We start from the raw sequence: 227,276 nt of genomic DNA, 5'->3' as shown, positions 1-227,276 counted from the left end.
CACCGCGGACGAGGTGCACGCCCGGGCGACCGCCCGACTGCCCGAGATCAGCCGCGCCACCGTCTACAACACGCTCGGCGAACTCGTCGGCCTCGGCGAGGTCCTGGAGGTCGCCACCGACGGCCGCGCCAAGCGCTACGACCCCAACGCCCACCGCGCCCACCAGCACCTGATCTGCTCGGGCTGCGGCGCGATCCGCGACGTCCACCCGCACGGCGACCCGCTCGCCGCCCTCCCCGCCGCCGAACGCTTCGGCTTCACGGTCACCGCCGCCGAGGTCACCTACCGCGGCCTGTGCCCGAACTGCCGCCCCTGACCGCGGAGTCGTGCGACCAGCGCGGCGTTCGGCGCGCCCAGCGGCGCCCGGCCCGACCGGGGGGCTACGCGCTCAGCTCGGCGCTCAGCGCGCCCAGCAAGCGCCCCGCCCGCTCGGCCACCTCGGCCGGCCCGGAGTCGATCGCCCGCCGGCACCAGTTCTCCGCGTGCACCGGCTCCCCGCGGCGCAGCGCCAGCAGCGCCAGGCGCAGCGCCGCCCGGCCGTGCCCGGCGTCGGCGGCCCGGGTGTACCAGAGCATCGCCTCGGCCTCGCTGTCCTGCCGGGCCAGCAGCAGCCCGAGGTTGAACGCCGCGCTGCGGCTGCCCGCCTCGGCGGCCCGCCGGTACCAGCTCTCGGCGATCTCCAGCGCCCCGCGCTCGGCCGCCCGCACGCCCATCCGCACCTGCGCCCGGCGGTGCCCGGCGTCGGCCGCCACCGCGTACCAGTGCTCGGCCTCGGCGTCCGCGTCCCCGCGCCGGTCCAGCAGCGAGGCCAGCCGGAACGCGCCCTCCGCCGACCCGCCGGCCGCCGCCTGCCGGTAGCGCTCCAGCGCCCCGGCCAGGTTGCCGCGCTGCTCCTGGACGACCGCGAGCTGCAGGGCCGCCTCGCCGTGCCCCTCGGCCGCGGCCCGCGCGTACCACTCCTGGGCCTGCCGGTGCTCGCCGCGCCCGGCGTGCAGCACGCCGAGGTTGAACGCGCCGTCCACGCTGCCGGCCTCGGCCGCCTTGGAGAACCAGGGCTGGGCACCGGACTCGTCACCGCGCTGCAGCAGCACCACGGCCAGCGCGTTGCAGGCCTCCCGGTGCCCCGCGTACGCGGCCCGGCGGTACCACTGCTCGGCCTGCTGCTCGCGGCCGGTCCCGGCGCAGAGCAGGCCGAGGTTGAAGGCGCCGTTCTGGTCGCCGGCGTCCAGCGCCACGCGGTACCAGCGCTCGGCCTCGGCGGCCTCGCCCCGGCTCGCGTGCAGCGCGCCCAGCGCGTTGGCGGCGTTGCCGTCCCCGGCCTCGGCGGCCTCCTGCCACCACTCGGCGGCGGCCGCCTGGTCCCCCGAGTCGCGCAGCAGGAAGCCCAGCGCGCAGGCCGCGCGCGGCTCCCCGTTCTGCGCGGCCTGCCGGTACCAGCGGGCCGCCTCCTCCAGCAGCGACCGGTCGGTGCGGGCGCGCTCCTCCAGCAGCACGCCCAGCCGCAGCGCGGCGCGGGCGTGGCTGCGCGCGGCGGCCGTGCGGTACCAGGTCTCGGCGGTCTCCTTGTCCCCGGCGGCCTCGCGCATCCGGGCCAGCCGGTAGGAGGCCTCCCGGTGCCCGGCGTCGGCGGACACCTTGAACCAGCGCTCGGCGCGCACGTCGCGCCGGTGCTCCATCAGGTCGCCCAGCGCGTAGGCGCCCAGCGGGTGGCCGTGGTCGGCGGCGAAGTGCAGCCAGTACTCGGCGGCCTCCTCCTCGCCCTGGTCGCGCAGCTGCAGCCCGAGCGCGTGCGCGGCCGGCGCGCTGCCGGCCACGGCCGCCTGGCGCCACCACTGGCCGGCCTCGGCCCGGTGGCCCTGCTGGTGCAGCAGCACGCCGAGGTTGTTGGCGGCGGCGCGCACCCCGGCGGCCGCGGCGGCGCGCAGGTAGGGCTCGGCGTCCTCCAGTTCGCCGCGGCGCAGCAGCAGGGTGCCGAGCCGGCCGGCGGCGTCCGGGTCGCCGCCGTCGGCGGCCTGCCGGTGGCGGGCCTCCAGGGCGGCGGACTCGCGGGCGGCGAGGGCGGTCTCGAAGCTGGTCGAGTCGAGGCCGGCCGGGTCGAGCGCGGCGCCGGCGGCCTGCTCCGCGCCGGGCCGCTCCCCGTACGCGCCCACGGCGGAGGCGAACTGACGGGTCGACACGTGGACGAGGCTGTCTGGGCCGTAGCCCGCGGTCGGGGGGCGTTCGGACAGTCCGCTGGTGCGCTGGGCGGGCAGGGCTCCGGGGCGGCTGGCGGTGCTCTCCGCCCAGGCGTCGGTGTCCGCCTCGGCGGCCGCCGCGGACCTGGCGCCTGACTTGCCGATCAGCCTCATGCCGACTCCCGCTCCCCCAGAGTGTCGCGGCATCGTGCCCCGGCGTGCGACCGGGGGGACTCCCAGGAGAGGCGCCGGACCCGACGGCCGGTCAGCGGCCGTGCACCGTCCCCCATGTGTCCCATCGTCGCATCACCCAGTACCCGCGTACACCTGCCCCGGCCGAATTCCGGCGGGGCCGACCCGAAGCCGACGAAATTGCTTCGGCGCTTTGTCGATTTCCCGACACTTCAACCTCACAAACCCCGCTGCCGTCCTCCTTGGCGACGGTCGATAGTACCGGAGCGGTTCCCGCCGCTTCGGGACGAGGAACGCCACGGGAGCGGCGGGCGGACGGCGGGGGAAACACCAGAGGCCCGGAGGAAGGATCCTCCGGGCCTCTGGCCTTTGTAGCGGGGACAGGATTTGAACCTGCGACCTCTGGGTTATGAGCCCAGCGAGCTACCGAGCTGCTCCACCCCGCGTCGGTAGTTGAACCCTAGCACGGACGCGGGGTGGAACGGAAAACGGTCGCCGCAGCTCAGCGGCTACGGCTGCGGGCTGGGCGCGCCGCCGCCCGTGGCACCCGGGGCGGGCGTGCCGGTGGGGGCGGGCGCCGGGCTGCCGCCGCGGGCCGCCTCGGCGGCCTTCAGGGCGTCGCCGAGCGCCTTCTGGGCGTTGCCGTAGGCCACCCAGTCGCCGTTCTTGAACGCGGCCTGGCTGTCGTTGTACGCCTTCCCCGCGTCCGAGAGCGCCTTCTGCAGCTCCGGCGAGATCGTCCCGCCCGGCGCCGGCGTGGCGGGCGCGGTCGGGGTGGTCGGGGTGGTCGGGGTGCCCGGCGTGGACGGCACGGTCGGGGTGGTCGCCGGCGGCGCCCCGCCGAACACCTTCTTCAGCGCGGCCTCCAGGGTGTCCTCGAACGCCACGTTGTCGTCCCCGTACACCGCCAGGACCTTCTGCATCGTCGGGTACTTGGCCCCGCGTCCGCGCACGTACACCGGCTCGATGTTGAGCAGCCCGCCGCCGACCGGCAGGGTCAGCAGGTTTCCGTACTCCAACTCGGCGTCCCCGCCGCTCTTCAGCGCGAAGATCTGCGAGGCCACCTCCTGGCGGGAGTTGAACTTCGACTGCACCAGGCCGGGGCCGGGGGCGCCGCTCTCGCCCGTCATCTTCAGGACGCGGATCTTCCCGTAGTCGTCGCCCGGGTCCGCGTTGACGGCCATGAACGCCGCCAGGTTGGGCCGCTGGTTGGGCACGAAGGTGCTGGTGAGCGAGAAGCTCGCGGCGTTGGTGTCCGGCATCCGCACCGTCACGTAGTACGGCGGCTGGACCTGCTTGGTGTCGCTGGTCGGGTCCACCGGGACCTGCCAGATGTCACTGCCGTTGAAGAAGGAGTTGGCGTCGGTGACGTGGTACTGGCCGAGCAGGTCGCGCTGCACCTTGAACATGTCCTGCGGGTAGCGCAGGTGCGGCAGCAGCGTCTGCGGGATGTCCGCCTTCGGCTCGACCGTGCCCGGGAAGGCCTTCATCCAGGTCTTCAGGACCGGGTCCTTCTCGTCCCACTGGTAGAGCTTCACCTCGCCGGTGTAGGCGTCCACCGTGGCCTTCACCGAGTTGCGGATGTAGTTGACCTGGTTGGCGACGGTCAGCAGCTCACCGCGCTGGTTGGTCAGCGAGTCCTTGGTGGCGGCGCCCAGCGTCGTCTTCGAGGAGAACGGGAAGCCGTCCGAGGTGGTGTAGCCGTCCAGCACCCACAGCACCCGGCCGTCCTGCACCACCGGGTACGGGTCGGCGTCGATCGACAGCCACGGGGCGACCTTCTCCACCCGCTCCTTCGGCGTCCGGTTGTAGATCACCTTGGCGCCGTCGGTGATCGCCCCCGCGTAGAGGATCTGCGGCTCGGCGAAGCGCACCGCGTACGCCGCCCGGGTCAGCGGGTTGTCCAGCGAGACCCCGCTGCCGCCGGAGTAGGTGTACTCGGCGTTCTGGCCGGTCTTGGGATCGGTGTAGTCGATCTCCTTGTTGGCGCCGCCCACGATCGAGTACGTGGTGGTCTTCTCGCCGTAGTAGATCCGCTGCTGGTAGTCGCCCAGCGTCCCGGTGGCCGGCAGGCCCGACTCGGTGAACACCGGCTGGCCCTTGTCGTCGACCTGGTTGCCCTTGGCGACCACCGCGCCGTAGCCGTGGGTGTACTTGAAGTGGTCGTTGATCCAGTTGCGCTGCACGCCGTTCAGGTCGAGCTCGCGCAGGCCGATCACGCTGTCCTGCTTGCCCTGCCCGGTGCCGTAGCGGTCCACGTCCAGCGTGTTCGGGAAGGCGTAGTAGTTGCGCTGCTGCTCCAGCGACTGGAACGCCGGCGAGACCACGTTCGGGTCCAGCAGCCGGATGTCCGCGACGGTCTGCGCGTCCGGCTTGAGCGCGTCGGCGTTGGTGGTGCCCTGCGGGGTGTACTGGGTGGTCTGCGCGTCCGCGATCCCGTACGCCTGGCGGGTGGCGTCGATGTTCTTCTGGATGTACGGCGTCTCCTTGGCCTGCTCGTTCGGCTTGACCTGGAACTGCTGCACGATCGCCGGGTACAGCCCGCCGATCAGCACCGCCGACAGCACCATCAGCCCCAGGCCGATCAGGGCCGGGGCCCAGGTGCGGCGGATCGGGGTCAGGAAGAACAGCACCGCGCAGATGATCGCGACGAAGAACAGGATGGTCTTGGCCGGCAGGAACGCGTTGGCGTCCACGTAGCGCAGGCCGGTCCAGCCGGAGACGCCCTTGTACGCGCCGGTCTTCACCGCCAGCGCGTACCGGTCCAGCCAGTACGCGACGGCCTTCAGCAGCACGAACACGCCCAGCAGCACCGCCAGGTGCCCCTGCGCGCCCGCGCTCGCCCGGCGGCCCGGGCCCTGGAGCCGCAGCCCGCCGTACAGGTAGTGCACCAGCGCCGAGGTCAGCAGCGAGACGATCACCGCGCTGAACGCGAAGCCCAGCACGAACTCGTAGAACGGCAGGTCGAAGGCGTAGAACGAGACGTCCATGCCGAACTGGGAGTCCTTCTCACCGAAGGAGGTCGAGTTCGTCCACATCAGCCAGGTCCGCCACTGCCCGGAGGCCGCGGCGCCGGCCACCAGGCCGATCACCAGCGAGATCCCGATCAGCGCCCAGCGCTTGAACGGCGCCAGCCCGGCCCGGTAGCGGTCGAGGCTCTGCTGCTCCACCGACATCGCCGACAGCGGCGGCCGCAGCCGGTGCGCCAGCCAGATGTTGAGGCCGACGATCACCGCCATCAGCACGCCGAACACCGCGAACAGGCCGGTCTTCGTCCACAGCTGGGTGGTGAACACCGAGGAGAAGTGGACCGACCTGAACCACAGCCAGTCCGTCCAGAAGCCCGCGAACATGACGAACAGCAGGAACAGCACCGCGAGCACGCCCAGGGTCAGCAGGGCCACCCGCGCCCGCCGGGAGGGCGGGCCTACCCTGCGCCGGAAACCCGGCCCTGAGCGTTCGGGCATCTGGAAGACCACGGTGGCACCTCGGCTGTGTCGTCTGAATGGGTCCGGTCGTCAGAGAAACTTAACCAGGCTTTGGCCGAGTTCCCACCGTTAGCAGACGGTTACGACATCCGACCGCGGCCGGCCGTCGCCGCCCCGGCCCCTGCGGCCACCCCGACCGCCTCCCGACCCGCCTCCCCGCCGTCCCCCCGACCACGCTGCCGACCGCACTGCCGACCGCCCTCCTGGCGCACCGCCCGGCGAGCGCGGCCCGCCCGGCGTGTGAGGATTGAGGCATGTCCGACGCGTCTGATCTGAACAACTCCCCCGACGACGTCTCCAAGCTCCCGGCCGCCACCCCGCTGACCCGGGCCGCGCTGGAGATCGACGAGTACGCCGCCACCCTCGGCTGGGACCTCCCGGCCCGGCTGTTCGCCCTGGTGGACAGCGCCGCCCTGCGCAAGGCCAACCCGAAGATCGCCAAGCAGCTCGGCCTCGCCGAGGACGACCAGGCCGGCCTGACCCCGATCGAGCAGGACGAGCTGCCGGCCGGCATGGAGCTCGACAAGTTCCTCGGCACCATCGCCTGGCCCGACTCCGTGGCCGGCTGCGCCCTGGTCGTCGAGCGCCTGATGCTGCCCCCGGGCGCCGAGCAGTCCCGCCCGCGCGGTGCCAGCGACGCCCAGCTCGCCGAGTGGGTGGCCAACCACCCCAAGCGCGAGGAGGTGCGGATCACCGCCGCGGTGCTCCGCGACGGCAAGAAGGAGATCGCCCTGCGGCTGCGTTCCAAGGACGTCGCCCGCGAGGTGCTGACCGGCCCCGACCTGGTGCCCGGCCTGACCGACGCGCTGCTGGCGACCTTCGCCTGACGCCTTCCCCGGCAGCTGCCGGCGGCGGCCGGCGGCCGCTGTCCGGCGGCTGCTGTCCGGCGGCTGCTTCGCCGCCACCCGGCCGCTGGCGGCCGCTACTCGGCCGCTACTTGGCCGCGCAGGACGGCAGCGCGGAGGTCTGCCCGGAGCGGATCTGCTCCAGCGACTTCAGCGCGCCGTCCAGCGTGTCCGTCCTGATCAGGGTCAGCCCGGACGGGACGTTCTTGCCCGCCTCGGCGCAGTTCGAGGACGGGGTGAAGAAGTACTCGGCCCCGGCGTCCCGGGCGGCGATCAGCTTCATCGAGATGCCGCCGATCGGGCCGACCTTGCCGTCGTCGTCGATGGTCCCGGTGCCGGCCACGAACTTGCCGCCGGTGAGGTCGCCGCCCGGGGTGAGCTTGTCGATGATGCCGAGCGAGAACATCAGGCCGGCGCTCGGGCCGCCGACGTCCTGCAGGCCGATGTCGATCTGGAACGGGTAGGTGTGCCGGATCCCGGTGCCGATGCCCACCACCGCGAGCTCGGCCCGCTCGGCCGGGGCCTTGGGGTCGAGGTCCTTGGCCCGTACGGTCGGGACGGCGACGTCGGTCCTCCCGCCCGCCGCGGCGGCGCCGTTCGCGTCCTTGACCCGCGGCACGACGGTGAAGACCGCCGACTCGCCCGGCTTGTGCTTGGTGACGGCCGCGACCACCTGCTCGACCGAGCCGGCCGGCACGCCGTCCACGGCCACGATCTGGTCGCCCGCGTGCAGCCGGCCCTCGGCCGGGGCGCCCGCGGTGACCGACTTCACGATCAGCTCGCTGCCGACCGGGATGCCCAGCTGCTTGAGCGCCGCGGTGCGGGCGCTGTCCTCGGAGGAGGCGAACTCCTCGGCGTTCTGCTTCTTGGCCTCCGCGTCCGACTGCCCCTTGGGGTAGACGTTGTCGTGCGGCACCACCAGCACGTCGTCCCGCAGCCAGCCGACCACCGCGTTGACCAGGCTGGGCTCGTACTTGGCCCCGGTGACCTGGACGGTGGTCATGTTGAGGTGACCGCTCGTCGGGTACGACTCGTGCCCGCTGATGCTGATCACCGGCTTGCCGCCCTGGCTGCCGAGCGTGTTGTACGTCGGCCCCGGGCTCATCTCCGTGTACGGCACCTTCATCAGCACCGAGACGCAGAGCAGCGCTATGAGCAGCAGGGTGGCAGCGAGCATCGTCGCGGAGCGGCGTGGCATGCCTCGACAGTACGGGACCCGCCTCGACGGGCGCCCGCCGGGCTACCTGCCGGAGCCCTCACCGGGGGCGGCGGTGCCCGCGGTGGTGCGCTCCATGGCGGCCATGAAGCGCCGGTGCTCGGCGAGTGAGGCCGGATCCCCGGTGGCCCGCGGCTCCCGCTGGGCCCACACCGCCCAGAGGCCGGCGGCGATGCCGGCGACACCCGGAATGATCAGCCAGGCCAGCGCACCCATACCAGTACTCCCAGCTCGTCGTGTCTATGAGCAGATTAACCACTCCGGCGGACAACGCGGCCGGCGCCGTCCGGGTTACGGGACGGCCGATCGGCTCACTTCCAGGGAGTATTCGCAGCGCCGCCGCGGACCCGTTGGAGTGACGGCCCGGCGCGCCTGCCCCGACGGACGCGCGAGTCGTGCCTCCCGGTTCCGGCGCACCGCGACCGGTCTCAGCAGCCGCCGGCCCCGACCCACTCCTCCTCGCCGTCGGCGAAGACCTGGTGCTTCCAGATCGGCACCTCGTGCTTGAGGTCGTCGATCAGCCGACGGGCGGCCGCGAAGGCCTCGCCGCGGTGGTCGCAGGAGACGGCGACGATCACGGCCTTGTCACCGATCCCCAGCCGGCCCACCCGGTGGACCGCGGCGAGCGCCCGGACCGGGAAGTCCGCGGCCACCTTCTCGGCGATCCGGCGCATCTCCCGCTCGGCGGTGGGGTGGCAGCTGTACTCCAGCACGGAGACCGACTTGCCGCCGTCGTGGTCCCGGACCGTCCCGACGAAGACGGTGGTGCCGCCGGCCGCGTCGTCGCCGACCGCCTCGTACACCTCGTCCAGCGAGAGCGGGGTGTCGCGGACGGCGAGCAGCCGGATGGGGTCGTGGTTCTCGGACATGACCCCATGATTGCCCATCCGGGACGGTCCACGGCAAGAGCCTTCCGCATCACGACGGGGAGATTTCGCATCGTGAGAAACGGCGTCGGTCGACCGGCTCGCGCGGCCGGTCAGAACCTCCGCCGCTTTCGGGCCCGGCGCACCAGCGCCGCCGTACCGACCAGCGCCACCGTCGCCCCGGCCGCCCCCAGGCTGGTCGCCGCCTCCTTGCCGCCCAGCCGCCGCCCGGCCACCGCGTGCTTGCCCGACACCTGCTCCAGCAGCTCGGCCAGCACCCGCTCGTTGGTGTGCGCCGGGCGCCAGCCCGCCTCGTGCAGCCGGCTGCCGGACACCACCCACGGGTACATCGTGTACGCGAGGTCGCCGGCCGGGGCCGGGGTCAGGCCCAGCCGGTGCAGCCGCGCCGCCGTGCCCAGCGCCAGCGAGGCCGGCAGCTCCATCCGCCGGATCCCGGACAGCCGCTCGACGTCCTCCTGCTCCAGCCAGCCGTCGCAGCCGACCGTCACCTCGCCCTCGACCAGGCCCAGCGCCGCGTACTCCAGCGCCGCCGCCAGGTCGTCCACGTGGCAGAACTGCCAGCACGGCCGGGAACCGGCCACCACCAGCAGCCGGGGCGCCTCGAAGTGCCTGGTCAGCACGGTGTCCACGCCGGGGCCCACCACCACGGCCGGGCGCAGCACCGTCACCTGGAGGCCCGGGTGGGCGCGCGGCGCCCGGCGGGCCAGCCGCTCGATCTCCAGCAGGTCCCCGACCAGCGAGGCCTCCTCGGTGGCCCGCAGCTCGGAGTCCTCCGCCAGCGGCACCTCGTTGTCGGCCAGCGCGCCGTAGACCATCGCCGAGGTGCACAGCACCACCCGGTGCACCCCGGCGGCCGCGGCCGCGGTCAGCACCGTCTGGGCGCCGCGCACGTTGTAGGCGCTGCGGGCCCGGGCGTCGGACTCCATGCCGAAGTCCATCGCCAGGTGCACCACCACGTCGACCCCGGCCAGCCGCTCGGCCACCGCCGGGTCGCGCACGTCGAGCACCCGCCACTGGACACCCGGCACGTCGCCGCGCCGGTCGTCCACCGCGAGGACCCTGCGCACGTGCGGGGACGCCACCAGCCGGGCGGCCACCCGCTCGCCGAGGACACCCGCGGCGCCGGTGACCGCCACGGTCAGCGGCCGTCCGCCGTAGGCTGGAGACGGCGGCGCCGTGGTGTCCGGCGCGTCCTCTCCTCCGGTCAGCCCAGAGCGAACGTCCGAGGGCGGGGAACTCACCGGCCATCCTCCACGGTTAGCTTTATGTGCGTACGGACGTGTGTCACGTACGTCCATCCTGCCCGAGGCGAAGGCCCGGCGGTGCACCCGGCGCGGGCCTGCCGCACGGGAGCCGTCCCCGAGTCCCCCACTCCGCCGCCGCCCCGGGCGCAGACTTTTCCGCCACACCCGCATGACGGCCGACCGGATCGAGGACCCCGTGAGCGACCTTCCCTTCGGATTCGGCGTTCCTCCCGAGGAGCCCGAGGACGGCAAGGCCAAGCCCGACGACGCGCAGAAGAAGAAGGACCAGGAGCAGTCCGGCAGCGGTCCGCAGCCGTTCGGCTTCGGCGGCGGCAACCCCTTCGGCGCGATGTTCGGGATGCCCGGCGCCCCGGGCGGCCCCGGCGCCGACAACCCCTTCGCGGCGATGTTCGGCGGCATGAACCCGGGCGACCTCGGCGCCGCCTTCCAGCAGCTCGGCCAGATGCTCTCGTTCGAGGGCGGCCCGGTGAACTGGGACCTCGCCACCAACATCGCCCGCCAGACCGTGGTCGCCGAGCCCGCCGAGGGCAAGAGCAAGGACCGCTCGGTCAGCGCGGCCGAGCGCTCCGCCGTCGTCGAGGCCGTCCGCCTGGCCGACCTGTGGCTCGACGGCTCCACCGAGTTCCCCTCCGGCGCCGGCACCGCCGTCGCCTGGAGCCGCGCCGAGTGGATCGAGGCCACCCTCCCGGTCTGGAAGGACCTGGTGGACCCGGTCGCCGAGCGGGTCGGCAACGCCATGGGCGGCGTCCTGCCCGAGGAGATGCAGGCCATGGCCGGCCCGCTGATGGGCGTGATGCGCTCGATGGGCGGCGCCATGTTCGGCACCCAGATCGGCCAGGCGCTCGGCGCGCTCGCCGGCGAGGTGGTCGGCTCCGCCGACGTCGGCCTGCCGCTCGCCCCGGCCGGCAAGGCCGCGCTGCTGCCGCAGAACGTCGCCGAGTTCGGCGAGGGCCTGAACGTGCCCGCCGACGAGGTCCGCCTCTACCTCGCCCTGCGCGAGGCCGCCCACCAGCGGCTCTTCGCCCACGTGCCGTGGCTGCGGGCCCACCTGCTGGGCGCCGTCGAGGCCTACGCCCGCGGCATCAAGGTCGACACCTCCCGGATGGAGGAACTGGTCGGCCAACTCGACCCGACCAACCCGGAGGCCCTCCAGGAGGCGCTGGCCGGCGGCCTGCTCCAGCCCGAGGACACCCCCGAGCAGAAGGCCGCGCTCGCCCGCCTGGAGACCGCCCTCGCCCTGGTCGAGGGCTGGGTCGACGCCGTCGTGCACGCCGCCGCCGCACCGCACCTGCCGCAGGCCGGCGCGCTGCGCGAGACCGTCCGCCGCCGCCGCGCGGCCGGCGGGCCCGCCGAGCAGACCTTCGCCACCCTCGTCGGCCTGGAACTGCGCCCGCGCCGGCTGCGCGACGCCTCCCGGCTCTGGGCGCTGCTCGCCGACGCCCGCGGCATCGAGGGCCGCGACGCGCTCTGGGAGCACCCGGACATGCTGCCCACCGCCGCCGACCTGGACGACCCGGACGCCTTCGTGCACCGGGGCTCCGCCGACGACCTGGAGGGCGGCATCGACTTCGACGCCTTCGACAAGCTGCTCGGCGAGGCCGCGGCCGGCAAGCCCGACCTCACCAAGAAGGACGAGCAGCCGAAGGGCGACGAGGACGGCACCGACGGAAAGGGCGAGCCCACCGCATGACGGCCACCGAGACGACCGCCACCGGGGCCCCCGGCACCGGAACCCCCGCCGTCGGCCTGCACGCGGACGCCGTCCGCACGCTGACCGGGTGGCGGCCCGCCGACCAGGACCAGGAGCGGCTGCGGCTCGACTACCTGGAGCACCTCGCCGCGCAGCCGGAGGGCCTCTACCGCTCCTGCCTGCCCGCGCACATCACGGCGAGCGCGGCGGTCGTCGACGCGGCCGCCGGGCGGGTGCTGCTCACCCTGCACCCCAAGGTCGGCATGTGGCTCCAGATGGGCGGGCACTGCGAGCCCGGCGACCGCGACCTCGCCTCGGCCGCGCTGCGCGAGGCCGTCGAGGAGTCCGGCATCCCCGACCTGGTGCTGCTGGAGAGCGGCGGCGCCCCGGTGCCGGCCAAGCTGGACCGGCACCTGGTCCGCTGCACCGGCAAGGACCGGCCGGAGAACACCCACCTGGACGTCCAGTACATCGCGCTGGCCCCGGTCGGCGCGCAGGCGCTGATCAGCGAGGAGTCGCTGGACCTGCGCTGGTTCGACTACGACCGGCTGCCGGAGCTCACCGACCACTCGGTGCGCGACCTGGTGGCGCGGGCACGGCAGCTGACCAGCTGAGGTGCGACAGCGGAAGGGGGCGCGGACCTTGTCGGTCCGCGCCCCCTTCCGTCGTTCCTCCGGTCGAACCGACCGGCCTGCGGCTCACACCGCTCCGGCCCCGGACCTGAACCCGCCGCGGCCTCAGCCGCAGGAGGCCGCCGGATCCGGCCCGGTCGGACTCGGGGCCGCGTTCCGCGCGCCGGGGATGTGCGGCAACCGGGCGGCGGAGACCACGCCCTCCAGGTAGCCGCGGGCCCGCTCGGTCCGCGGGTAGGCCTCCAGCAAGGCCCAGAACGCCGGACCGTGGTCCGGCACCAGCAGGTGCGCCAGCTCGTGCAGCAGCACGTAGTCCAGCACGTACTCGGGCATGCCCTGGAGACGGTGGGAGAGGCGGATCGTCCCCTCGCTGGGGGTGCAGGAGCCCCAGCGGGAATTCTGGTTGGTGACCCAGCGGACCAGGCTGGGCCGGGCGCGGTCATCCAGGTACGCCGCCGACAGCTCGCGGGCCCGGGCCATCAGGGCCTCGTCACCGGGGATCCGCCGGGACTCCTGGGCGGCGAGCTTCTCCAGCATCTGCGCGACCCAGCGCTGCTCCTCGGCGTGCGACATCCGGGCCGGAATCAGCACGACGGTGCGATCGCCCTCGCGGTAGGCGGAGACGGTACGGCTGCGGCGGGCGCTGCGCCGCACCTCGACCCGGCCGCGGTCGTGCGCCTCGGGGGGCACGGCGCCGGTGGGCGGCGGCGGGGCCGGCCTCGGCTGCTGCCGCTGGTCCGGGCGCCCGCGCGTGTTCGGCGCCGCGACCTGCGACCCGGACGCGGCACGGGCACGCCGACGCGACGCCGGTGGATGGGAGTCCCGCTCGGCTGCCATGGCACACGACGTTACCCCGTACCACGGACAGAAGTCCGCTGCCATGGCCGGAATCTTTCATGGAGTGATCGGGAACGAAAAGTCGACGGCGGGTGTCCGGAAACCGACGCCGGGGAGGATGGCCGGTTATCCACAGGGCGTGCGAACGGATGGCGTGATCATATGCACGTCCCTGTGGATAACTTTCCGCACGACACCGCCGCGATGGGGCAAGCTGCGGTCAGCCGTCCGGAAACGATCGGAAGGGAGATCGTCGTGCGCCTCGCCCTCAAGCCCGCGCTGTCCCGCAGCTGGCGGGACTCGGAAACCCTGCAGTTCGGCACCGTCACCCGGTTCGCCGGGGTGCTCGGCAACGCCGACAAGACCCTCTGCGACTTCCTCGCGCTGCTCGACGGGACGCGCGACCGACCGGAGCTCCTCGACGAGGGCGAACGCATCGGGCTCGGCCGCGAACCGGCCGACGCCCTGCTCACCGGGCTGGAGGAGACCGGCCTGCTGGACGACGCCGAGGCCGGCGCCCGGGCACTGGCCCGCTTCCCCTCGCAGCAGCGGGCCGTCCTCGAACCGGACCTCGCCTCGCTCTCCCTGGTCCACTCCGGGCCGGGCGCCGCACCGGCCGTCCTGGGCCGCCGGGCCGACACCCGGATCGAGGTGCGCGGCGCGGGCCGGGTCGGCGCCGCCGTGGCGGCGGTGCTCGCCGCCGGCGGCACCGGGACGGTCACGGTCGCGGACGGCGGCCGGGTGAAGCCCGGCGACTGCTCCCCGGCCGGGCTGACGCCCGGGGACGTCGGACGGCTGCGCTCGACGGCGGCCCGGGAGGCGGTGCAGCGCGCCGCCGGCCGGCCTCCGGCTCCGGTGCCCCGGCGCCGGCCCGGGGACCCGCCACCGGACTTCGTGGTCCTCGCGCCCCGGGACGGCAGCGCCGCCTTCGCGGGCGGGACGTACGAGGCCCGGCTGCTGCTGCGGGCCGGGGTGCCGCACCTCTACGTGGGCGTGGTCGAGGAGTTCGGCATCATCGGGCCGCTGGTGATCCCGGGGATGTCGGCCTGTGGGCACTGCCTGGTGCTGCGGCGGGAGGACGAGGACGCCGCCTGGCCACGGGTGCTGGCCCAGCTGGCCGACGCAGGCCCCGGCCGGGCCCGTACCCCGGCGTGCGACACGGCGCTGGCGACGGCGGTCGCCGGCTTGGCGGCACTGCACGTCCAGGTGTTCCTGGACGGCGGTCGGCCACCGAGCGTGGACGGCTGGTGCGAGGTCTCGGCCGGGGACGGCATGCCACGGCGCCTGCGGCTGCGCGGGCATCCGGACTGCGGCTGCCTGTGGCAGCCGCTGCCGCCGGCGTGAGGAGCGGGGACGGAGGAGTAGGAGGAGCAGGACCGAACTGACGGGAGCAGGCCCGGCGGCTGCACGGCTCGGCAGCCACCGGCCTCCCCACGGCACCGCGGGCACCCACCCGGCCGGACGAGCCGACGGCCAGGTGAGCCCGCGGTCCCGACCAACCCCGGACCGGGGTCGACGCCCCACGGGGGCGGGCACGAGAGGCCTTCCGAGGCCCGCGCCCTGCCCCGGGCAGGGCGCGGGCCTGCACACGGGAACGGGGAACCCACCACTCGGGGCACGAGCCGGGTGGGTGGGTGGGTGGGCAGGGCGGTGGGTGGGCGGCGGGTGCGGCGGGTGGTGGGTGGTGAGGGCGGGCGGGTGGGGGGGAGGGGGGAGGGGGCCCCGGGAAGCAAGCAACGTCACAACTCTCCTCCGCGCAGGAAGTCGGCCGAGCCGACTTCCTGCGCACAACCCCCAGCACCCACCCCCGCCCCACCCGGACCAAGCCCCCCAACTCCCCGCAAAGGGAGGCCGCTCCCGCCCCGCCCCGCGGAATTCCGGCGGGCACGTAGCGGGGAGCGGGCACAATGGCGTAGAGATGGTCGGCCGCCCGGCACCGGGGGGCCATGGGAATGGAGGCCCGGGGTGAGCGATCTTCCGCGCAAGGCAGTGACCCGCACGGCACGGCTCGCCGCCCTGCCGCTGGGGATAGCCGGCCGCGCCACGCTCGGCCTGGGCAGGCGGATCGGCGGCCGCTCCGCCGAGGTGGTCACCGCCGAGCTCCAACAGGCCACCGCCGACCAGCTGTTCAAGGTCCTCGGTGAACTCAAGGGCGGGGCCATGAAGTTCGGGCAGGTGCTGTCCGTCTTCGAGGCCGCGCTGCCCGAGGAGGTCGCCGGGCCGTACCGGGCGGCGCTCACCAAGCTCCAGGACGCCGCTCCCCCGATGCCGGCCGCCAAGGTGCACACCGCGCTCGCCCAGCGGCTCGGTGACGACTGGCGCGAGCTGTTCCGGGAGTTCGACGACCGGCCCGCGGCCGCCGCCTCGATCGGCCAGGTGCACAGGGCGGTCTGGCACGACGGCCGCACGGTCGCCGTCAAGGTGCAGTACCCGGGCGCGGGCGACGCGCTGCTCGCGGACCTCTCGCAGCTGAGCCGGGTGGCCTGGCTGCTGGGCCCGCTGATCCCGGGGCTGGACATCAAGCCGCTGATCGCCGAGCTGCGCGAGCGCGTCTCCGAGGAACTGGACTACGAGCTGGAGGCACAGGCCCAGCGCCGGCACGCCGAGGAGTTCACGGACGACCCGGACATCGTGGTGCCGGGCGTGGTGGCCCAGGCGGACCAGGTGCTGGTCACCGAGTGGATGGCCGGCACCCCGCTGGCCGAGGTGATCGCGGGCGGCACCCAGGAGGAGCGCGACCGCGCCGGGCAGCTGCTGGCCCGCTTCCTGTTCGCCGGCCCGTCCCGGACCGGTCTGCTGCACGCCGACCCGCACCCGGGCAACTTCCGGCTGCTGAAGGACGACGGCCCGGTGTCGGGCTGGCGGCTGGGCGTGCTGGACTTCGGCACCGTGGACCGGCTGCCCGGCGGGCTGCCCGCGCCGATCGGGGCCTCGCTGCGGATGGCGCTGGCCGGGGACGCGGCGGGCGTGCTCCGGATGCTGCGCGAGGAGGGCTTCGTGAAGCCCTCGGTCCGGCTGGACCCGGACGCGGTGCTGGACTACCTGCTGCCGATCATCGAGCCGGCCGCGGTGGAGAACTTCCACTTCACCCGGACCTGGATGCGCGCCCAGGCGGCCCGGATCGCCGACCCGCGCTCGCCCGCCTACAACCTGGGCAAGCAGCTGAACCTGCCCCCGGCGTACCTGCTGATCCACCGGGTGACGCTGAGCACCATCGGAGTGCTCTGCCAGCTGGGTGCCAAGGCGCCGTTCCGCGCGGAGATGCTGGAGTGGCTGCCGGAGTTCGCCGACCACCGGCCGGCGAAGTCCACCGGGGCCGACGAGCCCGCCCGGGTCCGCAAGGACTGACCCCCGGCGCCGCGACGACGGCCGCAGGCCGCTCCCCCACCAAGGGGAGCGGCCTGCGGCACGACGGGGGTGGACCGGAGTCCGGCGAGGGCCCGCGAAGGACGGGCCCACGGGGGCGCCCTACATCAGCGCGACGGCGAGCGCCTTGCGGGCCCGCATCGAGGCCCGCTCGGCCCGCTGCCTGAGCCTGCGGGCCCGGATGACGCGGGTGACGAGCCGTTGGTTCTCGGCCTCGTGCAGCCTGTCTTGCATATGGGCACGGGCCAGGGATTCGTGGAGGAGTTGCATCTCGAGGATCCTGTTCTGGGTCTGGAGTTCGGTGGCCTGCTCGGCGCGGGCGGTGGGATCGACGGCGGCGGGGTTCATGTCGTGGTCCTGCTCGTGGTGCTTGCTCGGGAACGGGATGCGGGCTGCGGCGTCGGCCTTGGCGGCGGCGATCCGCACGGATCGGCGGAGGGCGCTGTCCAGCGGGGGCTGCTCTCCCCTGCGGACGGCCCTGGGCTCGTCGGCGGGGTTCACGCCATGACCTCGGTCTTGCGCGGACGGCCACGGGGACGCTTGCGGGCCACCACGACGCCCTGGACGAACAGCTCGCCACCCCAGACGCCCCACGGCTCACGCCGCTCCAGGGCGCCGGCCAGACAGGCGTCCTTCACCGGGCAGGTGCCGCAGAGGGACTTCGCGTACTCGACGTCGGCCGGCGTCTCGGCGAAGAAGACCTCGGGGTCGAAGGCGCGGCAGGGGATGGGGAGACCGAGGGACTCGGCCTGCTCGATCGAGCTGAGCTGCATGGAAGGAACCTCCGGGGGGTCGGCCTGGTCGGCCTTGGTGATCTGGCTTGTCGGCGGTACGGACGGGGTGGGCGGTGTGATGACCGTGGACACTGTGGGCGTCTTCCTCGTCTTTTCTCAGTGGTTCCGGCCCAGGGGACTGGTGGTGCTGGGCCGGAGGCCCCGGAGGGCCTGGGTGGTCTTGCGTACCGGACAAAACAGAAGGGCCGCGGATCCCGGTGTGACGGGTTCCGCGGCCCTGGAGGTGCCGACCTGAGGCTGGCTCAGGTTCGTTCTCTCCAGGGTTCAGGGCCGCGGAAGGCCTGCATCCGGATGGCCATGGCGCCGATGAAGGCGGCCTTGGCCTGGTTGATCTGCTGCTCGTTCTGCTTCTGGGCGTTTTCGGCACCGATGACCTGCGCATAGCCGCCATGCGTGGCGGCGGCTACGGCCGCCTTCGGTGCCTGGATCGGTCGCTCATCGCGCGGGGAGCACGACGTGCCGAACGACGCCCAGTCACGGGACAGACCGGTCTCGACAAAGGTGCCGTCGACGCTCCTGCTGCCCGTGAAGCACAGATCAGTGTGTCCAAGACCACTGACAACGGGGGCGACGGAGACACCGGTGGTGTCGAGACCCAGACCGGTTCCACCGAGCTCGGCGAGCGCCCGCAGACGGGCGGCACGCAGGGAGGCAGCGACAACGGTCTGGCCAGTCATTTTGGTGATCATGATGTTTCCCACTGTCTTCGCCTCCTCTCGGCGTCTCGCGGAGCCTGGTCTCCCTGGCTCCGAATGTTCGGATGTCTGTCTCGGTGAAGCTCTCGGGCGAGGGGCGTGGGCACAGGTTTCACCCCGTGCGACCGCGTCCCCTTGACCGCTCCGGCAGGCTATTGCGCTCCCGGTACGCGGCGCAAACTATTTTTCACGCGAGTTCTTCGGCACGTCACACATCGGGTTGCGCAGCCTTCGAAAGCGGCCCCCTGGACCGTGCCCGGACCGGCTCACGCCGGATCGACCGGACCGCCGTCCTCGACGTCGTCCGGATCCTCCTCGGGCTCCTCCCCCGCACACAACGAGAGCACGGCCGCCCCGTACTTGTCCAGCTTCATGGCCCCGACCCCGGAGATGGCGGCCAGCTCACCGCGCCCGGCGGGCACGTCCTCGGCGATCGCCATCAGCGTGGCGTCGGTGAACACCACGTAGGCCGGCGCGCCCTGCTTCTTCGCCTGCCGGGCCCGCCACTCGCGCAGCCGCTCGTACAGCCCCTCGTCCATCGTGGACGGGCAGCTCTCGCAGCGGCGCAGCTTGCGTTCGACGGCCTCGGTGAGCACCTTGTCGCAGACCCGGCACTTGACCGGTCCGCGGACCCGCCGCGCGGCGGAGCGTTCGCCGGGCTCGACGCCCCCTCGCCCGCCGCGTGCGCCGGTGCGCGCGCCCGGGGCGGCGGAGCCGGGGCGCAGCCCGTCCAGGAAGCGGCTGGGCTTGCGGCTGGCCCGGCCGCCCGGGGAGCGGGAGAGCGCCCAGGAGAGGGTGAGGTGCTTGCGGGCGCGGGTGACCCCGACGTAGAGGAGGCGGCGCTCCTCCTCGACCTGTTCGTCGGTCTTGGCGTAGATGATCGGCAGGGTGCCCTCGGTGAGGCCGACCAGGAAGACGGCGTCCCATTCGAGGCCCTTGGCGGCGTGCAGCGAGGCGAGCGTGACGCCTTCGACGGCGGGGGCGTGCTGGGCGGCGGCGCGGGCGTCCAGTTCGGCGACGTAGGCCGCGAGGTCGGTGGCCTGGCCGGCCTCGGTGCGGGTACGTTCGAACTCCTCGGCCAGCCGGACGAGGGCGGCGAGCGACTCCCAGCGGTCCCGGACGGCGCCGGAGCCGGCCGGGGGTTCGGCGGTGAAGCCGCGGGTGGCCAGCACGGCGCGGACCTGGCCGGCCAGGTCGGGGGCGCCGTCGGTGAGCGGGTCGGAGGCGGCCCGGGCGGCGCCGCGCAGCAGTACGCCGGCGTCGCGGACCTCGGGGCGTTCGAAGAACCGTTCCGCGCCCTTGAGCTGGTAGGGGACGCCGAGGTCGGCGAGGGCCTGTTCGTAGACCTCGGACTGGCCGTTGGTGCGGAACAGCACGGCGATCTCGCTGGCGCGCACCCCGGCGGCGAGCAGTTCCTTGATCCGGCGGCCGGTGGTCTCGGCCTCGGTGGGCTCGTCCTCGTACTCGGTGTAGACGGGGTCGGGGCCGGCCTCGCGCTGGGAGACGAGTTCCAGGCGGTGCCGGGCGGCCTCGCCGCGGGCCTGGGCGAGCAGTCCGTTGGCGAGGTGGACGACCTGGGGGGTGGAGCGGTAGTCGCGGACCAGCTTGACCACCGTCGCCCCGGGGTGCCGGTTGCGGAAGTTGAGCAGGTAGTCGGGGGTGGCGCCGGTGAAGGAGTAGATGGTCTGGCTGGCGTCGCCGACGACGCAGAGGCTGGCGCCGCCGTCGGGGCCGGTCCACTGGTCGAGCAGGCGCTGCTGGAGCGGGGAGACGTCCTGGTACTCGTCGACGGTGAAGTGCCGGTACTGGGAGCGGACCTGGTCGGCGATGTCCGGGCGGTCCTCCAGGATGGCGGCGGTGAGCAGCAGGACGTCCTCGAAGTCGATGCTGCCGCGGCGGCTCTTGGCCTCCTCGTAGACGCGGTAGACCTGGGCGGTCTCGGCCGGGTCGCGGGGGGCCTCCCGGCCGGACTTGGCGACGGCGACGGGGTAGTCCTCGGGGGCGATCTGGGTGACCTTGGCCCATTCGATCTCGGCGGTGAGGTCGCGCAGTTCGGTGCGCTGGACGCGCAGGCCGCAGCGGCCGGCCGCCTCGGCGACGAGTTGGACCTTGCGTTCGAGGAGCTGGGGGACGGGGCCGCCGACGGCGCGGGGCCAGAAGTACTGGAGCTGGCGCAGGGCGGCGGCGTGGAAGGTGCGGGCCTGGACGCCGTCGGCGCCGAGCTGGCGCAGCCGGCCGCGCATCTCGCCGGCGGCGCGGGCGGTGAAGGTGACGGCGAGGACCTGTTGGGGGTGGTAGACGCCGCTGCGCACGCCGTAGGCGATCCGGTGGGTGATGGCGCGGGTCTTGCCGGTGCCGGCGCCGGCCAGGACGCAGACGGGGCCCTGCAGGGCGGTGGCGACGGCGCGCTGCTCGGGGTCGAGCCCGGCGAGCACGGCGTCCGGGCCCGTGGCGGCGCCGGGGTCGGCCCAGGGGGAGCCCTGGGGGCCGTCGTACGGGCTGCCGCTCAAGAGGTCTTCCTGCATGCGTTCCATCCTCTCAGCCCGGTGGGACAACGCGGACGGAGTTGTCCACAGGCCCGGTCCGATCGCAGGATGATCGCTCCGCACGACGGTCGACGGCGGGCCGGAATGCCCGCCGCCCGGTGGACGTTCCCTCCGGAGACCGTACGCACCCCTCTTCCGAAGGAGCCCCCTCGATGTCCGGCAGCGTGACGATGTACAGCACGACCTGGTGTGGGTACTGCAACCGGCTCAAGAGCCAGCTGGACCGTGAAGGCATCGGCTACACCGAGATCAACATCGAGGAGGACCCGGCGTCGGCGTCCTTCGTCGAGTCGGTGAACAACGGCAACCAGACCGTTCCGACGGTGCTGGTGACGCCGGCCGGCGGGGGCGAGCAGGTCGTGATGACGAACCCGAGCCTGCTGCAGGTCAAGAAGGCCCTGGCGGCCTGAGCCGGTCAGGGCCGGGCCCGCAGGACCCGAGCCGAACAGCCCCGGGTCGAACAGCCCCGGGTCGATCGGGCCCGCGCCGAACCGGGCTGAGCCCGTAGGACCCGGGCCCGCGGGGCGCGGGCACCTGCCCGTCCCCGCCGGGCCCGGGCCGCCGGGGCCGGCGCGCGTCACGGCGCGTCGGCCCGGGCCGGGTCGACGGGCGTGGCGGGCGCGGGCAGGGTGGTGCGCGCGCCGAGGTCGCCGACGCCGTAGACGAGCCGGCTGCGGTCGGCCGAGTAGCGGGTCTCGATGACCCGTACGGGCCCGCGCCGGTCGTAGGTGACGCGGGTCTGCACCATCAGCGGGACGCCGGGCCCGCCCTGGAACCACTGGGCCTCCTCGGGGCCCGGCATCCGCGCGACCAGGTGGTCCACCGCGCCGATCTCGGTGCGCCCGAGGGTGGCGAGCACCGCCTCGTCGCCGCCCTCGACCGGGTCGGGCTCCATCAGCGGGGTGCCGGCGGCGAGGCCGGCCCGGTAGTGGCTCTCCTCGATGGAGTACGGCTCGCGGTCGAGCAGCCGCAGCTGGCGGCGGACCACGATGGCCTCGCCGGGGCGCAGTCCGAGCCGTTCGGCGATGTCCACCCGGGCCCGGACGATCATCATCTCGAAGTCGGTGCCGAGTTCCCGCCCGGCCTCGGCGGCTTCGCCGAGGTAGACGGCGGAGGGCGTGGCGAGGCAGTCGCGCGGGGCGGGGGTCAGGCCGGGCCCGTAGGCGCGGTGGTCCAGGACGGGGTGCTCGCGCAGGTACGTGCCCTTGCCCTGGAGGCGGACCAGTCGGCCCTCGTTGACCAGGACGTCGACGGCGAGCCGGACGGTGTTGCGGGCGACGCCGTACTGGCGCTCCAGTTCGCTCTCGACCGGCAGGGCGGCGTCGGCGGTGAACTCGCCCTCGGCGATCCGGCGGCGCAGGTCCGCGGCGAGGCGCTGGTATTTGGGGGATTGGGCGGTGCCCCGGGGGATTGTCACCCTCGTGAATGTAGCGAGCGGGGTGAGCCGGTTTCAGCCGTTTCCGGCAATATCGTCCGAGCGGGTTGACTTCGCGCCCTTAACGGCCCCTCCTGGTAGCAGAACTGGCCCGTCCGGATACGAACAGCTGGTCGTGGTGAATTCGGGAAGGTATTGGAGAGGAAAAGGGGGGCGCATGGAATTTGCCACGCGCCCCCCTTTTCCTGCCTCGGGGCCACCGGTCCGCCTCCAGGACTACCAGCGCGCCTCCGGGGCCACCGGCCCCGCCACCCGGGACTACCAGCGCGCCGCCGAGGGCAGCGGCTCCCCGTACCAGAGCTCGACCAGGTGCCGGGCGATCGAGATGCCGGACGGCGGCAGGATCTCGCCCGCCGCCATCCCGGCCCGCAGCTCCTCGCGGGAGAACCAGCGCGCCTCGGCCAGCTCCTCGCCGTCCACGGTGATCTCGGTGCCGCCGGGCAGCGCCCGGCCCGTGAAGCCGAGCATCAGGCTGGACGGGAACGGCCACGGCTGGCTGGCGACGTAGTGCACCTCGCCGACCCGCACGCCCGCCTCCTCCTGCACCTCGCGGGCCACCGCCTGCTCGATCGACTCCCCCGGCTCGACGAAGCCGGCCAGCGTCGACCAGCGGCCCTCCGGCCACAGCGCCTGGCGGCCGAGCAGGCAGCGGTCCTGCTCGTCGGTGATCACCATGATCACCGCAGGGTCGGTGCGCGGGTAGTGCTCGGCCGCGCAGGAGGTGCAGCGCCGCACGTGCCCGGCGCCGGCCTTCTCGGTCGGGTGCCCGCAGCGCGAGCAGAAGCTGTGCAGCCGGTGCCAGTGCTCCAGCGCCACGGCGTGCACCAGCAGCCCGGCGTCCCGGTCGGACAGCAGCCCGCCGACCTCGCGCAGCCCGGCCGGGCGGGCGTCGCCGTCCAGCCGCCCGGGCAGGCTCTCGCCGGCCAGCGCGAAGTACGAGACGCCGTCCTCGTCGGTGCCGAGGAAGTACCGGTCGCCGTTCTGCGGCGCCTCGAAGGAGGGCAGCAGCACGAGTTCGGTGCCCTGCGCGGTGTCGACCACGAAGGCCTCGCCGCCGGCGATCGGCAGGACCCGGGTGTTCGGGTGGCTCCAGGCGGCGGCCAGCCAGGGCTCGTCGAAACGGTGCTCGGCCGCCCGGTCCACCCCGGACCGGGCCAGTGCCAGGTGCAGCGGGCGCTCGGTCTCAGGCACGGTGCTCACGTCTGTTCCATCCCCACGTGGTGAATCATCCGGATGAGTGATCTGGCTGCCATGGTGCGCACGGCGGGGGTCATTCCCCCGGCCGGAAGTTCTCGGCCAGGTCGCCCCAGAGGTAGGCGGCGGTCTCCACGCCCTTGGCCAGCAGGTCCAGTTCGACCTTCTCGTTGACCGAGTGCCAGCCGTCCGAGGGCACCGAGATGCCGAGGAACAGCACCGGCGCGCCCAGCGCGTCCTGGAGGTCGGCGGCGGGGCCGGAGCCGCCCTCGCGGGTGAAGAGGATCTTCTGCTCGAAGGCCCGTCCCATCGCGCGGACGGTGGACTGGAGCGCCGGGTGGTCCAGCGGGGTCAGGCAGGGCCGGGTCGCGCCCGGGAAGACCAGCTCGTACCGGACGCCCTCGGGCACCCGCTCGGCCACCCAGGCCCGGACCGCGTCGCGGACCTTCTCCACCTCCTGGCCGGCGACCAGCCGGAAGGACAGCTTGAGGTGCGCCGAGGTGGGGACGATGGTCTTGCCGCCGGGGCCGGTGTAGCCGCCCCAGATGCCGTTGACCTCGGCGGTCGGGCGGGCCCAGATCCGCTCCAGGGTGGAGTAGCCGGCCTCGCCGCGGGTGCCGTACGACTTGGCGACCTTCAGCCACTGCTCCTCGTCGAAGGGCAGCTCGGCGAAGAGCTCGCGCTCGCGCTCGGTCAGCTCGACGACCCCGTCGTAGAAGCCCGGGACCGCGACCCTGCGGTCGGCGTCGTGCAGGGCGGCGGCCAGCTCGGCCGCGACCTGGGCCGGGTTGGGGACGGCGCCGCCGAAGGAGCCGGAGTGGATGTCGGTGTCCGGCCCGTAGAGGTCGATCTGGGCGTCGGCCAGGCCGCGCATGCCGGTGCAGACGGTCGGCGTGGTCGCGGACCACATGCCGGTGTCGGAGATGACGACCACGTCGGCGGCCAGCCGCCCGGCCTCGCGCCGGATCAGCGCGGGGAAGTTCGGCGAGCCGGACTCCTCCTCGCCCTCGATCAGCAGCTTGAGGTTGACGGCCGGCGCGGTGCGGCCGGTGGCGGCCAGGTGGGCGCGCACGCCCAGGGTGTGGAAGAACACCTGGCCCTTGTCGTCGGCGGCGCCGCGCGCGAACAGCCGGCCGTCGACCACGGTCGGGGTGAACGGCTCGGTGTCCCAGCCGTCCTCCCGGGCCGCGGGCTGCACGTCGTGGTGCCCGTAGACCAGGACGGTCGGCGCGGACGGGTCCCCGGAGGGCCACTCGGCGAACACCGCCGGCAGACCGTCGGTCTCCCACACCTCGGCCACCGGAAAGCCGGTCGCGCTCAGCTTGGCGGCCAGCCACTCGGCCGAGCGCCGCACGTCGCCGGCCCGGTCCGGGTCGGCGGAGACCGACGGGATGGCCAGCCACTCGGAGAGGTCGGCGAGGAAGGCGGCCTGGTGCCGGTCGATGTAGGAGCGGACGACGCTGTCCGGGGTTCTCGTCATACCGACGACTGTAGTTCGCCCGTACGGGTGCCCGCCCCGGCGGTCCGGCTGCCGGGCGCCGTCGGGGCTGTAACCTCCGTCACCCCCGCCGCGGCGGTGCCGCGGACGGGGGTGGCGCAGACGGTTCCGGCCTCAGCCGGAACGGCGCAGCAGGGTGATCCGCGAGCGGGTCAGCAGTGCCGCGAGGGCGGCCGCGATCAGCGGCAGCAGCACGACGGTGGCGGCAACGGTGGGCCACGGGAAGACCAGGGTGGCCTTGTTGGCGAGCTCGTCGGCGCTCATGCCGGGGTACTTGCTCGCCGCGGCGTCGACCTTGCGCAGTGCCATGCCCGGCACGACCCCGCAGACCACGCCGAGCAGGGCGCCCATGGCGGCGATCACCCCGCACTGGAAGCCGGACAGCGTGCGCCGGATGCGGGGTTCGGCGCCGACCGCCGCGAGGGTGGTCAGGTCGCGCTGGGAGTCGGCGGCGGCCAGTCCGGTGGCGATGCCGGCCGCGCCGAGGGCGACGATGGCGGCGAAGACGTTCAGGCCGAGGCTGACCAGGTCGGCCTGGGACTCGTAGCCGCGTTCGACCTTCAGCACGTCGTGCTCGCTGAGCTTGGCCAGCGCGCCGTCGGTCCGCTGCTGGGCGCTGTCGGAGGGCGCCGCGGCGGGCAGCCACACCGATCCGGCCGGGGTGGTGGTGAAGCCGAGCCGGGCGGCGGTGGCCGGGCTGACCACGGCCTGGCCGGGGGAGCGCAGCGTGGGCTCGGCGAGCACGGCGTCCACGGCGACTTCGCCGCGCACGGGCTTGTCCCCGGAGGAGCCGCCGGTGCTCTCGGCGCCCGGGAGGGTGTATTCGAGGGCGACCTTGCCGTCCTTGAGGTAGCGCGCGTCGAAGACCACGGCCTTGCCGTCGGCGAGGGCCTGGGCGGCCTTCTGGTCGGTGACGCCGTAGAGGTTGCGCAGCAGGGTGGCGTCGCCGGCGGACAGCGGGGTGAAGGCGACGCCGCGGCGATCGTTGGTGTGGCAGCGCTCGTCGGTCTCCAGGATCCGCTCGCGCTCGGCGAAGGGGAGGTCGACGCCCGGGAGGAGGGCGGGGCAGCGGTCCTCCTTGGGCACCTCGACGGCGATGTAGCCGCAGTAGCCGCCCTCGGAGCAGTCGCCCTTGGGGTGGACGCGCTGGACGTCGGCGCGCGGGCCGAGGTCGGGGATGCCGTGTTCGATGGCCTCGCGCATCTGCGGCAGCAGTTTGACGTCGGCGGGGTCCATCCAGCCGGTGCCGAGCATGACGGCTCCGGGCGGGCCGGAGGCGACGTAGTCGCGCCGGTACTCCTCGTCGAGGCTGTCCATGTAGAGGCTGACCGCGACGGAGCCGGCGACGGCGGCCATCACGGCGGCGACGGCGGGCGCGGTGCGGCCGCGGTGGCGCACCGAGTCGCGCAGGGCGAGCCGGGGGCCGAGCGGGAGCCAGCGGCCGAGCCGGCCGAACAGGCCGACCAGGTAGGGCACCAGGACGACCATGCCGAGTTCGGCGAGGGCCGAGCCGCCGAGGACGGCGAAGCTGCTGTTGCCGATGCCGTTGGTGGCGCCGTACAGGGCGAGGGCCGCGCCGCCGCCGAGCATCAGCAGGCCGAGGACGGCGAGCCTGCGGCTGGGGGGCTTGAGGGTGTCGCGGCCGGTGAGCGCGGCGACGACGTCCTGGCGGGAGGCCTGGACGGCGGGTACGACGGCGGCCAGCAGCCCGGTGGCGAGGCCGACCAGGAGGATGCCGAGCAGGTCGAGCGGCGGCACCTCGAAGTGGCCGAAGCGCTGGCCGGAGTAGTCCTCGGCCCGGGTGCGCAGCGCGGCGACCAGGCCGATGCCCAGGCCCAGGCCGGTCAGGGCGCCGGTGACGCCGAGGACGATGCCGCCGCCGAGGACGACCGCGCGGACGTTGGCGCGTTCACCGCCGGCGGCGGCGAGCAGTCCGAGCTGCCGCCGGGAGCGCCGGGCCCCGACGGCGAAGGCGGGGCCCGCGAGGAGGACGATCTCCAGCAGGGCCATGCCGACGACGGTGGCGAGGACGACGACGTTGCGGCGGTTGAAGTAGCTGGTCCCGTCGCCTCCGCGGGCCCCGGCCTGGGCGTAGTACGGGACGTCGGCGCGGGCCGGCGGGTCGGTCAGGACGGCGCGGGAGGTCAGCAGGAAGCCGTACTCGTTGACCTCGGTGACCTCGTGCCAGTCGAGCACGGCTCCGGCCGGGAGCTTGACCAGCCAGCGGGTGGGTCCGTCGGGGGCGGCCGGGCCCTTGGCGCCGCCCGAGGGCGTGGGGAGCCGGTCGATCAGGGTGCCGGGGCGGGCGGTGATCTCGGTGGTGCGCAGTTCGCCGGGGTACTCGTAGACGCCGGTGATGGTGAAGGGGCTGCCCTCCAGGCCGCGGACGGCGGTCCGGTCGCCGATCCTGAGCCCGGAGCGCTTGAGGAAGTCCGAGGTGACGGCGGCCTCGGTGTCGGCGGTGGGGGCGCGGCCGGCGGTCAGGTCGAGCCGGCCGCGCCAGACCGGGTCGGTCAGGTCGGCTTCGGCGATCCGGGTGGTGAGCAGGCCGTCCCTGCTGCTCGCCGCGGTGTACGGGGCCTGGCGTTCGGGCACCAGGGTGGCGCCGGCCGGGAGCAGTTGGCGGGCGAGGTCGGCGGGGGCGGTGTCGAGGGCGCGCTGCTGGGCGGCGGTGTACGCGGGGGCCTGGCCCTCCTTGGCGTCGTCCTTGGGGCTCTGGACGCTGAAGCCCTTCTCGGGGTCGGGCGCCTGCTTGACGGAGGAGCCGCGTTCGACCAGTTCGAGTTCGCCGGCGGCCTGGCCCATGATCCGTACCGCCTGTTCGGCGGGGGACAGTTCGGCGCTGCGGAAGACCACGTCGGCGCCGGTGACGCCGAGGACGGGCAGGGCGACCATGGCGATGACGAGGGCGCTGCGGCCCTTGGCGCGCAGGGCGTCTCGGCGGGCTATGCGCAGGGCGACCCGCCAGGCGCTGAGCTTCACTCGTCCACCTTCAGGCTGTTGGTGGCGGCGGTGACGAGCAGGCTGGCGGCGTCCTGGCTGGCGGACTCGTCGACCATGCGGCCGTCGCGCAGGAAGACGACCCGGTCGGCCCAGGCGGCGTGCCGGGCCTCGTGGGTGACCATCATGGCGGCGGCGCCGGCGTCGCAGCGGGCGCGCAGGACGGCGAGCACGGCCTCGCCGGTGGTGGAGTCGAGGGCGCCGGTGGGTTCGTCGGCGAGGACCAGGCGGCGGTCGCCGATCAGGGCGCGGGCGATGGCGACGCGCTGCTGCTGGCCGCCGGACATGTCGTCGGGGAAGCGGTCGGCGAGTTCGGGGATGCCGAGTTCCTCCAGGGCGGTGAGGGCTTCGCGGCGGGCTGCGCGGGTGGACAGTCCGTCGAGTTCGCGCGGCAGCGAGATGTTCTCGGCGGCGGTGAGCGCCGGGATCAGGTTGTAGTCCTGGAAGACGTAGCCGACGGAGCGCCGGCGGACCTGGGCGAGCTTCTTGCGGTTGAGCTCGCCGAGGGCGACGCCCTCGACCAGGACGCGGCCGCCGCTCGGGGTGTCCAGGCCGCCGGCCAGGGTGAGCAGGGTCGACTTTCCGGATCCGGAGGGGCCCATGACGGCGACGAACTCGCCGGGGTGGACCTTGAGGTCGACGCCGCGCAGGGCCTGGACCTCGGCGGCGCCGTGGCCGTGGACGCGGGTGACGTTCTCCAGGTGGAGCACCGGCGTCTGCCGGTCGGGTTCGGTGTGGGACACGAATTCCCCCCTTGTGCTGGGTGTGCGCTCGGAGTCGGGGCCGAGCGTGGTGGTTCGGGTGCCGCGGGGCTCAGGTGCGCAGGCGGCGGCCGCGTTTGGCGGGCGCGGCACTGTCGCGGGTGGCCTCGGCGGTTCGGTTCTGCAGGAGTTCGGCCTGCTGGGCGAGCCGGGTCTCGCAGTGGTCGAGCCAGCGGATCTCCGCTTCGGTCTGGAAGATGAGCTGGTCGAGGACGAGCAGCCAGGCGAGGTCGTTGCCGGCGGAGGGCGATGCGCCGGGGCGCTGCTCCCCCGCGAGGGCCCGGCCCTTGAGCCGGGTGTAGTCCTGGAGCGCCTTGATGCTGTGCCGGCGCTGGCCCTGGACGACGGCGGAGACGTCCACGCCGGGGACGGTCACCGCCATGGCGAGCTTGATCGCGAGTTCGTCGCGCGGGGGGCTGGTGCGGGGCACCGGGGTGTCGAACCAGGTCCGCAGTTCCTCGCGGCCGGCGTCGGTGGCGGCGTAGAACTGGTGGCCCTCGTCGTCCTCCCCGGCGGGTTCGACCAGGCCGTCGCGTTCCAACCGGGACAGTGTGGTGTAGACCTGTCCGACGTTGAGCGGCCAGGTGGCGCCGGTGCGCGCCTCGAACTCGGTGCGCAGTTGGTAGCCGTAGCGCGGGCCCTGGTCGAGCAGGGCGAGCAGACCGTGACGGATGGACATACCGAGTATGTATACCCGGTATGCCCTACTGCCTCAAGCCGGGACCGGGCCCGCCCGGCGTCGGGACCGGGCCCGCCCGCTCCGGGGAGCGGGTACCGTCGTGCGGTGTGAGCCAGTTGCGTATCGCCACCTTCAACCTCCTGCACGGCCAGCCGCTCGCCCCGGACGGCGCCCCACGGCCCTACCCGTCCGACCCCGGCGCGCCGCTGGCCGACGCGGTGGCCGCGCTGGACGCCGACGTGCTGGCGCTCCAGGAGGTGGACCGGCGCCAGTCGCGCTCCGGCGGCACCGACCAGGCGGCGGTGGCGGCCGCGGCGATGGGCGCCAAGGACTGGCGCTTCGCCGCCGCCCTGCACGGCCGCCCCGCGCCGGTGGCGGGCTGGGTCCCGGAGCCGGCCGGCCCGAACGGGCTGCGGGTGTACGGGCCGGACGACGTGGGCGACGGCGCGCTGCCCTCGTACGGGACGGCGCTGCTGACGAGGCTTCCGGTGCGGCACTGGCGGGCCCGGCGGTTCGCCCCGGCGCCGTTCGGGCTGCCGCTGCGGGTGGCCGGGCGGCGCGGGCTGACCCCGGTGCCGGACGAGCCGCGCGCGGCGCTGGCGGCCGTCCTGGAGGGCGAGCGCGGGCCGTTCACCGTGGTGGCGGCGCACCTGTCCTTCGTCCCCGGCTGGAACATGGCGCAGCTGGCCGGCATCCGCCGCTGGATCGCCGACCTGCCGCAGCCGTACCTGGTGCTGGGCGACTTCAACCTGGTCGGCGCCGTGCCGCGCACGGTGCTCGGCGGGGCGACGGCGCTGGAGCGCACCGCGCCGCGGGCGCGGGTGCGGGTGCGCGAACTGCGGGCGGCCCGGCGGGCCCGGCCGGCCCTGGCCGAGCCGCGCCGGCGCCGGGTGCGCGAGCCCCGCCCCCGCCTGCAGGGCTGGTACGACCTGGCGCGCACGCCGACCTACCCCTCGCACCGGCCCGCGGTGCAGTTCGACCACGTGCTGGCGATCGGCGTGCCGCGCGCGGCGGTCGGCCCGGCCGCGGCGCCGCGCGCCGCGGTGTCGGACCACCGGCCGCTGCTGGTCGAGGTGTCCCTGTAGCGGCGGCTACTGGGACGTCAGGACCCCGGCCTGCTGGGGGATGGTGGCCGCGGCGGGCGCCCCCTCCTGTCCGAGCGTGGCCGGGGGGTCGAACTGGAGCAGCAGCATCGCCGCGTCGTCGCCGAGCTGGCGCCCGACGTGGCGCACCACGTCCTCGTGCAGGCGCTGCAGGACGTCGGCCGGGCGGCCGTCGGCGCAGTGCGGGAGGCGTTCGGCGAGCGGGTAGAAGACGCCCGCGCGGTCGCGGGCCTCGATCACCCCGTCGGTGAACAGCAGCACCCGGTCGTCGCCCTGGAGCGGCAACCGGTGCACCGGTGGGCGGACGTCGGCCGGGTCGAGGACGCCCAGCGGCGGTACGGTCTCGGCGAGTTCGAGCGCGCTGACCTCCCCGCCGCGCAGCAGCAGCGGAGCGGGGTGGCCGCAGTTGACGATCTCCGCGGCGCCGTCGGGCCCCACGCCGATCAGCACCAGGGTGACGAACTCCTCCTCCACGCCCGGGTGGTCGTTCTCGTGCAGGGCGCGGTCGAGGCTGACGGCGAGCCAGCCGGCCACCCGGTCCAGGGCGGCCTCCTGGTGGGCGGCCTCGCGGAAGGCGCCGAGCACGGCGGCGGCGGTCTCCACCGCGCCGAGGCCCTTGCCGCGCACGTCCCCGACCACGGCCCGCACCCCGTGCCGGGTGTTGACCACCTCGTAGAGGTCCCCGCCGATCCGGGCGTGGGCGGCGGCGGCCTCGTAGTGGACGGCCGCCCGGACGGTGCCGACCCGTTCGGGGACGGGCCGCAGCAGCACCCGGCGGGCGATCGAGGCGACCAGCTGGGCGTCGGCCAGCGCCCGTTCCTGGCGCAGCCTCAGGGTGGCGCTGACCCAGCCGATCGTGGCGACGAGCAGGATCGCGAAGACGCTGGCGGCGTGCACGGACTCGCCGAGGGTGTCGCCTCGGAAGGCCATCAGGAAGGCCGCCGCCTCGGTGCCCAGACCGATGGCGAGCGGGTACCAGGTTCGGCGGCTGACCACGGCGGCCAGCGCGGGTACGGCGGTGAGGGCCGGTTCGACCGTCACCTCGGTGCCGCTGAGGTAGTCGAGGGCCACGATCAGCACCATGCCGATGAACGGCAGCGCCAGCGCCGTCCTCGGCCAGGTGCCGGTCGCGCGCGGCGCGGGCCCCGGTGTCGGCCCGGTGAACCGCTCTCTGATCCATCCGGTCGCGCTCAACTTCGGTCTCTCCAGCAGAAGACGCCGATGCCCGGGGGCACCTGCGGTGATGACTGAGGGTCAGGGAATACGGGCCTCGCTGGCGGCCGGAGCTCGGGGGTTGACCGGTTACCGACCCCACAATAGGCGCGAAACGTGCACGACGCACAGGTTTCGGGCACTGGCGTGATGACTTGGATGCTCTGCGTGACTCAATAGTCACTGTTCCCGATCAGGAGCCGTTCCAACTCTTTTCGGTCGGGAAGTCCTGTCGGACGGACGATCCGGCCGCTGCGGACGTACAGGAACGAAGCCGTGACCTGCTCGGGATCGACGCCCGCGTGCTCGGCCCAGGCCAGCCGGTAGACCGCGAGCTGCAACGGGTCGGCGGTCTCCTCCCGGTGGGTCTTCCAGTCCACCACTTCGTAGCGTGACGCACCACCGGATTCCGTCAACGCGTCATCCTCCCGGTAGACCGCGTCGATCCGCCCCCGCACCACCCGGCCCGCCAGCACCAGTTGGAACGGCGCCTCCACCCGGTGGGGCTCGCGCCGCGCGTACGGGGTGCGCAGGAACGCCTCCTTGAGCCGCTCCAGGTCCTGCTCGTCCTCGATGCCGTCGTCGTCGGCGCCGGGCAGCGCCCCGGGCTCGACCAGCAGCAGCGGCTCGATCCGGGACTGCACCCAGGCGTGGAAGCGGGTGCCGCGCCGGGCCGCCGGCTGCGGGGGGCGCGGCATCGGGCGGGCCAGCTCGCGCGCGAAGCCGTCCGGGTCGGCGGCCAGCCGCAGCAGCTGGGTGGCGGACAGCGCGGCGGGCAGCGGCACGTCCCGCGCGGTGCGCCGGGAGCGCTCCAACTCCCCCAGCAGCGCGGTCAGGTCACGGTCCCAGGAGGCCACCTGGCGCCGCTCCTCGGGGGCCAGCTCATCCGCCTCGGGCCCGCCCTGGACCGAAGGGCCCGCCGGCAGCGGGTCCGCGGGCGCCCGGTCGACGGCCCCGGGGGCGGCCGGGCGGGCCACGGTCCCGGCCAGCCGCGCGCGCACCACCTCGGCGACCCGGCGGCGGGCGTGCTGGGCGGCCGGGTCCAGCGGCAGCGGCCACGGGCGCTCGACGGGGGCGGCCAGCGCCGGGTTCTCGGCGCCCTTCTCCGGCTGCTCGGCCCAGTGCTCGACCTCGCCCGCGCCGGGCCGCTCGCAGTGCTCGCGCAGCGCTTCCAGGAAGGCGGACGGGCCGCGGACGGTCTTCTGGCTCGGCCCCCACCAGTGCCCGGAGGCCAGCAGCAGCGACCGGGGCCGGGTGAACGCCACGTAGCCCAGGCGCAGTTCCTCGACGCCGGCGTGCTCGGCCAGCTCCTTCTTGAACGCCGTCATCGACTTCCCGTTCCACCCGCCGCGCACGTCGGGCAGAGTTCCGGCGTCGCCGCGCAGGGCGTGCGGAAGCACCCGCTTGGTGCTCGTCCAGCGTTCGCGCGGGCTCGATGACGGGAATGCGCCCCGCACCAGGCCGGGGACGGCCACCACGTCCCACTCCAGGCCCTTGGACTTGTGCGCGGTGAGCACCTTCACGGTGTCCTCGCCGCCGGGCAGGCTGCTGTCCAGGCCGCGCTCGTACTCCTGGGCGGCGCGCAGGAAGCCGAGGAAGGCGGCGAGGCCCGGGTCGCCGTCGAGGTCGGCGAAGGAGGCGGCGACGTCCAGGAAGGCGTGCAGGGTCTCCCGCCGGCGGGCGGCCAGGGCCTGCGGGGAGGCGGCGAGCTCGACCTCCAGCCCGGTGACGGACAGCACCCGATGCAGCACGTCCATCAGCGGGTCGGCGAGCGAGCGGCGCAGTTCGCGCAATTCGGCGGCGAGCCGGGCGAAGCGCACCCGCGCCTCGGCGGAGAACGGCAGGTCGTCGGGCTGGTCCGGGTCGAGGAAGGTCTCCACCGCGTCGGCCAGCGAGACCACCTCGGTCGGGTCGGTCTCGGCGACGGCCGCGGCCAGCGCCTCGACGCCCTCGGGCCGGTCGGTCCGGACCAGGTCGGCGGCCCGGCGGCCGAGCAGCGCGAGGTCGCGCGGGCCGATCCGCCAGCGCGGGCCGATCAGCAGGCGCACCAGCGCGGCGTTGGCCGTCGGGTCCTGCAGCACCTCGCAGACCGCCACCAGGTCGGCCACCTCGGGCAGCTGCAGCAGCCCGCCCAGGCCCACCACCTCGACCGGCACCTCCCGGGCGACCAGCGCGGCGTGGATGTCCGGGAAGGCCGCGCCGCCGCGGCACAGCACCGCGATCCGGCCGGGCGCGGTGCCAGTGCGCACCAGGTGGGCGATCGAGTCGGCCAGCCAGTCGATCTCCTCGGCGTGGGTGGGCAGCAGCGCCGCGCGCACGTAGCCGTCCTGCTCGGCGCCGGGGGCCGGGCGCAGCGCCTCCACGCCCTCGTGCATCCGGCGCAGCGGGGCGGCGAGTTCGTTGGCGAAGGCGAGCAGCCGGCCGCCGCTGCGGCGGTTCTCGCTGAGCGCGTAGCGGTCGGCGGGGCGGCCGTCGGCCTTCGGGAAGTGCCGGGGGAACTCGTCGAGGTTGGCCACCGAGGCGCCGCGCCAGCCGTAGATCGCCTGGCAGGGGTCGCCGACGGCGGTCACCGGGTGGCCGCCGCCGGTGCCGCGGTGCGGGGTGCCGTCCGGGCCGGCGCCGCCGTCCGGGGTGCCGTCCGGGCCTGCGCCGCCGGGGACGGGCGCCTCCGGTCCGGCGCCGAACAGGCCGGCGAGCATCAGCCGCTGGGCGACCGAGGTGTCCTGGTACTCGTCCAGCAGCACCACCCGGAACTGGCCGCGCAGCAGTTCGCCGACCTCCGGGCGCTGCTGGGCCAGGCGCGCGGCGGCGGCGATCTGGTCGCCGAAGTCCATCAGCCCGGCGGAGCGCTTGCGGCGCCGGTAGTCCTCGACGAGGCGCAGCAGTTCCAGCCGGGCCCGGGCGGTGGCCGGGACGGCGCGCAGGTCGTCGTTGGTCAGCTTGACGGTGGCGAGGGTGTCCAGCAGCCGCTCGTCGAACTCGCGCAGGGTCTGCGGCTCGACCCGGTGCTCGGCTAGTTCGCCGTCCAGCGCGGTCAGGTCGGCGACCAGGTTGGCGAAGGTGCCGGTGAGCGCGGGGAACGGGCCGCGGGCGGTGCGCAGCACCTTGGCGGCGAGCTGGAAGCGGGTGGCGTCGGCGAGCAGCCGGACGTCCGGTTCGATGCCGATCCGCAGGCCGTGCTCCTTGAGCAGGCGGCCGGCGAAGGCGTGGTAGGTGGAGATCTCCGGGTCGCCGAGCGGTTCGGCGGCGTCCCGGTCGGCCACGCCGGCCCTGAGGAGTGCGGCGCGCACCCGTTCGGAGAGCTCGCCGGCGGCCTTGTTGGTGAAGGTGAGGCCGAGCACCTCCTCGGGACGTACGGCGCCGGAGCCGACCAGCCAGACCACCCGGGCTGCCATCACGGTGGTCTTGCCGGAGCCGGCGCCGGCCACGATCACGGCCGGTTCCAGGGGGGCGCCGATGGCCGCCATCTGCTCCCGGTTGAACGGGATCCCCAGCAGCTCCTTGAGCTGGTCGGGATGGCTGAGCACGGCGGTCACCCCGCAACCGTAACCGGAGCGGCGGACAATCCCGTCCCGCCGGGTCGGCCGCCCTCCCCGGGCCGATGGGTCGGGAGGCTACTCGACGAGCTGGGTGCCGTCGCGCTGGGCGGAGCAGCTGCGGCGGAAGGCGCAGCGGTCGCAGCCTCCGCCGGTCTGCGGGACGAAGCGCTCGGCGAGGACCTTCCCGGCCGCCTCGGCGAGCAGGTTCTCGATCCAGGGCTCGCCCTCCGGCGGCTCCTGCCGCTGCACCTTGGGGGCGTCCTGGGCGGCCTTGGCGGCGGGCTCGCGCAGGTGGACCAGTTCGGCACCGCCGGTGTCCGGCGGGTGCCCGGTGAAGCCGGGCAGCTCGTCGAGGGCGCCGGCCCGGACGGCGAGCTGGTAGACGGCGAGCTGTTTGTGCTCGGGCAGCGACTTGTCGGTGGGTATCTGCTTGCCGGTCTTGAAGTCGACCACGTAGGCGCGCCCGGCCGCGTCCTTCTCCACCCGGTCCATCGAGCCGCGGATGCGCACCGAGACGCCGCCGACGTCGAGGGTGACGTCGAAGCCGTGCTCGGTGGCGACGAGGTCCCGCCCGCGCTCCAGGACGTGCCAGTTGAGGAAGCGCTCCAGGGCGGAGCGGGCCTCGGTCTTCTCCTGGTGGGACTTCCAGGGCGCGTCGAAGGCCAGCGTGTCCCAGACGGTGTCCAGCCGTTCCATGAGCACGGCGAGGTCGGCGGGGGTGCGGCCGGAGCCGACCTCGTCGGCGAGGGCGTGCACCACGTTGCCGAAGCCCTGGGCGGCCGAGCCCGCGCCGCGCGCCTTGACCTCCTTGTCCAGGAACCACTGCAGGGAGCAGCTCTCCAGCTGCTCCAGCCCGCTGCCGGACAGCCGTACCGGCGCGTCGGCGCTGCGCAGCGGCTCGGGGGCGGAGGTCGGGTCGTCCAGGCCCCACCAGCGCTCGGGGCGGGCGGCGGGCACCAGCGGGGCCCCGTCCTCGTCGGTGGCGGCGGCGAGGGTGGCGAGCCGTTCGGCGGCGGCGCGCCGCAGTGCGGGCGAGCGGGCGGGGTCGACGGTGACGGCGCGCAGCTCGGCGACCAGCGCGGCGACGGACAGCGGGCGGCGCGGGCGGTGGGTGACGTCCTCGACGGTGACCGGCGGGGTGCGGCGGACCACCCTGCCGGTCCTGGGGTCGACGTCCTCGCGGTAGAGCTCGCGCAGGAAGCGGGACGGCTCGTCGCCGTCGTCGGCGGGGGCCTTGACGGCGGTGACGATCAGCCGTTCCTTGGCGCGGGTCGCGGCGACGTAGAAGAGCCGGCGCTCCTCGCCGAGCAGGGCGCCCGGGGAGAGCGGTTCGGCGAGGCCGTCGCGGCCGATCCGGTCGGCCTCCAGCAGGGAGCCGCGGCGGCGCAGGTCGGGCCAGAGGCCGTCCTGGACGCCGGCGACCACCACCAGGCGCCACTCCAGGCCCTTGGAGCGGTGGGCGGTCATCAGCCGCACCGCCTCGGGGCGTACGGCCCGGACGGTGAGGGTGTCGGCGGCGATGTCCTGGGCTTCGAGTTCGGCGAGCAGGTCCAGGGCGCTGCGGTGGCCGGTGACCTGCTCCTCGGCGCGGGCGGCGGTCTCGAACAGGGCGCACAGCGCGTCCAGGTCGCGGTCGGCGTTGCGGCCGGCCGCGCCGCCGCGCAGGGCGGACCGCTCCAGGCGCTCGCGCCAGCGGCGGCTGCCGTCCCACAGCTCCCAGAGCGCCTCCTCGGCGGTGCTGCCGCCGGCCAGCTGCTCGCGGACCTTGCGCAGCAGGGTGCCGAGGTCGCGGGCGCGACGGGCGTACGAGGGGTCGAGGGCGACGAGGCGCTCGGGTTCGGCGAGGGCCTCGCGGATCAGTTCGCCGGCCGGGCGCGGGACGGTGGCGGGGCGGCCCGCGGCGCGCAGCGCGGCGCGTTCCTCCTCGCGCAGGGCGCGGCCGAGGCGGCGCAGGTCGGAGCCGTCGAGGCCGCCGAGCGGGCCGGTGAGCAGGGCGTGCGCCAGGTCGGTGGTGAGCGGGTCGGGGGCGTCCGGGTCGCCGTTGCGGTCCCGGGCGGCCTGCTCGGCGCAGACCCGCAGGGCGAGCAGCAGCTGGGCGACGGCCGGCTCCTCGCGCAGCGGCAGGTCGTCGCCGTCGATCTCCAGCGGGACGCCGGCCGCGCCGAGCGCCCGCCGCACGCCGGGGATGGAGCGGGCGCCGGCCCGGACGAGCACGGCCATCTCGCCCCAGGGCACGCCGTCCTCCAGGTGGGCGCGGCGCAGCAGGTCGGCGATCGAGTCCAGCTCGGCGCCGGGGGTCGGGTAGGTGTAGACCTCGACCCGGCCGCCCTCGCGGGAGGGCAGCAGGGCGCGGTGCTGGGCGAGCTTGTCGGCGGGCAGCCGGCCCATCGGCATCCGGCGGGCGATCTCCCGGGAGGCGGCGAGCAGCACGGCGCCGGAGCGGCGGGAGACCCGCAGCACCTTGACCTCGGCGGGGCTGCCGTCGGCCTGCCGGAAGGTCTGCGGGAAGTCGAGGATGCCGTTGATGTCGGCGCCGCGGAAGGCGTAGATCGACTGGTCCGGGTCGCCGACCGCGACGAGGTCGCGCCCGCCGCCGGCCAGTTGGCGCAGCAGCCGGACCTGGGAGGGGTCGGTGTCCTGGTACTCGTCGACGAAGACGACCTCGTAGCGCCGCCGCAGCTGTTCGCCGACCTCGGGGCGTTCGGCGAGGAGCACGGCGCGGTGGACGAGTTCGGCGTAGTCGAGGACGCCGCGCAGGTCGAGCACGTCGAGGTAGTCGGCCAGGAAGTGCGCGGCGGCGGCCCAGTCGGGGCGCTGGACGCCCTGGGCGAAGCGTTCCAGTTCGGCTTCGCCGAGGCCGAGCTCGCGGCTGCGGGCGAGGACGGCGCGGACCTCGTCGGCGAAGCCGCGGGTGGTCAGGCAGGCCCGCAGGTCCAGCGGCCAGGCGATCCGGCCCAGGCCGAGCCTGGCGTCCTCGGCGCCGCCGGCCAGCAGTTCGCGGACCATGACGTCCTGCTCGGGGCCGGAGAGCAGCCGCAGCGGCTCGGCGTAGTCCTCCGGGTCCTGGTGGGCGCGCAGCAGGGCGTAGCAGAAGGAGTGGAAGGTGGTGGCCTGCGGGGCGGCGGCGGAGCCGCCGAGCCGGCCGGACATCCGGTCGCGCAGTTCCGTCGCGGCCTTGCGGCTGAAGGTGAGGACGAGGATCCGCTCGGGGTCGGTGCCGTTCTCGATCCGCCGGGCGACGGCCTCGACCAGGGTGGTGGTCTTGCCGGTGCCCGGGCCGGCCAGCACCAGCAGCGGCCCGCCGGGGTGCTCGACCACGGCACGCTGGTAGGCGTCCAGCACGGGTGGGTCGGGCTGGACGAGGGGGCTGCGCACGAGCCGGTAGGGGGAGCTCACGCACCCACCTCGCCACGCTCGGCAGGGGCGTTCGCCCGAGCGCGCCTGTCGACGGCGCGCTCGCTTCGCTCACTCACTAAGACGGTCCTGGGGTCGAACGGTGGGGCACGGCGGGGGCGGGCCCGTCGGGCCCGCCCGCATCGAGCCTACGATCCTGCCCCGTCAATCCCGACCGTGCGGCGGTTTCCTAGGAAATCGGTTCGCCGTCCCAGCGGGCCCGCCTGAGGTCGATCCGGGGCGGGTCGGCGAGTTCGCGCAGCGGGGTGCCCTCCTCGCCGTAGTGGGCGAGGGCGCGCTGCTCGTGCCCGGGCAGCAGGCGGCCGTCCGCGCGGATCACCCGCCACCAGGGCACCGAGCCGCCGTACAGGGCCATCACCCGGCCGACCTGTCGGGGGCCGCCCTGGCCGAGGTACTCGGCGACGTCGCCGTAGGTCATCACCCGGCCGGGTGGAATCCGCTCGGTCAGGTCGAGCACCAGTTCGGCGAACGGCGGCAGGGTGCCCGGAGGACCGTCGTGTGTTGCGTCCGTCACCTGCGGCATTCTTCCCTACGGGGGCGCGCCCGGGGCCCCGTACGAACGATCCGCCGCGCCCGATCCGGCCCCTGTCCCGCACGGGGGGCCGGGGCATGCCACCATCTTCCGGGGCGGTGAGTGGTGATACGAGGACAAGACCAGATGACCGGGACGGCTGACGTGGGCGTGGACAAGGACTCCGACGAGTCCGCTGCGGCCGTGCCGTCGGCGCCCGGGAGCGGGAGCGAAGGGCGGCCCGAACCCGGGCCGACGCCGAAAGTCTCCCTGATCAAGGACCGGACGATCAAGACCCCGGCGCCCCCGGCCGCGGAGCCGGCGGCCCCCGCCGCCCCGTCCGGCGACCACGACGCACTGGACGACGCCCCGCACCTGGACGTCGACGAGCCGCTGCTCGCCGCCCGCGCGCACCGCCCGTCCGACCTGATCCGCTTCCTGGCCGGCGTCCTCGGGATAGTCGCCGTCTTCGTGCTGGCCGGCATCGCCACCTCGACGACCACCGGCATCGAGCAGGACATCGCCTCCAACGCACCGCACTTCTCCGCGGTGTTCTCCACCCTCACCGGACTGGTCTCCAGCGTCGCGGTGCTCGCCGTGCCGCTGGCCTTCGCCGTCGAGCGGCTGATCAAACGCGACGGCCTGCGGGTCGCCGACGGCGTGCTCGCCTCGGTGCTGGCGTACGGCGTCTCGCTCGGCATCGACTGGTGGGTGGCCGAAGGCGCCTCCGAGCACATCCGGGACGCGCTGACCCGGCTGCCGATGGACAGCAACGGCACCCTCACCGACCCGGTGCACGGCTACCTCGCCCCGGTGATCGCCTACATGACCGCCGTCGGCATGTCGAGCCGGCCGCGCTGGCGGGTCGCCCTGTGGGTGGTGGTGGTCTTCAGCGGGGTCACCGAGCTGCTCGGCGGCTACACCACCCCGCTGTCGCTGATGCTCACCGTGCTGATCGGCTGGTCCGTCGCCTACGGCACGCTGTACGCGATCGGCTCCCCCAACATCCGGCCCACCGGCCAGCACCTGATGATCGGCCTGCGCAAGGTCGGCTTCACCCCGGCCGGCGCCGTGCGCGCCCCCGACGCCCCCGGCGGCACCCGCCGCTACCACGTCACCCAGCAGGGCGGCCCCCCGCTGGACGTGCACATCATCGACCGCGAGCAGCAGGCCTCCGGCTTCTTCTACCGGGCCTGGCGGCGGCTGCGGCTGCGCTCGGTCGCGGTGCGCCGCAGCCCCCAGTCGCTGCGCCAGGCGCTGGAGCAGGAGGCCCTGATCGCGTACGCGGCGGCCGCCTCGGGCGCCCGCGCACCGCAGCTGGTCGCCACCTCCGAGCTCGGCCCGGACGCCGCGATCCTGGTGTACGAGAACGTCGAGGGCCGCACCCTGGACGAGCTGGCCGACGAGGAGGTCACCGACCCGGTGATGGCCTCGATCTGGCAGTCGGTGGCCGCCCTGCACGAGCGCCGGATCGCCCACCGCCGGCTCACCGGCGAGTCGCTGCTGGTGGTGGACGAGCGGACCGGCTGCCTGGTCAACCTGTCCGGCGGCGACATCGCCGCCACCGACCTGACCCTGCGGATCGACGTCGCCCAGCTGCTCACCACCTTCGCGCTGCGGATCGGCCCGGAGCGCGCCGTCGCCACCGCCAACGCGGTGCTCGGCGCCGAGCGGGTGGCCCAGGCGCTGCCGCTGCTCCAGCCCGTCGGCATGAGCCGCTCCACCCGGGTCGACCTCGCCAAGCTCACCAAGGAGCGCAAGGCCGCCGCCCGCGCCCGGGCGCTGGAGCAGGTCGCGGCCGGCGAGCGCACCCAGCAGCAGGCCGAGGAGGACATCGCGGCGGCCGGCGAGGACCTGCTGAGCCGCATCCGCGGCCAGATCCTCCAGATCGCCCCCGAGGCCCCGATGGCCCCGGCCAAGCTGGAACGGCTGAAGCCGAAGAGCCTGATCATGGTGATCGCGCTCACCTTCGCCGCCTACCTGGCCCTGACCACCATCAAGCCGGCCCAGCTGAAGCTCTCCCAGATGAACTGGGCCTGGGCCGCGGCCGCGCTGCTGGCCGCCGCCTTCAGCTACGTCGCCGCCGCGATGAGCCTGACCGGCTTCGTCCCGGAGCGGCTGCCGTTCCGGCGCACCGTCGCCGCCCAGCTGGCCGGCTCCTTCGTCAAGCTGGTCGCCCCCGCCGCGATCGGCGGCATCGCGCTCAACACCCGCTACCTGCAGAAGGCCGGCATCCGTTCCGGCCAGGCGGTGGCCTCGGTCGGCGCCTCCCAGCTGGCGGGCCTGGCCGGGCACCTGCTGCTGCTGTTCAGCTTCGGCCTGATCACCGGCAGCCAGACCAACGGGGACCTCTCCGCCTCCCGCGCGGTGATCATCGGCGTACTGACCGCCGCCGTGCTCGCCCTGGTGGTGGCCGCCGTCGCGCCGCTGCGCCGGTTCGTCCTGGGCCGGCTGCGCTCGCTGTTCTTCGGCGTGGTGCCGCGGATGCTCGACCTGATGCAGACGCCCAGCAAGCTGGTCACCGGCTTCGGCGGCATCCTGCTGCTGACCCTCTCCTTCACCGCCTGCCTGGACTTCTCGGTGCAGGCCTTCGGCGGCGACGTCAGCTTCTCGGCGGTCGCGGTGGTCTTCCTGACCGCCAACGCGGCCGGCTCGGCGATCCCCACCCCCGGCGGCATCGGCCCGGTCGAGGTCGCCCTGATCGGCGCCCTGACCGTCGCGGACGTCTCCCCCACGATCGCCACCCCGGCGGTCTTCCTCTACCGGGCGCTGACCTTCTGGCTGCCGGTGCTGCCCGGCTGGATCTCCTACAACGTGCTCCAGCGCAGGAACGCCCTCTGAGCCGGCCCCGGTCCTGCTGAGCCTCCCGCGCCTCCCCGCGGAAACGGGAAGGGCCCGCCGGTCGGCGGGCCCTTCCACGGGGAGCGTCGGTCAGTAGACCGGCTTGTGCGGCTCGATCTGGTTCACCCAGCCGAGCACGCCGCCGCCCAGGTGCACGGCGTTGCTGAAGCCGGCGGCCTTCACCACGGCCAGCACCTCGGCCGAGCGCACGCCCGACTTGCAGTGCAGCACGATCTTCCGGTCCTGCGGCAGCTTCTCCAGCGCGTCGCCCATCAGGAACTCGTTCTTGGGGATCAGCACCGCGCCGGGGATGTTGACGATCTCGTACTCGCCGGGCTCGCGGACGTCGATGAGGTAGATGTCCTCCTTGTCGTCCTGCCACTGCTTGAGCTGCTGCGAGGTGACGGTCGAACCGGCGGCGGCGGCCTGCGCCTCCTCCGACACGACGCCGCAGAAGGCCTCGTAGTCGATCAGCTCGGTGACCGTCGGGTTCTCACCGCAGACGGCGCAGTTCGGGTCCTTGCGGACCTTCACCTGGCGGTAGTTCATCTCCAGGGCGTCGTAGATCATCAGCCGGCCGACCAGCGGGTCCCCGATGCCGGCCAGCAGCTTGATCGCCTCGTTGACCTGGATCGAGCCGATGGACGCGCACAGCACGCCCAGCACGCCGCCCTCGGCGCAGGAGGGGACCATGCCCGGCGGCGGGGCCTCCGGGTAGAGGCAGCGGTAGCAGGGGCCGTGCTCGGCCCAGAACACACTGGCCTGGCCGTCGAAGCGGTAGATCGAGCCCCACACGTACGGCTTGCCGAGCAGCACCGCGGCGTCGTTCACCAGGTAGCGGGTGGCGAAGTTGTCGGTGCCGTCCACGATCAGGTCGTAGCCGGAGAAGATCTCCATGACGTTGGAGTTGTCGAGGCGCTCCTCGTGCAGCACCACGTCCACGTACGGGTTGATCTCCTTGACCGAGTCGCGGGCCGACTCCGCCTTGGAGCGGCCGATGTCCGACTGGCCGTGGATCACCTGGCGCTGCAGGTTCGACTCGTCGACCACGTCGAACTCGACGATCCCCAGCGTGCCGACACCGGCGGCGGCCAGGTAGAGCAGGGCCGGCGAGCCGAGGCCCCCGGCGCCGACGCACAGCACCTTGGCGTTCTTCAGCCGCTTCTGGCCCGCCATGCCCACGTCCGGGATGATCAGGTGGCGGGAGTACCGGCGGACCTCGTCAACGGTGAGCTCGGCGGCCGGCTCGACCAGGGGTGGCAACGACACGGGGACTCCGATGGGTCTTGTTCGGATGGCCAGGGCCAACCTCGGTGTGGGGTTGTTGCTCCGCCACGCGGGTGGCTCTCTAGGCCAACAGTGTCACGTCCCCTCGCTATTCCGAGACAGCTCGTCCGATGGGCGAGACGGCCCGCGCCGGATCGTGGAACCGGCGGCGGGGGCCGGGAAGGCGCCCCGAGCCCGTGGTTGACGGGCCCGGGGCCCCGCGCGGCGCGCTCACACCCGGCAGGCCGTCTCCAGCCAGACGTCGCCCAGCGACTCCTCCAGCGGCACCTGCGTCCGCCATCCGAGACGGTCCCGGGCGGTGCGCACGTCCGCCTGCCGCCACGGCACCGGCTCGCCCGGCACCGGCCTGCCCTCCGGCCGGTGCCCCTCCGGACGGTGCCCGGGCAGGTGGTGGCCGGGCAGGTGGTCGCCGCCCGCCCCGGCGGCCTGCGCGGGCAGCAGGACCTGCCGGTTCTCCTCGACGATCTGCCCCTCGAAGCCCGAGGCCCGCACCAGCAGCTGGGCCGCGTCCCGGGCCCGGACGGCGTGCCCGCTGCCGATGTTGACCACCCCCGTGGCGGCCGACACCGCGGCCGCCTGGATGGCCCGCGCGACGTCCCGCACGTCCACGAAATCCCGGTATCCGGACAGGTCCGGCATCCGCACCTGGTGCTCGTCCCGCTCCAGCGCCCGCCGCAGGCCCTCGGCCAGCCGCCCGAACAGCGAGGCGGTCGGCGCCCCCGGGCCCACCACGTCGAACACCCGCAGCACCGCCGCGTCCAGCCCGGAGGCCAGCACCAGCTCCGTCCCGGCCAGCTTGGACACCCCGTACGGGCCGACCGGCCGGGGCTCGGCCTGCTCGGACACCGGCACCCCGCCGGGCACCGGCCCGTACTCGGCGGCCGAGCCGACGTGCACCAGCCGGGCCGGCTCCCGGCTGCGCCGGATGGCCTCGCAGACGGTCGCGACGGCCAGCGTGTTCGACCGGATCAGGGTGCGCGAGCTGCCGTAGGTGGCGCCCGCGCAGTTGATCACCACCTGCGGCGCGACCGCGTCCAGGAAGCGGGCCAGCGCGCCCGGGCTCCCGGTGGTCAGGTCGAAGCGGATGTCGGCCGAGTCACGCCGACCGAGCACCGTCACCTGCAACTCCTGGTCCATCAGCAGACGATCGGTGACCCGGCGGCCGATGAAGCCGTCGGCGCCCAGCAGCAGCACCCTCATCGGGGGTGTCCTTCCACGAAGCCAGCTCGGGACGACCTGGCGGACTGAGTTCAACGAACGGGACGAAAGCGGGGATCACACGGCGGATCCCGGGGTGGTTCGACGGGGTGGACGGGCCGAGCCGTCTCGGGGGCGGCTCGGCAGGCGGCGCTCAGCGGTGCGAGCCGGCCCGGCCGAGCACCGCCCCGGCGTACGCCAGCAGCGCCACCGCGACGGTGCCGCCGCCGAGAAGCCAGGCCTCCGGGGCGGAGCGCCCCAGGGCGAGCGGTCCGAGCACCGCGGCGGCCCCGGCCGACGCCCCCGCCGCGGCGGCCGCCGTCCGGCCGCACCGCGCCAGCAGCACCGGCAGGACCAGCAGCAGGCCCAGCACGCCCTGCGCCGCCCACTGGGCGGGGCCGGCCCGCTCGGCCGCCAGGTGCAGCAGCCCGCCGCCGTGGCCCGGCCCCGGGCGCGGCGCGACCACGGCCAGTACGGCCAGCGCGGCGAAGCTCAGCGCCCCGAGCACCGCCAGGTGCAGGGCCAGCGCGACCGGGAGCACCGGCCGCATCCGGGCCCGGAACTCGGCCAGGGTGCCGGCCACGCCCAGGTGGCCGCGGCCGACCTGCCGGTACCAGCGGGCCGCCCGCTCGGCCGACCCGGCCGACACCGCCGCCGCCAGCACCAGCGCGACGGCCGGCGGGCGGTCCCCGCCCGGCGCGGCCGACGGGAGCAGCAGCAGCGCGGCCAGGCCCAGCCCGTGTCCCAGCGCCGCCGGCCGCAGCCGGGAGCCGGGGCGCGGCGCGGGCTCGGGCGGCGGCCCCAGGGCGGGCCCCGGCGCGGCCGGCGGGCGGACCGGCCCGGCGCACGGCGATGGCGGAGGCGGCGCGGTCAGCGCGGGCAGCAGCACCAGCGGGACGGCGGCGGACAGCAGCACCGGCCAGCGCGGGCCGAGCGCGGCCACCCCGGTGCAGGGCAGCACGGCCAGCGCGGCGGCGGTCAGGGCGGCCCGGGCGGCGGCCCCGCGCGGCGGCGGCTCCGCGGGCCCGGGCGGCGGCGGGCGGCGGGGCACCCGGGCGTACAGCTCCTCGGCCAGCGCGAACAGGTCGGCGTGCCGGCAGCGGGCGGCGGCGTCCGGGCCGAGCCCGGCCTCCTCCAGTCCGGCGGCGATCTCCAGCGGGTCGACGGCGCGCTCGCACAGCTCGCGGTGCTCCGCCATCACCTCGCGCACCGGGTCCGCGCCGGCGCCGAGCAGGGTGTCGCCGGACATCAGACGGCCTCCGCGAGTTCGGCCGACCGCGCGGCCGGCTCCCGCACGCCGTCGTGCTCCCGCATGTCGTCGTGCTCCGCGTTCCCGTCCCGCGGGGTGCCGCCGCCGCGCGGGCCGTCGGCCAGCCAGTACTCGGCGGGGCGGGCGAACGGACGCGGCGCGGGGCCGTCCTCGGCGCCGGGGAACGCCGGGTACCGCGCGACCAGCTCCAGGTAGATCTCCCGGAAGGCGTCGATCACCGGCTCCACGGCGAAGCGTTCCTGCGCGCGCAGCCGCCCGGCCAGCCCGAGCCGGGCCCGCCGTTCCTCGTCGCGCAGCAGCGCCAGGCAGGCGCCGGCCAGGGCGCGCGGATCGCGGGCGGGCACCAGCAGTCCGGTCGGCCCGACCGCCTCGCGGGCCACCCCGACGTCGGTGGAGACCACCGCCCGGCCGCTGAGCATGGCGTCCACGAGCAGCCGGGGGCTGCGCTGGGAGCGCCCCGAGAAGACCGCCACGGTGCCCGTCTCCCAGGCCTCGGCGAGCGAGCCGGGCCGCCCGGCGAACTCCACCGCCGGGGCCACCCCCAGCCGTTCGGCCACCGCCGCGCAGTGCGCCCGGTAACCGGGCGCCGTCTCCTCGCCGTACACCACCAGCCGAGCGTCGGGCAGGTCGGCGCGGACCCGGGCGAGGGCGTGCAGCGCGAGTTCCGGGTCCCGGCCCGGCTCCAGTGCGCCCGCCCACACCAGGGTCGGTGCCGCGGGCTCGGGCCCGGCGGCCGGGCGGTCCACCTCCGGCGTGCCCTCGGGCACCACCCGGGTGCGGGCCGGGTCGGCGCCGCAGCGGTGCTGCCACTGCTGGTCGTGGGCGCTGCCGGGGGTGAGGACCGCGGCCTGCCGGTAGGCCTCCCCGGCGAGCGCCCGGTGGAAGGACAGCAGCAGGGCGCGCACCGGCCAGCGGTACGGCGTCCCGTGACTCGCCCCCTCGCCTCCGGGCGCTCGGACCCGGCGCCGACGGTCGCCGCTCCGGCGTTCGTCCCTCACTTGTTGCTCGCCCTCCTTTCCCGCCACCGGGCAGGAGGGGCCCACCCTCTCGGCACCGGCGCGACCTTCGGCCCCGGCCGGCCGGCCGAGGTACTGCTCGCGCAGGTGCGGGCCGTGCTCGGTGACCACGAACGGCACCCCGTGCAGCTGCCGGGCCACCAGGGCGGGCAGTGCGGCCGGGCCGCCGCCGACCACGTGGCACAGGTCGGCCGCGCCCAGGCCGCCGGGACCGGTGCCGTACCAGGGCGCGGACAGCGGGCGCAGGCACTGCTCCAGCAGGTCCGCCGCGACCAGCACGTCGCGGACCAGCGGCTGCCCGGCGGAGGTGTCCGCGCCGGGCAGCCGCCAGGTCCGTTCCAGCAGTCGGCGGGCGTGCGCGGAGGCCAGGAAGGCGGGCAGCGCGCCGTCCTCCCGGGCGAGCGCCGCCAGCCGGTACAGCGCGGGTCCGAAGCCGGCTCTCTCCCCGGGCAGCACCAGCGCCCGCAACAGTCGTTCGTACGCCCCGGCGTACCGGCGTCTGCGCACCGCGCCCGGGGCCCGGCCGCCCGGCCGGCGCCCCCGCAGCGCCAGCTCGTGGGTGCCGTGCCAGAGGGGCGACGGCCGGTCCGCGGCGCCGTCCGGGGCTTCCCGGCCGGTCAGCAGGTACCGCTCGAACGCGTGCTCCGGCAGGCCCGCGGCCAGCCGCTCGCACCAGCCTCCGGTGCCACGCTGGGGATGCGGACGGGCACCCTCGGTGAGCAGGGCAACGCGCACGGGAGACCTCCAGGGCAGAGCGGTTTCGCTGGGCGGGATCGCGGACGGATCGGCGGGTTTCCGGGCAGCCCGGGCGGTCGCCCGGTGCGGCCCGCACGGCGGCGGGGACGGTCGGGGAGGGGGCCGGTCGGCCGGGCCGGCGCCGCGGTGCCTGCGGGCGGCCCGCCGGCGGCCCGGTCGCGGACGCGCCGCGCTCCGTTCCCCCGGGCACCCGCCCGCTCCGGCGGTCGGGCCCGACCCGCCGGGACCCCTCGGCCGCGGCCGCCCTCCGGTTCCTCCGGCGGCCGCGACTCCCCCACACCTGTTCGGTCCGACAGCAGAAAGGTAGGACCGGCCCGGGCCGATCCATCGGTCACATGCCTGCCTGCCACCTGATCGAGTGAACCGCCGTGACCTCGGCCCCGGCCGGGGCGTTACCGGGCGGTATGCGCGGCCGCCCGCGCGGCCCGCCCGGGCGCGCGGTCGGTCCGGCCCCGGCGCGTCTTGAGCCCCCGCCCCCGCGGCCCGGTTCCAGGCGACGGCGCGTGCTCGGCCCGCGGTGCGTGCTCAGCCCGTGGCGCGCGCGATCAGCTCCCGCACCGCCCGGGCGACCTGGTCGGGGTGCTCCATCATCGCCACGTGCCCGGACTCCGGCAGCACCAGCAGCCGGGCGTCCGCGAAGGCCGCGCAGGCGCGGCGGGCCGAACGGTAGGAGACCAGCCTGTCGCGCAGCCCGTACACCAGCAGCACCGGCGCCGCGACCTGCTCGGCCTGCCGCCACAGCGCCTGGTCGCCGCGCTCGGTGTACGCGGAGACGATGCCGCGGGCCGAGCCGACCAGCGCCTGCATCGCGTGCGGCACCTCCAGCCGGTGCCGGTAGTCGGCCACCGCCTGGGCCCGGGCCGCCGGGCTCAGGGCGCCCGGGTCGCCGTAGACCAGCCGCAGCAGGTCCTCGGTGGCCGCCTCGGCGTCGCGCCCGCCCGCCGACAGGCGGCGCAGCACCGCGGGCACCCCGGGCACCGCGAGCAGGCCGGTCGGCCAGGCCGAGCGCTGCGGGGGCAGCTCGGGCAGGGCCGGGGAGACCAGCGTGAGGCTGCGCACCAGGTCCGGGCGCAGGGCCGCCAGCCGGACGGCGACCGCGCCGCCCAGGGAGTTGCCGAACAGGTGGACCGGGCCGCGGTCGGCCGCCTCCAGGTAGCCGATCACCGCGCGGACGTGGCCGGAGACGGTGAGGTTGCCGTCGGTGGGCGGGTGCGAGCGGCCGAAGCCGGGCAGGTCCACGGCCTCGCCGTCGATCTGCCCGGAGAGCCGGTCCATCAGGGCCTGCCAGTTGGCGGCCGAGCCGCCGAGGCCGTGTACGAAGAGCCCGGGCGCGCGCCCGTCGGGGGCGCCGCCGGCGGCGGGGCGGTGCACCGCGAGCACCGCCCCGGGGACCTCGACCGTACGTACCTGCTGCTCAGCGCTGCTCATGGTGGACGATGGTAGTGAGCCCCGGCCGGAGACCCCCGGGGTGGTCCGGCCGTCGGCCGCCTCCGTCGCACCACTGCCGAGGCCGAGGTCAGCGCCGTATTGTGGGCTCCTGACAACCAGGCCGATCGTCTTTTCTCGCCTTCGCCGAACGCGGGCGCGGTTACCGAAAAGTAGAATCGGCCCTCTTGCCAGCAGCGAACAGACCCCGAAGTGAGGAGCGCCGTGACGGCCATCCAGGAGGCGCAGGAGCGCCCGCGCGGTGCCCGCCTGCCGCGAAGCGCCCGCCGTGAACAACTGCTCGGTGCCGCCCAGGAGGTGTTCGTCGCGCAGGGCTACCACGCGGCCGCCATGGACGACATCGCCGACCGCGCCGGGGTGAGCAAGCCGGTGCTCTACCAGCACTTCCCCGGGAAGCTGGAGCTCTACCTGGCGCTGTTGGACAAGCACTGCGACGCCCTGGTCGAGTCGACCCGCGAGGCGCTGTCGACCACCAACGACAACAAGCAGCGGGTGGCCAACACCATGGAGGCGTACTTCAACTACGTCTCCAGCGAGTCCGGCGCCTTCCGCCTGGTCTTCGAGTCGGACCTGACCAACGAGCCGGCCGTGCGCGAGCGGGTCGAGCGGGCCTCCGAGGCGAGCGCGACGCTGGTCAGCAAGGTGATCCAGGAGGACACCGACCTGCCCGAGGCGGAGTCCAAGCTGCTCGCCGCCGGGGTCTGCGGCCTGGCCCAGATCACCGCCCGGTACTGGCTCTCGCAGGGCCTGGAGATCCCCCGCGACGAGGCGGTGCGGCTGGTCGCCAGCCTGTCCTGGCGCGGCCTGAAGGGCTTCCCGATGCACCCGGGCGAGCAGTCCGGCGAGGGCGCCGCCCACCAGGGCTGATCCGCCGACCTTCGCCTGGCCGGGGATCCGGTGCTCTATGGTGAAGCCGTACGGCACGGTCGCCGCGAACGCTTGTCCCAGGCGGTCCGGTGCCCGTGCATGGAGGCTGCAACCCCGGAGGGACGGAAGCCGTGGAGGTCAAGATCGGCGTGCAGAACGCGCCTCGCGAGATCGTGATCGAGAGCTCGCAGACTGCCGATGAGGTCCAGAGCGCGGTCGCCAAGGCGCTGGAGGGCTCGGAGAAGATCTTCGCGCTGTCCGACGAGCACGGCCGCCGCATCATCGTCCCGGCCGAGCGCCTGGCGTACGTGGAGATCGGCGAGCCGGCCGCCCGCAAGGTCGGCTTCGGCACCGTCTGAGGCGCCCGCCGCACGGATCGTCCGGTGCCCCGTTCCCGCGAGGGAGCGGGGCACCGTCGCGTGTAGGGCCGGGTGGGGCGGGGTACGGCGAGGGGTGCGGCGCCGGTGCCGCACGCCCGTCCCCCGGGAGGCAGTCTTGCTGGTCGAGTCGATCGCCTTCGCCCTCGTCGGCCTGGTCACGGCCGGTGCCGCCCTGCTGGCCCTGCCCGCGTACTTCCGGGCCGCCCGGGCCCTGGTCCTGGGCACCGCGCTGGCGGCGGCCATGGTCGGCGGGGTGGTCGCACACTTCACCGTGGAGGGGCGCCAGCCGGCGGTGTCGGTGGCGGCCGCGGCGGTGGCCGCGGGCGTGCTCACCTCGCTGCTGGCCCGGCCGGACCTCGCCGCCGGGCGCGCCCCGGCGCACCGGCACCACCCGCACCGTTCGCACCGGTCGGGCGCCCGCCGCGCCCGACGGCACCGGGCGGCCTGAGTCCCTCCCGGCAGCCGGGCCGGAGGGCCGGGGGCCGAGAGCTCAGGAGGCCAGGCCGAGGGCGGCCATCCGCCGGGTGTGCGCCTCGGTGATCCGGTTGAACATCTTGCCGACCTCGACCAGGTCGAAGCCCTGCACCCGGACGCCGCCGACCAGCAGGTTGGACAGCGCGTCGCGCTCGGCGACCACCCGCTGGGCCTGGCTGAGCGCCTCGCCCATCAGCCGACGGCCCCACAGGGCGAGCCGGCCGCCGGCCCGGGGGTCGGCCTCGATGGCCTGGCGGACCTTGTCGACGGCGAACTCGGCGTGGCCGGTGTCGGACATCACGCTCAGCACCAGGTCGCGGGTGTCGTCGTCCAGCCGGACGGCCACCTCGCGGTAGAAGTCGGTCGCGATGGCGTCGCCGACGTAGGCCTTGACCAGGCCCTCCAGCCAGTCCGAGGGCGCCGTCATCCGGTGGAACAGCTCCAGCGGCTCGACGAACGGCCGCATCGCCTCCTGCGGGTCGGCGCCGATCTCGGCCAGCCGGTCGTGCAGCCGCTGGTAGTGCTGGAACTCGGCGGACGCCATCCGGGCCAGCGCCGCCTTGTCGGCGAGGTCGGGCGCCAGCTTGGCGTCCTCGGCGAGCCGCTCGAAGGCGCTCAGCTCGCCGTACGCGAGCGCGCCGAGCAGGTCCAGCACCGCCGCCCGGTACCCGGGGTCGGCCGAGCACGCGGCCCAGTCCCCGATCGAGCCGGCCGCCCCGTCCTGCGTCTCACCATGGGTCTCCATGACCCGCAACCTTAGTCCCGCCGGCCCCTGCGCCCCAGCACCGGGCACGCCCGGTGACCGCCCGGACCGGGCGGTCCGGTGGCGGTTGCCGGGGGCAATGTCAGACGCGTCACGTGTTCGAGTCGTCGCCTGACTGTATGGTGGTACGGAGCCCGTCGTGTTCGCATGGTGTCACCGCCGTCTCGGTACCCCGCGCGAACCCTCCGTAGCGTCACCGTCCAGCCGGACGTGTCCGCACCGGAGGCACGGGTACTCACGTACGCGGATGCCCGGTCGGAGAGCCGATCGGCTCCGACCATGGCTTGGACTTCAAGCCTTGGCACCGCATCAGTGGCCGAGCGAGGGCCGCCGAGACCACGCCCCGAGGCGGAGGTCCCGCGCAGGTCCCTCACGGGAACTCTCCCCGACGCCGCCGGCGACGCGCCCCGCACCAGGGCAGCGCGCACCGGCCGGCCGCAGGGACCGGCGCGGTTGTGCGTCCGCGCAGCTGTATCAGGGCCGCCCAGGCCCGTAGGCAGCCGCGCGGTTGCCCGCCCGCCGCTCGCTCTCGGCCCCTCCACACGGAAGAGGCAGCACCCTGTCCACCACCGCTGAACCCATCAAGACGACCTTCCGGGACCTGGGGATCCTCCCGGAGACCGCCGAGGCACTCGAGGCCGTCGGCATCGTCCACCCCTTCCCCATCCAGGAGATGACCCTCCCGGTCGCGCTGACCGGCCACGACGTCATCGGCCAGGCCAAGACCGGCACCGGCAAGACCCTCGGCTTCGGCCTCCCGCTGATCGAGCGGGTCGTCGTGCGCGCCGACGTGGACGCCGGCCGGGCCACCGAGGAGCAGCTCTCCGAGGCTCCGCAGGCGCTGATCGTCGTCCCGACCCGCGAGCTCTGCACCCAGGTCACCAACGACCTGCAGACCGCCGGCAAGGTCCGCGACGTGCGCGTCCTCGCCGTCTACGGCGGCCGGGCGTACGAGCCGCAGGTGGAGGCGCTCACCAAGGGCGTCGACATCGTGGTCGGCACCCCGGGCCGGCTGCTCGACCTGGCCGGGCAGAAGAAGCTGAACCTGTCCAAGGTCCGCGCGCTGGTCCTGGACGAGGCCGACGAGATGCTCGACCTGGGCTTCCTGCCCGACGTCGAGAAGATCATCACCATGCTGCCCGCCAAGCGGCAGACCCTGCTGTTCTCGGCCACCATGCCGGGCCAGGTCATCAACCTCGCCCGCCGGTACATGAGCCAGCCGACCCACATCCGGGCCACCGCCCCGGACGACACCGGCACGACCGTCGCCAACACCGAGCAGCACATCTTCCGTGCGCACTCGCTGGACAAGGTCGAGATGGTCTCGCGCATTCTGCAGGCCGACGGCCGCGGGCTGGCGATGATCTTCTGCCGCACCAAGCGCACCGCCGCCGACGTCTCCGACCAGCTGACCCAGCGCGGCTTCGCCGCCGGCGCGGTCCACGGCGACCTCGGCCAGGGCGCCCGCGAGCAGGCCCTGCGGGCCTTCCGCAACGGCAAGGTCGACGTGCTGGTCTGCACCGACGTGGCCGCCCGCGGCATCGACGTCGAGGGCGTCACCCACGTCATCAACTACCAGTGCCCCGAGGACGAGAAGACCTACCTGCACCGGATCGGCCGCACCGGCCGGGCCGGCGCCTCGGGCACCGCCGTCACCCTGGTCGACTGGGACGACATCCCGCGCTGGCAGCTGATCAACAAGGCGCTGGACCTGACGTTCAACGACCCGGAGGAGACCTACTCCACCTCGGCGCACCTGTACGAGCTGCTGAAGATCGCGCCGGGCACCAAGGGCGTCCTGCCGCGCTCGGAGCGGACCCGCGCCGGGCTCAACGCGGAGGAGGTCGAGGACCTCGGCGAGACCGGTGGACGCGGCGCCCGTTCGGGCCGCGCCGGCGGTCGCGGTGGGCGCGGCGGCCAGGGCGGCCAGGGCGGCTCCGGCCGTCCGGGCGCCGGTGCCGCGGCAGCCGAGACCGAGGAGCAGAAGCCGCGCCGCACCCGTGAGCGCCGCCGCACCCGTCGGGGCTCGGCGGTCGGCGCCGAGGGCGAGGCCGCTGCCGCCGTGACCGAGGCCGCCGTGGCGGCTCCGGCCGTCGAGGGTGCCGAGGGCGAGGCCGCGCCGCGCCGTCGCCGTCGCCGCTCGCGCGGCGGTGCCGCCGCTGCCGAGGTCGTGGCGGCGGTCGAGGCGGCTCCGGTCGCCGAGGCCGTCGTGGCCGAGGCCGTAAGGGTCGTCGAGGCCGCCGTCGAGGCGGTCGCCCCGGCCGCCGAGGAGGTCGCCGAGGCCCCCGCCCCGGCGAAGAAGGCCACCCGCACCCGGACCCGCAAGCCCAAGGCGGAGACCGCCGAGGCCTCCGCGGCCGCTGCCGTCGAGGCCCCCGCCGAGGCGGTCGCCCCGGCCGCCGAGGAGGTCGCCGAGGCCCCGGCTCCGGCGAAGAAGGCCACCCGCACCCGGACCCGCAAGCCCAAGGCGGAGGCCGCCGAGGCCCCCGCCGAGGCCCCCGCGGCCGCTGCCGAGGAGGCCGCCGAGGCTCCGGCCCCGGCGAAGAAGGCCACCCGGGCCCGCAAGCCGAAGGCCGGGACCGTCGAGGCGGCCGAGGCCACCGAGACCGCCGAGGCCCCCGCCCCGGCCAAGAAGGCCACCCGGGCCCGCAAGCCCAAGGCCGTCGCCGAGACCGCCCCGGAGGCCCCGGCCGCCGAGGCCGCCGAGGTCCCGGCCCCCCGCAAGCGCACCCGCGCCCGCAAGGTCGCCGCGCCCGTGGAGGCCACCCCGGAGAGCTGACCTCCCGGTGTCTCCCCCGAGGGGGCGGGCCAGGCCGCACCGGCCCGGCCCGCCCCCTCGGGCGTTCCACGGCCGACGAGAGGCCCTAGGGTCTGTCTTCAAACTCCCGTCGTTCGCCCGGAGGGCGGGCGGGGCGGCGTTGGGGTGCGTGCATCGCAAGGCGGAGGAGGAAGCCACTGCGGTGGGGGCACCTCCCGGCCGGAGGCTGGGGGCCATTGGCGACCGACGACAACGCGGCGAGGTGCGCTTGTGCCCTGGGGGTACCTCCCGGCCGAAGGCTGGGGGAGCGTCGCCCCGCAGACGCGAGTTTGAAGACAGACCCTAGGCTCGGGTGTGCCGGGCGTCGGGGAGCCGACGGCAGGACCGCGGGTCACCGGTAGGACAGCAGGGAGAGCAGCCCATGAGCACGCCGCCGTTCCTGACGCTGCCGGGATGTGCGCGGGCCGAGCGCGTGGTGACCGCGCGCGGGGAGTTCGCGGCGCTGCGGGCGGAGCCGGCCGGGCCGGTGCGCGGCTCGGCCCTGCTGGTGCCGGGGTTCACCGGCAGCAAGGAGGACTTCATCGCGCTGCTGGAGCCGCTGGCGGCCGCCGGGTACCGGGTGACGGCCGTGGACCAGCGCGGGCAGTACCAGACCGGCGGACCGGACGACCCGGCGGCGTACGGCGTCGGGGCGCTCGGCGCGGACGTCCGGGCGCTCACCGGGGTGCTGGCGGCCGACGGCGTTCCCCTGCACCTGCTGGGGCACTCCTTCGGCGGTCAGGTGGTGCGCGAGGCGGTGCTCGCCGCGGCCGCCGAGGGACCGCTGCCCTGGCGCTCGCTGACCCTGGTGTCCACCGGTCCGGGCGCGATCGACCCGGCCGAGGCGGCCCGCACCGGGCTGCTGCTGGACGCCCTGCGGGGGATGGACCTGGAGCAGATCTGGCAGGTCATGCGGCAGCTGGAGGCGCAGAGCGGTCGGCCGCGGCCGAGCCTGGATCCGGCCGTCGCGGAGTTCCTGCACCGGCGCTGGCTGGCCAACGTGCCGCGGGCGCTGTCCGTCACCGGCGCCCACCTGGTGGCCGCGCCGGACCGGGTGGCGGAGCTGGCCGCCGTCACCGCCGGGCTGCCGCTGCTGGTGCTGTCCGGGGTGCGGGACTACGCCTGGCCGGTCGCGGAGCAGACCGCGATGGCCGAGCGCCTGGGCGCCCGCCGGGTGGTGGTCGCGGACGCCGGCCACTCCCCCAACGCCGAGCAGCCGGCCGCCACGGCCGAGGCGCTGGCCGCGTTCTGGGCCTGACCGCTCCGTACCGCTACGGGCCGGCACCGGTCCGGTTCCACCGGCCGACCGAAAGTGGTCTGTACCACTTCTTCGACTTCGATCGGCTTCAACACAGGACAAAAGTCGTTAGTTACGGTAATCTTTGATTCTGTCCGGGAATCATCGCCGGCCTCCGCTCCGGCGCCGATCCTCCGAAACCCGGACTTCACGGGCGGGCAACCGTCCGGTAGCACCGCCGCCTCACCGTGGTACCCGAGGCCCTGGAACGCACCGCGCGAGCAGGGGGACCCCCTGTCGCAGCGGACCGCCGTACGCGCGACCACGAACCGCCCGATCCGGCCTCACCGCCGGATCCGCACGATCCCCGAAAGGGCTGATACCCACTCAGCCGCGACCGCCCCGCCCCGCGGGGCCAGGAAAGGAGACGCCCATGACGAAGACCATGCGCTTCGAGATCGTCCGACTGGACGACGCCAACGGCTCCGCCACCGACCGCGAGATCGCCGACGCCGCCACTGTGCGCGAGGCCGTCCAGGCCGCCGCCCGCACCGGCGAACGCCTGCTCATCCGTCCGTGCCCGACCGTCTGACCCGGTGCGGCGCTTCCGATCCGGAGTCCTCACCCGCCGCCGATGAGCCGGGAGCGTCCGATCCGGACGTTCCGATACCCGACTGACGCCCCGTCACCGCATTCGCCGATGACGGGGCGTCAGTGCGTCCGGGGCGGTGCCCGGGACGTTTGCCGCCGCCCGTGACGGGACATCCCCCAACGGGAACCGCCCGCGCCGCGCCCACCCCGCGCCGGTCGGGCGCCCGCCACCGACAGGTGCCGCCGAGCCCTCCGTACGGGTGATCGTCCTTGACGCGGCGGTCCGGAGGGAGGAGCGTTGACGGCTATGAGGGGCGAGCCAAGCTGCCCGAGGTGCGCCGGTCGGGTCCGCGCCCCCGGTCTGTTCTCAGACACCTGGCAGTGCGACCGGCACGGAGCCGTGCACCCGATGCAGCCGGTGCTGCCGCCGAGCGTGGAGGCCCTCGGCGTCGCCGTCGCCCGCTCCCAGGTCCCGGTCTGGCTGCCCTGGCCGCTCCCGGTCGGCTGGCTCTACACCGGCATCGCCCACGTCGGCGACGACGTCTCGGGCGCCCGGGCCACCGCCGTCGCCTGCTCCGGGCCGGCCCCGCTCGGCGGCTTCGGCGAACTGGTGCTGGTCGCCGAGGAGCTGGGCGTCGGCCTCGGCGCCCGCTACGCCGGCATGCCCGGGCCGGACCCGGGCGACTCCGTCGGCCTCTACAAGCCCGCCGACGCCAAGCTGATGGCGGCCGGGCGGCCCACCCCGATGTTCCACGTCCCGGACGCCCCGGCCGACCGCGCGGTGTTCGTCGGCGAGGCCCGGGGCCTGTGGCTCTGGGCGGTCGCCTGGCCCGAGCAGTCCGCGCTGGTGATGTACGACGAGCTGGTGCTGACCGACCTGCGCGAGGCCGGCGCCGAACTGGACCTGCTGCCCTGCGGGGCGCTGTCCCCCCGGCTGCTCGGCTGAGGGGCGTCCGGCGGGTCTTCGCCGGGGCGGCCGGGCCCACCGGCCGCCCCTGACCGCTGGCCTATCCTGGGCGGCACCCACGAGCCCCCAGGAGCCCGATCCGTGCGCATCGACCTGCACGCCCACAGCAACGCCTCCGACGGCACCGACACTCCGGCCGAGCTGGTCGCGGCGGCCGTCGCCGCGGACCTCGACGTGGTGGCGCTGACCGACCACGACACCGTGGCCGGCCACGCCGAGGCCGCCGCGGCGGTGCGCGCGCTGCCCGCGGGCAGCCGGCTGACCGTCGTCCCGGGCGCCGAACTGTCCTGCGTGGTGGACGACATCAGCATGCACCTGCTGGCGTACCTGTTCGACCCCGAGGAGCCGGAGTTCGCGCGCGAGCGGGACCTGGTGCGCAACGACCGGTTCCGGCGCGGGCGGGCCGTCGTCGAACGCTGCCGGGAGCTCGGCGCGGAGATCACCTGGGAGCAGGTGCAGCGGATCGCCGGGACCGGCTCGGTCGGGCGGCCGCACATCGCCAGCGCGCTGGTCGAGGCGGGCGTGGTGGCCACCGTCTCGGACGCCTTCACGGCCGACTGGCTGGCCAACGGCGGGCGGGCGGACGTCCGCAAGCACGAGACCGACCCGGTCGCGGCGGTCCGGCTGGTCCGGGCGGCCGGCGGAGTTCCGGTGTTCGCCCACCCCGGCGCGGTCAAGCGCGGCCGGACGGTCTCCGACCAGGTGATCGCCGACCTCGCGGAGGCCGGGCTGGCCGCGCTGGAGGTCGACCACACCGACCACGACGAGGAGACCAGGGCCCGGCTGCGCGGCCTGGCCGGCGAACTCGGCCTGCTGGTCACCGGCTCCAGCGACTACCACGGCAGCCGCAAGACCGTCCGGCTCGGCGAGCACACCACCGACCCGGAGGTGTACGGCGCGCTGCTGGCGCAGGCCACCGGGGCGAAGCCGATCGAGCGCTGAGCCGACGCGGCCCCTGGACCAGGGGATCATGAGTCCCTCGGCCCGGCGACGGTGCCGCTGCCCCTGCCGTGCCCCGGCGCACCGGAGCGCGGAGCGGGCGTACGGACCGTCCCGCGCGCCCGGCCTGACCGGGCGTCGGTCAGTCCAGCCGGACGCCGCGCCGGTCCGGGTCGCGCAGGTCGGCGCCCTGGTCGAGCCAGCGCTCCTGGAGCGCGGCCGCGCCGTGCACCCGCTTCCAGCCCGCCTCGTTGGGCGTCATCGGCAGCAGCGGCAGGAAGCGGACCGGCTCGGCCGGCTCGGCCAGCTCCAGGTCCTCGACCAGGCCGCCCGGTTCGGCCGCGAGCACCGAGGTGAAGGGCGCGCCGTCCCAGAGCGGGGAGCCGAGGTCCAGCGAGCCGCCCGGGGCCACCACCAGGCCCTCGACCTGCGGGGTGGCGGCGAAGGTGGCCAGGGTGCGCAGCACGCTGTCGCGCCCGCCCCGGACGGTGAGCACCAGTTCGACGCGCGGGCCGCGCACCTGGTCGGCGACGGGTGAGGTGGGGTCGGCCATCGGCGCGGCGGACATGCCGAGGGTCGCGTACCGCACCAGGCCCTCGGCGTCCGGGCCGAAGCGCAGCACCTCGATCCGGTCGGCCCCGAGGAAGGTGACCGCGGCGCGGCCGCCCGGTTCGCCGAAGGTGGAGATCAGCCGGGCCTCGACGGCGGCCAGCACCGCCTCCCGGGAGAGCTCCGGGGAGTTGCCGCCGTGGGGGTCGCCGAAGAGCGGGAAGTCGTGCGCCATGCCGGTGAGCGTAACCCCCGAGGATCGGCGGGCCGCGTGCGGGCGGGCCGGAGGCGGCCGCGGGCGGGGTGGGACGGGCGGTGCCCCCGGTCCCGTAAAGGCTTCGGAAACCTCCGGGAAACCCGTCGGCGTCGACGCCCGGTCAGATGTTAGGGTGAGCGACTGGCCACCGGAACCGTTTCGTTCCGGGGCGGCGGCGCGAAGGAGGTGGTTGCGGTGGATACCGGCCGACCATGCAGTACCGGCAGCTCTGCCCGGCCCCGCCTTCCCCGTACCCAGCGCCCCGCAGGCCCAACCGGCTGACTCAGCCGCGGTAGCCCCGGGCATGGGCCCCACGACGGACGGACCGGCCGGGAGAGCACTTTCATTCCCCGTTTCACCGGTGTTCTCCGCCGTCGTACCGCGGCCGAACGTTTTTCCTTCCGCGCCGCCGCGCGACGGTTCCTGCCTCTGGGAGCCTGCCATGTCGATGATCAACAGCCTGCGCGCCGCCGTCCGCACCAACCGCCGCCGCGTCGCGGCCGGCGTCTACGACGTCCTGCCCGAGGACGCCGCCTCGGCGGTCGTGGACTGCGCCGTCTACCAGCACGGCAGGCGCAGGGGCGAGACCTGCAGCCCGCGCGAGGCCGCCCGTCGGGTCAAGGCCGCGCACCAACTCCCCGAGGAGCAGGGCTCGTTCAGCTGGATCGGGCTGCACGAGCCGACCGAGGCGGAGTTCGAGGGGATCGCCCAGCGCTTCGGCCTGCACCCGCTCGCGGTCGAGGACGCGGTGCACGCGCACCAGCGGCCCAAGGTCGAGCGCTACGACGACGTGCTGTTCGCCGTCTTCAAGACCATCCGCTACGTCGAGCACGACCAACTGACGCCCACCAGCGAGGTGGTGGAGACCGGCGAGCTGATGGTCTTCGCCGGTCCGGACTTCGTGATCACCGTCCGGCACGGCGGCCACGGTTCGCTGCAGGAGCTGCGCCACCGGCTGGAGGCCGACGCCGACGAGGCCGGGCTGCTCGCCAAGGGCCCGTCGGCGGTGCTGCACGCGATCGCCGACCACGTCGTGGACAACTACCTGCTGGTCGCCGAGCGGCTCCAGAACGACGTGGACGAGATCGAGTACGGCGTCTTCTCGGCCAAGGGCGGGCGCAGCGCCGACGTCGGCCGGGTCTACCAACTCAAGCGCGAGGTGCTGGAGTTCAAGCGCGCCGTGGTGCCGCTGCTGCGCCCGATGCAGCAGCTGTCCGAGCCGCTCCAGCGGCTGGTCGACCCGGACATCCAGAAGTACTTCCGGGACGTCGCCGACCACCTGGCCCGGGTCGCCGAGCAGGTGCACGGCTTCGACGAGCTGCTGAACTCGCTGCTGCAGGCGAACCTGGCGCAGGTCTCGGTGGCGCAGAACGAGGACATGCGCAAGATCACCGCCTGGGCGGCGATCTTCGCGGTGCCCACCATGATCACCGGCGTCTACGGCATGAACTTCGACTACATGCCGGAGCTGCACCACGAGTACGGCTACCCGACGGTGCTCGGCGCGATCGTGGTGATCTGCTTCGGGATGTACCGGGGCTTCCGCCGCAACGGCTGGCTCTGAGCGCCGGCGCCGCCCGCGGCTACCGGCGCCCGCCGCGGGCGACCAGGACCAGGCCGAGCAGGATCAGCACCACTGCCGGGTAGGCGGCCGCCGGGGGCCACTGGCCCAGCCAGAGGGCGGCGATCAGGGTCGCGCCCGGGGTCTCCAGCAGGATCGCGGTGGAGGTGATCGACGGCCCGAGGCTGCGCACCACGCGGTTGCTCAGCGAGTGGCCGAGCAGCTGGGCGGCGGCCATCAGCAGCACGATCTGCCACCACACCCCGGCCGGCCAGCCGGCCAGCGGCGTCCCGGCGACCAGGCAGATCCCCAGCAGCACCACCGCCGTGGTGGCGTAGCAGACCAGGGTGTACGCGGTGGTGCTGACGGTCCTGCGGACCTCGGCGCCCAGCAGCATGTACCCGGCCGCGGCCAGGCCGGCGGCGAGCGCGAGCGCGTCGCCGAGCAGCGCGCGCGGGGAGAGCGAGAGGTCCACCCCGGTCAGCACCAGCACGCCGGCGAAGGCGACGGTCGTGCCGAGCCAGACCATCCGGGGCGCCCGGACCCCCATCAGCCGCATCAGCAGGATGGTCCACAGCGGGGTGGTGGTGACCAGGGCGGTGGCCGAGGCCACCGAGGTCATCCGCAGGCTGGGCATCCAGAGCGCGAAGTGCACGGCGAGCAGCGCCCCGGCGGCCACCGCGAGCAGCAGCGCCCGCCGGCCGATCCCGCGCAGTTCGGCGCGGTGGCGCAGCAGCGCGTACGGGCCGAGGACGCCGACCGACATGACGTTGCGCCAGAAGGCGATCGCCAGCGCGGGCGCGGCGGTGGCGCTGATCAGCGGGCCGGACAGCGAGATGCCGCCGATCGAGACGGCGAGCAGCAGCAGGTCGAGGGTGGGCAGCGGGTGCGCCGGGGCCGGGCCGGCGGTCGCGGGGGCGGCGGGGGCGGCGGAGGGGGCGGTCGCGGGCCGGGCGGCGGGCACGGCGCTCCTTGCTGGTCGCGGGGGTGGGGCGGTCATGCGGTGGTGGGGCGGTCATACAGGGGTGGGGCGGTCATACGGTAAGGCCCGTGGCGGCGCAATGGAACTGTCGCCCGGAGGCTGAGACGTCCCGCGGGCCCCGGTCGCCCCACCGGACGGGCCCCGGTGGCCGTACGCTGTCCGCCATGGACCGTACGCCCGCCGCCGCGACCGACGACGACTTCCTCGACCAGGCCCTGCTGGAGGAGGCCGCGAAGAAGTCCGGCCTGCTCTGGGTGCGCGCGGACGGCCAGGAGCACGCCCGGCCGCTGTGGCACGCCTGGCACGACGGCGCGGTCGTGGTGGTCGGCGGAGGCGGCGAGCAGCCGCTGCACGGCCTGGAGGCCGGCGCGGGGGCCGTGGTCACCGTCCGCAGCAAGGACAAGGGCGGCCGGCTGACCGGCTGGAGCGCCCGGGTGGTCGAGCTGGCCCCGGACGGCGAGGCCTGGCTGGGCGCCGTCGAGGAGCTCAAGGGCAAGCGGCTGAACGCGCCCGACACCGACGCCATCACCGCCCGCTGGGCCCGCGAGTGCCGGGTGCTGCGACTGGAGCCGGCCGGCCCGCTCACCGAGCGCCCCGGGGCGATGCCGGACGGCTCGCACGCCGCGCAGCCGGTGCCCACCCCGGCCACCACCCGCCACCCGGTCCCGGCCGGGCTGCCCAGACTGCTGTTCAAGCGCCGCTGAAGCTTCACGCCCCGGACTCGTCCGACGGTTACCGTGCCTCCGGGCCGGGCTCCCGCCGCGCGGGTAGCCTTGGCCGCGAGTGCGCCCCCGGCGCGCTACCGGTACGGCGTCGAGGGAGTCGAGGGTTTATGGCAGGGCCAGGCACCCGGGTCTTCATCTCCCACCTGTCCGCCATCGCGGTCTTCGACCCGAACGGCGACCAGGTCGGCCGGGTCCGGGACGTGGTCGTCTCGCTGCGGCTCGGCGGCCGCCCGCCGCGCGTGCTCGGCCTGGTGGTCGAGGTCGTCGGCCGGCGCCGGATCTTCCTGCCGATGACCCGGGTGACCAGCCTGGAGTCCGGCCAGGTGCTCACCACCGGCGTGATCAACCTGCGCCGCTTCGAACAGCGCCCGTCCGAGACCCTGGTGCTCGCCGAGCTGCTGGACCGCACCGTCACCTGGTCCAAGACCGGTGAGGAGGTCACCGTGCTGGACGTCGGCATGGTGCAGAGCCGGCTGCGCGAGTGGGAGATCAGCAAGGTCTTCGTCCAGGTCGGCCGGGCCGGTCGGCTGCGCAAGGGCAAGGGCGAGCGGCTCACCCTGGACTGGCAGGACGTCACCGGCTTCTCGGTGCCCGAGCAGGACCAGGGCGCGGCCAACCTGCTCGCCACCTTCGAGCAGCTGCGCCCCGCCGACCTCGCCAGCGTGCTGCACCACCTGTCCGCCAAGCGCCGCGCCGAGGTGGCCGCCGCCCTCGACGACGAGCGGCTGGCCGACGTCCTGGAGGAGCTGCCCGAGGACGACCAGGTCGAGATCATCGGCAAGCTCCAGGAGGAGCGCGCCGCCGACGTCCTGGAGGCGATGGACCCGGACGACGCCGCCGACCTGCTCTCCGAGCTGCCCGGCGACGAGGCCGAGCGGCTGCTCCAGCTGATGGAGCCGGAGGAGGCCGCGCCGGTGCGCCGCCTGCTGACGTACGAGGAGGACACCGCCGGCGGTCTGATGACCACCGAGCCGATCGTGCTGGAACCGGACGCGACGGTCGCCGAGGCGCTGGCCCGGGTCCGGATCAGCGACCACAAGCCCGCGCTGGCCGCGCAGGTCTTCGTCTGCCGCCCGCCGAACGAGACCCCGACCGGCCGCTACCTGGGCACCGTGCACTTCCAGCGGCTGCTGCGCGAGCCCCCGTACGTCCTGGTCGGCTCGCTGCTGGACGACGACCTGGACCCGCTGCCGCCGGACACCCCGCTGTCGCTGATCACCAGCTACCTGGCGACCTACAACCTGGTCGCCGCGCCGGTCGTGGACGAGGCGGACCACCTGCTCGGTGCGGTGACCGTCGACGACGTGCTCGACCACCTGCTGCCGGACGACTGGCGCGACGCCGCGCTGCACGCCCACGACGAGGAGCAGGACGACGACAGGGAAGGGGTGACCGGTGGACGGTGACCGCAACGGACGGCCGGACGACTCCGCGCGCCGGCGCCTCCAGGGCGAACTGCGCCAGCTGCGTCAGCTGCGCGAGCTGCGCACCCGCGAGGGCGGCCGGGACCGGCGCACGGAGACCGCGCCGATCACCGGCACCGGCCGCGCCCGGCTCGACCAGCCGCGCACCGCGCGGCCCGGCCTGCTCACGCTGCCCTCCTACGACCCGGAGGCCTTCGGCGTCCTGTCCGAGCGGATCGCCCGCTTCCTCGGCACCGGGCGGTTCATCGTCTGGATGACGGTGGTGGTCGTCGTCTGGATAGCGTGGAACACCCTGCTGCCGGCGAGCGCGCGCTTCGACGAGTACCCGTTCATCTTCCTGACCCTGGCGCTGTCCCTGCAGGCCTCGTACGCGGCCCCGCTGATCCTGCTGGCGCAGAACCGCCAGGACAACCGGGACCGGGTCAACATGGAGCAGGACCGCGCCCGCAGCGACCGCAACATCGCCGACACCGAGTACCTGACCCGCGAGGTCGCCGCCCTGCGGCACGGGCTCGGCGAGGTCGCCACCCGTGACTTCATCCGGTCCGAACTCCAGTCGCTGCTCAAGGAGATCGACGAGCGCCGGGACGCCCCCGAGGCGCTGTGACCGGCGGCACGCTACCGACGGGTTAAGGGGATCCGTCGGCGCCGTACCATCAAGGCATGGCCAACGAGACAGAGGTCGCGGCCGGCGTCACGGAGGAGTCCGTACGCCAGGCGCTGGCGACCGTCAACGACCCGGAGATCAACCGCCCGATCACCGAGATCGGCATGGTGAAATCGGTCGGGATCGCCGAGGGCGGCGCGGTGCGCGTCGCGGTCTACCTGACGGTCTCCGGCTGTCCGATGCGCGACACCATCGTCACCCGGGTGCGCGAGGCGGTCGGGAAGGTCCCCGGCGTGACCGGCGTCGAGGTCGAGCTCGACGTGATGAGCGACGAGCAGCGCAAGGAGCTGTCCCAGCTGCTGCGCGGCGGCGCCCCCGAACGGGAGATCCCGTTCGCCAAGCCGGGCACCCTGACCCGGGTCTACGCCGTCGCCTCCGGCAAGGGCGGCGTCGGCAAGTCCTCGGTGACCGTCAACCTGGCGGCCGCGATGGCCGCCGACGGCCTGAAGGTCGCCGTGGTGGACGCCGACATCTACGGCCACAGCGTGCCGCGCATGCTGGGCGTCGAGGGCCGGCCGACCCAGGTCCAGGACATGATCATGCCGCCGCAGGCGAACGGCGTGAAGGTCATCTCGATCGGCATGTTCACCCCGGGCAACGCCCCGGTGGTGTGGCGCGGCCCGATGCTGCACCGCGCGCTCCAGCAGTTCCTCGCCGACGTCTGGTGGGGCGACCTGGACGTGCTGCTGCTGGACCTGCCGCCCGGCACCGGCGACATCGCGATCTCGGTGGCCCAGCTGGTCCCCAACGCGGAGATCCTGATCGTCACCACCCCGCAGATGGCCGCCGCCGAGGTGGCCGAGCGGGCGGGCACCATCGCGGTGCAGACCCACCAGAAGATCGTCGGCGTGATCGAGAACATGTCCGGCATGCCGTGCCCGCACTGCGACGAGATGATCGACGTCTTCGGCACCGGCGGCGGCCAGACCGTCGCGGACGCGCTCACCCGCACCGTCGGCGCGACCGTCCCGGTGCTCGGCTCGATCCCGATCGACGTGCGGCTGCGCGAGGGCGGCGACGACGGCCGCCCGGTCGTGCTCGCCGCGCCCGACTCCCCGGCCGGCGCCGCCCTGCGCGCGGTGGCCGGCAAGCTCGGCGGCCGCCAGCGCGGTCTGTCCGGGATGTCGCTGGGCCTGACGCCCAGGAACAAGTTCTGACGCCGTGACCGACGCGGGGCCGGGGGGGCGACCACCCGGCCCCGCGTCGTACCGCCGCGGCCCTACGGCCGGGTGTAGGCGGCCAGGTCCGGGACGGTGGAGAAGCCGATGCCGTAGGCGCTGACGCCGCGGCCGTAGGCGCCGAGCAGGACGCCGGGGGCCTCGCCGGCCAGCACCCAGCCGTACTCGGACTCGCGGTAGCGGAAGGGCTGCGGCAGGCCGTTGACCGGCAGGCTGAGGGTGGACCAGCCGGGGCCGGCCAGGTCGTCGGCGAGGTCCCAGGCGAGGCTGCTCTGCTGGTCCAGCCAGTCCTGGCGCAGCGACCGGTCCAGCTGACCGGGCCAGGTCCCGGCGAGCAGGCCGGAGCCGGCCAGCCAGGCGGCGGAGGACGCGGAGGTCGCCTCCAGGGTGCCGGTGTTGTCGGCGCTGCGGCGGCTGTCCCGGCGGGCCACGGTGACCACGACGGCGAACTTCCGCACGTCGCGCGGCTCGTACCGCTGGGCCGGCTCCTCGCCGTGGCCGAGCGAGCCGTAGTCGACGCTGCCCGCGGTGCGCGGGCCGGCGCCGGCCTGCACCAGGAAGCGACGGCCGGTCCAGCCCTCGTCCAGCCCGTACCAGGGGAAGTCGGCGGACAGGTAGGGCACCAGCGGGTCCGCCGGGCCGGCCTGTCCGCCGACCACCGGGCCGCCGGCCGTGGCCGTCGCCCCTCCCGCCTGACTCGTCGCGTCCATCCCCGGGCCTCCTCAAACACGCGTTTGCCTGCCGTGGCGCGCTCCCATGGTGGCGTACCGCGGCGCTCCCCGGGGCCGTTCCCGGTCCGCGACGGGCGCGGAGTGACGGACGGCTCAGCGGGAGCAATCAGCACAATAGCGGCGCACACGCCACCGCCCCGCTCAGCCGGGTGGCCGGGCGGGGCGGTGGCGCGGCGCCGGGGCGCCGAACGCGGTACGGATCGGACGCGGATCAGGTGGCGTCGGGGTCGAACGGGGGCCGCTCGCCGGGTGCCAGCGGGGCGCCGGTGGAGGCGGGGGCGGAGTCGGACTTCTCGAAGCTGACGCTGCCGCTGCGGCCGTTGACCGGTGCCGCCGGCTTGTCGTCCAGGACGGAGCGGATGTCCAGCGAGTCCTTCATCTCCTTGAGGCCCAGCGGGTCGTCCTGGCCGCCCATCAGCTGCTTGCGGACGAAGGTCTTGGGGTTGAGGTCCTCGAACTCGAAGTCCTGGAACTCGGGGCCCAGCTCGCTGCGGATGTCCTCCTTCGCGTTGTCGGCGAAGGAGCGGATCTTCTTGATGAAGCCCATGGTGTCCTGGATCAGCTTCGGCAGCTTGTCCGGACCGAAGATGATGATCGCCATGATCACGAGGGTCAGGAGCTCCAGCCCACCTACGTCGCTGAACACCTTTGCTCCCTAGCTCGTCGGACGACGGTTCCTACAGGGTAATGGCCACCGGCGAGTCCCTGGTCCACGCTGGGATGAAGCCGTGGTAAAGACCTGCCGGTGGCCGGAACCGTCCGGAGGGAGGCTGGTCCGCGCGTCCCGGGCCGTCGGGGGCGGCTCTAGCGGATCTGCTGGCGCAGCGCGGCGACGCCCCCGGGGAAGCGCTCCGGGGAGCCCGACGGGGCCGCTTCGCGGGTCGCGGCGACCGGGCGGCCCGGGAAGTCCACCGGGACCTGGGCGTTCATCGGGACGAGGCCGCCGCCGCCCCGGCCGGTGCCGGGACCGGGCGGGCTGACGGTGGTGCCGTGGCGCTCCTCGCCCTGGGTGCTGAACCCGCCGACACCGCCGAGCGTGACCGCGGCGACGGAGAAGGCGCCCGCGGCGGCGAACACCAGTCGGCGCCCGCGCGGGGCGGGGCGCAGGGCGGCCGCGGAGGGCTGCGGACGGGCCGGGACGGCGGGCTCCGGGCGGGCGGTGCGCCGGCCCATCAGCGGCCGCAGCACGGCGCCGCGCCCGAGGGCGCGCGGGTCGACCCCGGGCAGCGGGGCGTCGGCGCCGAGCGCGCCCGCGCCGAAGGAGGCGCCGGCGCCGCGGCCGAAGGAGCCGCCGTCGAGCCGGCTGCCGCCGAGCGTGCCGGCGGCCGCGACCCCGCCGCCGGGCAGGTCGTCGTCGTCATCGCGGCGCCCGCGCCCGGCCGGCCAGTCGCGGCCCGCGGGGGCGTCGTCGGGGAGGTTGCCGACGGCCATCAGCCGGGCCATCAGCGCGGCGGACGGGCCGGGGGTACCGGTGCCGGTCAGCAGGTGCTTGACGGCGCGGCCCTCGTCGGCCTCGGCGAGGCACTGCGGACAGGTCGCCAGGTGCGCCTGGACCCGGTCGCGCGAGTCGTGGCCGAGTTCGCCGTCCAGGAAGGCGGAGAGGCGCTCGCCGAGGTGGTGCTCCTCGGCGGCGGGTGCGGCGGGGCGGACGGGAAGCGCGTGGAGCGCCGTGTCCGCGGGCAGTGCCACCGCGGGCAGCACGGGCTCACCGGGTTCGTCGCTGCCGCGCCGGCCCGGCAGGGCCCAGCCCCGTCGGCTCGGAGGCCGGTCGGACGCGTCCGACCGGTCCGAGCCGGACCGGCTGGTTCCGCTCACGGTCGCCTCCGTCCGCGCCCACCGGGCGCGACCGCGGCCTCGACCGCGCCGACGCCCACCGGCACCGGCTCCTCCGAGCCGCCGCGGCGCTCCCGGCCGGGGGCCGAGCCGGGGGCGCGGTGCTTGAGCGCGGCGCGCAGGTGCGAGCGGCCGCGGTGGATGCGGCTGCGGACGGTGCCGAGCTTGACGCCCAGCGTGGCGGCGATCTCCTCGTAGGACAGGCCCTCGATGTCGCAGAGCACCACGGCGGCGCGGAACTCCGGCGCGAGGGTGTCCAGGGCCTGCTGCACGTCGGCGTCGAAGTGGGTGTCGCTGAAGTGCTGGGCCGGGCTGGGCTCGCGGGAGGCGAGCCGCTCGGCCGCGTCCTCGCCGAGCGCGTCGAAGCGGATGCGCTGGCGGCGGCGGACCATGTCCAGGAAGAGGTTGGTGGTGATCCGGTGCAGCCAGCCCTCGAACGTGCCGGGGGTGTAGGTGGACAGCGAGCGGAACACCCGGACGAAGACCTCCTGGGTGAGGTCCTCGGCGTCGTGCTGGTTGCCCGTCAGGCGGTAGGCGAGCCGGTAGACCCGGGCGCTGTGCGCCTCGACGATCTCCTCCCAGGTGGGCGGAGTCCAGGTCTGCGCGTCGGGACCCTCGGTGAAGGTCGCGAGGGCGGGGGCCTCGGTGGCACCGGCGGCCGGCGTGGCGGCCCCGGGCTGGTCCAGGTCGGAGTGCGCAGGCTGGTTCATCACGGGCTTCGGCGTACGGGCCGACGTGGTGCCGCGGAAGTGCCGCCGCACAGGGACGTCGCCCTCGGCCACACCTCCTCGGTCGGCTCTTCTGCCCAGCAGGGCCACCACCATATCCACCTCACCCGTCAAGCCCGGATAAAAGTGGCCGGGAGGTCTTCCGTACCCGGTCCGACATGACAACGGCCCGCCGCCGTACGCGGTTCCCGGTCGGCCAGTAATCTGTGCCAGGAAATATCGACATCCCTCGGCACCGGGCCGCCGCCCGGGGCTCCGAAAGAGGCAGCCATCAGCGAGTTCGGGCCCGCACGCGCGGCCCTCGCCGACACCTACGTGGGCGAGGACGCCGTGCTGACCTACGCCCGGGCGCAGTCCGCGCGGACCGGGATACGGGCGATCGGGCCGAGCGGCGGGGCCTGCCTGCGCCTGTTGGCGGCCGCGCTGGACGCCAAGGCGGTGGCCGAGATCGGCACCGGCACCGGGGTGTCCGGGGTCTACCTGCTGCGGGGGATGCGGCCGGACGGCGTGCTCACCACGGTGGACTCGGAGCCGGTGCGCCAGCAGCTGGCCCGCGAGGCGTACCAGGCGGCCGGATTCGCGGCCAACCGCTCCCGGTTCATACCGGGCCGGGCGCTGGAGGTGCTGCCCCGGCTCGCCGACGGCCAGTACGACCTGGTGTTCTGCGACGGCGACCCGGCCGAGTCCCGCGAGTACCTGCTGGAGGCGCTGCGGCTGCTGCGGCCCGGCGGGATGGTCTGCTTCGAGGGGGTCTTCCAGGAGGGCCGGCTGGCCGAGCCGGAGCTCCAGGACCCGCAGACCGGAGCGGTCCGGGACCTGGTCCGGGACGTGCGGGAGAGCGACGCCCTGCTGCCGGCGCTGCTGCCGGTGTCGGACGGGCTGCTCTGCGCCGTCAAGCGCTGAACCCGGCGCCCCTCGGGGCCCCGGGCCGCCGGCCCGCGGACCCGGGCCGGGAAAACGTGCGGACCCGGGCCGACATGACGTCGTACCCGGGCCCGGCAGCGCATCTCCAGGAGATGGCGAGCACCTGCTGCGGTCAGCCGCAGGCCTTCTTCAGGGCCTCGCCGAGGGCGTCGGCCTCGTCAGGCGTGAGCTCCACCACAAGGCGTCCGCCGCCTTCGAGCGGAACGCGCATGATGATGCCCCGCCCCTCTTTGGTGACTTCGAGCGGGCCGTCACCCGTCCGCGGCTTCATGGCCGCCATGCTCGTTCCCCTTCCTGCAACCGCTCAGCTACGCACCGGCAGTCCGTCCACCGCCGGTATCGAACGCATTGATCGGAAGCCATTATCCCGCATGCCACGGGCTGATGACCAACATCACTCTCGGTGCAACCACGGCCGGACCGCCCCCAACCGCCGCAATTCACGTGATAAGCCCCGGCGTGGCGGCAGCGCGGACGCCACCGGAAGGTGCGATACCTCACACTCCCCAGCCCCCCGTGTGCTCCGGCATCCTGACACACACGACCGACACCGCCTCGACCCCGGGAGCCCTCACCCATGTCCGATTCCGTGCTGTACGACCTGGACGGCGGCCTCGCCGTCATCACCATCAACCGCCCGGAGGCGATGAACGCCCTCGACGTGGCCACCAAGGTCGCGCTGCGCGACACCGTCGCCGCCGCGGCCGCGGACCCGGCGGTGCGGGCCGTACTGCTGACCGGGGCGGGCGAGCGGGCGTTCTGCGTCGGGCAGGACCTGAACGAGCACCTGGCCATGCTGAAGCGGGCCGAGGAGACCGGCGAGGGCGCGCTGCGGACCGTCGCCGAGCACTACAACCCGCTGGTGCGGGCGCTGGCCGGGATGCGCAAGCCGACCGTCGCCGCGGTCGGCGGGGTGGCGGCCGGCGCCGGCGCCTCGCTCGCCTTCGCCTGCGACTTCCGCGTCCTGTCCGACCGGGCCGGCTTCAACACCGCCTTCGCCGGGATCGGGCTGACCGCCGACTCGGGCGCCTCCTGGACGCTGCCCCGGCTGGTCGGGCACGCCAAGGCGACCGAGCTGCTGATGCTGCCCCGGACGGTGAAGGCCGCCGAGGCGATGGAGCTGGGCCTGGCCACCAAGGTGGTCCCGGCCGAGGAACTCGCCGCCACCGCACGGGTCTTCGCCCGCGAGCTGGCGGAGGGCCCGACCGTCGCCTACGGCGCGATCAAGGAGTCGCTGGCGTACGGCGCCTCCCACTCGCTGGACGAACTCCTCGACAAGGAGGACGAGTTGCAGACCCTGGCGGGCGAGAGCGAGGACCACCGGATCGCGGTGCGCGCCTTCATCGCCAAGGAGAAGCCGAAGTACCTGGGCCGCTAGACCAGTTGACCTGGCATGGCGACCGCCCGGGCCCCGGGCGGTCAGCCCCCGGCGGTGCGGACGTGGCAGTCCGCCAGGTGGTCGTCGACCAGTCCGCAGGCCTGCATCAGGGCGTAGGCGGTGGTCGGGCCGACGAAGCGGAAGCCCGCCTTCTTCAGCGCCTTCGCCAGCGCCGTCGACTCCGGCGTGACGGCCGGCACCTCGCTCAGCGCGCGGGGGGCCGGCCGGCCCGGCTCGGCGGCGAAGCGCCAGATCAGCGCGTCCAGGCCGCCCTCCAGGTCGCGGGCGACCCGGGCGTTGGCGATCGCCGCCTCGATCTTGGCCCGGTTGCGGATGATGCCGGTGTCGGCGAGCAGGCGCTCCCGGTCCGCCTCGCCGAACTCGGCGACCCTGGCGATCTCGAAGCCCGCGAACGCGGCCCGGAAGCCCTCGCGGCGGCGCAGGATGGTCAGCCAGGACAGACCGGACTGGAAGGCCTCCAGGCAGACCCGCTCGAACAGCGCGTCGTCGCCGTGCACCGGCCGGCCCCACTCGGTGTCGTGGTAGACCCGGTAGTCGTCGGTGGAGTCGCCCCAGCCGCAGCGGCGCAGGCCGTCCGCGCCGAGCACCGCGCCCTCGACGGCGTCCGTCACTTCTCCGTCCCCGGCCTGGCGTCCTCCGGGGCCGCGGCCGGCTGGGCGGCGGGCACCGCGGCCGGCTCGACCACCTGGGCGAACTGCTCCAGGCCGGGCAGCGGTTCGGCCGCCGGGTCGGGGGCGCTGGTCGCCTCGACCGCGCCGCGCAGGTGGGCGGCGGCCTCCAGCTCGGCGATCCGCGCGTCCCGGTAGGCGAGTTCGGCGCCGAGGCGGTCCAGGACGTCGTCCACCTCGTCCATCCGGTAGCCGCGCAGCGCCATCGGCAGGCGCAGTTCGTCCACGTCCGCCTTGCCCAGCGGGCGGTCCTGCGGCAGTCGCGCGGAGATCCGGTCCGGTGCCGCCTCCGGCATCGAGCCGCCTCCGCCGAGCGCCACCAGGGCGGCACCGCCGACCACCACGGCCATGGCGACCACGATCACCCAGAACACGAGCTGTCCTCCCGAACTCCCGGCCGGTCCGCTATGTGGTGGCAGGTAACCACACTGATCATGACAGCATGGTCCCTTAGTGAGGCCGGGGGCCATCATCGCACCCGTAGGAGCTGTGGAGGAGACATCGGTGGCACTGCGCCTGGGACCGCGGGAATTCGCCGGCGACGAGCTGGTGATCATGGCGATCGTCAACCGGACGCCGGACTCGTTCTTCGACAAGGGCGCGACCTTCGCCGACGAGGCCGCCTTCGCCGCCGCTGACCGGGCGGTGGCCGAGGGCGCGGCGATCCTGGACATCGGCGGGGTGAAGGCCGGGCCGGGCGACGAGGTCACGGTCGAGGAGGAGCTGCGGCGCACCGTGCCCTTCGTGGCCGAGCTGCGCAGGCGCCACCCCGGGGCGGTGATCAGCGTGGACACCTGGCGGCACGAGGTCGGCGAGGCGGTCTGCGAGGTGGGCGCGGACCTGCTGAACGACGCCTGGGGCGGGGTGGACCCGAAGCTCGCCGAGGTGGCCGCCCGGTACGACGCCGGGCTGGTCTGCACCCACGCGGGCGGCGCCGAGCCCCGTACCCGGCCGCACCGGGTCGGGTACGAGGACGTGATGGCGGACATCCTGCGGGTGACGGTGGGCCTGGCCGAGCGCGCGGTGGAGCTGGGCGTGCGGCGGGACGCGGTCGTGATCGACCCGGGGCACGACTTCGGCAAGAACACCCGGCACTCGCTGGAGGCCACCCGGCGGCTGCCGGAGATGACCGCGACCGGCTTCCCGGTGCTGGTCTCGCTCTCCAACAAGGACTTCGTCGGCGAGACCCTGGACCGGCCGGTGAACGAGCGGCTGCTCGGCACCCTGGCCACCACCGCGGTCTCGGCCTGGCTGGGTGCCCAGGTCTACCGGGTGCACCAGGTCGCGGAGACCCGCCAGGTGCTGGACATGGTCGCCTCGATCCGGGGCACCCGCCCCCCGGCGGTCGCCCGCCGGGGGCTGGCGTGACGAGCGCCCGGCCCTAGATCTCGCCGGCGGGCCGGCGGGCGTCGGCGAGGATCTTCATGACCTCGTCGATCTCGTCGGTGATGTGGAACAGCTCCAGGTCGTGCGGGGCCGCCTTGCCCTGCTCGACCAGGGTGTTCTTCAGCCACTCGTAGAGCCCGCCCCAGTAGGCGCTGCCGTAGAGGATCACCGGGAAGCGGGTGACCTTCTTCGTCTGGACCAGGGTGAGCGCCTCGAACAGCTCGTCCAGCGTGCCGAGGCCGCCGGGCAGGACCACGAAGCCCTGCGCGTACTTCACGAACATCGTCTTGCGGACGAAGAAGTAGCGGAAGTTCAGTCCGAGGTCGACGAACTCGTTGAGGCCCTGTTCGAAGGGCAGCTCGATGCCGAGCCCGACGCTGAGGCCGCCGGCCTCGGAGGCGCCGCGGTTGGCGGCCTCCATCGCGCCCGGGCCGCCGCCGGTGATCACCGCGTAGCCGGCCTCGGCGAGGGCCCGGCCGATGGCCACGCCCGACTGGTACTCGGGTGAGTCGGCCGGGGTCCGGGCGGAGCCGAAGACGCTGATGGCGGGCGGGAGTTCGGCGAGGGCGCCGAAGCCCTCGACGAACTCCGAGGTGATCCGCAGCACCCGCCACGGGTCGGTGTGCAGCCAGTCGGTGGGACCGGTGGTGTCCAGCAGGCGCTGGTCGGTGGTGCTGGTACCGACCTGGTCCCGGCGCACCAGCACCGGGCCCTGCTGCTTCTCGGGCCAGGCCTTCTTCTTCCGCGGCACCCCGACCTGCTCGGGACCGTGACCGTAGTGCTTCTCGTCTCCTGTGCCTGTCATGACGAAACCCTACGCCCGCCCTCCCCCGTTTTCAGGCAACGGGGGAAGGTCGGTTGAGCAACCGGAAGGTGGCGTTCGGCCGTTGATCGGACGATCGGCCCGGTGCCCGGCTCAGCTGCTCAGCCAGGCGCGCAGCCGCTCCTCGACCTCGGCGATGGCGCTCAGCGAGCAGTGCTCCTCGCGCTTGTGCGCCAGGTTCGGGTCGCCGGGGCCGTAGTTGACCGCCGGCACGCCGAGCGCGCTGAACCGGGCGACGTCGGTCCAGCCGAACTTCGCCCGGGCCTGGCCGCCGGTGGCCGCCAGGAAGGCCTGGGCGGCCGGCTGGGCGAGCCCGGGCAGGGCGCCGGCGGCGAAGTCGGTGACGGTCAGCTCGAAGCCGTCGAAGACCTCGCGCACGTGCTTCTCCGCGTCCGCCTCGCTGCGGTCCGGCGCGTAGCGGAAGTTGACGGTGACGACGCACTCGTCCGGGATCACGTTGCCGGCCACGCCGCCGTCGATCCGGACCGCGTTCAGGCCCTCGCGGTACTCCAGGCCGTCGATCTCCACCCGGCGCGGCCGGTAGTCCGCGAGCCGGGTGAGCACCTCGGCGGCGTGGTGGATGGCGTTGTCGCCGAGCCAGCTGCGGGCCGAGTGGGCGCGCACGCCGGTGAGCCGCACCTGCGCCCGCAGGGTGCCCTGGCAGCCGCCCTCGACCATGCCGCCGCTGGGCTCCATCAGCACCGCGAAGTCGCCGGCCAGCCACTCCGGGCGGTCCTTGGCGAGGTGGCCCAGGCCGTTGCGGTGGGCCTCCACCTCCTCGCAGTCGTAGAACACGAAGGTGAGGTCGCGGTTGGGCTCCGGGAGCGTGGCGGCGAGGCGCAGTTGCACGGCGACGCCGGACTTCATGTCCGAGGTGCCGCAGCCGTAGAGCAGGTCGCCCTCGACGTACGAGGGGAGGTTGTCGGCGATCGGCACGGTGTCCAGGTGGCCGGCCAGGACGACGCGCTCGGACCGGCCCAGGTTCGTCCGGGCGACCACGTTGTTGCCGTGGCGGTCCACGGTGAGGTGCGGGTAGCCGCGCAGCGCGGCCTCGACGGCGTCGGCGAGCGCCTGCTCGTCGCCGCTCACCGAGGGGAAGTCGACGAGCCGGGCGGTCAGCGTCCCGCCGTCGAGAGTGAGGTCCAGGGGCGTCGGGTTCGGGCTGCTCATGGGGCCAGCCTAGTGCGCGGCCGGGTCCCTCCGGCGGCTCCGCCCGGTGACACGGACCGGACCGCCGACCGGGGCGCGGGAAGGCGCGCGGACGGACATCGGCAACCGGGGGGCGCCGCACATCCGTCCGAGTGGGTACGGTGTCGCATTCAGGGAGCAGGCGCGAGAGGGGCGACGGTGGCCAGGAGAAGGAGCAGCGAGGAGTTGGGCGACGAAGAGGAGCCCACTCGCCGCCGCGGGCCGCTGCGCGCCCTGCTGATGGTGATCGTCGGGCTGCTCGGCCTGGCCCTGGTCGCCGGTCTGGCCGTGGTAGGGATCTGGTGGTTCGGCTTCAAGCCGGGCGCGTCCGAGGAGTGCTCGGTGAAGACCGCCGCCGGCAACGGCACGCTGGAGCTGCCGCAGGCCGCCAACGCCGCGACGATCGCCGCCGTGGCGCGCTCGCGCGGGCTGCCGGACCGGGCGACCACGATCTCGCTGGCGACCGCCATGCAGGAGTCCAAGCTGCGCAACCTGGCCGGCGGCGACCGGGACTCGATCGGCCTCTTCCAGCAGCGGCCGTCGATGGGCTGGGGCACCCCGGCGCAGATCTCGGACCCGGTGTACGCGACCAACAAGTTCCTGGACGGCCTGGTCAAGGTCCCCGGCTACACCCGGATGCCGCTGACCGACGCCGCGCAGACGGTGCAGAAGAGCGGCTACCCGCAGGCCTACGCCAAGCACGAGACCAAGGCGACGCTGCTCACCACGGCGCTGGCCGGCCGGGAGCCCGCCTCGTTCACCTGCGTGGTGCACGACTACGCCAAGCCGGACCCGGCGGACTCCGCCTCCGCCTCCGCCGCCCCGGGCGCCACCGCGACCCCGGCCGCGGCGCCGGACCGGGCCCAGGTGCTGTCCGACCGGGTACGCCGGGAGTTCGGCCGCACGGTGACCCCGGCGACCGGCTACGCCTCGACCATCAAGGGCGCCGAGAACGCCGTCTCGCTGACCCCGGACCCGGCCACCGCCGCGCTGACCTCCTCCTCGGAGGCGGGGGCGGACGGCGGGGTGGGCGCCGAGCGGGCGAGCGGCTGGGAGGTCGCCCACTGGGCCGTCGCCCAGGCCCAGCAGCTGGGCATCGCGACGGTCGCCTACGACGGGAAGATCTGGCGCAAGTCCAAGTCCGAGGACGGCTGGCAGACCCAGACCTCGGGGACCTCGACCAAGCTCGTCCAGGTCACTCTGGCCCCGGCCGACAAGAGCTGACGCACTGGTGTTCGGGTTGCCGCCGATCGGGTGATTCCGGTCAACCTCGGTGGACCGGCCCCCCGTTCCGGCGAACCGGGGTGGAGAACCGTCACTCCCCTTGGCCGGGGCCGGTTCGACGGCGTCCGACCGGGCCCGGCGGGCGACCCTGCTGCGGTCGTACGATCCGATGGTCGGTCAGGAAGCTTCCTTGCACCGGCCGAAACCTTCTGGCTTCTCAAGCGGTAACAACGTCGTCCGCCCGGTCGTCCACTCCCGGTCCCCAGGGCGGACGGGACTGACCCAGACCCCTTCGAGGAGCCCCATGTCTCACCCCCTCACGCGCCGGATCGCCCAGGCCGCGCTCATCGTGGCCGCCGGAGCGACCCCGCTGGTCGCGGCCGGTTCCGCGTCCGCCCTGGGCGGGGACGCCCTGCTGCCCAAGAGCGACCTCGCGGCACCGCTGGGCCAGCTGACCAACAACGACACCGGTTCCACCCTCCAGCACACCACCCACCAGCTCGGCCAGGCCGCCGGCACCACCGGCGCGGCCACCGTCGCCGCGGGCGTACCGGCCTCCGCCGACGCCGCGGGCAACATCGTCGCCCAGCAGCTTCCCGAGGCGAACGAGAAGGCCGGCTCACTGACCGCTCCGGTCGACCAGACCGCCGCGACCGCGGGCCAGCTCTCCTCGGTCACCCCGAAGGTCGCCTCGGCCCTGGCCGGCAAGCTCGGCGAGGCCGTCACCGGCAAGAGCGCGGACACCCGCAGTGCCACCGCCGACACCGGCCCGCTCGGCGGGCTCACCCAGACCGGCTCGGTCACCCAGGCCGTGCCGGGCGCCGAGACGCTCACCGGCGCCGTCCCCGGCGGCACCGCCGTCGCCGACGCCCTGCCGGTGGGCGCGGTGCAGCGGGCGCTGCCGCTCGGCTCGGTCGAGCGCGCCCTGCCGGCCGACCTGCCCGCCACCGACGTGCTCGGCCTGGCCGAGCACGGGTCGGCCAACCGCCTCGGCGGTGCCGACCTCGGCTCGAACAGCCCGCTGTCCGGCCTCACCGGCGCGCTCGGCCCGCTGGGCGGCCTGCTGGGCGGCCTCAACGGCGGCAACCTCGGCGGCGGCCTGCCGCTGTAACCCCCGCCTCCCCGGAGAAGCCCGAAGGGGGCCGGTGTCCGTGACACCGGCCCCCTTCGCCGTACGCTCCCCGGGTACGGTCAGAGCGCCGCGCCCAGCCGCTCGACGGCCGCGGCGACCCGCTCGTCGGTCGCCGTGAACGCGACCCGCACGAAGCGGTCGCCGGCCGGCCCGTAGAAGTCGCCCGGCGCCACCAGGATGCCCAGGTCGGCCAGTTCGGCCACGGTCTCCCAGCACGGACGGTCCTGCGTCGCCCACAGGTAGAGGCTGGCCTCGGAGTGCTCGATCCGGAAGCCGTACGCCTCCAGCGCCGCCCGCAGCGCCGAGCGCCGGGCCGCGTACCGCTCGCGCTGCTCGGTCACGTGCGCGTCGTCCGCGAGCGCGGCGACCGTGGCCGCCTGCACCGGCGCCGGCACGATCATGCCGCCGTGCTTGCGCACCTCCAGCAGCTCCCCGACCACCACCGGATCGCCCGCCACGAAGGAGGCGCGGTAGCCGGCCAGGTTGGAGCGCTTGGAGAGCGAGTGGACGGCCAGCAGGCCCTCGTGGCCGTCGCCGCAGACCTCCGGGGCCAGGACCGACACCGGATCGGCCTCCCAGCCCAGCTCCAGGTAGCACTCGTCGCTGACCAGCAGCGCCCGGTGCTCCCGGGCCCACTCGACGGCGCGGCGCAGCTCGTCCGCGCCCAGCACCCGGCCGGTCGGGTTGGACGGCGAGTTCACCCAGAGCAGGCGCACCCGGGAACCGTCCAGCTCGTCCACCGAGTCGTACTCGACCGGCTCCGCGCCGCACAGCCGGGCGCCCACCTCGTAGGTCGGGTAGGCCAGCCGCGGGTAGGCGACCTGGTCGCCGGGGCCGAGGCCGAGCTGGGTCGGCAGCCAGGCCACCAGCTCCTTGGAGCCGACGGTCGGCAGCACGGCCTGCGGGCCGATCCGCGCGCCGAGCCGGCGGTGCAGCCAGCCGGCGATCGCCTCGCGCAGCTCCAGCGGGCCCCAGACGGTCGGGTAGCCCGGGGTGTCGGTGTGCGCGGCCAGCGCCTTCTGGACCACCTCGGGGACCGGGTCCACCGGGGTGCCGACGGAGAAGTCGCAGAGCCCGCCCGAATGGGCCAGGGCGGTCCTCTTGTACGGCTCCAGCTTGTCCCAGGGGAAGACCGGGAGCTTGTCCGAAACGCGGCGCGCCGCCCCCGGGTGGCCCGGGAACGGCGCGCGCGTGCTGTTGGTGCTCACAGCTGAATTGCCACCGATCGTCAGTGGTCGGCGTTCTGCGGCGGCAGAGCGGCGATGAACGGGTGGTCACGCTCGATCAGGCCGAGCTTCGAGGCACCACCGGGCGAACCCAGGTCGTCGAAGAACTCGACGTTCGCCTTGTAGTAGTCCTTCCACTCCTCCGGAGTGTCGTCCTCGTAGAAGATCGCCTCGACCGGGCAGACCGGCTCGCACGCGCCACAGTCGACACACTCATCCGGGTGGATGTAGAGCGATCGCTCGCCCTCGTAGATGCAGTCAACCGGGCACTCTTCGATGCACGCCTTGTCCTTCACGTCGACACAAGGCTGCGCGATGACGTAGGTCACGCTGTCGTTCCTCCTCGGAAGGGCCTGGTGGCCCGTTCTGTTCTGCTGCCGTGCGCGGTGAGCGCGGCGTCGTCGATGCCCGCCCCTAGTATCGCGGGTCGGGGACCGCAAATGCACAGGAGGTGGCCAGATGGCGACGGACAACCCGGTCGGCGACCGTCCGGAGGTCCGGATAGATCGCTCTGACGTGGGACGACGCGTGTCCGTCCGGCGCCTTGCGGAGTTCGTGGACGACCGGCCGGTGTTCCGTGATTCGATCGGCGTGCTCACATCGTGGGACGATCACGGCCTGACGGTCGCCCCGCGCTCCGGCGATCCGGTGTTCCTGCCGGAGAGGCTGCTGATGGCGGGCAAGGTCGTGCCGCCCTTCCCGGCCCGGCGGGCGCCCCTGCCGGCCACCACGCCGGTCGAGCTGCAGCGGATCGCGGGTCGCGGCTGGCCCGCCGTCGAGCAGGAGCGGCTCGGCGAGTGGACGCTGCGCGCGGCGGCCGGGTTCACCCGGCGGGCCAACTCCGTCCAGGCCCTCGGCGACCCCGGACTGCCGTTGCCTCAGGCGCTGGCCGAGGTCCGCGCCTGGTACGCGGCGCGCGGGCTGCCCGCGTACGTCGAGGTGGTCTCCCCCGGCTCGCCGCAGACGCTGGTCGCCGAGCTCGACCGGCTCGGGGCCGGGTACGCGCCCACCCTGGTCCTCACCGCCCCGCTGGCCGGGCTCGCCCGGGCCGGCGCCGGGCTCGACCGGGTGCGGCTGGCGCGCACCGCGGACGACCGGTGGCTGTCGGTGTACCGGCGGGTGAGCGGCGACCCGGCGGTGGAGGAGGCGGCCCGGCGGGTGCTGCACGGCGGCCCCTCGGTCTGGTTCGCCACCGTACCGGGCGCCCCCGGGCAGCCGCCGGCGGCGATCGGACGCTGCGTCATCGAGGGCGACTGGGCCTGCTTCGGCGCGATCGAGGTCCAGCCGTACGCCCGGCGGGCCGGGCTGGCCACGGCGGTCATGGCGGTGCTCGCCTCGCGCGCGGCCGAGGAGGGGGCGAGCGGCGGCTACCTCCAGGTCGAGGCGGAGAACGCGGGGGCGATCGCGCTCTATGACGGGCTCGGGTTCACGACCAGTCACACTTACCACTACGCCCTGCTTCCCCAGGGGTAGCCGCCAGGCCGTACCGTCCGCCGTCTTGTCCGTCCGCCGTACGAAAGCCGTCGCCGTCACCGTGACCGAGCAGAGCAGAGACCGCTTCCGGACCGCCGCCCGCTCCGAGCAGCCCGACCCGGTGCTGCTGTGCGTGCTCGCCGCCGCCGAGCACGGCATGGTGCCCGACCCCGGCGACCCCGGCGAGCCGCCCGGCGTGGACGCGCTGCTCGCCGCCTGCGAGGCCGCGCTGGAACGGCACGCGGCGGCGGTCCGCCGGGCGGTCGCCGAGCGGGCGCCCACCGGGCCGGAGGAGACCGCCGCCCTGCTCGCCGCGGTCCTCGGCGGGCGGGAGCGCTTCCACGGTCGGCAGTCGGACTACCGGCGGCTGGAGTCCTCGCTGCTGCCCGAGGTGCTGCGGCGGCGGCGCGGACTGCCGATCACCCTCTCCCTGGTGTGGATGGCGGTCGGCCGGCGGGCCGGGCTGGCCGTCCACGGCATCGCGCTGCCCGGCCACTTCATCGTCGCGGTCAGTGGCCCGGCGGGCGGCGAGGAGTACGTCCTGGCCGACCCGTTCCACGGTGGGCGGCTGCTCGACCAGGAGGACATCGAGCGGCTGGTCGCCGCCGCCGGGGAGGAGTTCACCCCCACCCTGCTCACCCCGGCCCAGCCGCTGGAGATCGTGCTGCGGGTGCTCGGCAACATCCGGGTCTGGGCCGCCGACCGCCCCGAGCACGCCCGCACCCAGCTCTGGGCCACCGAACTCGCCCTGCTGCTGCCCCGGCACCCCGCCCAGCTGCGCCTGGAGCGGGCCGAACTCCTCGTCCGCACCGGGGACTTCCTCGGCGGCTCGGCGGAGATGGACGCCTACGCGCAGATCCTGGACGCCTTCGACCCGGACACCGCCGCCAAGGTCCGGCAGGAGGCCCGGGCGGCCCGGCACCGGCTCAACTGAACCCGGCCGCGCCTCCCGGGCCGCCCGGGCCGCCGCCTAGAGCCAGCCCTTCTCGCGGGCGATCCGGACCGCCTCGGTGCGGTTGCGGGCCTCGGTCTTCTGGATCGCCATCGACAGGTAGTTGCGCACCGTCCCCTCGGACAGGTGCAGCCGCCGGGCGATGTCCGCGTTCACCGCGCCGTCGGCGGCCGCGCCCAGCACGTCCCGCTCGCGCGGGGTCAGCGGGTTGGCGCCCTCCGCCAGCGCGGCGGCGGCCAGCACCGGGTCGATCACCCGCTCGCCGCGCAGCACCCGGCGGATCGCCTCCGCCAGCTCGGCGGCCGGCGCGTCCTTCACCAGGAAGGCGTCCGCGCCCGACTCCATCGCCCGGCGCAGGTAGCCGGGCCGGCCGAAGGTCGTCGCGATGACCACCTTCGTCCCGGGCGCCCGGCTCCGCAGCTCGGCGGCCGCCTCGATGCCCGTCATCCCCGGCATCTCGATGTCCAGCACGGCGACCTGCACGTCGTTCGCGAGCACCGCCGCCACCACCTCGTCCCCGCGGCCGACCTGCGCGACGACGTCGATGTCCCCCTCCAGCCCGAGCAGCGCGGCCAGCGCCTCCCGGACCATCCCCTGATCCTCGGCGAGCAGCACGCGGATCGAGGCCCCGTTGTCAGTGTCGTTCATGGCCAAGACACTAGGGCCCGCGCCGACGGGCTTGCGTCTCCGGTAAGGGGAGAGTCCAGAGTGGGCCCCATGGACGGCAGCGACACGCTCTACTCGATCGGCGACCTGGCCCGCCGTACCGGGCTCACCGTCAAGGCCATCCGGTTCTACGCCGACACCGGCCTGGTGCCGCCCACCGACCGCACCGCCGCCGGCTACCGGCGGTACGACGTCCACGCCCTCGCCCGGCTGGACCTCGTCCGCACCCTGCGCGAACTCGGGCTCGACCTGCCCGCGATCCGCCGGGTGCTGGAGCGGGAGGCCCCGCTGCACGAGGTCGCCGCCGCGCACGCCGAGGCGCTGGAGGTGCAGATCCGCACGCTCCGGCTGCGCCGGGCGGTACTGCTCGCCGTCGCCCAACGCGGCTCCACACCCGAGGAGACGAGACTCATGCACAAGCTCGCCAAGCTCTCCGACGCCGAACGCCGGCGTCTGGTCCACGACTTCATCGACGAGGCCTTCGGCGGCCTGGACGCCAACCCGGAGTTCGTCGCCATGATGCGCTCCGCCATGCCCGAACTGCCCGACGAGCCGACGGCCGAGCAGGTCGAGGCCTGGGTCGAGCTGGGCGAACTCGTCCAGGACCCGGACTTCCGGGCGGCGGTGCGTCGGATGGCCGAACAGCAGGCCGCCGAGCGCGCCGACGGGGACCGCACCGGCCTGCACTCCGAGCTCACCGGGACGGTGACCTCCCGGGTCCGGGCCGCGCTGGCGGCCGGCACCGCCCCCGGCTCCCCCGCCGCCGACCCGGTGGTCGACGCCCTCACGGCCGCCTACGCCGAGGTCTTCGGCCGCCCGGACGACGCCGGCCTGCGGCAGTGGCTGTCGGACCGCCTCCGGGTCGCCGACGACCCGAGGGCCGAGCGCTACTGGCAGCTGATGGCGACCGTCAACGGCTGGCCGGTCCAGGAGAGCCTGCGGGACGTATTCGAGTGGTTCGGCGAGGCCCTTCGGGCCAGACTGGCGGAATGCTGACCCTGGAACCGCTGCGCCCCGACCACGCCGAGGCCCTGCTCGACTTCGAGCGCACCAACCGCGCCTTCTTCGCCCGCAGCATCCCGGACCGCGGCGACGACTACTTCGCCCGGTTCGCGGACCGCCACGCCGCCCTCCTCGCCGAACAGGCCGAGGGCGTCTGCCGGTTCCACGTGATCCGCGACGCGGCCGGCGTCCTGGTCGGCCGCGTCAACCTGGTCGACCTCGCCGACGGCGGGGCCGAACTCGGCTACCGCGTCGCGGAATCCGCCACCGGCCGGGGCGTCGCCGGCGCCGCCGTCGCCGAGGTCTGCCGCCTCGCCGCCACCGCCTACGGCCTGCGCTTCCTGACGGCCGTCACCACCGTCGACAACCCCGCCTCCCAGGCGGTCCTCACCCGCAACGGCTTCGAGCTCGGGCGCGAGTTCCTCCTCGGCGACCGCCCCGCGCTCGCCTACCGCCGCGACCTGACCGACCTGGTCGGCCCGGCCGACCCGGCCGACCCGGCCGACCCGGGCTGAGGGCACGCCCTCCCTTCCGGAACGACCGCGCACCGTCCGCGAGTACGGGAGCCCGCCGCGCGGGAAGCCGACCGGGCCGGCTTCCCGCTACGGCAGCCAGCGCCTGGCGGCTTCGACGCTGTCGGTGATGCCGGTGTTGAAGGCGAGCGCGGCCCGGGGGGCGTGGCGGCGGACGAGGTTGACGACGAGTTCGAAGAAGGGGAGCGCCGGTTCGGGCTTGCGGATGCCTCCGCCGATGACGACGACGTCCCAGTCCCGGCCGGTGAGGGCCGCCACGACGGCGGGCTCGGCGGTGCCGTCGGGGGCGACCAGCGCGGTGGAGGCGTCGATGCCGTGCTCGGCGAAGCGGACGAGCTCGGCGTCCAGGACGGCCTGCACGGCGTCGCCGTCCATGCCGGGCACGGCGTACGGGTCGAAGCCGATGACGAGAACAGTGGGCATGTCCGGTACGACGCTCGACCCCGCCGCCCGGGTTCCCCGTTCCGTGCCGGAACCGCCGTCACTCAGGGGGACTTCGACACGGGGGCGGGCGCCGTCCGCAGCGGCACCGAGGCCCGCAGCCGGAAGCCCCGTCCGCGCTCTCCCGGCCCGGTCTCCAGCCGCCCGCCGACCAGCGCCAGCCGCTCCTCCAGCCCGGACAGGCCGTTGCCCGGGTGGGACTTGCCCGGCCCGCGCCCGTTGTCGGTGATCTCCAGGACGGCGTAGCGCTCGCCGCTCGCCTCCCAGCTCTCGTCCGCCGTCACCGTGCAGACGGTGGCGTCCTCGCCGTGCCGGACGACGTTGGTGACGGCCTCGCGCAGCGCCCAGGCCAGCGCGCCGGTCTCCTCGTCGGCCAGCGACGGCCAGGCGTCCACCAGTTCCGGCGAGGCCTCCAACCGGACCTGCGCGGCGGCCAGCGCGGTACGGGCGGCGGCCAGTTCGACCGGCAGGGTCGGGCGCCGGAAGCCGGTCACCGCCTCCCGGACGTCGATCAGCGACTGCCGGGCGACCTGCTCGATGTCGGCGACCTGCGCCCGCGCCGCCTCGTCCTTGCCGGCGTCCATGAACCGCCCGGCCAGCTCGCTCTTCAGGGTGATCAGCGACAGCGAGTGCCCGAGCAGGTCGTGCAGGTCTCGGGCGAGCCGCAGCCGCTCCTCGGAGGCGGCCAGGTGGGCGACCGCGGCCCGGGCCTCGCGCAGTTCCTTCATGGTGGCGACCAGCCGCTGCAGCCCGGTCATCGCGATGCCGGAGAGGAAGGCGCTGAGCGCGAAGGTGGTGACGGTGTCGGCACCGGCCCCGACGCCCGTCCCGATCGCCGCGGTGAGCACCGCCATGGCGACCAGGGCGCGCACCGCGTACTGGACCGGCACGATGATCGCGACGCACACCGAGGCGTAGATGAACAGGGTCAGGAAGGCGGGGCCGAGGCCGACCGAGGCGGCGACGGCGAGCACGACCATCGTCGTGACGATCACCAGGCAGGCCCGCGGCCGCATCCCGGTCTGGGAGCGGAAGATCACCAGCAGGATGTAGGCGACCACGAACCCGGCCAGGCAGCACCAGCCGAGCACCGTCCCGACCGTGCTGTGGCCGCCGCCCAGCAGGTCGCCCGCCGGGTACGCCAGGTAGAGCATCCACAGCGTCATCCAGGCGACCTTGACCAGCAGCTGCCGCCTGCTCTCCACCGGGGAGCCGGGCACGTTCATGAACGACGCGCGCGCCACGCCCACCTCCGGTGGTCCGTCGGGGCGGTGGGCCTGGCGCGCGTCACTCATGTGGATCATCATGCCTGGCGGGTGTCGCGGCGGTACAGCGCCGCGGCGGCGGTGGTGAACACCCCGAGGAAGGCGGCCAGTCCGAGGACGGCGACGGTGTCCAGGGAGTGCCCGGGCTGGGTGAAGGTGGCCAGCTGGTTGTACAGGTACACCGGGTTGAACCGGGCGAACCTCTCCATCGAGCCGCTCACCGGGAACCAGGTGCCGCCGAGCAGCGCCATCGCCATGTAGGTGATCATCACGATGGTCTGCACCGCGTCCGGCGCCGCCGCGTACCCGAGGGCCACCCCGAGCGCGGCGAAGACGAAGCTGCCCAGCCAGAGCGCGACGGCCAGTGCGGTCCACTGCGCCGCGGTGAGCGAGACCCCCTGGCTCGCGCCGACCGCGAAGACCACCAGGATCGCCGGCAGCGTGGTCACCGCGCTCGCCGCGATCTTGCCGACGGTGTACGCCCGGCCGGGCAGCGCGGTCAGCCGCAGCTGGCGCACCCAGCCGCTCCGGCGTTCCAGCGAGATCCGCTGCGCGCTGTTGGTCAGGACGGCGCCGACCGCGCCGAAGGTGGCCATCGAGACCATGAAGTATGTCTTCACGGGCAGGCCGCCGGCCAGCCGGGTGGAGCTGTAGGCGTTGATGAAGAAGACGTACATCAGCGCCGGGTAGGCGACGGTGAAGAGCAGGTAGCGGCGGTTGCGGAGGGTCCGCAGGACCTCCAGCCGGATCAGGGTGGTCATCGCACGCCCTCCTTGTCGGCGTTCCCGGTGCGGTCCTCGCGGTCCTGCTCCCCGGTGATGGTCAGGAAGGCCTGTTCCAGGCCCACGCCGGTGACCTCCAGCCCGCGCGGGTACAGCCCCGCCCGGTAGATCCCGGCCACGCAGGCGTCGGCGTCCGCGGTCCGGATCCGCACCGTCCGCACCCCCGGGACCCTCGCGGTGACGTCCAGCGACCGCACGCCCGGCAGCGTGCGCAGCACCGCCTCGTCGGGGAACCCCCCGTCCTCGTCGTGGAGTTCGAAGGCGACCCGGCGGGCGCCGGCCCGCGCCTTGATCTCCGCCGAGCTGCCGTCGGCGATCAGTCGGCCCCGGTGCAGCACCAGGACGCGGTCGGCGACCGAGTCGGCCTCCTCCAGGTAGTGGGTGGCGAACAGCACCGTGCGCCCGGCGTCGGCCTGGGCGCGCATGCTCGCCCAGAACGACTGCCGCACGCCGACGTCCATGCCGGTGGTGGGCTCGTCCAGCACGATCAGGTCGCTGTCGCCGGCGATGGCCAGGGCGAAGCGGACCCGCTGCTCCTGGCCTCCGGACAGCTTGTCGACCCGTCGTTCCGCCAGCTCGGCGATCCCGGCGTCGGTCAGCACCCCCGTGACCGACCGACCGCGCGGGTGCACGTCGCAGGCGAGCCGTACCAGCTCGCGCACCTTGACGTCGGACATCAGCCCGCCGCTCTGCAGCATCGCGCCGACCCGGCCGGCCTCGATCGCGGCCCGCGGGGCGCCGCCGAACAGCGTCACACTGCCCTGGTCGGGCTCGCGCAGGCCGAGCAGCAGGTCCAGGCTGGTGGACTTCCCGGCGCCGTTCGGCCCGAGCAGGGCGACGGTCTCGCCCGGCCTGAGCACGAGGTCCAGTCCGTCCACGGCGCGCACCCGCCCGTAGCTCTTGCCCACGCCGCGGAAGGCGGCCACCTCGGTCACCATCGCCCCGCTCCTCTCCCTGGTGGTGTCACGCCCGTGGCGTCGGTGCTGTTCGCACCACCTCAGAGTCCCGCGCGGGCGGGTGGCGGCGGCAGTGTCCGCCGTCGTGCCTCCGGCATGACGGATGTCATGCCGGCGGCCGGTACCCCTGTCAGGCCGCGGGGACAGGGGCACCGGCCGCCGGGAGCGCGGGTCAGTCGGGTGTCACAGGCCCAGCGAGCGCTTCACGAAGTCGACCTGGAGCAGCAGCAGGTTCTCCGCGACCTCCTCCTGCGGGGTCATGTGGGTGACGCCGGACAGCGGCAGCACGGTGTGCGGGCGCCCGGCGGCGAGCAGCGCCGAGGACAGCCGCAGGGTGTGCGCGGCCACCACGTTGTCGTCCGCCAGCCCGTGGATGATCATCAGCGGGCGCTCCAGGCCCGCCGCGTCCCCGCTCAGCGAGTTGGCGGCGTACACCTCGGGCCGCTCGGCCGGGTCGCCCAGGTAGCGCTCGGTGTAGTGGGTGTCGTACAGCTCCCAGTCGGTGACCGGCGCCCCGGCCACCGCCGCGTGGAAGACGTCCGGGCGGCGCAGCACGGCGAGCGCGGAGAGGTAGCCGCCGTACGACCAGCCGCGGATGGCGACCCGGTCGAGGTCCAGCGGGAACTCCCCGGCGAGCGCCCGCAGCGCCTCCACCTGGTCGTCCAGGGTGGAGCCGGCGAAGTCGAAGGCGATCGACTTCTCCCAGGCCGGCCCGCGCCCGGGGGTGCCGCGCCCGTCGGCGACGATCACGGCGAAGCCCTGGTCGGCGAACCACTGCGACTGCAGGTGCGGGTTGTGCGCCTGGTAGACGCGCTGGCCACCGGGGCCGCCGTACGGGTCCATCAGGACGGGCAGCAGGCCGTCCCGCTCGCGGTCGTAGCCGGTCGGCAGGAAGACGGCGGCCGGAATGCGGCGCTCGCCGGCGAAGCGGAAGACCGGGCGGGCGGTGATGACCGGGGTCTCGGCGTACGAGGCGACGGTGGCGACGTCGTCGACCACCACGCCCTCGGGCAGGTCCCGGGCGACCCGCACCAGGGTGCCGGGCAGGTCGGGCTCGGCGGTGGCGCGGACGGTGATCCCGCCGCCGTGCACCGCGCTGGTGACGGAGGTGAACGGCCGTCCGTTGGCGGACTCCCAGCCCAGCCGGGTGCCGTCGTGGCTGATCCGGCCGACGCCGACCCAGCCCGGCTCGGGGTCGGCCTCCTCGGCGCCGCCGGAGGCGCTGAAGAACACCTCACGCTCGGTGACCGCGACGACCGAGCGGACGTGCAGGTCGGCCCCGGTCACGGCGCGGTCGCCGATCACCAGCGCCCGCACTCCGCCCTCGTCGGAGATCCGGACCAGCTTGCCGTCCGGGGTCCAGGCCGGCGCGCCCGGGAACAGCTCCAGCCAGGCGCCGTCCTTCTCCTCGTGCAGCACCTCGGTGGCGCCGGTGGCGGTGTCCAGGCCGAGGATCCGCTGGCCGCGCTGGTCGCGGGTCTGGACCTGGAGCAGCGGGACGCCGCCCTTCGACCAGTGCACCCGGCCCAGGTACGGGTAGGCCTCGCGGTCCCAGACCACCTCGGTGCGGCCGCCGTGCAGGTCGAGCAGCCAGAGCCCGACCTCGGCGTTGGCGCTGCCGGCCGCCGGGTAGGCGATCTCGGCGGGCTCGCGGTCCGGGTTCGCCGGGTCGGCGATCCACCAGCGGCGCACCGCGCCGTCGTCGGCGCGCTCGACCAGCAGCCGGTCGCCCTCCGGGGACCACCAGAAGCCGCGGTCGCGGTCCATCTCCTCCTGGGCGATGAACTCGGCCTGGCCCCAGGTGACGTTCGGGCCGTCCGGCTCGGCGAGCACCCGGTCGCCACTGCCGTCGGTGCGGGTCAGCCGCAGCTCGCCGGCGGTGTTGGCGTACGCGACGTGGGTGCCGTCGGGGGACGGCCGCGGGTCCAGCAGCGGCCCCTCGGCGGGCAGTTCGGCGGTGGCGCCGGTGGCCAGGTCGGCGGTGAACAGACGGCCGGAGAGGGCGAAGGCGGCGAGCCCGCCGGCCGCGTCCAGGGCGTAGCCGACGATGCCGGCCGAGCCCTCGCGGCTGCGCTCGCGGCGGGCCTTCTCGGCCGGCGAGAGGTCCTCCTCGCCGCCGCCGAGCAGCGCGGCCGGGTCGGCGGCGACCCGCTCCTCGCCGGTGGCGGTGTCGAGGGTCCAGAGCAGGTTGGCCCGGTCGCGGCCCGAGCGCGAGCGGAGGAAGACGACCCGCGAGCCGTCGGGCGCGACGGAGAAGGAGCGGGGGGCGCCGACGGTGTACCGCAGGGTCCGCGCGTACTGCCGTGGAAAGGTGTCGGCAGAGGTGTGGGAGGTCATGGCACCAGACCTTATGACGCCGGACCACCACCCCCGGACGCACGTTGATCACTCGTTCGGAGCATCGTCCGCAAGTGCACCCCAAAGGGGTCGAAACCGCCTCCGACCGGCCCATGCGCCCCTCGGACGCCACCGTGCCCCGGCGCGCACGGCCTCACCGAAGGTAATGGCACCCTCACCCATCGGGTATGACTTGTCCGGTGGGTGACCGTCGGACCCCGTCCCGGACCTCGGTCGCCCGCAGCCCGCAGTCCCGCACCGTCCCTCGCCGCCCTCCCCCGGGGCGGCGTGCCCGAGAAGGGGTGTGAGCCGACATGGCCATGAACATCTCCGCCGCCGTGCTGATGCTGGTCATCGTGGTGGTGCTGATCCGCCGCTCCGGCCTGAAGCTGGCGCACGCCATCGTCTGCGCGCTGCTCGGCTTCTACCTGGCCTCCAGCTCGATCGCCCCGTCGATCAGCCAGGTCACCAGCAACCTCGCCGGAATGATCAACGGCCTGCGGCTCTGACCCCCGTGGCGGTCGCTAGGCTTCCTCCATGACCGCGACTACCGGACGCCGCCTCCTGCTGGTGCACGCGCACCCCGACGACGAGTCGATCGGCAACGGCGCCACCATGGCCCGGTACGTCGCCGAGGGCGCCCGGGTCACGCTGGTGACCTGCACCCTCGGCGAGGGCGGCGAGGTGATCCCCCCGGAGCTGGCCCACCTGACGGCCGATCGGGACGACACCCTCGGCGCGTACCGGATCGGCGAGCTGACCGAGGCGATGCGCGCCCTCGGCGTGACCGACTTCCGCTTCCTCGGCGGCCCCGGGCGCTACCGCGACTCCGGGATGATGGGCGTGCCCGAGAACGACGTGCCCGGCTGCTTCTGGCGGGCGGACGTCGATCAGGCGGCCGGTCACCTGGTCGCGGTGGTCCGCGAGGTGCGCCCGCAGGTCCTGGTCACCTACGACCCGGACGGCGGCTACGGGCACCCGGACCACATCCAGGCGCACCGGGTCGCGACGCGCGCGTACGAGCTGGCCGCCGATCCGGCGTACCGCCCGGAGCTGGGCCCGGCCTGGCGGATCGCCAAGGTGTACTGGAACCGGATGCCCTGCTCGGTGCTCGACGCCGGGCTGGCCGAGGCCGCGGCCAAGGCGTCCTTCCCGGGTGTCGCGCGGCCCGCCGACATCCCCGGGGTGGTCGACGACGAGGTGGTCACCACCGTGCTCGACGGCGCCGCGTACGCGGGGCGCAAGCGCGCCGCGATGGCCGCCCACGCCACCCAGATCACCGTGGACGGCGACTTCTTCGCGCTCTCCAACGACCTCGCCCAGCCGCTGTTCGCCACCGAGTACTACCAGTTGGTGCACGGCCAGGCCGGGCCGGGCGAGCCGGAGGACGACCTGTTCGCCGGCCTCGCGTCCGACGCCCCGCGGCCCGAGGAGGGCGCCCGATGAGCAGGTCCGCCGCCCCGTCGCCGCGCCGCCCGCTGCCCGCCGTCGTCCTCGGCACCCGCGAGGAGCGGCTGGCCGAGGCCCAGCCGCCGCGCGTCGCCCGGATCGCGGCCTATGTCCTGTTCTTCCTGCTGGGCGTCGCGGTGTCGGTCTGCGGATCCTTTGTGCAGGCCCTGTGGCCGCCGGTGGGGGTCCTGCTGGCACTCGCCGCGACCGCCGCCACCTTCTACGGCGGCCTGCGGGTCACCGGCACCCGGCTCGGCGCGGGCGTGCCCGCGGCCGGCTGGTTCCTGGCGATGCTGCTGCTGATCGTGCCCCGGGCCGAGGGCGACAACGTGCTGTGGTCCAACGCCACCTCGCTGGCCTGGCTGTTCGCCGGTTCGGTGCTGGGCGTGATCTGCGCCACCCTGCCCACCCGCACCAGCTGGTTCCCGGGAGTGCCCGGCCCCACGCGCTGACCCGGGTCGAGCGCGGCGTACGCACCGCGCACGACGAGCAGTCAGGAGCTCGCGGCCTTACTCTCATACCGGAGGAACCGGACGTATCAGGATCTGTCCGAAGCCGTTCGCCGCTCAGTTCTTCCCAGTATGGTGGTCCCGCAGAACGCCGTACCCGACCGCCGCCCGCCCCAGTCAAGGCCCGGCGACCACGAACCGCGGTCGCGCCGCACGGCCCGCCCGCGAACCCGGAGCAGAGCAGCATTGAGCAGCCGCGAATCTGACAACGCCCACCCGACGCCCCGGCGCACGGGCCCGGACGCCTACCCGTCGGGCACCCCGCCCTACGGCACACCGGGGCTCCCCGGCGGCGACCGGGCCGACGCCGGACCGGGCGCCGCGTCGGGCGGCGAGGACGACGGTCCGAAGACCGAGACCACCCTGACCACCCGGGTCCGGATCAACATCCCCGGCTCGCGTCCGATCCCGCCGGTCGTCGTCCGCAGCACCGTCAAGAACGAGGACGGCCCGGGCGACGACGCCCCGGCGGCCGCCGCCGAGCCGGGCGGCCCGCGGCACCGCTCCGCGCCGGCCTCGCCCGTCCTCGGTGTGATGGACGACGGCGGCCGGCAGGCCGCCCAGCCGAACCTGCCGCCGGAGTGGCAGATCCCGCCGATCCCGCCGGCCACCTCCGAGTCGGAGTCCACCGGCGCCTGGTTCCGGCCGCGCCAGAAGAAGGCCCCGGCCGCCGAGCCCGCCCCGGCCACCGTGCCGGCCGGCGCCGCGAGCCCGGCGGAGGCCCCGGCCGCGCCCGGCACCGCCGCCGAGCCGCGCCCGCGCGGTGCCCGCCCGGCCGCGCCGGCCGCCGCCCGCGCCAACGGCGCCCCGAACGGCCGCCCGGTGCCCGCCCAGGGCAAGCAGCCGAACCCGGCCGCGCCCGCCGCGCCGTTCCGCGCCGAGGCCCCGGCGGAGGAGCCCGGCGTGTACGAGGCCGCGGACCCCTTCGCCCCGGTCGCCGACCCGTTCGGCACCTCCGTGCCCGACGCCGGCCCCCAGGGCGGCCTGCCGCAGCGCAACCGCGGGCAGCAGAACGGGCAGCGGCAGAACCACGGGCAGCGGCGCGACGAGCGTGCGGGCGGCCCGCGGCAGCCCGGCCCGCAGAACGGCTTCCAGCCGAACGGCCACCCGGCGCCCGCGCCGCACCCGCAGGCCGGGCCGGCCGTCGAGCCGAACCCGGAGGACACCTCGGTCGACGGCTTCGCGCCGATCCGCGACAACACCCCGCCGTCCGCCGCGATACCCGGCCTGTCCCGGAACGGCGCTCCGAACGGCGCCGACGGCCGTCCCCAGCCGGGCCTGTTCGCCTCGGCCCCGACGGGCACCGACCCCTTCGCCGCCCAGCGCCCGACCGGTAACGACCCGTTCGCCGCCCAGCGCCCGACCGCTCCCGGCCAGGACGTCCCCGCCGCCCCGGCGGGCCCCGGCGCCCTCTTCCCGGGCGCGCCCGGCGGCGCCCCCCGGCCCGGCGACCCGGAGGCCACCGCGGTCACCCCGATGCCGACCCCCGGCCTCCGGCCCGAGGACACCGAGACCGCCGAGGACGACCGGTCCGCCCCCGCTCCGGCCCCCGCCAAGGCGAAGGCCGAGCCCGCCGCCTCCGCCAAGGCCAAGCGCGGCGGAGCCGGCAAGAAGCTGGTCAAGCTGGGCGTCTACGGCGTCGTCGCGGTGCTCTTCCTCGGCGCCGCCGCGTACGGCACCGGCCTGATGCTCAACCAGTCCGACGTCCCCAAGGGCACCGTGGTGCTCGGCACCGAGATCGGCGGCAGCAGCCGCGACCAGGCGATCCACCAGCTGGACGAGTCGGTCGGCAAGGCCGGCCAGCAGCCGATCAAGCTGAAGATCGGCGACCAGACCGTGGACCTCGACCCGACGGTCGCCGGGCTGAGCTTCGACACCACCGCCACCGTGGACGGCCTGGCCCAGCACAGCTACAACCCGGTCGACGTCATCAAGTCGCTCAAGGGCGGCACCAAGGCCGTCGCCCCGGAGGTCAAGGTCGACAAGGCCAAGCTCAGGGCCGCCCTGGACACCCTGGCGGCCGGCTCCGGCCAGGGCCTCCAGGAGGGCTACGTCAAGTTCGGCGACGTCAACGGCGAGCCGATCGTCGTGCCCGGCCGGGCCGGCCAGGCGGTGGACTCGGCGGGCGCCCTGGACGTGATCGCGCAGGCCTACCGCGACCGCGCCGACGGCAAGCCCGAGCAGCCGATCGCCCTCGCCGTCACGGCAGCCCAGCCGAAGAACTCCACCCAGGCCCTCCAGGCCGCCGCCGACAGCCTCGGCAAGCAGGTTGCCTCCGGCAAGGTGCACGTCGTCGCCGGTACCAAGTCCTGGGACTTCGGCCCGAAGACCGCCGCCAAGGTGCTCACCCTCGTCCCGGACGCCTCCGGCAAGATCGTGCCCAAGTGGGACCTCGACGCGCTCTCCGCCCAGCTGGGCAACGTGTTCGACAAGGTGAAGGTCAAGAAGAACGGCCAGCTGGTCGCGGTCACCCCGCAGGACGTCGCGGACGGCATCGCCTCGGTCCTCGACAAGACCGGCGACAAGGACCGCACCTTCAAGTTCGCGGTCTGACCGATCCGCGGTCCGACCGACCGCGATACCGGGGGGCGGGCCCGCATCCGGGCCCGCCCCTCGACAACGCCCCCTCCCGGTCAGCAAGATGTGACGCCACACCATCCGCCACGTCCACCCCGGGGAGCACGCCGATGCGCCGCCGCCTCCAGCACCACGGGACGGCCCTGCTCGCCGGTCTCACCGCCCTCACGCTCTCGCTGGCGCTCTGCTCCTGCACGTCCGGGAAGGACGGCTCCGGCTCCGACGCCCTGCCGTCCGCCCCCGCGTCGCCCAAGCTCACCTCGGTCGACATCAACCCGCAGGACCGGGCCCGGCTGCGCCAGGGCGGCACCCTGAACCTGGCGATCGCCCAGTTCTCCCGCCAGTGGTCGCCGATCCACACCGACGGCAGCGAGTCCTCGACCATCGCGGTCACCAAGCCGCTGCTGCCGACCTTCTTCCGCTCGGACGCGGCCGGCACCCAGACCCCCAACCCGGCCTACCTGCAGGAGGCGCGCGCCGAGCTCAGGGACGGCCGGCAGGTGGTCACCTGGACCCTCAACCCGAAGGCCCACTGGTCCGACGGCACCCCGATCACCTGGCGCGACATCGAGGCCAACTGGCGTGCCCTGAACGGGAAGGACCCGGCCTACAAGTCCTCCAGCAGCACCGGCTTCGAGCTGGTCTCCGCAGTCGAGCGCGGCAAGGACGACTTCCAGGCCGTGATGACCTTCGACCGCCCGTTCTCCGAGTGGCAGTCGATGTTCAACAGCGCCGGCAACGCCCCGCTGCTGCCCGCCAGCCGGATCTCCACCCCGGAGCTGTTCAACAGCTCCTACGTCGACGCCGTCCCGGTCACCGCCGGCCCGTTCAGGGTCGAGCAGCTGGACCGCGCCGCCCAGACCGTCACCCTGGTCGCCGACCCCTCCTGGTGGGGCGACAAGCCGGTGCTGGACCGGATCGTCTTCCACGCCATGCTCCCCGACGCGATGCCCGCCGCCTTCGCCAAGGGGCAGCTCGACCTCGTCAACATCGGCCCGGACGTGGCCGGCTACCAGGTCGTCAAGAACACCAGGGGCGCGGTGGTGCGCCGGGCCGGCGGGCCGGACTTCCGCCAGTTCACCCTGAACGCCCGCTCCCCGCTGCTCGGCGACGCGACCGTGCGCCAGGCCGTCTTCCAGGCGATCAACCGCGACGCGGTGATCCGCGCCGACCTCAGCGGTCTGGACTGGCCGGCCGTCCCGCTCAACAACCACCTGCTGGTCACCAACCAGAACGGCTACCGCGACAACTCCCTCGGCCTGGCCCGCTACGACCCCGCCGAGGCCGCCCGCAAGCTGGACTCGGCCGGCTGGAAGCCGGACGGCGACGTGCGCAGGAAGGACGGCCACGAGCTCAACCTGCGGATGGTCGTCCCGGCCGGCGTCACCCCGGCCCAGACCGAGGCCGCCAGCACCACCAGGATGCTCAAGGACGTCGGCATCAAGGTCACCACGGTGACCGCCCCCGCCAACGAGTTCTTCGACCGGTACGTCAACCGCAACGACTTCGACATCGCCGCCTACTCGCTGCTCGGCACCCCCTTCCCGGCCAGCGGCAACCGCGCCAACTTCGTCCAGGGCGGCGGCACCAACCACGTCGGCGCGGGCAGCCCGGCGGTGGACGCCGCGCTCGACCGGGCCGCCGCCGCGACCGACGCCGCCACCGCCTCCGAGGCGATCAACCAGGCCGACGGCGAGCTCTGGAAGGTGGCCGGCGTCCTGCCGCTCTACCAGCGCCCGCAGCTGTTCGGCGCCAAGGCCGACCTCGCCAACATCGGCGCGCAGGGCCTGTCCGACATCGTCTGGGAGAACGTCGGCTTCGTGAAGTAGCCGCCGTCCGGGGCGGGCGGGCCTCAGCCGTGCAGCGTCTCGCGCCAGTAGTGGCAGGCGCTGCGGCGGCCTGCCAGTTCCGTCCCGTGCTCGCCGGTCACCGGTGTCAGCGACGGCGGTTCGGTCCGGCAGCGGTCCTGGGCGCGGTCGCAGCGGGGGTTGAAGGCACAGCCCTCCGGGAGGCTCAGCAGGCTCGGCGGCAGGCCCTTGATGGCGTGCAGGTTCCGGCCCTTCTGGTCCAGCCGGGGGATCGAGTCCAGCAGCCCACGGGTGTACGGGTGCGCCGGCCGGGCGTACAGCTCCCGCACCGGGGCCGTCTCCACGATCCGGCCGGCGTACATCACCGCGATCTTGTCCGCGACGTCCGCCACCACGCCGAGGTCGTGGGTGATCAGGATAAGGCCCATGTTGTACTCGGCCTGCAGGTCCGCGAGCAGGTCCATCACCTGGGCCTGGACGGTGACGTCCAGGGCCGTGGTCGGCTCGTCCGCGATGATCAGGTCGGGCTCCAGGGCCAGCGCCATCGCGATCATGATGCGCTGGCGCATGCCGCCGGAGAACTGGTGCGGGAAGTCGCCGACGCGCTGGCGGGCGGCCGGGATGCGCACCCGCTCCATCAGCTCGACGGCCTTCTCCCTCGCCTCCCTGCGGGAGACGCCGCGGTGCGCCCGGAACATCTCCCCCAGCTGGTAGCCCACGCTGAGCACCGGGTTCAGCGCCGACAGCGCGTCCTGGAAGATCATCGCGATGTGCCCGCCCCGGATGGACCGCCGGGCGTTGGCGCCCATGGTCAGCAGGTCCTCGCCGCGGAACAGGATCCGCCCCGCGGTGATCCGCCCCGGCGGCATGTCCAGGATGCCCATGACCGCCTGCGCCGTCACCGACTTGCCCGAGCCGGACTCCCCCAGCACCGCCAGCGTCTCCCCGGCCGCGACGGAGTAGCTCACCCCGTTGACCGCCCTGGCGACGCCGTCCCGGGTGTGGAACTCCACGTGCAGGTCGTCGACCTCCAGCAGCGGCGTCCCGGGCTCCACGCTCCCCCGGCCGCCGCCGATCACCTCCACCGCGTCCATCAGAGCAGCCCTCCTCAGCACCACGGCGTCCACCACTGGGCGCAGAGCAACTATCAAGGAGCGGACCGCACTTGGCGAGCCTGCGGCAGATCTCTTTTCCGTCACGGGACAGGGCGCGCCCCCACCTGCGAGGACGCGCCCTGGTCGTGGCCCCTCGGCCGTCAGCCCGGCTCGTCGCCCGGCCCGGCCGCGCCCTGCCCGTCCCCGCGCTCCGCCGCGAAGTGGCACGCCGAGTCGTGCCGCGCCGCCCCGTCCAGCCAGGACGGCGCGGCCAGCAGCGGCTCCTCGACCTCGCACCGCCGCTGCGCCTTCCAGCAGCGGGTGCGGAAGCGGCAGCCGGACGGCGGGTTGGCCGGCGAGGGCACGTCGCCGGTGAGCACGATCCGGTCCCGCGTCTCCCGCGCCGTCGGGTCCGGCACCGGCACCGCGGAGAGCAGCGCCTGGGTGTACGGGTGCGTCGCGTGGTCGTAGATCTCCGTGTCGCTGCCGATCTCGACCATCTTCCCCAGGTACATCACCCCGACCCGGTCCGAGATGTGCCGGACGATGGAGAGGTCGTGCGCGATGAACATGTACGACAGGTCGAAGTCGCCCTGCAGCTGCTCCAGCAGGTTGATCACCTGCGCCTGCACCGAGACGTCCAGCGCCGAGACCGGCTCGTCGCAGATGATGATCTCCGGCTTGAGCGCCAACCCCCGTGCGATGCCGATGCGCTGGCGCTGACCGCCGGAGAACTGGTGCGGATAGCGGTTGATGTACTCGGGATTGAGCCCGACCACGTCCAGCAGGTCCTGGACGGCCTTGCGGCGGTCCCCCTTGGGCGCCACCTCGGGGTGGATCTGGAACGGCTCGCCGATGATGTCGCCGACCGTCATCCGCGGGTTGAGCGAGGTGTACGGGTCCTGGAACACCATCTGGATGTTCCGCCGGACGGCCTTCAGCCCCGCGCCGGAGAGCCGGGAGATCTCCTCCCCCTTGTAGCGGACCGATCCCGCGGTGGCCGGCTCCAGGTTCATCAGCACCTTGGCCAGCGTGGACTTCCCGCAGCCGGACTCGCCGACGATCCCGAGCGTCTCGCCCTGCATCAGGTCGAAGGTGATCCCGTCGACCGCCTTCACCGCGCCGACCTGCCGCCTGAGCAGGACCCCCTTGGTCAGCGGGAAGTGCTTGACCAGGTCCCGGACTTCGAGGATCGGCTCGCCCCGCGGCACCTCCTGCTCGAAGACGACCTCCTCCGGCAACGCCGCGCCCAGTGCGCTGGCCCCGTCAACGGTCATGGAGGGTCTCCTTCCAGAAGAAGCAGGCGCTGCCGCGCCCCTCCAGCGGCGTCCCGTCCTCCTCGGTCACCGGGAACAGCTCCGGCACCTCGGCCCGGCAGACGTCCCGGGCGCGCGGGCAGCGGGGGTTGAAGGCGCAGCCGCTGGGGATGCGCAGCAGGTTGGGCGGCAGGCCCTTGATCGCGTAGAGCTCCTGGCCCTTCTGGTCCAGCCGGGGGATCGAGTCGAGCAGCCCGCGGGTGTACGGGTGGGCGGGCCGGGCGTACAGCTCGTGCACCGGCGCCGTCTCCACGATCCGGCCCGCGTACATCACCGCGATCTTGTCGGCGACGTCCGCCACCACGCCCAGGTCGTGGGTGATCAGGATCAGCCCCATGTTGTACTCGGCCTGGAGCTCGGCCAGCAGGTCCATCACCTGCGCCTGGACGGTGACGTCCAGGGCCGTGGTCGGCTCGTCCGCGATGATCAGGTCCGGTTCCAGGGCCAGCGCCATCGCGATCATGATGCGCTGGCGCATGCCGCCGGAGAACTGGTGCGGATAGTCGTTCACCCGCTGCTTGGCCGCCGGGATGCGCACCCGCTCCATCAGCTCGACGGCCTTCTGCCCGGCCTCCTTGCGGGAGGTCCCGCGGTGCGCCCGGAACATCTCGCCCAGCTGGTAGCCCACGCTGAGCACCGGGTTCAGCGCGGACAGCGCGTCCTGGAAGATCATCGCGATCTTCCGGCCGCGGATCCGCCGCCGCTCCTCCTTCCCCATGGCGAGCATGTCCTGGCCCCGGTACAGGATCTCGCCGCGCGGGATCCTGGCCGGCGGCATGTCCAGGATGCCCATGACCGCCTGCGCCGTCACCGACTTGCCCGAGCCGGACTCCCCCAGCACCGCCAGCGTCTCCCCGGCCGCGACGGAGTAGTTGACGCCGTTCACGGCCCTGGCGACGCCGTCCCGGGTGACGAACTCGACGTGCAGGTCCCGGACGTCGAGCAGCGGCCCCTGGTAGGGCGCCTCCTGCCCGCGTCCGGTGATGCCCACCGCTGTGCTCACGTTGCGCTCCCTCGCTCAGCGAAGCTTCGGATCGAGGGCGTCGCGCACCGCGTCGCCCAGCATGATGAAGGCCAGCACGGTGATCGACAGCGCCACGGCCGGGAAGAACAGCACGTACGGCGCGGTCCGGATCACCTTCTGGGCGGAGGAGATGTCGATGCCCCAGGAGATGGTCGGGTCCTGCAGACCGATGCCGAGGAAGCTCAGCGTCGCCTCGGTGGCGATGTAGCCGCCGAGCGCGATCGTCGCCACCACGATCACCGGGGCGATCGCGTTCGGCAGGATGTGCCGGAACATCAGCCGGCCCGTCCCGGCACCGAGCGCCCGGCCGGCCACCACGTAGTCGGACTGTTTGACGGTCAGCACCGCCCCGCGCATCACGCGGGCGATCTGGGTCCAGCCGAGCACGCCCAGCGCGAGGACCACGCTCCACACCGTGCGGGTGGCGAAGGCGTTCAGCAGCACCAGCGCGCCCAGCAGCAGCGGGATGCCGAAGAAGATGTCGGTGATCCGGGAGAGCACCGCGTCGATCCAGCCGCCGAAGTAGCCAGCCACCATGCCGGTCAGCCCGCCGAGCACGGTGACGGCGGCGGTCACGAAGATGCCGACGGTGATCGAGGCCCGGGCCCCGTACACCACCCGGGCGAAGATGGACCGGCCCTGCGCGTCGTAGCCGAACCAGCCGGCCCCGAAGACGTCGCCCCAGTCCGGCCGCCTGAGGTAGTTGTTCACCAGGTCGGCCTTGCGCGGGTCGGCGTCGGTGAACGCCCAGGGGAAGACCGCCATCACCACCAGCAGCAGGATCAGGACCGCCGAGACCAGGAAGATCGGCCGCCCGCGCAGGTCCCGCCAGGCGTCGGCCCACAGGCTGCGGGCCTCCTCCCGCTTCACCACGTCGGGTTCGACTAACGTCTCCTGCTCGACCGCCATGCCCTGTTCGCCCGCGTAGTCGAGGCGCGAGACCCCGGGCTTGGGGTGCGGCTCGTACGACTCCTCGTCGTGGATGTCAGGCATAGCGGATCCTCGGGTCCAGGACCGCGTAGAGCAGGTCGACGAGCAGGCTGGCGACCAGGTAGACGATCACCAGGACGGTCACGATGCCGACCACGGTGGGGCCCTCCTTCTGGTTGATCGCCCGGTACAGGACGTTGCCGATGCCCTGCACGTTGAAGATCCCCTCGGTGACGATCGCCCCGCCCATCAGCGCGCCGAGGTCGGTGCCGAGGAACGTGACCACCGGGATCAGCGAGTTGCGCAGCAGGTGGCGGGAGATGATGGTGCGCCGGGGCAGGCCCTTGGCGACCGCGGTGCGCATGTAGTCCGCCCGCAGGTTCTCGCCGATCGACGTCCGGGTGAGCCGGGCGACGTACGCGAGCGAGAGCGAGCCCAGCACGATCGCCGGCAGCACCAGCTGGGACAGGTCGTAGCTGTCCTGCACCGTCGGGGTGACCCAGCCCAGGTCGGTGGCGATCACCGTCTGGGCGATGTACGCCAGCACGAAGACCGGGATCGAGATCACCACCAGGGTCAGGACGAGCACCAGGGTGTCCACCAGGCTGCCGCGCCGCAGGCCGGAGAGGAGGCCGAGGACCAGGCCCGCGATCATCTCGAAGACGAAGGCCAGCAGCGCGAGCCGGATGGTGACCGGGAAGGCGTCCGCCATGATGTCGGTGACCGGCCGGCCGGTGAAGCTGGTGCCGAAGTCCCCCTGGAAGAGGTTCCCCATGTAGTGCAGGTACTGCTTCCAGAGCGGCTGGTCCAGGTAGTACGTGTGCTTGATGCTGGCGACCACCGCCGGGTCGGCGGCCTTCTCGCCGAACAGCGCCGAGACCGGGTCGCCGGGCAGCGTGTAGACCATCAGGAAGATCAGCAGCGTGGTGCCGAAGAACACCGGGATCATCTGCAGCACCCGCCGCAGCACGTAACTGCCCATCCGAGCCTCCTTCCTAGGTTCCGACTGGGTGCCCGGCCGACCGGTCCGGCCGGCCGAGAGACCGCGCCCCGCCCTCCGTGCGGGGAGGGCGGGGCCGGAGCGGGGGCCCGGCGGCTCAGCCCTTGACCTCGACCTGGGTCCAGGCCGGGTTTCCGAAGGAGTCGAACTTCACGTTCCGCACCTTGGTCGAGTAGCCCGAGGTGGTGCGGTAGTACCAGAGCGGGATGGCGGGCATCCCGCTCGGCAGCACCGCCTCGGCCTGCTGGTAGCCGGTCACCGTCTCGGCGACGCCGGCGGCCTCGTCGGCCTTGGTGGCCGCCTCGTCGAACTGCGGGTTGCTGTAGCCGAAGTCGTTGGACGCGGCACCGGTGCGGTACACGTCGGCGAGGAAGTTGGCGTTCAGCGGGTAGTCCTGCACCCAGCCGGTGCGGAAGGCGCCGTTGATCGTGTGCCCGGTGATCGCGGCCCGCGCGGTCTTGAAGTCGGGCTTCGGGTCGCCCAGGCAGTCGACCCCGGTGTTCTGCCGGATCGAGTTGCAGACCGCGTCGACCCACTCCTTGTGGCCGCCGTCCGCGTTGTAGGTGATCAGCAGCTTGTTGCCGGGGGCGCCGCCGCCCTCCTGGATCAGCTGCTTGGCCCTGGCCGGGTCGAACTTGCAGAAGTCGCCGCAGGCGCCGTCCTTGTAGCCCTCGACGCCCTCGGCCACCCAGGCGGTGGCGGGCTTGCGGGAGCCCTGGAGCACCGTCTTGGTGATGGTGTCGCGGTCGATCGCCATCGACAGGCCCTGGCGCACCTTGGCCTTGTCCGGCGAGGCCCAGTCCGCCTGGTAGAGCGTGAAGCCGATGTTCTGGATGGCGCCCTGCGGGGCGTCCACCGCGCGGTCGCCGAGGTCGCTCTTGTAGGTGGCCAGCGCGGACGGCGGCACCTGGTCCATCACGTCCAGGTTGTTGGACTGGAGGTCCGCGTAGGCGGCCTCGGACGTGGTGTACATCTTGAAGACGATGCCGCCGTTCTTCGGCTTGTCCACGCCCTGGTAGTCCGGGAAGGCCTTGGTCACCAGGTTGCTGTTGTGCGACCAGCTGACGAACTGGTACGGGCCGTTGCCCACCGGTTTCTGGCCGTACCCGGCCGGGTCCTTGAAGAAGCCGTCCGGCAGCGGCGAGAAGGCGATGTAGCCGAGCTTGTACTCGAAGTACGAGACCTTGTGGTTCAGCTTGACGGTGAAGTGCAGGTCGTCGGTGACGGTCAGGCCGGACATCTTGTCCGTGGTCGGCTGGCCGGAGGCCGGGTGGACGTCCTGGTAGCCCTCGATGTCGGAGAACCAGGAGCTGTTGATCTGGTTGTTGGCGGGGTTGGCGCTCCAGTTCCAGGCGTCGACGAAGTTCCGGGCGTGCACCGGGGTGCCGTCGTGGAACTTCCAGCCGTCCTTCAGCGTGATGTCGAAGGTCAGCGAGTCGCTGGTGTCGATCTTGTCGGCGACCTGCATCCGGATCTTGGCGTTGCCGGGATCGTAGTCGACCAGCCCCTTGAAGAGGTTCTGGATGATGCGACCGCCGCCGGTCTCGTTCGCGTTGGCGGGCTGCAGGGGGTTCTGCGGCTCGCTGCTCTGGTAGCTGAAGGTCTTGCTGGCGTCCGACGAACCGCTGCCTCCTCCGCTGTCGTTGCTGCTGCACCCGGTGGCCACCAGGACCACGGACGTCGCAACGGCGAGGACCCAACGAGCACGGGCGGCTACGGGCATGGAGGTCCCTCCTCAGGGTGTGTGTCGCATCACACCCCATGAGAAGCGCGCCCCGGCGACGGCGCGAGTCAGGAGCACCCGGACGGGTGCCGTGACCCGCTCCGGAGTTGACGCGGCGCCGGATCGGCGCGCCGCCCCGCCGAACGCCGGAAGGGCCCGCGGCGCGAACGCCACGGGCCCTTCCTGGGTACAGCGGGGATCAGGCCGCGGCCTGCTCCCGGACCTCCGGGAAGTGGCAGGCCGTCTCGTGGGCGGCCGCGCCCTTCAGCACCGAGGGGACCGCGAGCAGCGGGATCTCCTCGGAGCAGCGGTCCTCCGCCTTCCAGCAGCGGGTGCGGAAGCGGCAGCCGGACGGCGGGTTGGCCGGCGAGGGGATGTCGCCGGTCAGGATGATCCGCTCGCGGGACTCGCGCGCCGCCGGGTCCGGCACCGGCACCGCGGACAGCAGCGCCTGGGTGTACGGGTGGGTGGCGTTCTCGTAGATCTCCTCGTCCGAGCCGATCTCGACCATCTTGCCCAGGTACATCACGCCGACGCGGTCGGAGATGTGCCGGACGATGGAGAGGTCGTGCGCGATGAACATGTAGGAGAGGCCGAACTCGCCCTGCAGCTGCTCCAGCAGGTTGATCACCTGCGCCTGGACGGACACGTCCAGCGCGGAGACCGGCTCGTCGCAGATGATGATCTCGGGCTTGAGCGCGAGACCGCGGGCGATGCCGATGCGCTGGCGCTGACCGCCGGAGAACTGGTGCGGGTACCGGTTGATGTACTCCGGGTTCAGACCCACGACGTCCAGCAGGTCCTGGACGGCCTTGCGGCGGTCGCCCTTGGGCGCCACCTCGGGGTGGATCTCGAACGGCTCGCCGATGATGTCGCCGACCGTCATCCGCGGGTTGAGCGAGGTGTACGGGTCCTGGAACACCATCTGGATGTTGCGGCGGACGGCCTTGAGGGCCGCACCCTGCAGCGTGGAGATGTCCTCGCCCTTGAAGAGCACCTGGCCGGAGGTGGCCCGCTCCAGGTTCATCAGCACCTTGGCCAGCGTGGACTTGCCACAGCCGGACTCGCCGACGATCCCGAGCGTCTCGCCCTTCTTCAGCTCGAAGGAGATGCCGTCGACCGCCTTGACCGCGCCGACCTGCTTCTTCAAGAGGACACCCTGGGTCAGCGGGTAGTGCTTGACCAGGTCCTTGACCTCCAGGATGTTCTCAGCCATGGAGGGTCTCCTTCCAGAGGTGGCACGCGCTGCGGCGGCCGGTGAGCTCCTTGCCGTCCTTGTCCGTCACGTGGTGCAGCGCCGGGATCTCGGTGCGGCACAGGTCGGTGGCGACGTCGCAGCGGGGGTTGAACGCGCAGCCCGTGGGGACCTTGAGCAGGTTCGGGGGCAGGCCCTTGATCGCGTAGAGCTCCTGGCCCTTCTGGTCCAGGCGCGGGATGGAGCGGAGCAGGCCCTTGGTGTACGGGTGCGCGGGGTTCGCGTACAGGTCGTGCACCGGGGCGGTCTCCACGATCCGGCCCGCGTACATCACGGCGATCTTGTCCGCGACGTCGGCGACCACGCCGAGGTCGTGGGTGATCAGGATCAGCCCCATGTTGTACTCGGCCTGGAGCTCGGCCAGCAGGTCCATCACCTGCGCCTGCACCGTCACGTCCAGGGCCGTGGTCGGCTCGTCCGCGATGATCAGGTCCGGTTCCAGGGCCAGCGCCATCGCGATCATGATGCGCTGGCGCATGCCGCCGGAGAACTGGTGCGGGTAGTCGTTCACCCGCTGGCGGGCGGCCGGGATGCGCACCCGCTCCATCAGCTCGATGGCCTTCTCCTTCGCCTCCTTCCGGGAGGCGCCCTGGTGCACGCGGAACATCTCGCCGAGCTGGTAGCCGACGCTGAGCACCGGGTTCAGCGCGGAGAGCGCGTCCTGGAAGATCATCGCGATCTTCCGGCCGCGGATCCGCCGCCGCTCCTCGTTGCTCATCTTGAGCATGTCCTGGCCGCGGTACAGGATCTCGCCCTGGGTCACCTTGCCCGGGGGCATGTCCAGGATGCCCATGATGGTCTGCGCCGTCACGGACTTGCCGGAGCCGGACTCGCCGAGCACGGCGAGGGTCTCGCCGGCCGCGACGGAGTAGTTGACGCCGTTCACGGCCTTGGCGACGCCGTCCCGGGTGTGGAACTCCACGTGGAGGTCCTTCACCTCGAGCAGAGGCGTGCCCACTTCGAGCCGGTCGTTCTTCTGGTTGTTCTCGATCACGGTGGTCATCGGGTCGTCACCTCTTCTCTCAGCGGAGCTTCGGGTCGAGGGCGTCGCGCACCGCGTCGCCGAGCATGATGAACGCAAGAACGGTGAGGCTCAGCATTCCGGCGGGGAAGAACAGGGCGAACGGAGCCGTACGGATCACCTTCTGGGCCGAGTTGATGTCGATGCCCCAGGAGATGGTCGGGTCCTGCAGACCGATGCCGAGGAAGCTCAGCGTCGCCTCGGTGGCGATGTAGCCGCCGAGCGCGATGGTGGCGACGACGATCACCGGGGCGATCGCGTTCGGCAGGATGTGCTTGAACATGATCCGGCCGGTGCCGGCGCCGAGCGCCTTGGCGGCCGTCACGAAGTCGGCCTGCTTGACCGTGATCACCGAGCCGCGCATGACACGGGTCATCTGGGTCCAGCCCAGGGCGACCAGCGCGAAGACCACGCTCCAGACGGTGCGCGAGGTGAAGGCGTTCAGGACCACCAGCGAACCGAGCAGCAGCGGGATGCCGAAGAAGATGTCGGTGATGCGGGAGATGATCGTGTCGACCCAGCCGCCGAAGTAACCGGCCACCATGCCGGCGAGGCCGCCGAGGATGGTCACGCCCAGGGTGACGCAGATGCCGACCACGACCGAGGCGCGGGCGCCGTAGACGACGCGGGCGTAGATGCTGCGGCCCTGGAGGTCGTAACCGAACCAGTCGGCCTGGAAGAGGTGGCTGTAGTTCGGCTTCGTCAGGTAGTGGTTGCGCAGGTCGCCGGCCCGCGGGTCCACCGAGGTGAACAGGCCGGGGGCGATGGCGATGACGATCAGCAGCAGGATCAGCAGCGCGGAGATCACGAAGATCGGCTTGCGGCGCAGGTCGTGCCAGGCGTCCGAGCCGAGGCTGCGGGCCTTCTCCTGCTTCGGGGCCGGGGTGTCGGCCGCGCGCTGGGCCGGGATGTCCCCGGCGGTCTTCTTCTCGGTCAGGTCAGGCATAACGGATCCTCGGGTCCAGGACCGCGTAAAGCAGGTCGACGATCAGGCCGGCGGCCAGGTAGACGATCACCAGGAAGGCGACGAAGCCGGAGACCGTCGCGCCCTCCTTCATGTTGATCGCTTGGTAGAGCGCGTGGCCCACGCCCTGGACGTTGAAGATGCCTTCGGTCACGATCGCGCCGCCCATCAGGGCGCCGAGGTCGGTACCGAGGAAGGTGACCACCGGGATCATCGAGTTGCGGAGCAGGTGGGTGCCGATCACCTTGCGCCGGGGCAGACCCTTGGCCACCGCGGTGCGGACGTAGTCGGCCTTGATGTTCTCGGCTATGGAAGTACGGGTGAGGCGCGCGACGTAGGCCAGCGAGAGGGAGCCGAGCACCACGGCCGGCAGCACCAGCTGGGTGATGTCGTTGCTGTCCTGGACGGTCGGGGTGACCCACTTCAGGTTCTGCCCGAAGACCGTCTGGAAGATGAAGCCCAGCACCGGGACCGGGATCGAGATCAGCAGCAGGGTGAGGACCAGGGCGCCCTTGTCGAACACCTTGCCGCGGCGCAGGCCGGCGTACAGGCCGATGCCGATGCCCAGCACGATCTCGATGGCGAAGGCGAACAGCGCCAGCCGGACCGTGACCGGCAGCGCCTCGGTGATCTTGTCGATGACCGGTCGCTGGTCCAGGCCGGTGCCGAAGTCACCGGTGAACAGCTTGCCCATGTAGTCGAAGTACTGCTGGATCAGCGGCTTGTCGAAGCCCTGCTGGTGCTTCAGCGCGGCGAGCTGCACCGGGTCCGGTGCCTTGTCGCCCCACAGCGCTGCCACCGGGTCACCAGGCAGCAAGTGCACCATGAAAAAGATGAGTGCGGTCGTTCCGAGGAACACCGGGATCATCTGGAGCAGTCGCCTCGCGACAAAGCGCCCCATCGTGCCTCCATGTATGACTCTGCCGAGCCCGTCAACTCGGCAAGAGATAAGTCGGCGTGCCAACGGCCGGTGCCAGTCCTCGCCCTTGTGGGGATGGACGGGCACCGGCCGTTGTCACCGGGTCAGGCGGTGCCGACCGATTACTTCTTCTTCTTGACCTCGACGTCGGTGTAGACCGGGTCGCCGAAGGAGTTGAACTTCACGTTCTGGACGTTCTTGGAGTAGCCGGAGCTGGTCTTGTAGTACCAGAGCGGGATGGCCGGCATGTCCTTGGCCAGAACGGCCTCGGCCTGCTGGTAGAGCTCGGCGGTCTTCTCGACCGTGGTGGCCGCGTCCGCCTCCTTCGACAGCTTGTCGAACTCGGGGCTCGAGTAGCCGCCGTCGTTGGCCGCGGCACCGGTGCCGTAGACGTCGCGCAGGAAGTTGGCGTTCAGCGGGTAGTCCTGGACCCAGCCGGTGCGCATCATGCTCGGGACCTGCTTGTTGGTGATCAGGTCACGCGAGGTCTTGAAGTCCGGCTTCGGGTCACCGAGGCACTCGACGCCGGTGCTCTGGCGGATCGAGTTGCAGACCGCGTCCACCCACTCCTTGTGGCCGCCGTCCGAGTTGTAGACGATGCCGATCTTGCCGCCGGGGACGCCGCCGCCCTCGGTGATCAGCTGCTTGGCCTTCTCCGGGTTGAACTTGCAGGCGTCGCCGCAGGTGCCGGCCTTGTAGCCCATGACGCCGGGCGCCACGAACGAGTCGGCGGGCAGGCGGTTGCCGTTCAGCACGGTCTTGGTGATCGTCTCGCGGTCGATCGCCATCGAGAGGCCCTGACGGACCTTCTCCTTGCCCGGGGTGTCCCAGCCGCCCTGGTACAGCGCGAAGCCGATGTTCTGGATGGCGCCCTGCGGCTGGTCGACCGCGCGCTTGCCCAGGTCGTCCTTGTACTTCGGCAGGTCGGTCGGGTCGACCTGGTCCAGCACGTCCAGCGTGTCGGACATCAGGTCCTTGTACGCGGCCTCGCCGGCGGTGTAGTTGCGGAAGACGACGCCGCCGTTCTTCGGCTTGTCGATGCCCGTGTACTTGTCGAACGCGGCCAGCGTGATGGCCTTGTTGTGCTCCCACGAGACGAACTTGTAGGGGCCGTTGCCGACCGGCTTCTGGCCGTAGCCGGCCGGGTCGGCGAAGAAGCCCTCGGGGAGCGGGAAGAAGGCCGAGTAGCCGAGCTTGTACGTGAAGTACGAGACCGGGGTGGTCAGCTCGATGGTGAAGTGGGTGTCGTCGACGACCTTCAGGCCGGACATCTCGGTGGCGGTGGGCTCGCCCTTGTCCTTGTCCGGGTGCACGGCGTCGTAGCCGACGATGTCCGAGAACCAGTCCGAGTTGATCTGGTTGTTCTTCGGGTTGGCCGACCAGTTCCAGGAGCTCACGAAGGACTTGGCGGTGACCGGGGTGCCGTCGTGGAAGGTCCAGCCGGACTTCAGCGTGACGGTGTAGTTCTTGGCGTCGGTGGTCTCGATCTTGTCGGCCACCTGGTTGCGCAGCGCACCGGTCGCGGGGTCGTAGTCGACGAGGCCCTTGAAGAGCTGCTTGACGATACGGCCGCCCTGGTTCTCCATGGCGTTCGCCGGCTGGAGCGGGCGCTGCGGCTCCGCGCTCTGGTAGCTGAAGCTGGCCCCGGGGTCGACCGCAGCACCGTCGGTGCTACCCCCGGAGGAGTCGCCGCCGCTGCTGCACGCAGTCGCAGCGAGGGCGACAGCAACAGCTGCGACAACCCACTTGGCCTGGCTCGCACCGCGCATCGGTGTGCCTCCTGAATTCGACGTTGCAACGAGGAGGGCATCGCGGAACGGTTGTTCACCGGACCCGCTGTGCCGTCCGCGCTCGTGGTTTCGGCGCGCACCCCTGCGCGTTCACCCTTGACCCGAGCCTGACTGCACCCACTATCCGTCACGCACGGACACGAAAGTGACCAGTGACGATCTCAATTAGGTCACATGAACAGTCGGTAAGTTTCGAAAACCGGACATTTGAGACATAGCCAGACAGGCACCAAACGGACAGTCGTCACGGATGACGAACTGTCATGTCCGCTCAGCGGACACTCGGGTGTGATGAGCGCTATTCCGTTAATAGCGGCCCCGACAACTTGGAGTAGTTGAAAAAGTTCGCCCCCCTCTCCATGGGAAAGGGGGGCGAATCATTCCGGCCAATGGCCGTTCAGTGCGTCCGGATCACGCCTTCTTGGCGCGCGAGGCAGTGCGTCCGCGGTCCTTCTGGTCAAGGACGACCTTACGGATGCGAACCGTCTCCGGGGTCACCTCGATGCACTCGTCCTCGCGGCAGAACTCCAGCGACTGCTCCAGCGAGAGCTTGCGCGGCGGGACGATCGACTCGGCCACGTCGGCGGTCGAGGACCGCATGTTGGTGAGCTTCTTCTCCTTGGTGATGTTCACGTCCATGTCGTCGGAGCGCGAGTTCTCACCGACGATCATGCCCTCGTACACCTCGGTGCCCGGCTCGCAGAAGAGCACGCCGCGCTCCTGGAGGTTGGTCATCGCGAAGGCGGTGACCACGCCGGCGCGGTCGGCGACCAGCGAGCCGTTGTTGCGGGTGGTCAGGGTGCCGAACCACGGCTCGTGGCCCTCGTGGATCGAGTGCGCGATGCCGGTGCCGCGGGTGCTGGTGAGGAACTCGGTCCGGAAGCCGATCAGGCCGCGGGACGGGACGACGAACTCCATCCGGACCCAGCCCGAGCCGTGGTTGGACATGTTGTCCATCCGGCCCTTGCGGACGCCCATGAGCTGGGTGACGGCACCCATGTGCTCCTCGGGCACGTCCACGGTGAGGCGCTCGACCGGCTCGTGGGTCTTGCCGTTGACCTCCTTGGTGACCACCTGCGGCTTGCCGACGGTCAGCTCGAAGCCCTCGCGGCGCATGGTCTCGATCAGGATGGCCAGCGCCAGCTCACCGCGGCCCTGCACCTCCCAGGCGTCCGGACGCTCGGTGTCCAGCACGCGCAGCGAGACGTTGCCGATCAGCTCGCGGTCCAGGCGGTCCTTCACCTGGCGGGCGGTGACCTTGCGGTCCACCTTGGCGCCGGACTTGGCGTCCGCGCCCTTGCCGCTGCCGCCACGGCCGACCAGCGGCGAGGTGTTGGTGCCGATGGTCATCGAGATGGCCGGCTCGTCCACCGTGATCAGCGGCAGCGCGATCGGGTTCTCCGGGTCGGCCAGGGTCTCGCCGATCATGATGTCGGAGATGCCGGCGACGGCGCAGATGTCACCGGGGCCGGCCACCTCGGCCGGCTTGCGGGTGAGTGCCTCGGTCATCAGCAGCTCGGAGATGCGGACGTTCGAGATGCTGCCGTCGCGCTTGATCCAGGCCACGGTCTGGCCCTTGCGCAGCTCGCCCTGCTCGACGCGGAGCAGCGCGATGCGGCCGAGGAAGTTGTCGGCGTCCAGGTTGGTGACGTGGGCCTGGAGCGGGGCGTCCTCGTCGTAGCTGGGGGCCGGGACGTGCTCCAGCAGGGTGGAGAAGAACGGCTCCAGGTTGGTGCTGTCGGCCGGGACGGTGCCGTTCTCCGGCTTGGTCAGCGAGGCGACGCCGTCACGGGCGCAGGCGTAGACGATCGGGAACTCGATCTGGTCCTCGTCCGCGTCCAGGTCCAGGAACAGGTCGTAGGTCTCGTTGATGACCTCGTCGATCCGGGAGTCCGGGCGGTCGGTCTTGTTGATGCAGAGGATGACGGGCAGACGGGCCGAGAGCGCCTTGCGGAGCACGAAGCGGGTCTGCGGCAGCGGGCCCTCGGAGGCGTCGACCAGCAGGACGACGGCGTCCACCATCGACAGACCGCGCTCGACCTCGCCACCGAAGTCGGCGTGGCCCGGGGTGTCGATGATGTTGATGGTGATCGGCGCGCCACCATCCTTGGGGTGGTACTTGACCGCGGTGTTCTTCGCGAGAATGGTGATGCCCTTCTCGCGCTCCAGGTCGTTGGAGTCCATCATCCGGTCATCGAGCTGCTGGTGGGCGGCGAAGGCGCCGGCCTGCTTCAGCATGGCGTCGACCAGAGTGGTCTTGCCGTGGTCGACGTGGGCGACGATGGCGACGTTACGGATGTCGTTGCGCGTGGGCATGCCTAGCGGATTCTCCCGGAATCGTGGGTTGCGGCGCCCGGCTGCGTGACGCGCACTTGCGATCCCTGTCGATCGCCGCCGCCCGTTCCGCCTGCTACTACCGGTCCACCCGCCGGGCACATGGCCATGCCTCGGCTTCCTCCTATCGTACGGGGAAGCACCGAGGTGGGCAGAAACGAGCAGGTCGGGCGGGATCAAGATCACAGGCGGGTCACGCGCCCGTCACCTCGCGGCCGGGTCCCCGCCCCCTTCCGTTCGTGATCCGACGACTCGGTACCCCGCTGCCCCGGAGCTCCGCGCCGGCGTCGGAGGCGACCTCGTGGGACGGGACGGCTACCCGCTCCAGCCCACGTCCTGGAAGCGCGGCCACCCGAAGCCGTACGCGCCCGCGCCGACCACCCCGGTGCGGACCCCGACCAGCTCCGGCCGCTGGTAGAGCGGCACCGAGTGCCCGAGCTGCCAGATCCGTACGTCCGCCTCCTGGAGCAGGTCCAGCCGGGTCGCCGGGTCGGGTTCGGCGGCGGCCCGGTCGAACAGCCGGTCGATCTCCTCGGTGCCGCCGCGGCCGAAGTTGCCGCCCGGGTCGGGCACCCCGTCGGGGTCCGGCCGGGGCTTGGCGTAGGCGGGGCGCTGTTCGCCCGCCGGGCTGGGGCCGACCGGCCAGGAAAAGAGCGCGAGGTCGTAGTCCCCGGCCGCCAGGTGCTGCCCGACGAAGGACTCGGCGGACGCGGGCACCTGCCGCACCGCGATCCCGGACTCCGCGAGGCCGGCGGTGAGCGCGTCGGCGGTGCGCCTGGCCGTCGCCGAACCGGCCGGGACGAGCAGCGAGAGGTCGAGCGGCTTGCCGTCCTTGGTCCGGGCGCCACCGCCGGCGGGCCGCATCCAGCCCGCGTCGTCCAGCAGCCGGCCCGGGTCCCCCGGACCGGCCGCGCCGCTGTTGTCCCGGTAGCCCTCCTGGTCGCCCGCGAGCAGGTGGTTGCCCAGCGGCGCGGCGGGCAGACCGAGCGGGGTGAGCGCGGCGTCGGCGACCCGCCGCCGGTCGACGGCCAGGGTGAGGGCTCGGCGCACCAGCGGGTCGGTCAGCGGGCCGCGCGCGGTGTTGAGGGTGAGCTGGGTGAGCGAGGCCGCGGCGGCCCGGTGCACGGTGACACCGGGCAGCGACTCGGCCCGCCGCAGCGCCAGTGCCGCCGCCTCGGGCGCGGCCGCCGGGGGCGGTGCGGCGGACCCGGAGGCGGTGGCGGAGGCCGAAGCGGTGGCGGAGGCCGGGGCCGAAGCGGGGGCACCGGGGGCCGAAGCGGGAGCCGGGGAGGCGGCCGGTACCGCCCGGTCCACCGCCGCGGTGAGCGGGGCGACGTCCAGCCGGCCCTGGCCCAGCGCGTCCAGCCGCTGGTCGGGCGGCACGGCGATGAAGTCGATCCGGTCGGCCTTCGGCCGGTCGCCCCACCAGAGCGGGCTGCGCGTCAGGCTGACCGTCCCGCCCTCGGCGTCGTACCGGGAGAGGGTGTACGGCCCCGCGCTCGGCCGGCCGCCGGTCAGTGGCCGGCCGAAGGCGGCCGGGGTGGCCGTCTCGGCGGCCGGGTAGAGCGGCCCGAACAGCGAGCGCCACTCCGCGTACGGCCGCCGGAAGGTCACCCGCACCTCGTGCGGGTCGGCGCCCTGGACGACCGAGTCGACGGCGTCGTACCCGGCCGCCCTCCGGCCCCGGTAGGCCGGATCGAGGCCGGACAGCGCGGTCCGCTGGGCATCGAGGTCGGCGGCCGAGACCGGGGTGCCGTCGCTCCAGACGGCGCGCGGGTTGAGCCGGTAGGTCACCACCTGCGGCGACTGCCCGGGCGGAGTGGACTCGGCGCCCGCCAGGTAGTCCGGGTCGGGGACGAGCCGGCCGTGCTCGTCGGGCCGGAACAGCGAGGGGTACAGCGCGTGGGCGAGCAGCGCCGAGTCGGCGGTCGCCGCGCCCTGGTAGGCGTTCAGCGTGGCCGGGACGCCGTCCACCGCCCAGCGCAGCGTGCCGCCGTCCCGGACGGCGGTGCGGTCGGCGGGCCGGACGTCCCCGGTGGTGGCGGTGGGCTCGGCCGGGACGGGCGCGGGGGCCGGCGTGCGGGCGGGCCCCGGGTCGCCGGAGCAGCCGCCGAGGCCGGCGGCGAGCAGCAGCGCGGCGGCTGCGGTGGTGAGCTGGCGGACGCGCATGGCGGCCATCGAACGCCGCCCCGGGCGCCGGGCCCGGGCCGACACGGCGGGCCGCCGGGCGACTGCACCCGTCCGGCCCACCGCTCCGGGCGGTCCGGGCGCGTCCTTCGGGTTCCAGCCGGGCCCGCAGGACCGTCCGACCCGCCCTACAGCGCCAGCTCGAACCAGACGATCTTGCCCTTGGGGGTGCGCCGGCTGCCCCAGCGCTCCGCCAGCAGGCTGACCAGCTGCAGGCCGCGCCCGCCCTCGTCGGTCTCCTGGGCGCGCCGCTGCCGGGGCTGCGCGTAGCCGTCGTCCCAGACCTCGCAGACCAGGCTGCGCTCGCGCAGCAGCCGCAGCCGGATCTCGCCCCGCCCGTGCTTGAGCGCGTTGGTGACCAGCTCGCTGACCAGCAGCTCGGTGGTGTCGACCAGCTCCTCCAGCCCCCGGGAGAGCAGCCAGCTGCACGCCAGCTCACGGGCCTTGGCCACCGAGGTGGGCTCGGGCGGCAGGAACCAGTTGCCGACGGCGTCGTCGGGGAAGGCGTGCACCTTGGCCATCAGCAGGGCGATGTCGTCCTCGCCGTGGTGCGGGTTGAGCTCGCCGAGCACGTGGTCGCAGAGGTCCTCCAGCCCCTTGCCCTGGTCGGAGAGCGCGGAGCGGAAGGCCCGCAGGCCCTCGTCCAGCTGGTGCTTGCGGCTCTCCACCAGGCCGTCGGTGTAGAGGGCGAGCACGGCGCCGTCCGGGAGGTCGATCTCGACCTCCTCGAAGGGCTCGCCGCCGACGCCGAGCGGCAGCCCGGGCGGCACGTCGAGCATCCGGGAGCCCTCGCCGGGGCTGAGCAGCACGGGCGGCAGGTGGCCGGCGTTGGCGAAGATGCAGCGCCGGGTGACGGCGTCGTAGACCGCGTAGACGCAGGTGGCCAGGTAGACCTCGCGGGCCTCCTCGTCGGCCGTCGAGGTGAGGCGGCCGTACGGGGTGGGCGGGCCGGCCGGCACCGAGTCGTCGCCGAGGCCGCGGGCGATCTCGTCCAGGGCGCCGAGCACCTCGGCGGGGTCGAGGTCGAGCATCGCCAGGGTGCGGACGGCGGTGCGCAGCTGGCCCATCGCGACGGCGGCGCGCAGGCCGCGGCCCATCACGTCGCCGATGACCAGCGCGGTGCGGTTGCCGGGCAGCGGGATGACGTCGAACCAGTCGCCGCCGACCTCGGTGTTGTTGTTGCTGGGCAGGTAGCGGCAGGCGATCTCCAGACCGCTGGCGGCCGGGTTGCCCGGGGGCAGCAGGCTGCGCTGGAGGATCAGCGCCCGCTCGTGCTCGCGCCGGTAGAGCCGGGCGTTGTCGATGCAGACGGCGGCGCGGGCGACGAGTTCCTCGGCGATCGCCACGTCGCGGGCGTCGAAGGGCTCGCTGCCGATCGCCCGGGAGAGCTGGACGAGGCCGAGCACCTGGTCGCGGGCGACCAGCGGGACGATCAGGGTGGAACGCAGCAGCGGGTCGGGCCCCGGCTCGGGGACGACGCTGCGGCCGGTGCGCAGGGCCCGGGCGTGCGGGGAGCGGCGCGGGTAGCAGAGGGTGCCGCCGGCCTCGGCGATCGGCAGGCCGGTGACCGAGCCGAGCACCGAGGAGGCGCCGCCGACCACGCTGGAGACGGCGACCCGGCGCAGTTCGCCGCTGCCGTCGGTGAGCACGGTGTCGCCGAGCCGGCCGGCGCTGGGCACCGTCTCGCCGGAGAGCAGCGCGGTGTAGAGGTCGACGGTGGCGAGGTCGCAGAACGGCGGGACGACGACGTCCAGCAGTTCCTTGGCGGTGGTCTCCAGGTCCAGCGTGGAGCCGATGTGGGCGCTGGCCTCGTTGAGCAGGGCCAGGTTGCGGCGCACCCCGTCGGCCTCGCGCTCGGCGACGTGCCGGCTGGTGACGTCGGAGACCTGCCCGGCCACGCCCATGGTCTGCCCGGCGGAGCCGTTCAGGCGGTAGAGCGAGACGGCCCAGAGCCGGTTGCCCTCGCGGGTCGGGACGGCGCCGTGGAAGCGCAGGTCGAAGACGGGCTCGCCGGTGGCCAGGACCTTGCGCAGGGCGGCGCTGAGCCGGTCGGCCTCGGACGGCGGGAAGAGGTCGTGCGGGGTGAGGCCCTCCAGGTCGGTGGGGACCAGGCCCATGCCGGAGGCGAAGGCGTCGTTGACCCGCTGCAGCCGCAGCCGGTCGTCGAACAGCACGAAGCCGGTGGGCGTCTGCCCGAAGACGGCCTCCGAGGCGGCCAGGTCGGTCTCGATCCGGCGCAGCCGCCCGAGGTCGACGGCCAGACAGGTGGCGCCCGCGGTGGGCAGGGCGCTGTCGGGCATCAGGTAGAGCTCGGCGAGCCCCTCGCCGCCGCCGGCGTCCCGGTACGGGGTGGTGCCGACCCACTCCTCGCCCGCCAGGGTGCGCTCCAGCCGGACCCGGCCGCGCTGCCAGAGCTCGCGGGGGACGAAGGTGGTGATCGGGTCGGAGCCGACGGCTTCGGCGGCCGGGACGCCGAAGAACTCGGCGGCGCGCTCGCTCCACTGGCTGATCCGCCCGTCGGGGCCGATCGCGAAGGTGGCGACCCGGATGTAGTCGTAGATCGAGCCCGGGTCGCCGCCGCCCCACGCCCGGTCCTCGGGGACGGGGCGGTGGCCGCGGCCGGTGACCGCGCCGTCCGCCGCGGGCAGGTGCGCGGAACCGGCCTGCCCGGGTACGGCGGCATGACCGCTGCTGCTCGGCGACGCGCTCCGCGCCGGAGTGCTGTTCAACGGACCGACCCCTCCAACCCGCGACCGTCCGGATGTCGAGAAGACCGAGTATTCATCATCGAGGGGTGCGTTCACACGCCCTCAACATCACAACATCAGATCGGGCGAAGGTTTTTGTCCTACCGCCCGCGCAACCACAATGCCACGCTCGCGCCCCCTTCCGGAGCGCGCGCTCCCCCTGAGCGCCCGATGGCATATGCGGCACCGCTCCCCTGCTGTTCGCTCCGCTCACGATCCGTCGGACTCATTACCCGGCAGCGCCTGCTCGAACCAGACCACCTTGCCGATGCCCTCGGCCCGGGCGCCCCAGCGCAGCGCCAGGCGGTGGACCAGTTCCAGCCCGCGCCCGCCCTCGTCGACCTCGGCCGCGTGCCGCTCCCGGGGCGGGTCGGGCAGTGGGTCGGAGATCTCGACCAGCAGCGTCTCACCGAGCGTCAGCCGCACCCCGATGGGGGCGCTGGCGTACCGGACGGCGTTCGTGACCAGCTCGCTGACCAGCAGCTCGGCGGTGTCGGTGAGCTCCTCGACGCTCCACTCGACGAGCGTGGCGCGGACCAGCCGGCGGGCCCGGGAGACGGCGGTGGGCTCGGCCGGCAGCGTCCAGCCCGCCGTCGGGGTGCCGGCCTGGCCGTGGCCGAGCCGGGCCAGCAGCAGCGCGACGTCGTCCGGCTCCCGGCCCTGCTCCATGGTGTCCAGCACCGCCTCGCAGGCGGCCTGGATCGAGGCGTGCGGCTCCTGGAGCACGGTGACCAGCCGGCCGAGGCCGACGTCCAGGTCCTTGTCCCGGGACTCGACCAGGCCGTCGGTGCACAGCGCCAGCAGGCTGCCCTCGGGGATCTTCAGTTCGACCGATTCGAACGGAACTCCGCCCACGCCGAGCGGGGCGCCGGAGGGCAGGTCGAGGATGCGGCCGGCGCCGCCGGGCAGCGGGCCGCCGGTGCGGGTCGGCTCCCCGGCGTCCCCGCCCGGCACCACCAGCACCGGCGGGATGTGCCCGGCCTTGGCGACGGTGAGCCGGGCCGTCGCCGGGTCGAAGACCGCGTAGACGCAGGTGGCCAGCAGCGCCTCGTCCGGCCCCTGGGCGAGGTCGTCGGCCAGCTCGTGGACGTGCCGCAGCAGGACGTCCGGCGGCAGGTCGAGGGCGGCCAGCACCCGGACGGCGGTGCGCAGCCGCCCCATGGTGGCGGCGGCCCGCAGGCCGTGGCCCATCACGTCGCCGACCACCAGCGCGGTGCGGTCGCCGGGCAGCGGGATGACGTCGAACCAGTCGCCGCCGACCTCGGTGCCGCTGCTGCCGGGCACGTACCGGTAGGCGACCTCGACGCCGGTGGGCTGCGGGACCTGCTGCGGGAGCAGGGTGCGCTGGAGGGTGAGCGCGGCGGTGCGCTCGCGGGCGTAGAGGCGGGCGTTGTCCAGCGAGCTGCCGGCCCGGTCGGCCAGCTCGACGGTGAAGGCCAGGTCGTCCCGGTCGAAGCCCTCGCGGTAGCCGGCCCGGCTGACCAGCAGCAGGCCGATCACGATGCCGCGGGCGCGCAGCGGCACGACCAGCATCGAGTGCACGCCGAGGTCCCGGGCGGCCTGCATCTTCGGGTCGCCGGGGTAGGTGACGTCGTCCAGTTGCTCGGCGCCGGAGAGCAGCTCCGGCACGCCGGTGCGCAGCACCCGGCCGCAGACCGAGTCCTCGGCGAAGGTGATCCGGGCGCCGCGGCGGAGCATCACGTCCACCTCGGGGCCGTCCTGGACGGAGGCGGTGCCGAGCTGGAGCAGCGAGGTGCGCCGGTCGTGGCCGTGCCGGGGCAGGTCGTCACCGTGCGCGACGGCCTGGAGCAGGATCACCGCCGAGTGGTCGGTCAGCCGGGGGACGACGGAGCCGGCCAGTTCCTGGGCGATCCGGGAGGCGTCCAGCAGGTCGCCGACCCGGGAGCCGAACTCGTTGAGCAGCGAGAGCCGGCGCCGGGCGTGCTCGACCTTGGCGACCGCCCGGTAGCGCTCGGTCACGTCCATCACGGTGCCGGAGATGCCGAGGACCCGGCCGGAGCGGTCGGTCATCCGGCTGTAGGAGATCGAGCGGTAGCCGGCCCGGGTGGTGACCGGGGAGGCCAGGGTGACGTCGATGACGGGCTCGCCGGTGGCCAGCACCTGGCGCTGGATGGCGGTGATCTCGTCGGCGGCCCGCTCCGGCAGGGTCTCCCCGGTGGTGCGGCCGACGTGGTCGTCCGGGGCGACGCCGTTCATCTCGGCCAGCGTCCGGTTGACGGCGGTGTAGCGCAGGTCGGTGTCCAGGATGGCGATGCCCAGCGGGGACTGCTCGAACAGCGCGTCGCGCACCGCGAGGTCCCGCTCGACGGCCCGGACGGCGGCCGCCTCGGCCATGTTGACCTGGAGGAACGGGGTGCCGTCGCCGTCCACCAGGAGGGAGATCCGGGCGTCCACGGCGACCGGCAGGCCGTCCCGGTCGCGCAGCTCGGTGTGGCCGGCCCAGCGGCCCTGCCGCAGGGTGTCCTGGATCGCGGCCCGGATCCGGGCGACCTGCTCCCGGTCGGGGATCAGCTCGTCGATCCGGCGGCCGACCAGCAGCTCGTTCGGCCAGCCGAGCAGTTCCTCGGCGGCCGGGCTCCAGAGCACCACCCGGCCCGCGGTGTCCAGGATCGCGATGGCGACCTTGAGCATGTCCAGCAGGCTGCCCTCGGCGGGCGTGCCCTGGCCGCCCTGGACGTCGGCGGGCCCGCCGGGGAACGGCCGGGCGGGACGGCCGCGCAGGCCGGAACGGGCGCCCGGGTCGGCCACCGCCAGGGTGGGCGCCGGATGGTCGGGCCGCACGGTGTCGGGGGCCTCGACGGTGCCGCCGCGGCGACGGCCGACCGGCGGCTGGGGGGCGGCCGGACGGGCGGCGCGGCGCAGTCGGGCGCGGGCGGCGGCGCTCCCCGCGGAACCTGCCCGCCGCTCTTCCCCGCCACCGTTCCCGGTACTCGACACCGACGGGGCCTCCGGCTCTGGTCGGGATCGGCGTCGCCGGCTGGGGACGGCTCACCGATGGTGACGAATACTGCCGAAAAGTGACATACCCAGCAGCACCCAGGCTATCCCGGCCCCTGGGTCGTCTTGTCCGATTGACCTACCCGGCGGACGGCGCGTCGCCGGCCGTCGGCTCGCCGTCCGGGGTTCCTGTCGGGGGCTCCTGTTCAGGTGTCCGGCGGGCGTCCGCTCGGGCGTGCGGTGGGGCGTGCGGTCGGGCGTCTGCTCAGGCCTCCGCCCGGGCGTCCGTGAGCAGGCGGGCGACGTGCGGCAGCACGTCACGGTCGTGGTCGATCCAGTCCACGGTGTCCAGCTCGTCCGGGCCCAGCCAGCGCAGCGCGTCGTGGTCCTCGAGTGCGCGCGGCTCGCCGGCCAGCAGTTCCGCGGCCCAGAAGCGCAGTTCCAGGCCGGGGCGCACGGCCCACGCGCCCGGCAGCCGGGTCAGCGCGCGCGCCCGGACGCCCAGCTCCTCCAGCAGCTCCCGCTCCAGCGCCTGCTCCTCGGTCTCGCCGGGCTCGGCCTTCCCGCCGGGGAACTCCCACCGGCCGGCCACCGACTCGGGCGCGCTGCGCCGGGCGGCGAGCACCCGGCCGCCGCGGACCAGCGCGCCGCCGACCACGATCCGGGGGGTGGCGGGGGCCTCGGGTACGGCGGGAGTCGTCGGAGCGGCGGGGGTGGCGGGGCTGCCGGATGTCCCGGGCGTGGGGTGGCTGGCGTGGGTCGCGTCCATGGCCCCGACCCTACGACCTGTCGCCGGGCGGCTCAGGCGTTGCGGAGCGTTCCGTCCGCCGCCTCCGGCCGGGCCTCCCCGTCCGCCTCGACCCAGTACATCTGCTTGTGGCCGCGGGCCTCGAACTCGGCGGCCAGCCGCCGGGCCCCGGCCCGGTCGAGGTCCCTGGCGACCAGGAAGCGGTTGCCGTTGTCGTCCTGCCGCATCACCCGGTAGGTGCCCATGGCGGGAGCGTACCGGGGGCTGCCGCGGGCCGTCCCGCTCCCGGTCGGGCCCGTTCACGGGACCGGCCCGTTCCGGCCCGTGCCCGTTCAAAGAAGCGGCCGGGCTGGTCCCCGGCTCGCGTGGGGGTCGGGCCGGGGACGTGGCCACGACCGTAGGGCCGACGGGTTACCGGCAGGTACGGGCGCGGTCAACGGCCGGTAACCGCCGGACGCGGCCGCTCAGACCCGCAGGTCGGGCGCCTGCTCGCCGGTGGACAGGCCCAGCCCCCGGCGGATCTCCACGTTCGTCGGCGCCGTCTTGGCCACCAGCGCCCTGGCCCGGCGGACGTCGCCCGCCACGTCGGTGCCGGCGGCCGCGGCGTCCCAGGCCGCGGCGGCCTGGGACTGGGCGTCGACCAGCTTGGCGATGTTCGGCTGGACGTCGGCCGGCCAGGGCACCGACAGCCCGCCCAGCACCGCCGCCTCGGTCCGGGAGGCCACGGCCACCCGCCGGGCCCACGCCCGGTACTCGGCCTCGGCCCCGGCGGGCTCGCCCTCCGGCGGGTCCCGGTAGACGTCGTTGAAGTCGCGGACGGCCTCCAGGTAGGCCAGCTGGGGCGCGGTCAGGCGGCTCCGGTCGGTGCGGACCGTCCCCTGGTGCCGGTCGTCGCGGTCCTCGAAGGCGCAGGTGACGGACCGCGCGCCGGACTCCCAGTTCCTCGCGGTCGGGTAGAGGTAGACGTCGTCCATGCCGTCCGGGACGACCCACTGGTCGAGCGCGTAGCCGCCCAGCACCTTGCGGCACAGCCGGCCGGCCGACTCACGGGCCTCGCTCTCGCCCGGGTAGAGGCCGTTGCCGCTCGGGATCTCGGCGCTGCCCGCCACCTCGCCGTGGTGCGGCTGGGCACAGGCCACCCGGTGCACCCAGTACACCGTCACGTCGCCGTCCCCGTCCGCCGTCGAACCGCCCTCGGGGGAGTCGTAGCAGTCGCCGGCCCTGAGGTCGGACCAGTGCACCGAACCGGCCGGCGCCTTCGGGGCCTGGCCGAAGCGGCCGGCCCGCGGCGAGCTGAAGTCGGCCGCACCCAACAGGAGGGCCAGCAGCACCGTACCGATCGTGCCGAGCACCAGGCCGGTCACCGCCATGCCGGAGCCGCGCTCCTTACGGCGCTTGATCTGGACCAGGGCGAGGACGCCGAACACCAGGGCCACCGGGGCGACCAGGAGCAGGCCGGTGACCAGGGAGCCGACGGCGAAGCCGTTGGTGGGGGCGGGGCCGGGGAGGTACCCGGGGAAGGGGGCGGCGGCCGGGCCCTGGCCGGGGCCCGCGGCCGGGCCAGGGCCCGGGACCGGGGCGTAGGGGTGGGCGGGCTGGAAGCCGGACTGGGCGGCGGGGGTGACGGAGGCCCAGCCGCCGGCGGGCAGCGGGTGCGGGGGCTGGGGCGGGGCGGCCGACGGCGGGACGGCGCCGGACGGGGCCGGGGCGGGCGGGGCCGGGGCCGCGGACGGGCCGGCGGAGAAGTCGGGTGCGGCCCAGGGGTCGGCGGGGGCGGACTGCTCGGGTTCGGGCTGGGGCTCCGGCGCGGCCGCGATGGGCTCGGCGGGGCTCGGGGCGGGCTCGGCGGGCTCGGCGGCGTCCTTGCGGAAGTCCACCCGGGGGTCCTGACCGGCCGTCGGCGTCTGCGCCGGATCCGTGACCGCGTCGGCGCCCGCGTGCGTACCCGTGTCCGCGTCCGTACCCGTGTCCGCGCCGGTTCCCGTGACCGCGCCGGCCCCCGTGGCCGCGGGCGACTCCGGGCCCGGGACGGGCGGCTCGGACTCAGGCTTGGACACGTGGACTCCCCCAACCCGCCGGAACGGGCGTCGGCTAGGCGCTCGGCATCATGGCTCGGACCCGAACGGGCCCGATCTGAACGGTCGCGCGACTTTACCCGATCTTTCCGAACACCTGCCCGCCCTCCCGGCCCGCGCTCCGTCCGCCCGCGCCCCTCGGCCCGCCGTCCGCCGTCCGCCGTCCGCCGTCCGCCGTCCGCCGTCCGCCGTCCGCCGTCAGCCGTCCGCCGTCCGCCGCCCAGTCGGCTCGGCCGACGCGGTCGGCTCGGTCGGCTCGGCCGGCTCGGCCGACTCGGTCGGCTCGGCCGGCTCAGCCCCGGGCCAGGACCTCACCGTGCAGCATCGAGAACCAGCCGTCCCCGGCGGAGCTCCACTCCCGCCAGCCGTCCGCGATCCGGCCCAGCTCGTCCCGGTCCGCGAAGCCCAGCCCGACCGCCGTCCGGCCCAGCGCGGTGCCCGTCACCCGGTCCGCCCACATCCCGCCCCACCAGGCGCGCTGCTCAGGCGTCGCGTACGTCCAGGTGGAGGCGCCGGCGGTGACGTCGGTGAAGCCGGCCGCGCGGGCCCAGGACAGCAGCCGCCGGCCGGCGTCCGGCTCACCGCCGTTGGCGCGGGCGGTCCGCCGGTACAGCTCCAGCCACCCGTCCAGCGCGGGCACCTCGGGGAACCAGGTCATCGAGGCGTAGTCGACGTCGCGCACCGCGACCACGCCGCCCGGCGCCGTCACCCGCCGCAGCTCGCGCAGCGCGGCCACCGGGTCGGCCACGTGCTGGAGCACCTGGTGGGCGTGCACCACGTCGAACTCGCCGTCGCGGTACGGCAGTCGGTGCACGTCGGCGTGCTCGACGACGACGTTGGACAGGCCCAGCCCGGCGATGTGTCCGGCGGCCTGCTCCAGCACCTCGGCGGAGGTGTCCACCGCGACCACCCGCCCCTGCGGGCCGACCAGCCCGGCCAGGTCCGCGGTGATCGTGCCCGGTCCGCAGCCGACGTCCAACAGGGCCTGTCCGGGCCGCAGTTCGGGCAGCAGGTAGCCGGCCGAGTCGGCGGCGGCGCGGGAGCGGTGCGAGCGCAGCACGGCCTCCTGGTGGCCGTGGGTGTAGACGGCGGCGGGCTGCGGTCCGGTCATGGGGTCCCCCTGGTGTGGCGACTGACTGCGGTCGGCCGCGGTGCTCCACGGCGCCTCCGACGCTACTCGCCGTCCCGCATCCCGAGAAGATCCGTCTCACACTCCGATCACTCGGGGACCGGAGCGCACCCGGCCGCCGTACCGTGGAGGCGCCCCCGACAGAACGGTCCCGCCAGATGCCCGGCCCGCGCCCCTACGTCCTGCTGAGCGCCGCCGTCTCCCTCGACGGCCACCTCGACGACGCCTCCCCCGACCGGCTGCTGCTCTCCAACGCCGCCGACTTCGACCGGGTCGACGAGGAGCGCGCGGCCGCCGACGCGATCCTGGTCGGCGGCAACACCCTGCGCGCCGACAACCCGCGGCTGCTGGTCAACGACCCCGGGCGCCGGGCCGCCCGCCTGGCGTCCGGCCGGCCCGAGCACCCGCTGAAGGTGACGCTCTCCGCGAGCGGCGGACTCGGCGCCGACCTGCGGTTCTGGCACACCGGCGGCGCCCGGCTCGCCTACACCACGGACGCCGGGGCCGCGGTGCTGCGCCCCCGGCTGGAGGGGCTGGCCGAGGTGGTCGCACTGGGCGGCGCGGTGGACCTCGGCGCGGTGCTGGACGACCTGGGCGCCCGCGGGGTGCGGCGGCTGATGGTCGAGGGCGGCGGCGGCGTGCACACCCAGTTCCTGGCGCAGGGTCTCGCGGACGAGCTCCAGCTGGCCGTCGCCCCGCTGCTGGTCGGCCAGGCCGAGGCACCCCGGTTCGTCCGCCCGGCCGCGTTCCCTGGCGGCCCGGCCCGGCGGATGCGGCTGCTGGAGGCACGTACCGTGGGCGACGTCGTCCTGCTCAGGTACGCCCCCAAGGAGCCCGCGCCGTGACCCAGTCCGCGTCCACCGACCTCGACCACCTGCGCCGGGCCGTCGAACTCTCCCGCCGGTGCCCGCCGTCCGAGACGGCCTTCTCGGTCGGCGCGGTGATCGTCGGCGCCGACGGCACGGTGCTGGCGGAGGGCTACAGCCGGGAGACGGACCCGCACGACCACGCCGAGGAGGCGGCCCTGGCCAAGCTCCCGGCGGGTGACCCGCGGCTGCGCGGCGCGACCGTCTACAGCTCGCTGGAGCCCTGCGGACAGCGGGCCTCGCGGCCGGTGCCGTGCGCCCGGCTGCTCGTCGCGGCGGGCGTGCCGCGGGTGGTGGTCGCCTGGCGCGAGCCGGACCTGTTCGTCACCGACTGCCAGGGCACCGCACTGCTGGCGGCGGCCGGGGTCGAGGTGGTGGAGCTGCCGGAGCTGGCGGAGGAGGCCCGCGCGGTCAACGCCCACCTGCTCGGACCCGCGTGACTTTTTGTATCATTCGGCAACAAATGCTGTTCACCCCTTGAGGAGCCGTCCCATGCCCGCCGCCCCCGTCCGGCTGACCGCCCGAGCCGTCCTCCTGGACATGGACGGCACCCTGGTCGACTCCGACGCCGTGGTCGAGCGCTGCTTCGGCCGCTGGGCCGAGCGGCACGGCCTGGACCCGGCCGAGGTGCTCGCCGTCGCGCACGGCCGCCAGGGCCACGCGACCATGGCCCACTTCCTGCCGGACCGCCCGATGGAACTCAACCTGGCCGACAACGAGCGGATGCTCGCCGAGGAGCGCGCCGACACCGAGGGCGTCGTGCCGGTGCCCGGCGCCGCCGCCTTCCTCGCCTCGCTGGCCGGCCACCCGCACGCCCTGGTCACCTCCGCCGACCAGCCGCTCGCCCGGGTCCGGATGGCCGCCGCCGGTCTGCCGCTGCCGCCCGTCCTGGTCACCGCCGAGTCCGTCGGCGCCAGCAAGCCCGACCCCGAGGGCTTCCTCAAAGGCGCCGCCGCCCTCGGCTTCGCCCCCGCCGACTGCCTCGCCTTCGAGGACTCCGGCGCCGGCATCGCGGCCGCCAGGGCCGCCGGCACCCGCGTCGTCGGCATCGGCCCGCGCGCCCTCCCCCACCACCCCGACGCCCACTCCGCCACCCTCACCGCCGTCACCGTCACCGCCGCCCCCGACGGCCTCCTCACCGTCACCATCGGCTGAGCCCTCGCACGGCACCGATCCGGCACCTCCGAGCAGACCGGACGACGGCGAAGAGGCCGGACCCCGTGTGGGGAGTCCGGCCCCTTCGGACCGTGCACGGTGACCGGTCAGACGTTGAAGCGGAATACCCACCACGGCTGTGAGCTGTGGAAACGCTGACTCTGAAGGCCCAAGTCAGCACGGAATCAGCACGGTGACTCAGACACACAGCCAGCCATCAGTAGTGGTAGCGGGCGGCCAGAACAATGATCTCCCGGTCCGTCACCAAGTAGACGAGGCGGTGCTCGTCGTCGATCCGCCGCGACCAGGCCCCGGGCAAGTGGTACTTCAGTGGCTCGGGCTTGCCGATACCGGTGAACGGGTCGCGCAACACGTCCTCGATGAGCTTGTTGATCCGGGCGAGCATCTTGCGGTCGGTCTTGAGCCAGGAGGTGTAGTCCTCCCAGCCGCCTTCCTCAAAGACGAGCCTCACGCGGCACCCTTCTCGCCATCCGCCGCATCAGGGTCGATGAGCTCCCGCTCGGAAAGCCCTATGCCGCCGAGGGCGTTCTCGTACGCCTTGAGCAAGCGGCGGGCATTCACGGGCGAGCGCAACAGGTAGGAGCCTTCACGCAAGGCGGCATAGTCCTCGGCCGAGACGAGCACGGCATTTCCGTGCTTGGAGACGATCTCAATGGCCTCGTGATCGTCGTTGACCTTCTTGATCAACGGGAAGAGAGCCTTGCGCGCCTCGCTGGCAGTGATCGACATCGACTGGACTCCTCCACTAGTGGTACCACATAACGTACCACTTGCATGGATGCAGTAAGCCGAAGAAGTCAGCACCAAGTCAGCACGGAAAAGAGATCGGGGCCCGCCTCAAGGGAGGCGGGCCCCGTCCGACCTGTGCATTCGACAGATCAAGCTATCTCAAAGCAATCAAACGCTCACACGTTGAAGCGGAACTCCACGACGTCGCCGTCCTGCATGACGTACTCCTTGCCCTCGATGCGGGCCTTGCCCCTGGCGCGGGCCTCGGCGATGGAGCCGGTCTCGACCAGGTCGGCGAAGGAGATCACCTCGGCCTTGATGAAGCCCTTCTGGAAGTCGGTGTGGATGACTCCGGCGGCCTCGGGGGCGGTGGCGCCCTTCTTGATGGTCCAGGCGCGGGTTTCCTTGGGGCCGGCCGTCAGGTAGGTCTGGAGGCCGAGGGTGTCGAAGCCGACCCGGGCGAGGGTGGCGAGGCCGGGCTCCTCCTGGCCCATGGACTGGAGGAGCTCCAGGGCCTCGGCGTCGTCCAGCTCGATCAGCTCGGACTCGATCTTGGCGTTCAGGAAGATCGCCTCGGCCGGGGCGACCAGCTCGCGCTGGGCCTTCTTGAAGTCCTCGTCGGCCAGCTCGTCCTCGTCCACGTTGAAGACGTAGAGGAAGGGCTTGGCGGTCAGCAGGTGGAGGTCGCGGATCGGGGCGGTGTCGAAGCCGGCCTCGAAGAGGGTCTTCCCGGTCTCCAGGATCGCCTGCGCGGCCTCGGCGGCGGCCAGCACGGCGGCGGTCTCCTTCTTGAGGCGCGCCTCCTTCTGGAGCCGCGGCAGGACCTTCTCGATGGTCTGGAGGTCGGCCAGGATCAGCTCGGTGTGGATGGTCTCGATGTCGTCCTTGGGCGACACCTTGCCGTCCACGTGCACCACGTCCGGGTCGGTGAAGGCGCGCACGACCTGGCAGATCGCGTCCGACTCGCGGATGTTGGCGAGGAACTTGTTGCCCAGGCCCTCGCCCTCGCTGGCGCCGCGCACGATGCCGGCGATGTCGACGAAGTCGACGGTCGCCGGGAGGATGCGCTGGGAGCCGAAGATCTCGGCCAGCTTGGCCAGCCGCTCGTCCGGGACGCCGACCACGCCGACGTTCGGCTCGATCGTGGCGAACGGGTAGTTGGCCGCCAGCACGTCGTTCTTGGTCAGGGCGTTGAACAGGGTCGACTTGCCGACGTTCGGCAGGCCGACGATTCCGATCGTGAGCGACATGAAGCGCAGTCCCGTGGGCTTGGAGGAGTTGGGTCGGCACCGTACGGGCCGACCCCCAAGTCTACGGGCAGCCCCCGCACTGCCTCACTCCTCGGTCGCCGCCGCCCGGGGCTCCAGGAACTCCAGCCGGTTGCCCAGGCTGTCGTCGGCGTAGAAGCGCCGGTGGCCGGGCAGGTTGTCGTCCCAGGTCACCTGGTGGCCGTGCGCGGTGAGGCGGTCGGCCAGCGCGTCCAGCGAGCGGACCAGGATGCCCGGGTGCCCCTTGCGGGACGGACGGAAGTCCGGGGTCACGCCCAGGTGCACCTCGACCCCGCCGCCGCGGAACCAGCAGCCGCCGCGGGCGGCCAGCACCGGCGGCTTCGCCAGCTCGGTCATCCCGAGCACGCCGGACCAGAAGGCCCGGCACGCGTCCTCGGCGCCGGCCGGGATGTCGAGCTGGACGTGATCGAGCCGTTCGAACGTGAAATCGGTCATGCTGTTCCCCCGTGAAGAGACCCGTGAACGGATCCGGTGATCGTCGTGCGTCGGCGCGACCGCGCAGGTCAGCCGACCTGAGTGACGATCACATGACTACTCCGCCAGGAGACACGGGACAAGACCTGAACGGTCCATTACACAGTGTGGCGATGATCGGACCGTACGTTGGGCGGGTGGAGCAGAGCACCCGTACCCAGCCGCCAGGGCCCAGACGCCGTCCGCCGACCCGCGCGGCGGCAGCCGCCGTCCCCGGTCCGGGCCGGGCCCCCGGGGCCGCCGGCACCCCCTCCGGGTCCGTCCCCGCCTCCCGGCTGCGCCCGGTGGCCGGCCCGTCCGGCGCCCCCCGCCCGACCGGGCCCCGGCTGCGGCTGCGCCTGCCCCTGCGCGGGCGCGGCGACGAGCAGCTGTACGGGCGGCGGCGCACCGGCCGGCCGACCCGGCTGACGGCCGTCGGCACCGGGGTGGCCGCCGTCCTGGCGACGCTCGCGGTGGCGGGCGTGGACCGGCTGCTGTTCGACGGCCTCGGCTGGCTGTTCGGCCTCGGCTACCTGGTGGTCTGCTTCCAGCTGGCCGTCCGGGTGCGCTACGCGGACCTGCTGGCCGCACCGATCAGCGGCCCGATCGCCTTCGCCGTCGCACTGCTCCTGCTCGAACCGGTGAACTCCCCGGGCGTCACCGCCCAGGTGGTCTCGCTGGCGACCGGGCTGGCGCTGCGGGCCGGCTGGCTGTTCTCCGGCACCGGGCTGGCCGCGCTGATCGTGCTCGCCCGGTTCGTCGCCCAGCGCCGGATCCACCGCGCACGCTGAGGCCGTACCCGTCGGCACCCCGGCCGCACCCCACCCACCGGCACCCCACCCACCGGCACCCCGCCCGCCGGCCGAAGCCGTTCCGGCGAGGCGCCGCCCGACCAGGCCGCCGGCCCACCGGGGGACGCCCCTCAGACCTCCGCCCTGGCCGCCGCCATGGCGGCTCCGACGATGCCCGCGTCGTTGCGCAGCTCCGCCGGGACGATCCGCGCCGCGCGGTCCTTCAGCAGCGGCAGGAACTTCTCGTGCTTGCGGCTGACCCCGCCGCCGATCACGATCAGCCGCGGCGAGAACAGCGTCTCCACCACGTCCAGGTACTCGTCGACCCGCCCGGCCCACTCCTCCCAGTTCAGCCCGTGCCGCTCCTTGGCGGCCGAGGAGGCCCGGCGCTCGGCGTCCTTGCCGCGCACCTCCAGGTGGCCCAGCTCGGTGTTGGGCACCAGCACGCCGTCCACGAACAGGGCGCTGCCGATGCCGGTCCCGAAGGTGAGCACCAGGACCACGCCCGGCTCGCCCCGCCCGGCGCCGTGCGTCAGCTCGGCCAGGCCGGCCGCGTCCGCGTCGTTCAGGACGGTCGCGGGCATCCCCAGCGCCTGGCGGAAGAGGCCGGCCGCGTCCAGGCCGATCCAGCCCTTGTCCACGTTGGCCGCCGTCCTGGTGCGGCCGTCGACGACCACGCCGGGGAAGGTCAGCCCGACCGGGCCCTGGTGGTCGAAGTGGCGGATCACCTCGCAGACGGCGGCGACCACGGCCTCGGGGGAGGACGGCTGCGGGGTGAGCACCTTGTGGCGCTCCTGGGCGAGCGCGCCCCGGGCGAGGTCGACGGGCGCGCCCTTGATCCCCGAGCCGCCGATGTCCACGCCGAATACCGCCGTCATCCCGTCCACCCTCCGCCGTCGGCCGCGGGACCGGCTCAGGACCGTCCGCGGCCGGTGAATCGTCCACAGCCTGTGCACAAAACTACGAGAGCGCGCCCGGGCGCGCACAGCAGGACACCGAACCGCGGGACACCGCACAGCCGGAAAGCGCGCAGCGGGAACCCGCGCACCCCGGGAAAGCACCCCGGGAAAGCGCTCCGGGAAGCCGCACCAGCGGCCGCACGGCGGAGCGGCAGGCCGCCGCCGCAGCGGAAAGGGCCGGCACCCCCGACGGGGTGCCGGCCCTTCCGGGTCGGGTCAGAGCTTGCCCGCCGCCTCGGCGCGCAGGTCGCGGCGCAGCTCCTTGGGCAGCGAGAAGATCAGGTGCTCCTCGGCGGTCTTGACCGTCTCGACCGTGTCGTAACCGCGCGCGGCCAGGAACTCCAGCACGCCGTCGACCAGGATCTCCGGCACCGAGGCGCCGCTGGTCAGGCCGACCGTGGTGACGCCCTCCAGCCACTCCTCGCGGATCTCCTCGGCGAAGTCCACCAGGTGGGCGGCCTTGGCGCCGTACTCCAGGCCGACCTCGACCAGGCGGACGGAGTTGGAGGAGTTCTTGGAGCCGACCACGATCAGCAGGTCGGCCTCCGGGGCCAGCTGCTTGACCGCGACCTGGCGGTTCTGGGTGGCGTAGCAGATGTCGTCGCTGGGCGGGCTGACCAGCGCCGGGAAGCGGTTCTTCAGCTCGCCGACGGTGGCCATGGTCTCGTCCACCGACAGGGTGGTCTGGGACAGCCAGACGACCTTGGACTCGTCCCGGACCCGCACGTTGGCGACGTCCTCGGCGCCGTCCACCAGGTGGATCCGGTCCGGGGCCTCGCCCATGGTGCCGATGACCTCCTCGTGGCCCTCGTGGCCCACCAGCAGGATGTCGAAGCCCTCGTCGGCGAAGCGCACGGCCTCCTTGTGCACCTTGGTGACCAGCGGGCAGGTCGCGTCGATGGTGGCGAGCTTGCCGGCCCGCGCCTCGTCGTGGACGGACGGGGCGACGCCGTGCGCGGAGAAGACGACGATCGAGCCCTCGGGCACCTCCTCCGTCTCGTCGACGAAGATCGCGCCCTTCTTCTCCAGGGTCTGCACCACGTACTTGTTGTGGACGATCTGCTTGCGGACGTAGATGGGCGCCCCGTACTGCTCCAGGGCCTTCTCCACGGCGATCACGGCGCGGTCGACTCCCGCGCAGTAGCCCCGGGGGGCGGCGAGCAGGACACGGCGCTGCGCGGTCTTGGACATGGATCCATCGTACGGGCGGCCGCGACCGGCGCTCGCCTTCCCGGTCCCCCGGCGGGAAGCCGCGCCGACGCCGGACACCTTCCGTGCAGACCCGGTCAATTGCGCTCAAAATATGGTGTCTATGAGCTCTGTGAGCGAGCGGGTGACGCCGAGCGGCCTGCGCCGCAGCCTGGGTGTCCGCGATCTGATGGTCTACGGACTGCTGTTCATCGCCCCGATGGCCCCGGTCGGCGTGTTCGGCGTGCTGGACGCCAAGAGCCACGGCGCCGTCGCCACGGTCTACCTGGCCGCGACGGTGGCGATGGGCTTCACCGCCGTCTCGTACACCCAGATGGTGCGCGCGGTGCCGCAGACCGGCTCGGTGTTCGCCTACGCCCGGGCCGGGCTGGGCGAGGGACCGGGCTTCGTCGCCGGCTGGATGGCGATGCTCGACTACCTGCTGATCCCCGCGGTGGCCTACCTGTTCTCCGGTATCGCGCTGAACTCCCTGGTGCCGGACGTCTCGCGGTGGGTCTGGACGGCGCTCGCGGTGGTGGTGACCACCGCCCTCAACCTGGTCGGGGTGCGGACGGCGGCGGTGGTCGGCTTCGCGGTGCTCGCGATGGAGATCGCGGTGCTGGCGGTGTTCGTGGCCGCGGCCGTGGTGGCGCTGGCCCAGGACGGCGCCCGGCGCGGCTGGGACACCCCGTTCACCGCCGTCGGCGACTTCTCGCTGGCCGCGGTGGTCTCCGCGGTGTCCGTCGCGGTGCTCTCCTACCTGGGCTTCGACGCGATCGCCACCTTCGTGGAGGAGGCGGTCGGCGCCTCGGCGGCGGTGGCCCGGGCGGTGCTCTGGTGCCTGGCGCTGGCCGGGGTGCTGTTCGTCGCCCAGACCTACCTGGCGGCGCTGCTGGAGCCGACCGGCCCGCAGCAGCTGGCCGCCGACCCGGCGGCGCAGGGCTCGGCCTTCTACGACACCGTGGAGAGCGGCGTCGGGCACTGGCTGCACGTGCTGGTGGCGGCCAGCAAGGCGATCGGCGCCGCCTTCGCGGCCCTGGCCGGGCAGGCCGCGGCCGGACGGCTGGTCTTCGCGATGGGCCGGGACGGCCGGCTGCCGCGCCCGCTCGGCACGGTCGACCCGGCCAGCGCGGTGCCGCGCCGGGCACTGCTGGCGGCCGCGGTGATCACGATGGCGGCGGCGGTCTGGGCGGCCGAGCGGGACGACGGGCTGGACCAGCTCACCTCGGTGGTGAACGTCGGCGCGCTGACCGCTTTCGCGCTGCTGCACGCCTCGGTGGTCGGCTGGTACGCGGTGCGGCACGGCTCGCGGCGGTGGCTCCCGCACGTGGTCGTGCCGGTGCTGGGGATCGCGGTGATCGGGGCGGTGGTGTACGAGGCCTCGACCACCGCGCAGATCGTCGGGCTGGTCTGGCTGGCGGTCGGCCTGGTCGTGCTCGCCGTCCAGGGTGCCGCCGGCCGGGGCGGCACCCGCGGCGGTCCCGGCGGGGCCGGCCGCCGCCGGCGGCCGTAACCCGGACGGCGCAACGGCCGACGGGACGGCAGGCGGGCCGGCGGGCCCCGCCGGCCGCGACCGGGGTCGGCGGTCTCGGCCGTGTCGGCCCGCGCCGCTAGCCTCGTACGCATGGCCAACACCAGCTCCCCCGAAGCGCCGCTCCCGGTCGGCAAGGTCTCCGCGCTGATCGGCGGCTGGATCGACCGGCTCGGCGCGGTCTGGGTGGAGGGGCAGATCACCCAGCTCAGCCGCCGCCCCGGGGCGGGCGTGGTGTTCCTGACCCTGCGCGACCCGCAGGCCGACGTCTCTCTCACGGTGACCTGCTTCCGCTCGGTGTTCGAGCAGGTCGCGGACGTGGTGCAGGAGGGCGCGCGGGTCGTCGTGCACGCCAAGCCGGAGTGGTACGCGGCGCGCGGCCAGCTGTCGATGCGCGCCTCGGAGATCCGCCCGGTGGGGCTCGGCGAGCTGCTGGCCCGGCTGGAGCAGCTGAAGCGGCGGCTCGCCGGGGAGGGCCTGTTCGCGGCCGAGCGCAAGAAGCCGCTGCCGTTCCTGCCGCAGTGCGTGGGGCTGGTCACCGGGCGCGGCTCGGCGGCCGAGCGGGACGTCCTGGAGAACGCCCGGCGGCGCTGGCCGGCCGTCCGCTTCGAGGTGCGCAACGTCCCGGTGCAGGGGGTCAGCGCGGTGGAGCGGGTGAGCGCGGCCGTGCGGGAGCTGGACGAGCACCCCGAGGTGGACGTGATCGTGGTGGCCCGCGGCGGCGGCAGCGTGGAGGACCTGCTTCCGTTCTCGGACGAGGGCCTGGTGCGGCTGGTCGCGGCCGCCCGTACGCCGGTGGTGAGCGCGATCGGGCACGAGCCGGACCAGCCGCTGCTGGACTTCGTGGCCGACCTGCGCGCCTCCACCCCGACCGACGCGGCCAAACGGGTGGTTCCGGACGTCGGCGAGGAGCTGGCCAAGGTCCGCCAGCTGCGCGACCGCGCCCGCCGGCACGTGCTGTCCCGGGTCGAGCGCGAGCAGCACGGACTGGACGGGGTGCGCAGCCGCCCGGCGCTGGCCGCCCCGCACCGGATGCTGGACGGGCGCGGGCAGGAGGTGGACGGCCTGCTGGAGCGGGCCCGGCGCACCCTGCGGCACCGGCTGGACCACGCGCAGAGCGACCTCGGGCACACCCTGGCCCGGGTGGTGGCGCTCTCCCCCGCGGCCACCCTGGAGCGCGGCTACGCGGTGCTCCAGCGGGCGGACGGCACGGTGGTGACCGACCCGGCGCAGGCCGCGCCCGGCGAGGGGCTGCACGCCCGGGTGGCGGGCGGCGGCTTCGACGTCACCGTGGCGCCCGGGTAGTCCCCGCAGACCGGGGCTGGGGCGTGTCGGTCCGAGCCCCTACGCTGGCACGCATGGCAGAGCAGCAGGAGCAGCAGGACGCGGCGGCAGCGGCGGCGCCGAACCCGGACGACGCGCTGGGCTACGAGCACGCCCGGGACGCGCTGCTGGACGTCGTCCGGCAGCTGGAGAACGGCGGGACGTCGCTGGAGGAGTCGCTGGCCCTGTGGGAGCGCGGCGAGCAGCTGGCGAAGGTGTGCCAGCGCTGGCTGGACGGCGCCCGGGCGCGGCTGGACGCCGCGCTGGCCGCCGAGGAGGGCGCGGCCCCGGGCGGGGAGTGAGGCAGGTCACAAACACTTGGGGAATCGTTGAATATTCACCTATGTTGGACGGAGTGACCGGCTGCGGCCGATCATACCGACGAACTCCTTTTCCGCATGAGGTGCAGAAGCATGACCACCGACGCCCTGGTACTCGACGCCGCCGCTCAGGACCTGCTGTTCCGTGAGGCCCGCACCGCGAACACCTTCACCGACGAGCCGGTCACCGAGGAGCAGGTCCAGGCCATCTACGAGCTGGTGAAGTTCGGCCCGACCGCCTTCAACCAGCAGCCGCTGCGCGTCGTCCTGGTCCGCTCGGAGGAGGCCCGCGAGCGCCTCGTCCGGCAGATGGCGGACGGCAACAAGGACAAGACCGCCGCCGCCCCGCTGGTCGCCATCCTGGCCGTGGACAACGAGTTCCACGAGGAGCTGCCGACCCAGCTCCCGCACTTCCCGCAGGCCAAGGACCTGTTCTTCTCGGAGCGCAGCGTCCGCGAGCAGTCCGCCACGCTGAACGGCGCCCTGCAGGCCGCCTACTTCATCGTCGGCGTGCGCGCCGCCGGTCTGGCCGCCGGCCCGATGACCGGCTTCGACGCCGAGGGCATCAACAAGGAGTTCTTCGGCGACGGCGAGCACTCGGTGCTGGCCGTGGTCAACATCGGCAAGCCGGGCGAGGACGCCTGGTTCCCGCGTTCGCCGCGCCTGGCCTACGACGAGGTCGTCACCACGGTCTGATCCGCCCCGCGCGAAAGGGCCCCGCACCGGTTCGTCCGGTGCGGGGCCCTTCGGCGTGCGCGTGCCCGGCGGCGTGCGCGGGGCGCCACGGCCGGGGCGGGACTACTTGAGCGCCTGCGCCAGCTCGGCCAGCTCCTCGTAGGAGGCGGTGCCGGTGAGCAGGGTCGCCCCGGGGCCGGTCTGCACGGCCAGCGCGCGGGCCTTCTCGCCCTGCACCCGGTCCCAGGCGCGGCCGCCCGCCTCGGCGGTGCCGTCCGGCTTGGCGCCCGTCACGTGGTCGGCGAGCAGGGAGTCGCGCGGCACGTCGCTCTGCTCGATCGCCGCGTACTGGCCGGAGGGGGTCACGAAGCCCAGGTGCCAGGCGTTGCCCTTGCCGTTGTTGTCGGCGGCCGGCCGGTAGCTGACCGAGGTGGCCCGCCACTTGTCCGGCAGCCCCTCCGGGGAGAGCAGCGGGTACGGCGCGGTGCGCTTGGCGGAGGCCGCCGCGACCTTGTACTCGACGACGTGCACCGGGTCGCCGTTGGCGTCGTGCGGGAGGAACAGGTACCCGACCCAGACGACGATCCCGACCGCCAGCATCGACAGGACCATGTCCCGTACGGTCTGCCGGCCCCTCATGCCCTTGCTGTCTGCTGCCACCCCCACATGGTGACTCATCCACATCTCCGGGCGGTCACCAGGGGTGTCCACGTACGGGTGAAAGGGGACGAACCGGTGTTTTCCGCGACAGAGCAGCGACCCGCGCCACAGACAGTCATCTCGTGGGCAGATACGATCGCAGAACCCTCACCACGGCGTTCGACCTGGCAGTAGTCGGGCGCTCACTGGCCGTCGCGTACAGAGAGGTAACGACGATGACCACGCAGTACCCGCACCACCTTCCCAGTGCCCTGGAGGTCGCGCCCGAGGCTCCGGACCGGAACCTCGCGCTCGAGCTCGTCCGGGTCACCGAGGCGGCCGCGATGGCCGCCGGCCGGTGGGTCGGACGTGGCGACAAGAACGGCGCGGACGGTGCCGCCGTGAAGGCGATGCGCACCCTCGTCTCGACCGTCTCGATGAACGGCGTCGTCGTCATCGGGGAGGGCGAGAAGGACGAAGCCCCGATGCTCTACAACGGCGAGCGGGTCGGCGACGGCACCGGCGCCGAGTGCGACGTCGCGGTCGACCCGGTGGACGGCACCACGCTGACCGCCAAGGGCATGAACAACGCGGTGGCCGTCCTGGCCGTCGCCGACCGCGGCACCATGTTCGACCCCAGCGCCGTGTTCTACATGGACAAGCTGGTGGCCGGGCCGGAGGCGGCCGAGTTCGTCGACATCACCGCCCCGGCCGCGGTCAACATCCGCCGGGTCGCCAAGGCCAAGGGCAGCGCCGTCGAGGACGTCACCGTCGTCGTGCTCGACCGCCCGCGCCACGACGGCCTGGTCCGGGAGATCCGCGAGGCGGGCGCCCGGATCAAGTTCATCTCGGACGGCGACGTGGCCGGCGCCATCATGGCCGCCCGCGAGGGCACCGGCGTCGACCTGCTGATGGGCGTCGGCGGCACCCCGGAGGGCATCATCGCGGCCTGCGCGATGAAGTGCATGGGCGGCGTGATCCAGGGCCGGCTGTGGCCCAAGGACGACGCCGAGCGGCAGAAGGCCCTGGACGCCGGTCACGACCTGGACCGGGTGCTCACCACGGACGACCTGGTCAGCGGCGAGAACGTGTTCTTCGTCGCCACCGGCATCACCGACGGCGAGCTGCTGCGCGGCGTGCACTACCGCTCGGAGACCGCCACCACCAGCTCGCTGGTGATGCGCTCCAAGAGCGGCACCATCCGCGAGATCAACTCCACCCACAAGCTCGCGAAGCTGCGGGCCTACAGCGCGATCGACTTCGACCGCGCCAACTGAGCCCCACCCGAGCGCACTTCGCGGCCCCGGCGGAATCCCCCTCCGCCGGGGCCGCGTCGCGTCCCCTGGGTCTCGGACCCGGCGTCACCCGGCTATCCGGCGCCGCGCGGCCTCCGTCACCCGGGCCGCCTCGCGCAGCTCCGCGTCCCGGCGGCGGCGCCGGGCCAGCACCACCCGCCGCTCGGCGGCCGTCAGCCCGCCCCAGACCCCGTACGGCTCCGGCTGCGCCAGCGCGTGCTCGCGGCACTCCAGCAGCACCGGGCAGCGGGCGCACACCTGCTTGGCCTGCTCCTCGCGCGACAGCCGGGCCGCCGTCGGTTCCTTGGAGGGCGCGAAGAACAGCCCCACCTCGTCCCGCCGACACGCGGCACCGGTGTGCCAGGGGTTGTCCTCGCCCGCGGGGGAGCCCGCCGGGACGCCCGGGGACTGCGGCTGCGGCCGGGCGCCGGGACGGCGCTCCAGGACCTGCTGCGCAGCGGCGGCTGGCGAGGTGGTGCGGGACTCGATCGGATGCAGCACGGCCGTACTCCTGACGAGGCTCTCGGACACGGGGAACCCTCGCTCCCCCGCCGGCCGCGAGCCCCCGCTGTCCCACCCGGGCGCGGCCGCTCGGCCACCTCCGGTGCGCAGCCGTCCAAGAAGCGATGTGCGGAAGGAACTACCCCGCCCGGCCGCGATTCATGCACACTGCACGCAATCGACTACGCAGCGCACTGGGCACAACGCCGAGCGCCCGACCGGGAGTTGGTTCCCGGTCGGGCGCATTGCAGGTCAACGACGGTCAGTCGGTGCCGAGTTGGCGGCGCACCCACTCCTTGAGCTTCTTGCCCCGGCGCGGCTTGGCCTCGCAACCGCCGAACAGCGCAAGGCCCTTGATCCGGACAACCGGAGCGTACGGGTCCGCCGCGGTCTGCTCCCGGACGTCGAAACCGCCGAAGATGCCGACGCCGGACCCCTGCAGGGTGACGTTCTCCGGCACCCGCACCTCGACGCCGCCGAAGACCGCCGTGACGGTGATCTCCACCTCGGGGGACTCGAACACGGCGTCGGTCAGGTCGATCTCCACCCCGCCGAACGCGGCGAAGGCGCTCAGCTGCGAGCCCACCCGCCAGCGGCCCTTGCGGGACGCGCCGCCGAAGACCGCCACCACCGTCGGGGACTCCTGGCGCGCGGGCGGCTGCGGGGTGCCCTGCGGGGCGTTCAGCGGCTGCTTCTCGAAGGACAGCGGGCGGGCCGGCAGGTCCCTGGTCAGCGGCGCGAGGTCGCCGAAGGTCTTCGCGGCGTAGGCGGCCTCGATCCGCTCGGCGTGCTCGTCCGCGTCCAGCCGGCCCTCGGCGTAGGCGTCCCGCAGCAGCTCCGCGACCTTCTCGCGGTCGGCGTCGGAGACGCGCAGCTCCGCCTGCGCGACCGGCGCGTGCGGCCCCGGCGCGCTCTCCGCCCTGGCCTCGGGCCGGAGTTCGGGCTTGGGTTCGGATTTGGTCATCGGTACGGGCGCCGGCACCGGCGGCTGCCCCGAATCGTCGTGCGACGGCGAGTTGTCCACGGGGTCAGCCTAGTCGCTCGCACTCCTGCGCGAGTGAGCCCGGTCACGCAAGGCTGACCTGTCCGCGTGCCGACTTCCGCCGGGTCCTACCCTGGATGGTGCTTCGCCGACGCAGCCGGACCAACTGGACAGCTAAGGACCGCCCCGATGGCTCCCACGCCAGACTTCGAGTACAGCGACCTGCTCCCCCTGGGCGCTGACCCGACCCCCTACCGCAAGCTCACCTCCGAGGGTGTCTCCACCTTCGAGGCCGGCGGTCGCACCTTCCTCCAGGTCGAGCCGGAGGCGCTGCGGCTGCTGACGGCCGAGGCGATGCACGACATCTCGCACTACCTGCGCCCCGCCCACCTCGCCCAGCTGCGCCGCATCCTGGACGACCCGGAGGCGAGCCCCAACGACCGCTTCGTCGCGCTCGACCTGCTGAAGAACGTCAACATCTCGGCCGGCGGCATCCTGCCGATGTGCCAGGACACCGGCACCGCGATCGTCATGGGCAAGCGCGGCCAGAACGTGCTGACCGAGGGCGGCGACGAGTCCGCCATCGCCCGCGGCGTGTACGACGCGTACACCAGGCTCAACCTGCGCTACTCCCAGATGGCCCCGGTGACCATGTGGGACGAGAGGAACACCGGCAACAACCTGCCGGCCCAGATCGAGCTGTACGCCACCGACGGCGACGCGTACAAGTTCCTGTTCATGGCCAAGGGCGGCGGCTCCGCCAACAAGTCGTACCTGTACCAGGAGACCAAGGCCATCCTGAACGAGGCGAGCATGCTCTCGTTCCTGGAGCAGAAGATCCGCTCGCTGGGCACCGCGGCCTGCCCGCCGTACCACCTGGCCATCGTGATCGGCGGCACCAGCGCCGAGTTCGCGCTGAAGACCGCCAAGTACGCCTCGGCGCACTACCTGGACAACCTGCCGACCGAGGGCAACGCCAGGACCGGCCACGGCTTCCGCGACCTGGAGCTGGAGGCCAAGGTCACCGAGCTGACCCAGAAGATCGGCATCGGCGCCCAGTTCGGCGGCAAGTACTTCTGCCACGACGTGCGCGTGGTGCGCCTGCCGCGGCACGGCGCCTCGCTGCCGGTCGCGATGGCCGTCTCCTGCTCGGCCGACCGCCAGGCGCTCGGCAAGATCACCGCCGAGGGCGTGTTCCTGGAGCAGCTGGAGACCGACCCGGCGAAGTACCTGCCGGACACCACCGACGAGCACCTGGACGACGACGTGGTGCGCGTCGACCTGAACCAGCCGATGTCCGCGATCCGCGCCGAGCTGTCCAAGTACCCGGTGAAGACCCGGCTCTCGCTCACCGGCACCCTGGTCGTCGCCCGCGACATCGCCCACGCCAAGATCAAGGAGCGCCTGGACGCCGGCGAGGGCATGCCCAAGTACCTCCAGGACCACCCGGTCTACTACGCGGGCCCGGCCAAGACCCCCGAGGGCTTCGCCTCCGGCTCCTTCGGCCCGACCACGGCCGGCCGGATGGACTCCTACGTCGACCAGTTCCAGGCGGCCGGCGGCTCGATGGTCATGCTCGCCAAGGGCAACCGCAGCAAGCAGGTCACCGACGCCTGCGCCGCGCACGGCGGCTTCTACCTCGGCTCGATCGGCGGCCCGGCCGCCCGCCTCGCCCAGGACTGCATCAAGAAGGTCGAGGTGCTGGAGTACGCCGAGCTCGGCATGGAGGCGGTCTGGCGCATCGAGGTCGAGGACTTCCCGGCCTTCATCGTCGTCGACGACAAGGGCAACGACTTCTTCCGCGAGACCACCGAGGGCCCGCTGATCACCAGCCTGCGCGTCCGCTCGAAGGAGTAGTCCCCACTACCCCCCGCACCGCCCCGGCCGCCCCTCGCGGCCGGGGCGGTGGCGTCGGCTGGTCGGCGCTCAGGCGTCGAAGTCGTACTCCAGGACGTAGGAGGCGGCGTCCAGGATCATCTCGTTGAGCTCGACGACCTGCCCCTCGTCGGCGAAGGCGGTGCGGCAGATCAGGATGACCGGGGTGCCGGCGGACAGCTCCAGGCGGGCCGCCTCCTCCCCGCTGGGCATCCGGGAGCGGACCTCCTCGCGGAAGTGCACGGGCTTGGCGCCGATCTCGGCGAGCCGGGCGTAGGTGCCGCCGGGGCCGGTGTCCTCGCGGGTTATCGCGGTGCCCGCGACCAGCAGGGCGGGCAGGTAGGAGGTCGAGAGCAGCACCGGCTTGCCGTCCAGGACGAAGCGGCGGTGCCGTACGCACATCGGGGCGCCCGGGCCGACCCCGAGCACCCGGGCCACGTGGTCGGGCGCGCCCCGCTCGGTGACGGACACCTGGTCGACCACCAGGCTGCGGTTGTCGATGTCCGCCGACCATATCGACCGGCCGGAGCCCCACTGCCCCTGCGCCAGCCGCTGGATGCCGCGCCGGCGCAGCGGGCGGAAGTCCCTGACGAACACCCCGGCGCCGCGGCGCGCCTCGGCGATGCCCTCGCTCTGCAGCACGCCCAGCGCCTGGCGGGCGGTCATCCGGGCCACGCCGTACTCGTCCATGAGGTCGTTCTCGCCGGGCAGGCGGTCGCCCGCGCGGTACCGGCCGGCGTCGATGGCCGCCTTCAGCGCGTCGGCGATCCGCTGGTACTTGGGCTGCTTGTCGCCACTGCTGCCGGTCATCGCCGCTCCCTCTGCCTCGGAGAAATCGTAGGCGTGCCCGCGGTCTCCGGTAAGGAGATAGGACCGTTGACATCTCTAGAGATATTAGCTTCTCTAGAGATGCTGGCCAGTCGCCGACCAGAGCGAGGAGCAGCAACGGTGAGCACCCGACAGCGCAACGCCCCGGCCTACCGGCCCCACGTGGGTGAACTCGTCCTCGACCGCAGGACCGGACGCACCGGCATCTACATGGACACCATCGGCGGCGAGCACTACCTGCGCCCCGAGCCCGGCGGCCGGGAATGGACGGCCGACCCGCACCAGGTCGCCCCCGCCCCCGGGGCCGGCGATTCAGCCGAATGCGATCTTCCTCGGCAATTTCGGCAAAACGCAGGCAAACAGCAACATTCCGACCACCGCAATACCCCCGGGTGAATCCGGAATTCCGGAACGAGCGGCGCCCGCCGTCGGGCACGTTACGGATATCACCGGTCACCATGAGTGCAACGTGGACACGTTTCGGCCACCCGGTGGACACCGGCGGGGAATTGGCGCGCCCGTAACCGCCGGTGCCCCCGCGCCCGGGCGGGGGCGACGGGGGCACCGGGGGCGCGGCCGCTTACGCGTGGCCGAAGACGATGCTCTCCGGCTCGTACTTCTCGCCCGGCTTGGCGGTGTCCGGCTTGGCCGGCTCGGGCAGGTAGTCGGCCTCGTCGCCGAAGGCGCCGTTCTCGATCGCGTTCTTCCGGTCGGCACTCGGCTCGGTGTACTCGGTCGGGTTCGAGGCCGCGGCGACCGCGCCCTCGACAGCCTGGCCGGCCTCCACAGCGACGGCCGGGGCCGGGGTCTGCGCCTGGTTCTCGGGCGTCGACGGCACCGGGGTCTCGCTCTGGTCGTTGGCCATTGGGCGGCCGCCTTTCGGTCATCAAATGTCGTCAGCCCGACCGGATTGGCGCGGGCGCGGGGACAGTATCGTAGGGTTGATTAAATGTCCGATAAACATCGTGCGACTGGCGGAACCGTCCGGCAGAGTCGGACGTCCGCCTAAGCTGAAGCACCACGGCGGACCGCCGAGCGCCCTTTCACGGAATCGACACCACAGGCCATCGGGGGACTTCATGGAGTTTCGGGAGACGCCGCAGAGCCCTGCGCCGCGCTTCCAAGTCCTCGGCCCGGTCCAGGCCTGGATCGACGGCAAGCCCCTCTCGCTCGGCTCCCCCCAGCAGCAGGCGGTCCTGACCACCCTCCTCCTGCACGCCGGACGCCCGGTCCCCACGCAGGACCTGGTCGACGCGCTCTGGGGCGACCGGCCGCCGGCCCAGGCGGTGGCCGCGCTCCGCACCTACGTCTCCCGGCTGCGCTCCGTCATCGAACCCCGGCGGGAGGTGCGCCGCCCCGCCGAGCTGCTGGTGTCGGTCGCCGACGGCTACGCGCTGCGCATCCCGGGCGAGGCCCTCGACCTGACGGTCTTCGAACGGCTCTGCACCGAGGCCGCGACCGCCCGGGCGAACGGCGACAAGCAGGAGGCACACCGGCTGCTGACCGAGGCGCTGAACCTGTTCAGCGGCCGCCCGCTCACCGGCATCCCCGGCCCCTACGCCGACACCCAGCGGCTGCGGCTGGCCGAACGCCAGGTGGCCGCCGCCGAGGAGCTGTGCGCCGCCGCCCTCGACATCGGCCGGCACGCGGAGATCGTCGGCGAGCTCAACAACCTGACCACGGAGCATCCGCTGCGCGAACGGCTGCGGGAGCTACTGATGCTGGCGCTGTACCGCTGCGGCCGCCAGGCCGAGGCGCTCGGCGTCTACACCGACACCCGCAAGCTGCTCATCGACGAGCTCGGCGTCGAGCCGGGCGTCGGCCTGTCCACGATGCACACCCGGATCCTCGCGGCCGACCCGTCGCTCGCCCTCCCGGCCGCGCCGGAGGCTCCGGCGAAGGACCATCCGGTCACTCCGCCGCCAGCCCAACTCCCGGCCGATGTTTCGGACTTCAGCGGCCGCACCGAGCTGGTCAGCGACCTCTCGGCGGTCCTGATGAACGCCACCGGCCAGGCCGTGGTGGTCACCTCACTGGCCGGCATCGGCGGCGTCGGGAAGACCACCCTCGCGGTGCACGTCGCCCACCGCGTCCGGGCCGAGTTCCCGGACGGACAGCTGTACGTGGACCTGCGCGGCGCCGGCGCCGCGCCGGCCGACCCGGTCGTCGTCCTCGGCGACTTCCTGCACGCCCTCGGAGCCACCGAGAACCCGGAGTCGATGGAGCAGCGCGCGGCCCTCTACCGCTCGCTGCTCGCCAACCGGCGGATGCTCATCCTGCTGGACAATGCGCGGGACGCCGACCAGATCCGGCCGCTGATCCCGGGCGTCTCCGGCTGCGCGGTGCTCGCCACCAGCCGCTCCCGGCTCGCCGGCATCCCCGGCGCACAGCTGTTCGATGTCGAGGAGCTGACGCCGCAGGAGGCCCTGGCACTGTTCTCGGCCATCGTCGGGGAGCAGCGGGTCGCCGCCGAACCGGAGGCCGCCATGGCGGTGGTCACCGCCTGCGGCTTCCTCCCGCTGGCGGTCCGCATCGCCGCCGCCCGGCTGGCCAGCCGGCCGAGGTGGAGCGTCTCCGACCTGGCCCGTCGGTTAGCCGACCAGCGCCGCCGGCTGGACGAACTCCAGCTCGGCAACCTGGCCGTGGAGACCACCATCGGGCTGGGCTACGGACAGCTGTCCCCGGCCGAGGCCCGCACCTTTCGACTCCTCGCCCTGATCGACTCCCCCGACATCCCGCTCGCGGCCGCCGCGGCGCTGCTCGGCATGGACGAGGACGCCGCCGAGGACCTCGTCGAGGCCCTGGTCGAGGCGAACATGCTGGAGTGCTTCACCCCCGGCCGCTACCGCTACCACGACCTGCTCCGGCTCTACGCCCAGCGGCAGAACGAGCGGATCGGGGACACCGAGGAGCAGCAGCGGGCCGTCCTGCGGCTGCTCGACCTGCTGATCCCGACCGTCCGCAACGCGGCCCGGACCATCGAACCGGACGACCCCGAGCCCGAGTTGCTCACCACGCCCTCCTCGCCCGGGATCGGCCTGCCGACCATTGGCTCCGCCCAGTCCTGGCTGCGGGCCGAGAGCGCCCTGCTGCTCAATTCCGTAGCCGCGGCGGCGAACGGGCCGCGCGCCTCGCAGCACGCGGCGATCGACCTGCTGATCCTGCTGTACGGCCTCGACCCGGACCCGACCCACGGCCCCCAGGTGCGCCCCGTCCTGGAAACCCTCGGACGCGAGGCGGAGCTGCGCGACGACTCCCCCGCGCTCGCCCGGGTGCACTTCGTCCTGGGTGCCCTGAACTACGTCACCAGTGACTTCCAGGGCGCCGAACACTCGCTGCGCCGGAGCCTGGACCACCAGTCACCGGACGAACCGACCGTCCAGCTGCTGGCCACCGCCAACATCCTGGGCGTGATCCTGAGCCTGGGCAACCGTCCGGCCGAGGCGCTGCCGTTCATGGAACAGGCGCGGGCCACCAGCCAGGCGGTCGGCGCGCCGACCGCCGAGGCCCGCATCGTCAGCAACATGGCCCGGGCGCAGCACCGGCTCGGGATGACCGAGACGGCGGTGCGGTCCGCCGGCGAGGGCGTCGCCGCCGCCCGGGAGTCCAAGAACGGTCCGCTGCTCGCCCAGACCCTCTACCAGCTGGGCGTGGTGCTCTCCGGCGGCGACGCCGTTCCGCACCTGCGCGAGGCGCACCGGCTCTACCAGTCGCAGCAGAACCCCCTGTGGGAGGGCTACACCCTGGCCCGGCTCGCCTCCGCCCTGCTGGTCGCCGAGCAGCCCGGCGAGGCGGCCTCGGCGGCCGGCGAGTCGCTGGCGATCGGCCAGGAGCTGGGCTCCGCCTACTGCCAGGGCCTGGCGAACGCCGCGCTGGGCGAGGCCCTGTTGACGCTCGCCCAGCCGGCCCGTGGACTCGCCTGCCTCCAGGAGGCGCATGCGATCTTCACGCGGCTCGGTGTGCCCGAGGCCTCCCCCGTGGCGGACCTCATCTCCCAGCAGCACACCGAGCCCCTCTCTCCCCCCGCGCCGTAAGGCCTCCGCTCCCCCACGGAGAACCTCCCCCGTTCCGCGCGTCGGCGCTCCCGCAGCCCCCCGGCTGCGGGAGCGCCCTCAACGCTTCCCCGGCGCTGGACTCCACTGTGCACCGGACCGATTGACGTTCAATAAACGTCGGATAGTCAGCCTGCGGCTCGGCAAAACCGCAGGTCATCGACCTTTCCCGGGCGCATCCTCCGGCGTGCGGGGCCCCGCGCACAACCCGGCCCGCACCCTCGTGCTTCCGCAACCCCGGCCACAACGGCCCAAGTGCGGCGAGTTGGCCGGAAAGGGACCCCACGACGCGGTGATCACGCATATTCTCAGATGCCAGTACGCACACGAGTGTCTGCCGGACAACGCATCGGGGTGCCGGTCCGTGCGCGTGGTGCGCAGAGCGTGATGTACCGCCACCGGCAGCGGCCCGCGGGGCCGTGGAGGAGCCACCGGAGGCCACGGGTGGAAGGGTGCCTCGCAACGTGACGACCGGACAGATATCCGACCCGTTCCCCGTCGGCGAGGACGCCGGCGACGACGATCCCGAGGTACGGCGGCGGCGGGCGGCCCGGGCGCTGCAGGCGGTCGCCTTCGACACCATCGGCGCCGGGTACGGCGATGCCTTCCCCGCCAAGGACGGACAGCTGGCCTGCGTCCGGCGGCTGCTCGCCGGGCTCGAACCGGGCGCCCGGGTGCTGGACGTGGGCTGCGGCAGCGGTGAGCCGACCGTCCGCCAGCTGGTCGCAGCGGGCCTGCGGGTCACCGGCGTCGACCTCTCCGACGGGATGCTCGCGCTGGCCCGGCGGACCGCCTTCCCGGGCGTGTTCGCACCGGTCCTCCATCGGATCGACCTGTACGATCTGGCCACCGAGCGTGCGGACCGGGTCTGGAACGCCCCCGGGCTGGGGCCGGCCGGCCGGGGCGGCTTCGCCGCGGTCACCGCGTTCTTCTCGCTGATCCTGCTGCCGCAGGACGAGATCCCGACCGTGCTGGGGCGGCTGCGCGAACTCCTGCGGCCCGGTGGGCTGCTGGCGCTCGGTATGGTCGAGGCGGACCTGGATCACGTTCCGCTTCCGTTCCTTGGCAGAGAGCTGCGGATCAGTGGGTATCTGCGGGAGGATCTGGAGCGGGTTCTGGTCTCGGCCGGCTTCGCCGTCGAGGACTGCTCGGGGCATCCGTACGCACCGGCCAGCACCTCGCTGCCGCCGGAGGAACAGCTGTTCCTGTGCTGTCGACGCGTCGGCTGATCGAACCGGGACAGGACCGGCCGCACTCGCGGCCGACGCAACAGAACAGCTCACCGACCACACCGAATCCAGGACAGGCAGCCGTGCGCGACCAGCTCAAGACCGAGGCGGAGCAGCCGCCCGCCGTCCCGGGCCAGCGCCGCCAGGTCCCGGCCGCGCCGCCGGCCCCGACCTCGGCCCCCACGGCGGCGGCCCCTGCTCCGAACCCGACGGCTCCGAACCCGACGACGGCCCAGGCGACGCCCCCGACGACGGCCCAGGCGCGACGGCCGGGCGCCCGGCCGGAGCGCGCCGAGATGGCGGACCGGCTGGCGTACCTCGACTCGGCGACCCGGCGGATCAACAGCGCCCTCGACCTCGCCGCGACGCTGCGCAACATCGGCCGGGTGCTGGTCCCGACGCTCGCCGACGCCGCCGTCGTCCACCTGCGCGACCCGCTGCCCAACGTGGAACGCGAACCCGGCTTCCCGGAGGAGCTGCGGATACACCACAGCACCGGCACCCGGATCGGCCGCCGCGGCCGCCCGAGCCTGGACGACCGGCGCCGCTCCCGCTACGGCGCCCGCTCCACCGCCGACGGCGGCCCGGCCACCCCGGTGACCCGCGGCGGAGCCCTCGCCCACGCCCTGCTGAGCCGCCGCCCCGCCGAGGCGGCCGTCCTCGGCACCCCCGCCGCCGAGCGCTCCGAGACGCTGCTGCGCGAGCTGTACGGCACCCGAGGGGTGGCCCGGCTGGCCGCCGGCACCTCCGTCCTCGCCCTGCCGCTGCGCGGCCGCAAGGCCGTGCTCGGGCTGCTGATACTGATCCGCCGCCCTCCCGAACGCAGCGGCCGCCCGGTCTTCGACGCCGCGGACACCGCGACCGCCGCGCACCTCGCCACCCAGGCCGGGCTGGCCGTGGACACCGCGCTGCGCTACGCCCGCGAGTGGGAGATCGCCAACGAGCTCCAGCGCAGCATGCTGCCGCTGCGCCTGCCGCAGTCGCACGGTGTCCGGATCGCCCAGCGCTACCTGCCCGGTGAGCGCGGCGCGCAGGTCGGCGGGGACTGGTACGACGCCGTCCCGCTGCCCGGCAACCGGGTCGCCCTGATCGTCGGCGACGTGATGGGCCACTCGCTCACCTCGGCCGCCATCATGGGCCAACTGCGCACCAGCGCCCAGACCCTGGCCGCCCTGGACCTGCCGCCGCACGAGGTGCTCTACCACCTGGACGAACAGGCCCAGCGGCTCGGCCGCGAACAGCACCTGGCCACCTGCGTCTACGCGGTGTACGACCCGATCGCCAACCGGGTGGTGATGGCCAACGCCGGGCACGTCCCGCCGGTGCTGGTCCGCCCGGACGGCACCGCCGAGCTGGTCGAGCTGGACTCCGGGGCGCCGATCGGCGTCGGCGGGGTGGACTTCAACTCCGTCGAGCTGCCCGCGCCGCCCGGCTCGGCCCTGCTGCTGTTCACCGACGGCCTGGTGGAGACCCGCACCCGCCCGATCAGCGACGGCCTGGAGGTGCTGCGCGCCCGGATCGCCGCCGCCCGCTGGCAAACCCCCGAGCAGCTGTGCCAGGAGTCGCTGCGGATCCTGCCGCCCGGCGACCGCGGCGACGACATCGCGCTGCTCGGCGCCTGCTTCGACGGCATCCCGGCCGGGGACGTCGCGCACTGGTACCTCCAGCCGCGCAACGAGACGCCGGGCCGGGCCCGCCGCCTGGCCGCGCACACGCTGCGCCGCTGGGGGCTGGACGAGCTCAGCGAGGCGACCGAGCTGATGGTCAGCGAGCTGGTCACCAACGCCGTCCAGCACGCGACCCGGCCGGTCACCCTGAGCCTGGTGCGCACCACCCGGCTGCGCTGCGAGGTCGGCGACGACAGCCCGCTGCTGCCGCGCCCGCGCCGCACCGGCCCGGAGGACGAACGCGGGCGCGGGCTGCAGATAGTGGCCAGGTGCGCGGACCGCTGGGGCGCGACCAGGCTGGGCACCGGCAAGGTGGTCTGGTTCGAGCAGCGGCTGCCCGCGCCCGTGCCCGTTCCCACCGGGGCCTGAACGCGGTCGCGCCCGGCGGGAACGGATCCCACCGGGCGCCCCGGCCGGCCGTCAGACCCGGGTCGGCCGCCTGTCCCGCCCCGCCTGCGGCTCCTGCGGCCGGACCCGCGGCGGCTCCTGCGCCGACTGCTCCGCCACGTCCGTCCCCGACCGCTCCGCCAGCCGGGCGATCAGCTGCTCGCCCTCCATGTCCACCCGCGGCACGACCTTCCCCAGCCGCTGGGGGAACCACCAGGCGGCCTCGCCGAACAGCGCCATCGCGGCCGGCACCAGCGCCATCCGCACCACGAAGGCGTCCACCAGCACGCCCACCGCGAGGGCGAAGCCGATCGGCTGGACGATCGGGTCGTGGCCGAAGACGAACGAGCCGAACACCGCCACCATGATCAGCGCGGCGGCGGTGACCACCCGGGCCCCGTTGCGCACGCCGGCCACCACGGCCTCGCGCGGCGCCGCGCCGTGGACGTGCTGCTCCTTCATCCCGGAGACCAGGAACAGCTCGTAGTCCATCGCCAGCCCGAACAGCACGCCGATCAGCAGGATCGGCACGAAGCTGACCACCGGCCCGACCTTGGGCACGTCGATCACCCCGTCCAGCCAGCCCCACTGGTAGACCGCGACCACCGCGCCGAGCGAGGCGGTGATGCTGAGCAGGAACCCGGCCACCGCCTTGAGCGGGACGAGCACCGAGCGGAACGCCAGCGCCAGCAGCACCACCGCGATCCCGACGATCACCGCGAGGAACGGCGGCAGCGCCTGGCCGAGCTTGGTGGAGACGTCGATGTTGGCGGCCGTGGTGCCGGTGACGGCGATGTCCGCGCCGGTCGCCGACTTCAGCTCCGCCTTCCGGTCGCGGATCCCGTCGACCAGCGCCTTGGTGTCCGCGTGGTCCGGGCCGGTCTTCGGGATGACGGTCACCAGCGCGGTGCCGCTCGCCTGGTCGACGGTCGGCGGCAGCAGCGCCCCGACCCCGTCGAGGGTCCGGAGCGTCGCGGCCACGCCCTGCACCGCCTGCTCGGGCCGCGGCGCGCCGTGGGCGTCCACCACGACCACCAGCGGCGCGTTGAAGCCCGGACCGAAGCTCTCGCCCACCAGGTCGTACGCCTTGCGCGCGTCCGTCCCGGTGGCCTGTGAACCGCCGCCCGGCAGGCCGAGGTCCAGGCTCGCGGCGGGCACCGCCAGGGCGCCCAGCCCGGCCAGGCCGACCAGGAGCACGGGCAGCGGGCGGCGGACCACGAAGCGGCCCCAGCGCTCGCCCAGGGTGGTGCGGCCTTCGGCGGCCAGGGCCCGCTTCCAGACCGGCAGCCGGTCGATGGCCCGGCCGGTGAAGCCCAGCACGGCGGGCAGCAGCGTGATCGCGACCAGGACGGCCACCACGACGGCCCCGGAGGCGGCCAGGCCCATCACGGTGAGGAACGGCACGCCCGCGACGGCGAGTCCGGCGAGCGCGACCACCACGGTCAGGCCGGCGAAGACGACGGCGCTGCCGGCGGTCGCGGTGGCCCGGGCGGCGGCCTCCTGCGGCTCCAGCCCCTCGGCCAGGTGCCGGCGGTACCGGAAGAGGATGAACAGCGCGTAGTCGATGCCGACCGCGAGGCCGACCATCAGCGCCAGCACCGGCGCGGTGGTGATGATCTCGAGGGAGCCGGTGAGCGCCAGCAGCCCGGCCATCGTCACGGCGACGCCGACCAGCGCGGTCAGCAGCGGCAGTCCGGCGGCGACCAGCGTGCCGAGGGTGACCACCAGCACCACCCCGGCCACCACGAGGCCGATCGCCTCGCTGCCGCCCTCGATCTGGGCCATCCGGTTGTACGCGTCGCCGCCGAAGGCCACGTCCAGCCCGGCCGCGCGGGCCGGCTCGGCGGCGGCCTTCACGGCGTCCCGCTGCTGGTCGGTGACGTCGGCGAGCTTGTGGTCGAAGGAGACCAGGGCGATCGCGACCTTCCCGTCCGGGGAGAGCGCGCCGGTGGCGTACGGGTCGGGCACCGCGGCCACGCCCGGCACCCGGGCGATCCGGTCGACGGCCTCGCCGACCGCCCGGCCCGCCTCGGGCGTGCCGATGCCGCCGGGCGCACCGGCGGCGAAGACGACCTGCGCGGAGCCGTGGCCCTGTGCCGGGAAGGTGTCCTTGATCCGGTCCAGGGTGGCCTGCGCCTCGGTGCCGGGGACCTTGAACTCGTCGGTGGTCTTGCCGGCGAAGGCCCCCGCGGCTCCGCCGACGGCGATGAGCAGGGCGATCCAGACGGCGACGACGGCCCGCCGTCGCCGGAAGCAGTAGTGGCCCAGTCGGTACAGGTACGTGGCCATCGGCGGTCCCTCGGGGTCGGTCAGAGCAGGTCGCGTCCCACCGTAGACCCAACTTTGTCATGTGACCAAGTTGGTCGAGAGAATCGTGCGACTCAGTTGCCCGACCATGGCGCTACCCTGGCTGGATGGCCCACGTCCCCGCCTCCGAACGCCGACCGCAACTGGTCCAGGCCGCGATCGACCTGATGACCAGGGAGGGAATCGCCGCCGGCAGCACCCGCGCGATCGCGGCCGAGCTGGGCGTGGCGCAGGCCACGGTGCACTACACCTTCGGCACCAAGAAGGACCTCTACCGGGCGGTCGTCGAGCAGCTGAAGTCCGACTTCGTCGGCGAGGTGCGCGCCGCCTCCCCCGGCGACGGCACCTTCGGCGAGCAGGTCCGCACCCTGGCGCACGCGCTCTGGGACGCCGCCACCGGCGAGCACGGGCGCTGCGTGCTGCTGGGCGAGTTCGGGTCGCTGGCCATGCGCGACCCCGACCTGCGGGAGATCATGCTCGCGCTCCAGCGCGACATCGAGGCCACCGCCGCCGAGATGCTCGACGCCGTCGCGGCCGCCCACGGCCTGACCCTGGCGCTGCCCGCCCGCCGGATCGCCGTCCACTTCCTCGGCGGCTTCGACGGCCTGACGGCCCGCCATCTCACCCTGCACCGGGCCGGCGACCGGCCCGACCAGGACACCCTGGAGGCGCTGGAGCTGCTGGTCGCGACGACGGTCGGGCTCTGCCTGGGCGCCCCGGCGGCGGCCCGGCCGCTCTAGGAGACGATCCGGACCGGCAGTTCGACCAGCACCTCGCGCAGCGCGGCCGCGAAGCGCTCGTACTCGGCGCTGCGGCCCGAGCCCGGCCGGACGGCCAGCCCGATCCGGCGGCCGGGTGCCGGGGCGGCGAAGCGGACGGCGGCCAGCCGGTCGGCGCGGCCGGCCTCGACGTCCAGCGCGGTGGCGGGCAGCAGGGTCACCCCGAGGCCGCCGGCGACCAGCTGGACCAGGGTGGACAGGCCCGCCGCGCGGGTGGTCGAGCCCGCCGGGTCGGCGCCGACCTCGCGGCAGATGTCCAGCGCCTGGTCGCGCAGGCAGTGGCCCTCCTCCAGCAGCAGCACGTCCAGGTCGAGAAGCACGTCGCGCGGCACGTCGGCCCGGCCCGCGAGCGGGTGGCCGGGCGGGGTGAGCAGGACGAAGTCCTCGTCGAACAGCGGGATGTCCCTGGTCGGCGAGGCCCCGCCGGCCGGCAGCGCGAGCAGCAGGACGTCCAGCCGCCCGGCGGCCAGACCCTCCAGCAGCGAGGGGGTGCGCTCCTCGTGGACGTGCAGCTCCAGGTCCGGGAAGCGGTCGCGGACCAGCCGCAGCACGATGGGCAGCAGGTAGGGCGCGACGGTCGGGATGACGCCCAGGTGCAGCGGCCCGGTGAACGGGCGGCGGGCGGCCTCGACCTCCTCGGTGAGGGCCTGCAGCGAGGCGAGCACCCGGCGGGCGTGCTGGTGCACGCGCTCCCCCAGTGGGGTGACAATCACCTTGCGCGTCGTACGCTCGACCAGCTGCGCGCCCAGCGACTCCTCCAGCGCCGCGACCGCCCCTGACAGCGCGGGCTGACTGGTCCCGGTGGCGGCGGCGGCCTCCCGGAAGTGCCGGTGCTCGGCCACCGCGACGAAGGCCCGCAGCTGGGCGACGGTCGGGGTGCGGGGGCTGCGGACTGTGGCACTCGCCACAGTCGGGTCGGCCTTGCCGCCGCCGTTCCTGCGGGCACCCGGCCGCGACGTGGGGAATTCGGTACTGATAGCAATCTCCGATCAGACACATCCAGTGTAGCTATTTCCCTGATCAGTTCACGATGTGGAATGGTGACTGTTGTCCGGATTCCGGACAAAGCCCCCTCATCTCACTTCAGGAGAAGCGAACGTGCTCACGATCGGTGACAAGTTCCCCGAGTTCGACCTCAAGGCCTGTGTCGACCTGGACGCCGCGAACGCCTTCGCCGACATCAACCACAAGTCCTACGAGGGCAAGTGGAAGGTCGTCTTCTTCTGGCCGATGGACTTCACCTTCGTCTGCCCCACCGAGATCGCCGCGTTCGGCAAGCTGAACGACGAGTTCGCCGACCGCGACGCCCAGATCCTCGGCGTCTCCGGCGACTCCGAGTTCGTGCACCACGCCTGGCGCAAGGACCACAAGGACCTGCGCGACCTGCCCTTCCCGATGCTGGCCGACATCAAGCACGAGCTGATGCAGGCCTGTGGCGTCCAGAACGAGGACGGCACCGCCCAGCGCGCCGTCTTCATCGTCGACCCGAACAACGAGATCCAGTTCGTCATGGTCACCGCCGGCTCCGTCGGCCGTAACCCCAAGGAGGTCCTGCGGGTGCTGGACGCCCTGCAGACCGACGAGCTGTGCCCGTGCAACTGGTCCAAGGGCGAGGACACCCTCGACGCCCAGGCCCTGCTGGCGGGCTGACCCATGGCCCTCGACGACCTGAAGGCCGCCCTCCCGGACTACGCCAAGGACCTCAAGCTCAACCTGGGCTCGGTCATCGGCAACTCCGACCTCCCCGCCCAGCAGCTCTGGGGCACCGTGCTGTCCTGCGCGATGGCCACCCGCAGCCCCGGCCTGCTGCGTGAGCTGGAGCCCGAGGCCAAGGCCAACCTCTCCCCGGAGGCGTACACCGCCGCCAAGGGCGCGGCCGCGATCATGGGGATGAACAACGTCTACTACCGGACGCTGCACCTGCTCTCCGACAAGGAGTACAGCACGATGCGGGCCGGTCTGCGGATGAACATCATCGGCACCCCGGGCGTCGAGAAGGTCGACTTCGAGCTCTGGTGCTTCGCGGTCTCGGCCATCAACGGCTGTGGCCAGTGCCTCGACTCGCACGAGGCCGTCCTGCGCAAGGCCGGCGTCGAGCGCGAGGTCGTCCAGGCCTCGATGAAGATCGCCGCCGTCCTGCAGGCCGTGGCCGGCGTCCTCGACTCCGAGGCCGCCCTCGCCGCCGTCAACGCCTGACGCACCCGGCACCCCGACGGGCCCCTCCCGGACACCACGTCCGGGAGGGGCCCGTCGTCGTTCCTCGCCCCGTCGTCGTTCCTCGTCCCGTCGTCGCTCCCCCGCGTCGTCGCTCCCCCGCGTCGCCGGTCTCCCCGCCCGCCGGTCTCCGACGGGCGCCCCCGTACGGCGGGTCAGTCGGTGGCGGCTGCGGCCGGCGGGGCCGGACGGGTGGCCGCGGTGCGCCCGGCGGCCTCCTCCGCGGTGCGCTCGGCCGTCCGTTCGGCGGCCTCGCGGGCGGCTTCGAGCGCGGTGAAGACGGCCTGGCCGGCCTCGTTGCGGCGGCGCAGGTGGGTGACCACGGTATTGGTGACGGCGATCAGCGGGACGGCGACCACCGCGCCGCCGATGCCGCCGATGATGCCGCCGGCCGCGACGCCGAGCACGACCCCGAGCGGGTGGACCCGGACGGCCCGGCCGAGGATCAGCGGCTGGAGGATGTGGCTCTCCACCTGCATCACCACCACCAGCACCACCAGCACCATCAGCGCCGTCCACGGCCCCTGGGTGACCAGCGCGATCAGCACCGCGACGGTGCCGGTGATCAACGCGCCGACCAGCGGGACGAAGGCGCCCAGGAAGATGATCACGGCCAGCGGCAGGGCCAGCGGCACGCCCAGCAGGTCGACGCCGATGCCGATGCAGAGCGCGTCGATGAAGGCCACGCAGACCGTTCCGCGCACGTAGGCGGTGAGCGTCGTCCAGGCCTTGGGGCCGGCCCCGGCCATCGCGAAGCGGGAGTGCCGCGGCAGGCCGCGCAGCGCCCAGTTCCAGATCCTCCCGCCGTCGTAGAGGAAGAAGAAGGTGGTGAAGAAGGTCATCAGCAGCGCGGTCAGCACCTCGACGGCGATCTGCGCACCGGTGATCGAGGCCGAGGTGAGCTGGTCGGTGTTGGTGCTGATGGCCTTGGTGATCTGGTTGGCGAAGTCGGTGATCTGCTGCTGGGTCAGGTGCAGCGGCCCGGTGACCAGCCAGTCCCGCAGCTGGTTGACGCCGGTCTTCACCTGGGTGGTGACGTCCGAGAGGTTGGTCGACACCTGCCAGACCACGAACCAGCCGACCAGCCCGATCCCGGCCAGACCGCTGAGGAACACCCCGCCCGCCGCGAGCGAGCGCGGCACCCCGCGCCGGCGCAGCCAGGAGACCGAGGGTTCCAGCAGCGCGGTGATCAGCAGTGAGGCCAGCACCGAGAAGGCGACCAGCCGCAGCATGTCGACCACGTAGAAGACGACGTAGAGCGCGGCGCCGAGCAGCAGCAGCCGCCAGGTCGACTCGGCGGCCACCCGCAGCCCCCACGGCACCGCCTCGGCGGGCGTGGCCGGACGGCCGGGGTGGTACTCCCGGCCGAGCCCGGCGTGCGCGGCCGGTGCGGGCGGGGCGGCCGGGGGCACCGCGGCGGACGGCGCGACCGCCGCGGCGGACGGGCCGGTCGGCGCCGGGGCCTGGGCCGGGGCCGGGTCCGTCCGCGGGACCGGGACCGGGCCGGGCGCCTCGGCGAGTGCCGGGACGTGCCCGTCGGCCAGTGCCGGGAGGGCCTGCTCGTGCGGGTCGGCCGCCATCGCGGCGCGCCGGCGCCGTTCGATCACGGCGGCCGCGCTGGCCACCACGGCCATGCCCTTGGCCACGGCCTTGAAGGCCTTTCCGCCCCGTGCCATCCTCGCTACCACCGCTCCCCTGCCGAACCCGCCGTGCCCGGCGGTACGCCGCGGGTCCCGCCGCGGCCGTCAGGGATGACGCTACCCCGGCGCGCGTGCGGCGAGTCCGGCCGCCGGTCCGTTCGACCCGTCACCCCCCATACCGATGATCCGGACAAAACGCCAGGTTCCATCTGGTTTCGGATGCGGTACGTGGGGGATGAGACGGGACGAGACCCCGGAGCCGAGCCGCCGAGGTCGCCCCACGGCCAACCGCCGGCGGACCGGCCGGTGCGGGAGGCAACCAGGACCCCTTCCCGCGCCCCGCGTCCGCAACCGGGACCGCACCGCCCGAGGGCGCACTGGTCAGCGCAACCCGGGCGGGGCGGTCCGCCTGCTGTCTCCGCGTCCCGCCACCCTCCCGTCGGCCCGCCACCCGTTCGTCGGCCCGAGCCGGAGAACGCCACGGCCCCGGCCGCCCGTCCGAGGAGGACGGGCGGCCGGGGCCGTGGGGAACCGCGCCGCCGCGGCGGCGGCCGTTCCTAGTACCAGTTGTGGCTCTGCCAGAACGACCAGGCGCCGCAGGGGCTGCCGTAGCGGGAGTTCATGTAGCTGACGCCCCACTTGATCTGGGTGGCCGGGTTGGTGCGCCAGTCGGCACCGGCCGAGGCCATCTTGGTGCCGGGCAGCGCCTGGACCAGGCCGTAGGCACCGGAGCTCTTGTTGGTCGCGGTGTAGTCCCAGCCGCTCTCGCGCTTCACGATCTGGCTGAAGCACTGGAACTGCGTGTCGTTGCCGACGATCTGCCGGGCCAGCTCCTGGACCGAACCGGGGCTGACCGAGACGGCCGGCGCGTCCTCCACCGCGGTCATCGCCGAGCGGGCCTTGGAGCGGTTGGCGGCGGCCTCGTCGGCCTTGCGCTTGTCCTCCGCGGCCTTGGCGGCCTTGTCCGCGTCGGCCTTGGCCTGGGCATCGGCCTTCGCCTGGGCGTCCGCGGCGGCCTTCTGGCGCGCGGCCTCCTCGGCGGCCTTCTGCTCCGCGGCGGCCTTGGCGGCGGCGTCGGCGGAGGCCTGCTGGGCGGATGCCTGCTGGCCGATGTTGTCACTGATGGTCTGCGCCTGGGCGCCAGAGGGGACTTCGGCAAGCAGGGTCGCGCCGGCGACGTCGACCGTCTGCGTGGTCTTGCCCTCGCTGCCCGAGGCCATACCCACGACGGCACCGACAGCGGTGACGGCGGTGGCGGAGGCCACAGCGACTCCCCGGACCGAGATCCGAGTCACATGGTTTCCTTCCAGCATCGCCCACGCGTGACCGTACGGGCGCAACATGCCCCTTGGCACGGACCTCCGCACGGTGCTCTGGTCACGGGAGGTGCTGGCCCGGCGTCCGGCCGAGGTGAGGCGACCGGGCGTTGAAATCGGGCGGCGTACGGCTCAACGGTCTTCAATTGTGTGTCCACCGACCGGAGTTGGCGGACCTTCCGGGGCCTGACCCCCGGAGTGCGGGAGCCCTGCCGCGCCGTACGCGGGGCCTGACAGAACCCTCACCATGCCGCACCGGGCACTGTCGACGCAATTCCCGCTCGCGTGGCGCATGTCACATCCACCGTACGGCAGTTCCCCGGACGGAAAGCATTCCATGCGATGGGACGAGCGGAGCCCGCTCCCTCAGGAGCGGGCTCCAGAACGCGAGTTGACCGTATTGTCCGACTATGCACCCATCAGGGGCGGATCACGGGTGGATGTCCTCCAGCATCTCCGTGACCAGCGCCGCGATCGGCGAACGCTCCGAGCGGGTGAGCGTGATGTGGGCGAAGAGCGGATGGCCCTTCAGCTTCTCCACCACCGCCACCACGCCGTCGTAGCGGCCCACCCGGAGGTTGTCCCGCTGCGCCACGTCGTGGGTGAGCACCACCCGCGAGCCCTGGCCGATCCGGGACAGCACCGTCAGCAGGACGTTGCGCTCCAGCGACTGCGCCTCGTCCACGATCACGAAGGCGTCGTGCAGCGAGCGCCCCCGGATGTGGGTCAGCGGCAGCACCTCCAGCATCCCGCGGGAGATGACCTCCTCGATCACGTCCGGGGTGGTGACGGCGGAGAGGGTGTCGAAGACCGCCTGCGCCCAGGGGCCCATCTTCTCCGCCTCGGAGCCCGGCAGGTAGCCGAGTTCCTGGCCGCCGACCGCGTACAGCGGCCGGAAGACCATCACCTTGCGGTGCTGCCTCCGCTCCAGCACCGCCTCCAGCCCCGCGCACAGCGCCAGCGCCGACTTCCCGGTGCCGGCCCGCCCGCCCATCGACACGATCCCGATCTCCGGGTCGAGCAGCAGGTCCAGCGCCACCCGCTGCTCGGCGCTGCGCCCGCGCAGCCCGAACGCCTCGCGCTCGCCGCGCACCAGCCGCACCCGGCCGTCGCCGGTGACCCGGCCGAGCGCCCGGCCGCGCTCCGAGGTCAGCACCAGCCCGGTGTGGACGGGCAGTTCGGCGGCCCCGTCGACGTCCACCCCGGCGTCGTGGCCGACCGAGAACAGCGCGTCCACCTGGTCGGCCGGGACGTGCAGCTCGGACATGCCCGTCCAGCCGGAGGTGACCGCCAGTTCGGCCCGGTACTCCTCGGCGAGCAGGCCCACCGAGCTGGCCTTGATCCGCAGCGGCAGGTCCTTGGACACGACGGTGACGTCGTAGCCCTCGGCCTGGAGGTTGCGGGCGACCGCGAGGATCCGGGTGTCCGCCTCGCCGCCGCCGGCCCGGTAGCCGGCCGGCAGTATCGACACGTCGGAGTGGTTGAGCTCGACCCGGATGGTGCCGCCGAGTTCGCCGACCGGGATCGGCTCGTCGAGCCGGCCGTGGCGGATGCGGTAGTCGTCGAGCAGCCGCAGCGCCTGGCGGGCGAAGTAGCCCAGCTCCGGGTGGTGCCGCTTGGCCTCCAGCTCGGTGACGACCACCACCGGGAGGACGACCTCGTGCTCCTCGAAACGCGTCATGGCGAGCGGGTCCGCCAGGAGCACGCTGGTGTCGAGAACGTACGTGCGCCGGTCTGGTGTCCGGCGGCTCTTGGAACTGACCACTAGGCCTCCAGAGCGGATGACCCTGCGTCATCCGCGGCAAGCCGGCCCTCGCTGCCCCGGTGGCCTCGGGGCCGGACTGACTGGAGTATTCCCAGGCGAGGAACGGTGCATTCGCGCCCCCGGCGAACTGACGGATCATTGCCGGTGAACGTTTGGCCTCGCGCCGGCGCCGGGTAGGCCAGGCCTACGGCGGTCATTTCCTCCGGCGGCCGATGCCCGGGGCCGGCGCCCCGGGAGCGCGCCGGGACCAGCCGGGATAACGCCGGGACACCACGAGGACGACGCCGGGGCTACAGTCCCAGTCGCCGGTGGCGCTGTTCGTACGCGCGCAGCGCGCGCAGGAAGTCGACCTTGCGGAAGGCCGGCCAGTACGCCTCGCAGAAGTAGAACTCGCTGTGCGCGCTCTGCCAGAGCAGGAAGCCGGACAGCCGCTGCTCGCCCGAGGTGCGGATGATCAGGTCCGGGTCGGGCTGGTTGCGGGTGTAGAGGTGCTCGGCGATGTGCTCGACGGTCAGGATCTCGGCCAGTTCCTCGATCGAGGTGCCGCGTCCGGCCTGCTCCTGGAGCAGCGAGCGGACGGCGTCGGCGATCTCGTGCCGACCGCCGTACCCGACCGCGACGTTGACCGTGATGCCGTCGATGTCGGCGGTCTGGTCGGCGGCCCGCTTGAGCACGTCGGCGGTGTGCTGCGGCAGCAGGTCCAGCGCGCCGACCGGGTGGACCCGCCAGCGGCGGGCGGCGGCCAGGCCGGTGACGGCGTCCTCGATGATGCCGAGCAGCGGGACGAGCTCGTCGGCCGGGCGGTCCAGGTTGTCGGTGGAGAGCATCCAGAGGGTGACGACCTTGACGTGGGTCTCGTCGCACCAGCCGAGGAACTCGCTGATCTTGTCGGCGCCGCGCTGGTGGCCGTACGCGGTGGAGCCGCCGGCCGCCTTGGCCCAGCGGCGGTTGCCGTCCAGGATCACGCCGATGTGGCGCGGGGTGCTCGCGAGGTGGACCTCGACCCGTCGGCCGTAGAGCCCGTACATCCCGCCGAGCAGGGTGCGCAGCCCCGGCGTCCGTTCGGCGACATCGCGCAGACCCATGTTTCCCGGCCCCTCCGTGCTCGTTGCAACTGGTGCGTCTCCGCCCCCGGCGCAGCCTACTCCGGCGCGCAGGTGCTCGGTAAAGCCGCAGGTAGCGGTCTGGTCACGGTCCTGTACGAAGTCTGTCGCGACGGGCGTGTCGGAGGCTGTCGCGACGGGCGTGTCGGGGGCCGTCCGAGCGGACCGCGCGGCCGTTCCGGCGCTCCCGGGGCGGGGACACGGAACGGTCTCCGAATCCTTAACGGAACCGTAAGCCGTCCGTCCGGTGCTTGACGACCAGTAATGGTCTAGTCCAGCTTTTGATCCGGGACGGAACGATCCTCCTCCTCCGCCCCGCAGGCTCACTTCGGACCTCCCCTCCCCCACACGCGGCCGCCGCGCCCCCCACCGCGGCGGCCGCTCCTCCCCCAGGAGCGTCACCCCATGGCCCGTACGCTGAACCAGCCCTCGCACAAGCGCCGGCGCAGCCCCCTCCCGGCCGTCGCGGCCGGTGCCACCGCCCTCGCCCTGGCCGGCGGCGGCCTCGCCCTCTTCGCCGGCGGCGCCAGCGCGGCGGTCGGCAACCTGGTCTCCAACGGCGGCTTCGACGGCGGGCTCGGGGGCTGGTCCTGCACCGGCGCCGCGACCACGGTCTCCTCCCCGGTCCACTCGGGCACCGGCGCGCTCCAGGCCACGCCGGGCGCCGGCGACACCGCCGAGTGCACCCAGACCATCAGCGTGCTGCCCAACACGAGCTACACGCTGAGCGCGTGGGTCCAGGGTCCGTACGTCTACCTCGGTGCGCGCGGCACCGGCGGCACCGACCCGTCCGCCTGGTCGAACCAGAACAGCTGGAACCAGCTGTCCACCACCTTCACCACCGGGGCGAACGCCACCAGCGTCACCGTCTACCTGCACGGCTGGTACGGCCAGAGCGCCTACCTGGCCGACGACGTCGCGCTGATCGGACCGGGCGGCGGCGGCAACCCGTCGCCGACCGCGACCCCCACGCCCACGCCGACGGCCACCGCCTCCCCCACGGCCACCGCGACGCCCACCAGGACGGCGACCCCGACGCCCACCGCCACCCAGACCGCGACGGCGACCCCGACCCCCACCGCCACGCCGACCAGCACCACCCCGCCCACCGGGCTGCCCGCCCACCTGGTCACCGGCTACTGGCAGAACTTCGACAACAACTCGACCGTGCAGCGGCTGAGCGACGTCCAGAGCGCGTACGACATCATCGCGGTGTCCTTCGCCGACGCCGTGCCGACCCGGACCGGCGCGATCAGCTTCACCCTCGACCCCGGCCTGTCCAAGGCCCTCGGCGGCTACACCGACGCCCAGTTCCGCGCCGACGTCAAGGCCAAGCGGGCGGCCGGCAAGAAGGTCATCCTCTCCATCGGCGGCCAGAACGGCGCGATCACCGTCGGGGACGCCACCGCCGGCGCCAACTTCGTCGACAGCGCCTACGCGATCATCAAGGACTACGGCTTCGACGGCATCGACGTCGACCTGGAGAACGGCGTCCAGGCCGGGCCGCTCGGCGACGCGCTGCACGCCCTGCAGGCCAAGGTCGGCCCCGGCTTCGTCCTGACCATGGCCCCGGAGACCATCGGGATGTACAACACCTCCGGCGCCTACTTCCAGCTGGCGCTGAAGACCAAGGACATCCTCACCGTCGTCAACACCCAGTTCTACAACTCGGGCGGCATGAACGGCTGCGACGGCAAGGTCTACACCCAGGGCACCATCGACTTCATCACCTCGCAGGTCTGCACCCAGATCCAGGGCGGCCTGCGGCCGGACCAGGTGGGCATCGGCGTCCCGGCCTCCACCAAGGCGGCCGGCGGCGGCTACGTCTCCCCGGCCGTGGTGAACAACGCGCTGGACTGCCTGGCCACCGGCGCCAACTGCGGCAGCTTCGTGCCGCCGGCCAAGTGGCCGACCATCCGCGGCGCGATGACCTGGTCGACCAACTGGGACGCCAACAACGGCAACGCGTTCTCCAACGCGGTCGGCCCGTTCGTCCACGGGATGCGGTGACCGCGGGCCGGCCGAGGCCGGAGCCGCCAGAAGCTCAACTCCCCCGGCGCGCCGCTCCTTGAGGGTGGGGCCCGCGCGCCGGCGGCGGGGCCCGTCGCACCGACCGGTGCGGCGGGCCCTTCCGCCGCCTTCTCCTCGGTCGCTCTCCCCTCTATATCAGCGCTGTCCCCTTTATCAGCGCCTCCCTCCATCAGCGCTGTCCCCTTTATTGGTGCTGTTCCTCAGTGCCGTTCTCGGTGCCGGCCCTCAGCAGGGGCGGAACCGCGCGGGCGCGCTCACCGCGCCAGGACCGCGATGAGCGCGCCGAGCAGCAGGAACGGGCCGACCGGGAGGTCGAGCCCGCGCACCGGGCGACGACGGGCCAGCGCGGCGGCGGCCCGTAGGGTGCCCCACAGCCCGGCGAGCACCATCGCCGCGAACAGCCCGCCGAGCGCCACCGACCAGCCGTACCAGCCGAGCAGCCCGCCCAGGGCGAGCCCGAGCGGGGAGTCCCCAGGGCCCAACGCGCCCAGCCAGACGGCGAGTTCGAGCAGGCCGCCGACCGTGAGCGCGACCAGCAGGCAGCGCAGCGGCACCCCGGGGCCGGCGGCCGGCGCCGCCGCCAGCAGCAGCGCGGCCACCCCGCCGAGCAGCGGCAGGGTCAGCCGGTACGGCAGCCGGCGCACCCGCGCGTCGACGAAGCCGAGCGCCACGCCGAGCGCCGCCGCCCAGCCCAGCGCCAGGGCCGCCGCCGCCGGCCGGTCCGCCGCGTACGCCACCGCGACGGCGACCGCCGCCGCGACCGCCTCCACCGACCAGGGGCCGGCGCCCAGCCGTTCCCGGCAGCCCGGGCAGCGCCCGGTCGGCGGCAGCAGGCGCACCCGGCGCCCGCAGGACGGGCAGCCGTCGCACCAGGGCTCGCCCTCCGGCACCGCGAACCGGGCGATCAGCCCGCGCAGCGGCGGAGCCGCCAGGAGACCGACCAGCACCGCCGCGACCACGACCGGGACCACCGGCGCACCCCCTCCTCGACCGACGCACCGGCCACATCCTCCCGCGCCGGACAGTGTGCCGTCCGTCTCCTTCCGCCCGGCGGCGCGGCGGCGCTCCTCGCATACAGGAGCATTCCGGACATCCGACCGCCGGTTCGGAAGGCGCCCCGCCAGCCCCGCCTGGCGATCCAAGGGGGTCGTTCGGGCCCTCCAAAGCGCCCCCGCGGAGACCCGCCGCACGCCCCCTCCGTACCCCTAAAGTAGGCGGACATGCAGGTCATCCAGTCCAGCAAGCTCGCCAATGTCTGCTACGACATCCGGGGCCCGGTGCTCGACGAGGCGATGCGGCTGGAGGAACAGGGCCATCGCATCCTCAAGCTCAACACCGGCAACCCGGCCACCTTCGGTTTCGAGGCGCCCCCGGAGATCCTCCAGGACATCCTGCGCAACCTCGCCACCGCGCACGGCTACGGCGACTCCAAGGGTCTGCTCTCCGCCCGCCGCGCGGTGGTCATGCACTACGAGGAGCGCGGGCTGCACGGCCTCTCCGTCGACGACGTCTTCCTCGGCAACGGGGTCTCCGAACTGATCCAGCTGGCGATGACCGCGCTGCTGGACGACGGCGACGAGGTGCTCGTCCCGGCCCCGGACTACCCGCTGTGGACCGCCTCGGTCTCGCTGTCCGGCGGCACCGCGGTGCACTACCGGTGCGACGAGCAGTCCGAGTGGTACCCGGACCTCGCCGACATCGAGGCCAAGGTCACCGACCGGACCAGGGCCATCGTGGTGATCAACCCGAACAACCCGACCGGCGCCGTCTACCCGCGCGAGGTGCTGGAGGGCATCGCGGAGATCGCCCGCCGGCACGGTCTGGTGGTCTACGCGGACGAGATCTACGACAAGATCCTCTACGACGACGTCGAGCACGTCCCGCTGGCCACCCTGGCCCCGGACCTCTTCTGCGTCACCTTCAACGGGCTGTCCAAGGCGTACCGGGTCGCGGGCTTCCGCTCCGGCTGGATGGTGCTGTCCGGCGACCGGACCCGGGCCCGCAGCTACATCGAGGGCCTGACCGTGCTCGCCTCGATGCGGCTGTGCGCCAACATGCCCGCGCAGCACGCGGTGGCCGCCGCGCTCGGCGGACGGCAGTCGATCCGCGACCTGGTCCTGCCCGGCGGCCGGCTGCACGCCTCGCGCGACGCCGCGCACGAGCTGCTGAACCGGATCCCGGGGGTCAGCTGCGTCAAGCCCAAGGGCGCGCTGTACGCCTTCCCCCGGCTGGACCCCAAGGTCCACAAGATCAAGGACGACGCCCGGATGGTGCTCGACCTGCTGCGCTCCCAGCGCATCCTGCTGGTCCAGGGCACCGGCTTCAACTGGCCCGAGCCGGACCACTTCCGGCTGGTCACGCTGCCCCGGGCGGAGGAGATCACCGACGCGGTGACCCGGATCGGCGACTTCCTGGACGGCTACGTCCAGCCGTAGCGGTCGGGCGGGAAAACACTACGGCCGGAGTTCCGGCCCGGGCGATCTCCTTGGTCGGGGGAAAATCGCCCGGCGGAACTCCGGCCGTCCTGCCGCTCGGCGGGGCGCGCGGTTCGTGCCGCGCGCCCGCCTCTGTCGCGGCTGAGGCTCAGGCTCAGCCGAGACGCGCGACGAGGTTCCGGTACTCGTCCCACAGCTCCTTCGGGGTGTGGTCGCCGAAGGTCTCCAGGTGGGCCGGCACGAGGGCGGCCTCCTGGCGCCAGATGTCGGCGTCCACGGTGAAGAGCAGGTCGAGGTCCTCCTTGGACAGGTCCAGGCCGCCGAGGTCGAAGCCGTCGACGGTCGGCAGCACGCCGATCGGGGTCTCGACGCCCTCGCCGGTGCCCTCCAGGCGCTCGACGATCCACTTGAGCACGCGGCTGTTCTCGCCGTAGCCGGGCCAGACGAACTTGCCCTCGGCGTTCTTGCGGAACCAGTTGACGTAGTAGATCTTCGGCAGCTTGGCGGCGTCCGCCTGGGCGCCGACCTTCAGCCAGTGGGCGAAGTAGTCGCCCATGTTGTAGCCGCAGAACGGCAGCATCGCGAACGGGTCGCGGCGCAGCTCGCCGACGGTGCCCTCGGCGGCGGCGGTCTTCTCGGAGGCGATGTTGGCGCCCAGGAAGACGCCGTGCTGCCAGTCGAAGGACTCGGTGACCAGCGGGACGGCGGTGGCGCGGCGGCCGCCGAACAGGATCGCCGAGATCGGCACGCCCGCCTGGTCCTCCCACTCCGGGGCGATGGTCGGGCACTGCGCGGCCGGGACGGCGAAGCGGGCGTTCGGGTGGGCGGCCGGGGTGCCGGACTCGGGGGTCCAGTCGTTGCCGCGCCAGTCCGTCAGGTGTGCCGGGGGCTCCTCGGTGAGGCCCTCCCACCACACGTCGCCGTCGTCGGTGAGGGCGACGTTGGTGAAGACGGTGTTGCCCCAGAGGGTGTCGATGGCGTTGGCGTTGGTGTCCACGCCGGTGCCGGGGGCGACGCCGAAGAAGCCCGCCTCGGGGTTGATCGCGTAGAGGCGGCCGTCCTCCTTGTTGAACCGCATCCAGGCGATGTCGTCGCCGATCGTCTCGACCTTCCAGCCCGGGACCGTCGGCTGGAGCATGGCCAGGTTGGTCTTGCCGCAGGCCGAGGGGAAGGCGGCCGCGACGTACTTGGCCTCGCCGTTCGGCGGGGTGAGCTTCAGGATGAGCATGTGCTCGGCCAGCCAGCCCTCGTCGCGGGCCATGGTCGAGGCGATGCGCAGCGCGTAGCACTTCTTGCCGAGCAGGGCGTTGCCGCCGTAGCCCGAGCCGAAGGACCAGATCTCCTTGGTCTCCGGGAAGTGCGAGATGTACTTGGTGGTGTTGCACGGCCACGCCACGTCCGCCTGGCCCTCGGCGAGCGGGGCGCCGACGGTGTGCACGGCCTTGACGAAGTCGCCGTCCTCGCCGAGCTGGTCCAGCACGGCCTGGCCCATGCGGGTCATCACGCGCATCGAGACGGCGACGTAGGCGGAGTCGGTGATCTCGACGCCGTACGCGGCCAGCGGGGAGCCGACCGGGCCCATCGAGAAGGGCACGACGTACATCGTGCGGCCCTTCATCGCGCCGCGGAACAGGCCCTGCTCGCCCTGGAAGACCTCCCGCATCTCGGCGGGGGCCTTCCAGTTGTTGGTCGGTCCGGCGTCCTTCTCCTGCTCGGAGCAGATGTAGGTGCGGTCCTCCACGCGCGCCACGTCCGAGGGGTCCGAGGCGGCGTAGTAGGAGTTGGGGCGCTTCTCCTCGTTGAGCTTCTTGAAGGTGCCCTGCGCCACCAGCAGGTCCGCGAGGCGCTGGTACTCCTCGTCGGAGCCGTCGCACCACTCGATGCGGTCCGGCTGGGTGAGCTCGGCGATCTCGCTCACCCAAGCGAGCAGCTGCTTGTGGCGGGTGGGCGCGGATGCGCTGAGAGCAGAGATCTCGTACGACACGATCGCTCCGTTTCACGCCATCTCGGCGAGGAGACGGCGTCGCGGGGGTCTGAGGGTGCTTGCAGCGTAGCTCCGGACTCAAGGCCGGAACGCGGCGAAGCGTCGAAATTGACGCATCTTTTACTACAGCAGGTATGGTTACCAGCCGGTAATACGCCAAGCACACCCGCGACGGAGTGTGCGGGGCCACACTCCAAATACTCCAAAACGTCCAAGAGTGACGATCGCCACTTCCTACGCGCCAGTAACCTACGGCAGCGTAGGTAGCCGGTAGCATGCTGCGCATGACTGTTGCCGCGCTCGCGGAGAGTGCACCCACGGAGAGCAAGCCGAAGTGGCGCGGCTGGCTGCACGCCGCGATGTTCCCCGCCACGGTGGCCGCCGGGATCGTGCTGATATCCCTGGCCGACTCCACGCCCGCCAAGATCGCCTGCGCGATCTACTCGGTCAGCGCCTGGCTGCTGTTCGGGGTCAGCGCGGTGTACCACCGCTTCGACTGGGGCCCGCGCGGGGACGCCGTGCTGCGCCGGCTGGACCACGCGAACATCTTCCTGATCATCGCGGGCACCTACACGCCGTTCACGATGCTGCTGCTCGACGGCGCCGACCAGCAGGTGCTGCTCTGGGCGGTCTGGGGCGGCGCACTGGCCGGGATCGCGTTCCGGGTGTTCTGGGTCGGCGCGCCGCGCTGGCTGTACACGCCGGTGTACCTCGCGCTGGGCTGGGCCGCCGCCTTCTTCCTGCCGGACTTCCTGCGCACCGGCGGGGTCGCCGTCCTGGTGCTGATGATCGTCGGCGGGGTGCTCTACAGCATCGGCGGCGTGGTGTACGGGCTCAAGCGGCCCAACCCCTCACCGCGCTGGTTCGGGTTTCACGAGGTGTTCCACGCCTTCACCCTGGGCGCGTTCATCGTCCAGTACGTCGGCGTCTCACTGGTGGCGTACAGCACGGCCGGCTGATCCCGGCGCGCCCCGGCGGGCGGTCGAACGGTCCACGGACCGCGCGGCCGCCCGCTGCGCCGTCCAGGGCCGCTCGTACGGGGCCCGGATCTGCGGGCGGCGCGGGTAGGACGAGTGGTCGAGGCCGTCGGGCTCCGGCTGCGGGCCGGGGCCCTGCAGCGGGCCGTGGGCGTCGTGGTGCCCGCCGTGTGCGAGGTGCTGTTCCCCGTGCGACTCCCGGGAGGGCTCGCCGGACCGCCGGCGGGGCTCGGGCGGCGACCCGGCCGGCCCCGGGAGCGCCGCGGACCCGGGCCGCCCGGGCGCGCCGGCCGAGCGGTCCCGCGCCTGCCGGGCGTCCAGCGCCTCGCGGGCCCGGCGGCAGCGCTCGCAGTGCGCCGCGTCCGGGATGCCGCGGCGCGGGCGGTGCCGGACCGGGGCCGGCTCGCCGCGCAGCGCCCGCCAGCGGCGGGCGACGTAGACCATCAGCAGCAGGGTCTCCACCCCGGCCACCGCCAGGACCAGCGCGGCGCCGTTGATCAGGTAGGCCGCGACCACGGCCAGCGCAGAGCCCACCACCACCGCCGAACCCCACACCTGGGCGCTCGTCTGCTTGTCGTCCGCGTCGGCCACTCCGGTCCCCTTTCCCGGTGCCGGGCTCGTGGTCGGCTGCCGCCGCCCCACCTCTTCTCCGCTCTCGGCACGCGTCGGCCAGCACTGACCGATTGCCACATGGTATCTACCGTCAGTCATGGCCGACTGCCCCGGGGCGGCGAACGACAGATCAACGTTGCGTCAATTCCTTGTGTGGAAGCGGCACTTCCAGGACACATCACGGAGGGTAGCCGAAGGGGCGGTGGGCGGCCGAGACCCGGCCGCCCACCGCCCCTCTCTCTTGGGTGTCCGCTTTCCTGCGTGCCCGCTCGCCTGCGTGTCCGCTCTCGTGCGTGTTCGCTCTCGTGCGTGGCCCGTTCTCCCGTGTGTCCGGCGGGTGCGGATCGCGGGGCCCGGCCCGACCGGCCGGGCCCCGCCTGCCGTCAACCGCGGCGGACGCCCGCCCTCCTCCGCCGCAGCACGGCACCCGCGCCCACGAGCGCGGTGGCTCCCAGGGCGGCCGCCGCCGTCACGGCCGGCAGCGCCGAACCGCCGACCGCGGGCCCCGGTGCGGCCGCGAGCTCGGGTGCCGCTCCGAGCTCGGGCGCGGCCCCGGCGAGCGGTGCGGCGTCCACCTGGTAGCCGCCGCCCCGGCCCGCCCGGTCGTACGCCGAGCCGGGCAGCTTGTCCCCGTACCGCTGGTGCACCAGCTGCTGGTACGCGGCCAGCGTGACCCCGCCCGCGCCCACCGAGCGCCGGGCCTCGTCGTCCAGCGGCAGCACCCGGCCGTCGCGCAGCACGTACCAGGCGTTGACCTGCGGTTCGCGGAAGGCGGTGCCGCCGCCGCTGCCGGCGGCCTTCGCCGCGTAGTCGCCCTCGTCACCGCCCGAGGCGATGTTGACCACCTTCCAGCCCCCGTCCTGCCGGACGGTCCAGACCGAGGCGCTCTGCCCGTCCGCCGCGACCACCGTGCTGGCGGTGAACTCGGCCTTCGCCACCGGCGCTCCCGGGGTGCCGGCCACGAAGCCGGGGTCCAGGAGGTAGACCGGGACGGTGTCGCCGGCCAGCCGTGGCGCGGCCGCGTCCGCCGCCCGGGCCTCCTCGGCGGCGCCGATGGTCAGCTGCTGGGTCGGCGGGACGCCCTTGCGGGCGAAGAAGTGGCCGACCTTGTCGAGGACGGCCGGGTCCTGGACGGCGTTGCGGGCCTGCGCCAGTTCGGCGGCGGGCACCGGGGCCGGGGCGGCGGCGGCCTGCGCGACCGGGGCGGCGGGGGCGGCCGGCTCGGCGGCGTGCCCGGCCGGGGCGAGCGACAGCGCGAGGCCGACGGTGAACAGGGTGCCGGCGGCGGCGGTGACGGCGGTCGCGGCCCGACGGCGGCTCTTGATCTCGGTCATGGTCGCCCTCACGCGCCGATCCGGTACAGGGAGTGGGTCCACGAGAACGTGTTGTTGTTCACGTAGTACCAGTAGTCCGCCCAGTTGTAGCGGTAGTTGGAGGGCCACGGGTCGCCCCAGTAGACCCAGTTGTTCCCGGTGTCGTAGCCGTACAGGACGTGCATGTGGCCGCCGCCCGAGCTCCACTGGATGCGCGTCTCGATCGGACGGTTGGCGTTCACCTCGGACTGCACGGTGCTGTAGTTCAGGTACCCGTTGACGTACGAGCCCGGGTTGATGCCGACCCAGTCCAGCCCGTTCTGCACATCGCCCAGCGTGGCCTGGTTGTTGGGGCAGCTGGAGTTGGCGGAGCGGCCGAACGCGGCGTTGCAGAACTGGTTCTGGCTGTAGTTGTAGCCGAACCAGGTGGCGATGGTGTTCCCGCTCGCCGCCCAGCACCAGTTGGTCTGCTGTTGCTGCTGCATGGTGATGTTGAGCTTCTTGTACGTGCCGGCCAGGTCGGCCGTACTGCCGGGCGCGGCGGCCGGGCGGACCTGGTGGACCTGCTGTGCGGCCCGGTCCTGGGCTTGGACCTGCTGCCCGGCCGGGGCGGCGATCGCGGGTGCGGCCATCGCGGCGGTGAGCGCCGGGCCCAGCACGCCGAGGGCGAGAACGGAGACCGCGCGGCGCAGCCGTATCCGTGGAACTGGCATGGGGGAATGCCTCCTTGCACGAGTGGAGCGAGGTGCTGTGTGGGGGCGCGGTCCGGATCGCGCCCCGAGCATCGCGCCTTGTCAGAGGCGGGTCAACGGCCTTCGGCGGGGCCCGGGCCGGGATGTGAACGGGCGGGCGCGGATGTGAACGGCGCCCCGGAAACCCCCGCGCGGCAGGCCCGGACCGGTGACAAACCACCGCACCGATGTGAATATTCACGGTCAAACGCCGGTCCGGCCGAGCCGCCCGCGCGCCGGACCCGCCCGCCCCAGGAGGCCGCCATCCACAGGAGCGACCCAGCCGACCTCGCCGCCGCCCTGCGCACCGGCCCCTTCCACCTGGCCCTGCGCACCGCGATCTCCACCCGGGGCCTCGCCCTGCACCGCATCCGCCGCCATCTCGCGCTGCGCGGCGTCAACGTCGGCCTGACCAGCCTCAGTTACTGGCAGCAGGGCCGCCGCCGCCCGGAACGCGCCGAGTCCCTGCGCGCCGTCGCCGCCCTCGAAGAGGTCCTCGACCTGCCCGAGCACTCGCTCACCCGGCTGCTCGGCCCCCGCCGCGCCGCCGACCCCGCCCCGGCCGGACCGCCCGTGCGCCCCTACCGCGACCTGATCTCCCCCGCCGTGGCCGTCGACGACCTGCTCGCCACCCTGGCCGGTCCGCGCGACACCGGGCTGCACACCATCACCCACATCGAGCGCATCCGGATCGGCCCCGACCGCCAGCTCGCCCGCCGCGACTCCCAGCACGCCCTGCGCGCCCACCGCGACGGCATCGACCGCTACCTCGCCCTCTACCAGGGCGACCCGGGCAGCGACATCACCCGGGTCGGCGTCCGCGCCGAGGAGAACTGCCGCCCCGGCCGCATCCGCCGTGACCAGGCCCACCACCTGCTCGCCGCCGAACTCCTCCTCGACCGCCGCCTACGCGCCGGCGACACCCACCTGCTCGGCTACGGCTTCGACGACGCCCCCTCCCCCGTCCCCAGCTGCGAATACGTCCGCGGCTTCAACTCCGGCGCGGGTCAGTACGTCCTCCAGGTCACCTTCGACCCCGCCGCCCTGCCCGTCCGCTGCCACCGCTTCGCCCTCCACTCCCCCGGCGCCGTCCCGTACGAGAGCGAGGAACTCACCCTCGACGGCCACCACTGCGTCCACCTGGTGGCCACCGCCCTGCGCCCGTGCCTGCTGGGGATCCGCTGGGACTGGGAGTGACGGCCGGTCGGCCGGCGGGCACACCGGCGAGGGCCGACCGGTCGGCGGCGCACCCCGTGGGGACGGCCGACCGGCCGGCGGCGCACCCGGGTGGGGACGGCCGACCGGCCGGCGGCGCACCCGGGCGGGGGGCCGACCTGGGCTCCCTCGCCGACGACTGTCCGGGCGCCGCCGGAGCGCGCCCCTACTCGGCCGCCACGCCCAGCTTCCCGGCCAGCGCCGCCGGATCGGTCGTCGGGGCGTCACAGGCGAAGTGCCGGCAGACGTACGCGGCGGGCGCCCCGCCGACCAGTGGCCGGTCGGCCAGCAGCGGCACCTCGGTCCCGCCGGGCGCACCGACCGCGACCACCGCCCCCGGCGCCGTCCCGAGCAGCGCCGCCCGGCGCAGCGCCGCGGTGGCCGGGTCGCCGTCCGGGCCGACCACGGCGACCTCGCGCGGCCCGTCGAGCAGCGCCTCGGCGACGGCGAGGCCCCAGCCGATGAACCGCGGTGCCCGGCCGGCGAGCGCGCCGACCACGCCGAGGGCCCGCTCGGCGGCGGTGCGGTGCCGGTCGGAGCCGGTGTACGCGGCGTACGTGAGCAGGGCGCCGGCGGCGGCCGTCCAGCCGGACGGGGTGGCGTTGTCGGTCGGGTCCTGGGGGCGGCGGATCAGCTCCTCGGCGTCGTCGGCGGTGTCGTAGAGCGCGCCGGACGCCTCGTCGGTGAAGTGCTTGAGCACGGTGTCGAGCAGGCCGCCGGCCAGCTGGAGCCAGGAGGCCTCGCCGGTGACGGCGTACAGCGCGAGGAAGCCCTCGGCGGTGTCCGCGTAGTCCTCCAGCACGCCGGCGTTGGCACCGGCGCGGCCGTCCCGGGAGGTGCGCAGCAGCCTGCCGTCCGCGGTGAGGTGGACGGCGAGCAGCAGGTCGGCGGCGCGTTCGGCGGCCTCGATCAGGTCGGGGCGGTCCAGCAGCGCGCCGGTTTCGGCGAGCGCGGCGACGGCCAGGCCGTTCCAGGCGGCGACCACCTTGTCGTCCCGGGCCGGGGCGGGCCGGGACGCCCGGGCCTCGGCCATCCGCGCCCGGATCGTCTCGTACTCGGCGACGTCCTCCGGGTCGGCGAGGAGCTGGAGCACCGAGGTGCCGTGCTCGAAGGTGCCCTCGGCGGTGACGGTGAACAGCCGGGCGGCGGTGGCCGCGTCGGCCGGGCCTAGCAGGTCGACCAGCTGGCCGGGCTCCCACACGTAGTAGGCGCCCTCGACGGACTTCCCGGTCTCCTCGTCCAGGCTGTCGGCGTCCAGCGCGGAGGCGAACGCGCCCTCGGGGGTGCGCAGTTCGCGCAGCAGGAAGTCCGCCGTGGACAGCGCGACCCGGCGGGCCGGCTCCGAGCCGGTGGCCCGCCACAGGTGCAGGTAGGCGCGCAGCAGCAGGGCGTTGTCGTACAGCATCTTCTCGAAGTGCGGCACCACCCAGCCGGCGTCCACCGCGTACCGGGCGAAGCCGCCGCCGAGCTGGTCGTGGATGCCGCCGCGGGCCATCGCCTCACCGGTGCGGACGGCCATCTCCAGCGCCGCCTCCGAGCCGGTCCGGGCGTGGTGGCGCAGCAGGAACTCCAGCACCATGGCCGGCGGGAACTTGGGCGCGCCGCCGAAGCCGCCGCGGCTCTGGTCGAAGTCCCGGCTGAGGGTCACCAGCGCCTGGTGCAGGTCCGCCTCGCCGGGCGGGTTGTGCGCACCGGCCGAGTAGACGGCGGCCCGCTCGGCCAGGTCGGCCCGGATCCGTCCGGCCACCTGGCCGACCTCCTCCCGCCGGTCCCGCCAGGCGGCCTCCACGCCCTCCAGCACCTGCCGGAACGACGGCATCCCGTGCCGGGGCTGCGGCGGGAAGTAGGTGCCGAAGTAGAACGGCTCCTTGTCGGGGGTGAGGAAGACCGTCATCGGCCACCCGCCCTGCCCGGTCGCGGCCTGCACCGCCTCCATGTACACGGCGTCGACGTCCGGCCGCTCCTCCCGGTCCACCTTCACCGGCACGAACCGCCCGTTGAGGTACTCGGCGAGCCCGGCGTCCTCGAAGCTCTCGTGCGCCATGACGTGGCACCAGTGGCAGGCGGCGTAGCCGACGCTCAGCAGTACCGGCACCCCGCGGCGCCGGGCCTCGTCGAAGGCCTCCGGCCCCCAGGGCCACCAGTCCACGGGGTTGTCGGCGTGCTGGAGCAGGTACGGCGAGGTCGCGTCCGCGAGACGGTTCGGCATGCCCCCATCCTCGCGCATCCGGCGGCCGGAGCGCGGCAGGTCAGGCCGGTCCGGACCAGTAGCTGATGCCCAGGTTGGCGTCGAAGGTGCGCATCCGCCCGAGCACCTGGTCGGGCGTCGGGCCGAGGAGTTCGTCGACGATGCGGCCGTCGGCGAGGAAGACGACGCGGTCGGCGTAGGAGGCCGCCACCGGGTCGTGGGTGACCATCACGACGGTCTGGCCGAGTTCCCGGACGCACCGGCGCAGCAGGCCGAGGATCTCGGCGGCGGAGCGGGAGTCCAGGTTGCCGGTCGGCTCGTCGGCGAAGACGACCCGGGGCCGGCCGACCAGTGCCCGGACGCAGGCGACGCGCTGCTGCTGGCCGCCGGAGAGCTGGGCCGGGCGGTGGCCGAGCCGGGCGCCGAGGCCGGCCGCCTCGATCAGGGTCTGCAGCCACTGCCGGTCGAGGCTGCGGCCGGCCAGGGTGAGCGGCAGGGTGATGTTCTCCGACACCGTCAGGGTGGGGATCAGGTGGAAGGCCTGGAAGACGAAGCCCACGTGGTCGCGGCGGAGCCTGGTCAGTTGGCCGTCGCTCAGCCGGGTGAGGTCCACGTCGCCGATCCGGGCGGAGCCCGAAGTGCAGGACTCCAGCCCGGCGAGGCACTGGAGCAGGGTGGACTTGCCCGAACCGGACGGGCCCATGATCGCCGCGAACTCCCCCTCCCGGAAGGCCACCGAGACCCGCTCCAGCGCCACCACCTGGGCCTCGCCCGAACCGTGCACCTTGGTGAGGTCGACGGCCGCCGCGGCGGCCGGGCCGTGGTTCGCGGCGCGGCGCGGGCCTCCGGGGAGGGGAGGGCCTCCGGGGAGGGACGGGTGCTCGGTCATCGGTGGTGCTCTCCTCGGCTGGAACGCGGGCGACGGTCAGGACTGGGGTCGGGTCGGGGGCCGGACGGGCCGGCGGGCGGCCGCAGGCCGGTGCCCGCGCCCAGCAGGGCGAGCGAGCGGACCGCGAGCTCCCGCCCGGCCGCGGCCGGGCGTCCCTGGTGGCCGCCGCTGTCGTGGTGGTCGAGCAGGACCGGTGCGGCCCCGGTGCCGGCCTGCCCGAGCGCCGCGCAGAGCTTCCAGGCGTGCCAGGGCGGCACCCGCGCGTCGTTCGCCCCGGTGGCGAACAGCACCGCCGGGTACTCCGTCCCGGGCACCACCCGGTGGTACGGGGAGTAGTCGAGCAGGGCCCGCAGCATCCCCGGGTCGGCCGGGTCGCCGTACTCCTCCGTCCAGAGCCGGCCGAGGCCGCCGACCTGGTAGCGGGCCAGATCGGTGAGCGGGGCCGCGCACACGGCGGCGGACAGCAGCCCGGGCTCGCGGGTGAGCGCCGCGGCGACCACCAGTGCCCCGTTGCTGGCGGCCAGCGCGCCCAGCCCGCCGGCCGGGGCCTCGCCGCGTTCGACCAGCATCGCGGCGGCGGCCCGGAAGTCGTCCACGGTGGTGTTCTTGCCGGGGCCGCGGCCGGCGGCCGCCCAGGCGGGGCCGAGTTCGCCGCCGCCGCGGGCGTGCACCCAGGCGATCCGGCCGCCGGCCCGCAGCCAGGCCTCCATGGCCGGGTCCCAGCTCGGTTCCAGGGGGATGCCGAAGCCTCCGTAGACGGTGAGCAGGGTGGGGGCGGGGCGGCCGTGGTCCCGCGGCCCGGGGTCGCAGACCGTCACCGGGACGGGCGTGCCGTCCCGGCCGACGGCGGTGAGGGTGCGCAGCGCGGCGCGGTGCTCGGGCGGTTCGACCGGGCCGGTGCCGTCCAGCCTCCTGGTCCAGGTGCCGTACCGGGGGTCGTCGGCGAGCAGCCAGACCGACCCGCCGACCCGCCCGTCCCGATCGTACGGGGTGGCGCCGAGGCGCAGCCGGGCAGGCCAGTGCAGCGCGGTGGCGGCGGCCGGTGCCCCGTCAGGTGCTCGGCCGGGTACTCCGCCCGGCGTCCCGTCCGGCCGGAGCTCGTCCAGCCGGAGGACGTCGAGCCGGTGGGTGGTCCCGAGCCGGCGGAGCAGCGCCAGGGCGGGCGTCCGGCCGGGCCCGAGCACCCGCAGGGCGGTGACCGGGCCCTCGGTCGGCGCTCCGGCGGCGGGCGGCGCCACGACGGCGGGCCGGCCGGCGGTGCCCCGGGCGAGCCCGTCCAGGTCCAGCGCGAGCAGCTCGTCGGCGGCGAGGAAGCAGACGGTCTCGTTCAGGTCGAACGCGGTGACCCGTCGGCCGTCCAGGTCCAGCGGCTGCCAGTAGGGCACCGTCCGGCCGGTGCACCGGGTGACCCACCAGCGCACCGGGCCGGACGGCTGCGGGCGGGTGCGCAGCAGCAGGTTCCCGCCGGGCCCGCCGTGGAGGGTGAGCCGGACCGGCCCGGACACCGGCAGGGCGAGCCGGCGGGCGGGCCCGTCGACCGGGTGACGCGCCACCAGGGTGTGCTCGGTACGGGTGCCGGCGGTGTACACCAGCGCCTCGCCGACGAAGGCGAGGGTCGCGTACGGGGCGGCGTCGGGCAGGTGGTGGGGCCGGCCGCCGGGCCGGGTGGGGAGCAGGTGCAGGCCGCCGTTCTCGGCTCCGTCCCGGTGCAGTTGGACGGCGACGAACCCGCCGTGCGGCGCGGGCTGCCAGCCCCTCCAGCACCGGGGCGTCCCAGCGGATCTGCGGGTGCAGCGTGCCGAGCAGCGCGTCCACCCCGCCGCGGCCGGCGATCCGGCGCCGGACGTCCCGCTCCGCCTCCAGCCGGGACCGGACGTCCGCCCAGCAGGGCCGCAGCGCCACCCGGTGGAACTCGCGGACCGCCGCGGCGACATCGGCCCGCCGGACCACCGGCTCGGCCCCGCCGGCACCCCCGGCACCGGCACTGTCGCCACCATCCGCACCCCCGGAGTCCCCCGCCCCGCCCGGCGCCCCGTCGTCGGTGACCGTGACCCGCAGCGCCGACCGCCCGCCGTGCCGGGCCGCACCGACCTCGATCGCCACCTCCCGGGCCCCGGGCGCGTGCCGGCGCACGTTGGTCAGCGCCTCCACCACCAGCCGGTAGCCGAGCCCGCTGATCGCCGCCGGCAGCTCCGCCAGCTCGGCCTCGGCCGGAGCCTCCAGCCGCACCCGCGCGGAGCCGCTGCGGGTGAACCGCTCGGCCAGCGCGGGCAGTTCGCTCAGGTCGCGGCGCAGACTGCGCACGCCGGGCCCGCCCGCCGCCGACCGCCCCGTCCCCCCGGCCGCCGCCGGGTCCGCGACCGCCGCCCCGAACCGCCCGCGCGGCTCCGGGTCGCCGTCGTCCGCCGCGAAGACCTGCACGGTCCGGTCCATGGTGATCAGCGCCTGCCGGCCGGCCGCCTCGATCCCGGCCAGCAGCTCGACCACCTGCCGGGGGTCCTGCTGGGCCAGCACCTGCGCGGCCTGGGCCAGCACCACCACCCCGGTGACGTCGTGCGCGGCGAAGTCGTGCAGGTCGCGGGCCAGGTCCAGGCGCTGCGCCCGCCGTTCGGCCGCCACCGCGGCCCGGGCCCGGGTGTCCATCGAGCGCAGGTAGCAGCCCGCCCCGACCACCGCGCAGGACAGCAGGGCCGAGGTCAGGCAGAGCTTGGTGGTCACGGAGGGCGGGGCCGGCGGGTCGGCCCACACCCCGGCCCGCAGCGGCACCAGCGCCACCGCCACGACCAGCAGCGCGCCGTGGCCGAAGGCCGCCGCCGCCGGGGGCCTGCGCACCGCGGGGACGATCAGGGCCAGCAGCGCCACGGTCTCCAGCAGCCACCAGGACTCGATGGCGCCGGACGCCGGTCCGCGGTAGCCGGCGGTCACCAGCAGCGAGACGACGCCGGCGGCCAGCACCGAAGGGCCGACCGCGCGCACCCGCCCCGGGGCCCAGAGCGCCGGCAGCAGCCCGGCCACCACCGTCACCACAGCGGATCCGACGATCAGCGGCCCCGGGTCCCCCAGCCCCGCCGCCGCGGCCGCCAGCACCCCCGCCACCGCCGTTCCGTACCCCGCCCTGCGCACCACGGTGTGCCACGACCACGTCATGGTCCGGGATCCTACGAAGCCGGACGGCCCGGCAGGGCGGCTTCGCCGAAGGCCGGTTCCCCGCGGGGGACCGGCCGACGGCTCACTCCTTCGGGGCCTCCGGCTGCTCGACGAAGTCGACCTTCTTGAACTGCTTGTTCATGGACTTGGCCAGGAACCAGGTCGCGACGCCCAGGGCGGCGAAGACGACGAAGCCGAGGAGGCCGGGGGTGACCTTGGCGTCGTCGACGGCGAGGTCAGCGGCGAGGTGGACGAGGTTCACGGAGGCACTCATATCTCTATGGTGGCCCGGCTCACGCGGAGCCGGGCCGTCGGGGGGTCGTTCAGTCGCGCGTGTCGGCGGCCTCGGCCGCCAGGGTGGGGGTGCGCAGGCCGGCGAACAGGTCGTCCTCCGGCAGGTCCACGTCGACCAGGGTACGGGCGAGTTCGTAGTCCTCGGTGGGCCAGACCTCCCGCTGCACCTCCAGCGGGACGCGGAACCACGGGCCGTCCGGGTCGATCTGGGTCGCGTGGGCGATCAGCGCGCGGTCGCGGGTCTCGAACCAGTCGCCGCAGCGGACCCGGGTGGTGATCTCGCGCTCCTTGCGGCCGCTCTTCTCCCACCCCTCGATCCACTCGCCGTACGGCGACTCGTGGCCGTGCTCGGTGAGGTACTCGTGCAGGGCCCGGATGCGGCCCATCGGGAAGCCGTGGTTGTAGTACAGCTTGAGCGGCTGCCAGGGCTCGCCGGCCTCCGGGTAGGCGTCCGGGTCACCCGCGGCGTCGAAGGCCAGCATGGTGATCTTGTGGGTCATGATGTGGTCGGGGTGCGGGTAGCCGCCGTTCTCGTCGTAGGTCGTGATGACCTGCGGCTTGAACTCGCGGATCAGCCGGACCAGCGGCTCCGCCGCCTCCTTGACGTCCTGGAGGGCGAAGCACCCCTCGGGCAGCGGGGGCAGCGGGTCCCCCTCGGGCAGACCGGAGTCCACGAAGCCCAGCCAGGCCTGCTCGACGCCGAGGATCGCCCGCGCCTCGTCCATCTCCTTGCGGCGCACCTCGTGGATGTTCTCCTCGATGTACGGGTCCCCCTGGAGCTTGGGGTTGAGGACCGACCCGCGCTCGCCCCCCGTGCAGGTGGCCACCAGCACGTCCACGCCCTGCTCGACGTACATGGCCATGGTGGCCGCGCCCTTGCTGGACTCGTCGTCCGGGTGGGCGTGCACCGCCATCAGTCGCAACTGCTCAGTCAACGCCTTGCGTTCCTTCCACACTCGTCGGGCGTTCCGCGGAGTCCGGGTCCGCCCACCGTACGAACCGCTCACTACGGGACCGCGTCGCCGCGGGGCCGGGCCGCTGAACGTCTCCGGCGCGGCCGGGCCCTGCCCCCGCCGGACCGGCCGCGGGCGTGCCCCTCCTATAGTGACGGACTGGAGGAGCGTCGCATTCCCCCGCACCACCCGCGCGGCCCCTCCCCCAGGAGAGGACGGAGTCCGATGAGTGCAGGCACCACCGCCACCGGTCTGCCCGAGGGGCGTTACGGCCGCGGCGGCGACCGCGACCCGGACCGCCGCCTGAAGGTGGTCGGCGCGGTCTGCGGCGTGCTCGGCCTGGGCCTGGTCGCCTGGCTGGGCGGCTCCTACCTGCTGCGCGAGTCGAAGATCAACGGCTCGGTGCCGACCTTCCAGGTGCTCTCCGACTCCGAGGTCCAGCTGCACCTCACCGTGCGCAAGGGCGACGGGCAGGCCGGCACCTGCACGGTCCGCTCGCAGTCCGACGACCACGCGGTGGTCGGGGTGGCCGACTTCCCGGTCCCGGCGGCCGGCTCCAGCTACGACGCGGTGGTCACCCTGCGCACCACCTCGCGCGGCACCACCGCCGAGCTGCTGGGCTGCACCCCGGCCAAGTAGCGCGCCCCGAACGGCGCACGGCGGCCGGGGCCCGCGCACCGGGCGACGCGCCCGGGCGACACCCGCGCGACACCCGGCCGACGCGCCCGGGCGGCGCACCCGCCACCGCCCCGCGCCGAGCGGCGCGCACCCCCGGCGACACGCGCCCCGGGCCGCGCGCCCACCCCCGGTAGCGCGCATATTCGATCCGGAGAGCGGGCATCCGTAGAGGGTCCCGCACTCCGTTGCCGTACACCCGGGCGTCATGCCGCCGTCAATGGCGCGCAAACGGCTCTCCCGCTTGTCAGCAGGACTTGTTAGGCTCGTGGTTTCGCCCCTTCCGCACCGGATGGTACGGGAGCGGGCGTTGCTTTGTAGTTGAGACCGATATCACCACCGACCCTGCTGACGACTCACACCCTCAGCACAGCCCCAGCACCTACGAGGAGCACCCGTGACCCAGACCAGTGAGAACGTGACCTGGCTCACTCAGGCCGGCTACGACCAGCTCAAGGCCGAGCTGGACCACCTGACCGGGCCCTGGCGCATCGAGATCGCCCAGAAGATCGAGGCGGCGCGCGAGGAGGGCGACCTCAAGGAGAACGCCGGCTACCACGCGGCGAAGGAGGAGCAGGGCAAGTACGAGCTGCGCATCCGCCAGCTGACCCAGCTGCTGGAGCGCGCCAAGGTCGGCGAGGCGCCGGCCGACTCGGGCGTGGTGGCCCCGGGCATGGTCGTCACGGTCGCCTTCGACGGCGACGAGGACGACCTCATGGAGTTCCTGCTCGCCTCGCGCGAGGTGGCGGGCTCCGACACGCTGGACGTCTACTCCCCGCAGTCGCCGCTGGGCCGCGCGATCGACGGCAAGAAGATCGGCGACGAGGCCACCTACGAGCTGCCTAACGGCAAGCCGGCCATGGTGAAGATCGTCAAGGTCGTGCCGCACGCCGGCTGATCCGGCCGCACGGCACGAGGGCGGCCGCGGAAGTCCGGGACTTCCGCGGCCGCCCTCGCACGTTCCGGGCCGCGCCCGCCGGCCGGCCAAGACGCGGTGCCCGTCAGGCGGTGGACGAGCGGTACTTGCGCACCGCCAGCCAGGAGAACACCGCGGTGATCACGACCGACCAGAGCACCGACACCAGCGCCGCGTGCTGCATCGGCCAGGCGTCGTCCACCGGCCCGACCTGGTTGCCGAACAGCACCCGGCAGGCCTGCACGGTGGCGCTGAACGGGTTCCAGTACGCGACCCCCTGCAGCCAGCCCGGCATCGAGGTGACCGGCACGAAGGCGTTGGACACGAAGGTCAGCGGGAACAGCCAGATCAGCCCGGCCGAGGTGGCCGCCTCGGGGCTGCGCACCGACAGGCCGATCAGCGCGCCGATCCAGGAGAAGGCGTAGCCGAGCAGCAGCAGCAGCCCGAACGCGCCGAGCGCCTTGAACGCGCCCTCGTGGATCCGCCAGCCGACCAGCAGCGCGACCAGCGCCAGCACGACCAGGATGAACGCGGTCTGGCACAGGTCCGCGAGGGTGCGGCCGACCAGCACCGCCGACCGGGCCATCGGCAGCGAGCGGAACCGGTCCACCAGCCCCTTGCTCATGTCCTCCGCGATGCCCGCCGAGGCACCGGCCACGGCGAAGGTGACGGTCTGGGCGAAGATGCCGGCCATCAGGAACTGGATGTACGTGTCCGAGCTGGAGCTCGCACCGGGGATCTTGATCGCCCCGCCCATCACGTACGAGAACAGCAGCACGAACATGACCGGCTGCATCAGCCCGAAGACCACGATCTCCGGGATGCGGGTCATCCGGCGCAGGTTGCGCTTGGCGACCACCCAGGAGTCGTGCAGGGCGGCGGCGGCCCCCCGGCGCTGCCGGGGCATCGCCGGGCCGATGGCGTGCTCGGTGGCGGTGCCCATCTCAGCTCTCCTTCCCGGCCGCGACGGCCGCCTGCTCGTCCGGGCCCGACCCGTTCGCGCCGTCCCTGCCCCGGCCGCGTCCGTCGGGGCCGGGGGCGCCCTCGTCCTCGGCCCGCTCCTCGGCGACGTGGCCGGTGAGGGTGAGGAAGACGTCGTCCAGGGTCGGGCGGCGCAGCCCGATGTCGTCCATCTCGATCCCGCGGGAGTCCAGTTCGCGGATCGCGTCGGCGAGCACCCGGGCGCCGCCGCTGATCGGCACGGTGATCCGGCGGGTGTTCTTCTCCACCGTCGGCTCGCCCAGCGCGTAGCCGGAGAGCGCGGCGACGGCGTCGGACATCCGGCCGGGCTCGTGCACCACGACCTCGATCCGCTCGCCGCCGATCTGCGCCTTGAGCTGGTCGGCCGTGCCGCGGGCGATCACCCGGCCGTGGTCGACCACCGCGATGTCGTGGGCGAGCCGGTCGGCCTCCTCCAGGTACTGGGTGGTGAGCAGCAGCGTGGTGCCCTGCTCGACCAGCGTCTCGATGACCTCCCAGAGCGCGAGCCGGTTGCGCGGGTCGAGGCCGGTGGTCGGCTCGTCCAGGAACATCACCGGCGGCCGGACGACCAGCGCGGCGGCGAGGTCCAGGCGCCGGCGCATGCCGCCGGAGTAGGTCTTGGCGGTGCGGTCCTTGGCCCCGGTGAGGTTGAACCACTCCAGCAGCTCCAGCGCGCGGGCCTTCGCGGCGCGGTTGCTCATCTGGTAGAGCTCGCCGACCATGGTGAGGTTCTCGAAACCGGTCAGGTACTCGTCGACCGCCGCGTACTGGCCGGACAGGCCGATCAGGCTGCGGACCCGGTTGGGGTGCTTGAGCACGTCGACCCCGGCGACCACCGCGCGGCCGGAGTCGGGACGGAGCAGGGTGGTGAGGACCCGCACGGTGGTGGTCTTCCCGGCGCCGTTCGGGCCGAGCAGCCCGAGCACCGTGCCCTCGGGGACGTCGAGGCTGACGCCGTCCAGGGCTCGTACGTCGCCGAAGGTCTTCACCAGGTTCTCGGCTTGGATGGCTGGCGCCATGGCCTTGCCTCATCTCCTCGAACGTATGGGGCGATCTGTCCCACTCTGCCCTGTTTCCGGGCACGCGGGCGACTCGATTCCCGACCCGTGGGACCAGAACGCGATGTATCGCGAGTCTCCCAGTACGCGATATATCGCGTCAAGGGATCCGGCTCGGTCGGCGACGGTTCAGGGCCGGTCCGAGACGGATCAGGGCCGGCCGGCGACGGACCGGGCTCAGTCGGAGACCACGTACCCCGCGTCCCGCAGCTCCCCCACCACCAGCGCGCAGTGCTCCGGCCCCTTGGTCTCCAGGTGCAGGTCCACCTCGACCTCGGTCAGCCCGAGCCGCGGGTCGGTCCGCACGTGCGCCACGTCCAGCACGTTGGCGTCCACCCTGGTCAGCACCCCCAGCAGGTCCGCCAGCGCACCCGGCTTGTCCGCCAGCCGCACCCGCAGCGACAGGTAGCGGCCGGCCGCCGCCAGCCCGTGCCGCAGCACCCGCTGCATCAGCTGCGGATCGATGTTGCCGCCGGACAGCACCGCCACCACCGGGCCCTCGAAGGAGTCCGGCCGCTCCAGCAGCGCCGCGATCGGGGCCGCCCCGGCCGGCTCGACCACCAGCTTCAGCCGCTCCAGCCCGAGCAGCAGCGCCCGCGAGAGCGCCTCCTCGGAGACCGTGCGGATGCCGTCCGCCAGCGTGTCGACCACCTCGAACGGGATGTCGCCGGGGCGTCCGACCATGATCCCGTCCGCCATGGTGGCGAAGTGCTCCAGCGACACCGGCCGCCCGGCCGCCAGCGAGGGCGGGTACGCCGCCGCGCCGGCCGCCTGCACCCCGACCACCCGGACGTCCGGCCGCAGCGGCTTGACCGCCGCCGCGATCCCGGCCAGCAGCCCGCCGCCGCCCACCCCGACCAGGACGGTCCGCACCTCCGGGCACTGCTCCAGGATCTCCAGGCCGACGGTCGCCTGGCCGGTGACCACGTCCCAGTGGTCGAAGGGGTGGATGAACACCGCGCCGGTCGCCTCCGCGTACTGCTGCGCGGCCTGCAGCGCCTCGTCCACGGTGGCGCCGTGCAGCCGCACGTCGGCGCCGTACTCCCGGGTGGCCGCGACCTTCGGCAGCGGCGCCGCGACCGGCATGAACACCGTGGAGCGCACGCCCAGCAGCGCGGCCGCCAGCGCCACCCCCTGGGCGTGGTTCCCGGCGCTCGCCGCCACCACCCCGCCGGCCCGCTGCACCGGCGAGAGTCCCGCGATCCGCACGTACGCCCCGCGCAGCTTGAAGGACCCGGTGCGCTGGAGGTTCTCGCACTTCAGGTGGACCGGTGCGCCGATCAGCCCGGAGAGGTGCCGGCTGCCCTCCATCGGGGTCACCCGGGCGACCCCGGCGAGCATCTTCTGGGCACCGCGGACGTCGTCGAGGGTGATCGGCCAGTTGCGCATGGCGTCAGCCTACGGGCGGGGTGGCGGCAATCCGGGATGCCGGGCCTGTTCCCGGGCCCGCCCGGCCCGCGTACCCTGCTGGTTCTGAGCCTCCCTCACCGCACGACGATCGTGAGCCGCGATGACGACGACCTCGCCCCAGGCCACCGACCGCACCGACCCCGTGCACACCCAACTCCAGTACCAGCTGGCGGTGTTCGCGCGCCGCATGGAGCAGGTCCGGACCTCCGGCGGCGGGGTCGGAGCGCTGGACCGGGCCGCCTACCTGCTGCTCGACCGGCTGGACCGGCACGGGCCGGCCAACGTCAAGGCGCTGGCCGAGGCGCTGGGCGTGGACTCCTCGACGGTGACCCGCCAGGTCGCCCCGCTGGTCGCGGCCGGACTGGTCGGCCGGGTGCAGGACCCGGCCGACCGCCGCGCCGTACGGCTCGCGCTGACCTCGCACGGCGCCGGCCGGCTCGCCGAAGTCCGGGACGGCCGGGCCGAGTTGACCCGCCGCCTGGTGGCCGGCTGGCCGCCGGAGGAACAGCGAGCGTTCTGCGCCCTGCTGGCCCGCTTCAACCTCGCGATGGAGTCGTACACGGCGGACCAGCAGGGGCAGTTCGGGGCCGCTGGGCCCCAACGGCCTTAGCCGAGCGCCTGCTTGAGGTCGGCCAGCAGGTCGTCGATCGACTCGATGCCGACCGAGACGCGCACCAGGTCGGACGGCACCTCCAGGGCCGAGCCCGCCACCGAGGCGTGGGTCATCCGGCCCGGGTGCTCGATCAGCGACTCGACGCCGCCGAGCGACTCGCCGAGGGTGAACAGCTGCGCGCGGTTGCAGACCTCGACGGCCGCCTCCTCGCCGCCGGCGACCCGGAACGAGACCATGCCGCCGAAGGCCTTCATCTGCTTGGCCGCGATGTCGTGGCCGGGGTGCTCCGGCAGGCCCGGGTACAGCACCTGGCTGACCTTCGGGTGGCTCGCCAGCAGCTCGGCGACCTTCTCCGCGTTGGCGCTGTGCCGGTCCATCCGGACGCCCAGCGTCTTGATGCCGCGCAGCACCAGCCAGGCGTCGAACGGGCCGGAGACGGCGCCCATCGCGTTCTGGTGGTACGCGACCTCCTCGCCGAGGGCCGCGTCGGCCAGCACCAGCGCACCGCCGACCACGTCCGAGTGGCCGCCCATGTACTTGGTGGTGGAGTGCACGACCGCGTCCGCGCCGAGCGAGATCGGCTGCTGGAGGTACGGGCTGGCGAAGGTGTTGTCGACCACCAGGAGTGCGCCGGCACCGTGCGCGATCTCGGCCAGCGCGGTCAGGTCGGTGATGCCCAGCAGCGGGTTGGACGGGGTCTCCACCCACACCGCGCGGGTGTTGGGGCGCAGCGCCGCGCGGACGGTGGCCAGGTCCTGGGTGTTGGCCACCGAGAACTCGACGCCCCAGCGGGTCAGCACCTTGGCGAACAGCCGGAAGGTGCCGCCGTAGGCGTCGTTGGGGATGACGATGTGGTCGCCCGGCTTGAGGACGGTGCGCAGCAGGGTGTCCTCGGCGGCGAGGCCGGAGGCGAAGGCGAGGCCGCGGGCGCCGCCCTCCAGCGCCGCGAGGCACTCCTCCAGCGCGGTGCGGGTCGGGTTGGCGCTGCGACTGTACTCGTAGCCGCCCCGCAGGCCGCCCACCCCGTCCTGCTTGTACGTGGACACCTGGTAGATCGGCGTGACGACGGCCCCGGTCTGGGGATCTGCTTCCTGACCCGCGTGGATGGCGAGAGTCTCGAAGCCCTGAGGAAGCTGGTGCTCGGTCATGGGTCCGAGCCTAGTGTGCGAACGCCGCCGTGCCCGCACGAACCGGCAACCGGGAGGAACCCGCAGGTGGGAGCGGGGGTGCGGCGGGCCGCGGCCGCGCCGCCCGGGGCCCGGGGCCGCCGCCGGAATCCGGCGGCCGCCGTCCGCGTTGGACCCTGCGCCAGGATTCCCGACCCGCTGGAGCAGGCCGTGCTGTTCAACCGCCACAAGACCTCGCTCGTCCCCGCCGACGAGGCGCTGCCCGGCCGGGCCGCCCCGGCCTTCACCCTGACCGAGCCGCACACCGTGCTCGGGCACCCGCTGTCCGGCCCGTACCCGGAGGGCCTGGAGGTGGCCGACTTCGGTCTCGGCTGCTTCTGGGGCGCCGAGCGCGCCTTCTGGCGGCTCCCCGGCGTCTGGACGACGCTGGTCGGCTACCAGGGCGGCCACACCCCCAACCCGACGTACGAGGAGGTGTGCAGCGGGCTGACCGGGCACACCGAGGCGGTCCGGGTGGTGTACGACCCGGCGGTGATCTCCTACGAGCGCCTGCTGAAGACCTTCTGGGAGGCCCACGACCCGACCCAGGGCAACCGCCAGGGCAACGACGTGGGCACCCAGTACCGCTCCGCCGTCTACACCCACTCCCCCGCCCAGGCCGAGGCCGCGGCGGCCACCCGGGACGCGTTCCAGCCGTCGCTGACCGCGCTCGGTTACGGCCCGATCACCACCGAGATCGCCCCGGCCGGGCCGTTCTACCCGGCCGAGCCGTACCACCAGCAGTACCTGTCGGAGGCCAAGAACCCCAACGGCTACTGCGGTCTCGGCGGCACGGGGGCCTCCTGCCCGATCGGCGTGGCCCGCACCCGGGGCTGACCCCCGCCCCGGCCCGCCCCGGGGAGCGGCCACTCAACGTGACCCGTCCCCGATCGGGGCGCAGACTGGAAGGGCCAGCAGGGACGGCCCGGCCACCCGCTGGTGGCCGGGCCGTCCTCGTGGGAGAGGAGTGCGCCATGTCCGGTCTCTACCAGCGGAACTTCGACGATCCCGAGGAGGTCCGCCCCTTCGAGGAGGGCAAGGGGGAGCTGCGGCTGGTCAACCTGGACGGCGGCCCGGTGGGCCGGGCCGTGTTCGAGCCGGGTTGGCAGTGGTCCAAGCACGTGAAGCCGATCGCCGGGACCGACAGCTGCCAGGCCTCCCACGCCGGCTACGTGGTCTCCGGCCGGATGAGGATCGTCATGGACGACGGCCAGGAGTCCGAGATCGGCCCCGGGGACTTCATGACCTGCGCGCCCGGCCACGACGCCTGGACGGTGGGCCCGGAGCCCTGCGTGATCGTCGACTGGCAGGGCTTCGCGGACTACGCGAAGCGGTGAGCCGGTCGACGGCGAGCCGGGCGGCTCAGAGCACGGCCGGCGGCTGCTCCTCGGCACCGTCCACCGTGTGGCCGGCGCGACCGGCCAGCAGCCTGCCGTCGGTGTCGTAGGCCCCGACGGCGGGCGCCTTCCAGCCCGGCTGCGGTTCCGGTTCGACCACCGGCAGCACGGCGTAGTACCCGACCCAGTCCTTCATGCCCGCGGTGACGAGCAGGGTGGCGACGGTGACCCGGCCGCCCTCGAAGACCATGATCCTGGCCGGGGTCGGGCCCAGGTAGAAGCCGTGCACGAGGAGGCGGTCGGACGTCCGGCTGAGGTCCGTCAGGATGCCGGGCCGTTCGACCGGCAGCTCGGGGTCGCTCAGGTCGACGCACGACACGCCCTGGTAGCCGTCGGTCGTCCGGTCGACGGCGTCCTGGCAGTTCTTGGTCGCGGTCACCGACAGCCGGAGCCCGTCGACCGGCTCGACCTCCTGTCCGGCGGCGACCTTCCACACCGGCGAGAGCGGCGGCCTGCTCGGGGTCGCCTGCGGGGTGGGAGTGGCGGCCGTGGCGGTGGGCGTCGCGGTGACGGGCGGCGGGGACGCCGCCCCCGCCGGCGCAGCCGCGGCCGGCGCCGCCCCGCCCGCGACCTGCCCGGCGGGCCGGGCGCCTCCGGCCGTCACCGCGGTGATCCCGCAGACCAGGGCCACCGCCACGGCGGCCGCCCCGGTCCCGGCTCTGCGCCTGGCCCGGCGGCGTCGGGCGGCGGCGATGATCGGCACCGGGTCCGGCCCGATCACGTACGGGTCCTCGTCCTTGAGCAGTTCGCCGAGCCGGTCCTCGAAGCTCATACCGTCACCTCGATGCGCGTCGTGGGGTCCGCCGCCCCGCCGGAGCGGTCGGCGAGTTGGGGCAGGGCGCGCAGCTTGGCCATCGCCCGGTGCAGCGTGCTCTTCACGGTGCCCGGGGCGATGCCCAGTTCGGCCGCGATGTCGGCCTCGGCGAGGTCCCCGTAGTACCGCAGCACCACGACCGTCCGTTCCCGGCGGGTGAGGGTGCCCAGCGCCTCGTGCAGCAGGGCCCGCTCGGCCAGCCGTTCGGCGAGGTCCTCGGGGAACGGCTGGTCGGGGGTCTGCTCGGTGGGCAGTTCGTGGTTGCGCAGCCGGCGCCACCAGTCGCGGTGCTGGTTGACCACGATCCGGCGGACGTAGGCGCTCGGGTCGTCCGAGGTGATCCGGTGCCAGTTCAGGTAGGCGCGTTCCAGCGCGGACTGCACGATGTCCTTCGCCCGGTCCGGGTCCCCGGTCAGCAGTTCGGCCAGCCGCAGCAGCCGGTGGCCGTAGCCGGCCACGAACGCGCTGAACTCGTCGTCCTGGCGCTGTCTCCGCTCGCGTTTCACACCTCTTCGACTCCTCGGGCGGGCCGTGGGGTTCGGTCCTCCCGAGGAGTTCTTCCGACCGGATCGGGGAGCCGGGTCAGACGGCGCTGCCGGCCTTCCAGGCGGCCCAGCCCATGTTCCAGCCGTTCAGGCCGTTGTCCGGGGCGACCGTCTTGTCGCCGGAGTTCACGACCTCGACCACGTCGCCGATCATCGAGGACTTGTAGAACTTGTAGCCGTCCGTGCCGGTGTCCTGGGCGCCCTTGGCGTCCTGGAGGCCGATGCAGCCGTGGCTGGTGTTCTGGCCGCCGAAGATCGACGGCGAGGACCAGTAGTTGCCGTGGATGAAGGTGCCCGAGGTGCTGAGGCGCTGGGCGTGCGGCACGTCCGCGATGTCGTACTCGCTGCCCAGGTTGACGGTCTGCGAGTTCATCCGGGTCTGGGTGTACTGCTCGGAGATCACCATCTTGCCGCCCCAGGTGGTGTGCTCGGGCGAGCCGCCGGAGATCTTGTACACCGCGCTGACCTGGCCGTCGGTGGTGACGGTGAGCTTCTTGGTGGCGAGGTCGGCGACGCTGGTCTGGGCGCGGCCGATGGTGAAGCTCACGTCCTTGGACTGGGTGCCGTACACGCCCTTGGCGCCCTCGACGTCCTTGAGCCGGAGCTTGAGGGTGACCTTGGTGCCCTTGGCCCAGTACTCCTGCGGCCGGAAGTCGAGGCGGGTGCTGGAGAACCAGTGGCCGACGATCTCGACCCCCGGCTCGGCTATCACCGTGATCGCCTGCTGGACGGCCTTGCGGTCGGTGATCGGCTTGCTGAAGTTGATCGAGACCGGCATGCCGACGCCGACCGTCGAGCCGTCCTCGGGGGTGAAGTAGCCGACGAAGGTGTTGGCGGGGGTCGCCGTGGTGAAGACGGCGTTGGAGTCCGCCTCCAGCTTGTCCTTGTCGAAGGCGGTCGCGGCGACGGTGTACTTGGTGCCGCTGGCGGGGGCGGCGGCGGACGTCCAGCTGGTGCTGTCGGCCGAGAGCTGGCCGGCCAGCTCCTTGCCGGTGGTGTCGGTGACCTTGACGCTGCTCAGGGTGCCGTTGGCGACGGTGACCTTGACCGGCTCGCTGAAGCTCGCGGAGGCGGCGCCGTCGGCCGGGATGACGGTGATGACCGCGGCCGAGGTCTTCGGGGTGCTGCTCGCACCGCCGGAGCCCGGGGTGCCGCTCGCTCCGCCGGAGCCGGAGCCGCTGCCACCGCCGCTACCGCTGCCGCCGGTGTCGTCGTTGCAGGCCGCCAGCAGCAGGACGGGGGCGCCGATCAGTCCGGCGAGGACCCCGCGCCGGCTCCAGCTGCTTGCGGCCGCCCGTCCCTGACCGTCCCGTGCCGTCACGTCGCGTCTCCCTGCTGATCATCCCGGGCATTACGGATACAGAAACGCAATCCGCCCGTTCACGGTTCCATCACCGAAGAGTAAGCGATCGTATGAGATGACCCAACTTGCCAACGAACAGGGACGAAACGCCCGGCCCGCGAGGTGGACCGGGCGTTCGGGGGTGGTGACGGCGGGCGCCGTCGACCGGCGTCCGCGTCCTACTCGGCGGACTCGTCCACCTGGTACTCGTCCCACTCCTCGTTGTCCGGGTCGAACTCGGTCTGCGCCGACTCCCAGGTCGCCGAGGCGAGCTCCACGCCGGGCACCTCGCCCAGCAGGGCGACGGGGTCGATGAAGTGGGCGAGCGAACCCGACGGGTCCACCTCGATGGCCTCGACGGACTGGGCGCGCTCCTCGTCGTCGAGGTACTCGTCGGCGGTGACCGCCTCCAGGGCGGCCGCCTTGAGGGCGCCCTCGTCGGTGATCTCCGCGATGAGCTCGATCTTCACCCGGACGTAGCGCGGGGCGTCCTGGTCGGTCGTTTCAGTGCTGGTCATGCGTGCGAGCGTACGGGACGGCCACGCCCGGCGTGCGGCACGGGCGGCCGCCCGGAGCACACCCCGCGCGCCCGGCGCGAACGGCACGGACGGCGCGAACGGAAGGGCCGGTCCCTCGGAGAAGGACCGGCCCCACCGTTCCCCGCACGGGCTCCCCCACCCGGGAGCCACGGGGACACGCGCCGTGCGGCGCGGTTCCGCCGCGGGAGCCGCCGCACCCTGTCAGCCGGCCGGAGCCGGGCAGGGGCGGGACGACGGCGCCTCCCGCGACGGGAGGACACGGCGGCCGGGTCAGGGCCGCCCGACGTGTCCGGAGCCGACCGCGCCCGCCGGGGAGCCGCTCCCGGACGGTTGCCGTCGCCTCGTTCGGCGTCCTGCCGTTGACCACCACGATGCCCGAGCCGTGTTAACCACATGCTGCGGACAGGTGACGCCGGTGTACCACTTCCCCCGTGGACGAATCCTCCGCATCCATCCGCGGAAGGGCGGTACGACGGCGTGGCGGTGACGGGCCGTCGGTGGCCGGCCGTCTCGCCGCGCCGGGCCGGGCCGGGCCGGGCCGGTGACGGACTGTCGGCGGCGCCGGTCGGTGCCGCCGCGGTCGCACCGGCCGCGGGTCAGTGCTGGGCGCGCCCGGTCAGGAAGCCCAGCAGGTCCTGACGGGTGACGATGCCCTGCGGCTTGCCCTCGACCAGCACGACGGCCGCGTCGGCCTTCTCCAGCACGGTCATCAGGTTGGTGACGGTCTCGCCCGAGCCGACCACCGGCAGCGGCTTGGACATCACCTTGTCCAGCGTGTCGGTGAGCTCGATCTCCTTGGCGAAGATGCCCTCCAGCAGCAGCTTCTCCACCACCGAGCCGATCACCTCGCCGGCCATGATGTCCGGGTGCCCGGCGCCCGGGGAGACCACCGGCATCTGCGAGACGCCGTACTCGCGCAGCACCCGGACCGCCTCGGCGACCGTCTCGTTCGGGTGCATGTGGACGAACTGCGGGACGCCGCCCTGCTCGATGGACTCCTTGCGGGCCAGCACCTCGCCGATGTGCGCCTCGTCCGTGGAGGAGGGCAGGAAGCCGTAGTCGGCCATCCAGTCGTCGTTGAAGATCTTCGACAGGTAGCCGCGGCCGCCGTCCGGCAGCAGCACCACCACGACGTCGTCCGGGCCGAGCTTCCTGGCGACCTCCAGCGCGGCCACCACGGCCATGCCGCAGGAGCCGCCGACCAGCAGGCCCTCCTCCTTGGCCAGGCGGCGGGTCATCTGGAACGAGTCCTTGTCGGAGACGGCGACGATCCCGTCCGCGACGGAGCGGTCGTAGGCGGTCGGCCAGAAGTCCTCACCGACGCCCTCGACCAGGTACGGACGGCCGGTGCCGCCGGAGTAGACCGAGCCCTCCGGGTCGGCGCCGATCACCTTGACCTTGCCGCCGGAGACCTCCTTCAGGTAGTTGCCGGTGCCGGAGATGGTGCCGCCGGTGCCGACGCCCGCCACGAAGTGGGTGATCCTCCCGTCGGTCTGCTCCCACAGCTCCGGGCCGGTGGAGTGGTAGTGCGAGGCCGGGTTGTCCGGGTTGGAGTACTGGTCCGGCTTCCAGGCGTTCGGGGTCTCCCGGACCAGGCGGTCGGAGACGTTGTAGTACGAGTCCGGGTGCTCCGGGGCGACGGCGGTCGGGCAGACGACCACCTCGGCGCCGTACGCCCGCAGGGTGTTGATCTTGTCCGTCGAGACCTTGTCGGGACAGACGAAGATGCACTTGTAGCCCTTCTGCTGGGCCACGATCGCCAGGCCGACGCCGGTGTTGCCGGAGGTCGGCTCGACGATGGTGCCGCCGGGCTTGAGGGCGCCCGAGGCCTCCGCGGCCTCGATCATGCGCATCGCGATGCGGTCCTTGACCGAACCGCCGGGGTTGAAGTACTCGACCTTCGCCAGCACTGTCGCGCTGATGCCCTCGGTGACCTTGTTCAGCTTGACCAGCGGCGTGTTGCCGACCAGATCGATGATCGAATTGTGGTACCGCACGGGGGTCCTCCCGGTCTCTGGGCGTGCGAGTGCTTCTCGGTACTGCAAAGCCTAGGGCGTGGCAACCGCCCCGTGGCTCCCCTCCGGCTCGCGGCCACCAATGGCCCACCTCCGCCGACGCCCCCGGTACTCCCGGCCCGCGTGCGGGTAAGAGCGCTGTGCAGGCGTTGCCGTGGCCCGGAGGGGCCGGCAGGGAGCACGGGAAGGGGGCACCGGATGCCAGGGGCACAGGACTCGCGGGCCCGGGTGGCCCGTCGGATCGCCACCGCGGCGGCCTACGGCGGTGGCGGACTCGGGCTGCTCGGGGTGGGCCTGGTCGGCCTGCTGGTGACCGAGAGCAAACTCGCCGTCCAGGCCATCGGCGTCCTGGAGACCCACCCGCCCAGGGCCGACGGCGTCTACGGGGAGGCCTTCGCCGACCGCGCCGCCGCCCCGCAGGCCCCGCTGGTCCTGGCCGTCCTCGGCGACTCCACCGGCGCCGGCCTCGGGGTGGCCCGCTCCGGTGAGACCCCGGGCGCGCTGCTGGCCGCCGGCCTCGCCTCGGTGGCCGAGCGCCCGGTCCGGCTGGTCAACGTGGCCCGCTCCGGCGGACGCTCCGCCGATCTCTCCGGCCAGCTGGAGCAGGCGCTGCCGCACCGTCCGGACGTCGCCGTGATCATGATCGGCGCCAACGACGTGACCCGGCACAGCCCGGCCCAGCTGGCCGTCCGCCAGCTGGGCGAGGCCGTCGCCGCGCTGCGCGCCAACGGCTGCGAGGTGGTCGTGGGCACCTGCCCGGACCTCGGCACGATCAAGCCGGTGCGGCCGCCGCTGCGCTGGGTGGCCCGCCGGCTGAGCCGGCAGCTGGCCGCCGCGCAGACCATCGCGGTGGTGGAGGCGGGCGGCCGGACGGTCTCGCTGGGCTCGCTGCTGGGCCCGGAGTTCGCCGCGCGCCCGGAGATGTTCGCCGCCGACCGCTACCACCCCTCCGCCCAGGGCTACGCGACCGCCGCGATGGCCGTGCTGCCCTCGGTCTGCGCCGTGCTCGGGCTCTGGCCGGAGGAGGAGCGCCCGGCCGCGGCCGTCCCGGGCGGCACCGTGCTGCCGGTCGCGGTGGCCGCCGCCGCGGCGGCCGGTCGGGAGGGCACCGAGGTGGCGGCCGTGCCGGCGGAGGGCACGGGCCGCCGCTGGGCCCAGCTGAGGCACCGGCTGCGGATCCACCCGGCCACCCAGGAGGACGGGAAGGAAGCCGGTGCGGCCCCCGGGAACACGTCGGCCAGCTCACACACCGGCGCGGGTGACGCCTGATCTACCAGACGGTAACTTTCCTCCCGGACGTCAGGTCCGCCGTCACTCAGCGAGGAGCCCGCCATGCCCGAAGCCGTCATCGTCAGCGCCGCCCGTTCGCCGATCGGCCGGGCGTTCAAGGGCTCGCTCAAGGACGTCCGGCCGGACGACCTGACCGCCCACATCATCCAGGCCGCGCTGGCCAAGGTGCCGGAGCTCGACCCGCGCCAGATCGACGACCTGATGCTGGGCTGCGGCCTGCCCGGCGGCGAGCAGGGCCACAACCTGGCCCGCATCGTGGCCGTCCAGATGGGCATGGACTACCTGCCCGGCGCCACCATCACCCGCTACTGCTCCTCCTCGCTGCAGACCACGCGGATGGCACTGCACGCGATCCGGGCGGGCGAGGGCGACGTCTTCGTCTCGGCCGGTGTGGAGACCGTCTCGCGCAGCGTGAACGGCACCTCCGACGGCCTGCCGGGCACCATGAACCCGCTCTTCGACGAGGCCCAGGCCCGCACCAAGAAGCGGGCGGAGGAGGGCGGCGGCGAGTGGCACGACCCGCGCGAGGACGGCCTGGTGCCGGACGCCTACATCGCGATGGGCCAGACCGCCGAGAACCTGGCCGCGCTCAAGGGCGTCACCCGCGCCGAGCAGGACGAGTTCGGCGTCCGCTCGCAGAACCTCGCCGAGGCCGCCATCAAGGCCGGCTTCTGGGAGCGCGAGATCACCCCGGTCACCACGCCGGACGGCACCGTGGTCAGCACCGACGACGGCCCGCGCGCCGGCGTCACCCTGGAGGGCGTCTCGGGCCTGAAGCCGGTGTTCCGCCCGGACGGCACCGTGACCGCCGGTAACTGCTGCCCGCTGAACGACGGTGCGGCCGCGCTGGTCATCATGTCCGACACCAAGGCCCGCGAGCTCGGCATCACCCCGCTCGCCCGGGTGGTCTCCACCGGCGTCAGCGCGCTCTCCCCCGAGATCATGGGCTACGGGCCGGTCGAGGCTTCCAAGCAGGCGCTCCGGCGGGCCGGCCTGACCATCGGCGACATCGACCTGGTCGAGATCAACGAGGCCTTCGCCGCCCAGGTCATCCCGTCCTACCGCGACCTCGGCGTCGACCTGGACAAGCTGAACGTCAACGGCGGCGCGATCGCGGTCGGCCACCCGTTCGGCATGACCGGCGCCCGGATCACCACCACCCTGATCAACTCCCTGCAGTGGCACGACAAGCAGTTCGGCCTGGAGACCATGTGCGTCGGCGGCGGCCAGGGCATGGCGATGGTGCTGGAGCGCCTCAGCTGACCCTCCGAACGCACTCCGAAGGGTCTGGACCACCCATTTGGAGTGACGCACCGTAATTGAGGGCCGGATCACACCGCGAGGTCGATCCGGCCCTCTTTTCTTTCGTTTCCGGCCCGGAAATCGACACTGCGGAGCGGATCAACTCCACTGCGTAGAACGGTGTTACCTAACAATTTGGGGACAAGAGCGAAAGTCACGGACCAATCGGGCATTCGCCCCTGCGGTAACACCCCCGGATGCGGCAGTGTGGACACGTAACCCCGTTCCGCTCCTCGCTAGGAGTACGTTCCGTGAGCGCCGTCTACACCATCCTGCTGCTGATCCTGATCACCGTGTCGACCGCCGTGCTGCTCCACCTCCGCGGACTCTCCCGCCGACTGGACGCGCGGACCGCGGCCCCGGCCGTGCCCGCCCCGGTGGACGAGGCCGCGATACGCCGGGCCGTCGCCGAGGCGCTCGCCGCCGACCGCGAGCGGGAGATCACCGAGGCCCGGGCGTTCTGGGCCGAGCAGGAGGCCCGCGCGGCCGAGGACGCGCCGCTGTTCGACTCTCCGTTCTCCGGTGCGTTCTCCGGCACCGACGAGTGGCCGCTCTTCTTCCCCCGCCCCACCAGCCCGCAGGACGCCGTCGACAACGCCGGGACGATGGACCCGGAGTTCGGCGAGGCGCTGCGCTCCGCGCTGGAGGACCTGATCGGCGAGGGCGGCTCCGCCCCGGCCGCGCCCGGCACCGACGGCGGCGTGCCGCTGCGCCCCGGCCACCCGGTCGGCGAGACCAAGGAGGCCCGGGCCCGCCGCGAGGCCGACCTGCTGGCCACCGGCCTGGAGGCCGGGCTGCTGGACACCGACCCGGCCGTCGAGGAGGCCGCCGTCGCCGCGCCCGACCCGCGCCGCCACCCCTCGCACCCCGACTTCGTGCCCAGCCAGGCGCCGTCCCGGGAGTGGACCGACACCCGGCTGGCCACCCTCGCCGAGGAGGCCGTCGCCCTGGTCGACGTCCGCCCGGGCCCGCTGGGCACCCTGGACGTGTACGCCTTCGCCGACGGCACCACGCTCTGCGTGGCCCCGGGCGACCGGGAGGCCGCCTACCGGCTGATCGACGCGGTCCGCGCCGGTGAGCACGTCCGGCTGCTCGGCGGCTCGCGCTTCTCCGGCTCGTACTCGCTGACCTTCTCCACCGACGAGGAGGCCGTGTACGTGCTGGCCGACCGGGTGGTCGCCAGCATCTGACGCAGGCTCACCGGCGCGCGGCTCACGGCGTGCCGAAGGCCGGCCCGGGTCAGGGGGTTACGACCCGGGCCGGCCTTCCGCCTGTCCGGCTCCGTCCGCCGCGCGCCCGTCCGCGCTCAGCCGCAGAGGGCCGCCGTCTCCCGCACCGCGGCCACCGCCGCGGCGAGCACCTCGGCCGCCGCCACCGGGCCGTCCGGCAGCGCCACCTCCGCGTCCTCCGGCAGCGCCGCGAGCGCGGCCGCCAGGTCGTGCCCGGCGACGGCCAGCTGGTCCCCCACCGCGAAGGCCCCGGCGTCCGGGAGCTCCCGCCGCGGGCCGCCCTCGGCCGCCAGCGCCGCCCCGGCCAGCCACCGGGCCAGTTCCAGCCCGGCCGCCGCCCGCGAGGGGTGCCCGGGCACGGCGCCCAGCAGCTTGCTCTGCGGCAGCGAGCGGAAACGATCCGCCAGTTTCTCGACGGCTTCGACCAGGTGCTCTACGTCATGCATGACAGCGAGCCTAGGCGAGAAAGCCGCCGGGCCCCGGAGCGAGTGCTCCGGGGCCCGGCGGCAGTGGTTCACGGCGGGAGGGGCCGTCAGTCGTCGCCGCGCAGGATCGCGATCAGGCGCAGCATCTCCATGTAGATCCAGACCAGCGACAGGGTCAGCCCGAAGGCGGCCCGCCACGACTCCCGCTGCGGGGCGCCCTGGGCGATGGCCGTCTCGATCTCCGCGAAGTCCAGCGACAGGAAGAAGGCGCCCAGGCCGATGCCGACCAGGCCGACCACGATGCCCAGCGGGCCGGAGCGCAGCCCCATGTCGGCGCCGAAGGCCGAGGCGACCACGTTGACCAGCATCAGCAGCACGAAGCCCATGGCGATCGCGATGCCGATCCGCTGGTAGCGCGCGGTGACCCGGATCCGGCCGCTCTTGTAGGCGAACAGCATCGCCGCGAAGACCGCCGCGGTGCCCAGCACGGCCTGGATCACGATGCCGTTCAGCATGGTGTTGAAGGCGTGCGAGACGGCGCCCATCGCGAAGCCCTGGAGGGCCGCGTAGGTCAGGATCAGCGGCGGGCTGACGCTGCGCTTGAAGGAGACCACCAGGCCGACGACCATGGCCACCAGGCTCGCGGCGATGGCGAAGCCGAAGTTCTCGAACGGCAGCGCGAACCAGGCCACCGCGCCGGCGACGACGAGGGTCAGCAGCGTCATGGCGGTGCGGGCGACCACGTCGTCCAGCGTCATCCGCCCGGTGGCGGCCGGACCGGCCGACGGGCCGTTGTACAGCTCGTAGAGCTGCTCGTCGGTCATCGGGGCCTGGCCCGGCTGCTGGGCGTAGGGCGTCCCCGCGTAGGGGTTGTTGCCGTACGGGCTCCCGGCCTGCGCGGTGGTGCCGAACCCCGCGTAGCCGGTGTCGCGGGTGAAGGACCCCTCCCGCGAGAAGACCGGGTTGCTGCTTCTCATGTGCTCATTCCCTCCGTGGCGGCACTGCACCGCTCCTTGCACAAGGGTAATGGCTTGGCAAAAATTCCGGGATACGCCGCGAGGAGGATCCGGTGAACAACGTCCGGCGGGGACGCCGTCGGCGCCCCCGCCGGGTGAATCGGTGCCCGGAGCCGGACTCGAACCGGCACGGCCTCGCGGCCAAGCAGTTTTAAGCTGCCCGTGTCTGCGTTCCACCATCCGGGCGTCTGCGAGACCCCCCTGAGCCTAGTCGCCCGGCTCACCCTTTCGCATGTTCCCAGCCCCGGAAGTTGTCATGTTTCCTTGCCATCTGACGAACTGTCCGGGATTCGGCCACGAAGGATATCCGTTCCGGCCATCCCGTCGCCTCAGGGTTCACGTCATACCGCAGGAGGAGGGGCCCACCCCTGCCGTACGCCCAGCGGTGGTAGGGCCAACCGTCCGGCGGAGCGACGCAGGACCATGATCAGGTCACGGAACATGGAGGTACAAGTCCGCGAGCACAAGGAGCCCCCCGTGACCACGTCGACCGCAACCGCCGTCCGCACCGGCCTGGCGGCCGCCCGAGCCACCGGCCTGAACAAGGTCTACGGGGAGGGGGAGACCCGCGTCGTCGCCCTCGACAACGTCAGCGTGGTCTTCCCCCAGGGCGAGTTCACCGCCATCATGGGCCCCTCCGGCTCCGGCAAGTCCACCCTGATGCACTGCATGGCCGGCCTCGACACCGTCACCTCCGGCTCCTCCACCATCGGCGACACCGAGCTCGTCGGCCTCAAGGACAAGCAGCTCACCCAGCTGCGCCGCGACCACATCGGCTTCATCTTCCAGGCCTTCAACCTGCTCCCCACCCTGACGGCCCTGGAGAACATCACGCTCCCGATGGACATCGCCGGCCGCAAGGTCGACAAGCCCTGGCTGGACCGCGTCGTCGACACCGTCGGCCTCTCCGGCCGCCTCAGCCACCGCCCCTCCCAGCTCTCCGGCGGCCAGCAGCAGCGCGTCGCCTGCGCCCGCGCCCTGGCAGGCAAGCCCGACATCATCTTCGCCGACGAGCCCACCGGGAACCTCGACTCCCGCTCCGGCGCCGAGATCCTCTCCTTCCTGCGCAACTCCGTGCGCGAACTCGGCCAGACCGTCGTCATGGTGACCCACGACCCGGTCGCCGCCTCCTACGCCGACCGCGTCGTCTTCCTCGCCGACGGCCGGATCGTCGACGAACTCCACAACCCCACCGCCGACACCGTCCTGGACCGCATGCGCCGCTTCGACGCCAAGGGCCGCACCAGCTGACCCCGCCGCAGCCGTAGCCCGCTCACCGACCCCCTTCCCAGGACACCCCATGTATCGCACCGCACTGCGCAACGTGCTGGCCCACAAGGGCCGACTGCTGATGACGGCGCTGGCCGTCATGCTCGGCACCGCCTTCGTGGCCGGCACCATGGTCTTCTCCGACACCTTCGGCAAGGCCATGCGGGACAGCAACTCCAAGAGCTACTCCGACGTCTCGGTCCAGGTGGTGGACCGCGCGGCCGGCTCCACCGCCTCCGCCCGGCAGAAGAGCGAGAGCGGCTCGGCCACCCTCACCGACGCCACCGTCCAGCAGCTGGCCGCCCTGCCCGGCACCGCCGGCGCCCGCGGCGTGGTCAGCGGCTTCACCGGCGTCGCCGACAAGAAGGGCGACCTGATCGGCCAGGTCTGGGCCGCCAAGGGCGCCAACTTCGCGCCGGGCCAGGACGGCAAGGACCCGCGCTACCCGATGGTCGAGGGCCAGGGCCCGAAGGCCGCCAAGGAGGTCGCGCTCGACCGCAGGACCGCCGACAAGGGCGGCTACAAGGTCGGCGACACCGTCCGGGTCGCCGCCAACGGCCCGGTCGTCGAGGCGAAGCTCACCGGCGTCTTCACCACCGACGACCCGGTCGTGAACACCGGCGGCACGCTCACCCTGTTCGACAAGGCCACCGCCCAGCAGACCCTGCTGGAGCCGGGCCGCTTCAGCAGCATCGTGCTCACCGCCAAGGCCGGCACCAGCCAGGACGCGCTGCTCGCCGAGGTCCAGCCCAAGGTGCCGTCCGGCCACCAGTTCGACGTCGAGACCGGCGCCAAGCTCAAGGCCGACGAGCAGGAGCTGATCACCCAGGGCACCAGCAGCATGCGCACGATGCTCCTGGTCTTCGCCTTCATCTCGCTCTTCGTCGGCATCTTCATCATCGCCAACACCTTCACCATGCTGGTCGCCCAGCGCACCAAAGAGCTGGCCCTGCTGCGCGCCATCGGCGCCAGCCGCAAGCAGGTCACCCGGTCGGTGCTGATCGAGGCCCTGCTGATCGGCACCGTCTCCGCCGTGGCCGGCCTGCTCGCCGGCATCGGTATCGGCGCCGGGATGCAGTCGCTGATCGGCTCGCTGAACGAGAACATGCCGAACGGCTCGCTGGTGATCAAGCCGCTCACCGTGGTGGTGACGGTCGTGGTCGGCGTCGTGGTGACGGTCATGTCGGCCCTGCTGCCCGCCATGCGCGCCTCCCGGATCGCCCCGGTGGCCGCGATGAGCAGCGGCGACCAGCCGGTCTCCCAGAAGAGCCTGGTGGTCCGCAACACGATCGGCTCGGTGCTCGCCGGCGGCGGCCTCGCGCTGATCGGCTACGGGGCCTCGCTGGGCAACTCCGACGGCCGGCTGCCGGTCGGCCTGGGCGCCTTCCTGGCCCTGATCGGCGTGTTCGTCCTGCTGCCGCTGCTCTCCCGTCCGGTGGTCGCGCTGGTCGGCCCGCTGCTGCGCGGCCTCGGCGGCACCCCGGGCAAGCTCGCCCAGCAGAACGCGGTGCGCAACCCGCGCCGCACCGCGGCCACCGCCGCCGCGCTGACCATCGGTCTGACCCTGGTCACCGGCCTCACGGTGATCGGCGCCTCGGTCAACGACACCGTCGACCGGGCCGTCACCAGCTCGATGAAGGCCGACTTCATCATCGGGGCCGCCAACGGCATGAGCCTGTCCGAACAGGTGCCCGCCCAGATCGCCAAGGCTCCCGGGGTCGCCGCCTCCTCCGCGATGACGACCGCGTACTGGGAGCTCAACGGCACCACCAAGGCGGTCAGCGGCCTGGACGCCGCCGTCCTGGACCAGCTCGCCGACGTCGAGCTGACCAGCGGTTCGACCGCCGGCTTCGGCAAGGGCCAACTGCTGCTCGACGAGGACGCCGCCAAGAAGCTGAACGCCACCACCGGCTCGGTGCTGGACGTCGCCTTCCCGGACGAGACCACCGGCCGGCTCACCGTCGGCGGCGTCTACAAGTCGGGCGGCATGCTCGGCCCGGTCATGCTGGCCAACAGCGAGATCGCCGAGCACGAGCCGAAGCCGTACATCTCCGACGTCCTGGTCAAGGGCCGGGACGGCGCCACCGACGGCCTCAAGCAGTCGCTCAAGGACGCCACCGGCGCCAACCCGGTGATCGACGTGAAGTCCAAGCAGGACGTCCGGGACGAGTTCAGCCAGACCATCACCTTCGCGCTGAACCTGATGTACGGCCTGCTGGGGATGGCGGTCCTGATCGCGATCCTGGGCGTGGTCAACACGCTGGCGATGTCGGTCTTCGAGCGCAAGCGCGAGATCGGGATGCTGCGGGCGATCGGCCTGGACCGCTCGGGCATCAAGCGGATGGTCCGTCTGGAGTCCGTCGTGATCTCGCTGTTCGGCGCCGGCATCGGCCTGCTGCTCGGCTGCTTCATCGCCTGGGCGATCAACGGCACCCTGAAGTCCAGCCTCTCCGGGCTGACCACGGTCCTGCCGTACGGCCAGCTGGCGCTGTTCCTGGCGCTGGCCGGGGTGGTCGGCCTGGTGGCCGCGATCTGGCCGGCCCGCCGGGCGTCCAAGCTGGACATCCTGTCGAGCATCAAGACCGACTGACCGGTCCCGCGACGAGAAAGGTCCCCTGCCGGAGGGTTTCGGCAGGGGACCTTCTACTTCTGTACTCCGCCCGGTCGCACGGCCGGCTGAGCACCACGGAGGTCGTGGTCCGGCAACGCTGCCGGGCGGAGGGCCTCCGACTCATACCCCGGTGCTCCCACACCGGGGTCTCAGTCGCCTACTTGCTCGCGAGTTCCTTGTCGGCGGCCGGCTTGGCGGCCTCGACGGGCTTGGTGGGCGGAGTGACCTCCTGGATCGGCAGCTGCGGCCGCTCCATCTGGGAGAGGCCGACCATCTCGCGCTTGAGGAACATCGCGAGCGTCCAGTCGGTGAAGACGCGGACCTTGCGGTTGAAGGTCGGCACCATCGCGCCGTGGTACAGGCGGTGGAACCACCAGGCCGGACGGCCCTTCAGCTTGTACTTGCCGAAGAGGATCGCCACGCCCTTGTGCAGGCCGAGACCGGCGACCGCACCCAGGTTCTTGTGCTTGTACTCCTTCTGCGGGAAGCCGCGCATGCCGGAGATCACGTTGTCGCCGAGGACGACGGCCTGGCGGCAGGCGTGCTGCGCGTTCGGCGGGCACCAGGCGCCCTCGCCCGCGGCGAGGTCCGGCACCTGGGCGTTGTCGCCGGCGGCCCAGACGTAGTCGAAGCCCTGGACCTGGAGGGTCGGCGCGGTGTCGACGTGGCCGCGCGGGCCCAGCGGCAGGCCGAACTCGGACAGCACCGGGTTCGGCTTCACGCCGGCCGTCCACACGATGGTGGAGGCGTCCATCTCCATGCCGTTCTTCAGCATGACGTGGCCGTCGACGCAGGAGTCCATGGAGGTCTCGATGTAGACCTCGATGTTGCGCTCCTCGAGCTTCTCCTTGGTCCACAGACCGAGGTCCGGGCCCATCTCGGGGAGGATGCGGTTGGCCGCCTCGACCACGACGAAGCGCATGTCGTCACGGCTGACGGTCTTGTACAGCTTGGCCGCGTCGCGGGCCATGTCCTCGATCTCGGCGACCGTCTCGATGCCGGCGAAGCCGCCACCGATCACGACGAAGGTCAGCGCCTTGCGGCGGACCTCCGGGTCCGTGGTGGACTCGGCCTTGTCGAGCTGGGCCATGACGTGGTTGCGGAGGCCGATGGCCTCCTCGACCGTCTTCATGCCGATGCCGTTCTCCGCCAGACCCGGGATCGGGAAGGTGCGGGAGACCGAGCCGGTCGCGACGACCAGGTACTCGAAGGGCAGCTCGTAGCTGTCGCCGGCCGCCGGCTGGATGGTGGCGACCTTGCGGGCGTGGTCGATGCCGGTGACGGACCCGGTCAGCACCTCCGCCTGCTTGAGGGCGCTGCGCAGCGGCGCGACGAGGTTGCGGGGCGCGACGTTGCCGCCGGCCGCCTCGGGGAGGAAGGGCAGGTACGTCATGTACGACCGCGGGTCCACGACCGTGACGGTCGCTTCGCCGTAACGCATCTTCTTGAGGATGCGCATCGCGGCATACAGGCCGACGTAACCACCGCCGACAATGAGGATGCGAGGACGCTCCGTGGTGCTCATATCCGAAAGTATCCAGCACCGTCCGGAGCAGCCTTCGTGAGGCCGGTCACAAGTTGACGGACCCCCCGTGCTACACTGCGCGGCCGCAAAAACGGGCCCGGCACGGCGGCCTCCACCCCTGGACGGCCCCGCGCGGACGCGCGCCGGAGCACCACCGGCCTGAGCAGCAACGATCCGCACAGGGCCGGGGTTCCCGCGCGTGATTTCGATTTTCAAACCTCAACCGAGGCCTGGCCTGCGATCCCATGGGCCATTCCGCCGACGGGCCTTCGGTCCCACATTTCGGACGTAGCGGGCGAGCCGGTGCCGCGAATGGCCGGATCGCCATGTGAAGAAATTCACGAACTTTTCCGGCCGGGCCGGGCGCGCTCCGGCCCCGACCCCCCGAAAGGGGTGCCGGGGCCGGTTCGGGTAAGTCCCGCACTGGGTCAGCGGGCAATACCCCAGGCGATGCCGTCGAGGATGTCGTGCTCGCTGACGACCACCTCGGCGGCGCCGGTGCGCTCCATGATCTCCAGCAGCTCCAGCGCCCCGGCCGCGATCACGTCCACCCGGCCCGGGTGCATCGACGGGATCGCCGCCCGCTCGGCGTGGGTGGCGGCCAGCAGCCACCGGGTGATCTCGGCGACCCGGTCCCGGCCGATCCGCGAGTGGTGGATCGCCTCGGAGTCGTAGCCGGGCAGGTCCTGGGCGATCGCGGACACCGTGGTGACCGTCCCGGCCAGGCCCACCAGGGTGGCCGCGCCGGTCAGCGGGACCACCTCCTCGGCCCGGTCCAGCTCGGCGCGGACGTGCGCCCGGGCGGCCGCGACCTGCTCCTCGGAGGGCAGCTCGGCGTCGCCGAAGTACCGCTCGGTGAGCCGCACGCAGCCGATGTCCACCGAGCGCGCCGCCTGCACGTCGTCCGTCCCGAGCACGAACTCGGTGGAGCCGCCGCCCAGGTCGAACACCAGGTACGGGCCGGGGAACTGACCGCCGGTCAGCTCCTTGGTGGCGCCCACGAAGGAGAGGTGCGCCTCCTCCTCGCCGCTCACCACCTCGGGCTCGACGCCCAGGATGTCGCGCACGCCCTTGACGTACTCGTCGCTGTTCTCGGCGTCCCGCGAGGCGCTGGTGGCGACGAAGCGGACCCGCTCGGGGCCCACGCCGAAACCGGAGATGATCTCCTGGTACTCCCGGCAGGCCGCGAAGGTGCGGGCCAGCGCGTCCGGGTGCAGCCGACCGGTCCGGTCCACGCCCTGGCCCAGCCGGTTGACGATCATCCGGCGGTCCAGGTCGGTGATCGCGCCGGTCTCGGGGTCGAGGTCGGCGACCAGCAGGCGGATCGAGTTGGTGCCGCAGTCGATCGCGGCCACGCGGGTCGTGCTCACTCGGACTCCTGCTCCGCCGCGGCCTCCTCGGCGGCCCGCTTCCTCGCGGCGCGCTCGGCGGTCTTCTGCTCCTTGGCCGCGATCACGGCCTCGTGGTCCTGCTCCTTGGCGCGGTTGCGGGCGACCCGCTCACCGGCGGCCTCGACCTCGGCCGGGGAGACGCACGGGCCCTTGGCCCACCAGTCCTCCAGCATGCCGATCGCCTCGTCGCCGAGCGGGTTGACGCCCTCGCCGGCCGCCAGCGAGTGGCCGACCAGCACGTGCAGGCACTTCACCCGGTCCGGCATGCCGCCGGCGCTCGGGAAGCCCTCCAGCACCTCGATCGCGTCGCGCCGGGCGATGTAGTCCTCGTGCGCCCTCTGGTAGGCGGCGGCCAGCTCCGGGTCCTCGGCGAGCCGGGCGCTCTGGTCCTTCATCACGCCCTCCGCCTCCAGGGTGCCGATCAGCGAGGCGGCCTTGGGGCAGGTCAGGTAGTAGAGCGTGGGGAACGGCGTGCCGTCCGGCAGCCGGGGCGCCGTCTCCACGACGTCCGGGTTGCCGCAGGGGCAGCGGTGCGCCACGCCGCGCAGGCCGCGCGGCACCCGGCCGAGCTGGGCGGCGATGGCCGCGACGTCGGCGTCGGAGACGGTGGGGTGGTTCTCAGTGGTCATGGGGGGAGGTGTCTCCAACGGGGGACGGTGGGAGGGGAAGGGGGGTGGCGGGGGCCGCCGCGGCGGTGTCGGCGGCGTCCACCGAGTCCCAGATGCTGGCGTACCAGGGCTTGGCGGCCTGCGCCGTACCGCCGGAGGAGGCGGGCGCGGCGGGCACGGAGGATCGGGCGCCCTGGCCGGCCGGGTCCACCGCGATGTACGGGGTCTCCTCCGGCACCGCGTAGTGCAGCCGGGCGCGGGCCTGCGCCTTGACGTACTCCGGGTCCTGCCAGCGGGCCTTCTCCCGGCGCAGCTGCTCGACCTGCTGGCGCGCGTGGTCGGCCTTCGCCCGCTGGGCGGAGATCTCGGCGCGCTGCGAGATGAACTGCCGCGTCGGGTAGGCGAGGATCGCCACCAGTGAGCAGAGCACCAGGACGAGGACGGTCGCCCGGCTCGTGAACCGGGGCCGGGCGGAAAAGCCCGGGATCCTCCAGCCAGCCATCTCCCGTATCCCCTCCTGGTCGCGACGGTGCCCCGCCGTCCACCCTACGGGGTGAACGGCGGGGCACCGGTCAGGCGTGCGCTACCGGGAGCGCCCGGCCCTCGTGCGGGCCGTGCGCGTCAGCCCTCGTGCTTGAAGCGCGGGAAGGCGCCGCGGCCGGCGTACTCGGCGGCGTCGTCGAGGATCTCCTCGATGCGCAGCAGCTGGTTGTACTTGGCGACGCGCTCGGAGCGGGCCGGGGCACCGGTCTTGATCTGGCCGCAGTTGGTGGCGACGGCCAGGTCGGCGATGGTGACGTCCTCGGTCTCGCCGGAGCGGTGCGACATCATGCAGCGGTAGCCGTTGCGCTGGGCCAGCTCGACGGCGTCCAGGGTCTCGGTCAGCGAGCCGATCTGGTTCACCTTCACCAGCAGCGCGTTGGCGGTGCCGGTCTCGATGCCGCGGGCCAGGCGGGCCGGGTTGGTGACGAACAGGTCGTCGCCGACCAGCTGGACCTTGTCGCCCAGCTTGTCGGTCATGGCCTTCCAGCCGTCCCAGTCCGACTCGTCCAGCGGGTCCTCGATGGAGACCAGCGGGTACGCGGCGACCAGCTCGGCGTAGTACTCGATGAGCTCGGCGGAGGTGAGCTCCTTGCCCTCGAACTGGTAGGCGCCGTCCTCGTAGAACTCGGAGGAGGCGACGTCCAGGGCCAGCGCGACGTCACGGCCGGGCACGTAGCCGGCCTTCTGGATGGCCTCGACGATGAGGTCCAGGGCCTCGCGGTTGGAGTCCAGGTTCGGGGCGAAGCCGCCCTCGTCGCCCAGGCCGGTGGACAGGCCGCGCTCCTTCAGCACGCCCTTGAGCGTGTGGTAGACCTCGACGCCCCAGCGGACGGCCTCGGAGAAGGACTCCGCGCCGATCGGGGCGATCATGAACTCCTGGATGTCGACGTTGGAGTCCGCGTGCGAGCCGCCGTTGAGGATGTTCATCATCGGGACCGGCAGGACGTGCGCGTTCGGGCCGCCCAGGTAGCGGAACAGCGGCAGGTCGCTGGCCTCGGAGGCGGCGTGCGCGACGGCCAGCGAGACGCCCAGGATGGCGTTGGCGCCGAGCGAGGACTTGTCCGGGGTGGCGTCCAGGTCCAGCATGGCCTGGTCGATCAGGCGCTGCTCGGTGGCGTCGTAGCCGACCAGCTCCGGGCCGATCTGCTCGATGACGGCCAGGACGGCCTTCTCGACGCCCTTGCCGAAGTAGCGGTTCTTGTCGCCGTCGCGCAGCTCCAGGGCCTCGAAGGCACCGGTGGAGGCACCCGACGGGACAGCGGCACGACCCGTGCTGCCGTCGTCGAGGCCGACCTCGACCTCGACCGTGGGGTTGCCGCGGGAGTCGAGGATCTCACGGGCTACGACGACATCGATGGACGGCACGAGGCATCTCCTTGCGGAAGCAGGGTCCGGTCTGACGGTGGTGCTGTCAGCAGGACGATTGCGGAGTCGTTACGACCAGAGCCTAACCGCCCGGGCTCCCGGGGCCACGTCCGCCTCGGTCCCGTCTCAACGTGTGGCCCCGCTACGCACCGGTAGTTCACCTGCTTGCCCCAGCTTGTCCCACCGGAGCGGGCGAATGCGGACGAAGGGGACCGGTAGGACCGGTCCCCTTCGGACGGCGGGGTGGAACGGTGTCGGCGTCGGGCGCCGACGGGCGTCGGCACCGGGCCCGACGGCTCAGCCGAGGTGCAGCACCTGGCCGGGCATGATCAGGTTCGGGTCGCCGCCGACGGTGGCGTGGTTCTGGTCGTACAGCGCGTGCCAGCCGCCGGACACGCCCTGGGCGGCGGCGATGGTCGACAGGGTGTCACCGGCGCGCACGGTGTAGTCGTGGCCGGTGGCCTGCGGGGCCGACTGCGCGGCCTGCGGGGCGTACTGCGGCTGGGCGGCGGCCTGGCCGGCGTACTGCTGGTAGACGCTCTGGTGGCTGGTCCAGTACCAGGCGCCGTTGTTCTGGTACCAGTACACCTTGGCGTCGGCGTCCCAGCCGGCATGACCGGAGAAGCCCGGAGCCTGCGCCTGCTGCTGCGGGGCGGCCTGCTGGACCGGCTGCGCGGCGGGCCTCTGCACCGGCTTCTGGGCGACGGGCTGCTGCGCGACCGGCTTCTCGGCCGGCTTGGCGGCGGGCTTCGGGGCCTGCTGCTTGGCGGCGGACTGCGGCTTGGCGTCCGAGGAGGTGTCGACCACGGCCGGGGCGCCGCCCTTGGTCAGACCGGCCTTCTGGGAGCAGACCGGCCAGGCGCCCGGGCCCTGCGAGGCCAGGACCTTCTCGGCGACCGAGATCTGCTGGGCCTTGCTGGCCTGGTTGGCCTGCGCCGCGTAGGCGGTGCCGCCGTACGCCTTCCAGGTGCTGGAGGTGAACTGGAGGCCGCCGTAGAAGCCGTTGCCGGTGTTGATGCTCCAGTTGCCGCCGCTCTCGCACTGGGCGACGGAGTCCCACGTGGAGGCCGGGGCGGCGGAGGCGCCGGTGGCGGTGAGGAGCGGCATCGCGAGTCCGACGCCGGCCACACCGGCGACGGCGATGGCCTTCTCGGTCTGGGTGCGACGACGGTGGCGGCCAGTTCCAACGAACAGCATGAAGAGGTCCCTCTCCGCACGCCTGCGAGGTGAGCTGTCGGGTTCGGACCGGGAGGTGGCCCGGCCGCCGTACGCGGAAACGATTCCGCTCAGGCGGCTTCACCCCAAGCCGTGGGAGACGGCAACAAACCTGGTTCCCCCGCCCCTGCCCAGGGTCTGGTCGGTTTCCCGTGGCGCGGCGGGCAGGATTCGGCGTTCCGCGCACGAGGTCCGCAGCTGCGAACTCCAGGGAGAGTAGACAGATCATCAGACCGATCACAAGCTCATATCGCAGATATCACACGACAATTACGGCCCGTATCCGATCGCCTACCAACGGCGGCGTTATGTCCGGATTGATGGGTGTTCACACCCCGTCGGCGGGCGGTCGGCGACCTCTATCAGCGCGGTCTCAGCCTGTCGCGGGCCCGGACGGGGCCTGCGGAGGGGTGTGCGGAGGGGTGTGCGGGGAGCGGCTCTCCGGGCTGAATTCCACCGGCAGTTCGCGCAGCCCACGCATGATCAGACCGCCGCGCCAGCGCAGGTCATCCGGGCTTTGCGCGAGCCGCAGGTCCGGCAGCCGGGAGAGCAGCGTGGCCAGCGCGGCACGTCCCTCCAGCCGGGCGAGCGGGGCGCCGATGCAGTAGTGGATGCCGTGCCCGAAGCCCAGGTGGGGGTTGTCCGTCCGGGCCAGGTCCAGGGTGTTCTCGGCCGCGAACCGGGCCGGGTCGCGGTCCGCCGCCGCCAGCACCACCAGCACCGGGTCACCGACCGGGATGTCCACCCCGCCGATGGTCAGCGGGCGGGTCGCGAACCGCCAGGTCGCCAGCTCCACCGGCCCGTCGTAGCGCAGGAGTTCCTCGATCCCGGTCTCCAGCAGCGCGCTCTCCCCGCGCGCCACCGACTCCTGCAGCAGCCGGCGCTGCTCCGGGTTGCGCAGCAGCGCGTACGTGCCGTTGCCGATCAGGTTCACGGTGGTCTCGAAGCCCGCGAAGAGGAGGATGAAGGCCATCGCCGCGGCCTCGTTCTCGGTCAGGTGCTCGCCGTGGTCACTGGCCCGGATCAGACCGGAGATCAGGTCGTCCCCGAGGTCCGCCCGCTTGCGGTGGATCAGCTCCAGCAGGTACGCCCGCATCCGCTTCACCGCCCGCCCCACGCCGCCGCGCTGGCTGCCGCCCTGGCCCGGCTTCGTGTGTCGCAGCATCATGCCGGCCCAGTCGCGGAAGTCGTCCTGGTCCTCGGACGGCACCCCGAGCATGTCGCAGATCGCGTAGATGGGGAGCGGGAAGGCGAACTCGTGGATCAGGTCCGCCGAACCGCGCTGCGCGAAGCCGTCGATCAGCCGATCGGTGAGCTGCTGCACCCGCGGCTCGAACTCGGCCACCCGGCGCGGGGTGAACGCCTTCGACACCAGCCGGCGCAGCCGGGTGTGGTCCGGCGGGTCGATGTTCAGCAGGTGGGTCATCAGGTCCGCCTGCCGCTCCCCGGGGATGCCCACCCGGCCGGTGCGGTGCGCCTGCTCGCTGTGGTGCGCCGGGTTCTTCGACAGCCGGCTGTCCGCGAGCGCCTGCCGGGCGTCCGCGTACCGGGTCACCAGCCAGGCCTCGACGCCGCTCGGCAGCGTGGTGCGGTGCACCGGGGCGTGCTCGCGCAGCCAGGCGTAGGCGGGGTACGGGTCGGCGGCGAACTCCCAGGTGAACAGCTGCGGGGCGGGGGCGTCGGACGGCGCGGCGGCGGGCCGGGCGGGGTGGGGCTGAGCTGGCATGGATCGACCGTATCCGGTGCGACGGGACCGCCCTCCCTCCGACGGACCGCCTCCGGCGCGCCCGACGGCCGGTGGCCGGTCGGTTGCCGCCGCGTTGCCGGTTCCCGGCCGGTCCGTGGCCGGTCCGTGGCCGGTCCGTGGCCGGTCCGTGGACAGCTCTTGGCCGACTCTTGGCCGCGGGGCGGGCGTGAGCCTGGTCACCTGAGGGGTAATCCCTGTTGCGGGGGATCGGGACGTGCCTACGATCCTCCGCAGTACGCGTGGGCGCGGTGCGGTGTCGCCCACAGGGAGGAGCAGGCCATGCGGGTCAGCGGGTCAGTCGTCGTCGTCGCGGTCCTCGACGGCGGGTCGGGCGCGGGCCTCGCCCGCCGGTTCGCCGCGGCCGGCACCGTCGGCATGCTGATCGCCGACCAGCACGTCGGCATCGCCGAGGACCTCGCCGCCGAACTCGACCGGCCGGGCTGCCCCGTCGTCGGCGTCTGCGGCGACATCCGCCGCCCCAGCGACGTCGCCGCCCTCGTGGACACCGCCGAGAAGCACCTCGGACCGATCGACCTGTTCGCCGTGGCCGGCCCGGGCGGCGAGCGGATCATCTCGCTGGCCGAACTGCCCGCCCACCTCGACCTGGAGCGGCTCGCCGAACTGGTCGTCCTCGTCGGCGAGGCCATCGGCGAGCTCGTTCCGCCGCAGCGGCGGCCCGAGCCCGCCGCCACGGCGGCCTGAACCGCTACTCCCCGTCCGGCTCCCCGGCCGGCCCGAGGCCCTCGGCCGCGCGCACCGCGTCCCGGTAACCGCGCGCGGCCGACCGCAGCGCCGCGTCCACGTCCACCCCGGCGTCGTGCGCCCGCTGCGCCACCGCGAGCAGCAGCCGGCCCGCCGAGTCGGCGGTCAGCTCGGCGGGCAGCTCGTACGGCTCGTCCGGCACCCCGGTGAAGCCCGCCCGGCGCACCCGGGACACCAGCTTCGCCGCGTACGCCAGCGCGGGCAGCCCGGCCGGCACGCCGTCCAGCACCGACTCGCGGTCCGCCTTCTCGGCCGCCTTCAGCTGCTCCCAGTTCGCCTCCACCTCGGCGGCGCCGCCGGCCTCGGCGTCCCCGAACACGTGCGGGTGCCGGTACATCAGCTTCTCGACGATGTCCCCGGCCACGTCGTCGACGGTGAACGGCTCGGTCGGGTGCTCCTCGGCGATCCGGGAGTGGAAGAACACCTGCAGCAGGACGTCGCCCAGCTCCTCGCGCAGCGTCCCGCGGTCCCCCTCCTCGATCGCCTCGACCAGTTCGTACGCCTCCTCGACCAGGTACTTCACCAGGCTCTCGTGCGTCTGCTCGGCGTCCCAGGGGCAGCCGCCCGGGGAGCGCAGCCGGTCCATCACCGTCACCAGGTCCAGCAGCCGCGACCCCGGCAGGTCGTACGAGCCGGGCAGCACCTCGATCTCCGGCACCTCCCCGGCGTGCTCCACCGCGAGCCGCGCCAGCGCGTCCGTCAGCCCCGGGTCCCCGTCCGGGCTCCCCAGCCACACCGTCGGCCCGGCCCCGGCCGGCTGCCCGGTCAGCAGCCGCGCCAGCGCGGGCGCCGGCCCGGGCGGCACGACCTCCACCGCCACCCCGGCCTGCCGCACCGCCGCCACCTGCGGATGCCCCTCGTCCCCCACCAGCACCCGCCCCGCCGACCGCAACGCCTCCCACGCCGGCCACGCCAGCAGGCCGGGAGCCACCCGGTGGGTGGTGGTCAGCAGGATGAGCTTCGCGCCCGGGGCGTTCGTCGGCACAGCATTCGTCGTCACACCCCGAACCTACTCTGCCGCCCTCCGGAGGTGCGGAGGTGCGGAGGTGCGGCGGTGCGGCGGTGCGGAGGTGGGCCGGTGGGGAGGTGGGGAGGTGGGGAGGTGGGGCGGTGGGCCGGTGGGCCGGTGGGGAGGTGGGGAGGTGGGGAGGTGCGGAGGGGGGGAGGTGCGGCGGCGGCGGACGGTGTCCGCTGTGGGGGTCAGCGCGGGGCCGGGGGCCACGGCGTGGTGGCGGGGGTGAGGGTGGCGAGGGACTGGCGGAGGCGGCGGACGGCGGGGTGGTGGGGGCCGTCGCGGCGTTCGCGGTCGAGGAGCAGCGGGAGCAGCCACTGCCAGGCGTTGTGGGCGTCGCCGGTGGCGGCGAGCTGGAGGCCGATGCGTTCGCGCAGGTCGTAGCCGCGCTCGGGGTCGGTGTCGAGGCCGGACTCCAGGCGGGCGGTGTGGGCGGAGAGGAGCGCCTGGTACTCGGCGAGGGCCTCGGCGCCGTGCCCGAGCCGGTCGAGGCAGAGGGCGGCGCGGTAGCGGTGGTCCAGGCCCTGGGGGCCGTGCGGGCCGCCGTCGGCGGTCGCCGCGAGGCGGCGGTACTCGGGGAGGGCCTGCTGAGGGTGGCCCTCGTGCAACAGAGTGCGGGCGTAGATGGTGCGGATGGTGCGCACCAGGGGCGCGGCGTCGCCGAGTTCGGCCTCGGCCCGGGGCAGCAGCCGGGCGGCGAGGCCGAGCACCTCGGCGTGCCGGCCCGCGTCGACCAGGTCGGAGAGCCGGGCGCACTCGGCGCCGAGGTCCGGGCCGGCCGGGACGGGCGGGGGTGTCGGCGGGGCGGGCGGCATCAGGAAGGGCCGCGGCTCGGAGCGGACCGGCGGCGCCGGTACGGCCGCCGCGACCGGCGGCTGCGGCTGGTGCGGGTAGCGGAAGGGGCGGGCCGGGTCCGGCAACGGGGTGTAGCGGGGCTGCGGGGCCGCCTCGGCCGCGGGCAGCAGCGGGAGCAGCCGCGCGTACACGGCCCGGGCGTCGGCGGGGCGGTCGGCGGGCTGCTTGGCGAGCAGGTCGAGCACCAGCCGTTCCAGCGGCTGCGGCACCTCGGGGCGCAACTCCCGCAGCGGGACGGGCGGCTCGTCGACGTGGCGGCGTAGGACACCGAGCGCGGTGGGGGCCCGGAACGGTTCCTCGCCGGCGAGCATCTCGTGCAGCAGGCAGCCGAGCGCGTAGAGGTCGCTGCGCGGGTCGGTGGTGGCGGCGAGGGCCTGTTCGGGCGCCATGTAGGAGGGGCTGCCGACCGGCACGCCGGTGAGGGTGAGCCGGGTGGTCTCGGTGTCCAGGGCGGTGGCGATGCCGAGGTCGAGCAGGACGGTGCGGCCGTCCTCGCGGACCATGACGTTGCTCGGCTTGAGGTCGCGGTGGACGACCGGGATGGCGTGGACGGCGGCCAGCGCGGTGCACAGCTGCGCGGCGACGGCCGCCGCGCGCTCGATCGGGAAGGGCGCGTCCTCGGCGATGAGATCGGCCAGGCTGACCCCGGGGACGCGCTGCATGACGAGGTAGAGCTCGCCCTCGTCCTCGCCCGCGTCGAAGACGGTGACCAGCCCGGGGTGGTCGAGCGCGGCCGTGACCCGGCACTCGCGCAGGAAGCGTCGACGCAACTCGTCGCTGTGGCGGGCCCGTTCGCCGCCGGAGCCGCTCCCTCCGGGGAGCAGGTGCTCGGGGCGGAGCAGCTTGACCGCGACCGGGCGGTGCAGCCGTTCGTCCTGCCCGGCCCAGACCTGGCCCATGCCGCCGTGGCCGATCTTCTCGGTGAGCCGGTAACGGCCCGCGATCAGCCGGGCGGCGGTCACGGGCGGTCCTCGCGGGCCTGGCGGCGCAGCAACTCGCCCAGTTCGCGCAGGTCGTGGTCGGTCTCGTGGGCCGGGGGCGCTGGGGGCGGCGTCGCGGGGATGGGGGCTACGGGCGCGGTCGGCGCCGTGGGGGCGGGCGCCCCGTAGCCGGGCACGGTCGCCGCGTACGGCGGCACGTTCGGCGCCGTGTACGACGGCACGTTCGGCGCCGTGTACGACGGCACGTTCGGCGCCGTGTACGACGGCACGTTCGGCGCCGCGTACGACGGCACGTTCGGCGCCGCGTACGGCGGGACGGCCCGTGGCGCGGCCGACGGCGCCGGCGGCCCGGCCAGCCAGACCGCGCGGCTGTCCATCAGCAGGAAGTGCGCGGGCGGCAGGAGCCAGAGCACGGCCAGCGTGACCGAACCGGTGGTGTCGGCGGTCGGGTTCTTCAGAGTGCCGGCGACCCCGGCTGAGACGATCATGGCGAGCAGCAGCGCGCAGAACACCACCGCACCGGCGATGTCGTACGCCCGCCGGCGCCGGACCGCCAGCAGCAGCGAGGGGACGGCCCCGAGCAGGCCGAAGGTGAGCAGCGGGGCCACCGTGCACAGCACCCGCGCGGTCACCCCGAACCGCCCGGGAATCGCGGCCTGCACGCCCATCGCCGCCGCCCCGGGCTGCACCCCCGGCACGGTGCCCGGCGGCTGCCCCGGCCCGTACGGCGTGCCGCCGGGCGGCGGCCCGAACTGCCCGGGGTACTGCCCTGACATGCGCACTCCTGAGCTGGTGAGGACCGTCACCGAGGGCGGTGCGAACGGTTCCGCCACACCGTACCGCCCGACCCGCCCGCCCCGGAGGCCCTTCCGCCCGACCGCAGCGACACCGGAGGACACCGGCACTGAGTCCGAGTCACCTCCACGGCGGCCCTCAGGCCGGCGGCTCCAGGGTGCCGGTCGCCAGGGCATCGGTCGCCGCCTGGGTGAGGCTGCGGCCGAGGGCGGCGGCTTGGGCGAGGGCGGTGTCGAAGGCGGCGAGGCGGGCGAAGGCGGCGCCGAGGCGCTGCTGGGCGGGGAGCGGGAGGCGGGGGAGCTCGACCCGGCGGATGTCGAGGCGGGCGGTGGTGGTGGCGTGGCTGGCGGCGCGCCGGGTGCCGGCGGTGGAGCGGAACTGGCCGGCCAGGAACTCGGGGTCGAGGGCGCCCCGGTCGGGCCGCAGGAGGTGGAGCTGGCGGCCGAGTGCGACGCCGACCAGCGGGCCGTCGGCGGGGACGACCCGGGCGGTGCCGCCGCCGAGGGCGGGGACCAGGACGTCGCCGGGGCGGGTGCGGACGTCTCCGGCCGGGCCGGGGCAGTCGGCCAGGACGGCGCTGGGCGCGGCGCCGGTGGCGAGGTCCTGGTCGGTGACGACGGGGGTGCCGCCCGGACCCGTCCCGATCGGGCGGGTGGCGGCGCCGGTGCCGGAGGAGAACACCTCCAGCGCGCCGCCGCGGACCAGCTCGCCGATGGTGACCGTCCCGACCGGAGCCGCCCCGGACGCCCCGGACGCTCCGCCGCCGGCTCCGCCGGACGCCCCGCCGGACGCCCCGTCGGGCGCGGCCGCCGGCCGCGGCAGCAGGGTGGCCGGGTCGGGCAGGCCGGCCAGCAGCTCGGCCAGCCGCCCGCCGAGGTGGCCGAGTTCGGCCGCGCCACCGAGCGGGGCCGCGGGCGGCACGTGCCGGGCCGGGGAGAGGTCGGTCTCGTCGTCCAGCAGGTCGATGGCGGCCATCGCCCGGTGGACGCCGGGGCGGTCGTCGGGGACCGGCAGGCCCTCGCGCGCGGCGAGGTCGAAGCCGCGCCAGGCCTCCAGGACGGTGCGCCGCAGCTCGGTCCAGTCGACCTTGTCCCGTCCGCCCTCGGCGGTCGGCGCCCCGGCGGCCCCGGCCGGACCGGAGGGCGCCGCCCCCGCGTCGAGCAGCAGCACCTGGCGGAAGTCGTCCCCCGGCCGGGGCGCGCGCAGCACCCACAGGTGCAGCGGGACGCCGTACGGCGGGGCGGCGCCGGCCGGCAGCGCGATGACGGCCCGCAGCGCGCCGGAGCGCAGCAGTTCGGCCCGGATGCGGCGGCCTGCCCTGCGGGCGGCGACGGTCGGCGGGAGCAGCAGCGCGGCGAGGCCGCCGGGCCGGGTGTGCGCGAGGCAGTGCAGCACCCAGGCGAGTTCGGACTCGCCGCGCGGCGGGACGAGCCCGCCGGGCCAGCGGGTGTCGAACTGCAGCTCGTCGTGGCCCCAGTCGCGTTCGTTGTACGGGGGCTGGCAGAGCACGGCCTCGAAGGTGTCGCCGGGGAAGCCGTCGGCGCGCAGGGCGTCGCCGGCCCGCAGGTCGAGCGGGAGCGGGCCGGGTTCGTCGGCGGGGGTGTGCAGGGCGAGCCGGAGCCGGGCGAGGGCGGCGGTCACCGGGTCGGCGTCCTGGCCGTAGCGGCCGGTGGTCGGCGGGTGGACGAGCAGGACGGCGCCGAGGCCGACGGCCGGGTCGAGCACGGTGGCGGGAACGCCGGCGACGGCGGCGAGCAGCTCGGCGGCCTCCGGCGGGGTGGGGCTGAGCTGCCGGGTGTTGGCCTCGGCGTACCGGGTGAGCAGTTGCTCGTACGCGCCGACCGGGCCGCTCCGGGCGGCGAGTTCGGCGAGCAGCCGGGCGAGGTCCAGCTGGGTGCTGCCGAGCAGGCCCGGGAGTCCGAGGGTGCGGGCGCCGTCCGGGCCGAAGGCGTGCACGGCGGTGCCGGTGACGGCCCGGGGCAGTGTGACGGCGAGCCGGGTGTCCGGCCGGTCGGCGAGTTCGGTCCACCGACCGGGCTCGCGGTGCAGCAGCAGGAGCAGGGCGCCCGCCTCGACCAGCGGGGCGGCGGGGTGGCCGGCCGGGTCGCGGAGGGTGTCGACGAGCTGCCAGACCCGCTCCAGCAGCGGGAGTTCGGCGATCTTGCCCTGGGCGCGCAGCCAGGACTCGACCTCCGGGAGCGCGAAGGCCGGGCTGGCGTCGGTGCCGCCGACCGGGCGCGGGAAGTCGGGGTGGCGGCGGCGCCAGTTGCTGACCGCGGCCCGGCCGACGCCGGCCAGCCGAGCGATCTCGGCGGCGGTCACTTCGGAACGGTCCGGCACGGGGGCTCCTTCGGTGGGGGCTGCGACCGCACAGCAGGGGCGGGGGCTGTGACCACACAGCATAGCGACGCCCCTCGTCAGCGGAGTTCACATGTGAACAGAGCTGTTTTGTGAAATCCCATTGACTTGGTTCACGTTCCGGTGGTGTGATCTCCCCGTCGCCGCCGAACGGAGGCGACGCAGGGGAAGACCACCGATCCGCCGGGAGACACCCATGTCCGCGAACGCCCGCCGTACCGCCGTCCACCGCACCACCGTCCGTCGCAGCGCCACCCGCCGCACCGCCCTGCTGCTGGGCGCCGCGCTGGTCACCCTGAGCGCGACGGCGTGCAGCTCCACCAGCGGCCCCTCCGTCTCGACGGAGCCGAAGCGGACGGCAGCCGCCACCGGCTCCGAGGCCGCCAAGCCCGCCGAGAGCAAGCCCGCCGACGGCAAGCCGGCCGAGAACAAGCCCGCGGACACCGGCAAGGCCGCCGCCAAGGTCGGCGACACCATCGCGCTGAAGGGCAACGATCCGGCCGACACCGCCGACGTGACGGTGGTGAAGGTGGTCGACAACGCCGAGGGCGGGGACGAGTTCACCCACCCGGCCGAGGGCAACCGCTTCGTCGCGGTCCAGTTCCGGATCAAGGCGAGCGGCAAGAAGGCCTACAGCGACGTCCCGGGCAACAGCGCCAAGGTGGTCGACACCCAGGGCCAGGCCTTCGGCACCACGATCGCGGACACCAAGGCCGGCCCGAGCTTCCAGGTCCCCGCCAACATCGCCCCCGGCGAGAGCGCCCTCGGCTTCGTCACCTTCGAGGTCCCGAAGGACGCCAAGCTCGACAAGGCCCAGTTCGGCCTCGACAGCGGCTTCGCCCCGCAGACCGGTCAGTGGAAGCTCGGCTGACGCGTCGGTTCACCCGGTTCACGGTCCGGCCCGCGGGCCGCGTCCCGTCAACGACGGTCGGCGCCCGTTCACACGAAACGGCGGCCCCGGGGCAGAACCCGAGACCGCCGTGGACCACCCCGAGGACGGGCGCTACTTCTTCGCCCCCGCCAGGTCGTCGAACATGGCCGACAGGAACTCGGTGCACCAGCCCAGCAGTTCCCGCCCGACCAGCGGCTTGCCGCCGATTCGCCCGGTGCTCGGGCGCGGCACCAGCAGTTGCCGGGCCGCCGCCTTCACCTGGCTGCGCGGGTAGAGCCGGTTCAGCCGCAGCTGCTGGGACTCCCGCAGCTCCACCGGCCCGAAGCGGACGTTGGAGCCTTGGAGGGTGATGTCCGAGATCCCGCACCGCCGGGCGTACAGCCGCAGCGCCGCGACCATCAGCAGGTTCTCCACCGGCTCGGGCAGCTTGCCGTAGCGGTCCACCAGCTCGTCCCGGACCTGCGTGATGTCCTCCTCGGAGTTGACCGCCGCGATCGAGCGGTACGCCTGCAGCCGCAGCCGCTCGCCGGGCGCGTAGTCGTGCGGCACGTGGGCGTCGACCGGCAGCTCGATCTTCACCTCCAGCGGCTCCTCCTCCGGCTGCCCGCCGTTGGCCAGCGACTCGCGGAACTCCGCCACCGCCTCGCCGACCATCCGCATGTAGAGGTCGAACCCGACGCCCGCGATGTGCCCGGACTGCTCGCCGCCGAGCAGGTTGCCCGCGCCGCGGATCTCCAGGTCCTTCATCGCGACGTACATGCCGGCGCCCATCTCGGTGTGCTGGGCGATGGTGGCCAGCCGCTCGTGCGCGGTCTCGGTGAGCGGCTTCTCCGGCGGGTAGAGCATGTACGCGTAGCCGCGCTCCCGGCCGCGCCCGACCCGGCCGCGCAGCTGGTGCAGCTGGGAGAGGCCGAAGGTGTCGCCGCGCTCCACGATCAGGGTGTTGGCGTTGGAGATGTCGATGCCGGACTCCACGATCGTGGTCGACACCAGGACGTCGAACTCCTTCTCCCAGAAGTCGACGACGACCTTCTCCAGCTGGGTCTCCCCCATCTGCCCGTGCGCGGTGGCGATCCGCGCCTCGGGCACCAGGTCCTTCAGCCGGGCGGCCGCCTTGTCGATCGACTCCACCCGGTTGTGGATGTAGAACACCTGGCCCTCGCGCAGGAGTTCACGCCGGATCGCGGCCGAGATCTGCTTCTCGTCGTACGGCCCGACGAAGGTCAGCACCGGGTGCCGCTCCTCCGGCGGGGTGGTGATGGTGGACATCTCGCGGATGCCGGTGACCGCCATCTCCAGGGTGCGCGGGATCGGGGTCGCGGACATGGTGAGCACGTCCACGTTGGCGCGCAGCTTCTTCAGCTGCTCCTTGTGCTCGACGCCGAAGCGCTGCTCCTCGTCGACGATGACCAGGCCGAGGTCCTTGAACCTGGTCTCGGAGGAGAACAGCCGGTGGGTGCCGATGACGACGTCCACCGAGCCCTCGAACAGCCCCTCCAGGACGGCCTTGGCCTCGCTGTCGGTCTGGAAGCGGGACAGCGCCTTCACCGTCACCGGGAAGTTGGCGTACCGCTCGGCGAAGGTCGAGAAGTGCTGCTGCACCAGCAGCGTGGTCGGCACCAGCACCGCCACCTGCTTGCCGTCCTGCACGGCCTTGAACGCGGCCCGCACCGCGATCTCGGTCTTGCCGTAGCCGACGTCGCCGCAGATCAGCCGGTCCATCGGGACGGACTTCTCCATGTCCGACTTGACCTCGGCGATGGTGGTCAGCTGGTCCGGCGTCTCCGCGTACGGGAAGGCGTCCTCCAGCTCCCGCTGCCAGGGGGTGTCCGGGCCGAAGGTGTGGCCGGGGGCGGCCATCCGGGCCGAGTACAGCCTGATCAGGTCGGCGGCGATCTCCTTGACCGCCTTCTTGGCCCGCTGCTTGGTCTTCGCCCAGTCCGCGCCGCCGAGCCGGTGCAGCGTCGGGGCCTCGCCGCCGACGTACTTGGTGACCTGGTCGAGCTGGTCGGTCGGCACGAACAGCCGGTCGCCGGGGTGGCCGCGCTTGGCCGGGGCGTACTCCAGCACCAGGTACTCGCGGGTGGCGCCCTGGACGGTGCGCTGCACCATCTCGACGTACTTGCCGACGCCGTGCGCCTCGTGGACGACGTAGTCGCCGGCCACCAGCGCCAGCGGGTCGATCGCGTTGCGGCGGCGCGAGGGCATCCGGCGCATGTCCTTGGTGGAGGACCTCTGGCCGGACAGGTCGGTCTCGGTGATGACCGTGAGCTTGAGGTTCTCGTCGACGAAGCCGTGCTCGATGGAGCCGCAGGAGACGTGGACGACGTCCCGGGTGGGCGCCTCCGCGAGGTCGGCGACCAGCCGGGCCGGGATGCCCTCGTTGCCCAGCACCTCGGCGAGCCGGGAGGCCGGGCCGTGGCCCTCGGTCACCATGACGACCCGCCAGTCGGCGGCCAGCCGCTCCTTGGCGTCGGCGATCGCCCGGGCGGTGTCGCCGCGGTAGGCCTCGACGGCGTGCATGCCGAGGGTCAGCGTGTTGGCGTCGAACTCCAGGATGCCGTCGACGGTCGACTCGCTGGTCGCGAACGGGCTGACGGACCACCAGGCCAGCCCGATCCGGTCGGCGTGCTCGCGCACCTCGGCGAGCGAGCGCAGCGAGGCCGCGGAGACGTCGATGGCCTCCAGGTCGATCGGACGGTCCCCGCCGGACGCGGCCGCGACCCAGGAGGCGTGCAGGAACTCCTGGCTGGTCGCCACCAGGTCGGCGGCCCGGGTGCGGACCCGCTCCGGGTCGCAGACCACCGCGACGGAGCCGAGCGGCAGCACGTCCAGCAGCAGCTCCATGTCGTCCACCAGCACCGGCGCCAGCGACTCCATGCCCTCGACCGCGATGCCCTCGGCGATCTTGTCCAGGATCTCGGCCAGCCCGGGGTGCTCGGCGGACAGCTCGGCGGCCCGGGCCCGCACCTCGTCGGTGAGCAGCAGCTCCCGGCAGGGCGGCGCCCACAGGCCGTGCTCGGCGATCTCCAGCGAGCGCTGGTCGGCGACCTTGAAGTACCGGATCTCCTCGACCTCGTCGCCCCAGAACTCCACCCGCAGCGGGTGCTCCTCGGTCGGCGGGAAGACGTCCAGGATGCCGCCGCGTACGGCGAACTCGCCGCGCTTCTCGACCAGTTCGACGCGCGCGTAGGCGGCGGCGGAGAGCCGGCGGGCCACCTCCTCCAGGTCGTACGACTCGCCGCGCCGCACGGCCACCGGCTCCAGCTCGGCCAGCCCCTTGACCTGCGGCTGGAGCACCGAGCGGACCGGGGCGACGATCACCTGGACCGGCCCGGCCGCCGGGTCGTCCGCCCGCGGGTGCACGATCCGGCGCAGCACGGCCAGCCGGCGTCCGACGGTGTCCGAGCGGGGCGACAGCCGCTCGTGCGGCAGGGTCTCCCAGGCCGGGAACTCGGCGACGGCGTCGGCGGGCAGCAGCGAGCGCAGCGACGCCGCGAGGTCCTCGGCCTCGCGGCCGGTCGCGGTGACGGCGAGCACCGGGCGGCCGTGGTCCCCGGCGGCCTGCCCGGCGAGCGCGCGGGCCAGTGCGGCGACGGCGAACGGCCGGGCGGCGGGCGGGCCCACCAGGTCCAGGTGGCGGCGTCCGCCGGCCGCGGCTCCGGGGGCGGTGGCCGCCTCGATCGCCTCGGCGAGCGCCGCGTCCCGCGCGACGACATCGAGCAGTCCGGTCAGACTCATCTGGGGTCTCTTCTTCGTCCCGTGGCTGGTGCTGCCCCCGGGCGGCGAAGGCCCGCCGGGGCAACGCGAACGGCCCGGCACGCCGAGCGGCCGGGGGTCTCCAGCCTACGCCGAGGCACCGACACACACGCGGTGCACGCCTTCGGCGGGGCCGGACCGGGGCCGGACCGGGGCCGACGGCGGCCTGGTCGGGGCCGGCTCCGGGCCGGGTCGGGAGCCGAACCGCCGGCCGTCCCGACGTCCTCCCCGCACAGTCTTGTCAGGAGCACGTCCGGGGACGAACGACAGGACGGAACACCGGACCGCCCGGTGGACGAACCAACCGGGAGCCGCACCGGACCGGGCTCGGCTATCCGCCACGAACTGGACATACTCCTGTCACTGCCCGTCCATGGAGATCGCGCACCATGGTGAACGTGCCCGCCGCACCCAACCGTGGGGGATGGCTGTGGGGGCATTGTCGCACCACCGATGGGGGTCGGAGGTGCGAGGCCGGGCGGCCCTGGGTGGGGGCGCCCGCCCAAGCGCCGGGAACCGTGGCGCCCTTTCCTGGAGGGCGCCACGGGTCTCGGCCTCTTTCGTTCCGGGGCCCACCCGCCGGCCGGCCGCCCATCCCGTAGCCGCCACCCCTTCTCCCGGTCCAATCCCGCCGCCCGGCCACCGCCCCGCCGCCCCGCCGCCCGGCCACCGGTCCGCCCGGCTCCCGGCACGGCGAAGGCCCCGACCACCCAAGGCGGGGGGCAGTCGGGGCCTTCGCGACGCTTGGCCGGCGGCCGGTCAGCGGCGGCGGTAGCTCACCGTGTGCGGGGTCGCGTAGTCGCTGCCGTCGTCCACGATGATGATCTTCGGTACGATCCGGGTCTCGTCCTCCGAGGGCTTCCCGGCGCCGTCCCCGGCGGCGGTCTTCCCGTCGGCGGCTCCGGCCGCCGGGCCGTCGCCCACCCTCCCGTCCACCGTCTCCCCGGCCGGCGGCGCGGCCGGCTTCGGCGGCACCGGGCCGGTCGCCACCCGCCCGCCGATGGCCTTGGTGGCGCTGCTGCCGACCACCGGGGTCCGCAGCACGGTCGCGGACTGCTCCTGGGCGGGCGCCTTGCCCGCGGCCGGGGCCTCGGAGGCCAGGGCCTTGCGCAGGTTCGCCACCGGGATCTCCCCGGTGTCCGCCTCCGAGTCCACCGGCGCGGCGTCGTCCACCGGCCCGGCGTCGACGACGGCATCGGCGACGGCGGCGTCCGCGACCGCGTCCCGCGGAGCCGGCGGCGCCGGCACGGCCGCCTCGGCGGAGTCCCTGGAGGCCCGGGCCGCCGCGGCCACCGCCTCGGGCTCGATCTGGCCGACCGCCGCCCCGGTGAGCGAGGCCAGTGTGGCCTTGATGTGGTCCAGGTGCTGCTGCACCGTGTCCAGCCGGGCGTCGTACTCGCGCTGCTCGCGCTCGCTCGCCGCGTTGATCTCCTCGGCCTCCCGGCGGGCCCGCTCGATCAACTGGTCGGCCTTGGCCTGGGCGTCCGTCTCCAGCTGCTTGATCCGGTTCAGCACGGTCTCCCGCTGCTGCTCCGCCTCCTTGACCCGGCGCTCGGCGGTCGCCGACACCTCCGCGTCCTCGGCGTCGGCCTTGGCCTGGGCGGCGGCGAAGGTCTCGTCGGCCTTGCGGCGCCGGGCGGCCAGCTCGGCCTCGGCCTGCTCGCCGGCCTCGGCGGCGGCCACCCGCACCTTGGCGGCGTAGGCGGTGGCGGCGTCCCGGACGGCGCGGCTCTCCCGGTCGGCGTCGGACCGGATGCTCTCGGCCTCGGCCCGGGTCCGCTCCTCGGTGCGGCGGGCGGCCGCGTCCGCGTCGGCCCGGGTCGTGGCGGCGTACTCCTTGGCGGCACTGGCGGCCGCCTGCCCGGCCTCGTAGACCTCGTCCCGGAGGTCCTCGGCGAAGCGCTCGGCCTTCTCCCGGACGGCGCGCGCCTCGTTCTCGGCCATCGCGGCCAGTCCGGCGGCCTGCTCGCTGAGCACGTGGTAGTCGGGGTCCGGGGCCTCCTCGGCGGTCCGGCGGATGTCGGCCAGCCGGGCCTCCATCTGCCGGATGCCTGCACCCAGGACGCTCAGCCGCTCCCACGCCTCGTCCCGCTGCGCGGTGAGAGCGGCGAGGGCTCGTTCGACCTGCTCGGGCGCGTAGCCACGGCGGGCCTGGGTGAAGCCGTACTGGGGGACGGCGTCGCTCATGGGCTCTTCCCCTCGTTTCGCGGGCTGCGGAGCCCATGATCGGACGGAACGGACGGATCCGGAACCGGTTCGGAGCCCGGGGCCGGATTCCGTCGCCGTACGGACCGGAATGTGTCGAGGACCGGACGAATAGACCCATCCTCTTGACCTATTTTGCGCAGATCCGGGCGAAACCCCAACGAGGCACAGCTGCGGCGGCATGCTGAAGGGGTCGTTCCGGACACCGGAACGACCCCTCCCACCTGCGAGGATCAGCGACGGTCCGCTACAGCAGGCCGTCCCAGAACTGCTCCAGCAGCACGGCCCACCACGTGTCCGCGTTCTGCAGGGCCGCCGGGTCGATCGCGGCGAGCTGGGCCTGGAAGTCGGTCGTCCAGCGACCGGCCTGGTCCGGCGTCAGCCCGTACCGCAGCCGCCACATCCGGCCCAGCAGGGCCAGCGAGCGGACGAACTCCGGTACACCGCTGTTGACGAACCGGGGCGGCTGGCCGGTTCCATCGATGTCCACGGCCACCACGTGCGCGGTGCCGTACTGGACGCACAGCTGGCGGCCGTAGTCGTTGCCCAGCACCAGGTAGCCGCCGAAGTCCGGGCCCGCGCCGAGGCCGCGCTCGGCGGCCAGCTCGGCGAGCGTCGGGATCGGACGGCCCTCCTGCGCCTGCGCCCAGAAGAACGGCCCGAAGTCGCGCGGCAGCCCGGCCCACATCAGGGACTGGGACACCGGCTCGGGCACCCCCTGGCGGGAGACGGCGCGCTGCTCGTAGCGGAACAGGTTCTGCCCGAAGGCGGCGCCCGCCTCCTGGGCCAGCTGCTGCGGCGGGAGCGGCGGCAGCGCCTGGACCGTCCCCGGCGCGGGCAGCGGCACCCGGAACGGGCGGACCCGCTGGGCGCCGGAGGCCAGCTGGTGCAGCTCGTCCAGGTGGTCCAGCAGCTCGGCCATCCCGGCCTGCCGGGAGGCGTGGTCACGGCCGTACGGGGCGGTGTGGGTCAGGCGGACGTTCGGCCAGGACGCGGCGATCATGCGGTTGCAGTAGCCGCCCGGCAGGTCGCACGACTCCAGCTCGGTGTAGAGCTCCAGCACCTGCTCCGGCGGCACGTTGAGCCGGCGCAGGTCCTGGAGGATCTTCCACTCCGGGTGCGGGGTGCCGGGCTCGCTGCGGTGCAGCAGCTTCTGCTCCGAGCCGTCCGGGCCCCGGTAGCTGAGCGCGGCGAAGTACCCCGGGCCGACCGCGGGCACGCCCGGGGGCACCTGCGCGGACGGCGGCGAGCCGGGCGCCGCCGCCGGCGGGACGACCCCGGCGGCACCGCCCGCGTTCGGGTAGCCGTAGCCGGCCGCGGGCGCGGCCGGGGCCGCCGGGCCGCCGGGCGGCGGCGGGACGGCGGGGCCGCCGGACGGCGGGGTGCCCGGGTCCACCGGGCCGCTCAGCAGCGCCGGGTCGATCGCGCCCGCCAGCTGGGTCGCCTCGTAGGCCGTCCCGGAAGCGGACGGACCGGCGGCGGACGGACCGGCGGACGGTCCGCCCTGCGGGGCCGCCGTGGCCTCCCCGCCGCGCAGACCCGCCGGGGGCGGAGGCGGCGGGGTGGACGCGGCGCCGCGGCCGCCGGGGGCGGCGGCGGGCGTGCCGGAGCCCGGGGTGTGCTTCAGCCCGGCGGGCGGGGGCGGCGGCGGGACCGAAGCCGCGTTGCGCCCCAGCCCGGCGGGAGCGGCGCCCGCACCGGGGGCACCGGCGAGGCCACCACGCAGCGCGGCCGGCGGGGGCGGCGGCGGGGCCGAAGCCGCGCCCCGGCCGAGTCCGCCCTGCGCCGCGGTGCCCTCCGGGGCACCGGGGACAGGGGTGCCGGGAGCCGGAGTGCCGGGAGCTGGAGTGCCGGGGCCCGGGGCACCGGGCAGACCGGCCAGGCCGGGCAGACCGCCGGGCGGGGCCAGCATCGTCGGCGCGTGCTCGACCTGCGGGCCGGCGGCGGGCGGCGCGGCCGGGGCACCGGGCGGACCACCGGGGCCGGGCACACCGCCGGGCGGGGCCAGCATCGTCGGCGCCTGCTCCACCGGCGCACCGCCGGCGGGCGGCCCGGCCGGGGCACCCGGCAGGCCCATCAGCCCGGGCACGGCGTCCGGCGGAGCGAGCAGGGTGGGCGCCGGCTCGGCGGCCGGGGCGGGCACCGGGGCCGGCGGGGCGGCGGGCGGTTCGGCGGCGGGCGGGGGGACCGGGGGCATGCCGTAGCCGCCGCTCGCCGGCGGCATCAGCATGGTCGCGGCCTCCGCACCGGTCGGCGCGGCGGGCTCGGGCCGGTCCGAGCCGGTGATCCGCAGCCCCTCGGGCATCAGGACGGTCGCGGCCTCGTCCCCGGCCGACGGCTGACCCGGCCCGGCGGGCGCCACGGGAGCGGCGGGCGGGACGGGCGCGGGAGCGACAGGTGCGACGGGCGCGGGCGGCGGCACCGGCTCGTCGTGCGGGGGCGGCGCGAGCATGGTCGGCGCGGACCCGGCGGGCCGGTCGGAGACCGGCGGCTCGGTCAGCACGGCAGGGGCGGGCCGCGGCGCCGGAGCGGGGACCGGAGCCGGAGCCGGCGCCGGAGCAGGCGGCTCCTCGACCGGCGCGATAGCAGCGGCGGCGGCCGGAGCATCCGCGGCCTCCCCCGGCGGGCCGGCCGGAGCCGTCCCGAGCCGCTCCGCCTCCGCCGCGATCGCCGCGGCCCCCGCCTCCTGGAGCCACTGCGGCGGGCTGAGCAGGAAGGAGGTCGCCTCCACCGGCCCGGGCGCGGGCTTCGCCGCCCCGGCCGGGTTGGCCGCCACCGGCCGCCCGTAGACCTCCTCGTACTGCCGGACCACCTCGTTGACGGGCAGCGCGGGCCAGAGCGTGCTGGCGCCCGAGTCCCGGGCGATCACCAGCCGCGCCTCCCCCGAGCCGCCGCTCCCGCCCGTACCGCCGGAGCCGTCGTCCGCGGGCGCCACCGCCCAGCAGACGAAGCCCAGGTCGAACTCCCGGACCCGCACCTCGCGCTGCTGCGAGCGCGGCACCCCGCCGTTGATCCACTCCTCGGCGAGCTCCTGCGCCTGCGCGTACGTCACCACGCCCGGTTCACCCCTGTCCGCATCCTCTTCGTCCCCCGTTCCACCGACACCACCGCGACCACCGAGACCACGCGCCTCAGCCCACCGGGACGGCCCGGGCGAACCCGCCGTCCACCATCAGCTCCGCGACCGTCTCCAGCTCCGGCGGGCTGCCCGCCAACCGCAGCAGGAAGGCGTCGAAGTCCTCGCCGCAGGGCAGCAGCAGCCGGGCGCAGCGGTCCTCCGGGGCCTCCGGGGCGCCGTTGTCGCGGGCGTCGTCGTACAGGTGGAACCAGACCGAGCCGGCCCGCTCGCCGCGCACCTTGAGCGCGACCAGGCCGCCCTGCGCGTAGGCGATGCCCAGGTAGTCCTTGGTGAGGTGGTCGCGCAGGCACTTGTTGGCGTACACGAGGTCCTCGGTGCCGTACTCCTCGGTGAGGGTCAGGAACGGCTGGTCGAGCAGCAGCCCGAGCTCGGTGTCCAGCGCCACGCCGACCGGGGCGCGGCCGCCGCCCAGCTTGAGGAAGGTCCGGTAGGCGTCGGGCAGCCGGTAGCCGAGGCGCTGCTCGGCGCGCTGCACCAGGTCCTCGGGGACGCCGATCGGGTCGCCGCCGTCCATGGCCAGCGCGAAGTGCACCGGTCGGCGCTCCTGCAGCGGGCGGGTGCCGCGGCGGGTGTGGTCGGCGGCCGAGGTGGCCAGGCCGGCGTGGTGCCGCAGCAGCGCCTTGACCTCGACCGGGACGAGCTCCATCCGCCGCCAGCCGGGGGCGGCCCGGCCGACCGCGTGGTGCCAGGTCCAGCCGGGCGGGGTGGCGACGGCGGTGGGCAGGTCGGCCCAGAGCGGGTGGCCCTGGGTGTAGAGCGCGGCGTTGGCCGAGACGTAGTCGGTCAGCCGCAGCTCGTCCACGCCGAAGCCCTCCGGCGGGTCGGCGACCTCGGCCGCCGCGGCGGCGTACGGGCCGAAGTCCGGGAAGCCGTACTCGTCCACCCTGACCCCGGCGGGGTGCCGCTCCGCGCGGACCGGGTCCGGGAACTGCACCACCTGACCTGCGTACGCCGCGTTCGGTGCGGCGGCGACGCCGGGCCGACCTGTCGTCATCTGGGAGCCCCCACTGGCTGCTGCAAAATACGGTGCTTGCTGGGCACCAGCCTAGGGCCTGCCTTCAACCCCCCGTCTGCCAGGCGGACGGCCGGGGCCCCGGCCGCGGGCCGCGGGGCCGGTCCGCGCCCGGCCCCCTCGGCTCGCCACCGGCACCTCCCCCGGGGGCCCGGGGCCGGTGTCGGTGGATCAGCGGACAAGTCGTGACGGACGCATGCGCGTTCGGCCAGGACCGGGTGGCCGCCCGCCCGGTCCGTCGCGACACCGGCCGCCGCCGCACCCCGGTTGTGCGGTTGTCGGTGCCGTTTGACAGGCTTGCCCAGGACCGGCCCGGTCGCTCCGGCCGACGCCGGATCACGAGGAGGAGGACGACGGATGACCACCGGTGAGCCGGCGGGCCCGCCCGTGCTGCGCCACCACCGCGACAGCCTGCTGCCCGCCGTCGCCGCCGCGCTGTCGCTCAAGGGCGGCGAGGTGCACACCCTGGCGGGCGACAAGGACCCGCGCCGCCCGGTGCTGCACCACCTGGTCGCCGACTTCCTGGCCACCCTGCCGTCGGAGGCCCGCGAGCGCTTCACCGGCCGCTGCCCGGAGGCCGTCCTGCTCTCCCAGTACCTGACCGGGGTCGACGGCCGGCGCTCCAAGCGGGCCGCCCGCAAGCCGATGACCCTGCACGAGGCCCGCAAGGCGCTCAAGGGCTCCCGGATGACGACCGTTCGCATCCGCGAGGAGGGCGACCCGGCGCACGGCAGCCACGCCCCGCCGTGCCGTTCCTGCGACCCGATGCTGGAGCACTTCACCGTGCGCAGCGTCGCCGTCGGGCCGCCCGCGCACTGACCGGCCGCGTGTCGGCCCGTTCCCCCCGTCCCCCAGCCCTGGAGTCCGCCCTGAACCCGCCCGTCCCGCCCGCACCGGCCACCCTCTCCCCCGCCGGCACCCGGACCCGCCCGCGCTTCCCCGCCGACGTCGCCGCCGAGCTCAAGGCGGCCGGCTGGCACCCCGGCCGCTGGCAGATCCGGCAGGCCGAGGAGTGGGCCGACACCCTGGTCGGGTACGGCGCTCCCACCGGCGCGGGGCACGTGGTCTTCCCGGCGGCGGTGGAGGCCTGGGCCGAGTTCGGCGGCCTCGCCTTCGACCTGTCCGGCCCGGGCCGCCAGCTGGCCCGCACGCCGTTCCTGATCGACCCGCTGTGCGGCCTGCACCAGCCGCGCACCCTGCTCGACCTGGGCCGGGCGCTGGGCACCCGGCTGGCCCCGCTCGGCGAGGAGGCGTACGGGCAGGCGCTGCTGGCCGTCGACGAGGAGGGCCGGGTCTACAGCCTGGACCACACCGGCGAGTGGTTCCTCGGCCACGGCATCGACCAGGCGATCTCCACCCTGGTGCTGGGCACCGTCCCGGAACGGCTGCGCACCGCCGAGGAGTGACGCGGGGCGCCGGGGAAGGGCGCTGAGGACGGCTCAGCGCAGCCGCTCGGCCCGCACCGCCAGCCGGGACGGCAGCACCGCCTCGACCCGGAAGCCCCCGTCCGCCTCCGGTCCGG

General features: G+C 74.0%; 188 protein-coding genes, 2 tRNA genes, 3 pseudogenes and 1 riboswitch (2 of these 194 running past the window's edge). Of the genes and pseudogenes, 71 read left to right on the top strand and 122 right to left on the bottom strand.

Annotation, left to right across the window (positions count from 1 at the left end):
• Positions 1 to 316 carry the 3' portion of a Fur family transcriptional regulator gene (locus ACFY0X_RS07255; RefSeq protein WP_387750046.1) on the top strand. The gene continues 98 nt to the left of window position 1, outside the view, so the window shows 316 of its 414 coding nt (coding positions 99–414); its start codon lies off the left edge, out of view; it ends in the stop codon at positions 314 to 316.
• A 64-nt stretch (positions 317 to 380) separates the two neighbouring features.
• Here the strand turns inward: ACFY0X_RS07255 and ACFY0X_RS07250 are convergent, their stop codons facing one another.
• The 3 genes from ACFY0X_RS07250 to ACFY0X_RS07240 all read right to left on the bottom strand — a co-directional run bounded on the left by ACFY0X_RS07250 (position 381) and on the right by ACFY0X_RS07240 (position 5,833).
• Positions 381 to 2,348 carry a tetratricopeptide repeat protein gene (locus tag ACFY0X_RS07250; RefSeq protein WP_387750043.1) on the bottom strand — a complete coding sequence of 656 codons (1,968 nt, stop codon included), beginning with the start codon at positions 2,346 to 2,348 and terminating at the stop codon, positions 381 to 383.
• Positions 2,349 to 2,738: 390 nt separating this feature from the next.
• A tRNA-Met gene (locus tag ACFY0X_RS07245) sits at positions 2,739 to 2,812 on the bottom strand.
• 63 nt (positions 2,813 to 2,875) lie between these two features.
• Complete coding sequence (locus tag ACFY0X_RS07240; protein WP_387750040.1) at positions 2,876 to 5,833, bottom strand: UPF0182 family protein; 2,958 nt, start codon at positions 5,831 to 5,833, stop codon at positions 2,876 to 2,878.
• Between the two features lie 275 nt (positions 5,834 to 6,108).
• On the opposite strand from ACFY0X_RS07240, the gene ACFY0X_RS07235 reads away from it, so the two are divergent.
• Complete coding sequence (locus ACFY0X_RS07235) at positions 6,109 to 6,681, top strand: PPA1309 family protein (protein WP_387750037.1); 573 nt, start codon at positions 6,109 to 6,111, stop codon at positions 6,679 to 6,681.
• Positions 6,682 to 6,787: 106 nt separating this feature from the next.
• On the opposite strand, the gene ACFY0X_RS07230 is transcribed toward ACFY0X_RS07235, so the two are convergent.
• The 4 genes from ACFY0X_RS07230 to ACFY0X_RS07215 form a co-directional block, all read right to left on the bottom strand.
• Positions 6,788 to 7,897 (bottom strand): PDZ domain-containing protein, encoded by a 1,110-nt coding sequence (locus ACFY0X_RS07230; protein ID WP_387750034.1) that lies wholly within the window; start codon positions 7,895 to 7,897, stop codon positions 6,788 to 6,790.
• A gap of 42 nt (positions 7,898 to 7,939) precedes the next feature.
• Positions 7,940 to 8,131 carry a hypothetical protein gene (locus tag ACFY0X_RS07225; protein WP_387750031.1) on the bottom strand — a complete coding sequence of 64 codons (192 nt, stop codon included), beginning with the start codon at positions 8,129 to 8,131 and terminating at the stop codon, positions 7,940 to 7,942.
• A gap of 212 nt (positions 8,132 to 8,343) precedes the next feature.
• Positions 8,344 to 8,784 carry a molybdenum cofactor biosynthesis protein MoaE gene (locus ACFY0X_RS07220; RefSeq protein ID WP_387750028.1) on the bottom strand — a complete coding sequence of 147 codons (441 nt, stop codon included), beginning with the start codon at positions 8,782 to 8,784 and terminating at the stop codon, positions 8,344 to 8,346.
• Between the two features lie 110 nt (positions 8,785 to 8,894).
• Positions 8,895 to 10,043, bottom strand: a complete 1,149-nt coding sequence (locus tag ACFY0X_RS07215; RefSeq protein ID WP_387750025.1) for an NAD-dependent epimerase/dehydratase family protein — start codon at positions 10,041 to 10,043, stop codon at positions 8,895 to 8,897.
• A gap of 199 nt (positions 10,044 to 10,242) precedes the next feature.
• Between ACFY0X_RS07215 and ACFY0X_RS07210 the strand changes: the two genes are divergently transcribed.
• Positions 10,243 to 11,757, top strand: coding sequence for a zinc-dependent metalloprotease (locus tag ACFY0X_RS07210; RefSeq protein WP_387750022.1), 1,515 nt, complete (start codon positions 10,243 to 10,245; stop codon positions 11,755 to 11,757).
• Positions 11,754 to 12,371, top strand: a complete 618-nt coding sequence (locus ACFY0X_RS07205) for an NUDIX hydrolase (protein WP_387750019.1) — start codon at positions 11,754 to 11,756, stop codon at positions 12,369 to 12,371. Before ACFY0X_RS07210 ends, ACFY0X_RS07205 begins: the two co-directional genes overlap by 4 nt.
• A 123-nt stretch (positions 12,372 to 12,494) precedes the next feature.
• On the opposite strand, the gene ACFY0X_RS07200 is transcribed toward ACFY0X_RS07205, so the two are convergent.
• Positions 12,495 to 13,079 (bottom strand): M48 family metallopeptidase, encoded by a 585-nt coding sequence (locus ACFY0X_RS07200; protein WP_387750016.1) that lies wholly within the window; start codon positions 13,077 to 13,079, stop codon positions 12,495 to 12,497.
• Between the two features lie 402 nt (positions 13,080 to 13,481).
• Here ACFY0X_RS07200 and ACFY0X_RS07195 point away from each other — a divergent pair, with 402 nt between their 5' ends.
• Complete coding sequence (locus ACFY0X_RS07195; RefSeq protein ID WP_387750013.1) at positions 13,482 to 14,570, top strand: ThiF family adenylyltransferase; 1,089 nt, start codon at positions 13,482 to 13,484, stop codon at positions 14,568 to 14,570.
• A 621-nt stretch (positions 14,571 to 15,191) separates the two neighbouring features.
• Positions 15,192 to 16,574, top strand: a complete 1,383-nt coding sequence (locus tag ACFY0X_RS07190) for an ABC1 kinase family protein (RefSeq protein ID WP_387750010.1) — start codon at positions 15,192 to 15,194, stop codon at positions 16,572 to 16,574.
• A 120-nt stretch (positions 16,575 to 16,694) separates the two neighbouring features.
• Here the strand turns inward: ACFY0X_RS07190 and ACFY0X_RS07185 are convergent, their stop codons facing one another.
• From ACFY0X_RS07185 to ACFY0X_RS07170, 4 genes are all read right to left on the bottom strand, one after another.
• Positions 16,695 to 17,093, bottom strand: coding sequence for a hypothetical protein (locus tag ACFY0X_RS07185; protein ID WP_387750007.1), 399 nt, complete (start codon positions 17,091 to 17,093; stop codon positions 16,695 to 16,697).
• Entirely contained in the window at positions 17,090 to 17,458 is a 369-nt protein-coding gene (locus tag ACFY0X_RS07180) for a WhiB family transcriptional regulator (RefSeq protein ID WP_374120130.1), read from the bottom strand. The genes ACFY0X_RS07185 and ACFY0X_RS07180 overlap by 4 nt, the downstream gene beginning before the upstream one ends.
• Positions 17,459 to 17,628: 170 nt before the next feature.
• A complete protein-coding gene (locus tag ACFY0X_RS07175; RefSeq protein ID WP_387750004.1) occupies positions 17,629 to 18,075 on the bottom strand; it encodes a hypothetical protein in 447 nt (148 codons plus the stop codon).
• 272 nt (positions 18,076 to 18,347) lie between these two features.
• A complete protein-coding gene (locus ACFY0X_RS07170; RefSeq protein WP_387750001.1) occupies positions 18,348 to 20,615 on the bottom strand; it encodes an ATP-dependent DNA helicase UvrD2 in 2,268 nt (755 codons plus the stop codon).
• 164 nt (positions 20,616 to 20,779) lie between these two features.
• Here ACFY0X_RS07170 and ACFY0X_RS07165 point away from each other — a divergent pair, with 164 nt between their 5' ends.
• Positions 20,780 to 21,037: a mycoredoxin gene (locus tag ACFY0X_RS07165; protein ID WP_387749999.1), complete on the top strand. Its 258-nt coding sequence runs from the start codon at positions 20,780 to 20,782 to the stop codon at positions 21,035 to 21,037.
• A 167-nt stretch (positions 21,038 to 21,204) separates the two neighbouring features.
• Here ACFY0X_RS07165 and ACFY0X_RS07160 read toward each other — a convergent pair whose 3' ends face one another.
• From ACFY0X_RS07160 to ACFY0X_RS07135, 6 genes are all read right to left on the bottom strand, one after another.
• The gene (locus ACFY0X_RS07160) at positions 21,205 to 22,044 is read right to left on the bottom strand and encodes a GntR family transcriptional regulator (protein WP_387749995.1); all 840 of its coding nucleotides are present in this window, start codon (positions 22,042 to 22,044) and stop codon (positions 21,205 to 21,207) included.
• Positions 22,045 to 22,320: 276 nt separating this feature from the next.
• Positions 22,321 to 23,262: an NAD(+) diphosphatase gene (gene nudC / locus ACFY0X_RS07155; protein ID WP_387749992.1), complete on the bottom strand. Its 942-nt coding sequence runs from the start codon at positions 23,260 to 23,262 to the stop codon at positions 22,321 to 22,323.
• A 70-nt stretch (positions 23,263 to 23,332) separates the two neighbouring features.
• The gene (locus tag ACFY0X_RS07150) at positions 23,333 to 24,736 is read right to left on the bottom strand and encodes a dipeptidase (protein ID WP_387749990.1); all 1,404 of its coding nucleotides are present in this window, start codon (positions 24,734 to 24,736) and stop codon (positions 23,333 to 23,335) included.
• Positions 24,737 to 24,868: 132 nt separating this feature from the next.
• A complete protein-coding gene (locus ACFY0X_RS07145; RefSeq protein ID WP_387749987.1) occupies positions 24,869 to 27,736 on the bottom strand; it encodes an FtsX-like permease family protein in 2,868 nt (955 codons plus the stop codon).
• Entirely contained in the window at positions 27,733 to 28,497 is a 765-nt protein-coding gene (locus tag ACFY0X_RS07140; RefSeq protein ID WP_387749984.1) for an ABC transporter ATP-binding protein, read from the bottom strand. Before ACFY0X_RS07140 ends, ACFY0X_RS07145 begins: the two co-directional genes overlap by 4 nt.
• A gap of 70 nt (positions 28,498 to 28,567) precedes the next feature.
• A complete protein-coding gene (locus ACFY0X_RS07135; RefSeq protein ID WP_387749982.1) occupies positions 28,568 to 29,194 on the bottom strand; it encodes a PadR family transcriptional regulator in 627 nt (208 codons plus the stop codon).
• Between the two features lie 107 nt (positions 29,195 to 29,301).
• Between ACFY0X_RS07135 and ACFY0X_RS07130 the strand changes: the two genes are divergently transcribed.
• Entirely contained in the window at positions 29,302 to 30,279 is a 978-nt protein-coding gene (locus tag ACFY0X_RS07130) for an endonuclease/exonuclease/phosphatase family protein (RefSeq protein ID WP_387749980.1), read from the top strand.
• A gap of 6 nt (positions 30,280 to 30,285) precedes the next feature.
• Here the strand turns inward: ACFY0X_RS07130 and ACFY0X_RS07125 are convergent, their stop codons facing one another.
• The 4 genes from ACFY0X_RS07125 to ACFY0X_RS07110 all read right to left on the bottom strand — a co-directional run bounded on the left by ACFY0X_RS07125 (position 30,286) and on the right by ACFY0X_RS07110 (position 38,985).
• Positions 30,286 to 31,491, bottom strand: coding sequence for a PP2C family protein-serine/threonine phosphatase (locus ACFY0X_RS07125; RefSeq protein ID WP_387749977.1), 1,206 nt, complete (start codon positions 31,489 to 31,491; stop codon positions 30,286 to 30,288).
• 191 nt (positions 31,492 to 31,682) lie between these two features.
• A complete protein-coding gene (locus tag ACFY0X_RS07120) occupies positions 31,683 to 35,045 on the bottom strand; it encodes a UvrD-helicase domain-containing protein (protein ID WP_387749974.1) in 3,363 nt (1,120 codons plus the stop codon).
• A gap of 78 nt (positions 35,046 to 35,123) precedes the next feature.
• On the bottom strand, positions 35,124 to 38,444 hold the full coding sequence (locus ACFY0X_RS07115) for an ATP-dependent helicase (protein WP_387749971.1): 3,321 nt from the start codon (positions 38,442 to 38,444) through the stop codon (positions 35,124 to 35,126).
• A 187-nt stretch (positions 38,445 to 38,631) separates the two neighbouring features.
• On the bottom strand, positions 38,632 to 38,985 hold the full coding sequence (locus ACFY0X_RS07110; RefSeq protein ID WP_387749968.1) for an MGMT family protein: 354 nt from the start codon (positions 38,983 to 38,985) through the stop codon (positions 38,632 to 38,634).
• A 135-nt stretch (positions 38,986 to 39,120) separates the two neighbouring features.
• Here ACFY0X_RS07110 and ACFY0X_RS07105 point away from each other — a divergent pair, with 135 nt between their 5' ends.
• Positions 39,121 to 41,814, top strand: coding sequence for a flippase-like domain-containing protein (locus ACFY0X_RS07105; protein ID WP_387749965.1), 2,694 nt, complete (start codon positions 39,121 to 39,123; stop codon positions 41,812 to 41,814).
• A gap of 90 nt (positions 41,815 to 41,904) precedes the next feature.
• On the opposite strand, the gene moeZ is transcribed toward ACFY0X_RS07105, so the two are convergent.
• The 5 genes from moeZ to ACFY0X_RS07080 form a co-directional block, all read right to left on the bottom strand.
• Positions 41,905 to 43,083 carry an adenylyltransferase/sulfurtransferase MoeZ gene (moeZ, locus tag ACFY0X_RS07100; protein ID WP_387749962.1) on the bottom strand — a complete coding sequence of 393 codons (1,179 nt, stop codon included), beginning with the start codon at positions 43,081 to 43,083 and terminating at the stop codon, positions 41,905 to 41,907.
• 228 nt (positions 43,084 to 43,311) lie between these two features.
• Entirely contained in the window at positions 43,312 to 44,301 is a 990-nt protein-coding gene (locus tag ACFY0X_RS07095; RefSeq protein WP_387749959.1) for an NAD-dependent epimerase/dehydratase family protein, read from the bottom strand.
• 151 nt (positions 44,302 to 44,452) lie between these two features.
• Positions 44,453 to 45,547, bottom strand: coding sequence for a hypothetical protein (locus ACFY0X_RS07090; RefSeq protein WP_387749957.1), 1,095 nt, complete (start codon positions 45,545 to 45,547; stop codon positions 44,453 to 44,455).
• Complete coding sequence (locus ACFY0X_RS07085) at positions 45,547 to 47,319, bottom strand: glycosyltransferase (RefSeq protein ID WP_387749954.1); 1,773 nt, start codon at positions 47,317 to 47,319, stop codon at positions 45,547 to 45,549. Before ACFY0X_RS07085 ends, ACFY0X_RS07090 begins: the two co-directional genes overlap by 1 nt.
• Positions 47,320 to 47,865: 546 nt before the next feature.
• A complete protein-coding gene (locus tag ACFY0X_RS07080) occupies positions 47,866 to 48,768 on the bottom strand; it encodes an alpha/beta fold hydrolase (RefSeq protein ID WP_387749952.1) in 903 nt (300 codons plus the stop codon).
• Between the two features lie 222 nt (positions 48,769 to 48,990).
• Here ACFY0X_RS07080 and ACFY0X_RS07075 point away from each other — a divergent pair, with 222 nt between their 5' ends.
• The 3 genes from ACFY0X_RS07075 to ACFY0X_RS07065 all read left to right on the top strand — a co-directional run bounded on the left by ACFY0X_RS07075 (position 48,991) and on the right by ACFY0X_RS07065 (position 50,481).
• Positions 48,991 to 49,653: a TetR/AcrR family transcriptional regulator gene (locus tag ACFY0X_RS07075; RefSeq protein WP_387749949.1), complete on the top strand. Its 663-nt coding sequence runs from the start codon at positions 48,991 to 48,993 to the stop codon at positions 49,651 to 49,653.
• 131 nt (positions 49,654 to 49,784) lie between these two features.
• Positions 49,785 to 50,012 (top strand): DUF3107 domain-containing protein, encoded by a 228-nt coding sequence (locus tag ACFY0X_RS07070; RefSeq protein WP_387749946.1) that lies wholly within the window; start codon positions 49,785 to 49,787, stop codon positions 50,010 to 50,012.
• A gap of 136 nt (positions 50,013 to 50,148) precedes the next feature.
• The gene (locus tag ACFY0X_RS07065; RefSeq protein WP_387749943.1) at positions 50,149 to 50,481 is read left to right on the top strand and encodes a hypothetical protein; all 333 of its coding nucleotides are present in this window, start codon (positions 50,149 to 50,151) and stop codon (positions 50,479 to 50,481) included.
• Between the two features lie 42 nt (positions 50,482 to 50,523).
• Here ACFY0X_RS07065 and ACFY0X_RS07060 read toward each other — a convergent pair whose 3' ends face one another.
• On the bottom strand, positions 50,524 to 51,252 hold the full coding sequence (locus ACFY0X_RS07060; protein ID WP_387749940.1) for a ferritin-like fold-containing protein: 729 nt from the start codon (positions 51,250 to 51,252) through the stop codon (positions 50,524 to 50,526).
• A gap of 691 nt (positions 51,253 to 51,943) precedes the next feature.
• Here ACFY0X_RS07060 and ACFY0X_RS07055 point away from each other — a divergent pair.
• The 5 genes from ACFY0X_RS07055 (at position 51,944) to ACFY0X_RS07035 (ending at position 57,804) form a co-directional block, all read left to right on the top strand.
• Positions 51,944 to 54,049 (top strand): DEAD/DEAH box helicase, encoded by a 2,106-nt coding sequence (locus tag ACFY0X_RS07055; protein WP_387749937.1) that lies wholly within the window; start codon positions 51,944 to 51,946, stop codon positions 54,047 to 54,049.
• Between the two features lie 400 nt (positions 54,050 to 54,449).
• Positions 54,450 to 55,325, top strand: coding sequence for an alpha/beta fold hydrolase (locus tag ACFY0X_RS07050; RefSeq protein WP_387749934.1), 876 nt, complete (start codon positions 54,450 to 54,452; stop codon positions 55,323 to 55,325).
• 412 nt (positions 55,326 to 55,737) lie between these two features.
• A complete protein-coding gene (locus ACFY0X_RS07045) occupies positions 55,738 to 55,896 on the top strand; it encodes a hypothetical protein (protein WP_387750627.1) in 159 nt (52 codons plus the stop codon).
• A 306-nt stretch (positions 55,897 to 56,202) separates the two neighbouring features.
• Positions 56,203 to 56,841 (top strand): DUF6758 family protein, encoded by a 639-nt coding sequence (locus tag ACFY0X_RS07040; protein ID WP_387749931.1) that lies wholly within the window; start codon positions 56,203 to 56,205, stop codon positions 56,839 to 56,841.
• Positions 56,842 to 56,943: 102 nt separating this feature from the next.
• Complete coding sequence (locus ACFY0X_RS07035; RefSeq protein ID WP_387749928.1) at positions 56,944 to 57,804, top strand: PHP domain-containing protein; 861 nt, start codon at positions 56,944 to 56,946, stop codon at positions 57,802 to 57,804.
• 139 nt (positions 57,805 to 57,943) lie between these two features.
• Here ACFY0X_RS07035 and ACFY0X_RS07030 read toward each other — a convergent pair whose 3' ends face one another.
• A complete protein-coding gene (locus ACFY0X_RS07030; protein ID WP_387749925.1) occupies positions 57,944 to 58,585 on the bottom strand; it encodes a suppressor of fused domain protein in 642 nt (213 codons plus the stop codon).
• A gap of 463 nt (positions 58,586 to 59,048) precedes the next feature.
• Between ACFY0X_RS07030 and corA the strand changes: the two genes are divergently transcribed.
• Positions 59,049 to 60,170 carry a magnesium/cobalt transporter CorA gene (gene corA / locus ACFY0X_RS07025; protein WP_387749922.1) on the top strand — a complete coding sequence of 374 codons (1,122 nt, stop codon included), beginning with the start codon at positions 59,049 to 59,051 and terminating at the stop codon, positions 60,168 to 60,170.
• A gap of 19 nt (positions 60,171 to 60,189) precedes the next feature.
• Here the strand turns inward: corA and ACFY0X_RS07020 are convergent, their stop codons facing one another.
• Positions 60,190 to 61,131, bottom strand: a complete 942-nt coding sequence (locus ACFY0X_RS07020; protein WP_387749919.1) for a DMT family transporter — start codon at positions 61,129 to 61,131, stop codon at positions 60,190 to 60,192.
• Between the two features lie 182 nt (positions 61,132 to 61,313).
• Between ACFY0X_RS07020 and ACFY0X_RS07015 the strand changes: the two genes are divergently transcribed.
• The 4 genes from ACFY0X_RS07015 (at position 61,314) to ACFY0X_RS07000 (ending at position 65,122) form a co-directional block, all read left to right on the top strand.
• The gene (locus ACFY0X_RS07015) at positions 61,314 to 61,853 is read left to right on the top strand and encodes a hypothetical protein (protein ID WP_387749916.1); all 540 of its coding nucleotides are present in this window, start codon (positions 61,314 to 61,316) and stop codon (positions 61,851 to 61,853) included.
• 128 nt (positions 61,854 to 61,981) lie between these two features.
• Positions 61,982 to 63,280 (top strand): magnesium transporter MgtE N-terminal domain-containing protein, encoded by a 1,299-nt coding sequence (locus tag ACFY0X_RS07010; RefSeq protein ID WP_387749913.1) that lies wholly within the window; start codon positions 61,982 to 61,984, stop codon positions 63,278 to 63,280.
• 76 nt (positions 63,281 to 63,356) lie between these two features.
• Complete coding sequence (locus ACFY0X_RS07005; RefSeq protein WP_387750587.1) at positions 63,357 to 63,905, top strand: DUF1003 domain-containing protein; 549 nt, start codon at positions 63,357 to 63,359, stop codon at positions 63,903 to 63,905.
• 56 nt (positions 63,906 to 63,961) lie between these two features.
• Complete coding sequence (locus tag ACFY0X_RS07000) at positions 63,962 to 65,122, top strand: Mrp/NBP35 family ATP-binding protein (RefSeq protein WP_387749910.1); 1,161 nt, start codon at positions 63,962 to 63,964, stop codon at positions 65,120 to 65,122.
• A 62-nt stretch (positions 65,123 to 65,184) separates the two neighbouring features.
• Here the strand turns inward: ACFY0X_RS07000 and ACFY0X_RS06995 are convergent, their stop codons facing one another.
• The 4 genes from ACFY0X_RS06995 to sigE form a co-directional block, all read right to left on the bottom strand.
• Entirely contained in the window at positions 65,185 to 65,853 is a 669-nt protein-coding gene (locus tag ACFY0X_RS06995) for a hypothetical protein (protein ID WP_387749907.1), read from the bottom strand.
• A gap of 232 nt (positions 65,854 to 66,085) precedes the next feature.
• The gene (locus tag ACFY0X_RS06990) at positions 66,086 to 66,520 is read right to left on the bottom strand and encodes a sec-independent translocase (protein WP_387749904.1); all 435 of its coding nucleotides are present in this window, start codon (positions 66,518 to 66,520) and stop codon (positions 66,086 to 66,088) included.
• A gap of 158 nt (positions 66,521 to 66,678) precedes the next feature.
• Positions 66,679 to 67,689: a zf-HC2 domain-containing protein gene (locus tag ACFY0X_RS06985; RefSeq protein ID WP_387749901.1), complete on the bottom strand. Its 1,011-nt coding sequence runs from the start codon at positions 67,687 to 67,689 to the stop codon at positions 66,679 to 66,681.
• Positions 67,686 to 68,417, bottom strand: coding sequence for an RNA polymerase sigma factor SigE (gene sigE, locus ACFY0X_RS06980; protein ID WP_387750584.1), 732 nt, complete (start codon positions 68,415 to 68,417; stop codon positions 67,686 to 67,688). Before sigE ends, ACFY0X_RS06985 begins: the two co-directional genes overlap by 4 nt.
• A 288-nt stretch (positions 68,418 to 68,705) precedes the next feature.
• Between sigE and ACFY0X_RS06975 the strand changes: the two genes are divergently transcribed.
• Positions 68,706 to 69,338, top strand: coding sequence for an O-methyltransferase (locus tag ACFY0X_RS06975; RefSeq protein WP_045700929.1), 633 nt, complete (start codon positions 68,706 to 68,708; stop codon positions 69,336 to 69,338).
• Between the two features lie 133 nt (positions 69,339 to 69,471).
• Here ACFY0X_RS06975 and ACFY0X_RS06970 read toward each other — a convergent pair whose 3' ends face one another.
• A complete protein-coding gene (locus tag ACFY0X_RS06970; protein WP_014137929.1) occupies positions 69,472 to 69,639 on the bottom strand; it encodes a DUF3117 domain-containing protein in 168 nt (55 codons plus the stop codon).
• A 297-nt stretch (positions 69,640 to 69,936) separates the two neighbouring features.
• Between ACFY0X_RS06970 and ACFY0X_RS06965 the strand changes: the two genes are divergently transcribed.
• A complete protein-coding gene (locus ACFY0X_RS06965) occupies positions 69,937 to 70,737 on the top strand; it encodes an enoyl-CoA hydratase-related protein (protein ID WP_387749898.1) in 801 nt (266 codons plus the stop codon).
• A gap of 41 nt (positions 70,738 to 70,778) precedes the next feature.
• Here the strand turns inward: ACFY0X_RS06965 and ACFY0X_RS06960 are convergent, their stop codons facing one another.
• Together ACFY0X_RS06960 and ACFY0X_RS06955 are read right to left on the bottom strand one after the other, a co-directional pair.
• Positions 70,779 to 71,369: a DNA-3-methyladenine glycosylase I gene (locus ACFY0X_RS06960; protein ID WP_387749895.1), complete on the bottom strand. Its 591-nt coding sequence runs from the start codon at positions 71,367 to 71,369 to the stop codon at positions 70,779 to 70,781.
• Positions 71,366 to 71,800, bottom strand: coding sequence for a DivIVA domain-containing protein (locus tag ACFY0X_RS06955; RefSeq protein WP_387749892.1), 435 nt, complete (start codon positions 71,798 to 71,800; stop codon positions 71,366 to 71,368). Before ACFY0X_RS06955 ends, ACFY0X_RS06960 begins: the two co-directional genes overlap by 4 nt.
• Before the next feature lie 181 nt (positions 71,801 to 71,981).
• On the opposite strand from ACFY0X_RS06955, the gene folP reads away from it, so the two are divergent.
• Positions 71,982 to 72,794, top strand: coding sequence for a dihydropteroate synthase (folP, locus tag ACFY0X_RS06950; RefSeq protein ID WP_387750581.1), 813 nt, complete (start codon positions 71,982 to 71,984; stop codon positions 72,792 to 72,794).
• Between the two features lie 13 nt (positions 72,795 to 72,807).
• Here folP and ACFY0X_RS06945 read toward each other — a convergent pair whose 3' ends face one another.
• Complete coding sequence (locus ACFY0X_RS06945; RefSeq protein WP_387749889.1) at positions 72,808 to 73,617, bottom strand: TIGR00730 family Rossman fold protein; 810 nt, start codon at positions 73,615 to 73,617, stop codon at positions 72,808 to 72,810.
• 111 nt (positions 73,618 to 73,728) lie between these two features.
• A complete protein-coding gene (dapE, locus tag ACFY0X_RS06940; protein ID WP_387749886.1) occupies positions 73,729 to 74,805 on the bottom strand; it encodes a succinyl-diaminopimelate desuccinylase in 1,077 nt (358 codons plus the stop codon).
• Between the two features lie 204 nt (positions 74,806 to 75,009).
• On the opposite strand from dapE, the gene ACFY0X_RS06935 reads away from it, so the two are divergent.
• The gene (locus tag ACFY0X_RS06935; protein WP_387749883.1) at positions 75,010 to 76,047 is read left to right on the top strand and encodes a hypothetical protein; all 1,038 of its coding nucleotides are present in this window, start codon (positions 75,010 to 75,012) and stop codon (positions 76,045 to 76,047) included.
• Between the two features lie 304 nt (positions 76,048 to 76,351).
• Positions 76,352 to 77,158: a hypothetical protein gene (locus ACFY0X_RS06930; protein WP_387749880.1), complete on the top strand. Its 807-nt coding sequence runs from the start codon at positions 76,352 to 76,354 to the stop codon at positions 77,156 to 77,158.
• A gap of 80 nt (positions 77,159 to 77,238) precedes the next feature.
• Here ACFY0X_RS06930 and dapC read toward each other — a convergent pair whose 3' ends face one another.
• Together dapC and fdxA are read right to left on the bottom strand one after the other, a co-directional pair.
• Positions 77,239 to 78,387, bottom strand: coding sequence for a succinyldiaminopimelate transaminase (gene dapC / locus ACFY0X_RS06925; protein ID WP_387749877.1), 1,149 nt, complete (start codon positions 78,385 to 78,387; stop codon positions 77,239 to 77,241).
• A gap of 20 nt (positions 78,388 to 78,407) precedes the next feature.
• On the bottom strand, positions 78,408 to 78,734 hold the full coding sequence (gene fdxA, locus ACFY0X_RS06920; RefSeq protein WP_030061559.1) for a ferredoxin: 327 nt from the start codon (positions 78,732 to 78,734) through the stop codon (positions 78,408 to 78,410).
• A 199-nt stretch (positions 78,735 to 78,933) separates the two neighbouring features.
• On the opposite strand from fdxA, the gene ACFY0X_RS06915 reads away from it, so the two are divergent.
• Positions 78,934 to 79,878, top strand: a complete 945-nt coding sequence (locus tag ACFY0X_RS06915) for a GNAT family N-acetyltransferase (protein WP_387749875.1) — start codon at positions 78,934 to 78,936, stop codon at positions 79,876 to 79,878.
• A 25-nt stretch (positions 79,879 to 79,903) separates the two neighbouring features.
• Entirely contained in the window at positions 79,904 to 80,812 is a 909-nt protein-coding gene (locus ACFY0X_RS06910) for a transglutaminase family protein (RefSeq protein ID WP_387749872.1), read from the top strand.
• A gap of 36 nt (positions 80,813 to 80,848) precedes the next feature.
• Here the strand turns inward: ACFY0X_RS06910 and ACFY0X_RS06905 are convergent, their stop codons facing one another.
• Positions 80,849 to 81,478: a response regulator gene (locus ACFY0X_RS06905; protein WP_387749869.1), complete on the bottom strand. Its 630-nt coding sequence runs from the start codon at positions 81,476 to 81,478 to the stop codon at positions 80,849 to 80,851.
• A gap of 69 nt (positions 81,479 to 81,547) precedes the next feature.
• On the opposite strand from ACFY0X_RS06905, the gene ACFY0X_RS06900 reads away from it, so the two are divergent.
• On the top strand, positions 81,548 to 82,492 hold the full coding sequence (locus ACFY0X_RS06900; protein ID WP_387749866.1) for a MerR family transcriptional regulator: 945 nt from the start codon (positions 81,548 to 81,550) through the stop codon (positions 82,490 to 82,492).
• Positions 82,486 to 83,013 (top strand): GNAT family N-acetyltransferase, encoded by a 528-nt coding sequence (locus tag ACFY0X_RS06895; protein ID WP_387749863.1) that lies wholly within the window; start codon positions 82,486 to 82,488, stop codon positions 83,011 to 83,013. The genes ACFY0X_RS06900 and ACFY0X_RS06895 overlap by 7 nt, the downstream gene beginning before the upstream one ends.
• 87 nt (positions 83,014 to 83,100) lie before the next feature.
• On the opposite strand, the gene ACFY0X_RS06890 is transcribed toward ACFY0X_RS06895, so the two are convergent.
• The 5 genes from ACFY0X_RS06890 to ACFY0X_RS06870 form a co-directional block, all read right to left on the bottom strand.
• Positions 83,101 to 83,454, bottom strand: coding sequence for a hypothetical protein (locus ACFY0X_RS06890; RefSeq protein WP_387749860.1), 354 nt, complete (start codon positions 83,452 to 83,454; stop codon positions 83,101 to 83,103).
• Between the two features lie 62 nt (positions 83,455 to 83,516).
• A complete protein-coding gene (locus ACFY0X_RS06885; protein ID WP_387749858.1) occupies positions 83,517 to 84,767 on the bottom strand; it encodes a sensor histidine kinase in 1,251 nt (416 codons plus the stop codon).
• An 8-nt stretch (positions 84,768 to 84,775) separates the two neighbouring features.
• The gene (locus tag ACFY0X_RS06880) at positions 84,776 to 85,498 is read right to left on the bottom strand and encodes an ABC transporter permease (RefSeq protein ID WP_387749855.1); all 723 of its coding nucleotides are present in this window, start codon (positions 85,496 to 85,498) and stop codon (positions 84,776 to 84,778) included.
• Positions 85,495 to 86,457, bottom strand: coding sequence for an ABC transporter ATP-binding protein (locus ACFY0X_RS06875; protein WP_387749852.1), 963 nt, complete (start codon positions 86,455 to 86,457; stop codon positions 85,495 to 85,497). Before ACFY0X_RS06875 ends, ACFY0X_RS06880 begins: the two co-directional genes overlap by 4 nt.
• Before the next feature lie 201 nt (positions 86,458 to 86,658).
• On the bottom strand, positions 86,659 to 88,812 hold the full coding sequence (locus ACFY0X_RS06870) for an alpha/beta fold hydrolase (RefSeq protein ID WP_387749849.1): 2,154 nt from the start codon (positions 88,810 to 88,812) through the stop codon (positions 86,659 to 86,661).
• A gap of 314 nt (positions 88,813 to 89,126) precedes the next feature.
• Between ACFY0X_RS06870 and ACFY0X_RS06865 the strand changes: the two genes are divergently transcribed.
• From ACFY0X_RS06865 to ACFY0X_RS06845, 5 genes are all read left to right on the top strand, one after another.
• Positions 89,127 to 89,321 (top strand): DUF2304 family protein, encoded by a 195-nt coding sequence (locus tag ACFY0X_RS06865; protein ID WP_188296382.1) that lies wholly within the window; start codon positions 89,127 to 89,129, stop codon positions 89,319 to 89,321.
• Positions 89,322 to 89,349: 28 nt separating this feature from the next.
• Positions 89,350 to 90,258: an N-acetyl-1-D-myo-inositol-2-amino-2-deoxy-alpha-D-glucopyranoside deacetylase gene (gene mshB, locus ACFY0X_RS06860; RefSeq protein ID WP_387749845.1), complete on the top strand. Its 909-nt coding sequence runs from the start codon at positions 89,350 to 89,352 to the stop codon at positions 90,256 to 90,258.
• Positions 90,255 to 90,713, top strand: coding sequence for a DUF6113 family protein (locus tag ACFY0X_RS06855; RefSeq protein WP_387749842.1), 459 nt, complete (start codon positions 90,255 to 90,257; stop codon positions 90,711 to 90,713). The genes mshB and ACFY0X_RS06855 overlap by 4 nt, the downstream gene beginning before the upstream one ends.
• A gap of 243 nt (positions 90,714 to 90,956) precedes the next feature.
• The gene (locus ACFY0X_RS06850) at positions 90,957 to 93,323 is read left to right on the top strand and encodes a hypothetical protein (protein ID WP_387749839.1); all 2,367 of its coding nucleotides are present in this window, start codon (positions 90,957 to 90,959) and stop codon (positions 93,321 to 93,323) included.
• Positions 93,324 to 93,457: 134 nt separating this feature from the next.
• Entirely contained in the window at positions 93,458 to 95,176 is a 1,719-nt protein-coding gene (locus tag ACFY0X_RS06845) for an ABC transporter family substrate-binding protein (protein WP_387749836.1), read from the top strand.
• A 23-nt stretch (positions 95,177 to 95,199) separates the two neighbouring features.
• Here ACFY0X_RS06845 and ACFY0X_RS06840 read toward each other — a convergent pair whose 3' ends face one another.
• The 19 genes from ACFY0X_RS06840 to ACFY0X_RS06750 all read right to left on the bottom strand — a co-directional run bounded on the left by ACFY0X_RS06840 (position 95,200) and on the right by ACFY0X_RS06750 (position 122,351).
• Positions 95,200 to 96,249: an ABC transporter ATP-binding protein gene (locus ACFY0X_RS06840; protein WP_387749834.1), complete on the bottom strand. Its 1,050-nt coding sequence runs from the start codon at positions 96,247 to 96,249 to the stop codon at positions 95,200 to 95,202.
• Positions 96,250 to 96,410: 161 nt separating this feature from the next.
• Positions 96,411 to 97,526: an ABC transporter ATP-binding protein gene (locus tag ACFY0X_RS06835; RefSeq protein ID WP_387749831.1), complete on the bottom strand. Its 1,116-nt coding sequence runs from the start codon at positions 97,524 to 97,526 to the stop codon at positions 96,411 to 96,413.
• On the bottom strand, positions 97,516 to 98,568 hold the full coding sequence (locus ACFY0X_RS06830; RefSeq protein WP_387749828.1) for an ABC transporter ATP-binding protein: 1,053 nt from the start codon (positions 98,566 to 98,568) through the stop codon (positions 97,516 to 97,518). The genes ACFY0X_RS06835 and ACFY0X_RS06830 overlap by 11 nt, the downstream gene beginning before the upstream one ends.
• Positions 98,569 to 98,583: 15 nt before the next feature.
• Positions 98,584 to 99,498: an ABC transporter permease gene (locus ACFY0X_RS06825; RefSeq protein ID WP_387750578.1), complete on the bottom strand. Its 915-nt coding sequence runs from the start codon at positions 99,496 to 99,498 to the stop codon at positions 98,584 to 98,586.
• 76 nt (positions 99,499 to 99,574) lie between these two features.
• Positions 99,575 to 100,501 carry an ABC transporter permease gene (locus tag ACFY0X_RS06820; protein ID WP_387749825.1) on the bottom strand — a complete coding sequence of 309 codons (927 nt, stop codon included), beginning with the start codon at positions 100,499 to 100,501 and terminating at the stop codon, positions 99,575 to 99,577.
• Between the two features lie 115 nt (positions 100,502 to 100,616).
• Positions 100,617 to 102,242 (bottom strand): ABC transporter substrate-binding protein, encoded by a 1,626-nt coding sequence (locus ACFY0X_RS06815; RefSeq protein ID WP_387749823.1) that lies wholly within the window; start codon positions 102,240 to 102,242, stop codon positions 100,617 to 100,619.
• Positions 102,243 to 102,441: 199 nt separating this feature from the next.
• Entirely contained in the window at positions 102,442 to 103,458 is a 1,017-nt protein-coding gene (locus ACFY0X_RS06810) for an ABC transporter ATP-binding protein (protein WP_387749820.1), read from the bottom strand.
• On the bottom strand, positions 103,451 to 104,500 hold the full coding sequence (locus tag ACFY0X_RS06805) for an ABC transporter ATP-binding protein (RefSeq protein ID WP_387749817.1): 1,050 nt from the start codon (positions 104,498 to 104,500) through the stop codon (positions 103,451 to 103,453). The genes ACFY0X_RS06810 and ACFY0X_RS06805 overlap by 8 nt, the downstream gene beginning before the upstream one ends.
• 19 nt (positions 104,501 to 104,519) lie before the next feature.
• Positions 104,520 to 105,464 carry an ABC transporter permease gene (locus tag ACFY0X_RS06800; RefSeq protein WP_387749814.1) on the bottom strand — a complete coding sequence of 315 codons (945 nt, stop codon included), beginning with the start codon at positions 105,462 to 105,464 and terminating at the stop codon, positions 104,520 to 104,522.
• Positions 105,457 to 106,383, bottom strand: coding sequence for an ABC transporter permease (locus ACFY0X_RS06795; RefSeq protein WP_387749811.1), 927 nt, complete (start codon positions 106,381 to 106,383; stop codon positions 105,457 to 105,459). Before ACFY0X_RS06795 ends, ACFY0X_RS06800 begins: the two co-directional genes overlap by 8 nt.
• Before the next feature lie 140 nt (positions 106,384 to 106,523).
• Positions 106,524 to 108,170: an ABC transporter substrate-binding protein gene (locus ACFY0X_RS06790; protein WP_387749808.1), complete on the bottom strand. Its 1,647-nt coding sequence runs from the start codon at positions 108,168 to 108,170 to the stop codon at positions 106,524 to 106,526.
• Positions 108,171 to 108,602: 432 nt separating this feature from the next.
• Positions 108,603 to 110,507 carry a translational GTPase TypA gene (typA, locus tag ACFY0X_RS06785; RefSeq protein ID WP_387749805.1) on the bottom strand — a complete coding sequence of 635 codons (1,905 nt, stop codon included), beginning with the start codon at positions 110,505 to 110,507 and terminating at the stop codon, positions 108,603 to 108,605.
• A 333-nt stretch (positions 110,508 to 110,840) separates the two neighbouring features.
• The gene (locus ACFY0X_RS06780) at positions 110,841 to 112,694 is read right to left on the bottom strand and encodes an ABC transporter family substrate-binding protein (RefSeq protein WP_387749801.1); all 1,854 of its coding nucleotides are present in this window, start codon (positions 112,692 to 112,694) and stop codon (positions 110,841 to 110,843) included.
• A gap of 146 nt (positions 112,695 to 112,840) precedes the next feature.
• Positions 112,841 to 115,441: a SpoIIE family protein phosphatase gene (locus tag ACFY0X_RS06775; protein WP_387749799.1), complete on the bottom strand. Its 2,601-nt coding sequence runs from the start codon at positions 115,439 to 115,441 to the stop codon at positions 112,841 to 112,843.
• Positions 115,442 to 115,669: 228 nt separating this feature from the next.
• A complete protein-coding gene (locus ACFY0X_RS06770; protein WP_387749796.1) occupies positions 115,670 to 118,417 on the bottom strand; it encodes a SpoIIE family protein phosphatase in 2,748 nt (915 codons plus the stop codon).
• Between the two features lie 265 nt (positions 118,418 to 118,682).
• Positions 118,683 to 119,186 (bottom strand): NUDIX domain-containing protein, encoded by a 504-nt coding sequence (locus tag ACFY0X_RS06765; RefSeq protein ID WP_387749793.1) that lies wholly within the window; start codon positions 119,184 to 119,186, stop codon positions 118,683 to 118,685.
• A gap of 32 nt (positions 119,187 to 119,218) precedes the next feature.
• Positions 119,219 to 119,410, bottom strand: coding sequence for an SPOR domain-containing protein (locus ACFY0X_RS06760; protein ID WP_387749790.1), 192 nt, complete (start codon positions 119,408 to 119,410; stop codon positions 119,219 to 119,221).
• Positions 119,411 to 119,629: 219 nt separating this feature from the next.
• Complete coding sequence (locus ACFY0X_RS06755; protein WP_387749788.1) at positions 119,630 to 121,222, bottom strand: DUF4190 domain-containing protein; 1,593 nt, start codon at positions 121,220 to 121,222, stop codon at positions 119,630 to 119,632.
• Between the two features lie 310 nt (positions 121,223 to 121,532).
• Positions 121,533 to 122,351, bottom strand: a complete 819-nt coding sequence (locus tag ACFY0X_RS06750; protein ID WP_387749785.1) for a methyltransferase domain-containing protein — start codon at positions 122,349 to 122,351, stop codon at positions 121,533 to 121,535.
• 176 nt (positions 122,352 to 122,527) lie between these two features.
• Between ACFY0X_RS06750 and ACFY0X_RS06745 the strand changes: the two are divergent.
• Together ACFY0X_RS06745 and ACFY0X_RS06740 are read left to right on the top strand one after the other, a co-directional pair.
• Positions 122,528 to 123,675: pseudogene (locus ACFY0X_RS06745) on the top strand (dihydrofolate reductase family protein).
• Between the two features lie 52 nt (positions 123,676 to 123,727).
• The gene (locus tag ACFY0X_RS06740; protein ID WP_387749782.1) at positions 123,728 to 124,390 is read left to right on the top strand and encodes an HAD-IA family hydrolase; all 663 of its coding nucleotides are present in this window, start codon (positions 123,728 to 123,730) and stop codon (positions 124,388 to 124,390) included.
• A gap of 217 nt (positions 124,391 to 124,607) precedes the next feature.
• On the opposite strand, the gene ACFY0X_RS06735 is transcribed toward ACFY0X_RS06740, so the two are convergent.
• The 4 genes from ACFY0X_RS06735 to ACFY0X_RS06720 form a co-directional block, all read right to left on the bottom strand.
• A complete protein-coding gene (locus ACFY0X_RS06735; protein WP_387749780.1) occupies positions 124,608 to 124,862 on the bottom strand; it encodes a Txe/YoeB family addiction module toxin in 255 nt (84 codons plus the stop codon).
• A complete protein-coding gene (locus ACFY0X_RS06730; protein ID WP_344325967.1) occupies positions 124,859 to 125,140 on the bottom strand; it encodes a type II toxin-antitoxin system prevent-host-death family antitoxin in 282 nt (93 codons plus the stop codon). The genes ACFY0X_RS06735 and ACFY0X_RS06730 overlap by 4 nt, the downstream gene beginning before the upstream one ends.
• 176 nt (positions 125,141 to 125,316) lie before the next feature.
• The gene (gene ychF, locus ACFY0X_RS06725) at positions 125,317 to 126,390 is read right to left on the bottom strand and encodes a redox-regulated ATPase YchF (protein WP_387749777.1); all 1,074 of its coding nucleotides are present in this window, start codon (positions 126,388 to 126,390) and stop codon (positions 125,317 to 125,319) included.
• An 84-nt stretch (positions 126,391 to 126,474) separates the two neighbouring features.
• Positions 126,475 to 126,864, bottom strand: a complete 390-nt coding sequence (locus ACFY0X_RS06720) for a VOC family protein (protein ID WP_387749774.1) — start codon at positions 126,862 to 126,864, stop codon at positions 126,475 to 126,477.
• Positions 126,865 to 127,040: 176 nt separating this feature from the next.
• On the opposite strand from ACFY0X_RS06720, the gene ACFY0X_RS06715 reads away from it, so the two are divergent.
• Positions 127,041 to 127,673 (top strand): DUF6542 domain-containing protein, encoded by a 633-nt coding sequence (locus ACFY0X_RS06715; protein ID WP_387749772.1) that lies wholly within the window; start codon positions 127,041 to 127,043, stop codon positions 127,671 to 127,673.
• Positions 127,674 to 127,804: 131 nt separating this feature from the next.
• On the opposite strand, the gene ppgK is transcribed toward ACFY0X_RS06715, so the two are convergent.
• Together ppgK and ACFY0X_RS06705 are read right to left on the bottom strand one after the other, a co-directional pair.
• Positions 127,805 to 128,551 carry a polyphosphate--glucose phosphotransferase gene (ppgK, locus tag ACFY0X_RS06710; protein ID WP_387749769.1) on the bottom strand — a complete coding sequence of 249 codons (747 nt, stop codon included), beginning with the start codon at positions 128,549 to 128,551 and terminating at the stop codon, positions 127,805 to 127,807.
• A gap of 297 nt (positions 128,552 to 128,848) precedes the next feature.
• Positions 128,849 to 129,823 carry a 4-hydroxy-3-methylbut-2-enyl diphosphate reductase gene (locus ACFY0X_RS06705; protein WP_387749766.1) on the bottom strand — a complete coding sequence of 325 codons (975 nt, stop codon included), beginning with the start codon at positions 129,821 to 129,823 and terminating at the stop codon, positions 128,849 to 128,851.
• Between the two features lie 121 nt (positions 129,824 to 129,944).
• On the opposite strand from ACFY0X_RS06705, the gene ACFY0X_RS06700 reads away from it, so the two are divergent.
• From ACFY0X_RS06700 to ACFY0X_RS06685, 4 genes are all read left to right on the top strand, one after another.
• Positions 129,945 to 131,333: an APC family permease gene (locus ACFY0X_RS06700; protein ID WP_387749763.1), complete on the top strand. Its 1,389-nt coding sequence runs from the start codon at positions 129,945 to 129,947 to the stop codon at positions 131,331 to 131,333.
• A gap of 111 nt (positions 131,334 to 131,444) precedes the next feature.
• The gene (gene xseA / locus ACFY0X_RS06695; RefSeq protein ID WP_387749760.1) at positions 131,445 to 132,656 is read left to right on the top strand and encodes an exodeoxyribonuclease VII large subunit; all 1,212 of its coding nucleotides are present in this window, start codon (positions 131,445 to 131,447) and stop codon (positions 132,654 to 132,656) included.
• 53 nt (positions 132,657 to 132,709) lie between these two features.
• A complete protein-coding gene (locus ACFY0X_RS06690; RefSeq protein ID WP_387749757.1) occupies positions 132,710 to 132,976 on the top strand; it encodes an exodeoxyribonuclease VII small subunit in 267 nt (88 codons plus the stop codon).
• A 111-nt stretch (positions 132,977 to 133,087) separates the two neighbouring features.
• Positions 133,088 to 133,690 (top strand): malonic semialdehyde reductase, encoded by a 603-nt coding sequence (locus ACFY0X_RS06685; protein WP_387749754.1) that lies wholly within the window; start codon positions 133,088 to 133,090, stop codon positions 133,688 to 133,690.
• 102 nt (positions 133,691 to 133,792) lie between these two features.
• Here the strand turns inward: ACFY0X_RS06685 and ACFY0X_RS06680 are convergent, their stop codons facing one another.
• Complete coding sequence (locus ACFY0X_RS06680) at positions 133,793 to 134,329, bottom strand: DUF4245 domain-containing protein (RefSeq protein WP_387749751.1); 537 nt, start codon at positions 134,327 to 134,329, stop codon at positions 133,793 to 133,795.
• A 215-nt stretch (positions 134,330 to 134,544) separates the two neighbouring features.
• Between ACFY0X_RS06680 and glpX the strand changes: the two genes are divergently transcribed.
• Entirely contained in the window at positions 134,545 to 135,585 is a 1,041-nt protein-coding gene (gene glpX / locus ACFY0X_RS06675; protein WP_387749748.1) for a class II fructose-bisphosphatase, read from the top strand.
• Positions 135,586 to 135,669: 84 nt separating this feature from the next.
• Here the strand turns inward: glpX and ACFY0X_RS06670 are convergent, their stop codons facing one another.
• Together ACFY0X_RS06670 and ACFY0X_RS06665 are read right to left on the bottom strand one after the other, a co-directional pair.
• On the bottom strand, positions 135,670 to 136,104 hold the full coding sequence (locus ACFY0X_RS06670) for a WhiB family transcriptional regulator (protein ID WP_387749745.1): 435 nt from the start codon (positions 136,102 to 136,104) through the stop codon (positions 135,670 to 135,672).
• 262 nt (positions 136,105 to 136,366) lie between these two features.
• Entirely contained in the window at positions 136,367 to 137,068 is a 702-nt protein-coding gene (locus ACFY0X_RS06665) for a DUF1707 domain-containing protein (RefSeq protein ID WP_387749743.1), read from the bottom strand.
• Between the two features lie 207 nt (positions 137,069 to 137,275).
• Here ACFY0X_RS06665 and ACFY0X_RS06660 point away from each other — a divergent pair, with 207 nt between their 5' ends.
• Entirely contained in the window at positions 137,276 to 138,943 is a 1,668-nt protein-coding gene (locus ACFY0X_RS06660; RefSeq protein WP_387749740.1) for a fumarate hydratase, read from the top strand.
• A 69-nt stretch (positions 138,944 to 139,012) separates the two neighbouring features.
• Here the strand turns inward: ACFY0X_RS06660 and ACFY0X_RS06655 are convergent, their stop codons facing one another.
• Positions 139,013 to 139,771, bottom strand: coding sequence for a GntR family transcriptional regulator (locus ACFY0X_RS06655; RefSeq protein ID WP_387749737.1), 759 nt, complete (start codon positions 139,769 to 139,771; stop codon positions 139,013 to 139,015).
• A gap of 138 nt (positions 139,772 to 139,909) precedes the next feature.
• Here ACFY0X_RS06655 and ACFY0X_RS06650 point away from each other — a divergent pair, with 138 nt between their 5' ends.
• Entirely contained in the window at positions 139,910 to 140,185 is a 276-nt protein-coding gene (locus tag ACFY0X_RS06650; RefSeq protein ID WP_387749734.1) for a hypothetical protein, read from the top strand.
• Positions 140,186 to 140,369: 184 nt separating this feature from the next.
• Here ACFY0X_RS06650 and ACFY0X_RS06645 read toward each other — a convergent pair whose 3' ends face one another.
• The gene (locus tag ACFY0X_RS06645) at positions 140,370 to 140,654 is read right to left on the bottom strand and encodes a hypothetical protein (RefSeq protein ID WP_387749732.1); all 285 of its coding nucleotides are present in this window, start codon (positions 140,652 to 140,654) and stop codon (positions 140,370 to 140,372) included.
• Between the two features lie 214 nt (positions 140,655 to 140,868).
• Between ACFY0X_RS06645 and ACFY0X_RS06640 the strand changes: the two genes are divergently transcribed.
• The 3 genes from ACFY0X_RS06640 to ACFY0X_RS06630 all read left to right on the top strand — a co-directional run bounded on the left by ACFY0X_RS06640 (position 140,869) and on the right by ACFY0X_RS06630 (position 147,106).
• Positions 140,869 to 143,823 (top strand): BTAD domain-containing putative transcriptional regulator, encoded by a 2,955-nt coding sequence (locus ACFY0X_RS06640; RefSeq protein ID WP_387749729.1) that lies wholly within the window; start codon positions 140,869 to 140,871, stop codon positions 143,821 to 143,823.
• A gap of 575 nt (positions 143,824 to 144,398) precedes the next feature.
• Positions 144,399 to 145,070 (top strand): class I SAM-dependent methyltransferase, encoded by a 672-nt coding sequence (locus ACFY0X_RS06635; RefSeq protein ID WP_387750576.1) that lies wholly within the window; start codon positions 144,399 to 144,401, stop codon positions 145,068 to 145,070.
• A gap of 296 nt (positions 145,071 to 145,366) precedes the next feature.
• Entirely contained in the window at positions 145,367 to 147,106 is a 1,740-nt protein-coding gene (locus ACFY0X_RS06630) for a SpoIIE family protein phosphatase (protein ID WP_387750573.1), read from the top strand.
• A 51-nt stretch (positions 147,107 to 147,157) separates the two neighbouring features.
• Here the strand turns inward: ACFY0X_RS06630 and ACFY0X_RS06625 are convergent, their stop codons facing one another.
• Positions 147,158 to 149,413, bottom strand: coding sequence for an MMPL family transporter (locus tag ACFY0X_RS06625; protein WP_387749727.1), 2,256 nt, complete (start codon positions 149,411 to 149,413; stop codon positions 147,158 to 147,160).
• A 125-nt stretch (positions 149,414 to 149,538) separates the two neighbouring features.
• Between ACFY0X_RS06625 and ACFY0X_RS06620 the strand changes: the two genes are divergently transcribed.
• Positions 149,539 to 150,171: a TetR/AcrR family transcriptional regulator gene (locus ACFY0X_RS06620; RefSeq protein ID WP_387749724.1), complete on the top strand. Its 633-nt coding sequence runs from the start codon at positions 149,539 to 149,541 to the stop codon at positions 150,169 to 150,171.
• Here the strand turns inward: ACFY0X_RS06620 and ACFY0X_RS06615 are convergent.
• Positions 150,168 to 151,118, bottom strand: coding sequence for a LysR substrate-binding domain-containing protein (locus ACFY0X_RS06615; RefSeq protein WP_387749722.1), 951 nt, complete (start codon positions 151,116 to 151,118; stop codon positions 150,168 to 150,170). The two genes, ACFY0X_RS06620 and ACFY0X_RS06615, sit on opposite strands and share 4 nt — an antisense overlap.
• A gap of 190 nt (positions 151,119 to 151,308) precedes the next feature.
• Here ACFY0X_RS06615 and ACFY0X_RS06610 point away from each other — a divergent pair, with 190 nt between their 5' ends.
• Both ACFY0X_RS06610 and ACFY0X_RS06605 read left to right on the top strand, forming a co-directional pair.
• A complete protein-coding gene (locus ACFY0X_RS06610; RefSeq protein WP_387749720.1) occupies positions 151,309 to 151,860 on the top strand; it encodes a peroxiredoxin in 552 nt (183 codons plus the stop codon).
• A 3-nt stretch (positions 151,861 to 151,863) separates the two neighbouring features.
• The gene (locus ACFY0X_RS06605; RefSeq protein ID WP_387749717.1) at positions 151,864 to 152,406 is read left to right on the top strand and encodes an alkyl hydroperoxide reductase; all 543 of its coding nucleotides are present in this window, start codon (positions 151,864 to 151,866) and stop codon (positions 152,404 to 152,406) included.
• 173 nt (positions 152,407 to 152,579) lie between these two features.
• On the opposite strand, the gene ACFY0X_RS06600 is transcribed toward ACFY0X_RS06605, so the two are convergent.
• The 4 genes from ACFY0X_RS06600 to ACFY0X_RS06585 all read right to left on the bottom strand — a co-directional run bounded on the left by ACFY0X_RS06600 (position 152,580) and on the right by ACFY0X_RS06585 (position 158,230).
• Positions 152,580 to 154,100, bottom strand: coding sequence for an AI-2E family transporter (locus ACFY0X_RS06600; RefSeq protein WP_387749714.1), 1,521 nt, complete (start codon positions 154,098 to 154,100; stop codon positions 152,580 to 152,582).
• Positions 154,101 to 154,621: 521 nt separating this feature from the next.
• Positions 154,622 to 155,377: a transglycosylase SLT domain-containing protein gene (locus ACFY0X_RS06595; RefSeq protein ID WP_387749711.1), complete on the bottom strand. Its 756-nt coding sequence runs from the start codon at positions 155,375 to 155,377 to the stop codon at positions 154,622 to 154,624.
• Between the two features lie 433 nt (positions 155,378 to 155,810).
• Positions 155,811 to 157,145, bottom strand: coding sequence for a PhoH family protein (locus ACFY0X_RS06590; RefSeq protein ID WP_387749708.1), 1,335 nt, complete (start codon positions 157,143 to 157,145; stop codon positions 155,811 to 155,813).
• A 290-nt stretch (positions 157,146 to 157,435) separates the two neighbouring features.
• Complete coding sequence (locus ACFY0X_RS06585; RefSeq protein WP_387749705.1) at positions 157,436 to 158,230, bottom strand: isoprenyl transferase; 795 nt, start codon at positions 158,228 to 158,230, stop codon at positions 157,436 to 157,438.
• Between the two features lie 423 nt (positions 158,231 to 158,653).
• On the opposite strand from ACFY0X_RS06585, the gene ACFY0X_RS06580 reads away from it, so the two are divergent.
• Complete coding sequence (locus tag ACFY0X_RS06580) at positions 158,654 to 160,258, top strand: chitinase (RefSeq protein WP_387749703.1); 1,605 nt, start codon at positions 158,654 to 158,656, stop codon at positions 160,256 to 160,258.
• Between the two features lie 275 nt (positions 160,259 to 160,533).
• Here ACFY0X_RS06580 and ACFY0X_RS06575 read toward each other — a convergent pair whose 3' ends face one another.
• Positions 160,534 to 161,250: a prepilin peptidase gene (locus tag ACFY0X_RS06575; RefSeq protein ID WP_387749700.1), complete on the bottom strand. Its 717-nt coding sequence runs from the start codon at positions 161,248 to 161,250 to the stop codon at positions 160,534 to 160,536.
• Between the two features lie 249 nt (positions 161,251 to 161,499).
• On the opposite strand from ACFY0X_RS06575, the gene ACFY0X_RS06570 reads away from it, so the two are divergent.
• Positions 161,500 to 162,714 (top strand): pyridoxal phosphate-dependent aminotransferase, encoded by a 1,215-nt coding sequence (locus ACFY0X_RS06570; RefSeq protein ID WP_387749697.1) that lies wholly within the window; start codon positions 161,500 to 161,502, stop codon positions 162,712 to 162,714.
• Between the two features lie 154 nt (positions 162,715 to 162,868).
• Here the strand turns inward: ACFY0X_RS06570 and ACFY0X_RS06565 are convergent, their stop codons facing one another.
• The gene (locus ACFY0X_RS06565; protein ID WP_387749694.1) at positions 162,869 to 164,698 is read right to left on the bottom strand and encodes a phosphoenolpyruvate carboxykinase (GTP); all 1,830 of its coding nucleotides are present in this window, start codon (positions 164,696 to 164,698) and stop codon (positions 162,869 to 162,871) included.
• A 275-nt stretch (positions 164,699 to 164,973) separates the two neighbouring features.
• Between ACFY0X_RS06565 and ACFY0X_RS06560 the strand changes: the two genes are divergently transcribed.
• Positions 164,974 to 165,657, top strand: a complete 684-nt coding sequence (locus ACFY0X_RS06560; protein WP_387749691.1) for a hemolysin III family protein — start codon at positions 164,974 to 164,976, stop codon at positions 165,655 to 165,657.
• On the opposite strand, the gene ACFY0X_RS06555 is transcribed toward ACFY0X_RS06560, so the two are convergent.
• The 3 genes from ACFY0X_RS06555 to ACFY0X_RS06545 all read right to left on the bottom strand — a co-directional run bounded on the left by ACFY0X_RS06555 (position 165,628) and on the right by ACFY0X_RS06545 (position 168,313).
• Complete coding sequence (locus ACFY0X_RS06555; protein ID WP_387749688.1) at positions 165,628 to 166,266, bottom strand: hypothetical protein; 639 nt, start codon at positions 166,264 to 166,266, stop codon at positions 165,628 to 165,630. The genes ACFY0X_RS06560 and ACFY0X_RS06555 overlap by 30 nt on opposite strands.
• A 404-nt stretch (positions 166,267 to 166,670) precedes the next feature.
• On the bottom strand, positions 166,671 to 167,621 hold the full coding sequence (locus ACFY0X_RS06550) for a hypothetical protein (RefSeq protein ID WP_387749685.1): 951 nt from the start codon (positions 167,619 to 167,621) through the stop codon (positions 166,671 to 166,673).
• A gap of 8 nt (positions 167,622 to 167,629) precedes the next feature.
• The gene (locus tag ACFY0X_RS06545; RefSeq protein WP_387749682.1) at positions 167,630 to 168,313 is read right to left on the bottom strand and encodes a papain-like cysteine protease family protein; all 684 of its coding nucleotides are present in this window, start codon (positions 168,311 to 168,313) and stop codon (positions 167,630 to 167,632) included.
• Positions 168,314 to 168,595: 282 nt separating this feature from the next.
• On the opposite strand from ACFY0X_RS06545, the gene ACFY0X_RS06540 reads away from it, so the two are divergent.
• Entirely contained in the window at positions 168,596 to 169,528 is a 933-nt protein-coding gene (locus ACFY0X_RS06540; RefSeq protein ID WP_387750570.1) for a hypothetical protein, read from the top strand.
• Positions 169,529 to 169,712: 184 nt separating this feature from the next.
• Here ACFY0X_RS06540 and ACFY0X_RS06535 read toward each other — a convergent pair whose 3' ends face one another.
• From ACFY0X_RS06535 to ACFY0X_RS06520, 4 genes and pseudogenes are all read right to left on the bottom strand, one after another.
• The gene (locus ACFY0X_RS06535; protein ID WP_387749679.1) at positions 169,713 to 171,755 is read right to left on the bottom strand and encodes a thioredoxin domain-containing protein; all 2,043 of its coding nucleotides are present in this window, start codon (positions 171,753 to 171,755) and stop codon (positions 169,713 to 169,715) included.
• Between the two features lie 40 nt (positions 171,756 to 171,795).
• Positions 171,796 to 172,623 (bottom strand): ABC transporter ATP-binding protein, encoded by an 828-nt coding sequence (locus ACFY0X_RS06530; protein ID WP_387749676.1) that lies wholly within the window; start codon positions 172,621 to 172,623, stop codon positions 171,796 to 171,798.
• Positions 172,620 to 174,212: a prolyl oligopeptidase family serine peptidase gene (locus ACFY0X_RS06525; protein ID WP_387749673.1), complete on the bottom strand. Its 1,593-nt coding sequence runs from the start codon at positions 174,210 to 174,212 to the stop codon at positions 172,620 to 172,622. Before ACFY0X_RS06525 ends, ACFY0X_RS06530 begins: the two co-directional genes overlap by 4 nt.
• Before the next feature lie 832 nt (positions 174,213 to 175,044).
• Positions 175,045 to 175,266, bottom strand: a pseudogene (locus tag ACFY0X_RS06520) (histidine kinase); the annotation flags it as partial.
• A 64-nt stretch (positions 175,267 to 175,330) separates the two neighbouring features.
• Here ACFY0X_RS06520 and ACFY0X_RS06515 point away from each other — a divergent pair.
• A complete protein-coding gene (locus ACFY0X_RS06515) occupies positions 175,331 to 175,537 on the top strand; it encodes a hypothetical protein (protein WP_387750625.1) in 207 nt (68 codons plus the stop codon).
• A 315-nt stretch (positions 175,538 to 175,852) separates the two neighbouring features.
• On the opposite strand, the gene ACFY0X_RS06510 is transcribed toward ACFY0X_RS06515, so the two are convergent.
• Positions 175,853 to 176,044 carry a hypothetical protein gene (locus tag ACFY0X_RS06510; protein WP_387749670.1) on the bottom strand — a complete coding sequence of 64 codons (192 nt, stop codon included), beginning with the start codon at positions 176,042 to 176,044 and terminating at the stop codon, positions 175,853 to 175,855.
• Between the two features lie 49 nt (positions 176,045 to 176,093).
• Positions 176,094 to 176,999: a mycothiol conjugate amidase Mca gene (gene mca, locus ACFY0X_RS06505; RefSeq protein WP_387749668.1), complete on the bottom strand. Its 906-nt coding sequence runs from the start codon at positions 176,997 to 176,999 to the stop codon at positions 176,094 to 176,096.
• A gap of 243 nt (positions 177,000 to 177,242) precedes the next feature.
• Between mca and ACFY0X_RS06500 the strand changes: the two genes are divergently transcribed.
• Positions 177,243 to 177,656 (top strand): DUF4307 domain-containing protein, encoded by a 414-nt coding sequence (locus ACFY0X_RS06500; RefSeq protein ID WP_387749665.1) that lies wholly within the window; start codon positions 177,243 to 177,245, stop codon positions 177,654 to 177,656.
• 433 nt (positions 177,657 to 178,089) lie between these two features.
• Positions 178,090 to 178,590 carry a transcription elongation factor GreA gene (gene greA / locus ACFY0X_RS06495; RefSeq protein ID WP_387749662.1) on the top strand — a complete coding sequence of 167 codons (501 nt, stop codon included), beginning with the start codon at positions 178,090 to 178,092 and terminating at the stop codon, positions 178,588 to 178,590.
• Positions 178,591 to 178,693: 103 nt separating this feature from the next.
• Here the strand turns inward: greA and ACFY0X_RS06490 are convergent, their stop codons facing one another.
• The 3 genes from ACFY0X_RS06490 to ilvA form a co-directional block, all read right to left on the bottom strand.
• Complete coding sequence (locus tag ACFY0X_RS06490; protein WP_387749659.1) at positions 178,694 to 179,551, bottom strand: ABC transporter permease; 858 nt, start codon at positions 179,549 to 179,551, stop codon at positions 178,694 to 178,696.
• 1 nt (position 179,552) lies between these two features.
• Positions 179,553 to 180,608, bottom strand: a complete 1,056-nt coding sequence (locus ACFY0X_RS06485; RefSeq protein ID WP_387749656.1) for an ATP-binding cassette domain-containing protein — start codon at positions 180,606 to 180,608, stop codon at positions 179,553 to 179,555.
• A gap of 216 nt (positions 180,609 to 180,824) precedes the next feature.
• A complete protein-coding gene (gene ilvA / locus ACFY0X_RS06480; RefSeq protein WP_387749654.1) occupies positions 180,825 to 182,036 on the bottom strand; it encodes a threonine ammonia-lyase in 1,212 nt (403 codons plus the stop codon).
• Between the two features lie 121 nt (positions 182,037 to 182,157).
• On the opposite strand from ilvA, the gene ACFY0X_RS06475 reads away from it, so the two are divergent.
• Entirely contained in the window at positions 182,158 to 182,667 is a 510-nt protein-coding gene (locus ACFY0X_RS06475; RefSeq protein WP_387749651.1) for a MarR family winged helix-turn-helix transcriptional regulator, read from the top strand.
• On the opposite strand, the gene ACFY0X_RS06470 is transcribed toward ACFY0X_RS06475, so the two are convergent.
• A complete protein-coding gene (locus tag ACFY0X_RS06470) occupies positions 182,664 to 183,818 on the bottom strand; it encodes a cystathionine gamma-synthase (protein WP_387749648.1) in 1,155 nt (384 codons plus the stop codon). The genes ACFY0X_RS06475 and ACFY0X_RS06470 overlap by 4 nt on opposite strands.
• A 189-nt stretch (positions 183,819 to 184,007) precedes the next feature.
• Between ACFY0X_RS06470 and msrA the strand changes: the two genes are divergently transcribed.
• The gene (gene msrA, locus ACFY0X_RS06465) at positions 184,008 to 184,673 is read left to right on the top strand and encodes a peptide-methionine (S)-S-oxide reductase MsrA (protein WP_387749646.1); all 666 of its coding nucleotides are present in this window, start codon (positions 184,008 to 184,010) and stop codon (positions 184,671 to 184,673) included.
• Between the two features lie 137 nt (positions 184,674 to 184,810).
• Positions 184,811 to 185,173, top strand: coding sequence for a cupin domain-containing protein (locus tag ACFY0X_RS06460; protein ID WP_387749643.1), 363 nt, complete (start codon positions 184,811 to 184,813; stop codon positions 185,171 to 185,173).
• 25 nt (positions 185,174 to 185,198) lie between these two features.
• On the opposite strand, the gene ACFY0X_RS06455 is transcribed toward ACFY0X_RS06460, so the two are convergent.
• The 5 genes from ACFY0X_RS06455 to ACFY0X_RS06435 all read right to left on the bottom strand — a co-directional run bounded on the left by ACFY0X_RS06455 (position 185,199) and on the right by ACFY0X_RS06435 (position 190,470).
• Entirely contained in the window at positions 185,199 to 186,005 is an 807-nt protein-coding gene (locus ACFY0X_RS06455; protein ID WP_387749640.1) for a hypothetical protein, read from the bottom strand.
• Positions 186,002 to 186,553, bottom strand: a complete 552-nt coding sequence (locus tag ACFY0X_RS06450; RefSeq protein ID WP_387749637.1) for a SigE family RNA polymerase sigma factor — start codon at positions 186,551 to 186,553, stop codon at positions 186,002 to 186,004. Before ACFY0X_RS06450 ends, ACFY0X_RS06455 begins: the two co-directional genes overlap by 4 nt.
• A 76-nt stretch (positions 186,554 to 186,629) precedes the next feature.
• On the bottom strand, positions 186,630 to 187,913 hold the full coding sequence (locus tag ACFY0X_RS06445; protein ID WP_387749634.1) for an Ig-like domain-containing protein: 1,284 nt from the start codon (positions 187,911 to 187,913) through the stop codon (positions 186,630 to 186,632).
• 200 nt (positions 187,914 to 188,113) lie between these two features.
• Complete coding sequence (locus tag ACFY0X_RS06440) at positions 188,114 to 188,452, bottom strand: hypothetical protein (protein ID WP_387749632.1); 339 nt, start codon at positions 188,450 to 188,452, stop codon at positions 188,114 to 188,116.
• A 617-nt stretch (positions 188,453 to 189,069) separates the two neighbouring features.
• Entirely contained in the window at positions 189,070 to 190,470 is a 1,401-nt protein-coding gene (locus ACFY0X_RS06435; RefSeq protein ID WP_387749629.1) for a cystathionine beta-synthase, read from the bottom strand.
• A 216-nt stretch (positions 190,471 to 190,686) separates the two neighbouring features.
• Between ACFY0X_RS06435 and ACFY0X_RS06430 the strand changes: the two genes are divergently transcribed.
• The 3 genes from ACFY0X_RS06430 (at position 190,687) to ACFY0X_RS06420 (ending at position 194,270) form a co-directional block, all read left to right on the top strand.
• Positions 190,687 to 191,757 carry an SGNH/GDSL hydrolase family protein gene (locus ACFY0X_RS06430; RefSeq protein ID WP_387749627.1) on the top strand — a complete coding sequence of 357 codons (1,071 nt, stop codon included), beginning with the start codon at positions 190,687 to 190,689 and terminating at the stop codon, positions 191,755 to 191,757.
• Positions 191,758 to 191,820: 63 nt separating this feature from the next.
• On the top strand, positions 191,821 to 193,041 hold the full coding sequence (locus tag ACFY0X_RS06425; protein WP_387749624.1) for an acetyl-CoA C-acetyltransferase: 1,221 nt from the start codon (positions 191,821 to 191,823) through the stop codon (positions 193,039 to 193,041).
• A gap of 290 nt (positions 193,042 to 193,331) precedes the next feature.
• Positions 193,332 to 194,270 (top strand): hypothetical protein, encoded by a 939-nt coding sequence (locus tag ACFY0X_RS06420; RefSeq protein ID WP_387749621.1) that lies wholly within the window; start codon positions 193,332 to 193,334, stop codon positions 194,268 to 194,270.
• A 116-nt stretch (positions 194,271 to 194,386) separates the two neighbouring features.
• On the opposite strand, the gene ACFY0X_RS06415 is transcribed toward ACFY0X_RS06420, so the two are convergent.
• From ACFY0X_RS06415 to ACFY0X_RS06405, 3 genes are all read right to left on the bottom strand, one after another.
• Complete coding sequence (locus ACFY0X_RS06415) at positions 194,387 to 194,755, bottom strand: hypothetical protein (protein ID WP_387749618.1); 369 nt, start codon at positions 194,753 to 194,755, stop codon at positions 194,387 to 194,389.
• Positions 194,756 to 194,841: 86 nt separating this feature from the next.
• Complete coding sequence (locus ACFY0X_RS06410) at positions 194,842 to 195,711, bottom strand: Bax inhibitor-1/YccA family protein (RefSeq protein ID WP_387749616.1); 870 nt, start codon at positions 195,709 to 195,711, stop codon at positions 194,842 to 194,844.
• A gap of 143 nt (positions 195,712 to 195,854) precedes the next feature.
• Positions 195,855 to 195,936: transfer RNA gene (locus tag ACFY0X_RS06405), tRNA-Leu, on the bottom strand.
• A 291-nt stretch (positions 195,937 to 196,227) separates the two neighbouring features.
• On the opposite strand from ACFY0X_RS06405, the gene ACFY0X_RS06400 reads away from it, so the two are divergent.
• Together ACFY0X_RS06400 and ACFY0X_RS06395 are read left to right on the top strand one after the other, a co-directional pair.
• The gene (locus ACFY0X_RS06400) at positions 196,228 to 197,001 is read left to right on the top strand and encodes an ABC transporter ATP-binding protein (RefSeq protein ID WP_387749613.1); all 774 of its coding nucleotides are present in this window, start codon (positions 196,228 to 196,230) and stop codon (positions 196,999 to 197,001) included.
• A gap of 49 nt (positions 197,002 to 197,050) precedes the next feature.
• Positions 197,051 to 199,609 (top strand): ABC transporter permease, encoded by a 2,559-nt coding sequence (locus ACFY0X_RS06395; protein WP_387749611.1) that lies wholly within the window; start codon positions 197,051 to 197,053, stop codon positions 199,607 to 199,609.
• 178 nt (positions 199,610 to 199,787) lie between these two features.
• Here the strand turns inward: ACFY0X_RS06395 and ACFY0X_RS06390 are convergent, their stop codons facing one another.
• From ACFY0X_RS06390 to ACFY0X_RS06360, 7 genes and pseudogenes are all read right to left on the bottom strand, one after another.
• Complete coding sequence (locus ACFY0X_RS06390; protein ID WP_387749608.1) at positions 199,788 to 201,155, bottom strand: NAD(P)/FAD-dependent oxidoreductase; 1,368 nt, start codon at positions 201,153 to 201,155, stop codon at positions 199,788 to 199,790.
• Positions 201,156 to 201,583: 428 nt separating this feature from the next.
• Positions 201,584 to 202,525, bottom strand: coding sequence for an exopolyphosphatase (locus ACFY0X_RS06385; protein WP_387749605.1), 942 nt, complete (start codon positions 202,523 to 202,525; stop codon positions 201,584 to 201,586).
• 128 nt (positions 202,526 to 202,653) lie between these two features.
• Positions 202,654 to 203,193: pseudogene (locus ACFY0X_RS06380) on the bottom strand (DUF501 domain-containing protein); the annotation flags it as partial.
• The gene (locus tag ACFY0X_RS06375; RefSeq protein ID WP_387749602.1) at positions 203,165 to 203,656 is read right to left on the bottom strand and encodes a septum formation initiator family protein; all 492 of its coding nucleotides are present in this window, start codon (positions 203,654 to 203,656) and stop codon (positions 203,165 to 203,167) included. The gene ACFY0X_RS06375 and the pseudogene ACFY0X_RS06380, both read right to left, overlap by 29 nt.
• Positions 203,657 to 203,775: 119 nt before the next feature.
• Entirely contained in the window at positions 203,776 to 205,062 is a 1,287-nt protein-coding gene (eno, locus tag ACFY0X_RS06370) for a phosphopyruvate hydratase (RefSeq protein WP_387749599.1), read from the bottom strand.
• A gap of 297 nt (positions 205,063 to 205,359) precedes the next feature.
• A complete protein-coding gene (locus ACFY0X_RS06365; RefSeq protein WP_387749596.1) occupies positions 205,360 to 206,259 on the bottom strand; it encodes a transglycosylase family protein in 900 nt (299 codons plus the stop codon).
• A gap of 5 nt (positions 206,260 to 206,264) precedes the next feature.
• Positions 206,265 to 206,431: riboswitch (cyclic di-AMP (ydaO/yuaA leader) on the bottom strand.
• 219 nt (positions 206,432 to 206,650) lie between these two features.
• A complete protein-coding gene (locus ACFY0X_RS06360; RefSeq protein WP_387749593.1) occupies positions 206,651 to 208,003 on the bottom strand; it encodes a cytochrome P450 in 1,353 nt (450 codons plus the stop codon).
• Positions 208,004 to 208,303: 300 nt separating this feature from the next.
• Here ACFY0X_RS06360 and ACFY0X_RS06355 point away from each other — a divergent pair, with 300 nt between their 5' ends.
• Positions 208,304 to 208,726 carry an SDR family NAD(P)-dependent oxidoreductase gene (locus tag ACFY0X_RS06355; RefSeq protein WP_387749591.1) on the top strand — a complete coding sequence of 141 codons (423 nt, stop codon included), beginning with the start codon at positions 208,304 to 208,306 and terminating at the stop codon, positions 208,724 to 208,726.
• Between the two features lie 4 nt (positions 208,727 to 208,730).
• Here ACFY0X_RS06355 and ACFY0X_RS06350 read toward each other — a convergent pair whose 3' ends face one another.
• The 4 genes from ACFY0X_RS06350 to ACFY0X_RS06335 all read right to left on the bottom strand — a co-directional run bounded on the left by ACFY0X_RS06350 (position 208,731) and on the right by ACFY0X_RS06335 (position 214,729).
• Positions 208,731 to 209,786, bottom strand: a complete 1,056-nt coding sequence (locus tag ACFY0X_RS06350) for a MazG family protein (protein WP_387749588.1) — start codon at positions 209,784 to 209,786, stop codon at positions 208,731 to 208,733.
• A gap of 200 nt (positions 209,787 to 209,986) precedes the next feature.
• Complete coding sequence (locus ACFY0X_RS06345; protein WP_387749586.1) at positions 209,987 to 211,615, bottom strand: protein kinase; 1,629 nt, start codon at positions 211,613 to 211,615, stop codon at positions 209,987 to 209,989.
• Positions 211,612 to 212,370: a hypothetical protein gene (locus tag ACFY0X_RS06340; RefSeq protein WP_387749583.1), complete on the bottom strand. Its 759-nt coding sequence runs from the start codon at positions 212,368 to 212,370 to the stop codon at positions 211,612 to 211,614. Before ACFY0X_RS06340 ends, ACFY0X_RS06345 begins: the two co-directional genes overlap by 4 nt.
• A gap of 157 nt (positions 212,371 to 212,527) precedes the next feature.
• A complete protein-coding gene (locus ACFY0X_RS06335; RefSeq protein WP_387749580.1) occupies positions 212,528 to 214,729 on the bottom strand; it encodes an N-6 DNA methylase in 2,202 nt (733 codons plus the stop codon).
• Positions 214,730 to 214,943: 214 nt separating this feature from the next.
• Here ACFY0X_RS06335 and ACFY0X_RS06330 point away from each other — a divergent pair, with 214 nt between their 5' ends.
• The gene (locus tag ACFY0X_RS06330) at positions 214,944 to 215,618 is read left to right on the top strand and encodes a DUF4352 domain-containing protein (RefSeq protein WP_387749578.1); all 675 of its coding nucleotides are present in this window, start codon (positions 214,944 to 214,946) and stop codon (positions 215,616 to 215,618) included.
• Between the two features lie 132 nt (positions 215,619 to 215,750).
• On the opposite strand, the gene mfd is transcribed toward ACFY0X_RS06330, so the two are convergent.
• The 4 genes from mfd to ACFY0X_RS06310 form a co-directional block, all read right to left on the bottom strand.
• On the bottom strand, positions 215,751 to 219,380 hold the full coding sequence (gene mfd, locus ACFY0X_RS06325) for a transcription-repair coupling factor (protein ID WP_387749575.1): 3,630 nt from the start codon (positions 219,378 to 219,380) through the stop codon (positions 215,751 to 215,753).
• Positions 219,381 to 220,157: 777 nt separating this feature from the next.
• The gene (locus ACFY0X_RS06320) at positions 220,158 to 221,585 is read right to left on the bottom strand and encodes a hypothetical protein (RefSeq protein ID WP_387749573.1); all 1,428 of its coding nucleotides are present in this window, start codon (positions 221,583 to 221,585) and stop codon (positions 220,158 to 220,160) included.
• 265 nt (positions 221,586 to 221,850) lie between these two features.
• Positions 221,851 to 224,658 (bottom strand): SUKH-4 family immunity protein, encoded by a 2,808-nt coding sequence (locus ACFY0X_RS06315; protein ID WP_387749571.1) that lies wholly within the window; start codon positions 224,656 to 224,658, stop codon positions 221,851 to 221,853.
• Between the two features lie 76 nt (positions 224,659 to 224,734).
• Positions 224,735 to 225,736 carry an SMI1/KNR4 family protein gene (locus tag ACFY0X_RS06310; protein WP_387749569.1) on the bottom strand — a complete coding sequence of 334 codons (1,002 nt, stop codon included), beginning with the start codon at positions 225,734 to 225,736 and terminating at the stop codon, positions 224,735 to 224,737.
• Between the two features lie 375 nt (positions 225,737 to 226,111).
• Here ACFY0X_RS06310 and ACFY0X_RS06305 point away from each other — a divergent pair, with 375 nt between their 5' ends.
• Positions 226,112 to 226,573: a YwqJ-related putative deaminase gene (locus ACFY0X_RS06305; RefSeq protein WP_387749567.1), complete on the top strand. Its 462-nt coding sequence runs from the start codon at positions 226,112 to 226,114 to the stop codon at positions 226,571 to 226,573.
• An 8-nt stretch (positions 226,574 to 226,581) separates the two neighbouring features.
• Positions 226,582 to 227,160 (top strand): SUKH-3 domain-containing protein, encoded by a 579-nt coding sequence (locus ACFY0X_RS06300; protein ID WP_387749564.1) that lies wholly within the window; start codon positions 226,582 to 226,584, stop codon positions 227,158 to 227,160.
• A 33-nt stretch (positions 227,161 to 227,193) separates the two neighbouring features.
• On the opposite strand, the gene ACFY0X_RS06295 is transcribed toward ACFY0X_RS06300, so the two are convergent.
• Positions 227,194 to 227,276 carry the final stretch of a sensor histidine kinase gene (locus ACFY0X_RS06295; RefSeq protein WP_387749561.1) on the bottom strand. It continues 1,186 nt past the right edge of the window, so the window shows 83 of its 1,269 coding nt (coding positions 1,187–1,269); the start codon falls outside the window, past its right edge; its stop codon occupies positions 227,194 to 227,196.

The organism is Kitasatospora sp. NPDC001547, assembly GCF_042894165.1.
Lineage (GTDB): Bacteria > Actinomycetota > Actinomycetes > Streptomycetales > Streptomycetaceae > Kitasatospora.
Note: the sequence above shows the minus strand (reverse complement) of the source record. Positions and strands in the feature narration are given on the sequence as shown.

What these genes read in the sequence shown, in the direction of transcription:
- ACFY0X_RS07045 (WP_387750627.1), top strand. Translation starts at nt 55,738, where the DNA reads ATGACGAAGACCATGCGCTTCGAGATCGTCCGACTGGACGACGCCAAC.
- ACFY0X_RS07250 (WP_387750043.1), bottom strand. Translation starts at nt 2,348, where the DNA reads ATGAGGCTGATCGGCAAGTCAGGCGCCAGGTCCGCGGCGGCCGCCGAG.
- ACFY0X_RS07040 (WP_387749931.1), top strand. Translation starts at nt 56,203, where the DNA reads ATGAGGGGCGAGCCAAGCTGCCCGAGGTGCGCCGGTCGGGTCCGCGCC.
- ACFY0X_RS06870 (WP_387749849.1), bottom strand. Translation starts at nt 88,812, where the DNA reads ATGACCTCCCACACCTCTGCCGACACCTTTCCACGGCAGTACGCGCGG.
- glpX (WP_387749748.1), top strand. Translation starts at nt 134,545, where the DNA reads ATGACCACGCAGTACCCGCACCACCTTCCCAGTGCCCTGGAGGTCGCG.
- ACFY0X_RS06815 (WP_387749823.1), bottom strand. Translation starts at nt 102,242, where the DNA reads ATGCCCGTAGCCGCCCGTGCTCGTTGGGTCCTCGCCGTTGCGACGTCC.
- ACFY0X_RS06945 (WP_387749889.1), bottom strand. Translation starts at nt 73,617, where the DNA reads ATGACAGGCACAGGAGACGAGAAGCACTACGGTCACGGTCCCGAGCAG.
- ACFY0X_RS06730 (WP_344325967.1), bottom strand. Translation starts at nt 125,140, where the DNA reads ATGTCGATCACTGCCAGCGAGGCGCGCAAGGCTCTCTTCCCGTTGATC.
- ychF (WP_387749777.1), bottom strand. Translation starts at nt 126,390, where the DNA reads ATGTCGCTCACGATCGGAATCGTCGGCCTGCCGAACGTCGGCAAGTCG.
- ACFY0X_RS06645 (WP_387749732.1), bottom strand. Translation starts at nt 140,654, where the DNA reads ATGGCCAACGACCAGAGCGAGACCCCGGTGCCGTCGACGCCCGAGAAC.
- ACFY0X_RS06330 (WP_387749578.1), top strand. Translation starts at nt 214,944, where the DNA reads ATGTCCGCGAACGCCCGCCGTACCGCCGTCCACCGCACCACCGTCCGT.
- ACFY0X_RS06690 (WP_387749757.1), top strand. Translation starts at nt 132,710, where the DNA reads ATGGCAGAGCAGCAGGAGCAGCAGGACGCGGCGGCAGCGGCGGCGCCG.
- ACFY0X_RS06795 (WP_387749811.1), bottom strand. Translation starts at nt 106,383, where the DNA reads ATGGGGCGCTTTGTCGCGAGGCGACTGCTCCAGATGATCCCGGTGTTC.
- ACFY0X_RS06835 (WP_387749831.1), bottom strand. Translation starts at nt 97,526, where the DNA reads ATGACCGTTGACGGGGCCAGCGCACTGGGCGCGGCGTTGCCGGAGGAG.
- ACFY0X_RS06305 (WP_387749567.1), top strand. Translation starts at nt 226,112, where the DNA reads ATGACCACCGGTGAGCCGGCGGGCCCGCCCGTGCTGCGCCACCACCGC.
- ACFY0X_RS06410 (WP_387749616.1), bottom strand. Translation starts at nt 195,711, where the DNA reads ATGAGAAGCAGCAACCCGGTCTTCTCGCGGGAGGGGTCCTTCACCCGC.
- ACFY0X_RS06790 (WP_387749808.1), bottom strand. Translation starts at nt 108,170, where the DNA reads ATGCGCGGTGCGAGCCAGGCCAAGTGGGTTGTCGCAGCTGTTGCTGTC.
- ACFY0X_RS06550 (WP_387749685.1), bottom strand. Translation starts at nt 167,621, where the DNA reads ATGACCGAGATCAAGAGCCGCCGTCGGGCCGCGACCGCCGTCACCGCC.
- ACFY0X_RS07225 (WP_387750031.1), bottom strand. Translation starts at nt 8,131, where the DNA reads ATGGGTGCGCTGGCCTGGCTGATCATTCCGGGTGTCGCCGGCATCGCC.
- mfd (WP_387749575.1), bottom strand. Translation starts at nt 219,380, where the DNA reads ATGAGTCTGACCGGACTGCTCGATGTCGTCGCGCGGGACGCGGCGCTC.
- ACFY0X_RS07235 (WP_387750037.1), top strand. Translation starts at nt 6,109, where the DNA reads ATGTCCGACGCGTCTGATCTGAACAACTCCCCCGACGACGTCTCCAAG.
- ACFY0X_RS06425 (WP_387749624.1), top strand. Translation starts at nt 191,821, where the DNA reads ATGCCCGAAGCCGTCATCGTCAGCGCCGCCCGTTCGCCGATCGGCCGG.
- ACFY0X_RS07030 (WP_387749925.1), bottom strand. Translation starts at nt 58,585, where the DNA reads ATGGCGCACGACTTCCCGCTCTTCGGCGACCCCCACGGCGGCAACTCC.
- ACFY0X_RS06875 (WP_387749852.1), bottom strand. Translation starts at nt 86,457, where the DNA reads ATGGTGACCGAGGTGGCCGCCTTCCGCGGCGTGGGCAAGAGCTACGGG.
- ACFY0X_RS07170 (WP_387750001.1), bottom strand. Translation starts at nt 20,615, where the DNA reads ATGGAACGCATGCAGGAAGACCTCTTGAGCGGCAGCCCGTACGACGGC.
- ACFY0X_RS06430 (WP_387749627.1), top strand. Translation starts at nt 190,687, where the DNA reads ATGCCAGGGGCACAGGACTCGCGGGCCCGGGTGGCCCGTCGGATCGCC.
- ACFY0X_RS06930 (WP_387749880.1), top strand. Translation starts at nt 76,352, where the DNA reads ATGTCTCACCCCCTCACGCGCCGGATCGCCCAGGCCGCGCTCATCGTG.
- typA (WP_387749805.1), bottom strand. Translation starts at nt 110,507, where the DNA reads ATGCCCACGCGCAACGACATCCGTAACGTCGCCATCGTCGCCCACGTC.
- ACFY0X_RS06365 (WP_387749596.1), bottom strand. Translation starts at nt 206,259, where the DNA reads ATGCTGTTCGTTGGAACTGGCCGCCACCGTCGTCGCACCCAGACCGAG.
- ACFY0X_RS06760 (WP_387749790.1), bottom strand. Translation starts at nt 119,410, where the DNA reads ATGGGCACCTACCGGGTGATGCGGCAGGACGACAACGGCAACCGCTTC.
- ACFY0X_RS06640 (WP_387749729.1), top strand. Translation starts at nt 140,869, where the DNA reads ATGGAGTTTCGGGAGACGCCGCAGAGCCCTGCGCCGCGCTTCCAAGTC.
- ACFY0X_RS06905 (WP_387749869.1), bottom strand. Translation starts at nt 81,478, where the DNA reads ATGAACGACACTGACAACGGGGCCTCGATCCGCGTGCTGCTCGCCGAG.
- ACFY0X_RS06320 (WP_387749573.1), bottom strand. Translation starts at nt 221,585, where the DNA reads ATGAGCGACGCCGTCCCCCAGTACGGCTTCACCCAGGCCCGCCGTGGC.
- ACFY0X_RS07015 (WP_387749916.1), top strand. Translation starts at nt 61,314, where the DNA reads ATGGACCGTACGCCCGCCGCCGCGACCGACGACGACTTCCTCGACCAG.
- ACFY0X_RS06865 (WP_188296382.1), top strand. Translation starts at nt 89,127, where the DNA reads ATGGCCATGAACATCTCCGCCGCCGTGCTGATGCTGGTCATCGTGGTG.
- dapE (WP_387749886.1), bottom strand. Translation starts at nt 74,805, where the DNA reads ATGAGCAGCCCGAACCCGACGCCCCTGGACCTCACTCTCGACGGCGGG.
- ACFY0X_RS06485 (WP_387749656.1), bottom strand. Translation starts at nt 180,608, where the DNA reads ATGGCGCCAGCCATCCAAGCCGAGAACCTGGTGAAGACCTTCGGCGAC.
- ACFY0X_RS06885 (WP_387749858.1), bottom strand. Translation starts at nt 84,767, where the DNA reads ATGAGTGACGCGCGCCAGGCCCACCGCCCCGACGGACCACCGGAGGTG.
- ACFY0X_RS07095 (WP_387749959.1), bottom strand. Translation starts at nt 44,301, where the DNA reads ATGAGGGTGCTGCTGCTGGGCGCCGACGGCTTCATCGGCCGCCGGGTC.
- ACFY0X_RS07220 (WP_387750028.1), bottom strand. Translation starts at nt 8,784, where the DNA reads ATGTCCGAGAACCACGACCCCATCCGGCTGCTCGCCGTCCGCGACACC.
- ACFY0X_RS06665 (WP_387749743.1), bottom strand. Translation starts at nt 137,068, where the DNA reads ATGACCAAATCCGAACCCAAGCCCGAACTCCGGCCCGAGGCCAGGGCG.
- ACFY0X_RS06530 (WP_387749676.1), bottom strand. Translation starts at nt 172,623, where the DNA reads ATGACCGAGCACCCGTCCCTCCCCGGAGGCCCTCCCCTCCCCGGAGGC.
- ACFY0X_RS06855 (WP_387749842.1), top strand. Translation starts at nt 90,255, where the DNA reads ATGAGCAGGTCCGCCGCCCCGTCGCCGCGCCGCCCGCTGCCCGCCGTC.
- ACFY0X_RS07000 (WP_387749910.1), top strand. Translation starts at nt 63,962, where the DNA reads ATGGCCAACGAGACAGAGGTCGCGGCCGGCGTCACGGAGGAGTCCGTA.
- ACFY0X_RS06470 (WP_387749648.1), bottom strand. Translation starts at nt 183,818, where the DNA reads ATGACCGAGCACCAGCTTCCTCAGGGCTTCGAGACTCTCGCCATCCAC.
- ACFY0X_RS06625 (WP_387749727.1), bottom strand. Translation starts at nt 149,413, where the DNA reads ATGGCCACGTACCTGTACCGACTGGGCCACTACTGCTTCCGGCGACGG.
- ACFY0X_RS07050 (WP_387749934.1), top strand. Translation starts at nt 54,450, where the DNA reads ATGAGCACGCCGCCGTTCCTGACGCTGCCGGGATGTGCGCGGGCCGAG.
- ACFY0X_RS06600 (WP_387749714.1), bottom strand. Translation starts at nt 154,100, where the DNA reads ATGGCACGGGGCGGAAAGGCCTTCAAGGCCGTGGCCAAGGGCATGGCC.
- ACFY0X_RS06595 (WP_387749711.1), bottom strand. Translation starts at nt 155,377, where the DNA reads ATGCTGGAAGGAAACCATGTGACTCGGATCTCGGTCCGGGGAGTCGCT.
- ACFY0X_RS06810 (WP_387749820.1), bottom strand. Translation starts at nt 103,458, where the DNA reads ATGGCTGAGAACATCCTGGAGGTCAAGGACCTGGTCAAGCACTACCCG.
- ACFY0X_RS06685 (WP_387749754.1), top strand. Translation starts at nt 133,088, where the DNA reads ATGACCACCGACGCCCTGGTACTCGACGCCGCCGCTCAGGACCTGCTG.
- ACFY0X_RS07230 (WP_387750034.1), bottom strand. Translation starts at nt 7,897, where the DNA reads ATGCCACGCCGCTCCGCGACGATGCTCGCTGCCACCCTGCTGCTCATA.
- ACFY0X_RS07090 (WP_387749957.1), bottom strand. Translation starts at nt 45,547, where the DNA reads ATGTCCGGCGACACCCTGCTCGGCGCCGGCGCGGACCCGGTGCGCGAG.
- ACFY0X_RS07060 (WP_387749940.1), bottom strand. Translation starts at nt 51,252, where the DNA reads ATGGAGACCCATGGTGAGACGCAGGACGGGGCGGCCGGCTCGATCGGG.
- ACFY0X_RS06880 (WP_387749855.1), bottom strand. Translation starts at nt 85,498, where the DNA reads ATGACCACCCTGATCCGGCTGGAGGTCCTGCGGACCCTCCGCAACCGC.
- ACFY0X_RS06310 (WP_387749569.1), bottom strand. Translation starts at nt 225,736, where the DNA reads ATGACGACAGGTCGGCCCGGCGTCGCCGCCGCACCGAACGCGGCGTAC.
- ACFY0X_RS06720 (WP_387749774.1), bottom strand. Translation starts at nt 126,864, where the DNA reads ATGACCGATTTCACGTTCGAACGGCTCGATCACGTCCAGCTCGACATC.
- ACFY0X_RS07135 (WP_387749982.1), bottom strand. Translation starts at nt 29,194, where the DNA reads ATGTCCATCCGTCACGGTCTGCTCGCCCTGCTCGACCAGGGCCCGCGC.
- ACFY0X_RS06355 (WP_387749591.1), top strand. Translation starts at nt 208,304, where the DNA reads ATGCGGGTCAGCGGGTCAGTCGTCGTCGTCGCGGTCCTCGACGGCGGG.
- ACFY0X_RS06560 (WP_387749691.1), top strand. Translation starts at nt 164,974, where the DNA reads ATGCTGCGCATGACTGTTGCCGCGCTCGCGGAGAGTGCACCCACGGAG.
- ACFY0X_RS06415 (WP_387749618.1), bottom strand. Translation starts at nt 194,755, where the DNA reads ATGCATGACGTAGAGCACCTGGTCGAAGCCGTCGAGAAACTGGCGGAT.
- ACFY0X_RS06740 (WP_387749782.1), top strand. Translation starts at nt 123,728, where the DNA reads ATGCCCGCCGCCCCCGTCCGGCTGACCGCCCGAGCCGTCCTCCTGGAC.
- ACFY0X_RS06765 (WP_387749793.1), bottom strand. Translation starts at nt 119,186, where the DNA reads ATGGACGCGACCCACGCCAGCCACCCCACGCCCGGGACATCCGGCAGC.
- ACFY0X_RS06700 (WP_387749763.1), top strand. Translation starts at nt 129,945, where the DNA reads ATGAGCTCTGTGAGCGAGCGGGTGACGCCGAGCGGCCTGCGCCGCAGC.
- ACFY0X_RS07150 (WP_387749990.1), bottom strand. Translation starts at nt 24,736, where the DNA reads ATGACGAGAACCCCGGACAGCGTCGTCCGCTCCTACATCGACCGGCAC.
- ACFY0X_RS06890 (WP_387749860.1), bottom strand. Translation starts at nt 83,454, where the DNA reads ATGCCCACTGTTCTCGTCATCGGCTTCGACCCGTACGCCGTGCCCGGC.
- ACFY0X_RS07010 (WP_387749913.1), top strand. Translation starts at nt 61,982, where the DNA reads ATGGCAGGGCCAGGCACCCGGGTCTTCATCTCCCACCTGTCCGCCATC.
- ACFY0X_RS07240 (WP_387750040.1), bottom strand. Translation starts at nt 5,833, where the DNA reads ATGCCCGAACGCTCAGGGCCGGGTTTCCGGCGCAGGGTAGGCCCGCCC.
- corA (WP_387749922.1), top strand. Translation starts at nt 59,049, where the DNA reads ATGTCGATGATCAACAGCCTGCGCGCCGCCGTCCGCACCAACCGCCGC.
- ACFY0X_RS06440 (WP_387749632.1), bottom strand. Translation starts at nt 188,452, where the DNA reads ATGACCAGCACTGAAACGACCGACCAGGACGCCCCGCGCTACGTCCGG.
- ACFY0X_RS06900 (WP_387749866.1), top strand. Translation starts at nt 81,548, where the DNA reads ATGGACGGCAGCGACACGCTCTACTCGATCGGCGACCTGGCCCGCCGT.
- ACFY0X_RS06585 (WP_387749705.1), bottom strand. Translation starts at nt 158,230, where the DNA reads ATGGGTCTGCGCGATGTCGCCGAACGGACGCCGGGGCTGCGCACCCTG.
- ppgK (WP_387749769.1), bottom strand. Translation starts at nt 128,551, where the DNA reads ATGACGGCGGTATTCGGCGTGGACATCGGCGGCTCGGGGATCAAGGGC.
- ACFY0X_RS06545 (WP_387749682.1), bottom strand. Translation starts at nt 168,313, where the DNA reads ATGCCAGTTCCACGGATACGGCTGCGCCGCGCGGTCTCCGTTCTCGCC.
- ACFY0X_RS06655 (WP_387749737.1), bottom strand. Translation starts at nt 139,771, where the DNA reads ATGACCGGCAGCAGTGGCGACAAGCAGCCCAAGTACCAGCGGATCGCC.
- ACFY0X_RS06825 (WP_387750578.1), bottom strand. Translation starts at nt 99,498, where the DNA reads ATGGCGGTCGAGCAGGAGACGTTAGTCGAACCCGACGTGGTGAAGCGG.
- ACFY0X_RS06805 (WP_387749817.1), bottom strand. Translation starts at nt 104,500, where the DNA reads ATGACCACCGTGATCGAGAACAACCAGAAGAACGACCGGCTCGAAGTG.
- ACFY0X_RS06995 (WP_387749907.1), bottom strand. Translation starts at nt 65,853, where the DNA reads ATGGACGCGACGAGTCAGGCGGGAGGGGCGACGGCCACGGCCGGCGGC.
- ACFY0X_RS06455 (WP_387749640.1), bottom strand. Translation starts at nt 186,005, where the DNA reads ATGAGCTTCGAGGACCGGCTCGGCGAACTGCTCAAGGACGAGGACCCG.
- ACFY0X_RS06535 (WP_387749679.1), bottom strand. Translation starts at nt 171,755, where the DNA reads ATGCCGAACCGTCTCGCGGACGCGACCTCGCCGTACCTGCTCCAGCAC.
- ACFY0X_RS07110 (WP_387749968.1), bottom strand. Translation starts at nt 38,985, where the DNA reads ATGCCGCAGGTGACGGACGCAACACACGACGGTCCTCCGGGCACCCTG.
- ACFY0X_RS06820 (WP_387749825.1), bottom strand. Translation starts at nt 100,501, where the DNA reads ATGGGCAGTTACGTGCTGCGGCGGGTGCTGCAGATGATCCCGGTGTTC.
- ACFY0X_RS06580 (WP_387749703.1), top strand. Translation starts at nt 158,654, where the DNA reads ATGGCCCGTACGCTGAACCAGCCCTCGCACAAGCGCCGGCGCAGCCCC.
- ACFY0X_RS06895 (WP_387749863.1), top strand. Translation starts at nt 82,486, where the DNA reads ATGCTGACCCTGGAACCGCTGCGCCCCGACCACGCCGAGGCCCTGCTC.
- ACFY0X_RS06840 (WP_387749834.1), bottom strand. Translation starts at nt 96,249, where the DNA reads ATGGACGCGGTGGAGGTGATCGGCGGCGGCCGGGGGAGCGTGGAGCCC.
- ACFY0X_RS06620 (WP_387749724.1), top strand. Translation starts at nt 149,539, where the DNA reads ATGGCCCACGTCCCCGCCTCCGAACGCCGACCGCAACTGGTCCAGGCC.
- ACFY0X_RS06965 (WP_387749898.1), top strand. Translation starts at nt 69,937, where the DNA reads ATGTCCGATTCCGTGCTGTACGACCTGGACGGCGGCCTCGCCGTCATC.
- ACFY0X_RS07055 (WP_387749937.1), top strand. Translation starts at nt 51,944, where the DNA reads ATGACCCTCCCGGTCGCGCTGACCGGCCACGACGTCATCGGCCAGGCC.
- ACFY0X_RS06750 (WP_387749785.1), bottom strand. Translation starts at nt 122,351, where the DNA reads ATGACCGGACCGCAGCCCGCCGCCGTCTACACCCACGGCCACCAGGAG.
- ACFY0X_RS06605 (WP_387749717.1), top strand. Translation starts at nt 151,864, where the DNA reads ATGGCCCTCGACGACCTGAAGGCCGCCCTCCCGGACTACGCCAAGGAC.
- ACFY0X_RS06360 (WP_387749593.1), bottom strand. Translation starts at nt 208,003, where the DNA reads ATGCCAGCTCAGCCCCACCCCGCCCGGCCCGCCGCCGCGCCGTCCGAC.
- ACFY0X_RS06510 (WP_387749670.1), bottom strand. Translation starts at nt 176,044, where the DNA reads ATGAGTGCCTCCGTGAACCTCGTCCACCTCGCCGCTGACCTCGCCGTC.
- xseA (WP_387749760.1), top strand. Translation starts at nt 131,445, where the DNA reads ATGGCCAACACCAGCTCCCCCGAAGCGCCGCTCCCGGTCGGCAAGGTC.
- ACFY0X_RS07205 (WP_387750019.1), top strand. Translation starts at nt 11,754, where the DNA reads ATGACGGCCACCGAGACGACCGCCACCGGGGCCCCCGGCACCGGAACC.
- ACFY0X_RS06460 (WP_387749643.1), top strand. Translation starts at nt 184,811, where the DNA reads ATGTCCGGTCTCTACCAGCGGAACTTCGACGATCCCGAGGAGGTCCGC.
- mshB (WP_387749845.1), top strand. Translation starts at nt 89,350, where the DNA reads ATGACCGCGACTACCGGACGCCGCCTCCTGCTGGTGCACGCGCACCCC.
- ACFY0X_RS06375 (WP_387749602.1), bottom strand. Translation starts at nt 203,656, where the DNA reads ATGGCTGGCTGGAGGATCCCGGGCTTTTCCGCCCGGCCCCGGTTCACG.
- ACFY0X_RS07105 (WP_387749965.1), top strand. Translation starts at nt 39,121, where the DNA reads ATGACCGGGACGGCTGACGTGGGCGTGGACAAGGACTCCGACGAGTCC.
- ACFY0X_RS06705 (WP_387749766.1), bottom strand. Translation starts at nt 129,823, where the DNA reads ATGTCCAAGACCGCGCAGCGCCGTGTCCTGCTCGCCGCCCCCCGGGGC.
- ACFY0X_RS07080 (WP_387749952.1), bottom strand. Translation starts at nt 48,768, where the DNA reads ATGAGCAGCGCTGAGCAGCAGGTACGTACGGTCGAGGTCCCCGGGGCG.
- ACFY0X_RS07165 (WP_387749999.1), top strand. Translation starts at nt 20,780, where the DNA reads ATGTCCGGCAGCGTGACGATGTACAGCACGACCTGGTGTGGGTACTGC.
- folP (WP_387750581.1), top strand. Translation starts at nt 71,982, where the DNA reads ATGGCGATCGTCAACCGGACGCCGGACTCGTTCTTCGACAAGGGCGCG.
- ACFY0X_RS06630 (WP_387750573.1), top strand. Translation starts at nt 145,367, where the DNA reads ATGGCGGACCGGCTGGCGTACCTCGACTCGGCGACCCGGCGGATCAAC.
- ACFY0X_RS06660 (WP_387749740.1), top strand. Translation starts at nt 137,276, where the DNA reads ATGGCTCCCACGCCAGACTTCGAGTACAGCGACCTGCTCCCCCTGGGC.
- ilvA (WP_387749654.1), bottom strand. Translation starts at nt 182,036, where the DNA reads ATGCGCAACTGGCCGATCACCCTCGACGACGTCCGCGGTGCCCAGAAG.
- ACFY0X_RS07175 (WP_387750004.1), bottom strand. Translation starts at nt 18,075, where the DNA reads ATGATCACCAAAATGACTGGCCAGACCGTTGTCGCTGCCTCCCTGCGT.
- ACFY0X_RS06570 (WP_387749697.1), top strand. Translation starts at nt 161,500, where the DNA reads ATGCAGGTCATCCAGTCCAGCAAGCTCGCCAATGTCTGCTACGACATC.
- ACFY0X_RS06340 (WP_387749583.1), bottom strand. Translation starts at nt 212,370, where the DNA reads ATGTCAGGGCAGTACCCCGGGCAGTTCGGGCCGCCGCCCGGCGGCACG.
- ACFY0X_RS06490 (WP_387749659.1), bottom strand. Translation starts at nt 179,551, where the DNA reads ATGGGCACCGCCACCGAGCACGCCATCGGCCCGGCGATGCCCCGGCAG.
- ACFY0X_RS06475 (WP_387749651.1), top strand. Translation starts at nt 182,158, where the DNA reads ATGACGACGACCTCGCCCCAGGCCACCGACCGCACCGACCCCGTGCAC.
- sigE (WP_387750584.1), bottom strand. Translation starts at nt 68,417, where the DNA reads ATGAACCAGCCTGCGCACTCCGACCTGGACCAGCCCGGGGCCGCCACG.
- ACFY0X_RS06390 (WP_387749608.1), bottom strand. Translation starts at nt 201,155, where the DNA reads ATGAGCACCACGGAGCGTCCTCGCATCCTCATTGTCGGCGGTGGTTAC.
- ACFY0X_RS06800 (WP_387749814.1), bottom strand. Translation starts at nt 105,464, where the DNA reads ATGCCTGACCTGACCGAGAAGAAGACCGCCGGGGACATCCCGGCCCAG.
- ACFY0X_RS06500 (WP_387749665.1), top strand. Translation starts at nt 177,243, where the DNA reads ATGAGTGCAGGCACCACCGCCACCGGTCTGCCCGAGGGGCGTTACGGC.
- ACFY0X_RS06780 (WP_387749801.1), bottom strand. Translation starts at nt 112,694, where the DNA reads ATGCGCGTCCGCCAGCTCACCACCGCAGCCGCCGCGCTGCTGCTCGCC.
- ACFY0X_RS06970 (WP_014137929.1), bottom strand. Translation starts at nt 69,639, where the DNA reads ATGGCGGCCATGAAGCCGCGGACGGGTGACGGCCCGCTCGAAGTCACC.
- ACFY0X_RS06395 (WP_387749611.1), top strand. Translation starts at nt 197,051, where the DNA reads ATGTATCGCACCGCACTGCGCAACGTGCTGGCCCACAAGGGCCGACTG.
- ACFY0X_RS06845 (WP_387749836.1), top strand. Translation starts at nt 93,458, where the DNA reads ATGCGCCGCCGCCTCCAGCACCACGGGACGGCCCTGCTCGCCGGTCTC.